The organism is Paraburkholderia graminis C4D1M, assembly GCF_000172415.1.
GTDB classification, from domain to species: Bacteria; Pseudomonadota; Gammaproteobacteria; order Burkholderiales; family Burkholderiaceae; genus Paraburkholderia; species Paraburkholderia graminis.
In genome coordinates, this window is sequence record NZ_ABLD01000004.1 from 171,783 (window position 1) to 398,718 (window position 226,936).

The following is a 226,936-nucleotide window of genomic DNA, read 5'->3' on the forward strand; positions in this document are numbered from 1 at the left end:
GCGTCACTTCACGGCTGAGAAGTGCGGCCACTACGGTATTTTTTCGGGCCGCCGCTGGCGCACGATCATCTATCCGCAGTTGCGCGACTTCATCCTCGAGCACAACAAGGCGCCGAAGGTCGTGAAGGAAAAAGCCGAAGTCTGAACGCGGCTCACGCTATGCAGCATATGAAACGGCCTCCTGACGGAGGCCGTTTGCTTATGCGTGCATCTCGAGGCAATGCGGGTCTATCAAGTCCAAAGCAAGACGCCGCCCTACTTCCGCAACAGATACGCAAGCAGCAGTTCGGTGTTCATCTGAATCACTTCGCTGCGTTCGCCCGGACTGCTGAAATCGCGGCCAAGCGTGGCTTCGAGCGTGAAGCGGTTCGACACGATGTAGTAACCCATGCCCGAGAGCGTCACGTAGAAGCGCAGCGGATCGACGTTCGTGCGAAACAGACCCGCGCGCTGGCCTCGCTCGAGAATGCTGCCGAGCGTGGCGACGATCGGCGAAATCATTTCGCGGATGCGCGTGGACTTCTGCATATAACGCGCCTCGTGCAGATTTTCGTTGTTGACGAGGCGCAGCAGTTCGGGATGGTCGCGGTAGTAATCCCAGACAAAATGCGCGAGGCGCGTAACGGCTTCCACCGGCGCAATGCCGTTCAGCTCGAGCGTGCGCTCGGCTTCGTTGAGCGCGCTGAACGCGTGCTCGAGTACCGCCGTGAAAAGCTGCTCCTTGCTACCGAAGTAGTAATAGAGCATGCGCTCATTCGTCTCCGCGCGGCGGGCGATCTGATCGACGCGCGCGCCGAATAGCCCACCATTTGCGAACTCTTCGGCTGCCGCAAGCAGAATGCGGCGCCGGGTGCCTTCAGGATCTCTTTTGATTTTCGGCTGATTCATGGTGGCATGGTCTTCGTGAGCCGCGTTATCCGGATCGCACCGCCGGCCTCTCCTCGGGCCTTGCACCGACAGCACTGGACGGCTGGTTGGAGGGAAAACCCTTCTGCGGTCTTTCGAAAAAGGCGCTTCGATTATGGCACATGGATTGCGGATGGCAATTGGGGAAATCGGCGATAATGTGGTGCTTAGTTCAAGCTGTGCGGCCGCCCGCCGAGACGCGCTTGAGTCGCCTGCGAGTCCCCTGCCCGGCCTTGCTTCGCCCCACCTTGTGACCGTGACACTGATTAAAACACTCGCAGATCGCATCGAAGATCTGCTTCCCCAGACGCAATGCACCAAGTGCGGTTATCCGGCCTGCCGTCCGTATGCCGAGGCCGTCGCGTGCGGCGAAGCGAGCTACAACCAGTGCCCGCCGGGCGGTGCCGAAGGCGTCGCGCGGCTGGCCGCCCTGCTCGGCAAGCCGGTGATTCCGCTTAATCCCGCCAATGGCGTCGAACGGCCGCGGCCGCTCGCGGTCATCGACGAGCACATCTGCATTGGCTGCACATTGTGCATGCAGGCGTGTCCCGTCGACGCAATAGTTGGGGCACCGAAACACATGCATACGGTCGTCGCCGAGCTGTGCACGGGTTGCGACCTGTGCGTGCCGCCGTGTCCCGTCGATTGCATTTCGATGCAGCCCGTCACCGGCGAGGCGACCGGGTGGGACGCATGGAGCCAGCCGAAGGCCGACGCGGCGCGCGAACGTCACGAGCGACGCGACGCGCGTCTCGCGCAGGAACGCGAAGCCGCCGAAGCGCGTGTTGCGGCGCGACGAAGCAGCGCGGGCGCTGTTGGCACGGCTGTTGGTGAACCGCCGGCCAGTGCGCCGCCGGCGGGTGCGTCTGCGTCAGCACCTGCGGCATCGTCCGCACCTGCAACTGACGACGCCGAAGCGAAGAAGCGCGCGATCATCCAGGCCGCGCTCGAACGCGCGCGTAAGAAGAAGGAAGAACTGGCGGCCAAAGGCCAGGCGCCGTTGAACACCGAGCACGTCAGCGCGGACGTGCAGGCGCAAATCGACGCAGCGGAAGCGCGCCGACGCCGCCTTCGACTCGCCGACAACAACGACAACAACAACGCCGACACCGACACCGCCGCCGCGAACACGCCGCCAATCCCGGCCGGCACGCGCAATCCACGCTAACGCCAACTGCAACCGCCTCCGCCCACTCAGCCCGCCCAGCATGAACGCGAACAAACGCCGCGCCATCTACGAAACGCTTCAGAGCCTCAATCCGCATCCCACCACCGAACTGGAGTACACGACACCGTTCGAACTGCTGATTGCCGTGCTGCTGTCGGCGCAGGCCACGGACGTCTCGGTCAACAAGGCGATGCGCAAGATGTTTCCGGTCGCGAATACGCCGCAGAAGGTGCTCGAACTCGGCGAGGAAGGCGTCGCGAACTACATCAAGACGATCGGCCTGTACCGCAACAAGGCGAAGAACGTGATCGCGACTTGCCGCATCCTCATCGAGCAGTACGGCGGCGAGGTGCCCGAGGACCGCGAGGCGCTGGAAAGCCTGCCGGGCGTCGGACGCAAGACGGCGAATGTGATTCTGAATACGGCGTTCGGTCATCCGACCATCGCCGTCGACACGCACATCTTTCGGGTTGCGAATCGAACCGGGCTTGCTCCCGGCAAGGACGTCCGCGCGGTTGAAGCGGCGCTCGAAAAATTCACGCCCGACGAGTTCAAGAAGGACGCGCATCACTGGCTGATCCTGCACGGCCGCTATGTTTGCAAGGCGCGCCGGCCCGAGTGCTGGCATTGCGCGATCGAACCGCTGTGCGAGTTCCGGCCGAAGACGCCACCGCCCGATCTTTGAGCCGGCGCACGTTCAGCGAACCCACGCTCAGCGGACGCACGCTCAGCGGACCACGGCAGTGGCGCGTAAAATGATCGCTCGTGTGCGCTGCATGCTGTGCGCCGCATGCTTCTCCCACTCCCACTCCCCACTCAAGACACCCGTCCCACGATGTTCAATCCGAGCCGCGACGAAGTCCGTCAATTCTTCACCGAGACCTGGCGCAAGCAGCGCGAAGGCGCGATCCTGACGCCGCTCGAAGCGATGGCCGCCGACTGGATCGCCGAGCATCCCGAGTATCACGCGGAGCTGACCGATGCCGAGGCCGCCCAAGCGCAGGACTACTCGCCCGAGCGCGGACAGACCAATCCGTTCCTGCATCTGTCGATGCATCTGGCCATCAGCGAGCAGTTGTCGATCGATCAGCCGCCTGGCATCCGCGCGGCGCATGAGCGCCTTGCCGCGCGCCTCGGCTCCGCACACGACGCGCAGCACGCGATCATGGAGTGCCTCGGCGAAACCATCTGGGAAGCGCAGCGCACCGGCCTGCCGCCGGACACCGACGCGTATCTGCAACGGATCGAACGGCGCGCGACACGCGACTAACGCCGCACAGCGCGAACCTGAAACCTGTGCGCCAAAGCAAAACACCCCGCGAAAAGCGGGGTGTTTTGCAATCGATCGCTCAAACGGCGGCGCGCTTACTTCTTCTGCACCAGATCGCCCTTCAGCGATTCGACATAAGCGGCGATGTCTTTCATGTCCGATTGCGACAGGCTTTGCACCTGAGCCTGCATGATCGCGTTGTTGCGGCCCATGTGCGGGTTGCCGTTGCCCATTTGATACTGACGCAGCGCCCAGTAAACGTAATCGGCGTGCTGACCGGCGAGCTTCGGATACTCCGGGCTCACCGGCTTGTTCAGGTTCGGACCGTGGCATGCCGCGCAGTTGTGGCTCTCGGACAGCACCTTGCCGTTGCCGGCGTCGGCCGCGTGGGCGACGCTCGCTGCAACCAGACCGAATACTGCCGCCGACGCGCATGCAGCCTTGAACACCGTGTGGAGTGCCTGTTGGGGCTTATTCATGAATTCTCCTATCCCGCGAATTTAATAGCCGTGTGACTGGTTGGATAACCGCAGCCGGTCACTTGTCGGGATTGTTTTTCGATGAGGAATTTTGCGCCGCGTAGTAAGCAGCGATGTCGGCGATGTCCTGATCCGATAGCGACGCGGTGATCGCGTGCATCGTTTCGAAGTGGCGGTCGCCCTTCTTGTAGCCGCGCAGCGCGTTTTCGAGGTACGCCTGATTCTGGCCGCCTAGCATGGGCACGCGATACACCTCAGGATAAGCCGTGCGATATTCAGGGATACCGTGGCAGCCAATACACATCGCGACCTTGCCCTGGCCCGCTTTCGCGTTGCCGACGACATCCGCTGCCTGCGCACTGGCCGCATAGCCCGCGAGCACCGACAGCGCTGCGATCACGACGTGTTTGCCGACGAATTTGTTCATAGCATGTAACCTGGCTTGAGGGGAAACGGGCGCCCAAAAAGGCAACGGCCCGCGCCGTTTTTCTTATAGGGAGCCACGCAGGCCAAAAAAATCGGGCTAATTGTACCGCGACGCCGCGCCGAACGTCCACCGCGCGGGGCGCACGGGCCGGCGCGGCTGCCTGCGCACGGCGCCGAGCCGGGCTGCGTCACGTTTGCGCGGCCACGCGAAGCACCGCCCACAGCGCGGCTGCAACCTTACGCGAGGCGGTTTCAGGGCAACAGGGCTTCTGACTTATACTGGGTTTTTTCCCACGCCAGAGAGCACCTCGCCATGCGTTTCGAAGGCTCATCGCAGTACGTCGCCACCGACGACCTCAAGCTCGCGGTCAACGCCGCGATGACGCTCAAGCGCCCGTTGCTGATCAAAGGCGAGCCGGGCACCGGGAAAACCATGCTGGCCGAAGAAGTCGCCGCGGCGCTCGGCATGCCGCTTCTGCAGTGGCACATCAAGTCGACCACCAAGGCGCAGCAAGGCCTGTACGAATACGACGCGGTCTCGCGCCTGCGCGATTCCCAACTCGGCGACGAGCGCGTCAAGGACATCCGCAACTACATCGTCAAGGGCGTGCTCTGGCAGGCGTTCGAGTCGGACGAGCAAACCGTGCTGCTGATCGACGAGATCGACAAGGCCGACATCGAATTTCCGAACGACCTGCTGCGCGAACTCGACCGCATGGAGTTCTACGTGTACGAGACGCACGAGCTGATCCGCGCGAAGCAGCGTCCGCTCGTCATCATCACGTCGAACAACGAGAAAGAGTTGCCCGACGCGTTTTTGCGCCGCTGCTTTTTCCACTACATCAAGTTTCCCGATCCGGCCACGATGCAGCAGATCGTCGAGGTGCATTACCCCGGCATCAAGAAGGACCTGCTGGCCGCGGCCATGCAGAGCTTCTTCGAACTGCGCAACGTGGCGGGGCTGAAAAAGAAGCCGTCCACGTCGGAATTGCTCGACTGGCTCAAGCTGCTGCTCGCCGAAGACATTCCGCCCGAAGCGCTGCGCTCGTCGGATCAGAAGCAGATCATCCCGCCACTCGCCGGCGCGCTGCTGAAGAACGAGCAGGACGTGAGCCTCTTCGAGCGGCTCATTTTCATGAATCGCAATAACCGTTGAATCCCTATTGAGCGATATCGGGCGCTCCTGAGTGCTCGCGCCGCAGAGGACCCAGCATGCTGATCGACTTCTTCTACTCGCTGCGCGCCGCGAAGCTGCCCGTGTCGGTGAAGGAATACCTGACGCTGCTCGAGGCGCTCAAAGCCAACGTGATCGCGCCGTCGCTCGACGATTTCTACTACCTCGCGCGCATGACGCTCGTGAAGGACGAGCAGTATTTCGACAAGTTCGACCAGGCGTTCGGCGCGTATTTCAACGGCGTCGCCAAGGCTTCCGAGCTTGCCTTCGACGTCCCGCTCGACTGGCTGAAAAAGAAACTGCAACGCGATCTGTCGCCGGAAGAAAAAGCGCAGATCGAAGCGATGGGCGGCATCGACAAGCTGATGGAACGCCTGAAGCAGCTCTTCGACGAACAGAAAGAGCGGCACGAGGGCGGCAATAAATGGATCGGCACTGGCGGCACGTCGCCGTTCGGCAATGGCGGCTATAACCCGGAAGGCGTGCGCATCGGCGGCGACTCGGCGGGCAATCGCACGGCGGTCAAGGTCTGGGAAGCGCGCGCCTATCGCGATTACGACGATCAGGTGGAAATCGGCACGCGCAACATCAAGGTGGCGCTGCGCCGCTTGCGCCGCTTCGCGCGCGAAGGCGCGGCCGAAGAGCTCGACCTGCCCGACACGATCCGCAGCACCGCCGCGAACGCCGGCTGGCTCGACCTGAAGATGGTGCCCGAGCGGCACAACAAGGTGAAGGTGCTGATGCTGCTCGACGTCGGCGGCTCGATGGACGATCACATCAAGCGCACCGAGGAGCTCTTTTCCGCCGCGAAGGCCGAGTTCAAGCACCTCGAGTTTTATTACTTCCACAACTGCGTCTACGACTTCCTGTGGAAGAACAACCGCCGCCGTCACGCCGAGCGCACGCCGACGTGGGACGTGCTGCACAAGTTCACGTCCGACTACAAGCTGATCTTCGTCGGCGACGCGACCATGAGCCCTTACGAAGTGCTGCAACCGGGCGGCTCCGTCGAATACAACAACACCGAGGCCGGCGCCGTGTGGCTGCGCCGCCTCGCCGATCATTTCCCGCATCACGCGTGGCTCAATCCCGAACCGGAAGGCTTGTGGGCGTATCGCCAGTCGGTCAGCGCGATTCGCGACGTGCTCGGCCACCGCATGTATCCGCTCACGCTCGCGGGCCTCGAGTCCGCGATGCGCATGCTGAGCAAATAGACCCACCGAGACGCACCCGCCCCACCCGCCCCACTCTCAACGACAAGAAAGCATTGGCATGAACCGCTCGTCATCGCCTGAACTGGCCAACTCCGGCATCGCGCCGCGCCGCTTCAATCCGTTCGCCGACACCTCCCTATCGGCCATCGTCGCCGGCTTCGTCGCGATGATGACGGGCTACACGAGTTCGCTCGTGCTGATGTTTCAGGCGGGCCAGGCCGCGCACCTGAGCAACGCGCAGATTTCGTCGTGGATCTGGGCGTTGTCGATCGGCATGGCGGTTTGCACAATCGGGCTGTCGCTGCGCTTTCGCGCGCCGATCGTCATTGCATGGTCGACGCCCGGCGCGGCGCTGCTCGTCTCGTCGCTGCCGCATGTGCCTTACGCGGAGGCGATCGGCGCGTTTATCGTCTGCGCGTTGCTGCTGACCGTGGTCGGTCTGACAGGATGGTTCGATACGCTGATGAAGAAAATTCCGGCGGGCATCGCGTCGGCCTTGCTGGCGGGCATCCTGTTCGAGATCGGCATTGAGATATTTCGCGCCGCGCAGTTCCAGACCGCGCTCGTGCTGACGATGTTTCTGACCTATCTGATCGTCAAACGCGTCACGCCCCGCTATGCGATTCCGGCGACGCTGATCGCCGGCACCGTTGCCGCGGGCGCGTTCGGCCTGCTCGATTTCAGCCACTTTCAGATCGCGCTCGCGCATCCCGTGTTCACAATGCCGGCGTTTTCGGTGGCGGCGAGCATCAGCATCGGCATTCCGCTTTTCGTGGTCGCGATGGCTTCGCAGAACGTGCCCGGCATCGCCGTGCTGCGCGCGGACGGCTACACGACGCCCTCGGCGCCGCTGATTTCGACGACCGGCATCGCGTCGCTGCTGCTCGCGCCGTTCGGCTCACACGGCATCAATCTTGCCGCGATCACGGCGGCCATCTGCACCGGCCGCGAAGCGCACGAGAACCGCGACAAACGCTACACGGCCGCGGTCTGGTGCGGCATTTTCTATCTGATCGCCGGCATTTTCGGGGCGACGATCGCGGCGCTGTTCGCGGCGTTCCCGCGCGAGCTGGTCGTTTCCGTGGCGGCGCTGGCGCTGTTCGGCTCGATCATGAGCGGCCTGACCAACGCGATGCAGGACGCGAGGCAGCGCGAAGCGGCGCTCGTGACCTTCATGGTGACGGCGTCGGGACTGACGCTGCTGTCCATCGGCTCCGCGTTCTGGGGCCTGGTCGCGGGCGTGGTGACGCAGGTCGTGTTGAATGCGCGGCGTGCCTGACGCCAAGCGGCGGCAGGCGGCAGCACGCGGCGGCGCAAGCCGTGCGGCGCCGCGGCGCACGGTCGCTGAAATAGCCGTGAACGGATCGGCGGCGCACACTGTCAATACTGCATCAGGCGATCCGCCATAAAATAGAAGCATCCGGCAGCGTTTCCCGGCAACATCGGGTGAGCGTTGCAGCGTGACTCGCGGCCGCCGGCCTGAAGCGGTCTTTCAATCCGGCGGCGACTCATTCCCCCTGAACCACGGCGCATGCGCCCTGAAGGCACGAATATGACAACCGCACTCGATCAACTCAAGCAGTACACGACCGTCGTGGCCGATACCGGCGACTTCCAGCAGCTCGCGCAATACAAGCCGCAGGACGCGACCACCAATCCGTCGCTGATTCTGAAAGCCGTGCAGAAAGACGACTATCGTCCGCTGCTCGAAAAGACGGTGAAAGATCACGCGTCGAAGCCGATGGGCGCGATCATCGACCAGTTGCTGATCGCCTTCGGCACCGAGATCCTGAAGATCATCCCGGGCCGCGTGTCGACCGAAGTGGATGCGCGTCTTTCGTTCGACGTACAGGCCTCGATCGCCAAGGGCCGCGAACTGATCGCGCTGTACAAGGAGCACGGTATCGATCGCGAGCGCGTGCTGATCAAGCTGGCTTCCACGTGGGAAGGCGTGCGCGCCGCCGAAGTGCTGCAAAAGGAAGGCATCAACTGCAACATGACGCTGCTGTTCTCGCTCGCCCAGGCCGCGGCCTGTGCCGAAGCGGGCGCGAAGCTGATCTCGCCGTTCGTCGGACGCATTTACGACTGGTATAAGAAAAATGCCGGCAGCGCGTGGGACGAAGCGAAAGACGGCGGTGCGAACGACCCGGGCGTTCAGTCGGTGCGCCGCATTTACGGCTACTACAAGAAGTTCGGCTACAAGACCGAGGTGATGGGCGCGAGCTTCCGCACCACGGGGCAGATTCTGGAACTGGCCGGCTGCGATCTGCTGACCATCAGTCCGGATCTGCTGCAAAAGCTGCATGAAAGCACGGACAAGGTGGAGCGCAAGCTCTCGCCGGAAAGCTCGCAGGACGCCAATATCGAGCGAGTGCCGGTCGACGAATCGTCGTTCCGCTTCCTCGTCAACGATGAGGCGATGGCAACCGAAAAGCTGGCCGAAGGCATCCGCGCGTTTGCGGCGGACGCAGTCAAGCTGGAAAAGCTGATCGAAGCGCTGCGTTAAGGCGCTGGGCGGCAGACTCGCCGCCATCCATCGTGCGATTCAATCAGGCGGCCCCGAACCTTGCGGTTCGGGGCCGTTTGCTGTTTACGGCCGGTCGTTTTATCGGCTGATTCACTCGTTTTTTTGTGCAGCGCGGTGATCGTGCGAGTCGTCTTTTCCGCACGACACAAAGTCACAAACGCCCGAGCGCCGTTGCCTAAAATGGTCTGCACGCCCGCGGTTTCCGCAGTTTCCTTTGCCGTCTGGCAGCGCGGGCATTCACATCCTTATTTCTGGAGGCGACGATGGAAGTCCAACCGTACGTATTCTTCAACGGGCGTTGCGAAGAAGCGCTCGATTATTACCGCCAGCATCTGGGCGCCGAAGTCACGTTCATGATGCGTTTCAAGGACGCGCCGCCCGATCCGCAAAACACGCCGCGCCCCGGCGTCGAAGAAAAGATCATGCATGCGAACGTGCAGATGGGCTCGACTCAATGGATGGCGTCCGACGGCAACTGCGATCAGGACGCGAAGCCGATGAGCGGCTTCAGTCTGTCGCTGACCGCGGACGATACGGCGTCGGCGCAAAAGTACTTCAACGCGCTCGCCGACGGCGGCCAGATCGTCATGCCCTGGGGCGAAACGTTCTGGAGCAAGGGCTTCGGCATGGCCGTGGACCGCTTCGGTCTGATGTGGATGGTGACGCTGCCGCCGCATGAGTGAGCGGTGGTAGACCGCGGTGGGCGGCGGTGGGCGCTAGCGTCGGCCGCCATCGCCTAGGTCTTCTGCAGAATCCGCGAGTGCCGCTCGATGTTCCAGTTCGGCTCGGTCTCGAGGAGCGCCGCGCGTAAGCGCTCGATCTGTTCCGCGAGCCGCTGCCCGAGCCAATACGGTCCTTGCAGATCGGGCGGCAAGGCGAGCGCCGCGTTGCCGGTCGTCGGCGCGGGCGGTGAGCCGGGCGGCGACGCGTGCGCACTATCGGTCAACGCAGCGCCGCTTGCCGACGCACCACTCACCGGAATCCCGAAATGCGTCGCGCGGCCAAAGCGCAGGCCGCGCGCAATCGCCAGCAAAATCGTACGCACGGCCCGCACTTCCGCGCCGCATCGCTGCGCATACGCGGCGCGCGCGGCGGCGTCGGCCTGCATCAGCGGACCGGTCGCGAGCAGCTCCAGCGAACTGAGCACCGAGCGATGCAAGCGCTGAATCTCCTCGAGCTTCGCCTGCGGCACATCGATTTCCTTCGCCACCGAAGGCATCAGCGAGCGCAGTTGCACGAGCCGCCGGTTGATCTCGAGAAAGCGCTTGACCTGCTCTTCGTCGCCGATGGTTTCGCCTTCCAGCAAACGCGTATAGATGCGCGCGCATTCGCGCAGATTGGCCGCGATCCCGTAGCGCCAGGAATACGTCGCGTGCAGCGGCAACGCGAACGAAAAGGCGAGCGCGATCACGATGCCGATCAGCACGTTCAGCGTGCGCCACAGGCCGACGTCGATCACATTGTCGCCATGACCCGCGACGATGCACATGGTGATGGCCGTCAATAGGCCGATATATCCCGACGCGCCGATAGCGAACCACGCGCAGATCGCGGCGACGATCGACATCAGCACGTACGTCAGCGGCAACGAGCCGATGAGATTCTGCTGCACGATCAGCAGCAAGCCGATCGACGCGCCCAGCAGCGTACCTGCCGCGCGCTCCGCGGCCTTCTTGCGGATATTGCCGTGATGCTGCAATCCGCCGATCACGACCAGCAACGTCACCGACGACCAGATGCCGTGCGGAATGTCGATACCCGTGGTCGCGAGAATCGAGAACAGCATCGCCAGTCCCACGCGCAGACTGTGCAACACTTTTGCGTGCCGGTAGCGGTAATACGGCGACGTGACCGCGCGAACCATGCGGCTCACCGCCGAGCGGCGCGGAACGACGGTGCGGGAATCGGCAGAAGCCATGGCGGGAGCGGCGGCGCTTTCGAAGGTAGTTCCGCTATCCTGCCCTGGACTGCGCCGCAAATACAAACGCCCGCGGAGTTTCGTCCGCGGGCGCCTGGGTTAGGTTGCGTCGGGTCTTAGCTTTCCACGACGTCCAGATAATCTTCCGGACGCGTGCGGTCTTCGGCGCGCTGCATGCCGAACGCGCGCACCAGCAGGCTCACCACCACGGCCACGACCAGATTCACGATCAGCGACCACACCGCCGCATAGCCCGGAATCGCCATGCCGAAGAGGTGAATCGTGAAGATCGAGCCGGCGAGCTTCAGCGAAATCGCCATCCACGTACCCGTTGCGATGCCGACTGCCCAGCCGATCAGCAAGCCGCGATAGTCGAGCACGCGCGTGTACAGTCCGAGAACGATGGCCGGCAGCGTCTGGATGATCCAGATACCGCCGAGCAGCTGCAACTGGATCGCATACGTGAGCGGCAACGCCAGAATGAACGCGACCGCGCCGACCTTGACGATCAGCGAGACCAGCTTCGCGACGTTGGTCTCCTGCTCGTGCGTCATGTTGCGGTTCACGAACTCCTTGTGGATGTTGCGCGTGTACAGGTTCGCTGCCGCAATCGACATGATCGCCGCCGGCACCAGCGCGCCGATGCCGATCGCCGCGAACGCCACGCCGACGAACCACGACGGGAAGAAGTGCAGGAACAGCGCCGGCACCGCGAAGTTCGGGCCGAACGCCTTGAAGTACGGCGCGAATTCCGGCATGTCCTTCACGCCCGAAGCGAGCGCCATGAAGCCGAGCAGCGCGAGCAGGCCGAGCACCAGCGAGTAAGCCGGCAGCATCGCCATGTTGCGGCGGATCGTGTTGCCCGATTTCGACGACAGCACCGCCGTGATCGAGTGCGGATACAGGAACAGCGCGAGCGCCGAACCGACCGCGAGCGTCGCGTACGCGCTATAGCCGTTCAGACTCGACACGTCCGGCGCTTTCAGCAGCAGCTTGGCCGGCGGCACCGAGCCGAAGATGTGGCTGAAGCCGCCGAGTTGCGGCGGAATCACGATGATCGCGGCGAAGATCGTGATGTAGATCAGGACGTCCTTGACGACCGCGATCATCGCCGGCGCACGCAGGCCCGACGTGTACGTGTAGGCGGCAAGAATCGCGAAGGCGATGATCAGCGGCAGGTCGCCGACAAAGCCCTTCGTATCGAAGCCGAGCGCGCCGATCACCACTTCGATGCCGACCAGTTGCAGCGCGATGTACGGCATCGTCGCGACGATACCGGTCACCGCGATTGCGAGCGCGAGCATGCGGCTGCCGTAGCGAGCCGACACGAAGTCCGCCGACGTCACGTAGCCCTGGCGTTTCGCGATGCTCCACAACTTCGGAAACACGACGAACGCGAACGGATAGATCAGGATCGTGTACGGCAGCGCGAAAAAACCCGTTGCGCCCGCACCGAATACCAGCGCCGGCACGGCGATGAACGTATACGCGGTGTACAGGTCGCCGCCCAGCAGGAACCAGGTGACGATGGTGCCGAAGCGCCGGCCGCCCAGGCCCCACTCTTCGAGATGAGCGAGATCGCCGCGCCGCCAGTGCGCCGCGACGAAGCCGAGAATCGTGACCCCGATGAAAAACAGAACGAAGACGAAAGTTGCGATGGCGTTCATTATCGTGCGTCCCCTTGCGGACGGCCCGCCGAGCGCGTCTTGGTCTTGAAGTACACGATCGCCGTGATGACCGCGCTGATCAGCACCCAGAGGAGCTGATACCAGTAGAAGAACGGAAAATCGAACAGCACCGGTTCGACCTTGTTATACGACGGCACCCAGACCATGGCGATCCAGGGCAACAGCAACAACCAGAGCCAGTGCTTGCTGGCCTTGTTCGCGTCGGCGTCGTGAGCCATGACGTCTCCTCTTCCCTATTATTGAAATGTTGGCCCGTGTTCGACGGGTGGTGAACCCCCAAAGCGGAGAGCCGCCTCGCGGTAGCACGCCCGCGGAGGATCGCCCCGCATGGGACACGAGTGCCCCGAAAGCTTCGAAAGAGTATAGGAGCCGCGAACGTGCGGTCAAGCAGGGACGACCCCGAGGCGAAGGCGCGGGTGCTGGAGTGCGTGGGGTGGTGTTTTAGCGGAGGCGGATGGCGCTGCGGATTCCGGTGCGGAGGTGGAAACAACTGAAGCAGCCGACGCCGATGCACGGCGCCGTGGTCGAACGCTCGTGGTTTGCGCGGTTGCGCTGGTGGTTCTGGCGACCTTCCCGAATCGTCGAGCGAGTCCCGCGCCGCTTCGATGCGCGACGGATGGCGGGCCCGCAAAGTGTCGCTGGAATGCGACGGTTGGCTGGTTACGATGCCGGACCTTCGCGATCCGGCACTTCCCTGCGACTGGCCGGGATCAGATGGCGAACGACGCGCCCGTCTGTCCCGTCGACTCCTGCAGCCCCTTGATCCACTTGCGCGCCGGCAAGCCGAGCTCGGCTTCGATCAGCTTCGCGCGCGCTTGCAGCGCCGTGAACGGCACGTCGAGCGCGGGACCGGAGAACGCGATCGCGATGCGGTTGCCGTCGTGCACTTCGGGCAGCGCGACCACACGGCCGTCGAACGCTTCGTTCAGGCGTTTCATATTGCGCACGAAGCTCGGATGATCGCCGAACAGATTGACCGTGACCACGCCCGCATCCGTCAGACACGCGCGCGCCGCACGGTAAAAGCCGACGCTGTCGAGCACGGGACCGCGCGCCGTCGCATCGTAAATGTCGATCTGCAACGCGCCGATCGTGCCGTGGTTCGCGCGGTCGTTGACGAAGTCCCACGCGTCCGTCTCGTGCACGGTGAGGCGCGCGTCGTCTTGCGGCAGCTCGAACATCGTGCGCGCGGCGATTACGACGGCCGGGTTCACTTCGACCGCCTCGACCTTCGCGCGCTTCAGGAAGCGGTGCGCGAACTTGGTCAGCGCAGCGGCGCCGAGCCCGAGTTGCACGATGCGCTTCGGCGTTTGGATGAAGAGCAGCCACGCCATCATTTGCTGCGCGTATTCGAGCTCGATGTGGTCGGGCTTGCGCAGACGCATCGCGCCTTGCACCCATTCCGTGCCGAAGTGCAGATAGCGCACGCCGCCCTCTTCCGAGAACGTGACCGGCGCAAAGCGCGGCTTGCGCGGCGCTTCGATTTGCGGCGCGTCGTGGAGGTCGTCGCGCAGGTCGTTGTTATGCGACGCGCGATTCTTGTTGCGCGCCGTTGCGTGTTTGCCCGCGCCATCGGCGTTGCGATTGCGGAATGCACGCGCTTCAGCCGACGCGCGCTTGATGAGTTTCGTCATGTAAGGATGTCGCGCCACAGGCGCAATTTTTGATCGAACGAGAGCATAGCATTCGCGGGACTCGACGAAGGCAGCACGAGCGTCGTGTAACCCGCCGCGCCGATCACGGGCGCGAAGCGGCCGGCGGTCTTGCCGTTGAAGCAGACTTTGCGCAGCGTCGGCGAGTGCTCGCGCAGCGAAGCAAAGTCGTTCGGCTGCGCGTTGCGGATCGCCGCATCGAGACTGCCCTCGCGATGACATGCGGCGAGCACGTCCCACACGCCGATGCCGTGCGACAGGAGCCGCCGCAGCCGCTCTTCGTAAGCGAGTTCGGCGAGCGGCTCGTCGAGTATCGCGCCAAGCAGGCGCCAGAACTGATTGCGCGGATGCGCGTAGTACTGCGTCGCCGCAAGCGACGCCTCGCCGGGAAAGCTGCCGAGAATCAGCGTGTGCGTGTCGGCCGCGACGACGGGAGGAAAGCCGCGCAACATTCAGCGGCTCCGTTCGCCGGCCGCACGCGTCGCGGGATGCGCGCGCGAAGCCGTGTGCTCGAGCGGGCGGCCGTGTTCGCGCCAGCGCGGATGGCCTGCGTTAATCACGTCGGCCGCATCGGTGGCGTTCAAATCGGGACGGACCTCGCGCTCGCGCTTCGACAGCGCGGCGACATGCGCCCACAGCGCCGGCAAAAAACATTCGGTGACCATCAGCGGCGCGCCATGCCGCTCGAACACGGAGCGGCGCGCGACCAACGCATGCGGCGGCGTCCCGTCGACTTCGCGCGCGGCGAGCCGGTACAGCGGATGTCGCGCGGTCACGCGCCGGCTGACCAGCGCCGAACGCGCGACGCCGCTGTCGCTATACAACAGTTCGGCGAGCGGCCGCGTGCGCAAACGCCGCGTGGCCTGCCACACGCCGACGCTCGCGGCGAGAGGCGCGACGCTGTGCGCGGCGACGAACGGCACGGCATCGACCGACAACACGACCTCGCGCAACCACACCGGCGAGCGCATGCGAAGACCCAGCGCGGCGTGCTCGTCGGCCCACGGCAAGGCCACGCCTTCACGCGTGACGCGCACCGCGACCGCGCCGAGCGCGCGCAGATGCGCGGTCAACGAACCACCGCGGGTCAACCAGTCTTTCTGCGCAGCGCTAAAGCCAGGCAAGGGAGCGACGCGCCAGTGCGCGTCGGCGGCATCGAAACGGATAGACATGGATTCGGATTATAACGGCGCGCCTGTCGGACCATTCCCTAGCGCGCACGCGCATTTTCCGCCAATCAGCGATAACGGCCGCATAAGCATCAAACCGCTGAATCATGCCCTCGATTTCGGAAAGGTCCGATTCTCTGCCGACCGCGACGCACGATACAACCTCCGTGCTTTACGAACCGGCGATTCGCCCACTGTCGACGGGCTCGCCCCTGATCCGCAAACGAACGAGAGGACAAACATGAAAAAACTTCTGGCTGCCAGCGCCTGCGCAATGTCGGTACTGTTGATGGCAGGTTGCAGCGCGCCGCTGAACCGCGACACCGAGACGTCGTTGAACCGGGCCGCGGGCATCGAGGTCGCGCCCGTCGCGGACGGCGTCGCCGTCAAGCTGCCCGAGAAAGCGCTGTTCGACTTCGACAAGTCGGCAGTGCGCGCCGATGCGAGCGCGGTCGTCGACCGTTCCGCCGTGCTGCTCAAGCGCAGCAAGAAACCGATCATCGTCGAAGGTTATACGGACAATGTCGGCACGCTCGAATACAACCAGCAACTCTCGGAAGCGCGAGCGGTCGCCGTGGGTTACGCGCTTGTCGGACGCGGTGTGCCGATGGAGCGTGTCCGCACGAAGGGCAATGCGTACAACAATCCGATCGCGAGCAACGACACGCCGGAAGGACGCGCGCTTAACCGTCGCACGGAAATCGTCGTGCGCGGCGAGACGATGGAAACGTTGATGGGCAAGAAGTAAAGGCATCGTCTTCGGCCCGGCCGCCCGAAACCCGGAGCATCGCGCCGGGTCGCAAACCTCAAGCCGGATGCGCCCCACGCATCCGGCTCATTCCCCGACATACTCCCGCAGCGCTTGCGCGACATCAGCCAGCACTGCGTCCCACTGGTTCAACTCGCGCTGTCGGAAAAGGCGCATTGACGGATACCACGGACTATCGTCGCGCGCGACCATCCAGCGCCAATCCGTGAATGTGGGCACCAGCACCCAGACCGGCGTGCCGCACGCGCCCGCCAGATGTGCAACCGCCGTGTCCACCGTGATTACAAGATCCAGCGATTGAACGATCGCGAGCGTGTCCGCGAAGCCATGAATCTCAGGGCCGAACATATGTATCTCTATACCCTCTGGCCCAACCGCCGGGTCGTGTTGCACGTCGCCCTTCTGTAACGAAAACCAACGCACGCCAGGCTGATCGAGAAGCGCCCGCCATTGTCGAAGCGGAATCGACCGATAGCGATCGAGTTCATATCCAGGATTGCCTGCCCATACGATGCCCACGCGCTTTCTCAATGGCCGATGCGCCTGCCCGGTACTTAGCGCCTGCACTCGGTTACGCCAGAACTGCAGCTTCGCGGGCTCCGCTTGCAGGTACGCCGTGGCGAGCGGCAACATGCACAGTTCCAGGTCCATACGCGCGGGCATCTGCAGCATGCGGCACCAGTAGTCGTACGGACCAGGCGGCGCAGTGGTCCACGCGGCATGCACGCCGGCCGCGTGGCGCGCTACTTCGCCGAGCGGCTCGTCGACCCAGACGTCCACTTGCGCGCCTCGCCGATGCAGCCAGGCGGCCATGCGCAGAAACTGGATCTGATCGCCCAGTCCCTGTTCGCCGACCAGCAGAAACCGGCAGCCGAGCAACCGCTCGCCTTGCCACTGCGGATAAGCCGGCCGAACCAGGCTGTGGTTTTCGGGCAGTTCGTCATGCCAACGATACTGCTTCCAACCTTGCTCGAAATCGCCCGCGCGAAGCTGTGCCGCGGCGAGGTTGAACTGCATCAGCGCATTGCCGGGCATCAGGCGCGCGGCCTCCGCGCTATGCCTGTGCATCTGCTCGAACTCGCCCAGCATGTTGAGTGCAAATGATGCGTTGTGATGCAGCCAGCCGTCGTGCGGATCGACGCCGATGCCCTGCCTCGCGACGCTGAGCGCATCGGCAAAACGCTGCGCGCTGTTCAAAGCGAACGCGAGTTGACGAAGCGCCGCGGAATCGGCAGAACAACGTGCGCGCAGCGCGGGCAATAGCGCGTGGAGTTCCGGATCGCGCTGAGCTTTGGATAATGCCGCGATCAGCGCCGACGCGTCTGCAACGTTCGACGCGTCCAACGCCCAAGCACGCAGCCAAAAGTCCGCTGCCTCGGCATGCTGCTCTCGCTGCGTGCAGATTTCCGCGAGTGCGCGAACCGCATGATGCAGCGTCGGCTCGAAACTGAGCGCGCTCAGATAATGCCGGCGCGCCTCGCCGAGGCGTGCAGAAACCTTCAGGCAGTCCGCGAGATTCCGATGCAGACTGGCACTGCCGCCGCTCATGCCGAGCGCCCGATAATAGAACGCCTCGGCCGCAATCCGGTCGCCGCGCAGCGCCGCAAGCAGCCCGCGGTGCTCCCAGATGTCGGCTCGCTCCGGTGCGGCATTCAATGCGCGATCGAGTTGCTCGCAGGCTAGCTCGAGCGCGCCGTCGCGGAAAGACGCAAGACCGAGTTGATGCAATGCGTCGGCATCGTCTGACAGCTTCTGGCTCGGGGACGAACCCGCTGATGCTGGACTACTCATGACTGGCTCGCCATCAACCGTTCGCAACGGGATGCGCGACGGCGCCAGAAACGACGTTGCTTGCGTCCTCAGCCATCAGCGTTTGCAGACGCGCCGTCACGCGTTCGACCACCGGCGCCCATTGCCCAGGCTGCGGCTGCCTGAAAAGTTCCAGCGAGTCGTACCAGGCTTGCGTCTCCTCGTTGCCCCACGCCCAATGCGGCACGTGATCGAGCATGCCCAACACCGGCCGCCCGAGCGCGCCGCCGAGATGCAGCGGCGCGCTGTCGATCGTGACGAGCGCATCGAGCGCCATAAGGTGAGCTGCGACATCGTCGAAACCCGTCTGATAATCCGCCGTCATATCGAATACGCGATGCCCCTGCGCGGTCATCACAGCGACGTCGGCTGCGCGTCCTGGCGTAAGCGAATAGAACGCGACATCGGCGAGCGACAGCAGCGGCTCAAGCGCAGCGCGCGCAATCGAGCGCTTGTCATCGCGGCGATGCGTCGGGCTGCCCGCCCACACGAGGCCCACATGCAGCCGCGCTTGCGGCGCGTGCGCGCGAAGCCGCTCGCGCCAGAGCGCCGCCTTGCCCGGATCGGCGCGAAGATAGGCACCGCCGCGCACCTGCTCTGGCTGCAAATTCAAAACGAGCGGCAAGCTCATCATCGGCAGGCTGTAATCGGGCGCGCCGAGCGGGCCGTCCTCGATCGATACACAGTCCTCGTAGAAACGACCAAGCAGCGGTTGCAACGATTTGCGCACGCACAGCACGAGCCGCCTGCCCTCGGCGCGCACGCGTGCAGCGAGTTGCGGCACATAGCGGACCATGTGGATGTCATCGCCATTGCCCAGTTCGCTGTGCACCACGAGCGTCTTGCTCGCGAGCGTCTCGCCGCGCCGACGCGGACAGAGGCGCGCCATGACCGAAACGATGTTGTTCGGCTCGCGGTCGTCGCGCGCGAGGCGTGCCTCGAAACGCTTCCAGCCGCTTGTCCAGAAGCCGCGCCGCAGTTCGAGATCGGCGAGATCGACCGCGGGCGTCACCGCGTGGGGGTTCGCCGCGAGGGCTTGATGCAGCATGGCCTCGCTTTCCTCGTAGCGCGCCTGCTCGCACAGATAGAAGCCGATCGCGGCGAGTACGTCTGCGTTACCAGGCGAAGCGGCGTTAGCGGCGCGCATGGTCGCCTCGGCGGCCGCCGCGTCGTTGCATTGCCATTGCGCGTGACTGAGCTGCCAGGCCATTTCCGCATCAGCGGGATTGCGCGTCAGCATGTCGCGGGAAAGATGTTCGAGCGCGGCCCAGTCGCGCGCCTCGCGCAAAGCCAATGCAAGTTGCAAGGGCAACGCGGGGTCGACAGCGGCGTCGAGCGTATAAGCTTGCGCGAGCGCCACGCGCCGCTCGTCGCGCACACCGGGGCCGCTTAGCGCGCCAAGCGAAATAGCAAGCCACCACGGCCCGTGCGCATCCTCCGGTTCGCGCTGCCGATACGCGCGTAACATGTGCGCCGCCGCGGAATGCGCTCCGCAATCGTTGATGAGCCAGGCGGCCCATTCAAGCGTCGCGGTGGGCGGCTGCGCGGCGACTGCCAGCTCACTGTGATGCCGCGCGACTTCGCCGCGCCCGAGTGCGTCGGCGAACAACGCAACGCGGGCATGGCGCGCGCCGTTCTCGCCCGCTTGTGCTTGCGATGCGCTGTGATACGCCAGCTCGAAATTCCCCGCGCTCGCGTGCAGGTCGGCGTGCAATTGAGGTGTCACGCCCGCGGCGGCCAGCTCGGCGGCACGCGATATGGCGGGCTCGAAACCCTCTTCGCGCAGTATCGACCACAGAAGATGCACGGTCTCCAGACGCGTTGTCACATTGACCATAACGGCCGGGGCGGCCACAGCGGAATCGGACATAAAAATTTACAAGATGCCGCGCTGCGCAGGTGTATGCGCTTGAGTCACAAAACACATTCCACATTCGACGCGCGCGGCCAGGTACACAAAGCGGCCCGAAGGAACCAAGGTGGTTCTTCAAGCCTCCGGTTCGAAGCGCGATTCCCAAGATAATGCCGCGCGCGGCATCTCATAAACCAATCTCAATTTATGGTCGTTGATAAATTTTAGTTAGTTAACCATAATGAATTCCGCCCTGATCGAAGACGGCCGAGGGGCGTCCAGCAAATCAACAACTAGCAGCAGGGAGGCAGATTGAATACTACAAACGCGAAGGAAACATCTGACCGGATCGCGCATCTTGCGTCGGTCGTATTGCATCGTCCGGGCGCCACGCATATCGAGAAAGAGCTAGCCGGCTCGGCGCTCGCGCAGCACCACACGTCGAAGCAAAGCAGCGCGGCCATTGGCAGCCTCGCGGCAAAAGTGCTCGCCGATCACCACTCGAGTTTCGAGGCTAAGGAATTGGCCGGCAGTGTGCTTGCGCAAGTGCGGCATTTACACGCGCTGACACTGGAGCGTTAAAACACGCGCACGAATGAGAAGGCGAAAAAAATGCGCTGCCGAAGCAGCGCATTCCGAGTCGCGAGGACATAAAGCGTCTGCGCGACGCTATGCAATCATCGCCCAATCAGGCGGCATTCGCGCGCGCGAGCAACAACGTGTTGGTGCGCTTCACAAAGCTGGCCGGATCTTCGAGCGCGCCGCCTTCGGCGAGCAACGCCTGGTCGAACAGCAGGTGACACCAGTCGTCGAAGTTGGCGCTGTCCGCGTGCAAGCCCTTCACGAGAGCGTGTTCCGGATTCACTTCGAGAATCGGGTGGAACGACGGCGCCTGCTGACCCGCAGCCTTGAGCATGCGCTGCAGGTAGCCGCTCATTTCGCCTTCGTCGGCAACGAGGCACGACGGCGAATCGGTCAGGCGGAACGTGAGGCGCACGTCCTTGGCCTTGTCCTTCAACGCGTCCTTCATCTTCTCGACGAGCGGCTTGAGTTCTTCGCTGACCTTTTCCTGCGCCTGTTTTTCCTCGTCGTTCAGCGCGCCGAGATCGAGGTCGCCGCGCGCCACGCTTTGCAACGGCTTGCCGTCGAATTCGTTCAGGAACGACAGCATCCACTCGTCCACGCGGTCGGTCAGCAGCAGCACTTCCACGCCCTTCTTGCGGAACACTTCGAGGTGCGGGCTGTGCGTTGCCGCCTGCCAGGTGTCCGCAGTCACGTAGTAGATCTTCGACTGCTCGGGCTTCATGCGCGCCACGTAGTCGGCGAGCGACACGGTCTGCTCGGGCGTCTCCGTATGCGTGGAGGCAAAGCGCACGAGCTTGGCAATGCGCTCGCGATTCGCGAAGTCTTCGCCGATGCCTTCCTTCAGCACCTGGCCGAATTCCTTCCAGAAACCGCCGTACTTCTCGCGATCGGCTTCGTTCTCCGAGTTGGCCAACTCTTCGAGCATCGACAGCGCGCGCTTGGTCACGCCCTCGCGGATCGCCTTGACGTCACGGCTTTCCTGCAGAATTTCGCGCGATACGTTCAGCGGCAGATCGCTCGAATCGACCACGCCCTTCACGAAGCGCAGATACGAGGGCAGCAGTTGCTCGGCGTCGTCCATGATGAACACGCGCTTCACATACAGCTTGAGGCCGCCGCGATGATCGCGGTTCCACAGGTCGAACGGCGCGTGCGTCGGCACGTACAGCAATTGCGTGTACTCGCTGCGGCCTTCCACGCGGTTGTGCGTCCACGTCAGCGGGTCCTGGTGATCGTGCGACAGATGCTGATAGAACTGCTTGTACTGCTCGTCCGTGATGTCGTTCTTCGCGCGGGTCCACAGCGCGCTTGCCTGATTGACGGTCTCGTCTTCGTCCTTCGTGACCATCGCGCTCTTTTCGGCGTCCCACTCTTCCTTCTTCATCAGAATGGGCAGCGCGACGTGATCCGAATAGCGCTGAATGATCGACTTCAGCCGATGCGACGACAGCAGTTCATCCTCTTCCGCACGCAGATGCAGCGTGATGGTCGTGCCGCGCGCGGCGCGCTCGATCTGCTCGACGGCGAAGTCGCCCTCGCCCGCGCTTTCCCAGCGCACGCCTTCCGACGCCGGCAAGCCGGCGCGGCGCGTCTCGACGGTGATCTTGTCGGCAACGATAAAGCCCGAATAAAAGCCCACGCCGAACTGGCCGATCAGCGCCGCGTCTTTCTGCTGGTCGCCCGACAGCTTGCCGAAGAATTCCTTGGTGCCCGAGCGCGCGATCGTGCCGAGGTTCGCGATCGCCTCGTCGCGGCTCATGCCGATGCCGTTGTCGTCGATCGTGATGGTGCGCGCCTCTTTGTCGTACGACACGCGAATGCGCAGATTCGGATCGCTCTCGTACAACCCGCTGTTTTCAATGGCTTCGAAGCGCAGCTTGTCGGCCGCGTCGGACGCATTGGAAATCAGCTCGCGCAAAAAGATTTCCTTGTTGCTGTACAGCGAATGGATCATCAGGTGCAGAAGCTGTTCACTCGCTGAAAGCTCATGTTTCTGTGCCATGGTCGGACTTCCTCTCTGTTGCGAATCGGGTTTTTGCCAATCGGTTCTTGCGAATGCCGCCGGATTGTCCGCCTAAATAAGGACAATCCGCGCGGTTTCAAGAGGCGCGGCGCGCAACGCCGTCGAGATAGCGGCACAAAAATGTCGCCAGTTCGGGATCGCCGCAATTGGCAATGTTGAAGCGCATCCACGTGGTCGGCGATTGTTGCGGCGAAAAAAGGCTGCCGGGCGTGAGCAGAAAGCCGGCTTCGTGGCCGGCCGCGGCGAGTCCGTCGGCGTCGACTCCCGTGTCCGCCCACACGAACATGCCCGCCGTCGGCGTCAGAAAGAGCTTGAGGCCGGTCTTTTCCAGCATCCGCGCGGATTTTTCGCGCACGCCGTCGAGCCGCGCCCGCAGCCGCTCGACATGGCGCCGGTAGTGTCCTTCGGTCAGAATCTTGTACAGCACGCGCTCGTTCAACTCCGGACTCGTCATGCCGACCAGCATCTTCTGGTCGCTGACGGCCTTGGCCACCTCGGGCGCGCACGCAATAAAACCGACGCGCAGATTCGGCGCGAGCGTCTTCGAAAAACTGCCCAGGTAGATCACGCGCTTTAGCTGATCGAGGCTCGCGAGCCGCGTGCCCGTATAGCCCGGCGGGCATAGATCGCCGTAAATATCGTCCTCGACGACGATGAAGTCGTAAGCCTCCGCCAGTCGCAAAATGCGAAACGCCTGCGCGGCCGTCAGCGACGTGCCGGTCGGATTCTGCAGCACCGAGTTGATCACCAGCATCTTGGGCCGCCACGTTTGCACGAGCGATTCGAGCGCGTCGAGATCGGGGCCGTCCGGCGTGTACGGCATGCCGACGAGCCGCGCGCCCTGCGACGCAAAGCGCCCGAACATCTGGAACCACGCCGGATCGCCGACGATCACCGCGTCGCCCGCCTTCACATAAATGCGGGAGATCAGGTCGATTGCCTGCGTGACGCCGGACACCATCACGATCTGATCGGGCGACGCGCCGATCTCCAGTTCCTCGAGACGCGTCTGCAATTGCTGACGCAGCGGCAGAAAACCGAGCGGCGTGCCGATGCCGAGCATCTGCGCGCCGCTTTGCCGGCCGAGCGTGCGCAGCGCGTTGGTGATCAGCTCGCCGTCGAGCCAGCGCGCCGGCAGATAGCCGAGCCCCGGACTGCGCTCCGGGCGCGCGCCGGTGTGCAGCATGTTGCGCAGCAGCCAGACGACGTCGATGGTGGCCGGCGCGCTCGCGTGCGCGGCCGGGCGAATGTCCGCGACCGCCGCGCCTGGCGTGCCCGCCAATCGCTCGCGCACGAAGAAACCCGAGCCGCGCCGCGACTCCAGGTAACCCTGCGCGACGAGCCGCTCATACGCCTCGACCACGGTGAAGCGCGACACGCCTTTGTCGAGCGCGAGCTTGCGGATCGACGGCATGCGCATGCCGGGACGGAACACGCGCTCCTCGATGCGGCGGCGCGCCCACTGCACGAGCTGCTCGACAAGCGTCAGCGACGCCGTGTCGTGCGGGGCGGGAATCTGCGTAAGCGGGACGGACATGACGGGCTCCAACTGTACCGAACGGTATCGAATCGATTGTACCGTTACTGTGCAGGTCGTCGCCGGTACATTTGAGACAGAAAGTGGTCTGGCTGGCGGGGAGCGGCTGGCGGGCGGTGCGTGAGGCTGGGTGGCGATCAGCATACCGAAAGCGCCTGGCGGACCGTGCATCAGGTCGGGGATCCGCTCACCGCAACGTCATGGCGCGAGTCAGCAACCAGCAGACAGCACCGACGAGCGGGCAAGCAAGCAACCGAGCCAGCACGCACCTCAAACCACTAAAGCCAGCGCGAAATTCACCCGCGCAGCCCACGCAGCCCGCCCATCGCCGAACCCGCCGATGCGCCGCGCCCGCGAACGGTTATGCTTACGACCCCGGCGCGCGCGCAACCGGCACGCCGCAACCGGCACGCGGCGCAGGCCAGACCTACCGTAGAAACCCGTTTCCCGATCCGCAATGACCGCACATCCGCTACGTCTCGATCATCTCGTCGTTTCCGCCCGCACGCTCGACGAAGGCGTGCAGTACGTCGCCGACATCCTCGGGGTCGAACCGGCCGGCGGCGGCGCGCATCCGTTAATGCGCACGCACAACCGGCTGCTGAACCTGTGGGGCGGCGCGTATCTGGAAGTGATCGCCGTCGACCCGCATGCCGACGTCGCCCGCGAAGCCACGGAAACCGCCGCGCCCCGCCCGCGCCTCTTCGCGCTCGACGCCCCGGCGACCCACGCTCGCCTCGAAAATGGCCCGTATCTGTCGCATTGGGTTGCCCGCGTCGACCGGCCGAAGCATCTGCCGACGTGGCAAGCGCAATATCCGCAGCGCATTCCACCGATCGTGCCGCTCACGCGCGGCGACTTCGCGTGGGGCCTGTCGGTGCCGGAAGACGGCGCTTTCCCCGCCTGGCAAGGCGCCGGCGACGGCGTGCTGCCGTCGCTGATCCAGTGGGACACGGCGCGGCATCCGTCGACGGTATTGCCCGAGACCGGCATCGCGCTCAAAGCGCTCAAAGGCGTGCATCCGCAAGCCGATACGGTGGCGGCGCAATTGCAGTGGCTGGGCGCCGCGCATCTGATCGACGTGCAGGCGACCGACGGCCCCGCCGCGCTCGTCGCCGAATTTGAAACACCGAGCGGTCTACGGACCCTTAAATAAGCAGCGCGCGCGGGTCGCCGACTCGCGCGATAATCGAAGTTTTGACCGGTTCCAGAGACACCAGCAGAGGAGACCATGGACCAAAGCGACCTGAAAGCCCCCACGTGGCAATTGTCCGAACGCGCACGCAAGCTCACGAGCTCGGCGATCCGCGAGATTCTGAAGGTCACGGAACGGCCCGAAGTCATTTCGTTCGCGGGCGGCCTGCCCTCGCCGGCCACGTTCCCGGCTGAACGCATGCGCGAAGCGTCCGACCGCATTCTGCGCGACGCGCCCGCCGCCGCGCTCCAGTACAGCGCGACCGAAGGGTACGCGCCGCTGCGCGAATGGGTCGCGGCGCGCTATTCGGTGAACGGCGCACAGATCCGCGCCAGTCAGGTGCTGATCACGACCGGCTCGCAACAGGCGCTCGATCTGCTCGGCAAGGTGCTCGTGTGTCCGGAAAGCCCCGTGCTGGTCGAAACGCCTACGTATCTCGGCGCGCTGCAATCGTTCTCGATGTACGAGCCGCGCTACATCCAGGTGCCGACCGACGAACACGGGCTGATCCCCGAAGCACTCACGCCGGAGCTCACCGCCGGCGCGCGCCTGTTGTACGCACAACCGAATTTTCAGAATCCGACGGGCCGCCGCCTGCCGGTCGAGCGCCGCCGCGCGCTTGCCGCGTTCGCGAAAACCGCGCCGTTCCCGGTGATCGAAGACGACCCGTACGGTGCGCTCGATTACGCGGGCGAACCGCTGCCGACCATGCTGTCGATGGCGCCCGATCACATCGTCCACCTCGGTTCGTTCTCGAAGGTGCTGGCGCCGGGTCTGCGGGTCGGCTACATCATCGCGCCCGAAGAGCTGATCTTCAAACTCGTGCAGGCCAAACAGGCCACCGATCTGCATACGCCGAGCTTCACGCAGCGCATCGTCCATGAAGTGATCAAGGACGGCTTTCTGGACACGCATGTGCCGACCATTCGCGAGCTGTATCGCGACCAGTGCGCGGCCATGCTCAACTCGCTCGAGCGCTATATGCCCGAAGGCGTGACGTGGAATCGCCCGGAAGGCGGCATGTTCGTGTGGGTGAATCTGCCCGCGCAGATCGACAGCATGAAGCTGCTCGCGGAAGCCGTCGCGCAGAATGTCGCGTTCGTGCCGGGCGGTCCGTTCTTCGCGAACGAGGCGCAGCACAACACGCTGCGTCTGTCGTTCGTCACGGTGCCGCCGGCCAAGATCGACGAAGGCGTGGCGCGTCTCGCGGCGCTGATCCGCGCGAAGCTGTAAAGGCAAGCGGGCCATCGCCCGCTTTTGCGTTTTCGCCCGCTTCCGCTTCTTCCGTTTTTCACTACCGACCGAGGACAACATGGCTCAAACGAATGTGTACGACAAGCTCAAGGAACTGGGCATCGAACTGCCCAACGCCGGCGCGCCGGCCGCCGCTTATGTGATGAGCGCGCAAAGCGGCAATACGGTGTACCTGTCCGGCCACATCGCGAAGAAAGACGGCAAGGTGTGGGCGGGCAAGCTCGGCGCCGACATCGGCACTGAAGAAGGCAAAGTGGCCGCGCGCTCCATCGCCATCGATCTGCTTGCGACCCTGCACGCGCACGTGGGCGACCTGAACCGCGTCAAGCGCATCGTCAAGCTGATGAGTCTCGTCAACTCCACGCTCGACTTCACCGAGCAGCATCTGGTCACGAACGGCGCGTCCGAACTGATCGCCGACGTGTTCGGCGAGCGCGGCAAGCATGCGCGCTCGGCATTCGGCGTCGCGCAGATTCCGCTCGGCGCATGCGTCGAGATCGAGATGATCGCGGAAGTCGAGTAACGCGGCGTCGCATAAATTCACGCAGCGTTACGAGCGCGAGGCGCGGTTCGGCCGGGCGCTCGACAGAACGCGTCGCGAGGTGCCAGGCACCCGCGGCGCGTTTTGCATTTGTGGCGAGGTGGATCGTTCCGGCGGCAGCAGATAGAATCCGCGAACCATACCAACCGCAGGATCGACGGACCACGCCCGATGCCCGCCAACACAGTTCGTTTCAAGCAGGTCGACGTATTCACGTCAGTGCCGTTCAAAGGCAATCCGCTCGCCGTCGTGTTCGACGCCGACGCGCTCAGCGCCGCTCAGATGCAGGCGATCGCGCACTGGACCAATCTGTCCGAAACAACTTTTCTGTCGAAGCCGACCGATCCGGCCGCCGACTATCGCGTGCGCATCTTCACGACGCACGGCGAATTGCCCTTTGCCGGTCATCCGACGCTCGGCACCGCGCACGCGCTGCTCGAAAGCGGCTATCAGCCGAAGCAGCCAGGCAAGCTCATCCAGCAATGCGGCGTTGGGCTCGTCGAGTTGCAATCCGACAGCGAAGGTCCGGGCGAGGCGCACGGCGCGTGGGCGTTCGCCGCGCCGCCCGCGCGCGTCGTGCCGTTGCCCGAACAGCAGTACGCCGCGCTTTCCGCGGCGATGCGCAGCAACGCGATTGATTTCAGCGCCGCGCCGTCTGCCGTCGATAACGGCGCGCCGTGGCTCATCGTGCGAATGAATTCGGCGCGCGATTGTCTGGCGCTCGAGCCCGACGCGGCCGCGCTCGCGCACATCGTCCGCGCGGTCGGCGCACACGGCGTCGCTGCGTACGGTCCGCACGATGCCGGTGGCCCCGCCACCTTCGAAGTGCGTTGCCTGATGGTGGGCGGCGCGTTCGGCGTCGGCGAAGACCCTGTTACCGGCAGTGCCAATGCGGCGCTCGCGGGTCTGTTGAGCGCGCAGAATTTGCGGCCTGGCGTGAGCTATACCGCGCGCCAGGGCACCGCGCTCGGACGCGCCGGCCAGGTGTTCGTGCGCTACGACGACGCAAACGGCAAGACGTGGATCGGCGGATCGTCGGTGACGGTCGTCGACGGCACGTTCCGCATGCCGTGAGCGGCCCGTCGTTTGCTGGCATCCCGCGAGCCCTGCTAAAGCAATGGCGATGCCGCTGCAAGTCGATGACGATAAGCCGTACGCGACTCACCTCTTTTAGCCACGCTTAAGCACGTTTAGCCACAAAAAGCCGTTTGCCGCGCTCGCGCGATGCGGCACGGATAACCAAACCGCCCAAAAGATCACGCAGATACAAGCCGCCATGCCGGAGCGCCGAATCCCGATGGATCATCCGAATACAACGACCGCCAGCATCCGATCCCGCGCGTGCCCGGATTCGCGGGCCGCCCGGGCATGGAGCGGATTCGAAAGCGAACCTGAAAGCGAGCCTATAAGCAAACCTATAAGCGAAGCGCAAAACAGCCCGCAAAATAGCCCTTATACGGCCGCGGACCGCGCCCGCGTATACCCGATGCCGGGACCCTTCCTTAATCCAGTGGCATTAAGTAATATCGAAACGTACCCGGCCCGGTGCAGACGATCAGGCGCGAAACCACGCCGTTTCTTCTTGCGCAGCAGTTCCGGCAACTCCATGCAGCCACCCATGAAAACAGCGCAGTCCACGCTCGCGCGTTCGCAACCGGCCGGCAGCTGGGCACGGGCCGCCTGATGAGCAAACCCCGCTTCTCCGATCAGCGCGAAGCCCGAAGCCGCCGCGATCCCGCTGTATCGCGCCGTCGCGCGCTGCTTGCCATTCCCGCGCTCGGCGTGCTCGTCTTGATCCTGCTGTGGACTGTGATCTTCGCGCGTCTTTCGGTCGAAAAAGAAGCCACCAATCGCGAAGCGATGGCGTCTGCCGCAATTCTCTCAGCGGCGCTCGAGCAGCATACGATCAAGGCGATTCACCAGGTCGATCAGATCACGCGCTTCGTCAAATACGAGTTCGAGAAAACGCCGGGGCGTTTCGACCTTGCCAGCACGGTGGAAAAAGGCGTCGTGCAAAGCGAGACGCTCGTGCAGGTGTCGTTGATCGACGAGCACGGCCAACTCATCGCCAACACGGCCGAACTGAATCCCAAGCGTATCGATCTGTCGGATCGCGAGCACTTCAAGGTTCACGAGCACGAAAACGACGACCAGTTGTATATCAGCAAGCCCGTGCTCGGCCGCGTATCCGGCCACTGGACTTTGCAGATGACGCGGCGTCTGAATCATCCGGACGGCTCGTTCGCGGGGGTCGTGGTCGTGTCGGAAGACCCGAGCTATTTCACGAGCGACTTCTACAACAACGCGGCAATCGGCCGTGAAGGCGTGATCGCGGTGATCTCCGACAACGGCACCGTGCTCGCGCGGCGCACCGGCAGCGTCGTGAACGCGAGCGGCACGTTTTCGGCAAGCGGCTCGTATCCGACTTCGGAACACGTGTCGGGCACCTACGTCGATTCGCTCGATAACGTCACGCGCATCGTGTCGTACCGGCATATCGACGGCTATCCGCTCGGCGTGCTCGTGGGCCTCTCGCAAGCCGAGGAATTCGCCGATTACAACCACACGCGCAACGTCTATCTGCTGATGGCGGGTTTCATCTCGCTCGCCATGCTGAGCTTCTTCGCGGTCGCAACGGGTCTGATCGGCAAACTGCTCGGCCGCGAGCGCGAAATGACGCACCTGGTCGAATACGATCTGCTGACCGGCCTGCGCAATCGCTATTCGACCTTGCGCACCCTGCGCCAGGAAGTGGCGCAGCCGCACAACCTCGGCCATCTCGCGATTCTCTTTATCGACCTCGATAACTTCAAGACGGTCAACGACACGCTCGGCCACAACGCCGGCGATATCGTGCTGCAAATGACGGCCTCGCGTCTCGCCACGGCGGTCGCGGACGGCGGCACGTTGAGCCGCATCGGCGGCGACGAGTTCGTGGTCGTGATCAAGGGCGAGGACGTGGAAAAGCGCGCGGTGGCGCTTGCCGAAGCGGCCGCCGAGGCGTTCGCGAAACCGTTCGAAGTGCGCGGCAGTTCCTTCGTGCTTCATGCGAGCATCGGCATCGCGCTTTATTCGGTGGCGAACGAAAGCGAGATCGATCTGCTGAAAAAAGCCGACCTCGCGATGTACAGCGCGAAAGACGCGGGCAAGAACTGCTACCAGTTCTATTCGCCGCAACTCTCGCATCGCGCGGACCATCTGATGAAGTGGGAGCAGCAGTTGCGCGTGGCGCTCGCCGAAGGGCAACTCTTTCTCGCCTATCAGCCGAAGATCGATCTGACGCGCCGCTGCATCACCGGCTTCGAGGCGCTGGTGCGCTGGAATCATCCGCAGCACGGTCTGATTCCGGCCAACGAGTTCATTCCCGTCGCGGAGTCCACGGGACTAATCGTGCCGATCGGCGACTTCGTGATCGAGACCGCGTGCCGGCAACTCGCGGTCTGGCAGCAGCAAGGCTACGACACGCTGTCGCTCGCGGTGAACATTTCGGCGGTGCAGTTCTGGCGCGGCGATCTGTACGAGACGATCTCGCACGCCATCGAGGAAAGCGGCATTTCCGCGCGCCGCCTGGAACTCGAAATCACCGAGACGGCGATGATGGAGTATCCCGAACTCGTCTCCGAAAAAATCTTTGCGCTCAAGCGTCTCGGCGTGCGCATTGCACTCGATGACTTCGGCACCGGCTATTCGTCGCTCTCGTATCTGAACCGTTTTTCGGTGGACACGCTGAAGGTGGACCGCTCGTTCGTCCAGGCTATTCCGGGCGACCGCAGCGTCTGCGTGATGGTCACCGCGATCGTCAATCTGGCGCGCTCGCTCGGGCTCACGGTGGTGGTCGAAGGAACGGAAACCGAAGAGCAGATTGCATGGCTCGCCGCGCTCGGCCATATCGAAGCACAAGGTTTTCTGTTTTCGCGCCCCGTTCCGGTCGACGCGATTCCCGCGCTGCTCGAACGTTTCGGCGTGTGCGGCATGGCCGGCCGGCGCCCGGTTCAGGAAGCAAACAGCACGAGCACCAGCACGAACGGTTAGACAGGGTGCTGAAGGCGCGCGCCGAGGGCTTCATCTAACGCCGCGGCTTTGCAAGCCCATCCATACCGCGGCCGCGCAAAACCGGCTACATTCTCGCTGTATTGCGTTCTCGCGCGATGCCGTCGGACCGGCCGGCCGCGCGCAACATCAAAGGATCACAGGACGGGCGCCCGCCTCGCGGACGCCCGTGGCGCCATGCACACGATAACAAGCCACGAAGCTGCAAGACGAGGGGAGCGGGAACCGCTATGGACGCTGTTCAAGGTCGTGCTCGGCCTGTCGGCGTTGTCATGGGGCGGCCTCGCGCTAATGGCGCAGCTCGAGAATCACTACGTCGAGCGCGAGGCCCGGCTCTCGCGAGTCGCGTTCTCCGATCTGATCGCGCTTGCGTGGATGGTGCCGGGGCCGGTGGGCTGCAACGTTGCCGTGCAGCTCGGACACGCGCTGCGCGGACGTGCCGGCGCATGGGTCGCGGGGATTGCAAGCGTGCTGCCCTTCTTCATGCTGATGACGCTCTTCGCGATCTTTTACCGCACGCCGCTCGTGCGCACCTTCGCGTCGCAGACCTTGCTGAATCACTTTAGCGTGGTGCTCGCCACGCTGATCGGCATCACCTGGTACAAGCAGACGCGCGCGCTCGTGCGCGGCAAACTCGAATGGACGGCGGCAGTGGTCGGCTGCTTCGCGCTCTTCTATGCACACAGCCCGGCGGCTTATGTGCTGATGCTGAGCGCGGCCTTCGGCGCCGGCTGGGTGGTAAGCCCCGTGCGCAGCACGCGCTTTGTCGTGTCGTTCTCGCGAGGCGACTGGCAGATACTCGGCATGCTGTGCGTGTTCGTGCTGCTCTTCGCACTGCCGCTGCCGCATCGCTACGATCTCGCGCTGCTATGGCCGCGGCTCGCCGGCGCCGGCATGACGCTCTTCGGCGGCGGCTTTTCCGCGTTGCCGGTGCTCAAGACGCTGTTCGTCACGCCGACCATCGGCGTCTCCGACAACGACTTCACGCTGGCTTTTTCGTTGTCGCCGATCTCGCCCGGACCGCTGCTGAACGTGGTGCCGTTCTTCGGCTATCTCGTCGACGGCTGGGCGGGCGCGCTGCTCGCCACGCTCGCGCTGTTCGTGCCGTCGGGATGCCTCGTCGTGCTGGCGCAGCGGCATCTGCATCAGTTGAAAATGAATCCGCGATTCGAGCATGGCATGCGGATTCTGCGCGCCGTCACCACGGCGTTCCTCGCGGTGGCCGTGCTGCGAATCGCCGGACATGTGCCGCTGCAACCGGTCTATCTGCTGACCGCCGTGTTCTCGGCGATGTGCTTCGCGAAGCTCAAGCTGCCCGTGTATGCGGTGTACGGCACCGTGGCGATTGCGTGCGGACTATGGCTTGCGTATGGCGCGTGGGCTTAGCGCGATCAGAATCCGCGTGACAGCACCGCGAAGCCGACCGTCACGACACCGAGCACGATGTTGATCAGCACGAGACGCCGGATCGTGCCGACCGCCTGCGCGCCGTCAGGCCACTTCTGCGCCTGCACTGCGCGGCGAATGCGCGGAAATACGGCGAACCGGATATGCCCGAAGATCAGCATCATGACGATGCCGAGGCCGGCCATTGCATGCAACGGCCAGGTGGCGTGACCGCCGCCGAATTGCATCAGCAGGAAACCGCCCGTCAGCAGAATGACGAGCACCGAAGCCGCCACCCAATTGAAGAAGTGGCCAAACACCGATTCCCACAACGGCAAGCGCAATTGCGGCGAGAGATCGGCTATGGCGGGGCGCAAGCAGAAGTGCGCGAAGATCATCCCGCCCACCCACACCGCGACTGCGAGCAGATGTAGAAAGAGCGCGAGTTCGATAGCCTTGTTCATGTTGTATTCCTCTCCGACGACGCCACACCGCTTATGCCGAATGATATGAGCAGCGGCTATTGAGCGCGTTCGACCGCACGCCCTGCGTGCAGTTCCAAAACGCCCGTGGCTTGCGTCGTTTTTCTTGTTGTTATTGCAGCGCGGCTGATGTCTCGACGAAGTACCGCGACCTGCTACTTCGCTGGTACTTCGACTCGATACCGCGACGCCGCCCCCGAATTTGCCGCGCGCTGTACTGCAATGCGCTGTACTGCAATGACTTGCACGGCCAGCGCCTTGCATGCTAGCAGACGTCGGCCGCTTTCAACATGAATCTTCGTCAGGCAACCGGCACCGGACGCATGCCTTCGAGCTTGAGCTTGCTCTCCGGCGCACGGCCCTTGCGTGCCCGCTTGCCGACATGCGCGGCGAGCGCGGCGCCGCTCAGCTTTTCTTCGTCCAGCCGACCGCCGCGGCGCGCGCCGATCAGCATCACGCCGGCCGCGTTGATGGCGAGCGCCTGCACCAGCGTTTCCTTGTCGTCGAGCGCCATCAGCGTGACGCCGCGGCCGCCGCCCGACAGCGTCTTCATTTCGTCGATGCCGAACACCAGCAGGCGACCCGCCGACGACAGACACGCAACCTGCGTCGCGTCCGGCAGCATCGGCATGGGCGCGAGCGGCGCGGCGCCTGCGTCGATCGTCATGAACGACTTGCCCGCCTTCACGCGGCTCACCATGTCGCCGACCTTCGCGATGAAGCCGAAGCCGTTGCTCGATGCGAGCAGCAACGCCTGATCCGCCGAAGCCGCGTAGTAATGCATCAGATGGCTGCCCGACTCCATTTCGATCAGCGACGTGACCGGCACGCCGTCGCCGCGGCCGCCCGGCAGCGACGCCACCGCGACCGAATAGACGCGCCCGTTGCTGCCCCAGGCGATGAGCGTGTCCGGCGTGCGGCACTGGAACGCCGCGTAGAGACTGTCGCCGGCCTTGAACGTGAAGCCCGCCGTGTCGAGGCCGTGCCCCTTCAGCGCGCGCACCCAGCCCTTTTGCGAGACCACGACCGTGACCGGTTCGTCGACCACGCGGGCTTCGTACGTCGCGCGCTTTTCCTGCTGGATCAGCGTGCGACGCTCGTCGCCGTATTGCTTCGCGTCGGCTTCGACTTCCTTGATGAGCAGACGCTTCATCGCCGATTCGCTGCCGAGCAGTTCTTCGAGCTTCGCCTTCTCGTCGCGCAGTTCCGCGAGTTCCTTCTCGATCTTGATCTTCTCGAGCCGCGCCAACTGACGCAGCCGGATTTCGAGGATGTCTTCGGCCTGCCGGTCGGACAAGCCAAAGGCGGCCATCAATGCGACCTTCGGTTCGTCGGACTCGCGAATGATGCGGATCACTTCGTCGATATTCAGGAAGACGATCATCCGCCCTTCGAGGATGTGAATCCGGTCGTCGACCTTCGTCAAACGATGACGCGTGCGGCGCGTGACGGTGGCGAAACGGAACGCGATCCACTCGTGCAGGATTTCGCTCAAGCCCTTCTGACGCGGCCGGCCGTCGCCGCCCACCATCACCATATTCAGCGACGCGTTCGACTCGAGACTCGTATGCGCGAGCAGCGTGTTGACGAACTCCGTCTGATCGATGCGGCTCGACTTCGGCTCGAATACGAGGCGCACGGGCGCGTCCTTGCCCGACTCGTCGCGCACTGCGTCGAGCAGGCCGAGCATGGTCTGCTTGCCCTGCAACTGTTCGGGCGTGAGCGCTTTCTTGCCGAGCTTGATCTTCGGATTGGTCTGCTCCTCGATTTCCTCGAGCACCTTCTGCGCGGCCGTGTTCGGCGGCAATTCGGTGATGACCAGTTGCCACTGGCCGCGTGCGAGGTCCTCGATCTTCCAGCGGGCACGCACCTTCAGACTGCCGCGGCCCGTTTCATACGCCGCCGAGATTTCCGCTTCGCTCGAAATGATCTGGCCGCCGCCTGGGAAGTCCGGCCCCGGCACATGCTCCATCAACTCCGCGTGCGTGATCTTCGGATTGCGGATCATCGCGACCGTGGCAGCCGCGACTTCGCGCAGGTTGTGCGACGGAATTTCAGTCGCGAGACCGACCGCGATGCCCGACGCGCCGTTCAGCAAAACGAACGGCAGACGCGCGGGCAACAGCCGCGGCTCGTCGAACTCGCCGTCGTAGTTCTTCATGAAGTCGACGGTGCCCTGGTCGATTTCGGCGAGCAGCAGCTTCGCGATCGGCGTCAGGCGCGCTTCGGTGTACCGCATCGCCGCCGCGCCGTCGCCGTCGCGAGAGCCGAAGTTGCCCTGGCCGTCGATCAGCGGATAGCGCATCGAAAAATCCTGCGCGAGACGCACGAGCGCGTCGTACGCCGACTGGTCGCCGTGCGGGTGATACTTACCGAGCACGTCGCCGACCACGCGCGCCGACTTCACCGGCTTGGCGTTGTCGGACAGACCCATGTCGTTCATCGCGAACAGGATGCGGCGTTGCACCGGCTTCTGGCCGTCGCAGACATCCGGCAGCGCGCGGCCCTTGACCACGCTCACCGCATAGTCGAGATACGCGCGCTCCGCGTAATTGCCGAGCGTCAGGAAGTCGCCTTCGGGCGGCGGCGGCTCGGTGAAAAGGTCGAGAGTGTTATCGTCGTCCATCTAGAATCCGTATCGTGTTTGGCGTGAGGTTTCGTGCGGGAGCGCTGGCTTGCACCGCTCAGATATCCGCTTCGACTTCATTGCCCTTTTCTTCGAGCCAGTTGCGGCGCGACGCCGCTTCGCCCTTGCCCATCAGCATGGTCATGCGCGCGACCGTGGCGTCGTAGTCGAGCTCGCCGAGCGCCACCGGCGTGAGACGCCGCGTGTCCGGGTTCATCGTCGTATCCCACAGTTGTTCGGCGCTCATTTCACCCAGCCCCTTGAAGCGGCTGATCGACCATTGCGTGTCGCGCACGCCGTCCTTGCGCAGCTTGTCGAGAATCGCCTCGAGCTCGCCTTGGTCGAGTGCGTACAGCTTCTGCGCGGGCTTCTTGCCGCGCGCGGGTGCGTCGACGCGAAAGAGCGGCGGACGCGCGATGCACACATGACCGCGTTCGATCAGCTGCGGGAAGTGCTTGAAGAACAGCGTGAGCAGCAACACCTGGATGTGCGAGCCGTCCACGTCCGCGTCCGACAGAATGCAGATCTTGCCGTAGCGCAGATTCGACAGATCGATCTTGTCGTCGGGGCTGTGCGGATCGACGCCGATCGCCACCGAAATGTCGTGCACCTCGTTGTTCGCAAAGAGACGGTCGCGCTCGGTTTCCCACGTGTTCAGCACCTTGCCGCGCAGCGGCAGGATCGCCTGGAACTCCTTGTCGCGGCCCATTTTCGCCGAGCCGCCCGCCGAATCGCCCTCGACGAGGAACAACTCGTTGCGGCCGATTTCCGTCGATTCGCAATCGGTCAGCTTGCCGGGCAGCACGGCCACGCCCGAACTCTTGCGCTTCTCGACCTTTTGCCCGGCACGCGTGCGCGCCTGCGCCTGCTTGATGACGAGGTCCGCGAGCTTCTTGCCGTGCTCGACGTGCTGGTTGAGCCACAATTCCAGCGCGGGACGCGCGAACGACGACACGAGCTTCACCGCGTCGCGGCTATTCAGACGCTCCTTGATTTGCCCCTGGAACTGCGGGTCCAACACTTTCGCCGACAGCACGAACGACACGCGCGCGAACACGTCTTCGGCGAGCAGCTTCACGCCCTTCGGCTGCAGGTTGTGCAACTCGACGAAACTCTTGACCGCCTGGAACAAGCCTTCGCGCAAGCCGGATTCGTGCGTGCCGCCCGCGGGCGTCGGAATCAGATTGACGTACGACTCACGCGTGAGCGGCCCTTCCTCGCTCCACGCGACGACCCACGCCGCGCCCTCGCCTTCGGCAAACGTCTCTTCGTTCGCGCGCGAGTTTTCGGCGTAACGCTCGCCTTCGAAAAGCGGAATCAGCAGGTCGCTGCCGCTCATGCCTTCGAGCAGATAGCCGCGCAAGCCGTCTTCGTATTTCCAGCTTTGCTGTTCCCCGGTTCGCTCGTTGACGAGTGTGACTTCGACGCCCGGCAACAAGACCGCTTTCGAGCGCAGCAGACGCTGCAGTTCGCCGAGCGGCAGATTCGGCGAATCGAAGTACTTCGGATTCGCCCATGCGGTCACGCGCGTGCCCGACTTCTTTTCGCCCCTGGCTGCGGCGCGCACTTCGAGCGGTTTGGCGACGTCGCCGTTGGCGAAGCTGAGCGCGGCGACCTTACCGTCACGCCATACGGTGACGTCGAGGCGCGTGGACAGCGCGTTGGTGACCGACACGCCGACGCCGTGCAGGCCGCCCGAAAACGTGTACGCGCCGCCAGCGGCTTTATCGAATTTGCCGCCCGCGTGCAGGCGCGTGAACACGATTTCGACGACCGGCACGCCTTCTTCCGGATGCAGGCCGAAGGGGATGCCGCGGCCGTCGTCTTCGACCGACACCGAATGATCCGCGTGCAGCGTGACCGTGATTTGCCGGCCGTAGCCGCCGAGGGCTTCGTCCGACGCGTTGTCGATGACTTCCTGAATGATGTGCAGCGGATTCTCGGTGCGGGTATACATGCCGGGCCGTTGCTTGACCGGCTCGAGACCCTTCAACACCTTGATCGACGCTTCGCTATACGCGGCGTTTGGCTTTTTCGTGGACATGGTTGACTCGGGTGCGTCGGTTCATCGTTGTCCACAGGTCCGGTTGATAAGTCCGTGGACAATGCGTTGAGTTTTCAAAAAAAGCGAAACGAAACAACGTGGTTAGGTGGGATGCCCGCGATGCGGGCAAGCTGTTTGTCGCATGGGTTGCGCTCGTTCGCCGCGTGATGAGCGCGCGGCGTTCGTGCGCATTTACAGCATTCCCCTGATTGGGCGCTGCATCGCGGCCCAGCGCCACCGCTGCTGAAAACGCCGGGGATGCCTTGTTCGCGGGGTATTTTACTGATTTCGAACCTGGCGGCAATTCACGGCGCACACGATTGGCCATTCGGACAAGGCGCGGTCCACACGCAAGCGAAAGCGCCGACGACGAAAGACGCCGGCGCTTGCCGCCTCATTTGCGACGGTTTTCGAGTTCGTCCCAGCGCTCGAGCGCGGCCAGCAGTTCTTCGTCGATGGCGGCATAGCGTTCGGAAAGACGCGTGCCTTCCTGTGGGTCCTTCGCGAAGATCGAGCCTTCTTCAAGCTGGGCGCCGATGGTTTTCTGCTCGGCCTCCAGCGCGGCGATTTTCTGCGGCAGTGCTTCCAGTTCGCGCTGCTCCTTGAACGACAGCTTCGCCGCGCGCTGCGGATTGCGGCCGGCTGTGTTGTCGTTGCCGGAGGCGTCTTTGGCTGTGTCTTTATTGGCGTCTTTAGCCGCGTCTTTCGTTGTGTCCTTAGTTGTGTCCTTAGCCGCGTCCCTGCTCGCCTCTTTCTGCGCTTCCTGCGCCAACTGCTGCGAGCGCTCGCTTTGCAACTGCCAGTCGGTGAAGCCGCCCACATACTCGCGCCACTTGCCGCCGCCCTCCGACGCGATCACCGACGTCGCGACGTTATCCAGAAACGCGCGGTCGTGGCTCACCAGTAGCACGGTGCCGTCATAGTCCGTGAGCAGTTCTTCAAGCAGTTCGAGCGTGGGAATATCGAGGTCGTTGGTCGGCTCGTCGAGCACCAGCACGTTGGCCGGCCGCGCGAAGAGACGCGCGAGCAGCAGCCGGTTGCGCTCGCCGCCCGACAGCGACTTGACCGGCGAACGCGCGCGCTCCGGTGCGAACAGAAAGTCGCCAAGATAGCTCATGACGTGCTTTTTCTGACCGTTGACCTCGACCCATTCGCTGCCGGGGCTGATGGTGTCGGCGAGACTTTTGTCCAGGTCCAGTTGCGCGCGCATCTGGTCGAAATACGCGACTTGCAGATTGGTGCCGACGCGCACCGTGCCCTCGTCCGGCTTCAATTCGCCGAGGATGATCTTCAGCAGCGTGGTCTTGCCCGCGCCGTTCGGACCGACAAAGCCGATCTTGTCGCCGCGCATGACGGTCCCGGTGAAGCGGTCGATCACCGTGCGCGAGCCGTAGCGCTTCGTGACATCCGTCAGTTCCGCGACGATCTTGCCCGACTTCTCGCCCTGGCCGACGTCGAGCTTGACGTTGCCTTGCACGTTGCGGCGTTCGGCGCGCTGGTTGCGCATTTCGACGAGCCGCGCGATGCGGCCGACGCTGCGCGTGCGGCGTGCCTCGACACCCTTGCGAATCCACACTTCTTCCTGTGCGAGCAGCTTGTCGGCCTTTTCGTTTTCGACGCGCTCGATTTCCAGTTGCTGCGCCTTGCGCGTCTGATAAGCCGAAAAGTTGCCCGGATACGACAGCAGACGCCCGCGATCCAGTTCCACGATGCGCGTGGCGACGCGGTCGAGAAACGCGCGGTCGTGGGTGATGAAGAGGAGCGCCGCGCGCTGCGACACGAGCAGATCTTCCAACCAGCGGATGCCGTCGAAATCCAGGTGGTTGGTCGGCTCGTCGAGCAGCAGCACGTCCGGCTGCACGACTAGCGCACGAGCCAGCGCCACGCGCTTTTGCATGCCGCCCGACAGCGAACCCACGCGCGCCTCGCCGTTCAGGCCGATCTGCTGCAGCGTGGTGGCGACGCGCGTGCTCCAGTTCCAGGCGTTCGTGGTGTCCAGCGACGATTGCAGCGTGTTCATGCGCGCCATCAGCGCGTCGTGCTGCGCGCCTTCCGGTTCATCCGCGAGCTGGTTGGCGACCGCGTCGTATTCGTCGAGCAGCGCGCGGGCGTGCGTGAGGCCGGCCGCGACCGCTTCGAAGACGGTGTCGTCGGTATCGAACTCCGGCTCCTGCGGCACGTACACCGTGGTCAGACTCTGCTGGCGCGTGACGAGGCCGTCGTCGGGCTTCGCCAGATCGGCGACGATTTTCAGCAGCGACGACTTGCCCGCGCCGTTGCGGCCGATCAGACCGACCCGCTCGCCCGGTTCGAGAGAGAAGTCCGCGTGATCGAGCAACGCGACGTGACCGAACGCCAGTTGCGCTCCGGTAATGGTGTAAAGCGACATGGGAAATTGGAGAAGACAGCGAGGATTCGGAACTGCTCATTGTACCGGGCGCGCGAGCGGGTGCCTGTATGCCGGAAGATATAGGACGAACGCGCCGTGTTGCGATGCCCGGCGTCGACGGTCGGGTCGGGTGGCTTGCGTCGGCTTGCATCGGCTCGCTCTTGTCCGCTTTTATCCGCGTGCGAGCCGTGCGAACGCGAGCATGAAGCGGCTGCCGGGCGATGCCGATGCGCGCCCGGCCATTTGCGATCCGGCGGCGCGCGCTATTTCACGTGCACGGTGATGGTCTTGCTGAGTCCGGGACCATAGGAACGGTGCGCGCCGTCGCCGAATTGCAGCGTCAGCGTATGGTCGCCCGGCGGCAGTGTCAGGTCCGTTTCCGTCTGACCCTTGCCGAAGTGCAGCGATTTGTCGTTGGCGGGAATCACCTCGCCTTTCGGCAGCGGCTTGCCGTCCACCAGCAGATGATGATGGCCCGTGCCGTCCGTCATCGTGCCGGCCGGGGCGATCTTCATGCCGTCGACGGCGAATACCACGTGGACGGGATTGCTGACGGTCGCGCCGTCCGTCGGCTGCACGAAGGACACGCTTGCCGCCTGCGCCGCGCCCGACGCCGCCAGCAATCCAGCCAGTGCCGCGCCGCTCAACCATCTGGTTTTGAACATCGTTTTCTCCTTGTTAGAAACGTGAGCCACGCACGATGCGCAGCGCCGCTGCGAGTCAGCAGCATACACGCGGTGCGTGATGGAGCTTGTGCGTGCCTGCGTCAAATCCGATTGCCGATGCCGTTGACGAATTCCGGTAATATGCGGCTCTCCGCGGATGCCCGAAAAAGGGGCAGACTGCGCGGGATCATTGCATTGAAGAGAGAAGAGTACGTCGTGAGCGAAGTAACGGAAGTGACTGAGTACAAGAGCTGGGTTTGCCTGATTTGCGGCTGGATCTATAACGAAGAAGAAGGTTTGCCCGAAGAAGGCATCGCGCCCGGCACCCGCTTTGCCGCGATTCCCGAGGACTGGCGCTGCCCGCTGTGCGACGTCGGCAAGGCGGAGTTTGCGGTGGTGGAGTTTTGAGGTTGGGCGTGACGTCGTTTCCGACGGTTTTGCTATACTCTTGCCCTCGCTTGCATGGCTGAAAACGCAAGCGCTTGCGGCGTCATTTCGGCGCGGCAATCACAGATCAGGGGTCCGGTCCGCCCCGTTGTAGCTATCCGCTCCCTGTAGTTCAATGGATAGAACAAGTGCCTCCTAAGCGCTAGATGCAGGTTCGATTCCTGCCAGGGGGACCAACGAGATCCACAGCCGCTACTACGTGTGCCGAAAGTTGCTAGTTGCGAAGCAACGCTGCGCCAAAACGCGAGAACAGATGCGCCTGCCAAGGGCGCATCAAAACGCAAAATCGGCGAAATCATCAACCTCCTGAAACCAACGTCGCTCCCAGATCGAGTGCCGCTCTTTCTTTAGATGACGCCGCGGGTTGCCGCACATCCAGCAACTGCAGGGCGTGGGTGTATCGATCAGGCGGCCAAGCTGGACCTCGGTCTTGTGCGGCGCTCCGGCCCACCAATCCCTTCGTTTACGTTTGAGTCGCGCCCGGTCAGCCCGGCGCCGCGCTGTATTTGCCATTTCACACCTCAATTTCGATAGCTGAATGTGCGAAAGCCCGCTCGCGGCGGGCTAGGGTGGCAGTAGTCGGCTCTCTCGCTCGGGACTCAGCTTATGCGAGCGGCGCGCGACGAGTGGGCTGCGGACAGGTTGATCGCAATCCGTCGATGTGCTCGTTCAGATTTGCGGGAATCTTTTGCCACATCGGGTCAAGCACGAAGTCGATTCCCTCTCGCCGGGCTTGCTTGGCAGCCGGCACGAAGTCGGCATCGCCCGCCATAAGCACAATCTGATCGACTTGCTTCTTGAAAGCAAGCGACGAGACGTCGACTCCGATTCGCATGTCGACGCCCTTCTGGCGGATATCGATTGTGACGTCGTCCTCCCGGAGGTCAGCCATCTGAATCTTGCCAGCGAGCAGTTCTATCACCTTGTGCGGTTTGATCGTCCATTGCGTGTGGGCCGATAGATGTCCCAGGCGAAGCGCGACCTTGCGTTTGGCGCGCAACTCCTCGTGTAGTGCCAGGCGAAACTGTGCCTCTGCGGACTTCCCGAAATCGACAGCCTTTTTGCTGACCGGGTTGTGCATCTTCTTGTCGAGCGGCGGACAGTCGTAAAAGAAGATGCGATACAACTCGCGCCGGTCTTCTCGATGCGATCGGCCTTGCGATCCGTTCGCGGGATTGGTCACCGCTTTGCGCGCCTGCTTTGGTGTGAGATGGGCACAGGCCCATCGGTGTGCGCATTCGGCTGCACGGCCGGCATTGTGAGCGTTGTGCGGTTCAATCGCCCGAAAGCGTTTCACAAAATATGCGCCATCGATCAGAATCGCCGTTGGCATGTGTACCTTTTTATTGTCGGTGAAAAGCAAAAAGCCCGAGGGCTCGGCACGTTGCTGGATGGATGCAACGGCTTACTGCCAAGGGCTCAATGGACAAATAGTAGCAACCTTACTACCGACTGGCAACTACCACCCGCTTCCCATCACCCGCAAGTCCCCGTCGCCCCCTACCACCTCCCCCGCACATCATCCACCAGCGGCACAACCGCAAGCGTCAGCAGCACGATCGCAAGCGGCAGCGTCGACACAAAGCCCATGTGCTTGAACCCGACGGCCCCCGCCAACCCGCCCGCAACAAACGAAAGCAGCAGCGACCCCACCAGAATCAGCTTCTCGCGATCCGCCTGCACAGCAGGCTCCTGGCCCGCAGCCGGCGCCGCATTCCAGTAGATCATCTTGCCGAGTTCGATACCGATGTCCGTGACGAGACCGGTCACGTGCGTCGTGCGGATTTCCGCGCGCGAAATCTTCGTGATCATCGCGTTCTGCAAGCCCATGACGAAACACAGCATGCAGACGGTCGCCGGCACAAACAGCACGCGATGATGTTCGAGATTCGACCCGACGAACCCGAAACAAAGCAGCAGGACCGCTTCGATGGCGAGCGGCGTCGCATAGACACTGCGCAGGCGCCTCCGACGCCCCCAGTTGATCAGCACCGCCGAGGTCGCCGCGCCCATCAGAAAAGCAAGCAGCGAACTGAGCCCCGCGACGAAGAGGCTCGCGTCGCCGAGCGCGGCATTATCCGCGAGCGACGACACGATCCCGGACATGTGCGACGTATATTGGCCGACGGCGAGAAAACCCCCGGCATTGGCCGCGCCCGCGACGAATGCCAGCGATCGTCCCAGACGCCGATTCGTTGCATCGGTCCGTTCGGGCGCCGTAAAGCCGCGCAAATAGTTGATGGGCATGCTGGAAACTCACTTCGGTCACGTAGACGGAACGACCGGCGAGCGCCTCGCCGCGGAGAATCCTGGCATCGACCAAAAACCGCAGCCCGCAGCGCCACGTCGCCCCGCTCCCCGCTAACCCCGCTTCGGACTATCCAGCCCGCGAACCACCGCCGGCCGGGCGACGAACGCCGCCAGCGCGCGCTGAACGTTGGGAAAATCCTGAATCGCGACGAGCTCGCCGGCTTCATAGAAACCGATCAGATTGCGCACCCACGGAAACGTCGCAATATCCGCAATCGAGTACTGATCGCCGAGAATCCACTCACGTCCTTCCAGACGCTGCTCCAGCACGCCGAGCAGGCGCTTCGATTCGGCGACGTAGCGATCGCGCGGACGCTTGTCCTCGTACTCCTTGCCGGCGAATTTGTGGAAGAAGCCGAGCTGGCCGAACATCGGACCGATGCCGCCCATCTGGAACATGACCCACTGAATGGCCTCGTAACGGCCGGCGGCGTCCTGCGGAATCAACTGCCCGGTCTTGTCCGCGAGATAGATCAGGATCGCGCCGGATTCGAAGAGCGGCAGCGGCTTGCCGTCCGGCCCGTTCGGATCGATGATCGCCGGAATCTTGTTGTTCGGGTTGAGCGACATGAACTCGGGCGTCAACTGATCGTTGGTGTCGAAGCGCACCAGATGCGGCTCATACGGCAAGCCGGTTTCCTCGAGCATGATCGACACTTTCACGCCGTTGGGCGTCGGCAACGAATAGAGCTGCAGGCGCTCGGGATGCGCGGCGGGCCATTTCTTCGTGATCGGGAATGCGGACAGATCTGTCATGTGATGGTGTAGCCCTGTGCGGGAATGGCGGATGAAAACGGTATCGGGACGATCGACAGAGCCAGTTCGGCGGCATGGCGGCACGGCCGGCGCTGATACGGCGCTCAGCACGCAATGCGTAATGCGCGGCCTCAATGCATCGTCCCGATCCGGCGACGGCCAAATATAAACCGAGTCGCCGCAACGTGTGCGGAAGCCGGCAGGCCCCCGACGTCAGCCGACGCTCACCACAAATCTTTCGTCGCGCTGCCCGCGCGCACGTTATAGCCCTCGCGCCACAGCGCGGCGCCCACCGTCACCAGCAGCGACCTGTGCCCGGCGTCGAGCTGCTCCCACGTCGACGCGAGCCAGGCCGCGAAATTCGCGCAGGTTTCCTCGAGGTCGACGGGCGCTTTGCCCTCCAGATACTGGCGTTCGAACATCGAAAGGACTTTTTCCGGTGTCATTGGCGCGGCCTCCATGTTGGATGCATTCAGTCTAAAGGCGACGCAGCCTGCGCGGCGCGCTCGGCGCGCCAAAGCCGGGTTACTCCCAGGCCGGACCTGCGCTGCAACGAGAAAAGGCGCCGAGGCGCCCTTTCGTCAAACCGCATCACACACGATTACGGGTTGTTGCGCTTGGCTTCGTCCCTGGCGTCCTTGGCGTCTTCCTTTGCGTCGCCGTAGCTCTGCTGAACCTTGCCCGCGCCCTGCTGGAGATCGCCCTTGAGTTCCTTGCCGGGGTTATCGGTTGCCTTGCCCACGGCTTCGTTGATCTTGCCCTTCACCTGTTCGCCTACCCCTTTTACCTGGTCCTTGTTCATCTTCGACTCCGGTTGAAAGCAATGCCGACGCGATATTGCGCCAGTAACCGGGTCGAGCAACGGCCATGCCCGCCGTTCTTCGGACTGAAACGGCCACGCATAAGCGGGCGGAATGCCCGCGCGCCGCCAACCACAGGAATATTTTTCGCGGAAGTCCTAAAGTTTCCCTTCAGCCGGCCGTAATAGCGGCCATGGAGGAGCCATGGACCGCACACCCATCAACCTGTCGGCATCGTCGAAAGCCGCGCTGATCGACGGCGACATCACGCACATCGCGCGTGTCATGCGACTGTCGCTGCAAGGCGACCTCGCCGGACCGATCCTGGCGCCGGCCTACTGGCGCGAGCGCCTCTACAAGCTGCTCGACACGGGCAGCCTCACGCACCCGCAGCTCTGCGCAGTCGACAGCCTCCTGCTCCAACTCGACCAGTTCGAGGCCGAGCCGCCCGTCCCGTGGGACGAACTCGCGCCCGCGACCGCGGCGCTCTTTCCGCCGACGCACGAATCCGGCGCGGGGCACCCCGTCTAGCCGCCGCTTCATCGCGCTTGCCTCACGCGGCCCGGCCTAGCGCAGCCGGCCTGACCCGGCCCGCCGCGCGAACGACGGCGATGCGCCGTCGCCGACGACCTTCTCGCCCTAAAAAAACGGCCGCGAACCATGCCGCGGCCTGAACACGTCGCAACGCAGGGACTTCGCGTCACGCTGCTAGCGTACACATCCAACCGTGACAAGCGCATTTCGCCGCCGACGTTCCGGCGCGCCACATCGCGCCCCAAAATTCCTGGACAGGCGGTTATCGAACGGTCAAAATGTCCGCCAAAATTCCCAGCGAAGAACACATGACACGCGACATGACCCTGGCGACGAGCCACGACCTGCTTACCCAAGCGTTGCAGGTCTATAGCCAGGCCGAAATCGCGGCACGCTGCGGAAAAAACGTTCGAACCATTCGCCGCTGGAAGACCGATCAGAGTTGCCCGCGCATTGCGCAAGCGGCGTTGCGTGAAATGCTGCGAACGAAATCACCCAGCGGGCTCGCGCAAGGCGCGCCGGCTTTTCGCTTCATCGATCTCTTTGCCGGCATCGGCGGGATTCGGCGCGGCTTTGAAGCACATGGCGGTCAGTGCGTCTTCACGAGCGAATGGAACGAGTTCTCGAAGAAGACGTATCAGCAGAATCATCGCGACGCCGACGACGCGCATCAGTTCGTCGGCGACATCGTTTCGTTCGCGGAAGATGAGATTCCGCCGCACGACGTGCTGCTCGCCGGCTTTCCATGCCAGCCGTTCAGCATCGCGGGCGTGAGCAAGAAGAATTCGCTCGGCCGCCCGCATGGTTTCGAATGCACGACGCAAGGCACGCTCTTCTATGACGTCGCACGCATCATCGATGCAAAACGTCCGGCCGCGTTCGTGCTCGAGAACGTCAAGAACCTCATGTCGCACGATAAGGGCAATACGTTTCGAACGATTCTCGAAGTATTGCGCGACGAGTTGAAATACGACGTGCACTATAAGGTCATCGACGGGCAGCATTTCACGCCGCAGCATCGCGAGCGAATCGTGATTATCGGATTCCGTTCGGATACCGAATTTTCTTTCGACGATCTGCGCTTGCCCGCAACCGGGCCGCGCCTCGCGTCGATCCTGCACAAGACCGACGGCAGCGAGCCGCTGCTGCCGCATGACGGCGAGCGTTTCTTCGATCACGTTCAGCGCAAGGTTCAGCCGAAATACACGTTGACGCCGAATCTGTGGGCGTACTTGCAGGCTTACGCCGATAAACATCGCGCCGCTGGCAACGGCTTCGGCTTTGGGCTCGTGACACCCGCGAGCGTCACACGCACGTTGTCGGCCCGCTATCACAAGGACGGCTCCGAGATTCTTCTCGCGCAAGGCCAGGGCGAGCGGCCGCGCCGCTTGACGCCGCGCGAGTGCGCCCGTCTGATGGGTTTTCCCGACGACTTCGTGATTCCCGTGAGCGACACGCAGGCGTATCGTCAGTTCGGCAACAGCGTGGTGGTGCCGGTCATGCAGGAAGTGGCGCGCATCATGGCGCCGCATATCGGTGCGCTGCTCGGGCAAGACGTTCAAGCGAAGCGCGCAAAAGTAGCACTGCGCGCATAGTCGCTTGCACACACGCGGTCCTGTCGCGTAGTCGGCGTGGACAGAACCGCGTGGCCGCAAGACTCGTCCGTAAACTCAGCTTGCCGGCTGCGTCGCGGCCTCGTGAATCAGCGCCGCGACCTCCGTGGGCCGCGAAGCGAGCGACGCGTGACTAGCCGCAAGCGTCACGATCTTTCTTGCGTTGAGCCGCGCGGACATCATCTTCTGGTTCTCCGGATGAATCATTCGGTCGTCGCTCGAGATCTGATACCACGATGGTTTCTGCGCCCATGCCGCCGAAGTGATTGGGTCTCCGAACGTTCCCGCTAACGGCGCCTTCTGCGTGACGGCCATGACAAGCGCCTCATCGGCGCTCAGGTCCTGACAGAAGCTTTGATGGAATTTCTCCGGCTTGATCCACAGGTAACCGTCGCTGTCCGGCTCGAGATTGGCGGCGGCCTCTGGCGGACGCTGCTGCGTGATGCCGCCGGGACTCTCCCCCGTATCCGGCGCGAACGCCGCGATATACACGAGCCCCGTCACATTCGGATGATTGCCCGCCTGCGTGATGACCGCGCCTCCATACGAATGACCGACCAGCAAGACCGGTCCGCCGATCTGGGCGATCATCTTGCTGGTTCGTTCGACGTCGTCAGCAAGGGAAGTCAGCGGCAATTCAACGGCGCGAATCGATTCGTGACCTTGACGCGCAAGCTCGACGATGACTTTGCTCCAATGGGCGGCTCCTCCCCAAAAACCGTGGACCAGCAAGATCGCAGGCTGATTGCTCATGACAGCACTCCTGTTGTTCGATTCGTAATGGCTCTGCGCTCACCACGGCATTGATCGTCTCCGAAGTTTGCACGCGACGTGTCAACCGCTGTCGCAAAGACAGCGGTGAAAACATCATAGGTCCAATGAAACGGAACAACGAGAAAGTTTATCGGCGTGCGGAGACGTCGAGCGCGGACCCAGCGATCGTGTCCAGATGCGCCCGCAGAACATCGATGAAATGCCGGCTCAGCAACGATGGCGCAGTGTGCGCGGGCATCGCCATGCGCACCGGCACATCGATCGTCGGCTCGAAAGGTTTCACCAGTAACTGACCGGCATAGGTGCTCGCCACATACGGATTGACGATTGCCACGCCAATGCCCGCGCTCACGAGCGCACAGATGGTGATGGACGACGTGGTCTGGATCGCAAAGTCGACCGGCATATCGTGCGCAGCCAGCACCGCCTTGATCGCGATGGTCAGGTCGTCCATCTCTCCAAGCGAGAGCAAGGGCTCGCCGCGCAGCGCCTCCACATGAACCGTGGACTGATCTTTCAACCGATGACCAGGCGGCAGCACGCATACGGCCGGCACCGTCTTGATGATCTCGGTCTCGAAGTCGAGTTCGTCGAGCTTGCCGGTAGTCAGTATCAGATCGAACAGATCCTGACGCAGCAGATCGGTCAATTGCGGCGTAGCGGCCGTCTGCAAGTTCAGATACGTTTGCGGAAAACGCGAGCGGAACTCGCGGATGACCTGCGGCAAAAGGCCGCTGCCGAGCGTCGGCGTGCAGCCGATATGCAGTGCGCCCGTACCCGAATTGCGCAGAATCGAGACCACGGACTCGATGTTCTCCAGACCGTTGAAATGCTTCTGCACCGTCTTGTACAGCAGTTGTCCTTCGCTTGTCGGTCTCAACCTGCCGTGGTGCATCTCGAACAGTTTCAGGCCCGAAGAGCTTTGCAGTTCAGCGAGGCGGCGACTGACGGACGGCTGAGTCGTATTGAGCGCCGCAGCGGCGCCGGTCGTCGTACCCATCTGCATGACGGCGCGGAACGCCTGAATCTGCTGGAAGTTCAATGGCCGCGTCATGTAGAGGAAATCCAATCGACTAGGACGGCTGACTATACCAAACGCGAATAGCCGTACCGCAAAAATGAATTGTCCGGCGTCGCCGAGCGGCGATATTCTTCTGCCACTCTTCGCGCCGGCATGAACCGTCGGCGCTTTGCCTGCACTCTTTAGCCCTGGCCGCTCATGATCGCCTCGCCGCTTTGCATTGCCGACCGCCCTGGCCACCGCGCACGAACCCTTCGGCGCACCTGTCCTATCCAGCGGCTACGCGGCGGCGAGCAGCATCATTTCTTCGGCTATTACAACAAGAGCGCGTGGGATCGCACGGGCCGCTATCTGCTCGGCAATGAGGTCGCAATGATGGATGCGCCGCTTACGCCGGACTTGCGGGCCAACGTCGGGTACTTCGACCTTAAGGATGGCGAAATTTTTCATGCGATCGACACAACCACCGCCTGGAACTGGCAAATGGGCTGCCAGTTGCAGTGGCTCGACGGCGAGCCCGGCCGCAAATTAATTTACAACACACGTACCGACGATATGTCGGCGCGTTACCCAGGTTTCGGCGCGAATGTTTTCGACATCGACAGCGGGAAAAAGACGGCGCTTTCAATGCCCGTTTATGTATGCGCACCCGATAGCCGTTATGCGCTTTGCGTCGATTACCGGCGCCTCTATGTGACGCACGAAACGATAGGCTACGTGGAGCATGGCGGTCCATTCACGTTAGCACTCGCGCCCGCAGACGACGGCATCCATCGCCTCGATCTCGCAACCGGCGAGACTGCATTGATTGTCAGCTATGACGACTTGCGCGAGTTCCACCCGGTTGCGTCGATGGAGCGCGCGATCCACTGGGTAAGCCACATCGAGATCAATCCTGCGTCGTCGCGCATGCTGTTTTTGCACCGCTGGACAGAGCGCACCGCCGACGAAACGTGCTTCCTGCACCGGCTGATTACGATGAACGCCGACGGCTCCGGCATGCGCCTGCTCGAATGCTCGGACCATCCGCTGCCGCAACTGGCGGATGATTTCGATCCGTCCGCAGTCGGCACGTTCGACTACGAGAAGTCCGAATACCAGATCTCGCACCCGTTGTGGCAAGACGATGCGCACATCGTCGCATGGAGCCCGCACGCCGGCAGCATTCACTATCATCTGTATGAAGACGCCGACGACGGCCAGGTGGAAGCGATCGGCCGCGATCTGCTGACCGAGAACGGGCATATGAGCTTTTCGCCGGTCGACACGCGCTGGCTGTTATCCGACACCTACCCCGACTCGCGGACCAACACACGCATTCTGTTTATCTACGACATGCGTGAAGGCGTGCGCTATGAGATCGGCGAATTCCATGCACCGCCGGAGCTTAAAAAAGAAAACCGCTGCGACTTGCACCCGCGCTGGAATCGCGACGGTCTCGCCGTCTGCATCGATTCCGTTCACGAGGGTGAACGCCAGATGTATGTGATCGACGTTTCGCAGATTACCGGCGCACGTTGAAGCAAAATAATGAAGACCGTGGAGACAACGATGAAACGAGAGTACTTCGCCCGCGCCATCGTCACCGTTGCAATTGCAACATCGAGCGCGCTTCAGCTTCATGGCGTGAAGGCGGCGGAACCCGCGCTCACGGGCACGCTTCTGAAAGTAAGCGAAGACAAAGTGATTACCATTGGCTACCGCGATGCGTCGGTTCCGTTCTCCTACTACGACGCGAATCAAAAGCCGATCGGCTACTCGATCGACGTCGCGAATCTGGTTATCGAGCGCATCAGAAAAGATCTGAAACTTCCGGACCTGAAGGTCCGCACTATTCCGATCACTTCACAGAACCGCTTGTCGCTGCTTCAGAACGGCACGATCGACTTCGAATGCACGAGCACGACGAACAACGCCGAGCGCGCACGGCAAGTGTCCTTTTCAAACAGCTTCTTCATTATCGGCACGCGTCTGCTCGTCAACACGAAGTCGGGCATCAAGGACTTCGACGATCTGAAAGACAAAACCGTCGTGGTCGGCGCGGGCACTACTTCGGAAAAGAGCCTGCGCAAGATGAATGTCGAGAAGTCGATGAACATGGACATCATCAGCGCGAAGGATCACGCCGAATCGTTTCTTATGCTGACCACGGGCCGCGCGAAAGCCATGATGATGGATGACGCGTTGCTCGCCGGCGAACGCGCCAAAACGCGCAATCCCAATGACTATGAAATTGTCGGCACGCCGCAGAGCTACGAGGCGTACGGCTGCATGCTGCGCAAGAACGACGCGCCGATGAAAGCCATCATGGACGCCGCGATCGCCGACGCCCAGAAGTCCGGCCTGGCCGCGAAGATGTACACGCGCTGGTTCGAGCAGCCCATTCCGCCAAAGCAACTCAATCTCGGTGTACCGCTGTCGCCGCGAATGAAGACTCTGTTCGCCAACCCCGGCGACAAGCCGACATCGTGAGCCGCGTCGCAGGCTAGAGGTATTCAATGGATTACAGATGGCACTGGGGCGTGCTGCTGCAGCCGGTCGCGACCGGCGAGCCCGCCACTTATCTGGACTGGCTCTTCTCCGGACTCGTGAATACCGTCGAATTGACCTTGCTTGCCTTCTCGGTTGCACTTGCAATGGGCACCGTATTCGGCGTCATGCGCACCTTGCCGAACCGCGCGGCAAATGCGGCGAGTGCGGCCTATGTTTCAATCTTTCGCGGCGTACCGCTGATCGTGCAGTTCTTCATCTGGTTCTTCGTCGTGCCAGAAGTACTGCCCACCGCTGCCGGAGACTGGTTCAAGAGCCTGCCCTCTCATCCGCAGTTTCTGATTGCGTCGGTTGTATCGCTCGGCGTGTACACGGGTTCGCGAATCTGTGAGCAAGTGCGCGCGGGCATACAGGCGCGACCCGTGGGACAGTTCCATGCGGCGTTCGCACTCGGGCTCACGCGAGCCCAGGCCTATCGCCATGTTCTGTTGCCTGTCGCGTTTCGCACGATACTCGGCCCGCTGACATCCGAGTTCCTGATCATATCCAAGAACTCTGCTGTGGCTTCCACGATCGGTTTGCTCGAACTGTCGGGCCAGGCGCGGCAACTCGTGGACTACACCGCGCAGCCGTATGAATCGTTTATCTGCGTGACGCTTGCCTATATGGCACTCAACTTCGCGATTCTGCGCGGCATGCGCTGGATTCGCCGGCGCACTGCGCTGCACGGAATGATCGGGAGTTGATATGTTCGAGATGGACTGGCAAGCGCTCATCGACTCGAGAGGCGTGTTGCTCTCAGGCATGCAGGTCACATTGCAGATTACCGTTGTCGCGATTCTCGTCGGTCTCGCCTGGGGCACGGTACTCGCGATATTCAGTTTGTCGGCGAATCGCGCACTGCGGCTCTTTACGCAAACCTATGTATCGCTATTCCGATCGATTCCGCTCGTCATGCTGTTGTTGTGGTTCTACCTGATCGTGCCGCAACTGCTGAAGGCGCTGTTGAATCTTCCGTCCACGGTCGACTTGCGGCTCGTTTCTGCACTGACTGCTTATTCGTTACTCGAGGCGGCGTTCTTCTGCGAAATCATTCGCGCGGGCATCGCCGGCTTGCCGAGCGGCCAGCTTCAGGCGGGATACGCACTCGGCATGACATCCATGCAGACGCTGCGTTATGTGATTCTGCCGCAGGCGTTTCGCGCGATGGTGCCGCTTGCGCTTACACAGTGCATCGTCATCTTTCAGGACACGTCGCTCGTCTATGTCATCGCGCTGGGCGATTTCTTCAGGCGCCTGACGGCAATCGGCGAACGCGACGGCACCATCGTCCCCGTGCTGATCGTGGCGGGCGTGGCTTACTGGGCGATCACCACGTTGATGATCGCGATCACTCATTGCGTTCGCACGAGGCTCGCAAAATGATTGCATTGAAAGACGTTTCTAAACGGCATGGACACGCGCCGTCACGATGAGTACCAGCCACGACACGCAATTGCGCATGTTCGTCGCCGTCGCGAAGTTCCATTCGCTGCGCGCGGCGGCTGAAGCGGTCGGCATCACGCAGCCGGCCTTGAGCCGGCATATTCAGTCGCTCGAATCGAAACTCGGCCACGCGCTATTCAGGCGGCATGGTCGCGGAATGCAACTGACGTCGGATGGTGAAGCGTTATTTCGGGCGGTAGAGCCGCTTCTCGACGCGCTGGACCAGTCGGTTTCGCACGCCACCGCGCATGGGCCCGGCTGGGGCCTGTCGCTGCGCATTGCCACCGTGGACACACTGGTTGGACACTTCGTACCGAGCCTCGGCCGCGAACTGTTGCGAGTCTATCCGCAGACGCGTCTGTCTTTGCAATGCAGCACTTCCAGTAGCGTCGTTGAAATGGTTTTGCGCGGCACGGCCGATCTCGGCCTGGCTTATTCCACCGAGTTGAGCACGACCGACCTTCAAAGCGTCGAGCTTCACGAAGAACGTCTCGCGCTTTACCACAGCGCGCGGACTGATGTCAGCCGCGAAGCCATGTCGCGTTTGTCGGAGTTGAAGCTGGTGCTGCCGCCTCGTCACTTCGGCGTGCGGCGCTATGTGGAGCGCGTGCTCGGTTGTGCGATACAGCCGTCGATAGAATGCGACTCGCTCGAGTTGTCATTGCGAATGGCGTCGGTTAGCGGAGCGATTGCGCTATTGCCAGAACATGTCCCAGAGGACTTAATGGCATCGTGTGAGTTAAATCGCATAATTCTCGCGGACATTCCCGCTCGACGGCTGGTCGCTTTCTGGCGCGCTCAAACCAGAAGATGTGTGGTACTCGAGACGGCCATTGAAATCGCCAGGCGAACCCGAGCCAGCGAACGATAACTGCACGTTAATCCAGAATTATTTCTGGGACGATGGCGCCGTGCGTTCGCCACGGCCATAATCGCAAAGGCGTTGGGCAGCATCAACGCAAACTTCAAATACCTCCTGACCCGTTACACAACAAAGGGCACTGCGAAAGGGCACTGCCAACAAATCGCCTGAATCGTCAAACAGTTTTGACAATTAGTCATGCATACCTTCAAACGGTGAGGACACGATGAAGAACCATCAACTTCGCGCGCTCGTCGCCATTGCAGACGCCGGCAGCGTTCGCGGCGCAGCCAGGGCATTGGGATTGTCGCCCTCCGCCATCACGCAGGCGCTGAAAGATCTCGAAGACCGCGTCAACGCGCCTTTGATCGTGCGCGCATCGTCAGGGGCGACGTTGACGGAATGCGGCAATACGCTGCTCCCTCATGCAAGACTTATCGTGTCGCAAGTAGAGCGCGCGCATGGCGCTTTGAATGAGATGCGCGGCGAGCCGTGCGGAAAGCTGTCGCTCGCGATCACGCCGTGGATAGCTTTATGTTTTCTTCCCGAGATATTCATTCAGTTCCGCAAGCTGATGCCGAATGTGCAACTCGAGATGTTCGAAGGCCTCATGTCGATCGCCTATCCGCGTTTGCGCGATGGCAGCGTCGAAGTATTCGTGGGCCAGCAGGCTCCCGATACGGTCAACACGGAATTCAATTTCCGCCCGCTCTTGTCGTGCGGCCTGACCGTGGTCGCGCGGCGTGGACATCCACTCGCGCAGTCCCGCTCTCTTGCGGATCTGATGGATGCCGATTGGCTGGTGTGCCTCGACTCGGATATGGAGTGCCGGCTCTCGAAGAAAATGTTCTATCGCAATGGCTTGCCGGAACCGCGTAACGTTCACTACATGCATTCATTGATGGTGGCCGCATCGGTACTGCAAAGAACCGACGCGGTGAGTATCTTCCCGTGGCCACTCGCCGAACTGTGTGTGACGCGCTTCAAGTTCTGCGCGTTCCCGCTGAGAGAAGAACTCGAAGATACATCCATTGGAATCGTTTCGCGCCTCGGCCATCCTCAAAGCGCGGCGGCAAATTGCCTTATCGACATACTTCTGGAGACCATCCGCGATAGCGACAACACAGGAAGCGTAGAAGCAAAGCGGGTTCTGCAATCGACTGAGCGGCTGTTCTAATTCGCGCCATTGTCGTGCAACGCCGGCGGCTGTACTCGGCTTTGCGCTTCACCGCCGGCTCATCATAACGATTAGCGAATCGGCTTGCCGTCGCGTGTGATGAGAACCGCCGTCTCAGCGCTATATGTCGCGTGCACGCTGTCGCCTACCGCGATCTTGTCGAGGGGTACGTTCGGGGCAATTTGCAGCAGCATACTGCGCGAGGGTCCGCGCAATACGACCTGGCGATTCTTGCGGTCGATGCTTTGCACGGTCGCGACCACGTCGACCTTGCGCAGCTTCACGGCCATGCTGTGCGATATGGGCCTGGCGGATTCTTCTTCGACTCGCGAGCGCACGCCCTTGGCCGCCACCTTTTCCGCCGACAACAACAGCGCGCTTTTGTATTGGACCTGTATCTCGTCGCCGACCTTGAGCAGCCTGATATCGGCCACCTCGGGATCGACCTCCATCACTACTATCTCGCCGTGCGATCCCTGCACGGTAATACGGTTCATCTGCGCGTCGATATTGACGATACGGCTGGTGAGCCACGCGACCATTTGCGCACCCGGTGCGCTTGCCGGTGCAGGTGTCCGATCGTCTTGCGCGCGACTTGCTGCCGGATAGCCCAGCAATAATGCCGCGGCAAAGGCGAGGTTTAACATACTCGACGATTGCGCTGTAAGTGCACGCATAACTTGCTCCGATTTCAATTTCATAATGAGTAGGTGTGGTGGGCAGTCCTCGACAACATCAGCGCTTTAATTAACCGGTCGCCTGTTGACTGCCAGCAGCGAACGTATCGCGAGCCCATGCACGCTGTGAAGCAACATAATGCTGAACGCGTTAATCGCTTCCGAACAACACAGCAAGGAGCCGGGCGCTCCATTCCGCATACGCACGCGCGTCGCCGCAACAGATCCATATCGCTTTCAATGAACCGCGTTCGCTTTTGCTTTACGCGTACGCCATTCCGCTTCTTCCGCCGACGGTTCGCTTGCATTAACTTTCCAACACGTTGCAGCGAGTAACGAACCCCGAGCCGCCACTTACCAAGGTCTGAGTGGTGGACTTTCGCGGCCGCTAAGGCGGCCGCCTTTTTTTCAGCAGGAGCGCCCATGAAGAAAATCGTTTCCACTCTGTTGTTCTGCATGATTAGCGCGGCGTCGACATCCTGGGCACAAACCCCGGCGAATAAAACATCGCCGGGTACAAGCGATCAGATCGTGCAGATGCACGAGCGCATTTCCGCGGCTAATCACGTATATGACGGCAAAGTGGCCGCCGCCAAGCGCGTGTATATGCGGCAGAAAGCGGCCGCAGCGAAAGAGCGCGACGCCGCCGTCGCCGCTGCTCGCGACGGTGTTCCCGCAGACGCCGCTCAATAGGCGGTCTTATTGGCGCGGCCGGAGAACGCGCGTTCCGGCACGCGATGTAAAGACGATCCAGCACTGCTAACGCAGCAAGAAGAGAGGCGTCGACTATGAACCGGGATAACGAGGCAACAGATAGACACGCAAAGGACACACATGCAAAAGAGGAGGCAGCAAAACGCAGAAGACTGACTGCGTCGAGTCTCGACGCCATCATGACACCAGGTGTGCGCTATACCTGCGTTGCGCTCGCGAATCAGTTGAATAGCAGCACTCGGCAAATCAAGGCTTCGCTGAGTCAGCTCGTCGACGCCGGCACGGTCCGCCATATACAGGAGGCCCGCACCGGCATTTACTGGGTGCCGACAAGCGACGAGAGGAAGAGCTTCGAGCAAAGACGCATGGCGCGCAGAGTGCTCCTCGGCCATACGCTCGAAGGTTATGACGCGGGTCTGCACAGCTTGCAAAGCCTGTGCATGCTGGTACGTCGATCCTGACGACGCCACCGCTCTTCTACAATACGCGCGCGGTGCAAGCGATTTTGCGTAAACTGCCGGATGCCGGCATACGCCGGCTTGCCTGCGCGCGGTTTCAATGGAATCCCGGCGTCGCCCGAAGTGGCGCGCATCGTGCTCCAGCGTAGGCAACGCTGCTTATCGCACCGCTTCAGGAGCCATCGCATGAATCGACACAAGCGCCTTTCCTGCACGCCGACTTGTTCGGGCTGCGCAAACTCGCCGCGCTAGCATGGTCGATATCGTCGACAGCGCCACGCGCAGCCGCATGATGTCCGGCATTCGCGGCCGCAATACGAAGCCCGAGGTGCTGATTCGCAGCCTGCTGCATCGGCAGGGCTTTCGCTTTCGCCTGAATGCGCGCGACTTGCCGGGGCGCCCCGACATCGTGCTGCCTCGCTACCGCGCCGTCGTGCTCGTGCATGGCTGCTTCTGGCATGGTCACGACTGCCCTCTTTTCAAATGGCCGCAGACGCGCCCCGAGTTCTGGCGCGAGAAGATCGGCCGTAACCGCGCGAACGACGACAAGGTGCGCGCCGCGCTGCTCGCGGCCGGCTGGCGCGTCGGCGTCGTGTGGGAATGCGCGTTGCGCGGCGCGAATCGCGACATCGAGGGCGTGCTGACGCGTCTCGTCGAATGGCTGAAGAGCGACGCGCCGAGCTTCGAAGAACGCGCCTGAAAGCGCCCTTGCCCACCGCCTGCTACGCGCGGTTTGGCGAGCGAACCGAAAGCCCTCGGTGATACACTCGACTGGCTAACCCGAAGCGACTTAAGCCCGCCGGCCATCACGCCGGCACGGCACTCACGGTGCTCGCTTCGGCCATCAAACCCGCCAGCAAGGGAGGCACACAATGGCTGATTTCCGTCTGTGGTCCGACGATTTTCCCAATAGCGGCTTCATGCCGAAGGCGCACGAATACGACGACAAGGCATTCGGCGTCGACGGCGAAAACATCTCGCCCGCGCTGCAATGGGAAGGCGCGCCGGCCGACACACAAAGCTTCGCGCTCACCGTGCACGATCCCGACGCGCCAACGGGCAGCGGCTTCTGGCACTGGGTCGTGGTCAACATTCCCGCGGACGCACGCTCGTTGCCGCGCAACGCCGGCAAGGCCGACGGCTCGCTGCTGCCGCAAGGCGCGCTGCAGGTGCGCAACGATTACGGCACGGTCGGCTTCGGCGGTGCCGCGCCGCCGCGCGGCGACAGAACGCATCGCTATATTTTCCGGCTGCATGCGCTGAAGGTGCCGCATCTGCCCATCACCGCCGAGACCACCAACGCGGTCGCGCGCTTCATGACTCATCTGAACGAGATCGACTCGACGACGCACACCGGGCTCTACGAGCTCAAATAGCGGCGAGCTGCGGACGATGCCGCGACGCACGCCATCATATTGAGCGGCGCGGCATCGGCGCAGCGCGCGCGAACCTTTCGCGAAAGCAGCCATAAGTCGCGACCCGCCGCGCTTTCGTGCGGAACGCTGAAGGCAACTCGAACAACCGATGCACGCACAACCATCCCGCAACGGCGGGACCCTACCGCCGGATGCCGCGGACACGCTCGCTCCTGACAGCGCGCGGCCGTCCAATAACGAACCCGGTCTGCCCACGCCGCAACGCTATTGGGCGATGCTCGTCATCGCTCTTGCGCTGACGCTTGCGGTGCTCGACAGCGCGATTGCCAATGTCGCGCTGCCCACCATCGCGCGGAACTTGCAGGCGAGCGCGGCCGGCTCCATCTGGATCGTCAACGCGTATCAACTCGCCATCACCATTTCGCTGCTGCCGCTTGCGTCGCTTGGCGACCGCATCGGCTATCGGCGCATCTATCTGGCCGGGCTGATTCTGTTTACGGTGGCGTCGTTCGGTTGCGCGCTCTCGACCTCGCTGCCGACGCTCGCGATTGCTCGCGTCGTGCAGGGCTTCGGCGCGGCGGGCGTCATGAGCGTGAACACGGCGCTCGTGCGCATGATCTATCCGCCGACGCAACTCGGACGCGGCGTCTCGATCAATGCGATGGTGGTTGCGGTGTCGTCGGCAGTCGGACCCACGGTCGCTTCCGGCGTGCTCGCGGTCGCTCCGTGGCCGTGGCTGTTTGCGATCAACGTGCCGATCGGCATTGCGGCAATTATCGGCGGCTTCAAGGCGCTGCCGATGAACCGCGGCCACGATTCCCCGTACGACCTGTTGAGCGCGGTGATGAACGCGTTCGTATTCGGCCTGCTGATTTTCGCCGTCGACGGACTCGGCCACGGCGAACGGCTCGGCTATGTCGTCGTGGAACTGATCGGCGCGGTGGTGATCGGCTACTTCTTCGTGCGCCGTCAGTTGAGCCGCCCCGCGCCGCTGCTGCCGATCGATTTGCTGAGGATTCCGATCTTCGCGCTGTCGATCGGCACGTCGGTGTGTTCGTTCTGCGCGCAGATGCTCGCGTTCGTGTCGCTGCCGTTCATGTTGCAGGACATGCTCGGTTTCTCGCAGGTCGACACCGGTCTGCTGATGACGCCGTGGCCCGCGATCATTATCATTGCCGCGCCGATTGCCGGCGTGCTGTCCGACAAGGTCTCGTCGGGCTGGCTCGGCGGCGTCGGGCTCGCCGCGATGACGGTCGGCCTGCTCCTGCTCGCCACACTCGGGCCGCATCCGGACGCCTGGCAGATCGCGTGGCGCATGGCGTTGTGCGGCGCGGGCTTCGGCATCTTCCAGTCGCCCAATAACCGCACGATGCTGTCGTCCGCGCCACGCGAACGCAGCGGCGGCGCAAGCGGCATGCTCGGCACTGCGCGCCTGACCGGGCAGACGCTCGGCGCGGCGCTCGTCGCGCTGATCTTCGGCGTCGCGCCGCACAGCGGGCCGGTCATCGCGCTTTATGTTGCCGCGGGTTTTTCCGCCGTGGCCGCCGTGGTCAGCACAATGCGCGTGATGCAGCGGGTCAATACGCGCGCCGCGTAACGACGCCACGCATCCGACAAACGACGCAGATGCAAAAAGGGCGCGCATCGCATGATGTGCGCCCTTTCTCTACCCTGCTCCAACGCTTCCTTCCAGGCTCTCACTTCGACGTGATCAGCTTCGCGCGGCTTCTAACAAACGCAAAGAAACCGCGCAGCCGCCCACAACTCCTAGGACGACGACGACGCCGTCACGTCAGCGAGCTTTACCGCTTTGGCCGTCACCGAAGACGCGGTCGCCACGGGGGGGAGGGGCGGCCAGGAACGTATCGCGCCACACGGACAGGTTGTTCTCGCGCATCGGCGCCATCATGTCGGCGTGACGCGCCTGCCGCTCGGCAAGCGGCATCGACAGCGCGCGTTCGAGCGCCTCGGCCATTTGCGAGAGATCGAACGGATTGACGACGAGCGCGCCCGGCAATTGTTCGGCCGCGCCCGCGAACTGCGACAGCACGAGCACGCCAGGATCGGCCGGGTCCTGCGACGCGACGTATTCCTTCGCGACGAGATTCATGCCATCGCGCAGCGGCGTCACATAGCCGACCTGCGATTGACGGAACAGCGCCATCAGAAGATTGCGCTCGTATTTGCGGTTCAGGTACTGGATCGGCGTCCAGTCGAGCTGCGCGAAGCGTCCGTTGATGCGGCCGGCCTCGCCTTCCAGCGTCTGACGAATCCGCTGATAGGTTTGCACGTCGGAGCGCGTCGGCGGCGCGATCTGCACCAGCGACACGCGCCCGTGCCATCCCGGCGCATTCAGCAGCAGGCGTTCGAACGCCTGAAAGCGCTCGACAAGCCCCTTCGAATAATCGAGGCGATCGACGCTCATGATCAGCTTGCGTCCGCGCATGCCGTCGCGCAGGCTGCGCACCGGCTTTCGGTCGGTGAACTGCTCGGCGGCCTTCGCGATCGCATCGGGATAGATGCCGATCGGATACGCAGCGACCTTCAGGAAGCGGTTATACGCGTGAACCATGCCGTCTTCGCTCGAGGTGCCGTGATGACCGCGCTCGATGAAATCGACAAACGACTGGCGATCCGCCTCCGTCTGAAAGCCGATTACGTCGTAGCTGCACATTGCCTTGACGAGTTCCTCGTGCGGCGGAATCGTGCGCAACACCTCGGGAACCGGAAACGGAATATGCAGGAAGAAGCCGATCGGATTCTTCACGCCGAGATCGCGCAGGCAGCGCGCGAACGGCAGCAGATGATAGTCGTGAACCCAGATGATGTCGTCGGGCCGCAGCAGCTCTTTCAACTGCTTCGCGAGCGTCGCATTGACGCGCTGGTAACCCGCGTATTCCTGCCGATCGTAGCGCGAGAGGTCGTTGCGATAGTGGAACGTGGGCCACAGCGTCGCATTCGAAAAACCGCGGTAGTACTGGTCGTAGTCGCGCTTGGTCAGGCCGACCGTCGCATACGTGACGTTGCCCTGCTTCTCGATTACCGGCGCCGACGGTTCGCTCACCGTCTCGCCGCTCCAGCCGAACCAGACTCCGCCGGTTTCCTTCAACGCGTCCAGCACGCCGATCGCCAGGCCACCCGCTGCGGGCCGGCCCTCCTGGGTCGGCGCGACACGATTCGATACCACGATCAGTCTGCTCATTGGTGCTCCACCTAGTTCAGTTGTTTCGTTGCATGCGGACATGTGCGGCAGGATTGCACGCAAGTCGCGTGCCGTTTCGGTGCAAATGGGAAATAAAAATGTGTGCAAATGTGACAAACGAGCACAAACCCGCGCCGCCATGATGCGGCGAAGGAGTTTCTTCCGTTTCGTCACATGAAAGTGGAAACGTCTTGCTCGGGCTGGAAGCTCGGGCTGCCGAGCAGTCTTATGCGTCCTGCTCAGAGCCCAGGTCGCGCTGGTAGTCGAGGCCTTCCTGACGCACGCCGCCCTGGTTGTATTCCCCGTCAGGCGGCGCGTCGGGGGCGACGCGATTCTGCGCGGACGGATCGTGATGCGGCGCGGACGAGGCCGCAGCGGCCGCGGCGGCCGAAGCGTCCGGAACGGGTCCGGACGAAGCCGGCGGTGGAGCGCTCTTGTCCGCAGAACGGCTGTCGCGCTTGGAATGGCGCGCGGAACGCCGCAGCGCTGGATGTCTCATGATCGATGCCTCCGGGCAAAGCCGCGCCGCCTGGCAGCGGCGGCATCAACACAGTCTAGGAGCGACGACATTGAATTGCCGGTAAATCATGCGTCGCATTTGTAACATGTACACAAATTTGCTGCGCCCGCCAAGGCGCGAACGGCAAGGAATTCAGAGTTGCAGAGAGATTGGCGGACGCCGACTGGCCTGCGGAGTTTGCGTGGGCTGCGGAGGCGGGTCGCCAATCGGCGGCTCCACAGGTTCGATCGGTTCGGGATCCGGATTGGGCACCGTATCCGGCTCGCCCGGACTCGGCGGCTCGATCGGCTCCGGTCGATGCGCGTGCTGGCGAAGCGGCAGCGCGGGAGCGGCAGCGTAGTGCGGCATGTCAGTGGTCCTCGCTATGCATTTGTGTTGACTGCAGCAAGGGCTGTGCCGTTCGACGCCGCGCTCCCGACGGGAAGCGGCGGGTGGAAGCGGCGCGTGGACTTTATGCGCCGGACGTTAAGCGTCCGCGCCGCCGAGCGCACGCGATTCATCGGCGGCATCGCCGTCTTCGCGCGCGTCGTTGCCGTATTCCACGAGGCGGTTGTACAGCGTCTTCAGGCTGATGCCGAGAATTTCCGCGGCGCGCGTCTTCACGCCGCCGCACTGCTCGAGCGTGGCCAGAATCAACTGACGGTCGGCTTCGGCGAGCGACGTGCCGAACGGAATCGTGATCGCCGTGCCCGCGGCCGGCTTCGACAACGTGATCTGCAACGGCACGGTCGCGGTGCTGTCCGAGTCCGTGCCCGACATGATGTGCGCCCGCTGCACGTAGTTCTTCAGCTCGCGCACATTGCCCGGCCACGGATATGACAGCAGCATCTCCTTCACCGCGGGCGGGAAATGCTTCTTCGTGCCGTGCCGCTCGTTCAGTTCCTCGAGGAACGCTTGCGCGAGCAGTTCGACGTCCTTGCCCCGGTCGCGTAGCGGCGGCAGGCTGATCGGAAACACGTTCAACCGATGGTAGAGGTCGAGCCGCAGCTTTCCTTCCAGCACCGCCTGCTCCGGATCGCGGTTGGTCGCGGCGATCAGCCGCACGTCGGTTTCGATTTCCTTCGTCGTGCCGACCCGCATGAACATGCCGGTTTCCAGCACGCGCAGCAGCTTGACCTGCAATTCGATCGGCATTTCGGTGATTTCGTCGAGAAACAGCGTGCCGCCGTTCGCGCGCTCGAAATAACCCTTGTGCTGACGATCCGCGCCCGTGAACGAGCCGCGCTCGTGGCCGAACATTTCCGACTCGATCAGATTCGGCGAAATCGCGCCGCAGTTCACCGCCAGAAACGCATGCTTGCGACGCAGGCTGAGCTCGTGCAGCGTCTGCGCGGCGACTTCCTTGCCGGTGCCTGATTCGCCGACCAGCATGACCGAAGCCGCCGTCGGCGCGACGCGGCCGATCTGGTCGTAGACCTCCTGCATGGCCGGCGAATTGCCGAGCATCAGACCGAAGCGGCCCATGCGGCGCAGTTCGCCGCGCAAGGTGCCGATTTCGGCCTTCAGGTCGCCGGCGCGCGGCAGGCGCGACAGAATCGCCTTCACGCGCTGCATGTTGATGGGCTTCACCAGGTAGTCGGTGGCGCCCATTTTCAGCGCGTTCACCGCCGACTCGACCGTGGCGTGGCCGGTAATCACGATCACTTCCACGCCGGAGCGCGGATCGAGATCTTCGAACAGTTCGACCCCGCTGCCGTCCGGCAGCTTGAGATCGGTAAAGACAACGTCCGGCATCTGCCGGACCAGTTGAATGCGCGCTTCGCGCAGATCGCCCGCGGTGGCGGTGGTCAGACCGTCTTCCCCGATGATGGCGGAAAGCGCCTCGCGGGTACTTGCGTCGTCATCGACAATCAGTACATGTGGCATCGCGTCTCGAAAGCCTGCAAGCGTGGGAGGAACAGCATGCGGCGAGCATGCTGAAAAAGCGCCGACGACCTCGCGCGGGTGGCGGGCATACCTGTCTCAAAGTGAGCGTACGCCAACTTCCGACAGCGCTTGGTCACCGATTCCATTCAATATTGCAACAATACACGCATAAATCGCGACGTGATCGGCACTATTGTTCTGTATTTACCTATTATACGGCTTTATAGAGACAATTTAACAGTCCCGGAGACACGCCGCATGCCCGGCGGATCGGCGGCGGCGCGCGGCGGGAAAGCAGCCTAGCTGCTGTGCGGGAACGGCCACGCGTCGGGGTGAGAGGAGCCGTTCGGCCCATGCGCGCCCGGACCGGCGGAGGCCGGCGAGCCCGCGCCGGACTGCGCGGAAGAAGCGGACGACGAGGACGCCGCCGACGGCGTGACGACCGCGCCGCCCTCGTCTTCCCAGCGGTTCAACTCGCGCCCGGTGGTGGATTGCGCCGCGCGGCTGCGCTGGACATAGCGCACCGCGAGGTAGCCGCCGAGCGCCATCAGCGCGCCGAAAATACCAATTTTGGGTCGAGCCATCATGAACTCCTTGTGGTCGTTTTGTGATCGTTAGATGCAGAGAGGCAGAGAGTGCAAACCGCCGCGCCGCGCAGCCGGCCGCAGCGGACGCCGCGGACGCCGAACCCGCGCCTAGCGCGCGCTCAGCACGCCCAAGACGAAGCCGACGCCAGCCGCAATGGCGACGGAACTCCACGGGTTCTGCCGCACGTAGCGTTCCGTGTTGACGGTTGCGAAGCGATAGCGCCGCTGCGCGTTTTCCTGCGCGTCGCCGAGCGCGGATTGCAGCGTCTCGACATGGGTGCCGAGCTTCTGGCGCAGCGCGCCGACGCCCTCGCCCGGCACATTGGCGGCAAGCCGCAGCATTTCTTCCGAATCCTTCAGCAGCACCCGCAGATCCTGGACGATCTTCTGGCCGCCGAGTGCGAGCTGTTGCGTCGTGTCAGTCATCTTTCACTCCTCGTCTGGTTCAGCGCCCGCGCGGACCGCGGCGTCCGCGGCCTGAGCGCACGCGTGCCGGGGGCAAGCTGCAATGCATGTGCCCGGTAACTTTGCGGGTTCGCGGGCGCGGCCGGCGCGCGCCACGCGCAGTTTCGACCGACTCGCCGCGATGCGCGGCCGATCGCCTTCACATAGATTGCAGGAAGCGCTGTCAAAGTGGTTAAATCGACCTTTGTGAGATAGAACTTCGGTCGTCTCGTTCCCAGGCCTGCGCGCCGCACCAACGAACTCATTTGCACAGGACTTCCCCGTTTATGGCGTCAATCGATCTGGCCTCGCCCACTGTGTCCGCCGGCGGCAGCGCTTCCGCACAGGCAAAGCAGCGCGTCGCGGACGGCGTCGCGGGACTGAAATCGTACGGCCTGCTGTACGGTTCGTCCCCGGTGATGCTCGACCTGTACGAGCAGATCGAGCGCGTCGCGAGCACCGACGCGACCGCGCTGATCATCGGCGAATCGGGCACCGGCAAGGAGCTGATCGCCCGCACGATTCACGATCAAAGCAGCCGCAGGGAGGCGCCGTTTGTCGCCGTGAATTGCGGCGCGATTCCCGACGAGCTCATCGAGGCCGAACTGTTCGGCCACGAAAAAGGCAGCTTCACCGGCGCGGTCCAAGGGCGCGTCGGCTACTTCGAGCATGCGAACGGCGGCACGCTGTTTCTCGACGAAGTCACCGAAATGGCGCCCGTGCGTCAGGTGAAACTTCTGCGCGCGCTCGAGACCGGCACGTTCTATCGCGTGGGCGGCAACGAGCTGATCAGCGGCAACGTGCGCGTGATCGCCGCGACCAATCGCGACCCGGCCGTCGCGGTCAAGGAAAACGGTCTGCGCGAGGATCTGATGTACCGGCTCGCGGTGTTTCCGTTGCGCGCGCCGCCGCTGCGCGAACGCGAGAACGACCGCGAACTGCTCGCGCAACACTTTCTTGCGCAGCTCAATCAGCAGGAAGGCACCAGCAAGAGCTTCAGCAAACGCTCGATCGAAACGCTGCGCACGTGGTCGTGGCCAGGCAACGTGCGCGAGCTGAAGAACGCGGTGTACCGCGCGTTCATTCTCGCGGAGAAAACGGTCGAGTTGCCGCACCCGCACCTCGCGTCGAAAGTGAAGCGGCCCGTGACGCAAGGCGACGCGATGAGCGTATGGATCGGCACGCCGCTCGCCGACGCGCAAAAGCAGATCATTCTCGGCACGCTGAAGTACTGCGGCGGCGACAAGCGGCGTGCGGCAAAAGCGCTCGGCGTGAGCCTCAAAACGCTCTACAACCGCTTGAGCGCATATGGCGACGAAAGTACCGACGAAGACACCGAACAGTAGACGCGCTTCAGCAGAAGTTTCCTCATCAAACAGTTCGCACCGCCAATCAAACCGGTCTGCAGTCTGAGCAGAAACCGGTTTGGTGCGCACCATGTTTTGCAATTGCTTGCACTTTCCCTCTGCCATTTACAAAACGCATCCTGCAAAATGCAGCAGCCCATTTTCGACGATGGGACGACATGCCGCCGGCTCGCCGTTGCCTTCGCACGCGAGCCGGAGCACTTGCAAGAGTAGAGACAGGGATGCAAAAGAAAATGCTGTGCGCCGGGTGCCTGGAACCAGGCTTGAAACCGCGCTTGAAAGTGCGCCGCCAACCAGAAGCGAGGCGCGGATGGGGTAACGCAACGGTCCTCGTTGCGTTGAGCCTGGCGCTCGCGTCGGCGCTCTCGGGCTGCAGTTCGTTCTACACAGAAGGCGCCACCGCCGGCGCGGGTATCGCCGGCGCCGCGCTCGCGGCGAAGGTCACGAGCAACGCCGCGGTCGCGACCGGCATCGGTCTCGGCGCAGTGGCCGCGGCGCGAGCGGGCGTGCAGTACTCCGAGCGCGTGGTCCACCGGAATACGCAGGACGGCATCGCGAAGATCGCCGGGCCGCTCGAAGTCGGCGCGATCGCACCGTGGAGCGTCACGCATTCCATGCCGATCGAAGACGACGAACACGGCCGCGTCACGGTCAGCCGCACGATCAGCGCGGGCGCGCTCGACTGCAAGGAAATCGTCTTCTCGGTCGACCACATCGCGACGAAAAACGTGCCGGCCAGCAGCGCGTTCTACGTGGCCTCCATCTGCCGCGACGGCGAAAACTGGAAATGGGCGTCGGCCGAACCCGCCACCGAACGCTGGGGCGCATTGCAATGACCGCGCGTGCGTTTCCGGCCGCTCAGCGGCTGCATCGCGCGAGTCTGACGGCGCTCGCCGGCGTGCTATGTCTCAGTGCGACGCTGCTCACGAGCGGTTGCTCGTCGATCGGCGCGGCGAGCGGCGCAGCCGCCGGCGTCGCGTCGGGCCTCGTCACGTCGAATCCGGCGGTGGGCATCGGCGTCGGTATCGCGGTGCAAGCCGCCACCGACGAAGCCATCGGCCGCTACATGCGCAGCATGCACAGCGACCAGCAGAATCTGATCGCGGCTTTGGCCGGCGCGATGCCCGTCGGCGAAACGCGTCCGTGGTCCGTCAAACATACGCTGCCCATCGAGAACGGCCACGGCCAGGTGCGCGTCACGCGCGCGTTCGGCTCGGCGCTCGCGCTATGCAAGGAGTTCGTGTTCTCGGTGCAGGACGGCGACGGACCGAACGCACGCGAAGACTGGTACACGGCAAGCGCGTGTCAGCAGGAGAAAGGCTGGAAATGGGCGTCCGCGGAACCGGCCGTGGAGCGCTGGGGCAATCTGCAATAAAACGAATCGCACCGCATAACGAAAAACGGCAGGGTCTCCCCTGCCGTTTTCATTGAACAGTACTGCACGTGAGCGCCGCGGTGCTCACGACTCCACGTCTTCCAGACTGAAGATTTCGGTCTGGTCGTTGTAGGAAAAAATCTCGCCGTAGCGCCCCCAGTTGATGACCGCGTCGAGCGTTTCTTCGGCGGCGCTGTCGGACAGAAAATCCTCCAGTTCCTGCTCGAAGCGCACACGCGGCGCACGATGGCCCGGCCGCTCGTTCAGCACCTTCTTGATTCGCGCGGCGAGTGGCACATGCCGCAGTAGATGCTCGGCGAACATCATCTTGCGCTCCTGCGTGCCGAATTCGGCGAACACGCGCGCGGGCGGCGTCAGGAAAATATCGCCTTCGCGGACGTCGGCGAAACCGAGGTGCTGAAGCACTTCCGCGACCGGGAACAGGTCGTCCACTTCGAGATGCAGCGAACGCGCGATTTCCGGCATGTCCGCGCGGCCGTGATACGGCGCGGCGGCGAGCGTCTCGATCAGACCGGCCATCAGGTTGGTCGACACGTGCGGCAACCAGCTATGCAGCTCGAGGCCCTTCCGCGTTTTCTCGTCGGTCTGACGCGCGGTCATCTTCGCGTAGATCTCATCCACCAGACGCCGGAACGCCGGATCGAGACGATTGCGCGGATGCTTGAACGGCACCTTGATCTCGGCGATCACGCGGCCAGGATTGGACGACAACACGAGAATCCGGTCGCACATGAACACCGCTTCCTCGATGTTGTGCGTGACGATCAGCACCGCCTTGATCGGCATGCGGCCTTGCGTCCACAAGTCGAGCAGGTCGGTACGCAGCGTCTCGGCGGTCAGCACGTCGAGCGCGGAAAACGGCTCGTCCATCAGAAGCAGTGTGGGGTCGACCACCAGCGCGCGCGCAAAGCCGACGCGCTGGCGCATGCCGCCGGACAACTCGCGCGGATACGCGTTCTCGAAGCCGTCGAGGCCGATCAGGTCGATCGCGGCGAGCGCGCGTTCGCGCCGCTCGCGCGCGGCCACGCCTTGCGCCTCGAGCCCGGCTTCCACGTTTTGCAGCACGGTCAGCCACGGGAACAGCGCGAAGGTCTGGAACACCATCGCGACGCCCTTCGCGGGACCGTCGAGCGGCTTGCCCATGTATGTGACTTCGCCGTCGGTCGGCTCGATCAGACCGGCGATGATGCGCAGCAGCGTCGACTTGCCCGAGCCCGAACGCCCGAGCAGACCGACGATCTCGCCTTCGCGCAGCGACAGGTGGCGTCGTCGAGAACCAGCAGTTCGCCTTGCGACTTGTTGAAACCGCGGCACACGTCCTTGACGCGCAGGATTTCTTCGCCGAGACGCGGTGGCTTCGGCGGCGTCTGGATCGGCGCGGCGGTCGTGGCAGCTTTAGGATTTTGCATCGCGTTATGCCTTCAATTCTCAGGAAAACACCGGGCCGCGCAGGTTTGTCGTGCACCGCGGCAGGCCAGGCGCGTAGCGTCAGGGCCTCAGAGCTTCACGGCCTCAGGGCCTCAGTCCAGCCGCAGCTTCGCTTCGGCGTAGGCGTACATCGGACGCCACAGCAGGCGGTTGAACAGCGTCACGAATAGCGACATCACGGCGATGCCGACGATGATCTTCGGATAATCGCCCGCCGCCGTGGACTGCGCGATATAGGCGCCGAGCCCGTGCGCGGCCACCTTCGTGTCGCCCCACTGCACGAATTCCGCGACGATGCTCGCGTTCCACGCGCCGCCCGACGCGGTGATCGCGCCCGTCACGTAGTACGGAAAGATGCCCGGCAAAATGGCCTGACGCCACCACTGCCAGCCGCGGATATGGAAATTCTTGGCCGCCTCGCGATAGTCGTTCGGATACGAAGTCGCGCCGGCAATCACGTTGAACAGGATATACCACTGCGTGCCGAGCACGATCAGCGGCGAGAGCCAGACATCCGGGTTCAGGTTGAAGCGCACGATCACGATCACGAAGACCGGAAACAGCAGATTCGCCGGGAACGCGGCCAGAAACTGCGCGAGCGGCTGAATCTTCTCGGCGAGCGCCGGCCGCAGGCCGATCAGCACGCCGACCGGCACCCAGACCACCGACGCCAGCGCGATCAGCACCACAACCCGCAGCAGCGTGATCAGCCCGAGCACGAACACGTGGCCGACTTCATCGAGCGATACGCCGGTGCGCACGTAGATGAACACGCGATACACCACATAAACAGTGGCGACCAGCACGAGCGCGCCCCACACGATGTCGCCGATGCGCGAGCTCTTCTGGATCTGCGGAATCGGAAAGCGCGGCGCCTGCAGCGCGGGCAAGCGGAACGGCACGCGCGCGGCCTTCGCGAACATCCAGCCGAGCGGCACCAGCAAGCGGTGAATCAGCCGCGTGCGGCGAATCAGATCGAGCAGCCACGACTCGGGCGCGTCGCCCGAACTGGTGGTCTCCATGCGGAACTTGTCGGCCCACGCCACCAGCGGACGGAACAGCAACTGGTCGTAGGCGAGAATCACGACCGTCATCGCGAGGATCACCCAGCCGATCGCATGCAGGTTCTTGACGACGATCGCCTGCGCGAGATACGCGCCGATGCCGGGCAGCGTGATCGTGTTATTGCCGACCGTGATCGCCTCCGATGCGACCACGAAGAACCAGCCGCCCGACATCGACATCATCATGTTCCAGATGAGGCCGGGCATCGAGAACGGCACTTCGAGTTTCCAGAAGCGCTGCCATGACGTCAGATGAAAACCGCGCGAGACTTCATCGAGATCGCGCGGCACCGTGCGCAGCGACTGATAGAAGCTGAACGTCATGTTCCACGCCTGGCTCGTGAAGATCGCAAAGATCGCCGCGAGTTCGGCGCCGAGCACGCGGCCCGGAAAGAGCGCGAGAAAGAACGTGACCGTGAACGAGATATAGCCGAGCACCGGCACCGACTGCAGGATGTCGAGAATCGGCACCAGCACGAGTCCGGCGCGGCGGCTCTTCGCGGCCAGCGTGCCGTAGGCGAGCGTGAAGATCAGCGACGCGACCATCGCCGCGAGCATGCGCAATGTGGTGCGCATTGCGTACTCGGGCAGATTCGCCGGATCGAGCGAGATCGCCTGGGTCTTCAGCGTCGACATCGGCGCGAGCGTCTCGTGAAAGCCGATCGCCGCCATCGCGATGATGCAGATGATGAGCGGAAACGCGACGAAGTCCCAGCGGTTGGGCAGCACGCGCCATGCCGACGCGTTGGCGGTGCGCTTCAGGTTGAAGCTGAAATCCATCAGACCGGCTCCTCGTTAATACAGGCGTTCGAATGCGCGAAGGAGGCCGCGGCTGCCGCGCGGCGGTCTGAAGTTCGGTCCGGAAAGCGGAAATCAGGCATGGCAAAACGCGTGTGCGCGGTAAATCGTTAGCGTACGAGACAGGTGGACCGGCAACGGAAGCGCCGATGGGCAAGCCGCCCCCGAACCGCAATCGTCAAGCCTGAGTCCTGTCGCCGCAGGCGCCGCCCGTAGGCTGGCGAGCTTTCCTTTGTTTTGGACGGCACGACACTACACCATCCTATGTTTCAGGCACAACCTTTGACGGCAAATCCGGCAACTTGCTGCGCCCCGCCTGACAACGGCCCGGCAATGGCCTGACAGTGGCCTTCCGCGAAGCTTCCGTGAAGACCGCGAGCCTCGTTGCGCGTCTCGTCGCGCGTGGCCTATTGCCGCTCCCGGCATCAAGAAAACGGCGCGATTGCCGTTAAGAGCCTGATGGGTGCAGCCCATCTGGATTCATTGCCGCGATAAGGGTGCCGTCTGGCCCCATGACGGTTAGAATCCACTAAAGATGCGCCCGTATGGATGGTTTTATCCCGGCCCGCGCGGCGCAACCCCGAGCGAAACGCTGGGCGAAACGGCGCCGCGGCGCTGCCACGAATAAGCTAGTTGCATGTCTCAGCCAGACGGATCAGAGGGTCGATGAACAGGACAACCTTGCGCCAGGCAACCGGCCCGATCGGCTTCGTGCTGATCGTACTGGCTTGCTGGTTCGTGGCCGGCATGGTCGCGGACCGGATGGTACAGCAAGAGCTCAACGCGGCGTTGCACGCGCAGCGTCAGATGGCCGCCTCGATCGTCGACAACATGGCGGAGGTGATCGCAAGCGACCTCGCGATGTCGCGAGCCATTCCCGCAACCATGGCCGAAATGGACGTGGTCCAGAACGCGCTGGTGCAATCCCGGAATTATGCCGCGAACGGCGAGACGACGGAACCCACGCTGCGCGCCGCGTTGCTAAAAGACCCGCATCTTGGCGCGGTCAGCACCTTCCTGCACCGGGCACAGGGCTTCTCCGGGCTCGATCAGGTATGGCTCGTGAATGCCAACGGCATCTGCGTGGCCTCGAGCGATGTCTCCGGCGATCCGCAGAGGCGGCGCGCCTCGTTCGTCGGCGTCGACATGCGGGTGCGCGCGTATCTGACCAACGCGCTGCTCGGCGCGTTCTCCGAAACCTATGGCGTGGGCCGCACGAGCGGCGAACCCGGCATCTTCATCGCGGTGCCCGTCTATGCGGACGGCGAACTCGCGGGCGCGGTCGTCGCCAAGGTCGGCATCGCGCGGCTGCGCCACTGGGTCGCGCATGCCGGCACCTTCGTCGCCGACGATAACGGCGTCATCATCATGGCGCACGACAGCAAGCTCGAAGGCCACGCGTTGCCCGATTCGCGCGTGACGAAGATGAGCGTCGCCGAGCGCACCGTGACCTATCGCCGCGACGCGTTCCCGGACATCCAGATTCGCGTCGACAACGAAGTGCGTGAGCAGGCGCCGTGGGTCTCGGCGACCGTCGCCGGGCAACTGTTCGGCTCGGCCGGCCGCCTGGGGCCGTCGCTGTATCAGACTCGTGGCGGCCTGAACTCGGGGCTCTCCGCGCATCTGGTCGAGCCGCTCTCGGCCTGGCCGGAGCTGTTGCGCAACCATAAGCGCGATCATCTGCTGGTGTTTCTGACGCTGGCGGGTACCGTGGCGCTCGCGTGGGTGATCACCGTGTCGTACGTGCGCGAGCGGCGCCATCATCGGGCCACGCGCGATCTCGCCGAGCAGTTGCAGTCGGCCAATACGCTGCTTTCGGCGGAGGCGCGTCACGACGCGTTGACGGGCGCGCTGTCGCGCCGCTACTTCCTCGATCTGCTGCGTCACGAGATCGATCGCGCGCACCTCGGCAACCAGCCGCTGTGCATGGCGATTGCCGACCTCGATCACTTCAAGCAGATCAACGACCGCTTCGGCCATGCCGCCGGCGACCGCGCGCTCGAGCATTTCGTCGAGACCTGCCGCGCCGAACTGCGCGGCGCCGATGCGATCGGCCGGCTCGGCGGCGAGGAGTTCGGTGTGCTGCTGCCCGGAACCGATCTCGCGGGCGGCCGCGAAGTGGTCGAGCGCCTGCGCTTGCGTCTGAAAGCGGTGCCGTCGGCGAAACTGCCTGCGTCCGTTACGCTCAGCGTGAGCATCGGCATCACGGAGTTGTCCGTCGACGACCTCCCCGAGCGGATCATGAGCCGCGCCGACATGGCGCTCTATGCCGCCAAGACCGGCGGGCGCGACCGCACCGAAGCGCTGCCGCCCGACGACACCGCCCCGCCCGCCCGCACGGTCGCAAGCGTCTGGTGACGGCGAGTCCGCTCCTTGACGCGAGGCAAGCCGAGGCTTCGAGCCTTCCGCAAGCAAGCAGGTATGATCGACACTGACCTCGAGTTGTCGCTACCGCTTTAACGGGAGATTCGCATGAAGGGAAATCTGGTCATTGTTTGCCGCGATCAGGATGCTGACGCGTTCGACCATCTGCTGGCTGAGTACGGCGCGTTCCAGACGCGGCTGTCGTCGACCGCGTGGTATCTGAAGCTCGATGTCGCGCCGGAAGTCATTCAGGAAGAGATACTCGGCCGCCTCGGCAAGTACACGACCCACTATATTTTCGAAGCCGAAACCGTGACGTGGAATACGGTGGATAGCGAAGCCGCGAACGCGCTGAATACGTTGTTTTCGGATTAGCTCGCGAGCGGGAAGCAGTTGTGGTCGCGGTCGCAGTAATGACCTGGGATGACCTCGGCGGCGGACCACACCAGCCCACGACAAAACCAGGCGCGACGCAACGCCGCGCCTGCAACTCAAATCACCAGACACTGCTCTCCGACGCCGCCCTCGCCTGAGGCACCGCGGAAAACGGGAAGCTCATCAAGACGCGCAAGCCGCGGCCGTCGTGGTTGCCGATCTGCCACTCGCCGCCCGCGCGCCGTACCAGCCGCTCGACAATCGCAAGCCCAAGACCGCTGTGGCCATTGCCGCCGCGCGCGGGATCGAGCCGCACGAAAGGCCGGCTTGCGTTGACGAGGTCCTGCGCGGCGATGCCCTTGCCGTTATCGCTCACCGACAACGTGAAGCCTTCCGCCGTGCGCGCAGTGGCGACGACGATAGGCGGCGCTCCGTACGCATGCGCGTTGTCGAGCAGGTTCGACAGAATCCGGTCGAGCGTGGCGGCGGGCAGCATGAAGCCGGGGCCGGCTCGCAGATCGGTCTGCACCGCAGGCGCGCCCGAGGCCACCGCGCGATAGCTGCGCACGACGCGTTCACATTGCGCGTCGACCTCGACGGCTTCGCTGCGATCCGCGCCGTCGTGCGCGAACACCAGGAATTGTTCGACGATGTGCGTCATCGAATCGACGTCGCGCACGACGCCGTCGCGCATCTTCGCTTCGTCCATCATTTCGGCGCGCAGACGCAAGCGCGCAAGCGGCGTCTTCAGATCGTGCGCGACACCCGCGAGCATCACCGCGCGGTCGTTCTCGGTGCGCGCGACTTCCTGCACCATCTGGTTAAAGCCATGCGTCAATTGCCTGAGCTCGCGCGGTCCGCGCTCGGGCACGGGCGGCACCGGCAGGCCACGGCCGAAGCGCGCCACCGCCTGGGCGAGCGAGCGCAACGGCTGCTGCAACGCCCATGCGGCGAACAGCGCCGCCATCACCGCGAACGAGAAGATGATGACGAGCCACAGCACCGTTCGGTCGAGCGAGCGCGGTGGCCGCAGCGGCTGCACCGGCACGACGATCCAGCTACGGTCCCTGGGCGCGCGCACCCACAGCGTGGGCGGCGCTCCCGGCAAGCCGACGCGCACCTGCGTGCCGGACGGCATGCGGTCGCGCGCGTCTTCGATAAACCGTTCGAGCGGCGGCGGCAGATTCGATGTCTCGGGCGGCACTTCGGGGCTCGCCGGATCGACCAGCTTTACGCGCGACGGCAGCGGCTGATCGGGATTGCGGGCCACGTGCTGACGCACCGCGTCGACGAGGAACGTGGCTTCTTCGACGGCATAGCGGGTTTGCAGCTGGCTGCGCTCGAGGCGCATGAGCGCATACCACGCGAAATGCGACAGCAGCAGCACCGCGACGACCAGCAAGGCCAGCCGTCCGAACAACGAATCAATGGGCCGGCGCATTCTGATCGCCGTCGGGCACGAACACGTAGCCGCGCCCGCGCACTGTCTGAATGAAGCGCGGCGTGGACGGGTCCGTTTCGAGAATGCGCCGCAGACGCCACACCTGCACGTCGATACCGCGGTCGGTGCCGTCGTATTCGGGACCGTGCAGCAGCTCGAGCAGACGCTCGCGCGTCAGCGTGCGCATGGGATGGTTCACGAAGATTTTCAGCAACGCGAACTCGCTGCCCGACAGCGTGAGCGGCTTGTCTTCCTGATGCAGCGTGCGCGACTGGAAGTCGAGCGTGAAGCGGCCGAAGCTGAACGGCTCGCGCTGTTCGGGCGCGGCCGCCGAAGGCAGCGTGCGCCGCCGGCGCAACACCGCCTGCACGCGTGCGAGCAGCTCGCGCGGATTGAACGGCTTGCCGAGATAGTCGTCCGCGCCGAGTTCGAGACCGACGATCCGGTCGACGTCGTCCGCACGCGCGGTCAGCATGATGACCGGGATATCGTCGCCCGACGCGCGCAGCTTGCGCAATGCAGTGAGCCCGTCCACGCCCGGCATCATCAGGTCGAGCACGATCAGGTCGGGACGCTCGCGTTCGAGCCTGCGCTCGAGCGAGCCCGCGTCGTGCAGCACCGAGACTTCGATGCCCTGACGGGCCAGATAGTCGCGCAGCAGATCGCGCAGTTCGACGTCGTCGTCGACAACAAGTATTTGAGTAGCCATGGAATGAAGTTTAACGCGCGGCAGCAGCGGTTTTCGATTTCACAGAGGCCTCAAGGGTTACCGGGTGTTACGGTGAAAGCTGCACGTAATGGCCCGTAACAGCGGCGCGAAGGCGCGTAACACAGCGCCGGATGCAGTTCTCTACGCTGTGTCTTACCGAATGCAGGCCGTCAACTGGATCGGATGCATCGTCGGCTATTCCATTACAAGGAGCCTTACATGTCCACCAAAAAAATCTCGCGCGCCCTCGCCGTTGCCGCCACCGCTCTCGCCATCGGCGCGGGCGCTGCTTATGCCGCCCAACCCGCTCATGAGGCCCACGGCGGTCCGGGCGGATGGCACGGTCACTTCATGAAAGAGCTCACGCAACTACATGATCAGTTGAAGCTGAACGCGGATCAGGAAAAGCAGTGGCAAGCCGCACTCGACACGATGAAGCAAGGCCATGAAGCGATGCGCGCGAACCACGAGCAGATGAAGAACCAGTTCAAGGCCGCGCAGCAGCAGCAGATTCTGGATCTGAACGCGATGGCTTCCGCTCATCAGCAGATCGAGCAGAAGGACGCGCAGTTGCGCCAGCAAACCACGGACGCCTGGCTCAAGTTCTATAACGGCCTGAACGACCAGCAGAAGACGACCGTCAGCACGGCGCTGAAGCAGCGCTTTGCGAAGATGGAGTCGCGTCACGAGAAGATGCGCGAGCGTTGGCAGCAGCATCATGGCGCGGCGTCGGCGCCGGCTGCGAGCCAGTAAGCGGCGCGGCCGCCGCGCTGCAAAGCGCGGCGGCTTCGCAGAAACAGAAACGCCACGGAGCGCAGTTCAAAAACTCCGTGGCGTTTTCCATATATACATATAGCGGCGCGCGTGTGCATTCCCGCTGAAACTGAGCTTGCAGCACGCGCCCTTTGTGCCGTCCTGGTTGCGCCCTCAACCAACTCCGCGTTGAGCGGCGCAACAACTGCCCTGCTTCAGCTATCGAGCCGCCCAAGGTCGAACAGCAGCACTTCTGCGTGGTCGCCCTTTTCCAGCGTCACCGTGTCCGTATCGCTGAGCTTCGCGGCATCGCCCGCTTGCAGCGCCTCGCCGTTCACCGTCAGCGAGCCGCGCGCGACGTGCACGTACACGAGCCGTCCCGCGGGCACCGCGAAGCTGGCCGTCTCCGCGCCGTCGATCAAGCCCGCGTAAATCGACGCGTCCGCGTGGATCGTCACCGAGCCGTCGCGGCCGTCGGGCGATGCGACGACGCGCAGGCGGCCGCGCTTGTCGGCGGCGTCGAAGCGCTTTTCCTCGTAGCCCGGCTGATCGCCCGCGCGTTGCGGAATCACCCAGATCTGCAACAGATGCGCCTCTTCGTCCGGCGACGCGTTGAACTCGCTATGCATCACGCCCGTGCCGGCGCTCATGCGCTGCACGTCGCCGGGACGGATTGTCGAGCCGTTGCCCATGCTGTCGCGGTGCGCAAGCGCGCCTTCGAGCACGTACGTGACGATCTCCATGTCGCGGTGCCCGTGCGTGCCGAAGCCCTGTCCACCCGCGATGCGGTCTTCGTTGATCACGCGCAGCGGCCCGAAGTGGACGTGCTCGGGATCGCGATAATCGGCAAACGAAAAGCTGTGATACGAGTCGAGCCAGCCGTGGTTGGCGTGGCCACGCTCGTCGGAGCGGCGAATCTCGATCATGACGTACTCCCGGTGAAATTGGCGATGGCGAGAATGTATGGGCTCGCCGCCCGATCCACAATCGGGCGCGGGCGCACCGGATCGTTTCGCAAATCCGCTTAATCGAAGTTGGCGAAGCGAGCCGCGCGCATCGAACCGTCGTCTACCGCTTTCGCAACGCGCCGCGCGAATGCGTCGCGCATACGCAACGGCCTTCATGCGACGCCGGCGCGGCGGGCATTGCGCACTGGCGCCGCGCCCCTGTTCGGGTAAAATACCGCGCTTTTCAACGCATAGGGTGGCCGAAGGCTCGCCTGGCAAAGGCTTGCGAAGGCTCGGCAAAGGCCTGGCAAGGCCGGACACCACGCGGAAAACCGCGGCGGCGCGACAATTTTGACCGCCTAGAATAGCGACGGCCGGCCACGAGCCGAGGCGACGGCCGGCCACGAGCCGGCTTCGTCGGGATCGGACACCACGACGATCAGTTTGACCCAGGAGAAACATGAAGAAGCTCGCACTGTGCGTAGCGCTCGCCGTCATGGCCACCGGCGCCATGGCAAAAGAATGGAAAACCGTACGCATCGGGGTTGACGCCAGTTATCCGCCGTTCGAATCGAAGGCGGCCAGCGGCCAGGTCGTCGGGTTCGACGTCGACGTGACCAAGGCGCTGTGCGCGCGAATGAACGTCAAATGCGTGTGGGTGGAGCAGGATTTCGACGGCATCATCCCGGCATTGAAGGGCAAGAAGTTCGACGCGATCGTGTCGTCGCTGACCATCACGGACAAGCGCCGCGAGCAGATCGACTTCTCCGACAAGCTCTTCGACGCCCCCGCGCGCATGATCGCCAAAGCCGGCTCGCCGCTGCTGCCAACGGCTGAATCGCTGAAGGGCAAGCGCGTCGGCGTCGAGCAGGGCACGACCCAGGAAGCGTACGCCAAGGCGTATTGGGAGCCGAAGGGCGTGACCGTGGTGCCCTATCAGAACCAGGATCAGGTCTACGCCGATCTCACGTCCGGCCGGCTCGACGCCGCGTTGCAGGACGAAATCCAGGCCGACGCCGGTTTCCTGAAGACGCCGCGCGGCAAGGGCTTCGCGTGGGCGGGCCCGGAAGTGAAGGACCCGAAGACCATCGGCGAAGGCACGGCCATCGGTCTGCGCAAGGACGATGCCGAACTGAAGGCGATGTTCAACAAGGCGCTCGCGCAGATTCATCAGGACGGCACGTTCACGAAGCTCGAAAAGCAGTACTTCGACGTCGAGATCTATCCGGCACACTGAGCACGCACCGGGCACGGTGGGGGCGCTGCCTTTGGGCACCAGCGCCGCTCCCATCAGATGCAGTAATCGCAGCAATGAAAAGACTCGGGCTCGCCCGCATGGGCGCTCGCGAGGCTTCGTAATACAGTCGGTCTAGTTTCAAAGAGAGTCGAAAAGCGCGCTGCAGGACCGGCAACGGCCATGCAGTCATGATTTGCACAGCGGTGCGCTGTGCGCCGCGGATCACGGCGAGCCACGCTCGCGGTACATGCGGCGCCAGGCCGCCCGCGTCTTTCGCGGTGTGCCGCAAGCGCATCGTCAAGGACCCCCTATGTTCCTTCAAGGCTACGGCCCGCTGCTTCTCAACGGCACCTGGCAAACCGTCAAGCTGGCGGTGTTGTCACTGGCGCTCGCTTTCTTGCTGGGCCTTCTCGGCGCGGCGGCGAAACTGTCGAAGAACCGCTTCTCGCACGGCGCCGGGACCGTCTATACGACGCTCGTGCGCGGCGTGCCCGACCTCGTGCTCATGCTGCTGCTTTTCTACAGCATCCAGATCTGGCTCAACAATCTGACCGACCTGCTCGGCTGGGACCAGATCGACATCGACCCGTTCGTGGCCGGCGTCGCGGTGCTCGGCTTCATTTACGGCGCGTACTTCACCGAAACCTTCCGCGGCGCCTTTCTCGCGGTGCCGCGCGGTCAGCTCGAAGCCGGCGCGGCCTACGGCATGACGAGCTGGCAGGTGTTCGCGCGCATCATGTTCCCGCAGATGATGCGCTTCGCGCTGCCCGGCATCGGCAATAACTGGCAGGTGATGGTGAAGGCCACGGCGCTCGTGTCGATCATCGGACTCGCTGACGTAGTCAAGGCTTCGCAAGATGCGGGCAAGGGCACGTTGCGGTTCTTCTTCTTCACCCTGCTTGCGGGGGCGATCTATCTCGTCATCACCACAGTGTCGAACTTCGTGCTGATGTACCTCGAAAAGCGTTACTCGACCGGCGTGCGAAAGGCGGATCTATGATCGAGATCATTCAGGAATACTGGCGCAATTATCTCTACACGGACGGCTACCGCTTCACGGGTCTCGCGATCACGCTGTGGCTGCTGGTGGTGTCGATCGGACTCGGCTTCTGCCTGTCGATCCCGCTTGCGGTGGCGCGCGTCTCGAAGAGGAAATGGCTCGCCGGTCTCGTGTGGCTCTACACGTACATCTTCCGCGGCACGCCGCTTTATGTGCAGTTGCTGCTGTGCTACACGGGCTTGTACAGCCTCGAAGTCATCCGCAATCACGAGCTGACCAACGCGTTCTTCCGCGACGGCATGCATTGCACGCTGCTCGCCTTCACGCTGAACACCTGCGCGTACACCACCGAGATTTTCGCGGGCGCGATCAAGGCCACGCCGTACGGCGAAATCGAAGCGGCGCGCGCGTATGGCATGTCGTCGTTCACGCTGTACCGGCGCGTGATTTTGCCGTCGGCGCTGCGCCGCGCGCTGCCGTACTACAGCAACGAAGTCATTCTGATGCTGCACGCCACGACCGTCGCCTTCACCGCGACCGTGCCGGACATTCTGAAGATCGCGCGCGACGTGAACTCGGCGACGTATCAGTCGTTCAACGCGTTCGGCATTGCCGCCCTGCTCTATCTGTGCATTTCTTTCGCGCTCGTGTGGCTGTTCCGCCGCGCCGAGCGCCGCTGGCTCGCTTACCTGCGGCCGCAAGGCAAATAAGCGGGCACACGCCCCGCGGTTAAGCACGCCCAAGGACCCCGATGAACAACACGAAGCAAAAGCTTTTCGTCGACGAACTTCATAAACAGTACGGCGATAACGAAGTCCTCAAAGGCGTTTCGCTGAAGGCGAACGCCGGCGACGTCATCAGCGTGATCGGCTCGTCCGGTTCGGGCAAGAGCACGATGCTCCGCTGCATCAACTTTCTCGAACAGCCGAACGCCGGCCGCATCTTCGTGGACGGCGAAGAAGTGCGCACGCAAAAGAACAACCAGGGCGCGCTGCGCGTGTCCGACCCGAAACAGTTGCAGCGCGTGCGCACCAAACTGTCGATGGTGTTTCAGCACTTCAACTTGTGGTCGCATATGAACGTGCTCGAGAACATCATCGAGGCGCCCGTGCATGTGCTCGGCCTAAAGCGCAAGGAAGCCGAAGACCGCGCGCGCGAATATCTCGAGAAAGTGGGCCTCGCGCCGCGTCTCGAGAAGCAGTATCCGTCGCATCTGTCGGGCGGTCAGCAGCAGCGCGTGGCGATCGCGCGCGCATTGGCGATGCATCCCGACGTGATGTTGTTCGACGAACCGACTTCCGCGCTCGATCCCGAACTCGTCGGCGAAGTGCTCAAGGTCATGCAGACGCTCGCCGAGGAAGGCCGCACCATGATCGTCGTCACGCACGAAATGGCGTTTGCGCGCAACGTGTCGAACCACGTGATGTTCCTGCACCAGGGGCGCGTCGAAGAAGAAGGCCGCCCCGACGAGGTGTTCAAAAACACGCGCAGTGAGCGCCTGAAGCAGTTCCTGTCCGGCAGTCTGAAATAGCAATGCGGTAGTAAAACATATCGCACAGCCTGGTATTTGAGATTTGGCGATGACTCATCGCAACGCCTCATGACCGGGCTGTAGTCGAAGTACTTTTTACAAGGCGCTTACGAGCGCCTTTTTTGTTTCGGTCACCTGTGTAATCCGCGCTTTTCGGCCGCGAAACCGTCGCGTGGACGCCTCCCAACGCGTCTTTTCGCCCCTACCCTGCCGTATCCGAAGCGTCAATAGTGGCAATCCTTAATCTTGCCCCCGCTGATCCGTGATTCCCTTGTCGCATAAGGGCTTTAGCCGTTTTGACACAGGCGGCAATGGGTCTTTGCCCACATCGGTATTGCAATTTGGAGACACAGGTCAACGCCGGTACTAATTTCTTCTCACACTCAAGTGTATTTTTGATAAATTAGTAACCAAAGTAGCAAAACTAAGTTCATTAAAAGTAGTTTTACTTCAAAGCACAGAGGAGAACCGGTCGGCGAGGGATCGGCATGACGACCAGACAGCCCCAAGGCTGCACGTCAGGATAGGAGACCAATCCGCCCGCTAATCTCCCTGGTACCGATTTCTGTTCGGCGCAACTCGCGTCCGAACACCATTCGCAGTACTGGGTTTCACTTTTTGACAGGGTATGGAGGAGAAGATGAAGAAAGCTTTGCTCGCCGCTGCGCTGATGTCGGCCGGGGTTGTTGCACATGCCCAAAGCAGCGTAACGCTGTATGGCCGCCTGGACGCAGGTCTCGAATACATCAGCGGCCTGCCGAACGCCAACTATACCGGTTCAACCTCGCGCTTTCGCGCGGAAAGTGGTGACTGGGGCACGAGCCTGTGGGGCATGAAGGGCGTCGAGGACATCGGCGGCGGCAATAAGGTCCTGTTCCAGTTGGAAGGCTCGTTCAACACGATGAACGGTCAGGGTCCTGGCGGCGGCGGTCTCTTCAATCGCTGGGCAACGGTCGGTCTGTCGAACAGCGCATACGGTACGTTGACGATGGGCCGCATGCTCTTCATCTCGAACGGCGTGTGGGACTTCGACCCGTTCGGTCAGTCGAACTGGTCGTCGGCGTCGCTGGTGCGTGGCCGCAACTGGCCGCAATCGAGCAACAACATCGCTTACCAGTCGCCGAAGTTCTACGGCTTTGACGTGTACGGTCAGTACGCGCTGTCGAACGCGACGAACTGGAACGGTAACGGCACGACGCCGCAAGGCCGCGAAGCCGGTCTGCAAGTGACGTACACCTCGTCGCTGTTCCAGTTGCGCGGCATGTACGACGAAATCCGCAACAACACCAACGGCAACTTCACGGACCCGTTCACGGCATCGCGCGAGTACACGGCTGCGTTCAACGTGTTCCTCGGTCAGTTCAAGATCCAGGGCGCGTATCAGGCAGTGCGCACGTCCGCGGCTGCCAGCGCGGTAAACGCTGCGCCGACCTCGCTCGATCACGAATGGGGCGGTGTGACGTGGCAAGCCACGCCGGCTGCAGCACTGATCGCGGCTGTGTATCACGTGAACGCGAACAAGGGCGGCGGCAACGCAACGATCTACACGATCGGCGGTTCGTACAACCTGTCCAAGCGCACGCTGCTGGACATCCAGGTCGCGACCGTGCGTAACAGCAAGTCGGCTAACTTCGGTCTGGATGCGAACAACGCAGGCCGTGGCGGCAACATCACCGCTTCGGACGGCACGGTCTCGTACAACGAGAACCCGCTGCCGGGCCACAGCCAGACCGGCGTGTACGCAGGCATTCAACACTCGTTCTAATCGAACGGTGTTCCCCGAAGGCGGCGCCTTCGGGGCTTAGAAGTTCTTCAAGAGAATCTTTTTCACGCTGCTGCGAGAGGCGCGTATCGGTGCGATGTCCGAAAGGGTATCGCACCGTTTTTTATTGGCGCGAAGGCTTCGCGAGTTCTGTCGACGTTGCGCAAAGTTTCCTGCTGGCGCCGGCGCACCGCTTCGGTGCGCGAGCGGCTTAGACGGCCGCTTCGTTTTCTTCGCCGGTACGGATGCGAATCACGCGCTCCACGTCCGCGACGAAAATCTTGCCGTCGCCGATCTTGCCCGTGCGCGCCGCGCCGATGATCGCGTCGATCACCTGGTCGCACTGGTTATCCGCGACGACGACCTCGATCTTCACCTTCGGCAGAAAGTCGACCACATACTCTGCACCACGATAGAGCTCGGTATGGCCTTTCTGCCGGCCGAATCCTTTGACCTCGGTGACGGTCAGGCCCGTGAGACCGACTTCAGCGAGCGCCTCGCGCACTTCGTCGAGTTTGAACGGTTTGATGACTGCGGTGATGCGCTTCATGGCGAACCTCGTCTCGTGACTGGAAGAGTGAAAGGGAAATGGATGATTTTTATTCTACGCCGCGCCGGATGCCTTGCGGCAGTCCGGCGTGCGTCGCAATGCCCGCGGCTCCGATTCATTCCACCGGTTCGGTGTAGCGCGACGTGATCGGATAGCGCCAGTCGCGGCCGAACGCGCGATGCGTGACGCGAATGCCGATCGGCGCCTGGCGGCGCTTGTACTCGTTGATCTTGATGAGGCGCGTGACGCGCTTCACGTCTTCAACCGCGTAACCCGCGGCGATGATTTCGGCGAGCGAGCGGTCCTCTTCCATGTACATGCGCATGATCGCGTCGAGCACGTCATAGGGCGGCAAGCTGTCCTGGTCGGTCTGGTTCTCGCGCAATTCCGCGGACGGCGCGCGCGTCAGAATGCGCTCGGGAATCACGTTCTGCGTGCCGAAGGCCGTGGCCTGATTGCGGTAGTGGCACAGCCGATAAACGAGCGTCTTCGCGATGTCCTTGATCACCGCAAAGCCGCCCGCCATGTCGCCGTAGAGGGTGCAGTAGCCCACCGCCATCTCGCTCTTGTTGCCGGTCGTGAGGACGATCGAGCCGAACTTGTTCGACAGCGCCATCAAGAGCGTGCCGCGGATGCGGGCCTGGATGTTTTCCTCGGTGGCGTCTTCCGGGCGTCCTTCGAATTCTTGCGCGAGCGAACTGCGGAACGCGTCGAACATCGGCGCGATCGCGATTTCGTCGTAGCGGACGCCGACGCGGCGCGCCATCTCGGCGGCGTCGGTGGTGGAGATGTCGGCCGTGTAGCGCGAGGGCATCATCACCGCGCGCACCCGATCCGCGCCGAGCGCGTCGCACGCGACCGCCAGCACGAGCGCCGAATCGACGCCGCCCGAGAGGCCAATCAGTGCGCCTGGGAAACCGTTCTTGTTGACGTAGTCGCGCACGCCCATCACGAGTGCCGCGTAGACCTGTGCCTCCAACGAAAGCTCGGGCGCGATTGCTGGGTTGGCGCCGGTTGCGCCGCTGAAGAGCTGCGCGTCGTTGGCCTTCGCTTCACCGCCATGACCGCGCAACGGCACCGCGTTTTCAAACTCCACAAAGGCCGTCGCTTCCTCGAACTGCGGCATCTTCGCGACCAGTTCGCCTTGCGCGTCGAGCACGAACGAGCCGCCGTCGAACACCAGTTCGTCCTGCGCGCCGACCATGTTCACATAGACCATCGGCAGTCCCGTCTCGCGAATCCGCGCACGCAGGATGTCGAAGCGCACCGCTTCCTTGTTCAGGTGAAACGGCGAGCCGTTCGGGATCAGCAGCACTTGCGCGCCCGCGGCTTTCGCCATTTGCGCGGCCGACGCATGCCACGCGTCTTCGCAGATCACCACGCCGTACTTCACGCCGTCGAGTTCGAAGACGAACGGCTGCGCGTCGGACGCGAAGTAGCGCTTCTCGTCGAACACTTCCGTATTGGGCAAATCCTGCTTGCGATACGTGCCGGCGATCCGGCCGTCCACCACCAGCGACGCCGCGTTGAACGTGTCGACCGGCGGCACGCCGCGCTGGATCGGCGCGTTTGCATTACCATGACCACTCGCCGCGCTGTTGGCAACACTGTCAGCAGCGTCGCGCAACGGATGACCGACGATCACATGCAAGCCGGCGAACTGCTTGAGTTGTTGCGCGAGGTCCGCCAACGCAGCAGCGCTTGCGGTATAAAACGCGGGGCGCAGCAGCAGATCTTCGGGCGGATAGCCGGACAGCGCGAGTTCGGGCGCGACCAGCAGCTTCGCGCCGGCGCTGTGCGCGTCACGCGCGGCGGCGACGATCTTCGCGACGTTGCCGGCGAAGTCGCCGACGGTGACATTGATTTGAGCAAGAGCGATTCGTGTCTTCATGGCAGGATCGACGGGCAAGCGAAAGGCTTGCGGAGGGCTTGCAAATAAAGCGGCTTGTTGTGGGCTCGACGGAACGGACAACTCGGATAAACGAACGACGCAGTACGTGCTTGACGCACCGCGTCGCTCATTGGGACAGTCACACAGATTGAATCAGGAACGCTTTGATTATCGCACGGGCATTCTGGCGTCGCCCTCCGAGGTGGACGCCGCCGAATGGAACGCCCTCCTCGCGCAGCAGACGCAACCCACGCCGTTTCTGCGGCATGAGTTCCTGAGCGCGCTGCACGCGACCCGTTGCGCAGTCGCGGACACCGGCTGGGCGCCGCAATTCGTCACGCTGACCGACCCGCTCACGGGCAAGCTCGCCGCGGCCGCGCCGGTTTATCTGAAGGGCCACTCATACGGCGAGTACGTGTTCGACTGGGCCTGGGCCGACGCCTATAAGCGCAACGGCTTGCCCTACTACCCGAAGCTGCTGTGCGCCGTGCCGTTCACGCCGGTGCAAGGCAACCGCCTGCTCGCCGCCGATTCGCACGCGTTGCGCCACCTTGCTGCGACGTTGATGGCGTTCGCCGAGCAGGCCGACGTGTCGTCGCTGCATGTGCTCTTTCCGACCGAAACCGAAGCCAACGCGCTCACCGAGATGGGCATGATGCAGCGCGAAGGCGTGCAGTTTCACTGGTTGAACGACGGCTATCGCGACTTCGACGATTTTCTTTCGACGCTCGAACAGAAGAAGCGCAAGAACATCCGCGCGGAACGCCGCAAAGTCCACGACGCCGGCATCACGATGCGCCGTATTCGCGGCGAAGACATTCAGGACGCGGACTGGCGCTTCTTCAGCAAGTGCTATCGGCAGACTTATCGCGAGCACTTTTCGACGCCGTATCTGAACCTCGATTTTTTCCGCATGATCGGCGCGTCGATGCCGGAGAATCTGCTGCTCGTGATCGCCGAGTACGAAGGCAAGCCGATCGCGAGTTCGCTCGTCGTGTATCAGCGCGATGCGAAAACCGGCGGCACGCTGTACGGCCGTTACTGGGGCGCGCTCGAACATGTGCCCTGTCTGCACTTCGAGACCGCGTACTATCAGCCGCTCGAGTTCTGCATCGAAGAAAAGCTCGGGGCCTTTGAAGGCGGCGCGCAAGGCGAACACAAAATGGCGCGCGGCTTCCTGCCCACAGTGACGCGCTCGGCGCACTGGCTCGCGCATCCCGCTTTCGCCGATGCGGTCGGCCACTTCCTCGACAACGAAAAGAACAGCATCCACGCTTATGTGGACGAGCTGCGCGAACACAATCCGTTCAAAGGCTGACGCGTCCGTGGCGTGGTTTCTCTATCTGCTCGAATGTTCGGACGGCAGCGTCTACACCGGCATCGCCACCGACGTCGACGCGCGTTTCGAAAAGCACGTCAGCGGCGCGGGCGCGCGCTATACACGTTCGCGCAAGCCGGTGCGCGTGCTGGCATCGTTCGAACTGGCGGATCGTTCGAGCGCGTCGCGCGCCGAGTATTGGGTGAAGCGCTTGACGCCCGCGCAGAAGCGGACGCTGGCGGCGGGTGGGCGGACGCTCGAGTCGGTGATGCCGGAGCCTGAGCCGGCTCTGGATGATGATGAAGTCGAAGGCGACGCGGCGTGAACGGCGTGCGTTCGCTGAGCAGTTGGCGGTGACTGTGCCACCGTCAGCCACGCTTCATTAACGCCCAATCACCCCCGCGCTTCGCGCATCCGCTCCGTCAGCAAGCGCTGCATCAACGCAAGCTCGCCCACTGCATCCGCTTCGAGCGATGTCAAACGCTCGCGCGCCGGCAGTTCATGCCGTAGCGGCACGATCGCGCGATTCAGCGACGCCTCGATGTCCGCGCTCACCGCCTCCACCCACGCGCGAAGCTCGGCGTGCACATCGTGAGCTTCACGCCGGTTCGCGCTCAAGCGCAACTGCGTCGCCGTGCCCGCCATCTTGCGCAGCACGCTCAGCACCGTCAGCGTGACCGTGTCGACCATCGAGTGCTCCAGCTTTTCGAGGCGAATCCGCGCGATCGCCTCTTCGGCGTTATTGCTGCCGAGGCCCGCCGCCCTGCGCAGGCGCTCCATATCCTTTTCCGTGCGACGCGGCGATTCGAGCGCGGCAAGCAGATACGCCAGATTGGCGCGCACGGCGTCGCCGAGATACGCGCGGTAATCGGTTTTCTCGCGCGTCGGCCATAGATAGAACGTGGCGAACAGCGCGAGCACGCAGCCGAGCACATTGTTGCCGAGCCGCGTGAGCGCATACGCGATCTCGCTCGCGCCGGGCGTCGCGAAGTCGGCCACGAGCACGAACGTCGGCGTGAGGAACAACACGAACAAGCTGTAGCTGACGGGGCGCAAGGCCATCGTCGCCATCACCAGCGGAAAGACCGCGAGCGAAATGCCGAGCGGCGAATGAATCGCATAGCCGATGCCCGCCGCCAGCACGCCGCCGACAATGCTGCCCGCCGCGCGCTCGATGCTGCGCGGCCAGGTCGCGGCAATCGAAGGTTGCAAGATCAGCAGCGTCGCCATGGTCGCCCAATAGCCGAACGGCAAGCCGAGCACGCGGATCACGACAAAGCCCGCGGTCGTCGTCACGCCGACGCGCGCCGCATGGCGCAAGCCGACCGACTCCAGCGACAGGTTTGCCTTCAGCGTCGACCAGACCCGCGCCAACGTGATCGCGACACTCCCTAAGAAATGCGGCGGCGCCTGTACCGGCGTGAAGTCGACGAGTTCGAAGTCGGACTTCAGCTTGACCGGCTCCATCAGCGCGGTTTCAAGACGCCGCGCGAGCCGGCGCAAGCGCAACTGCAATTTCACGAGATGCGTCCAGCGCGCTTCGTTTGCATCGGCGCCGATGTTGCGCAGCGTCTCGCCCAGCGCCGTGAGAAGACGCGCCGCGCGTCTGATGTGGCGAGCGTGGTGTTCGTCGCCGGGCATTTTTTCGCACGCGCCGGAGACGGCGATCAGATACGCGAACAACGCCTCGCCTTCCGTCAGCAAGCCGAGCAGCGCGTCGTAGGTCTCGCGCGCGGCGGTTCGCGTCGGCGGCACGCGCGCCAGCGCCTTGCGCGAGCGCTCGAGCGCCGCGCGCGCATCGGCGCGAAACTGCGCGGCATGCGTCGCCCATTCGCGCGGCGTGCTGCGCTGCTGCAGCAGACGCGCGCTGTCGAACGCAATGTCCGCGAGCCGCAGATACACCGTGCGTAACGAAGCGCGGCTTGCGCCAAACGGCTGAATGCGCCACACGGTCAGGCTCAACGCGACCGCGAACAGGCAGCCGATCAGATAGACGCCGAGAAACGCGAGCCCTTCGCGGACGTCGTGCATCGGCCGGTCGACCATCACGACGCAGGCGGTCGCGGCGAGAATCGTCACTTGCGAGGTCGCCGCGCCCCAGATGCGGCCGAACGCGCCAAGGCTCGTGAAGACGAGGACTGCGAGCGCGGCAACCACCGTGCCGCTCGCCGACGCGAAAGCGGTGAGCCCGCCGCATGCGGTGGAGAGCAGCGCGAAGCCCATCATCGATGCAAAGCGGGCGCGGTTTGAACCGGCGGCATCGGCGAGACAGGTCCAGAACGCGCCGATCGCGGCCCACGCGAAGACCGGATCGTGCAGCAAGTTGCCGAGCGCGAGCATCGCCGTCGATGCGCACGCGGCGCGCAAGCCTTCGGAGAGACTGGCCTCGCTGGCGGAGAACGACACCATCCACACCGGCCGCTTGCGATAGATCGCCGTGGCGATCGCATACAGCCGATTCGACCAGCGAGGCAAGGGACGCGGCGTGTTGGACTTGCGGTTCGTCATCCGGACAGTGGGCTCCTGAGGCGGCGTGTGGCTGGGCAATGGCAGATTGGGCCGCGGTCGGGACAATCCGACGCGGTCACAAATCATAAGGGTTTATACCTGGATATAAAAATGGCTTCGGTTCATCCGCGCGATGCAGTTGGGCTATACGAGCGTGCCTCGGCTGCAATTGCAATAAAAAACCGCGCGGCCCGTTCCGGCTCGCGCGGTTTTGTGCACCTGGCTGGCGTCTGGCGTCTTACTTGGCGGGCCGATGATTCGATCTCATCGGCGCGCCAGAGCCATTTACTTCTTGTAGTTCGCCACGCCTTCGCTGATTTCCTTGTGCGCGGCTTCCATGTCGGCCCAGCCTTCGACCTTCACCCACTTGCCCTTCTCCAGCGCCTTGTATTGCTCGAAGAAGTGCTTGATCTGGTCCTTGAGGTAGGCCGGCACGTCGTCGATCGACTTCAGGCTTGCGGTCATCGGGCAGATCTTGTCGTGCGGCACGGCAATCAGCTTCGCGTCCACGCCCGATTCGTCGGTCATTTGCAGCATGCCGAGCGCGCGGGCGCGAACCACCGAGCCTGCCAGCAGCGGGAACGGCGTGATCACCAGCACGTCGACCGGGTCGCCGTCGCCCGACAGCGTTTGCGGAATGAAGCCGTAGTTGGCCGGATAGCGCATGCCGGTGCTGATGAAACGGTCGACGACGAGCAGGCCCAGGTCCTTGTCGGCTTCGTACTTCACCGGGTCGCTTTGCGCCGGGATTTCGATGATGACGTTGAAATCTTGCGGAAGGTCTTTCCCTGCGGGGACGTTATTGAAGCTCATGAGCGCTCTCTGGTCAGATGGAATTCGGAGCACGGCATGCGGCGCGTGGCCCGAGGCGATGCATGATGAAAACTCGCCCCGAACGCGAGCGCTGCGGCCGGACAGTGCGGAATGCGCCATTATAGCCAATCGGCCGATGGCATCCGTCGGCGGATCGGCGCGATAATCATCAGGCGTCGCTCGATTGTGCCTCTCGTTTATGAACACCGCGTAACGGCGTTCGTTCAGCGTTCCGTCGAACTTCTGTGGAACGTGCGCCGGTTGCGGACATGTCAAGGAGTCTGCATGGAAGAAGCCCGACACTTCATCGGCGGCGAGTGGGCCGCTGCTTCAGGCGGCGAGACCATCGCCGTGCTCGATCCCTCGGACGGCCAGCCGTTCACGCAACTCGCGCGCGGCACAGCGGCGGACATCGACGCCGCCGTTCACGCCGCGCGCCGCGCGTTCGAAGGTGCATGGGGCGCGGCGAGCGCGGCCGAACGCGGACGCGTGCTGTACCGGCTGTCGATGCTCGTCGCCGCGCATCAGGAAGAACTGGCGCAGCTCGAAGCACGCGATACCGGCAAGCCGCTCAAGCAGGCGCGCGCCGATTCGGCTGCGCTCGTGCGCTACTTCGAGTTCTACGCGGGCGCGGCCGACAAGCTGCATGGCGAGACGCTGCCCTACCAGGCCGGCTACACGGTAATGACGATCCGCGAGCCGCACGGCGTGACCGGCCACATCGTGCCGTGGAATTATCCGATGCAGATTTTCGGGCGCAGCGTGGGCGCGGCGCTCGCGGCGGGCAATGCGTGCGTCGTCAAACCCGCCGAAGACGCGTGCCTTTCGGTGCTGCGCGTCGCCGAACTGGCGGCCGAAGCGGGCCTGCCCGCAGGCGCGCTCAATGTCGTCACCGGTTATGGACACGACGCGGGAGCGGCGCTCGCGCGTCATCCGGGTATCGATCATATTTCGTTCACCGGCTCGCCCGAAACCGGCAAGCTCGTCACGCAAATGGCCGCCGAGAACCACGTGCCCGTCACGCTCGAGCTGGGCGGCAAGTCCCCGCAAATCGTTTTCGCCGATGCGGACCTCGACGCCGCGCTGCCCGTGCTCGTTTCGGCGATCGTGCAGAACGCCGGGCAAACCTGTTCGGCGGGCAGCCGCGTGCTGATCGACCGCGCGATTTACGAGCCGCTGCTCGACCGGCTGAGCGGCGCGTTCAACGCGCTGCGCGTCGGTCCGTCGCATGCGGATCTGGATTGCGGCCCGCTCATCAACGCGAAACAGCAGCAACGCGTGTGGGACTTTCTGTCCGACGCGCAGCATGACGGCATCGCGATGGCCGCGCACGGCGAAGTGATTCCCGAGGCGCCGGAAAGCGGCTTCTATCAGGCGCCCACGTTGTTGCGCGACGTGCCCGCGAGCCACCGCCTTGCCCGCGACGAAGTGTTCGGCCCCGTGCTCGCCGCCATGTCCTTCAGCGACGAAGACGAAGCGCTCGCGCTCGCCAACGGCACGCAATACGGCCTGGTGGCCGGCATCTGGACACGCGACGGCGCGCGGCAGATGCGTCTCGCGCGACGTCTGCGCTCGGGCCAGGTGTTCATCAACAACTACGGCGCGGGCGGCGGCGTCGAGTTGCCGTTCGGCGGCGTCAAGCATTCGGGCCACGGACGCGAGAAAGGATTCGAGGCGCTGTATGGCTTTACGGTGCTGAAGACGATTGCGATCCGGCACGGCTAGTTCGTGTCTCTGCATGCCCCGACTTACGCATCAACATCTACGACAAACAATGGAGACATCATGCGGTTGACAGGTAAAACGGCCATCGTCACGGGTGGCGGCTCGGGTTTCGGCGAAGGCATCGCGAAGACCTACGCACGCGAGGGCGCGAACGTCGTCGTCAACGATCTCAACGGCCCTTCTGCCGAGCGCGTCGCGAGCGAAATTGCGCTGGCGGGCGGCAAGGCGATTGCCGTGGCGGGCAACGTCGCGCAACGCGAGGACTGGCAAAAGCTGCGCGAGGCGGCGCTCGAAGACTTCGGCAGCGTGCAGATCGTCGTCAACAATGCGGGCACCACGCATCGCAACAAGCCGGTGCTCGAAGTGACCGAAGCCGAGTTCGACCGCGTGTACGCGGTGAACGTCAAGAGCATCTACTGGAGCGTGCAGGAGTTGGTGCCGTACTTCCGCGAGCAAGGCGGCGGCAGCTTCATCAATATCGCGTCGACGGCGGGCGTGCGGCCGCGCCCTGGACTCGTCTGGTACAACGGCAGCAAGGGCGCGGTGATCATCGCGAGCAAGTCGCTGGCGGTGGAACTCGGGCCGGACCGCATCCGCGTGAATTGCGTGAATCCGGTGATCGGCGAAACGGCTTTGCTGTCCGAATTCATGGGCGTCGAAGATACGCCTGAGAACCGCAAGCGCTTTCTCGCGGGCATTCCGCTCGGACGCTTTTCGACGCCGCAGGACATTGCGAACGCCGCGCTCTATCTGGCTTCGGACGAAGCGGAGTTCATCACCGGCGTGTGTCTGGAAGTGGATGGCGGGCGCTGCGTGTAGTCGTGGCTCTGGCGTTGGGTTTGGCGTTGGTGGCGTTGCCCTGAGCAAGCGCCGTTCACATACGGCGCTTGCCGGGCTCAGTGTTTTCCCCCGGTATCTAATTGACGTGCGAGCCGCGCCGCACGGCTAGAATCGATCGACGCGGCACTTCAATTCCACAAGAAAAGAGGAGACACCATGGCTAGTCCCGCAGATCCGCTCCACCATCCCGGCGCGGGAGCGCCGCCTTCCACTTTCGAAGAGGCGACCTATCGCAAGGTCAACTGGCGGCTCGCGCCGCTTCTGATGCTCTGCTACGTGGTCGCGTATCTCGACCGCGTGAACGTTGGCTTCGCGAAGCTGCAAATGACGAGCGACCTCGGCCTGAGCGATGCGGTTTATGGCTTTGGCGCAGGCATTTTCTTTGTCGGCTACTTTTTCTTCGAGATCCCAAGCAATGTGATTTTGCACAAGGTGGGCGCGCGCGTGTGGATTGCGCGGATCATGGTGTCGTGGGGCGTGATCTCCATGCTGACCATGTTCGTCACCACGCCGACCATGTTCTACGTGATGCGCTTTCTGCTCGGTATTGCCGAAGCGGGTTTCTTTCCCGGCATCATTCTGTATCTCACCTACTGGTATCCGTCGCATCGGCGTGGACGCATGACGACGTGGTTCATGACGGCGATTGCGCTCTCGGGAGTGATCGGCGGGCCGGTGTCGGGCTATATCCTGAAGACGTTCAATGGCGTGAACGGTTGGCACGGCTGGCAGTGGCTGTTTCTGCTCGAAGGGCTGCCGTCGGTGCTGGTGGGCATTCTGGTTTTCGTCGCACTCGACGATCGTATTTCGAAGGCCAAGTGGCTGACCGACGAAGAAAAGGAACTGCTGCAGCGCCACGTTTCCGCGGAAGAAGCGACCAAGCACGACATGCCGATTCGCCAGGTGCTGACGAGCGGCCGCGTGCTGATGCTTAGCCTCACTTACTTTTCGTTCGTGATGGGTTTGTATGGCGTGAGCTTCTGGCTGCCGACGATCATTAAGGCGACCGGCGTGACGGATGCGTTCGCGATCGGCCTGCTCTCCGCGATTCCGTTCGCGGCGGCGGTGGTGGCGATGGTGCTGGTTGCGCGCAGCGCGGACCGCATGCGCGAGCGTCGCTGGCATATTGCGTTGCCGGCATTTGCGGGGGCGGTTGGACTGGTGCTTTCGGTGGTGTACACGCACAACACGGTGCTCGCGATGGCTTCTCTCACGCTTGCGACGATGGGCATTCTCACTACGTTGCCGCTGTTCTGGAGTTTGCCGACGGCGATTCTTGCGGGAACGGGTGCCGCGGCCGGGATTGCGATGATTAATTCGATTGGCAATCTTGCGGGGTTTTTGAGTCCGTATGCGGTGGGGTGGTTGAAGCAGGCGACTGCGGCTAATGATTCGGGGATGTATATGCTCGCGGCGTTTCTGGTTCTTGGGGGACTGCTGGCGATTAGTGTGCCCGCGAGGATGGTTAATCGGTGAGTGGTTGAGTGATGGGACAAGCCTCGGCGGTTATGTGCCGCTGGGGCTTTATGCTGTTACAAAACGCGATGTCGTCGAGTTCACGGTATTGCCCCCGACGAACCATAGGTCTCTGTACGTTTACCTTGGTTTATACGCTTTCGAGGGCGCACATGAGATACGGCAAAGAGTTTTTCGACCGGCAACTTCGCTTTGCGCGCGTGGTCGCTGCGCTGGCAGCGATACCGTTGGAGCAAGCACTTCTCGACTATACAAACTTGTACGTGCGCTTCGGGCTGGGCCGAGCGTTCGATCAGGACCACCCGACGTGGCGCCGATATATACAAGGATTAAGCCAAACCACGCACGCGAGCGACTGGACATATAGCTTTTATCTCGCCCATGCGCAGGCAGGCAGAGAGACGCCGTTGGTGGCGACATTCGGCTGCTTTTCGTATGCAACACCGGATAGCCAATCCATACGCTTGCACTTTCAGAACACCGATACCGCGACCGTCTCGCCGTTGAGCATTGATCGGCTGCCGATGCGGCTTTCCGAACTTCGGGCGCTATTCGATCACGTACGCAGATACGAACCAGAGGCCGAAAGCGTACTCGGGACTTCGTGGCTCTATAACCTCCGGGCCTATCAGCGACTCTTTCCGGAAGCGTATATCGCAAGCGCTACGGTTGCGGACAACCGCTTTCGTAACATGTCCTTATGGGGCCAATTTCTCGACCGCAACGGAGGATTGAAAGTTGGCTTTACTGAGGACTTTTTGCGCAGGCTTTCGAAGACAACGACAGTGAGAGAACTCGCATCCTGCTTTCCGCTTCAAGCATTGGCTGTCAGCGCGCCGATCACTCAATTTCATACGTTCTACGACAGCGCAATGTGATCGTCACCGACCGCGTCAACGTTGTCATCGAAATCGGCGAGCCCAACGGTAGCCTCATCTCGCGAATCGCCAATCACGCCCATGAGCCACGTGCGCAGCGCCACCACCTTCGCGCAGTTGGCGAGATCATGCGGCGAGACGAGATAAAACGCGCGGTCGGTTATGACCGACTTGCCAAACGGCGCGATAAGGCGGCCGGCGCGCAAGTCGTCCTCCACGTAAGCACGCCGCCCGATGCACACGCCGTGACCCTCTACCGCGGCTTGCACGGCCATCAGCGCGAGATCGAAAGTCAGCCGCGCGCCCCCGCGCAAATTGGTTGGCAGCTTGGCCGCGTCGAGCCAGATGCTCCAATCGTTGCTTGTCACGCCGCTCACCTGCAATAGCGTGTGATGAGCGAGATTGTCGACGCTCGTGAGTGGATGACTGCCCGTCAGCAGTTTTGGACTGCATACCGGGAAGATCTCGTCGTCCATCAGCCGGTCAACGCGCAGCCCTTTCCATTCGCCGCTGCCGTAACGAATTGCCGCGTCCGCGCCACCGGCCACGAAATGGATCAAGTCAGTCGAAGCGCTCAAGCGAATATCGATATCGGGATGCTTAAGACGAAATGACCCCAAGCGTGGCAGCAGCCATTTAGATGCGAACGTGGCAAGCGTGGAAATGGTGAGCGTGCTCTTGTTGGAGCCTTCGAGCAGTTGCTCGGTGGAGAAGCGTAACTGCTCAAACGCGAGGCTCACTCCCTGCAAATAGACCTGCCCCGACGCAGTCAATTCGAGGCGCTCCTTGAAGCGATGAAACAGGCGGATGCCCAGTTCATCCTCGAGACGCCGTATCTGATGGCTAACCGCCGTCTGCGTCACATTCAGTTCGGCGGCCGCCTTGGTGAAGCTCATATGACGCGCGACACGTTCGAATACTTTCAAGCCGTTCAGTGAGGGAAGTTTTCCCGCCAATGCATTGCACCGTGTATAGCAAACCTGTAGACAGACCACGCTCGTTAAGCGGTCGATTCGGCGTCTCGCTGCCGTCATGACAATTTCTCATATCGTAGCAGGCAAGATGTCGTTTGCCAGGAGACCAGCTTGTTGCGATGCTTCGCGCTCGATCTCGCCGCAACAGAAGGACCTAACTCATGAAACTCTATTTCGCCGCCAATGCGTGCTCTCTGTCGCCGCATATCGTTCTGCGCGAACTCGGCCTGCCGTTCGAACTGGTCCGCGTCAACAACAAGACGAAGCAGACGTCCGAGGGCCGCAGTTTCCTCGACGTGAATCCGAAGGGCTATGTCGCCGCGCTCGTACTCGACAACGGCGAAGTGCTCACCGAAGGCCCGGCGATTCTTCAGTACCTGGCGGACCTGAAACCGGAGAAGATGCTCGCGCCGGCGAACGGCACCTGGGAACGTGTGCGACTCCAGGAAACGCTGAACTTCATCACGTCGGAAATTCACGCTGGCTGCGCCCCGCTGTTTAGCAGCGAGATTCCTGAGGGCGTGAAGGACGTCGTCAAAGAGAAGTTCTATAAGCGCCTCGACAATCTCGACGCCACGCTTTCGCGCAAAGACTACTTGCACGACGAGTTCGGCGTGGCCGACGCCTATCTGTACACGGTGCTGTCGTGGCTGCCGGTATTTTCAATAGACATCAAGCGCTGGCCGGCACTCGCACGCTTTCAGGACCGCATTGGCGCACGCCCTTCAACTCGAGCCGCGTTGGCAGCCGAGGAAGCCGTGCCCGCGGTCTAAAGCTCAAAGCCTCCGGTACTGGCGTCCCCGCAAACACTACCTACCGGCAATTCCAACTCCCCACACGCCATCCACTCACCTCGCCCGCAACGCATCCACAACATTCATCCGCGACGCGCGCAACGCGGGCAAAAAGCCGCCGACCAGCCCCATCGTCACCGAGAACGCCAATGTCTTCCCGACAATCGCGGGCGTCAGGATGAAGCGGAATGACAGGTCCGCGAAGGTCTGGAAGTTGGTTGTCGAGAACGACGCGAACTGCATGAACGCTGCGCAGCCAAGCCCCGCCAGTCCGCCGACGAGCCCCAGCAGCATCGCTTCGATGAGGAACGCCGCGAGCACGTTCGCGCGCTTGAAGCCGAGCGCGCGCAACGTGCCGATCTCCGCCACGCGATTCGCCACGGACGCATACATCGTGATCATCGCGCCGATCATCGCGGCAATGGAAAAGATGGCCGACAGCGTGAAGCCGAGTATGTTGAGGAACGTCGACAGCGCCTTCGACTGGTCGCTGTAAAAAGTCCGCTCGCGTTTCGCGTCGTCGGCGAGGCGGGGGTCGACGTCGATATCGCTCCTGAAGCGCTCGAACTGATCGCTCTCTGAAAGCCGCACGACCATCGACGAATAACTCGTCCGGCGAAACGCCTGCATTAGCTGATCGGCATCGCCCCAGATCTCTGAATCGAAGCCGCTGCCGCCTGCGTCGAAGGTGCCGACCACGGTCCACTCGCGCTGCGCGAAACGCAAGTGCTCGCCGGGCTGCGTGCGCGCGAAGCCCTTCGCAATGCTGCTGCCGACCACGATCTCCGACGAACCCGGCGTGAAGAAGCGCCCCGATGCGAGCCGCACCTGCGGCCGCAGGCCGATGCCCGCCTGCGACACACCGCGGATCACCACGTTCGACGGCTTGCCCGAGCCGATTTTCGCTAGCGAGATCAGCACGACCGACTCTTTCGACGCGAGCCTTCGTCCGTCGCCGCCGATCGCGACGGCCGGATGCATCTCGATCACGTTGGCCTGATTGCGGTCGATCGCGCTCTGCACTTCCGTCTCCGCGCCCTTGCGGATCACGACGACGTTGTCCTCTTCGCCCGTCGAGACGAGCGTTTTCTTCAGGCCCGCGTCGAGCATCAGCACCGTCGAGAACACGAATACGACGAGCGCGAGTCCGCCCGCCGTGAGCGCCGTCGTCAGGCGACGGGTCCACAGGTTGCGAGCAATATATGAAAGCGGAATGGCCACGATGCGCTACCCGATGGCCCGCAGGCCTTCGACGATCCGCACGCGCGCCGCCTGGATCGCCGGAATGATCGCCGCCGCCACGCCGACGACACCCGCACACGCCGCCTGCAACAGCACGGTGTCACGTGACACGTGGAAGACGGGGAATACACCGCCCGTCGCCTGCCGGAAGATACTGGCGGCGGGCGGCGTCAGCAGCATGCCGAGCCCGCCGCCCGCGATGCACAGCGTCAACGACTCGCCGAACATCAGCAGCGCGAGAAAGCCCGGTCCGAAACCGAGCGCCTTCAGCGTCGCGTATTCGACGGTGCGCTCGCGAGCGCTCATCGCCATCGCATTCGCCATCACGGCCATGATGATGACGATCACCACATACGACACGACGCGGATCGCCGCGATGATCTGATTCGACATCGCGACGAAGCCGAGCTGGAACGCCTGCTCCGTTTCGGTCAGCGTTTCTGCGAGGGAGTTTTTGAACACGTCGTCGACGTTGCGCGAGATCGCGGCGGCCTCCTCGGGAACAGCAATGCCCAGCACGTAGACACCGACCTGATCCGCGCGCCGCCCCGGCATTTTGCGCACCGATTCGTTCAGATAGTCCCAATGAAAAATGAGTTGCCGCGTGATGGTGGATTCGTCGCGGCCGTCCATGATGCCGCGCACGACAAACTCCCAGGTGCCCGGATAGATCGTGCCTTTGATGGGGATGACGTCGCCGACCTTGAAGCCGAACTGCGTCGCGAGTTGCCGGCCGACGAGACAGCCCTTGCGGTCGCGTACGTAATCGCTGCGCTGTTGAGCGGGCACGATCAACTCGGGATAGAGGTCCAGATAGTTGTCCGACACGGCGAACTGCGCGAAGAAGTTCTTCGGCTCGCGATACACGCCGCCGAACCAGCTCGAGCGCGCGACCAGCGTCACGCCTTCCACGCCGCGAATGCGGTTCTCGTAGCTGAGCGGCAGCGAGAACGTGAGCGAAATGGCGTTGCGCGTGACGAGGCGCGCGTTCGATGCGGCCGCGGCGCCCGCATACCACGCATCGACTACCGTATTGAGGAGCCCGTATGCGAGCACCGCGATGGTGAGCCCGAGCACCGTCAACGCAGTGCGCAGCTTGTGACGCAGCGCGTTGCGCGTAATCAGCTTCAGCGCGTGCATGACAGGCTGCCGTCGCGCCGATCAGCGTGTGTCGCCATCGGTCAGCTCCCCTTTGTCCAGATGCACGAGCGCATTCGCGGCGCCTGCGGCATGCGCGTCGTGCGTGACCATGATGATGGTCTTGCCCAGTTCGCGATTCAGACGTTGCAGCATCGCGAGGACTTCTTCCGCCGATGTGCGATCGAGGTCGCCGGTCGGTTCGTCGGCGACGATCAGCGTCGGATCGGTGATGACTGCGCGGGCAATCGCGACGCGCTGCTGCTGTCCGCCCGACAGCTCCGACGGATAGTGATGCGCGCGGTTCGCGAGATTGACCATCTCGAGCACCAGCTCGACGCGCTCGCGCCGCTCCTTGCGCGTGAGTCTCGTGAGCATCAGCGGCAACTCGATGTTCTCGAACGCCGTCAGCACCGGCATCAGGTTGTAGAACTGGAAGATAAAGCCGACGTTGGCCGCGCGCCAGTCGGCCAGCGCCGCTTCCGACAGTTGCGTGATGTCGAGCCCGCCCACGCGCAGCACGCCGCCATCGGGCCGGTCGATGCCCGCAATCAGGTTGAGCAGCGTGCTCTTGCCTGAGCCCGACGGCCCCATCAATGCGATGAAGTCGCCTTCTTCTATCGAAAGCGTGATGTTCGACAGCACCGGCACCGTCTGCACGCCGCGCCGGTACGACTTCACGAGGTGCGATATCTCGACGAGCGGCGCAGCGCCATTCGCGCGGTTCATAGCTTGCTGCCCGCTCATGTTATGGCTTCGCCACGTTGACTTTCGCGCCGTCCGTCAACTGCGCGTCGGGCGCACGCACCAGCACGTCGCCAGCGCGCACGCCGTCGAGTGCGATCAGGTCGCCGAGTTTCGCGCCCGTCGTGACCGGCACCTGATGCACGGTCTCGTCCTTGACGACGAAGACGACGCTGCGTCCGTCGCGCTGAACGACGGCAGCCGGCTGCGCCGCGACGACGGGCCGCCGGTCCTGCGGCGGCACCGGTTTGGACAGGAAAGCGATCTTTGCGCTCATGTCCGGCAGCACGCGTGGGTCGCGATCGACGAAGCGCACCTTGACGAGCACCGTCGCCTTCGAGCGGTCGACGGTCGGCACGATACGCGATACGCGGCCCGCGAGACGCAGTTCGGGGAGCGCGTCGAGCTGGATCTCGCAAGGCGCGTCGACGGCGATCTTCGCGATGTTCGACTCCGCGACATCCGCCTCGACTTCGAGCGTGTCCATGTCGGCGATGGTGACGACGGCCCCTTTGCTGTCGGACGCCTGAGAAAACGGCGTGATGTTGTCGCCGACGTTCGCATGCTTCTCGATCACCACGCCGTTGAACGGCGCGCGAATCACCGTCTGATCGACAGCGACCTGTGCGGCCTGCGCGTTCGCCTGCGCCGACACGATGGCCGCGCGGCTGTTGTCGATCGACGCCTGCGCCTTGTCGTAGCGCGCGAGATCGGCGTCGTACTGCGTCGCGGGCATCGCGCCGCTCGGCACCAGAATCTTAGAGCGGCGCAGGTTGAGTTCAGCGTTTTTCAGTTCGGCGACCTGCAGCGCGAGGTTCGCTTGTGCGACCTTCACCTGCGCCCTCGCCTGCGCCAGCGACGCCTCGACGTCCGCACTTTCCAGCCTGGCGATGACTTCATCCTTTTTCACATGCGTGCCTTCGAGCACCCCGAGCCATTCGAGCCGCCCTTGTGCCTTCGACGCCAGGGCCGCCTTGCGTTGCGGCACGACGTAGCCCGTCGCGTTCAGCAAGGTGTAGCTCTGCGACGGATAAGCGGAGACGACGGACGTGGTTTGCACGGTGCGCGGGCTGGCGAAGCGCAAGCCGGCCACGAGCGCGCCCACGACGATCAGCGCGGCCACCCCGTAGCCGGTCCAGTTGCGCCGACGGCGTGCGGTCACCGGCGCGCGGTCGATTTTGAGTCGTTTGAGATCGTGTTCAGCCAATTTTTTTATCGGTTCGCCGGGCAGCGCTCCTGCTGCCCCGGCTACTCGCGCTATGGACGGGGAGTCAGTATAGCGCTGCGTCTGGTGTGGCAGCCTGCGGGTGGGGGACGGCGGCTCAAAACGACGATGCGCTGCGCGGCGGAGAAAGACTACGCGCCGCATTTCCCCTTCGGATGGCCGCTGCCTATCATTCTTTAGAAGGCCGAAGTGGCGGCATTGACTCGCGGATAACGTAGGAAGAATCTGCGCCCGATGCAGGCTCTCACGCGCCGCATCCTGCGGCGCCTGCTGCGATGACGGCTTGCCACTGGCCGGCATCGTCGCGAGTCAAGTGGAGGTCCGCAATGAAATTCATTGTGCAGTGGAAGGGGCTACCGACGGCACAGCAATCGGCGATCGAACGTTTCATGAAGACGGGAGGCGCGCTGCCGCCCGATGGGATCACGATGCTCGGCCGTTGGCACGCAATCGGCGAGTTGAGCGGGTGCGCGATCGTCGAGGCCGACAGCACGGCCCCCCTGGCGGCGTGGGTGCTGCAGTTTGGCGATATCTTTACGTTCACCATTTCGCCCGCTGTCACCGACGACGAACTCGGGAAGGCGTTGGCGGCGTTTCAGGCGGGGAGGTAAGGCTGGCGGAACAGGGGCGTTAATCAGAATACCGATGCGCTTCTGTTTTTGTGTTCCAGGCTAGGGTCGGGCGCTGCCGATCGTCGTGCCCTCCACTCCACTCGGCCGTAGAATTGCTTAGCCCCTGCAACGAGGGGTGCAAGGCGCTGATTTGGGTCGAGCTTGACGCAGTCACGCAAAGCCGCTGCTATCCAGCACGCATCGACAGTGACCAGTCACCCTGTGCAATGTCTCCCCCAACCAAACTTCCATCGCTAACCGTCGGCTACGGAACGACACTTCCCCGCTCTCCGCACTGGCATACAACCCCACCCAGCCGCCAGTAAAGGCACACCGTTCCATGGCACGGTCGATGCATAAACGACGCCGTCAAGAGTCGTCTATTGACCAACATCGGGCCGTACGAGGTGCGTCATGTCCAGTGCTCAGCAACAAGCCAGTCGCGGAACCCACCACGGCTTGCACGTCTTCTCCTGGCTGCGCGCCTTAAGGCTGATTTTCGGCGCGCCCAAAGCGTATTTGCCTTACGTGCTTCCGTGGCTGCTGGGAAGTCTCACTGTCGCGTTCTGCTATCTCGTCGTGCAAGGCGTGCTCAGGCAACAACTGCTGGTGCCGCCCGTGGCCACGCCGCCGTCTCTCGCCGAACGCGGCTACACATCCAGTTTCCTCGCCGAAAAGATCATGTCCGAGATGCGGGTGATCGGGCGCGATGCCGGTTCCATTCCCCACGACGCGCTGACCGCGAGCGAAGCGCAGCCCGACATCCAGATTCCCGGACAGGACCTGTCCTATGCGACGACCGTGCGCTTTCTAAAAGAGGTCGTCGACCGGAAGGATGTGGTCGTTCATATCGGCATCACAAAGCTCGGCGATGCCGCGGATTCCTACATGGCTCACGTGCAGATCGAAGGCGGCGTGTTTCAGTCGCGCCAGGCCGAGGTGCCGTTCGCGGGACGCGACATCGACAGATTCGTGCGCGACATTGCCTCGCAGGCGATGCGGCTTGCCGAGCCGAACATACTGGCCAGCCATCTGTTCACCGAAGTGCAGAAAACGAAATGCTCGCTTGCGCAATGCAATTACAGCGAGATCGTCGGCATCTACGATGAAGTGCTTGCGCTGCCCGCTTCGAAGCAGAGCGAATGGGCCGAGGCAGGCAAGGCGTGGCTGCTCGTGAGCCAGGGCCTCGCGAAAGACGCCGAAGCGCAGAGCCGCGAGGCGCTGCGCCGCTATGAGGGCTCGGCGATTCTGCGGGCCAGTCTTGGGATTGCGCTCGAGCAGCAGCACCGAATCGACGACGCGCTGGAACAACTCCAGGCCGGCGCAAAAAAATCATCGCGCACCGCCGAGAACCTGCGTCTCTTGGGCGACGTCATGTTGCACGCGCATCGTTATCCGGAAGCACTGAAGGCTTTCAGGGAAGCCGATCGTATGCAGCCGGACTCGGTCAACACGTTGCACGACTGGGGTGAGGCGCTTATCGCGGTCGGGCGTCACAACGATGCGATTGCGAAGTTCTCTCAGGCCGTATCGCTTCGGCCGGATCTCGCGCCGTCGTATGCGGGATGGGGCCGTGCGCTCGAGCTAAGTGGCGAGATGAGCGAAGCGGCGCGCCGGTATGCGCAGGCATCGAAACTCGACAAGGATGTGCTCTCGCCGCACGAAGACCGTATCGCGCGGCTTAGCAAGGAGTATCAGGCGGTCACGCGTTCCGACAAGCCGGCTTCGGATGCGACGAGCCGCCCACGTTTAAATCAGCCCGCAAGACGTCAGCTTGAGGCAACACAAAACCCGATCGCGATGCTGACGGCTTAGTGCAAAGGCATCCTCTTCAGCAGTATCACGTAGCAGGCACGGAGACAGTAGATGAACAGCTTCGACGATGCGTTCAGGGCTCTGATCGGAAGCGAAGGAGGATATTCCTTCCATCCCGCGGACCCGGGCGGCGAAACGATGTGGGGCGTGACGGCACGCGTGGCGCGTAGCTCCGGTTATGCCGGCGCGATGAAGGACCTGCCGCTTGAAACCGCCAGGCAGATCGCCAAGGAAAAATACTGGGACCCGCTGCATCTGGATGAACTCGATCCGCGGGTCGCCTTCCAGATATTCGATGCGAACTATAACGGCGGTCTCGTCGTGTTGTGGATGCAGAAGGCGTCCGGCGCTCAGGAAGACGGCAAGTTCGGCCCGGACACGCTGGACGCCGTCAAGAGCGCGGACCCGATGAGGTTTGTCCTGCGATTCGTGGCGTATCGGCTGCGGTATCTGCGAAACCTGCATACGTGGCCCACTTTCAGCCGCGGATGGACGGACCGTCTGGCAACCAACCTTCTCCTTGGAGCGGCATGATGGACTGGTCAAAAGTAGCGTCGAGCATCGGCAGCACGGCCCCTTTGCTTGCGGGCCTGATAGGCGGCCCGAGAGGGTTGGGCGTGACGGCCGCCGCCGCCATCATCTCGCATACGCTTGGCATACCCAACGATCCGCACGCGATCGAAACCGCGCTAAACGACCCGACGGCACTCGACAAGCTCAGGCAGGCCGAGCGCGCCAACGCGGTGCAGTTGCAGCAGTTGATGGTGACTGCGGCGCAGGCTCATCTTGCGCATGAGACCGACATGGCACGCATCCAGGCCGGTGATCGGGCCGACGCGCGCGCGATGGGGATTGCCAACAAGGATTGGGTGCCCAAGGCGCTCGCGATGGTGGTGACCGGCGGCTTCTTCGGCATCCTGCTGCTGATGGCCCTGAAGGAATTGCCTCACGAGAACCGCGATCTGGTGAACGTGGTGATCGGCGCGCTCGGCACGGCGTGGATCAGCATCATCGGCTATTACTTCGGTACGTCGGCGGGTTCGATGAGAAAGACCGAACTGCTAGCGAAGCCGAGTGTGCCGATCACCGCGGATAGTGCTGTTATGTCGAGGGAACCGGCGGCGGCGCCTCATCCGCATGCTGGGGGGAGTGCGCCGCATGGCGAGATGTTTCCGGCGTTTGCGCCGGGGGGACAGGGGCCGGTTTTTACTGGTGGAGCGTGAGGCGAAGGTGCGATGGTTGGTGTGTGCGGTTAGGAGTTGCGCTGGCGCGTGCGGTGAGAGGAAACGTGATACGCGGTTATCGATGTGGGAATGGCGGGAAGTGGGTAGGCGGCTGGCCAACGACAATGCCGAATGTTGGCAAAGGCAAAGAGGGCCGGCCGCCGTGGGTCACGGATGGATGGCAGTTGAAGTTTGGAAGCCGCCGTTGATGTGGTGCGGGGTCGAACGGACGTTGAGGGGCGCATCGAGCAGAGCGCGTTGGACGCAGGTCGCCGCCAGGAACGGTCATTCGACTTCGAGGAGAGGATCACTGACAATTGTCTCGTCTCGATCGGATACTATGATCGGGGACGCCATCCATTTGATCGTCGCACACAGTCGATCAAGCCAAGTTATCAGTCAAGAATCGGAGAGACCCTGCAAAATTGGCGTCCACTTTACGTTAGATTCCATGGAGTCCCTGATCGTGCAACACGAACAGTCCTTTGCCGACATGTTTAATGCCTTTATGCGGTATAGGGCGCTGGAGTACGGATGCCGATTTCACTCATTTTCGCTTGACGGGCAAGATCGTGATATGGGAGCCGACTATGTGCTCACTGACTCAGATCGCTTCGCGATGGTCGAGTTTAAGTACTCACAAGGCGACTTGGTAAGTGAGAAATGCAAGCCCCGGCGCCTAACCCTCTGCCAACAGCTATTGCATCGCGACGACATGCGCGCCCTGCACGATAGATGTCACTTTATTTCTTGGACGGAGGGCGATTCGCGAGCAGTTAAGACCAATATCTATCGAAATGAAATCTGTACACAGGCGGTTTTTGGTAGCGCTTGTGGCTTGCCTGCGCTGAATCCAACTTCAGCAACGCGCGCTCCAGCCAGTGGGTTCGCAAAAGACTTCTTTGGAAAAAATGGTGGGAAATCTCTTTCACTCGCCGAGTTCGAGTCTTATGTCGCGTGGGTTCTGACAAAAACAAGCGCCGCCACGAGTTCAACTATAGAGTTGGTCGCGCATAACCCGACATCCAGTGATCTGGCGCTCATACGACTTAACTCCATCGCAGAGGCACAGCAATGGGTGCAAGCCCACGTTAAACTCCCTCCGCCTAGAAACAGCTACGGTAATGGATATGAAATCTAACCCTGCACTCGACCGGACAGCCCGACAGCGGCCTTCCTCCGCCGTTGGACGCCCTCCGTGTCTTCCGCACTCCGCCTGCCGCTTAGTTGCACGTTCGGCATCTCTTAAGCACCGTAGCCGTCCCTATGAATTCAAAAGAATCCGTACCCGATACTCAACACAAGAACCCGGACAATGACCCAAGAGGGCCATATGTACTTTCAGATGTCACGTCGTCATTTGATCGGCCAACATTGCAATACGAATGGCATGGTCACTTGCCCCCACAAGGTCGATCTTGGCGCTTCACAAGAGAGCGTGCAGTCGCTTTAGAGGCCGATGGGCGAATCGCATTCTCGGGAGGTGGCCTGCCTCGACTCAAGCGTTACTTGAGCGAGGCGGCATCGAAGAAAAGCCAAGAACCTGAACTAAAGGCTTCATTTCGGCTTGAAATAATCGTTCGAACGGCAATGAAGGCAATTGCGTCAGAGATCGCCGAGAACCCCAAGTGCCTGCGTGACGTTGAGTGGAGAGACTTAGAGCGAGTCATGCGGGAGGTTTTCGAGCGGCTTGGATTCCGAACTGAATTAACTCGACCGGGGAAAGATGGCGGTTTTGATCTTCGACTTGAAAGCGATGAGTGCGGCAAAATCAAGGTCTTCTTGGTTGAGGTGAAGCACTGGCTCGCGAGCGGGAAGAAACCAGGAAGCAAAGTGCTATCGTCCATGGTCGATGTGGTAGCCAAAGCAGGGGACAACACCAAGGGACTGCTTGTCTCTTCTTCGGGGTTCACTGGGGACGTCCTGAGTGGACGAACCGAAATAGAGCAGCACACCGTCAAGATTGCTGGTCAGAACAAAATTGTCTCTTTGTGTCAGAACTATATTGAAAGCGTCGAAGGAATCTGGCTCCCGACCACAGAGCTATCGGAAATGCTTCTCGAAGGTTCGAGCTAGCCATGTCTTGCTGCATGCGATAACGGACCTACGCAAAAAGCCGCGCAGGCCTGTGAATTTAAACGTCCAACGTCCGCTTCCCCAAACAGCCAATGCCCGCTTTGGGGTCGGTTGCCGCCGATCGCGTCGGGCGGTAACCGGCCGGGAAGGGACGCTTGCTCGACGGAGCTATATGGCTGAAACTCATCGCGTTTCGGTCACATCTCGCCATGTTACGATCCGCAGCAATTCAAACGAGCGTACGAGGGCGGGCGGCCGTGGCTGAGAAGAAAACGGATGAAAAAAATTTTAAGGAAAAGAAAGGTTGGAAGGACAACCTATTGTCCTCCAGCGTGCCGATGGAATTTGAAGTATCCAAACTGTTAGCGAAGCATGGCTTTTCCACCAGTGCCGATTATTCCTATACCCGGCACGGCGCGCAGGGAAGAGATGACTTCTCGGTTGACCTTCACGCGTCAATCTACCTGCCGTATCGCAGGCCGAACGAGATCACAACAGAATTCCAGCTGTTGATAGAGTGCAAGCATCGGCATCGCAACAACAAATGGTTGTTTTTTCCGGACCCAAACCTCGGCGACTTCTCATCGTTTACCTTGGGCCATACGCTACGGGTTGTAGACGATTTCGCGCCCGTGATGCTGCATACCCAGCCCTCTACCGCTTTCGACAACAAGGAAGAGCTCTGTATCAAGGGTGTCGAGATCGATCTGAGCAACGGAACAGTGCATGACGCAGAAATAAGAAGAGGCCTAGCCCAACTGCAATACGCTCTGCCGCGCCTAGTAACAGAAGCAATCGAGTGGAATTTGGGCATGCACCCGGAAGAGTGTTACCCCTTCCTCTACTGCCCGATCTTGCTGACGACATCGGAAATACTGGTCGCAAAACCAGACACGACAATCGCAAGTGTGGAGAATGCAAACACGCTAACGGACCTTGCAACTCCTGCCCCTTGGGTGGTGGTCTATTGCGAGCAGACGCAGGACTTCCAGCGGCATCGGCAGGTCGCCTGCGAGCCACTGTCCGGACTGGTCGAGTCAGGTGCCACTGACTGGATAGACGCGGTGCGGAAGAGCGCAGGAGTTCACGATTACGGTCTTCCGTCTGCGGCATGTGAGGAACTGACCGACGGATACTCACGCGGAAGACTCAGCAAATACTTTGGGCAGTTCATCGTCTGCTCATTGCCACACTTCGAGTCACTGCTAGGCAAGCTGAAGACGGTCGCCAGCAAGACGGACAAGACGCGAAAGGAATTGTGGGTCAAATCGCCAGCAGAACGATCGGTATGATGAGGTCGGCCGCCTTAAGACAGGCGGAGCAAAGGGTGGACAGGTGTTTGGGCTCGCCCCCTCCGCCATTTTCTCGCAGAAATGCGACTTTACGCGTCTAGTACGCCTGCTACGAAAGGGTAGACGAGCGGTTACTTTGAAGAGGCTTCTCCATGCCTCTCATGCCATTCGCCGATAGCTTGTCGAAACGCTTCGCCGTGAGAAGTAGAGCCGTTATGAAGCATCGCGCTTGCAAATTTGGCAAACCCTTCGAGCACATCGAGTGGATCGGCGCTCGGCTCTCGGTCAGTGCCTTTTGCACCTTCCTCACGCATCGCCCGAAAGATTCCTTGGGACAGGAAGACGTTAGCATCCTCTTCCGTCACTGCCGCTCGCAGGTTGTGCGCTAGGCGATTGCGGATCTTGTTCAAGTGCCGGATGCCGCCAGTAATCATGTCAATCACTGGGGCATCCGACTTTAGCAAGTTCGCCTTTTGTGCAAAGGTTAAGCGGGCTTCATCGAGATCGCCGAGAGCAGGATTTGCGTGTTGAAGGTACTCCGTGAGGTAGTGCTCGAGATATAGATGCGCGCGAAGAATGCGTCCAATACTGTCAGTGTCTTGATTCCAGCGTTCCTTCATCGCGTCGTAATCCGCTTCCATTGCAGCGAACGCTTTCTCACGACCGCCCATAAGTTCAAGGGCGCGCGTGGCAATGAACTCGATCTCGTTTGGGGGACTCGTTTCAGTCATGACCGTCTCCTTGTATCTGTTTTGCTGTGCGATATGCACTAGTGGATGCGCTGACGGAGTTCGACTCACGCGGGCTATTCGCATCGACAGTGCTGAAATTCACGCCAAATGTCTGCGGTGAGCGCGGCGAACCACCATGCGGCGTCATTGCGCTGCGAGAGGCGTTCTGATGCTAGCGACAGCAGCGCCGCGTGACAATGTCTCATATCGGGGAGACTTCGGATCTGCGTCGATGTTGCCTGAGTGACTGAAATGGGTCGACACGGGAAATTTGCGGCGAGGCCGAACTGGTGATGCTTGACACCTAGCGGTCCCCACGTCATTTCGAGGGATACGGAATGTCGAGCGCCTGAGCGATCAGGTCGAAACCCTTGTTGCCCTTGTACGCCTCGATGTCGAGGCCGCGCAGCATGACCTTCTCCCATCCGCCGCTCGTGCGATGGTGCGCGCGGATGAACTCTGGGGTCAGCACGTAGAACTCCGGTTCCGCCGCGCCCTTGATCGCCGCGTGCTTCTTCGCCTTCGAGAGGTAATAGCCCACGTTCAGGAAGGCCACCACGAGGAAGTCGAACGCGTCGATCGACCGCCCCTTGACAGGAAACCCGCGATCGCAATCGGTCGCGTAGCGGCTCTTCACCTGCACGCGCAACTGCCGGGGTGCCTTGCGCGGGTCCGGGTGGATGCAGATCAGGTCGTAGCCCTCGTTCATCGGCGGGGCCTTGTACGTGAGAACGTTCCTGCGCAGCAAGTGGCCCATCACGAGGTACTCGGCGCTCAACGAGATGGCCGGGAAGCGGGCGGCGGCGCGCCGTCCTTCCTCGCCTTCTGGCATTTCATCTGCGATATTCGCTTCGCTCACCGCGCTACTCCTGCACGTGCAGCTTGTGGAATAGCTCGGCCATCGCTTGCCGGTACGCCTCGATGTCTTTCTCCGCGGCGTCAGGATGGGCGTGCTGCACCATGTAACCGGCCATCATGCGCGTGATCATGTTCGCCTCGGTCCTGACCCACTCTGCGAGTTCGACGACGGGCGCATAGTCGGCGGCGCTGTTCGTATCAGGCGACGGCCAGCCGTGGTGCATGAACCAGCGGTGCATGAGTTCGTTGCGCCGCTCGATGAGGGTGTTGAACCGGTCCTCGAGATCGGCGGCGATTTGTCCCCGACCGGAGAGCGCTTTAACCACATTCGCGGTCGCGGTCCAATATTTTTGCTCGTCGATCATGCCGCCCGTCGCCTCGCGATAGGCTTCGTCGGTGGTCATCCTGAAACCCTCGTGAATCGACACGAAGGCCGCCTCGAACATCTGCATTGCGATTACCGCGCGTCCGATCGCCGCGTAAGCCTGCTCCATGAGATCCTAACTCTGTACCTGAAAGTAAAGGTAGCCTGCGCATCGCAAATCAGTGTCCATATTCCTTAGCAAGCCAAGCTGGGAGATTGTCAATCCGTTTGTGTTTTGCGTAAAACTGATACTCGTGGAGCAACTGCTTTATTGATGCGAGGAACGCTCTCCGATCATGTTCCATCCATGCGGGTGCGTCTGCGACCGATTCTTCTAGCAAGGCGTCGAGCGTGTAAGGATCGCCTTCCTCAAAACGACGCCTCGTCTCCGCAGCATGCGTTTGCACAATCTGAAGCTGCTCGTTCAGTTTCAAGAATTCCGGATCGGACGGGTTGATTGGCGTATGCGCTTTTGTCCACTGCCCCATTGCGTCATTCACGGCGTGAACGCGCTTCTGCAGTTCGTCGAAAAGACGATTGAAGCACGGCATAGACAGATCTCGGAGCGTGATGCGGTGGAACGGGTCAAGACTATTGTCGATATCCGCCTGCTTGACGCCGAGTGATTGGAGCAGACTCCGCAGCCGTTGAAGAAGCTCCTGCGTGTCCCCTTTCGGGATAGGACCGGCCCAGCGTCCAGCACGAGACATCAACTGCACCGATATGTCAGCGAATAGCTGGCTTGCCAGCTTTAGCTGATCGAGCAGCCGATCAGCCTCTTCGATCTTTTCATCGAGTTTTTTGGTACGTGCCTCAAATCCGAAACCTTTGATGAACTCAAAGTGGTTGATGTTCGCGATCAGCAAAATCAGGATGCCGGTGGAGAGACAAGCTATTGCCGCGGACACCTTGTCCTGTGCGGCGATCCAAAGGCCAACAGCGATCGAGACTGCACCGAATAGGTTGCCGATAACGGTTCTGAGTTTTTCCATGCTTGTCGTTGGTCGGTGAATAGGTCGGCGCGCCGTTTTTCAACGTGAGCCGCGCCTATTATCACCGAAAGACAGGCTTAGCCGATTAAGCGAAGTGCCGACGACTCGTCGTACCGGGCGCCTAGCCGAACGGCCGTTGCGTCCCAGAAGCTGCCGTCGACTTACTTCATGCTTGAAGCGCGGTTCAGGGTCGATCTCGCCCCCTCCCCACCCCCCATTTAACATTCCGAAGCATTCCCCCAACTCCCCCAAATTCAAGACAGTCCCACTCCCCTATAATCACCAAGTCGCCGGAAAACACCCGGCGACCAGGTTTGACAGCCTGAACGTTGAAACCCGCACGCCTGCCCAGGCAGGCCGTGCGTCTACTGCTGCACGTCTATAATTCAATGGGCGGGCCGTGGTGGGGGAGCCGCAAGGCTCGCCGGTTATGGTTTCAACGCCGGTCTGTCAACCCTACTTCGTGCCCGCTCACCCTTCCTCAAAAAAGCGCGTGTCCGGGCGATCCAAAGCAGCACCAGGGAGATCGCACCATGACCAAGCCCATCAAGAACCACACACCTTCGCGCCCACCCGTCGACGCACTCCAGTACGAAAAACTCGCCCTATCCGCGTTCGATCTCTGCGACCGGCAGGTAGCTCAACTGGACACCTTGATCACACTTGCGTCGTCGATAGTTAGAAATCCTGCCGTTTCGCGCGACGAAAGACAGCGCCGTCAAAAGCTCATCGAACTGTTGCTCGACACAGCAGAGCAGTATCAGCAGGAACTCGAATGCGACCGCGAGTTGTTCCAGGTGATCGCACTCGATGCGAAGGGCGTCCCGCGCAGCCGCATCACCGCGCAGCATGCGACGAAGCTGCTCGCCGAAGCATCGCAGAGAGCAAAAGCCTCTTCGACCGCCGCCGACGGAAGCGCATCGCGCGGCAAAAACGCGTCCACGAAACGCGCCGCCTCCGTGACCGCAAACATCACGCAACCACCCGCAGCCGCACCACACTAAGTAACGGCCGCAACCCGCGCAAACCACAAACCAACCGCACAAGCAACAAAAAGCAAAATGCCAAAAAAATGGCCGCAGCAGCCGCTGCGGCCATCACCCTAAAACGCAAAACCCAACTCAAACAATATTCATAGCCAACGCACTTTCCCGATAATGCAGGCTCGCCTTTTCCGCATCGCCAAGCTGCTCATGCAGACGAGCCAACGCGCGATGCGACCGGATCTTCAGCGTCTCGTTATCGGCCAGCTTCAGCGCGCGCTCCAGGAACGACTGCGCCTTGCCCCACAACTGCTGATGCAGACACAGTCGCCCCAACGCGAACAACAAGTCGGCATCGTCCGGACGATCCTTCTGCCAGCCCTCGGCCTTCTGAATCAGCGGCAACGCGTCGCCACCCGCCGTATCCGGATAACGACGCAACAAGCGCGCGTCCCAATTCTGCGCGAGCGCTTCCTCGACAATCTTGCGCGCTTCCTGCGGACGATTCAGCGCAACCAGCAATTCGGCGGCGAGATCGGCGAGACGCGGCGAATGGCGCTCGGTCGGCGTCAGCGAATTCCATAGTTCGAGCAGCGCATCGGCGTTATGCCGACGATCGCGCAGCAGATTCTCCGCCGCGAGTTGCCGCAAACGGACGGCCACCGCCGGATGAATCGCCTCGCGCTTTTCCAGCGTCTTGACGAGCTTGAGCACTTCGCCCCAGTTCTTCAATTGCTGTTGCGCGCGCAACATGATCTGCTGCGCGTGAATGCGCCGCCCGCCCTGCGATTGCATTTCCTTGAGCGCGGCCAACGCGCCGTCGGCGTCGCGGCCGTCGGCGCGCATGTCGGCGGTGGCCATCAGACGCGCGTCCTGCCAGTCGGCCTCGTCGATCTGCGCGAGCCATTCGTCGCGCCGCGCATATTCATGCATGCGATGCGCCGCCGCCGCCGCGATCAGGCCGGCCGCGCCCTTGTTGTCGCCATTCGCGAGCGCGTCTTTCGCGGCCTTTTCCGCGCGCGAAAAACGCCCCGCATACAGATTGCCGATCGCGTCACGCAGCGCGGCGTGCGCCTTCGCGACACGCGAGCGCGCGCGATACGCGGCCACGCGCTGCGGCATGCGCCAGATATTGCGCACGATGCGCAACAACGCGTACAGCAGAATGAACAGCACCACGAGCCCGACCACGAACAGATTCAGCGACATGTCGATGCGGTACGGCGGATACACCAGCAGCACCTGTCCCATGTCGAAGCGCCCGACCACCGCCAGCACGACCGCGATGGTGAACAGCAACGCGAGCCATAGAAGTCCCCGGATCGCCATGATTAACCTCGGCTCCGGTATTGATTGACCGCCTGCAGACTCGTGTTCAGATTCGGCAATTCGACGGCGGCCGAACCGGCTTCCACCTGCTTGACGAGATCGGCCACGTTTTGCGTTTTCTTCGACGACGCATCGAAGTAGCGCGTCAGCGCCGTTTGCGCCGCCTGCAGGTCGGACTTGAGCGTGGTCTGGTTGCGCGACAACAGCGCGAGCCGCGCGGACAACAGACGCAGCTTCACGTTCTCACGCACGAAGTAGCCCTGATCGGGCGCGACCATCATCGCGTCCGCGTTGTCGATGCGGCGCACCTGCACGAGACTCGTCAACTGCTGGCCGATGCCGGTCGTCACCTCGCGCCACCACACTTTCCAGCGCGGCTCGCCAGTGGCCGCCGCGACCTTTGCCGTGTCGGCCCACGTCGCCGCTTGCGGCGTCGCATGCGCGATCGGCGCCTCGCCGGAAAGCGGCAGACTGTCGATCTGATCGACCGCGTTGTCGAGCTTGATCGCGAGACCGGTGAGGTCGGTGGAAGGCGCGGCCTTCAGCTTGTCGATGTCCTGCGCAATCGCCTTGCGCACCGCAACCGCCTGCGTGCTGTCCGACGCGGCGAGCCGCGTGTCGGCGCTTTGCAGCGCGAAGAGCGCAAGCTGCGTGTTGCCGGTCAACTGCAACTGCTGGCTCGCGGCCGACAGCATCTGACCCACTTCGGCGAGCGTCCAGTCGTCGCGATTGCGCGCGAGATCCGCGTATTGCTGTTGCAGCGCCTGCTGCCCGGCCTGCGCGTCGGCGAGCTTGCCTTCCAGTTGCGCGACCTGCGAGTCCGACTGACGCACCGTCGCGAGCGCCTGCTCGGTCTTGATGCGCAATTCGTTGGCTTGCGTGTCGTTCGCCTGCTGACGTTGCGTAAGCTGCTGCTCGGTGCGCTCCAGCTTGCGGTTGAGCGCATAGCCGCCCACGCCCGCGGCGCAAGCCAGAACCACGACGACAAACCACAACAGCGGTCCGCTCGCGCTGCGGCGCTTTTGCGCTTCGTAGGGCGTGAAGGGTTGGTTCGGCGGCAAGCTTGCGGTCGCGGCCGGCTGGGGTGAAGCGTTCGTGGATGCGTTCGTTTCAGTCATGCGTGATTGAGCCGGTGAATGAGCCGGATTGGACGATACCGGTTGAACTACGGTCGGCAGGGCGGCGAGCAAGGCTTGGGCGATGCGCTCGTCGCCCGCGCCGGACACCGTAATCCTATCAAAACCCAATGCCCGCGCGGTCTGCGCGATACGGGGATGCGGCGCGACGATCGGCGCGCGCTTGAGCTGCGCGATTTCGTCGGCGGTGAGATGTTCTTGCGCGAGTTCGTGCAAGTTGCGCACGCCTTCGGAACTCGTCAGAAGCCATGCGTGCGGTTCGCCCGCCAGCAGTCGATGCACGCGCGCCCACGCCGCGATAGACGGCTCGGGCACGAGGCGCCGATACGCGGCGACCGTTTCGACTTCGGCGCCGGCTTCGCGCAGGCGGTCGGCGAGCCACTCGCGGCCGCCGTCGCCGCGCACGATCAGCACGCGCTTGCCTTCGAGATTCGCCTCGCCGAGCGCCGCGTCGATCGCGGCGAAGAGGCCTTCGGAATCAAAGCGGCCGTTGTCTTCGTCGGCGTCCGACGCCGGGCTGATGACCTGGTGCGCCGGCGCATTCACGCCGTGACGCGCGAGCGCGCGCACACTGCCCGGCCCGACCACGCCGACCGGCAATGCATGCGGCCAGATCGCGCCGCTTCGGGCGAACGCGTGATCGATTGCGTTCGGCGACACGAATACGACGAGCGCATAACGTTCGAGCGAGCCGAGCGCGGCGCGCAACGGCGCGTCGTCTTCGACGGGGGCGATGTCGATCAGCGGAAAGTCGAGCGTGACGGCACCGGCCGCGGCAAGCCGCTCAATCAGTTCGTTCGACTGACCGGCCGGTCGCGTAATGACGACCGTGAACGCCGCCTTGCCGGCAGCCGGCGATGACGCCGACGCGTTGCCCGATGTGTCGGTATGGGCGGCCATCAGTCGCCGGATACCGCGCTGTTCGCCGCGCCGTTGCCGGACGATGCCGCGGCGCCATCCACGGCGCTCGCCGTGCTCAACGCACGGACGATGTCCATCGCGCCTTGCTGTTCGAGCGCGTTCGCCACTTCGCGGCCCAATGCGATGGCGCGCTCGGTGGTCGGCGCGGGGGCCGACGCCTGCGCGCTCAGCACGCGTTGACCGTCGGGCGTGGCGACGATGCCGCGCAGATGCAGCGCGCCGTCATGCCATGTCGCGTACGCGGCGAGCGGCACTTCGCAACTGCCGCCGAGCACGCGCGACACCATGCGTTCCGCCTCGACGGCCGCAGCCGTGTGTTCGTGATGCAGCGGCGCGAGCCACGCCGCGAGTTCCGCGCGGTCGGAGCGAATCTCGATGCCGAGTGCGCCCTGCCCGGCGGCGGGCAAGCTGTCTTCCGGATCGAGCAGCGCGCGGATGCGGCCTTCGAGACCGAGGCGCTTCAACCCCGCCGCCGCGAGAATGATCGCCGCGTAATCGCCGCGGTCGAGCTTGGCGAGACGCGTGTCCAGATTGCCGCGCAGCGGCCGCACTTCGAGATGCGGATAGCGCATGCGCAGCATCGCTTCGCGGCGCAGGCTCGAGGTGCCGACCACGGCGCCGGCCGGCAGCGCGGCGAGCGAGTCGTAATCGTTCGAGACGAGCGCGTCGCGCGGGTCTTCACGCTCCATGATCGTGGATAGTGCAAAGCCCGCGGGCAATTCCATCGGCACGTCTTTCAGCGAATGCACGGCGAGGTCGGCGCGGCCATCGGCGAGCGCGGCTTCCAGTTCCTTGACGAAGAGGCCCTTACCACCCACCTTCGACAGCGTACGATCGAGAATCTGATCGCCCCGTGTCGTCATTCCGAGGATTTTTACGTCGCAAGATGGATATAATTTGTGCAGCGCACATCGCACATGCTCCGCCTGCCACATCGCAAGGCGGCTCTCTCGCGAAGCAATCACAAGCGTGTGGGGTGGCGCGGCAAACGTCTCGGTGTTCATTAGCTTGTCGATTGAATGACGGGATGGAATAACAAGGAATGTTAGCACGCGCTCCTGCGTTCTCCCCCTCGGTTCGCCCGCCTGCCGCCCTTACGGATCAAGGCTCGAGTAGAGGTCGAAGGGGCGCCGTGCCGACGCGGTATCGATGGAGGAGACGGGCGTCGCGCCATGCGCGGCTGTCCAGCGCGTTGTGCGTGCGAAATGCGTGCGACTTGCGGCTGTGGCGCGTTTGACTTCGCAGCAAGCTCTTCACGCACGGTCGTTCGCGCATCGCGGCGCCGCATGCGCGATGATTCAATGCGGCGCAACATGCGCCGTATGCGGACCTCGCCGCGCGCGGCCATCCTCTCCGGCGTATCGCCATCGGTGCATACCGCTTCATGCAGTTCACGTTGCCGTTTCAGTGCAGTTCGAGTTCCGCAGTAGCAGTTCATCACTTAATAGACCCTGGCTTCCCTGAGGAAACCCATCGTGACGTCTTCCGGATCGGCGCGCTCCGCCCGCCGCAACACTGCATCGCCCAACGCTTCCACTGCCGACGTCGACGCGTCGACGGCTTCCGCCTCGTCCGCCGCGGACGCACACGCCACGCAACCGGCCAAAGCCAAAGGCGCGACGACTGGCGCTAAGCCTGCGAAAGCCGCGAAGGCCGCCACCGCCGCGAACGCCGCCAAAGCCATCAAGGCCGAGAAAACCTCCGTGCCCGTCAAAGCGGAAAAGACCGTGAAGACATCGAAGGCTGGCAAAGCGAACGAGGCCGCCTCCGCGATGAAGAACGGCAAAGCGAACGCGAAGGCGAAGAACAAAGCCGACGCCAACGACAAAGACAAAGACAAAGACAACGCGGCGAACCTGCAAGCCGTGTCCTCGGAAAGCATCGTCATCGCCGCGCCGAAAACCAACGGCCGCACGCGCGACGACAAGGATCATCCGCTCTTCCAGGACATCCGCTATCTCGGCCGCCTGCTCGGCGACGTGCTGCGCGAACAGGAAGGCGACGCGGTGTTCGACGTCGTCGAAACGATCCGGCAGACGGCCGTGCGTTTTCGTCGCGAGGACGATAACGCCGCCGCGCAAACGCTCGACAAGAAACTGCGCTCGCTGAGCCCTGAGCAAACGGTCAGCGTGGTGCGCGCGTTCAGCTACTTCTCGCACCTCGCGAATATCGCCGAGGACCGTCACCGCAACCGCCGCCATCGTATTCACGCGCTGGCGGGCTCGGCTCCGCAGCCGGGCAGCATCGCCTATGCGCTGGAGCGGCTCGTCGAAGCGGGCGCCGCAGCAACGCCGGTGTTGCAGCAGTTTTTCAACAACGCGCTGATCGTGCCCGTCCTCACCGCGCACCCGACTGAAGTGCAGCGCAAGAGCATTCTCGATGCGGAGCACGACGTCGCGCGCCTGCTCGCCGAACGCGACCAGCAGTTGACCGACCGCGAACGCGCGCACAACGAAACGATGCTGCGCGCACGCGTCACGTCGCTATGGCAAACGCGCATGCTGCGCGACTCGCGGCTGACCGTCGCGGACGAAATCGAGAACGCGCTGTCGTACTACCGCGCGACCTTCCTTGAGGAAATTCCCGCGCTCTACGCCGATGTCGAAGAAGCGCTGAAGGAGCACGGTCTCGAAGCGCGCCTGCCGCCGTTCTTCCAGATGGGTAGCTGGATCGGCGGCGATCGCGACGGCAATCCGAACGTCACGGCCGAAACGCTCGAGCACGCGATCTCGCGCCAGGCCGAGGTCATCTTCGAACACTATCTGGAGCAGGTGCACAAGCTCGGCGCGGAACTGTCGGTGTCGAATCTGCTCGCCGGCGCGAGCGACGAACTCAAAGCGCTTGCGGAAAGCTCGCCGGACCGTTCGCCGCATCGCACGGACGAGCCGTACCGGCGCGCGCTGATCGGCATGTACACGCGACTCGCGGCAAGCGCGCGCGTGCGTCTCGGCGAAGGCAGCGTGCCGCTGCGCAGCGCGGGACGCGGCGCGGCGCCGATTCGCGCCACGCCTTATGACGACGCCGCCGAATTCGCGCGCGACCTGCATGTGCTGATCGATTCGCTCGCCGAACATCACGGTGCGCCGCTCGCCGCGCCGCGTCTCGCGCCGCTGGCGCGCGCGGCCGAAGTGTTCGGCTTCCACCTTGCAAGCATCGACTTGCGTCAGAGCTCGGACATCCACGAAGCAGTGATCGCGGAGCTGTTCAAGCGCGCGGGCGTCCACGACGACTACGCGGCGCTCGAAGAAAGCGAGAAGCTCGACGTGCTGCTCACGGAACTCGCGCAGCCGCGTCCGTTGCGCCTGCCGTATGCCGACTACTCGGACCTCGTGAAAAGCGAACTCGGCGTGCTGGAGCAAGCCCGCGTCACGCGCGAGAAATTCGGTGCGCGCGCGGTGCGCAACTACATCATTTCGCACACGGAGACGGTCAGCGATCTCGTCGAAGTGATGCTGCTGCAAAAAGAAACCGGCCTGCTGCAAGGGCGGCTCGGTGACGCGAACGATCCGGCCAAAGCGGCGCTGATGGTGATTCCGCTCTTCGAGACGATTCCCGACTTGCGCAACGCGCCGCACATCATGCGCGATCTGCTTGCGCTGCCGGGCGTCGATTCGATCATCGAACATCAGGGCAACGAGCAGGAAGTGATGCTCGGCTATTCGGACAGCAACAAGGACGGCGGCTTCCTCACGTCGAACTGGGAGTTGTACCGCGCCGAACTCGCGCTCGTGTCGCTCTTTAACGAACGCGCCATCACGCTGCGCCTTTTCCACGGACGCGGCGGCACCGTCGGCCGTGGCGGCGGCCCGACCTATCAGGCGATTCTGTCGCAGCCGCCTGGCACCGTCGACGGCCAGATCCGTTTGACCGAGCAAGGCGAAGTGATCGCGAGCAAGTTCGGCAACCCGGACATCGGCCGGCGCAATCTGGAAACGGTGGTGGCGGCGACGCTCGAAGCGTCGCTGCTGCCGCACGGCAATGCGCCCGCCGAACTGCCTGCATTCGAGCAAACGATGCAGCAATTGTCCGACGCGGCGATGGCGTCGTATCGCGCGCTCGTGTACGAAACGCCCGGCTTCAAGGAGTATTTCTTCGAGTCGACGCCGATCTCGGAGATCGCGGAGCTGAACATCGGCAGCCGTCCGGCGTCGCGCAAATTGCAAGACCCGAAGCAACGCAAGATCGAAGATTTGCGCGCGATTCCGTGGGGCTTTTCGTGGGGCCAATGCCGGCTGCTGCTGACGGGCTGGTACGGCTTCGGCAGCGCGGTCGCCGCGTTTCTCGACGGCGCGCCGAGCGACGCCGAACGTGGGCGCCGTCTTGCGCTGCTCAAGAAGATGCACAAGAGCTGGCCGTTCTTCTCGACGCTGCTGTCGAACATGGACATGGTGCTCGCCAAGACCGACCTCGCGGTGGCCTCGCGCTACGCGGCGCTGGTGTCCGACAAGAAGCTGCGCAAGCATGTGTTCGAGCGGATCGTCGCGGAATGGGAGCGCACCTCGAAGGTGTTGTCGGAGATCACCGGCAAGAGCGAGCGGCTCGCGGAAAATCCGCTGCTCGCGCGCTCGATCAAGAACCGTTTTCCGTATCTCGATCCGCTCAATCACTTGCAGGTGGAATTGCTCAAACGCCATCGCTCGGGCGATACCAACGCGCGCGTGCGGCGCGGGATTCATTTGACGATCAACGGGATTGCGGCGGGCCTGCGGAATACGGGCTGAAGGTGCGCGGCGACGTTTGAGAATTGAGAACGTTGCTGCCGTGCGGTTGAAATAAAGCCGGGCGTCGATCGATTGTGGTCGCGTCCGGCTTTAGTTTTTTCTGCAAGCGATCGTGCCGCGCTTAACTCGCGTCGATCATCAACGCATCGAGCTTGAACGAGCCATCTTCCTTTACGTCGAAGTACTGCCGCACCTCATCCGGCGAACCGCGCCACAGCGACTGAATCGCCACGACACGCGGCTCCGGCGTGCGCATGCGCGCGATCCACGAACTGAATTCGAGGTCGATACGCCAGCGCTCGCGAATCGACGCCTTGAAGCCCGCGGCTTCGAACATCGCGATCCATTCGTCGGCGCGGTAATCGCGAATGTGCGAACCGTCGCGCAACAGTTCGATTGCCTGAATGTGCGTATCGAGCAGCGGATGATCGATGCCCGCAATGTCGATGAACAGCACCCTGCCGCCCGGCTTCAGCACGCGCCGCACTTCGGCAAGCGCGGGCGCCACGTCGTGCCAGTGATGCGCGCTCATGCGGCTCACGACCCAGTCGAAGGTGTGATCGCCGAACGGCAGTTTTTCGGCGGCGCCTTGCTGCGTGCGGATATTCGCGAGACCGCGCTCCTTCGCCGCGCTTTCGACGATCGCGAGCATCGGCGCGGCGATGTCGTAGGCGACCACCTCTTGCGCATGCGGCGCGACGGCGAAGCTCGCGTGGCCCGCGCCGCAACCCATGTCCAGCACCGTCGCGCCCGGCGTCGCGGCGACCGCTTCGGCCAGCGTGCGCAGATCGGCGCCGGTGGCATGCGTCGGACTCGTCAAATAAGCGGCGGCGGTCGAGCCAAAGGCGTCGGCGACCTGATCGTGATGCTTCATGGATAGCTCCGGTTGTCAGCGTGGGATGTCGTGTCGTGTGAATCCGCGTGTAGCGCGCGGGCAGCGCGGCCTGCCGTTCGAGTCGCTACGCCGCTACAATAGAGCCCGCCGTGTACCGGTACAAGTTAAGCAATTATTCTGGTATCTATAACACCACCCCGCCACCCTCCTCACGCTCAGCAAGAACCGAATGACCCCGCCCTCTTCCGCCGACCAGCCGCCGCCGCTCGACGCCACGCCCGCCCGCGCGCTCGGCGACTTTATCCGCGCGCATCGCGAACGGCTGTCGCCGCAAGCGGTCGGCCTGCCGCCCGGCCCGCGCCGCCGCACGCCGGGCTTGCGCCGCGAGGAAGTCGCGCAACTGTGCGGCGTGAGTCCGACCTGGTACACGTGGATCGAGCAAGGCCGTCCGGTTTCCGCTTCCGCCGATGCGCTCGCGCGCATTGCCGTCGCGTTGCAACTGTCGCGCGCCGAGCGCGCGTATCTGTTCGAACTGGCGGCGCAGCGCGATCCGGCCGAACCCGATCCGGCCGCCGCCGACGCGCCCGCCACGCTGCTCGAAACCGTGCAACTGGTGAACGCGCCGGCCTACGTGCTGGACCGTCAATGGAATGCGCTGGCGTGGAACGAGCGCGCGGCGGAGCTTTTCGTCGGCTGGCTCGACGGCGCGCACGACCGCAATCTGCTGCGCTATACGTTCACGGAAGCGGCGGCGCGCGAACTGATCGTCGATTGGGAAACGCGCGCGCGGCGGCTTGCGGCTGAGTTTCGCGCGGATTCGATCCGTCATCTGAACGATGCGCCCACGCGCGCGCTGATCGATTCGCTGACCGCCGCAAGCGACGCGTTCGCGCGCTTCTGGGCGTCGCAGGACGTCGGCGGCCGCGAAGGTGGACGGCGCGAATTCAACCATCCGCGCGACGGGCGGCTCGTCTACGATCAGATCACGTTCAAGCCTGCGCATCGCGAGGATTTGAAGCTGGTGGTGCTGGTGCGGGAGTGAGCGGTTGTGGTTGCAGCGCGTTGCATGACGTTGCGTCGCCCGGCGGCTTCAGCTCCTATGAATGGCGAGCATCAGGCCGTTCAATCGTCGGCCAGGCCTCGCGCCAGTGTTAAAATCGCTGTCTTTCTTCGCTTCGGCGACGCTGCGCGCGGTCATGCCGCGTGCACTGCGCCGTCAGCCTTATCGCCGCTCGCTCAACCGCCAGGTAAGCACCGACTAAGCGCCACTTTAACCGCCGCATAACTGCCCAACACCATGACGTCCCAACTGCACAAAAAAGGCGAAGCCTGGTCGGCTCGCTTCTCGGAGCCGATGTCGGAGCTCGTCAAACGCTACACGTCGTCGGTTTTCTTCGACAAGCGTCTGGCGCTCGTCGACATCGAAGGGTCGCTTGCGCACGCCTCGATGCTGGCCGCGCAAAAGATCATCGCCGCCGACGACCTCGCCGCGATCCAACGCGGCATGGCGCAGATCAAGGGCGAAATCGAGCGCGGCGAGTTCGAGTGGCAACTCGACCTGGAAGACGTGCACCTGAACATCGAGGCGCGTCTGACCGCGCTGATCGGCGACGCCGGCAAGCGCCTGCACACGGGCCGCTCGCGTAACGACCAGGTCGCGACCGACATCCGCTTGTGGCTGCGCGGCGAGATCGACCGCATCGGCGGATTGCTGACGGAACTGCGCACCGCGCTGCTCGACATGGCGGAGAAAAACGCGTCGACCATCATGCCCGGCTTCACGCACTTGCAGGTCGCGCAGCCGGTCACGTTCGGCCATCATCTGCTCGCCTACGTCGAAATGTTTTCGCGCGACGCCGAGCGCATGCTCGACTGCCGCAAGCGCGTGAACCGCCTGCCGCTCGGCGCGGCGGCGCTCGCGGGCACGAGCTATCCGATCGACCGTCACGCGGTCGCGAAAACGCTCGGCTTCGACGGCATCTGCGCGAACTCGCTGGATGCCGTCTCCGACCGCGACTTCGCGATCGAATTCACGGCGGCGTCGGCGCTCGTGATGACGCACATCTCGCGCTTCTCAGAAGAACTCGTGCTGTGGATGAGCCCGCGCGTCGGCTTCATCGATCTGGCCGACCGCTTCTGCACCGGTTCGTCGATCATGCCGCAGAAGAAGAACCCGGACGTGCCCGAACTCGCGCGCGGCAAGACCGGCCGCGTGAACGGCCATCTGATGGCGCTGCTCACGCTGATGAAAGGCCAGCCGCTCGCTTACAACAAGGACAATCAGGAAGACAAGGAACCGCTGTTCGATACCGTCGATACGGTGGCCGACACGCTGCGCATCTTCGCTGAAATGGTCGCGGGCATTTCGGTGAAGCCGCAAGCGATGCGCGACGCCGCGTTGCAAGGCTTCTCGACGGCAACCGATCTCGCCGACTATCTGGTCAAGCGCGGCCTGGCGTTTCGCGACGCGCACGAAGCCGTTGCGCTCGCCGTGCGGATCTGCGCGGATCGCGGCATCGACCTCGCGGATCTCACGCTCGAGGAAATGCGCGCCGAGTTGCCGAACGTCGCGCATCTGATCGGCGACGACGTGTTCTCGTATCTCACGCTCGAAGGCTCGGTCGCGAGCCGCAATCATCCGGGCGGCACGGCGCCGGAGCAGGTGCTGGCGGCGGTTCAGGCGGCACGGCAAGCGTTGAAGTAAAACGCGGAGCGCGCCGTTCTGCGGCGCGCAAATGCATGGCAGATTGCGAAGGCGAACTCGTTAGCGAGTTCGCCTTTTTTATGCGCGCGTGCGTGCTCAGCAAGGGCGAACGCGGATTGAAACCGCGCGGTTTTTGACTACCATCGAAACAGGTTCCGCTCTCTTTCGTGGTTCATCATGCTTACCCGCACGCGCTTCCTTCATCTTCTGACTGAATGCGGCGCTTGCCGCGGTTCGTCATCATGGCCAACGCGGCGCGGCACGGCGCTCGCGGCGTTGCTCGCACTCGCCGCCGCCGGCTGCACGATCACGCCGCCGCCCCGCGCGGTCGTCCCGACGCCGCCCGCCGCGGTCAACAGCGCGACGCTCGATCAATATCGCGAGGCCGTCGCGCGGCGCATCGTCGAGCGCAATCCTTCGTATGTGCTGCGCGGCAAGCCTCAGGCGATGCTGCGCTCGCTCGTCGTGGTGTCCTTCACCGTCGATCGCAACGGGCATGTGGTGGACTCGTCGGTGTATCGCACGAATGGCGACGACGAAGCCGAAGGCACCGCGCTCGCCAGCTTGCGGCGCGCGTCGCCGCTGCCGTTGCCGCCGGGCAAGCTGCTGAACGGCCGCGGCCAGCTCGAACTGTTCGAAGACTGGCTTTTCAACGACGACGGCAAGTTCCAGTTGCGCGAGCTCGCCTCGCCACAGGCGCTGACCATCGACTGAACGCGGCCTGGCCGATCGGCCAGCCGCCTTGCTGCGCAAGCGCCGCGCTCGCTATAATTTTCCGATTCCCTCGCCGGAGCACTCCGGCACGGCTCAGGCCGCCCGCTCATCCGCGGGCGTGCTAGCAGCCGATCCTGGCGGCGCCGCGCCATCCGCGCGCGCCGTGCAAGCGCTTTGTGCTTGATGTCGTGGCGTGCTGTGGCGTGTGTTGCACGCGGTGCGGCGCGAGCCTCTATCATCGACACGAGCGCGCCACCACCTCAACAAAGATGCCGACTTATCTTGCCGCTGTCCGCGACTGACCGCGGTCGACCGCGCCGCTGCCAGGCGCACGCAAGCCGGCATCACGAAACATGGAGACCCTGCATGTCCACATCGCCGATTTCCGCGGCCGAGCCCAATGCGGCCGGGCAGACCAACAGTGCGCGGATCATCTTCGCGAGCTTCATCGGCACCGCGATCGAGTTCTACGATTTCTATGTCTATGCGACCGCCGCGGCGCTCGTCATCGGCCCGGTGTTTTTCCCGCACGGCTCGGCGACGGCGCAGGCGTTGTCCGCCTTCGTCACGTTCGGCATTGCCTTCGTCGCGAGGCCAATCGGCTCGTTCCTGTTCGGGCATTTCGGCGACCGCATCGGCCGCAAGTCGACGCTCGTCGCCTCGCTGCTCGTGATGGGCGTGTCCACGACGCTGATCGGCTTCGTGCCGGGCTACGACTCGATCGGCAGCCTTGCGCCGATCCTGCTGTGCATCTTGCGCTTCGGCCAGGGCATCGGCCTCGGCGGAGAATGGGGCGGCGCGGCGCTGCTCGCCACCGAAAACGCGCCGGCCGGCAAGCGCGGCTGGTTCGGCATGTTCCCGCAACTCGGGCCGTCGATCGGCTTTCTCGCGTCGAATGGCCTCTTCTTCGCGCTCGCGATGTCGCTCACCGACGAGCAGTTCCGTAGCTGGGGCTGGCGCGTGCCGTTCCTCGTCAGCGCGGTGCTGGTGGCGCTCGGCCTTTACGTGCGTCTGAAGATCGCCGAGACGCCGGCCTTCCAGGCCGCCATCGAGCGGCAGGAGCGCGTGAAGGTGCCGATCGCCACGCTGCTCTCGCGGCATTGGCTGCCCACCTTGCTCGGCGCGCTCGCGATGGTGGTCTGCTACACGCTGTTCTACAACGCGACGACGTTCTCGCTGTCGTATGGCGTGTCGGTGCTGCACATTCCGCGGCAGACGTTCCTCGGGCTGCTGTGCGTCGCCGTTGTGTTCATGGCGCTCGCCACGCCGCTGTCGGCATGGGCAAGCGACCGCTATGGCCGCAAGCCGGTGCTGATCGTCGGCATCGTCGCGGCTGTGTTGTCGGGCTTCACGATGGCGCCGCTTCTCGGCAGCGGACAAACGTCGCTCGTGCTGCTGTTCCTCGTGATCGAACTGTTCCTGATGGGCGTGACCTTCGCGCCGATGGGCGCGCTCCTGCCCGAGCTTTTCCCGACCAACGTGCGTTATACCGGCGCGGGCGTGTCGTATAACCTTGGCGGGATTCTGGGCGCGTCGGTGGCGCCGTACATCGCGCAAATGCTGGCCGCGCGCGGCGGCTTGCCGTGGGTCGGCGCGTATGTGTCGATTGCCGCGGCCGTCAGCATGATCGGCGTGCTGTGCATGCGCGAAACGCGCGACTCGCGGATGATGTGACGCGAGCGGCCCGCGAGGCGGCGAGCCTGGGCGGCTGATCGCTCAGGCGGCTGCCTTCCGGCGCTTTGCTTTGCTTCGCTGGGTGAATCCTCTGTCTTGCGCGTCTTTTTGACTTGCCTATACTCGAATTCAAATAACCCCATCGCAAGCAGGGAGGCCCGCATGAATTTCCATCTTCACAATGCGGATGTCGTGATGATCATCGCGCTCGCGCTTCTGTGTTCGTTGCTGCTCGCGCTGCGCTTCAAGCCGGCCAGTTGGAAAGGCATTGTCGTCGAGGCGCTGGCGGCGAACGCGGCTGCCATTACGGCCGTGCTCGCGTTCGAAATGCTAATTGCCTGACGGTCCGCCGCGCTCTTGCCTGAGGGTGCTTCGCGACGGGCCGCCCGTTGAGTCGGCTCAGCGGTCTCAACGGTAGTAATAGCCGTGATGGTGGTAATAGCCGCCACCGCCACCGCCGTAGTAATAGCCCGGCGCCGGAGCGACGATGCAGCCGCCCAGCATGCTTGCGAGCACGGTGCCGGCGATCAGGGTGAGGATCAAGCGTTTCATGTCGTTCTCCGTCGAATCAGATTATTCGAGCTCAAGCCCCGAATGACTCGATTGAACACGACGCGCGCCTGCCTGAACGTTGCCAGTTGTAAGGGAAGATCACGCCGGTGTTACAGGTTCGCCGACGCCGGCGGCCTTTGCGAAGCGCTTTCAACCAAGCGCCGACATTCTCGAAACAACCGACGAAAACACCGCCTATACTGACTTGCATGTGCCAAGCGCCGACGCCGCCTTGCAGGCGTTGCGCGGCGGCTTGGCAAAGATGAGAGCGAGCCCGCCGCCACACGGCTCGCAACCGGCCCATGTGGGCGCATTGGTGGCACGAACCGGCACGAACCGGCGCGAGCCCCACGCGCAACCGGCGTGACGGCCAACGAAAAGCGACAGATTTAACAACCGTGTAATGCGGCAACACGGCGTGTAATCCGCATCCTCTTCGCCCGACGTTCCCCGACGCGGGCGTTTCAGGGCGTCACGTGACAGGGCCGGTTCGCATAGGCACTCTGCGCGTGACGCCCTTTTCTTTTGAGCAAACGATTGCGCGGGCAAAGCCAACTGCGCTCAAGCCGCCGCCGAGCCCTGTTGTGCGGCGAGAGTCTGCGTTGGCCGACGAATGGAATAGTCTTTGCTGAACCGGGCAAAGGCCGTCCAGCGGATTAACAACGGCGTCCTGCAGCGCTCGCCTTACAACATGCCTTTTCACTCTATTTCAGCAGGCTTTCATACGTTTTAGAGCCATCCGCGGGCTTTATACTTTCCCCTTTGCCTCCCAGATACTCATGCCACGAGCGCAACCTCTTCTTTCTTCCGGGATTCTGCGTCGAGGCAAGCGCCTTTGGCGTCAATACGGCATTTTCTGGCTCGGCGCGATCGCGGTCGGACTCGTCGCGGTGCTTTACGCGCGGCTGATCGACTGGGGTTATGACGAATTCCGCGCGGTGCAGCGCGAGCATGTGTGGGCGCCGCTCATCATCACGCCCGCCGTGGCCGCGCTCGCCGTGTGGCTGACGCGCAAGTTCTTCCGCGGCGCCGAGGGCAGCGGCATCCCGCAGGTGATCGCCACGCTTCATGCGAAGCCCGGCGAATATGGCGCGCGGCTGCTGTCGTTTCGCATCCTGCTCGGCAAGATCGCCGTGTCGTTTCTGGCGATTCTCGGCGGCTTCACGATCGGCCGCGAAGGTCCGACGGTGCAAGTGGGCGCGGCGCTCATGTTCAATCTGCGCAGGCTTTATCCGCGCTCGAATGCGCTGATCGAGCGGCAACTCGTGCTGGCCGGCGCGGCGGCGGGTTTGTCGGCGGCTTTCAATACGCCGCTTGCGGGCATCGTGTTCGCCATCGAGGAACTGACGCGCAGTTTCGAAGCGCGCGCGAGCGGCGTGCTGATTACGGCGATCATCATCGCCGGCGTGATTGCGCTCGGCCTGAACGGCAACTACACGTACTTCGGCACGATTCAGATCGGCGCGCACTTTCCGAACCTGCTTGCGCTCGCGGTGCTGCTGACGGCCATCGTCACCGGCATTGCGGGCGGCGTGTTCGGCTGGCTGCTGCTGAACACCGCGCGCTGGATTCCCGCGCCGCTGCGCCGCTTGCACGGCGAGCGGCCCGTCGTGTTCGCGGCGTTGTGCGGCCTGGTGATAGCGGTGGTCGGCATCGTGTCGGGCGGCACCACGTTCGGCAGCGGCTACGCGGAAGCGCGCGGCCTGCTCGACGGACATGAACAGCTCTCCGTGTTCTATCCGTTTCTCAAGATGATCTCGATGGTCGGCTCGTACCTGCCCGGCATTCCGGGCGGCATCTTCGCGCCGTCGCTGTCGATTGGCGCGGGCTTCGGCAATCTGCTGCACATGGTGTTCGGCTCGATGCAACTGCCGATGCTGATCGCGCTCGCGATGGTCGGCTATCTCGCGGCTGTGACGCAATCGCCGATCACGTCGTTTGTCATCGTGATGGAGATGATCAACGGCCACGCGCTCGTGATTTCGCTGATGGCCACCGCGCTGATCGCGAGCCGCGTGTCGCGCATGTTCGCCCCGGCGCTTTATGAGGCGCTTTCGGAGCGCTATCTGGCGCCGCTGCCCCGTCCGGCGCCCGCTCCGGTGCCGGAGGTGCCGGAAGTGGATGCGCCGGAGGCGGCGGCGGAGGCGAGCGGTGCTGAGGGTTCTGGTGAGGCGTCGGGGGATGCTTCGGCCGATGCGTCGATTAATGCGGCCGGTGAGGCGCCCGGCAAACACACCGACTAAAGACGGCCCGGCCTCGGGTTCCCGGTAAGCGGCGTTCGCGCGTCGCTTCATTCGCGACGCGCGTCGACATGCGCGCTGCCGCTGCGTCCCTATCTGCGCCACGCAGACACCAACGACCCGATCGGCACCCACACGCCACGCGTCTGCCGCCGCCAACTCAACGATCCCAGACCGAAGCCATCGCCTTGGCAGTCGGCTCCATCATCTCTGCGCAATCCATCTTGACCTGGAGCACCTGGACGTCAGTCGCCAGCAAATAAGCTGACGGCGCCCCCCAAGTCTGCTCGTCAAAAGCACGACTTCCTTAGACTCCCCCTAACAAATTTGCAAACAATGCACTCGATTTTAGGACTGGTCCGATAAGCCCGTACAGGTAATTACTCAATAATTCGTCTGCCCTTTTGGGAACCTTAGCGGCTCAACCTCGCGATCCGGCAGCCAAGACCAAAAAGTCGCCGGCGCGGACGCATGTTCAGGTCCGATGCGCTATGTGTCGTTCATCAACCTACCTCGGTCACCACCCTGGAGTACCACTTCAATGAAAAAAATCGCATTCCCCCTGATCGTCGCGGCAATGGGTCTCGTTGCTTCAGCAGCGCACGCTGCACCCGCAAGCAACGGCGGCGTCCTGACCATCAACGGTCAACTGACGGCGAACACCTGCACCGTCAGCGGCAATGGTCAAGGCACCAACTTCACGGTCACGCTGCCGACGCTGGCTGCCTCGGCACTGTCCGCAGCAGGTGCGACGGCAGGCTCGACGGGTTTCAATATTGCGCTGACCGCATGCACGCCGTCCACGGGTAACGTGCACACGTTCTGGGAATACGGCTCGAATACGCTGGCCGACGGCAACCTGCTGAACAACGGCACCGCCACCAAGGTTGAAGTCCAGCTGGTCGACTACAACGGCACGCGTAAGGTCCTCGACGTGAGCAAGGCCGACGGCGCGCAAAACGCACAAAACGTCGCGATCACGAGCGGCGCGGCAAGCCTGCAGTACGCGGCGCAATACGTGTCCCCGGCCGGTGGCGCGACCGCTGGCACCGTGACGACCAATGTCACGTACTCGATGATCTATCAGTAATCAACATGCTCCGAACGACGAAGCTGCATTACGTCGTTCTTTAGCATGACTAAGCACACGCAGCGTTATCCGCGCCGCGTGTCGCTACAGCCGATGAGGCCTGTACGCGATTGCTTATCTGTCCTTTCAGGCATTGACTCGCTGTGGGAGCGCCGATGTCCTGGCGCGCGGCGCCGCGAGATCTTCGCGGCGCCATTTCACCGAAGTCCGTTTTTCAGGTTGAGCGTTATGAATATCCGCAAACTCCTTGGCAGCGCAATGACCGCCAGCGTGCTCGCACTGGGCGCACTGCTGCCCTTCTCGGCGCATGCTTCTGTCGTCATTGCCGGTACGCGTGTTGTCTATAACGCGACGGACAGCGAAGTCACGCTGAAGCTCTCGAATGTCGGTAAGTCCCCCGCCCTCGCGCAGGTGTGGCTCGACAAGGGCGACCCGAAAGTCGACCCCAGCAAGCTCGATCTCCCTTTCGTGCTGACGCCGCCGCTTGCTCGCATCGATCCGGACAAGTCGCAGACCATCCGCATTGCCTATACCGGTGAAGCGATGCCCAGCGACCGCGAAACCCTTCTGTGGTTCAACTTGCTGGAAGTCCCACCCAAGCCCGCAGCGGCAGAGGTTGGAGCGAACTATGTGCAGCTCGCGTTCCGCTCGCGCCTGAAATTCTTCTTCCGTCCGGCCGGCCTGCAAGGCAAGGCCGACGACGCACCGGCCAAGCTCGTATGGCGCCTCGGCACGCATGACGGCAAGCCGGCCCTGCTGGTCTCGAATCCCACGCCGTACCACGTCACGATCATTGAGGCCCTCGTCGGCGAAGGCCCGAATCCGGCGAAGTTCGACGAAGGCGGCATGGTCGATCCTGGGGGCGAGCTTGCGCTGCCGCTGTCGGCTACCCCTGCTGCCGGCAAGGTCTCATTCACGACGCTCAACGACTACGGCGGCCCCATGAAACACGAGGCGACGCTGCAATAAAGCCGTGGCCTGCCAGAGTGCGGGCGAAACGGATCGACGCTGCGAAGGAATCCGAACTTTCGTCAGCCGGACGGGGTGCGTCGGGTCGAAATGACCCCGGCGCGCAAACAGGATCAATTGTCGCGGTCAGAGGGTGCGTGCCGATGTCTTGACAATCGGCTGGGCACCCTGCTGCCCGCGATTCCGGCACCACCATGAACAATAGCAATTCCAAATCAAGTTCCCGGCGCGCTCAGGCCGAACCGTTATCCTTGAGCCGGGCCAGCATGGCCGTGCTGCTGGCATTCACCGCCGCGCACGCGCATGCCGATGGCCTGTCAAACGGAAAGACCCCTCCGTCGCTGGCGCCCCTGCTTCCCGCGGAAGCCGGGCGCACGCCGCAATCGCTGCCCGACGCGACGATGACGCCCGCGCCGGACTCCACGGATGCCGCAGCGGGCGCCGTCAAAGTCGCGCAAGCCGGAGCATCGCCGGGCGTGGAGGCGGGCCGTCACCCCGCTTCGCTCGATAGCGGAGCCGTCAACACCGCGCATGCGGCGATGGCCTCGCGGCTCGCGCCCAGCGAGATCACCGCCTCCACTTCCACTTCCGCCGCCGCGCCCCAGGCCGTCGAGTTCAACTCGCAGTTCCTGACCGGCAGCGGCGCGGCGAACGTCGATATTTCGCGGTTCGACCAGGGCAACGTCGCGTTGCCGGGACACTACCGGGCGGCGCTCTATGTGAACGGTGTCTGGATTGGCGTAGCCGACGTCAACCTGCGTGAACTGAACGGCCAGAAACGCAACGTCCAGCCGACGTTCGACCGCGACCTGCTTACGCGCGCGGGCGTGGACCTGACGCGTCTCACCGACGCTGCACGCGCCAAGCTCGACAGCGCAGCGAATCAAGGCGCCGCGGCGCTGCTGCCGGACCTAATCCCGCAAGCGACGGCGAGTTTCGACGCGGGCGAGCAGCGCCTCGACGTGACCATTCCGCAGGCCATGATGAGCCGCAACGCACGCGGCTGGGTCGACCCCAAGTTCTGGGACGACGGCGTGCCGGCCGCAACGCTCCAGTACAACGCCAACCTGTATCACACGAACGGCAGCGGCCTGTCGACCACGCAGGGCTACCTGGGCATCAACGCGGGCGTGAACGTGGGCGCATGGCGCTTCCGTTATAACGGCAACGTCACGAGCGGCAACATGTCGGGCACGCATCTGCAAAGCATGCAGACGTACTTGCAACGCTCGTTCGAACCCATCAAGAGCCAGTTGACGATCGGCGATTCGTACACCGACGGTACGATCTTCGACAGCTTCGGTGTGCGCGGCGTCCAGCTCGCCACCGACGACCGCATGTATCCCGAGTCGCAGCGCGGCTATGCGCCGACCGTGCGTGGCATCGCGAACAGCAATGCGAAGGTCGAGGTCAAGCAGAATGGCAACATCATCTACACGACCACGGTCGCGCCGGGGCCGTTCGAGATCAACGATCTTTATCCCACTGGCTATGGCGGCGACCTTCAGGTTGTCGTGACCGAAGCCGATGGCAGCCAGCATGCGTCGGCGGTTCCGTATGCGGCGCCGGTGAACGCGCTGCGCGAGGGTCGCTGGCGCTATAGCGCGGCGCTCGGACAGTACCGCAACACGAGTCTGCGGAACCATCCGGTCGTGTTCCAGGCCGGCGTGCAGCATGGCCTGAACAATTTCGTCACGTTGTATGGCGGGACGATCGTCGCCGAGAATTACATTTCCGGCGCCGTCGGCGCTGCGCTGGACACGCCGATTGGCGCGTTCGCGGCCGACCTGACGCAGGCCAACTCGAACTTCAAGAACATTCCGGGCCGCAACGGACAAAGTTTGCGGATTTCGTATTCGCGCGTCATCGCGCCTACGGACACGAGCGTCACGCTCGCCGCTTATCGCTACTCGACCAGCGGCTTCCTGGATGTGCAGGACGCGATGAATCTGCGCGACCTGGCGCTGCGCGGCATCCCGAATACGAACGGCGGCATCCAAAAAGGACGGCTTCAGCTCACGCTGAACCAGAACCTGAAGTCCTGGGGCTCCGTCTACGCTTCCGGCTACACGCAGAACTACTGGAACAAGCCGAATCGCGATACGTCGTTCCAGGTTGGCTACAACACGAACGTCGGCCGCGTCGGAGTGGGTGTGTCGGCGTCGCGGGAACTCGACATCAACACCACGCGCTGGAACAACCGCGTGATGCTGAACCTCAACATTCCGCTCGACATCGGTTCGAAAGTCGCCAACACGACGACGAGCTTCGCCCACGACTCGCGCGACAACAGCAATCAGATTCAGGAAGCGTTCACGGGCGCAGCCGGCGTCGACAACGAGTTCAATTACGGCGTCTCGACGGGCTACGACTCGTCGAGCGGCAACGGCGGCAGCATCAACGCGAATGCGGGCTATCTGAGCCGGTACGCGCAGGTGCGCGGCAACGCCGGTTATTCGGGCGGCTACACGCAGGCCGGCGCAGGACTCTCCGGCACGATCGTCGCCTATCCGGGCGGCGTGGTGCTCTCGCCGCAGACCGGCGACATACTCGCGGTCATCGAAGCGAAGGACGCCGTGGGCGCGCGTGTTGCCACCGCGCCAGGCGTGCGCGTCGATGACAACGGACTCGCTGTCGTGGCCGGCATGCAGCCGTACTCGCTGAACACGGTCGAGATCGACACCAAGGGCCTGCCGATGGGCGTCGATCTGAAGAGCACCGAACAGCACTTTGCGCCGACAGCGGGTGCCGTCGTGCGCGTGAAGTTCGACACCGAGAATCGCGGCCAGGCGACGTTGCTGCGCCTCCGCCGTCCGAGCGGCGATCCGGTGCCGTTCGGCGCCGACGTGCTCGACGACAAGGGCAACAACGTCGGCACCGTTACGCAGGGTAGCCGCGCGATGTTCTACACGAAGGCAGTCACAGGCGAGTTGCTCGTCAAGTGGGGCCAGGGCGTTGGACAGTCGTGCAAGATCAGCTACGGACTGCCCGTCGCGCAAAGAGACAAGCCGGCGGCAACGGTGTTCTCGGAAAGCGTCTGCCAGTAAATCAGCGACCTGCGCTCGGGGGTCCCTTTCGCCCGTTCGTCCCTTTGCCAGGCGCTACGCGATCGCCTGGGACCTTCAGTCCAATGCTGCAGCGAAGAAAAGCGCCGCGCCGGGTTGAAGGTCGCAACAGAGCAACGTCGTCTGCGCGATGCACAGCGACACAATTTTGAAGGCTACTTCCATGAACAATTGCAGACTTTCTACGGATCGGTCCGGGCTTAGGCAGTTACTGACGCTTTGCCTTGTAGCGGTCTTTTGGCTGATCGCGTCCCCGCAAGCCAGGGCCGACTCGTGTTCCGGCGTTAGCGGCACCACGTATCCGATTAATCTTCCTTCGGCAGTTACTGTGCCTCGCGATACGCCGGTAGGTACTGTCATTACCGGCTGGACGGTAAGTAGCGGCAATTACATCGGCATGTGGTCCTGTACATTTGTCTCTGGACAGTGGTGGGGTACCTTCGGCAAACCCATGCTTAGTTCGACGGGTACTACCACAAGCTATCAAGGACAGACGTACACGGTTTATTCGACGGGCTATCCCGGCATCGGCATGATTATCGGGTTCTCCGATGGTGAATCGTCTTGTGGTGGCTACTATTACGAGGGAGACATTGGGCAAAACAACGGCTCCTACTACGGTGCCGGCTGCTCTGTAGGAACCAGCACCAACGTCGGCGCGCAGGTGCAAGTCGCGCTTGTCAAGACCGGCCAGCCAAGCGCCGGCATGTTATCCGGGCTAACGATCGCCCAAGCTTTACCCGGCGCAACCTACGCGGCCAGCGCCCGTACCGCTGCTGTCACTTACCCGGCTTACACTGTGTCGTTCACGACGCCCCCAGTCCAGATAATAAACGCCTCGTGCACGACTCCCGACGTCTCCATACCGCTCGGCACGTTTCCCACGACAGGCTTCACTGCGATCGGCCGAACGACCACTACCGCCAACTTCAGCATCAGTCTGAACAACTGCCCCGCCGGCATGAATTCGATCAAATACCGGATCGATCCGACGACGACCGTGCTGAACAGTTCGCAGTCGGTGGTGGCGCTCGACAGCACTTCGTCGGCCACAGGCGTCGGCGTGCAACTGCTCAACAGCGCCGGCTCGGCCGCGTTCCCGCTCAGCAGTCTGCAGACGTTCAGCGGCTATAGCTCGAGCACGGGCGGCAGTTATACGATTCCGCTGGCCGCACGTTACTACCAGACGAGCGCCACGGTTACGCCTGGTCCGGCCAATACGTCAATGACCGTGACCATGCAATATCAGTGATTCCGCAGGCAGACAGGCGCGGCAACGCCGACGCAACGAACCGGACCTATGCAACGGTCCGGCTCATTGCACGTTTTGCAGCGACTCGACGCCCCGCAGGGCCGCATTTGCCAAACGACGCAGCGGCCCCTTCCATCCTCAAATTGAACAACCCGACCATGCGAAAGATTTTGATGCTCCTGGCCGCTTCCGCCGTGATCGCCGCGATGGGCGCGGGGTCCGCCGGGTCCGCCCTCGCGGCGGACGCGAACCTGAAGTTCACCGGTCTGATCACGCAGCCGTCCTGCACCGTGGATAGCTCGACGGCCAATCAGACCATCAGTCTGGGCAGCGCGCCGATCATGAATTTTCCGGCGATCGGAAGCACCGGCAACCCGACCGCATTCACTCTGAATCTCGTGAATTGCTCGCCGGGCACGGCGGTGACGATGTCGGTAGCGGGAACGATAGATACGGTTGCGAGCGTGTTGCAGAACACCGGTACTGCCACGCAGGTGGGCGTGCAGATTCTGAAGGCGGCCAGCGTGGGCGCGACGACGGGTACGCCCGTCACGCTCAACAGTACGAGTTCGCTCGGCACGGTCGACAACACCAATACGATGACGGTTCCGTTCGTCGCGCAGTTCTACCGGCTCGGTACTTTGACGGCCGGCTCCGTGACGACAACCGCAACGGTCAACTTCACGTACAACTGATCGGCTGCGTCAGTCGATCAGGTCGATCAGATGGATCAGCAGGCGCCGCATCGACCGGCGCCGCTCTGCCTTGTGAATATCGGCCGGATGGCGCGCGAGCCGCGCGCCAGTTCCTGCAAACCCGTCAGGTCTGCGGGATCTCGATCTTGACCTCGAGCACCTCGAGGTCGTCCTGACGCTCGAGGCTCACGCGGATGTCGTCATCCGAGATCCTCACGTACTTCGAAATCACGGCCACCAGTTCGCGTTGCAACGCAGGCAGATAATCGGCGGGAGCATGACCGCCGGCGCGCTCGTGCGCGATGATCAACTGCAGGCGTTCCTTCGCTACCGACGCGGATTTCTTCTTCTCGCCCAGCAAAAACGAAAGAATCGACATAACGTGCGCTCCCCTTACTTGGTGCCGAAGAGGCGCTGCAGCAGCCCGGGCTTCTGGTAATCGGTAAAGCGAAGCGATTTCTGCTCGCCGAGAAAACGCGATACGACGTCTTTGTAGGCTTCCGCCACGTCGGTGCCGTCGAGGTGCACGGCCGGCAGGCCCTGGTTCGACGCGTGCAGCACCGCTTCCGATTCCGGAATCACGCCGATCAGGTCAATACGCAAGATTTCCTGGATGTCCGTCAACGACAGCATCTCGCCTTCGCTCACACGCTTCGGGTTGTAGCGCGTGATGAGGAGATGCTCCTTGATCGGCTCCTTGCCTTCAATTGCACGCTTGGTTTTCGACGACAGAATGCCGAGGATGCGGTCCGAGTCACGCACCGACGACACTTCCGGGTTCGTCACGATCAGCGCTTCGTCGGCGAAATGCATGGCGAGCAGCGCGCCCGATTCGATACCGGCCGGCGAGTCGCACACGATGAACTCGAAGTCCATCGCGATCAGATCGTTGATGACCTTCTCGACGCCTTCCATGGTCAGCGCGTCTTTGTCACGCGTCTGCGAAGCCGGCAGGATAAAGAGGTTCTCGCACTTCTTGTCCTTGATCAGCGCCTGGTTCAGATTCGCTTCGCCCTGAATCACGTTGATCAGGTCGTACACGACGCGGCGCTCGCAGCCCATGATGAGATCGAGATTGCGCAGGCCGACGTCGAAGTCGATCACGGCGGTCTTGCTGCCCCGCAACGCGAGGGCCGATGCAAAACTCGCGCTCGTGGTCGTCTTGCCCACGCCACCCTTGCCCGATGTCACCACAATGATTTTTGCCATTACCCTTACCTTGTGTTCGTCAAATTCGTCAATTATGTGCGGCCATATTTCGAGCAGAACGCCGCGCGCCGCAAAGCTCCAGGACGGCGCGATTCACAGCGTGCTTTCCGCGTTCAAGTGAGCCGCAATGGTTCGATCATCAACTTTTCTTCTTCGAGCCAGATCTGCACCGGTTTGCCGAGTACATCGGCCGGCAGCGGGTTCTCTGTCGTTCGATAGATGCCCGCGATCGAGATCAGTTCCGGTTCGAGACACGTACAGAAAATGCGCGCGTCGTGGTTGCCCTGCACGCCGGCAAGCGCGCGGCCGCGCAACGGCGCATAGATATGGATATTGCCTTCCGCGATGACTTCCGCGCCGTAGCTGACCAGCCCGAGCACCACGAGATCGCCCTTTGCGTAGATGCGCTGGCCGGAACGCAGCGGCTTTTCGACCACCATCGTTTGCGAAGACGTGGCAAGACGCACCGGCTCGGCGGCGGGCGCAGGTTCGAGCGATGCGCTTGCCGTCGCGCCCGATGCTGCGTTCGTGGCTGCCGTGCTTGCTGCGCTTGCTGCGTTTACCGTGCTTGCTGCGCCGTTCGCGGCTTCGCCCGAATCCGCCGTGGACGTGCTCGCCGATTCTTCGTCAGCGGGCTTCGCGGCCGCGCCGCGGCGGTCGCGCGCTTCGAGGAGCGGCAACGCCGATTCCGTCGCCCACGACTGCTGCGTGTCAGCGACCACGCCGACCGGACGCATGCGCACGCTGTCGAGCAGTTGCGCGATCTCGGCGAGCGGCACGCGCTCGTTTTCCGCGAGACGGCGCACGTCGATCGCGACGACGTCGTTAGCGAAAAATTCGGGGGTCGCCTCGAAGCGCCGGGTCAGCTCGGCACGCATGGCATCGAGGTCGGTTGTCTTGACCACAAAGAGGAGCGTGTCGACGGAACCGCTGCGAAGTTCGAAAAAGGGCGATTTCTTGGGCGACATAGCGTTCGGCAAAAAATTTTGCGTATTTTACAGGCGTCCACGCGTGCGGCGAGATTTTTTGCCCGCGCGCGCGGCGCTATGCGCGTGTTGTGCATGTTGCGCGAGCAGAAACGATCACGCCGCGCCGCGCAAGAACGGGCGAGGCAGGACATCTGTGGAGATACGGCTGCGGATGCGAGCAGGGAAGCAACAGAACGCGCAACGGAAACGCACAACAGAACCGCGCAAGGGATCCGGAACGGGCGGCAAACTGCTGCGCCGCTCGGCGGATCACGAGTCAACTGCGGGTGACGTGGACGGCACGTGGCGAACCAGCAGGCTTTCGACCTGTTCCGGCGCGCGCGTGACGCGCCGATGTTCGCCGGTCGGTCCGAAACCGAGCGCTTCGTAAAAGCGCATGGCGGTGCGATTCGAGTCGGCGACCCATGCGTAAATTTCGGCGGCGCCTTCGTTGGCGAGCCAGCCGCTAGCGGTGTCGACCAGCAACTCTCCGCCACGCAGATGACGAACCGCCGGCGCCACCCACAACTCGCAAACGAATGCGCGGCGCTCGGGAGTCTCTTCGAAATGCGCCTCGATGAGTCCCGCCGGATGACCCTCGGTATAGAGAATAAAAGTGCTGACGGTAAGAGAAACCGCGTGCTTCGCGGCGATGACGTCAAAGCTGGCGGCGTCCGCGGACAAGGCGTCCTCTAGCGTCGCGCCGAAGGCATAAGGCGCCTCTCGCAGCGACGCAGTACGGAGTTCGCGAAAAACAGCGCCCTGATCAGCGGCGATACGGCGAACGGTCAATGACGGACTCATGCAGACGAAAACCCCTTGAAGCCTTAAGGCGTAGCTTTAACCGAACCGGCGCGCGAGTCAAATCATTCTTTGCCGGGGGATCTTATCGCGTGAGCCGGTTCTGGCAAAGCGCGCATCGAGTTCTCAGCATTTGCCGCGCCCGGTGTCTGTGAGCTCGACCCACTCGCGATGGAAGCGTTTCGGGCTAAGGCGCCTCGTAGCTGCCGGTGCCGTCCGGCCAGGGCGTGAGGAGTTCGTAGCCGTCGTCGGTGACGGCGATCATGTGTTCCCATTGCGCCGACAGCGAGCGGTCTTTCGTGACCACGGTCCAGCCGTCGCGCAAGACGGTGGTGCCGGCGCGGCCTGCGTTGATCATCGGCTCGATGGTGAAGACCATGCCGGGCTTCAGACGCACGCCCTGCCCCGGCTGACCGTAATGCAGAATCTGCGGGTCCTCGTGATAGACCTTGCCGATGCCGTGGCCGCAATAGTCGCGCACGATCGAAAAGCCGTCGCGCTGCGCGACCTTCTGAATCGCATGGCCGATGTCGCCGAGCGTCGCGCCCGGCTTCACTTCGCGGATGCCCGCGAGCATCGCTTCATACGTCGTGTCGATCAGTTGACGCGCGACCGTGCTTGGCTCGCCGACGCAATACATGCGGCTCGTGTCGCCGAAGTAGCCGTCCTTGATGATCGCGACGTCGATGTTGATGATGTCGCCGTCCTTGAGCACTTCGTTGCGGTTCGGAATGCCGTGGCAGACCGCCTGATTCACGGACGTGCACACCGTCTTCGGAAAACCCAGATAGCCGACGTTCGCCGGAATCGACTTTTGCGTATTGACGATGTAGTCGTTGCACAGTGCGTCCAGCTCGTCGGTGGAGACACCGGCCTTCACGTGCTCGCCGATCATGGCCAGCACGTCGGCCGCGAGGCGGCCTGAAATACGCAGCCTGGCGATGTCTTCGGGAGTCTTGTAGGTAATGGCCATGAATTCGGTCGATGGGTTCGAAGGTAGGTCGATATTCAATCGAACGGCCAATTGTACAGAGGATCGCGGAGGGGTCGGGGGAATGGGGGGTGCGGGCGTTTGTATCGCGAGCGTGGGGGATTAAACGGGCAACGCCTGGTGAGCACTCGAAGAGTGCCGAGAAACTCTTCGCTCGCTTGTTGCGTAGCGCGCGGACGTGATCGCCGCGCTATCGTTCGACGTACTCAGAGGAAGGATGGGACAGGCTCCACACTGTGCTTAGATACGAAGCGAAGATTTCGTAGTCGACATGGAGCACTCACCAATCCTTTAGCGCTATCAAGACCTCACGGTGCTCGGAGATTACCAGGCGTGCGGAACGCAGTACGTCCGACTTCTCTCTTTCTGTGGCCACGCTCACCGAAGCCTTCGGACGCACCATCACTCGCGGCGCCAACTGAACGCCATACAGCTCTGTAATACGTTTTTTCTCGGCCATGAGATGCAACTCAATCAAGAGACTTAGCACTTGGGCAATACAAACGAAAACAGGCCCCGAAGGGCCTGTTTTCTAAATCTGGCGGAAAGGGTGAGATTCGAACTCACGGTACCCCTAAAGGTACACCGGATTTCGAGTCCGGCGCATTCGACCACTCTGCCACCTTTCCGGGTTTTCCAACTAGCCGCTGCCGTATGAAGCTGGCGCGGTTTTGTCAGATCCAAGCGGGTCGCTGCTTGGGAGAGAAAGATTATAGAACAGTGAATCTGGATTTCCAAGTCCCTCGCCGAAAAAATTTCAGAGGGACGTACGTGAATCGTACAACACGACTCAAGCGGCCGGCACTTCCAGCCGCTCCACGCCGCCCAGGTACGGCCGCAGTGCAGCCGGCACCGTCACCGAGCCGTCGGCGTTCTGGAAATTCTCCAGCACCGCCACGAGCGTGCGGCCGACCGCGAGCCCCGAGCCGTTCAACGTATGCACGAGTTCCGGCTTGCCCTGCGCGTTCCGATAACGCGCCTGCATCCGGCGAGCCTGGAACGACTCGGTGTTCGAGCAGCTCGAGATCTCGCGATAGGTGTTTTGCGCCGGCAACCACACCTCGAGGTCGTAAGTCTTGGTGGCCGAAAAGCCCATGTCGCCTGTGCACAGCGTGATCACGCGATACGGCAGCTCGAGCTTCTGCAGAATCGTCTCAGCGTGCCCGACCATCTGTTCCAGCGCGTCATAAGACGTTTCCGGCGCCACGATCTGCACCATCTCCACCTTGTCGAACTGATGCTGACGAATCATGCCGCGCGTATCGCGCCCATACGAGCCCGCTTCCGAACGGAAGCACGGCGAATGCGCAGTCAGCTTGATCGGCAGCGCATTACCTTCGACGATGCTGTCGCGCACCGTGTTCGTCAGCGAAATTTCCGACGTCGAAATCAGATATTGCGTGACCGTGTTTTCGCCGCCGCCCTTCTCGACGCGGAACATGTCGTCCGCGAATTTGGGCAATTGGCCGGTGCCGTACAGAATCTCCGGATTCACGATGTACGGCGTGTAAATCTCCGTATAACCGTGCTGCTGCGTATGCGTGTCGATCATGAACTGCGCAAGCGCGCGATGCAGCCGCGCTATCTGCCCACGCAGCATCGTGAAGCGCGCGCCCGAGAGCTTCGCCCCGGTCTCGAAATCGAGGCCGAGCGGCGCGCCCACATCCACGTGATCCTTCACTTCGAAATCGAACTGACGCGGCGTGCCCCAGCGGCGCACTTCGACGTTATCCGCTTCGTCGCGGCCAACGGGCACGCTCTCATGCGGAAGATTCGGCACGCCGAGCAGAAGATCCGACAGCCGCTTCTGAATATCGTCCAGCTTTGCCGCCGACGCCTTCATCTCGTCGCCGATGCCGCCGACTTCCGCCATCACCGCCGACGTGTCCTCGCCCCGCCCTTTCATCGCGCCGATCTGCTTGGACAGGCTGTTGCGGCGCGCCTGCATTTCTTCGGTGCGGGTCTGGGTATCGCGGCGTTCCGCTTCGAGCGCGGTGAACGCCGCGACGTCGAGGCTATAGCCGCGGTCGGCGAGGCGTTTCGCGACGCCGTCGAGGTCTTTGCGCAGCAACTGGATGTCGAGCATGGGATGGGGCGGGTATTCGTTGTATGAAGGTGGGATTTTAGCGCACCGGCGCGCCGCGCCGGAGACTCTCAGCCCTTCTTCGGCTTGTTCTCGCTGCGCCATTGCGCGTCGAGTTCGGCAAGACGCGCCATCTTGTCGCCGATCTTGCCTTCCAGACCGCGCGGCGTCGGCGTGTACCAGTGCGGATCGCGCATGTTCTCGGGCAGATAGGTCTCTCCGGCCGCATAGGCATCCGGCTCGTCGTGCGCGTAGCGATACTCGTGGCCGTAGCCGAGTTCCTTCATCAGCTTGGTCGGCGCATTGCGCAGATGCACGGGCACGCCGCGCGACTTGTCCTTGCTGACGAAGCGCCGCGCCTCGTTATACGCGTTGTAGCCCGCGTTCGACTTCGGCGCGACCGCCAGATAGATGATGGCCTGCGCAAGCGCAAGCTCGCCCTCGGGCGTGCCCAGGCGCTCGTAGGTTTCGGCGGCGTCGAGCGCGATGCGCGCGGCGCGCGGGTCGGCCAGACCGATGTCCTCCCACGCCATGCGCACGATGCGCCGCGCCAGATAACGCGGGTCCGCGCCGCCGTCGAGCATCCGGCAGAACCAGTAGAGCGCGCCGTCCGGACTGCTGCCGCGCACCGATTTATGCAGCGCGCTGATCTGGTCGTAAAACGCGTCGCCGCCCTTGTCGAAGCGGCGCAAATTTTCGGCGAGCGCGCTGCCGAGCAACGCGCCGTCAATCTCCGTCGTCTTCTGCTGCGCAGCGGCGCGCGCGACGATTTCGAGGTTGTTCAACAGCTTGCGGCCGTCGCCGTCGGCGGAACCGATCAGCGCGTCGCGCGCTTCGTCGGTGAACGTGAGGCCGCCGAGTTCGCGCTGCGCCCGCTCGAGCAGTTCGCGCAACTCGTCCTCGTCGAGACTCTTGAGCACATAGACCGCGGCGCGCGACAGCAACGCGCTGTTCACCTCGAACGACGGATTCTCGGTCGTCGCGCCGACAAACACGAACAGCCCCGACTCGACATGCGGCAAGAACGCGTCTTGCTGACTCTTGTTAAAGCGATGCACCTCGTCGACGAACACCAGCGTCTGATGCCCGTTCGCGCGATGAATCTGCGCCGTCTCGACGGCCTCGCGAATGTCCTTCACGCCCGAAAGCACCGCCGACAGCGCGATGAACTGCGCGTGAAACGCGTCCGCCATGAGCCGCGCAAGCGTGGTCTTGCCGACGCCCGGCGGGCCCCATAGGATCATCGAATGCGCTTCGCCGGATTCGAATGCGACCCGCAGCGGCTTGTTCGGACCGAGCAGATGCTTCTGACCGATCACTTCGTCGATATTGCGAGGCCGCAGGCGTTCGGCGAGCGGGACATTGGCACGGGTTTCTTCGAACATGACGTTTTGGGGATAATCTCGGCTTTTCCGGACGCGGTTCGCGCGACGGTATCTGCGATGGTCGGAAGGCGGCGTGCTGCCGGACAAGCGCAAAGCCTGCACGAGAAACGCGCGGGCAACGTCCTGCATTATGACAGTGACGGCGCGTCGGCGAGCGCGGCGTGTCGTCTACCGAATGCGAACACGAGCGCGAACGCGCAGGCAAACCAAAGCAACAGACACACACTCACGGACAACACCCGATGGCACAAGACCCGCTCACCGGCGACGCCGGTTCCACCTACGCACCGCTTACGCCGGTGCCCGACGCGCGCCGCGCATTCCGCACCGGCGACGCCTTCGCGCTCTGGTTCTCACTCGGCATCGGCCTGCTGGTCGCGCAAGCCGGCGCGCTGCTTGTGCCGGGCTTGTCGCTGCCGCACGCGCTGCTCGCCATCGTGATCGGCAGCGCGATCGGCGTGGTGCTCCTCGCGCTCGCGGGCGTGATCGGCACCGACACGGGGCTCGCCGCGATGTCGTCGCTGCGTCCGACGCTCGGTGTGCGCGGCGCGTCGGTGCCCGCAGTGCTGAACGCGGTGCAACTGGTCGGCTGGGGCGCGTTCGAAGTGATCGTGATGCGCGATTCCGCCGACGCCCTCGCGAAGCAGGCGTTCGGTTTCTCGATGCCGCTCGTCTGGACCGTCGTGTTCGGCTTGCTCGCGACGCTGCTTGCGATCAGCGGGCCGCTGTCGTTCGTGCGGCGCTTTTTGCGCACGTGGGGCATCTGGCTGCTGCTCGCGGGCGCGGCGTGGCTCACATGGAATCTGCTCGCTCAGCACGACTTGAGCGCGATGATGCGCCGCCCCGGCACGGGCGAAATGCCGTTCGGCGGCGCCATCGATCTGGTGGTCGCGATGCCGCTCTCATGGCTGCCGCTGATCGCCGATTACACGCGCTTTGGCCGCCGCGCCGGCGACACGTTTCGCGGCACGCTGCTCGGCTACGGCATCGCGAACATATGGTTCTATGCGCTGGGCGCGATCTACGGTCTCGCCGCGGGCGGCGGCGACGCGCTGCTCACAAGCGCACTCGCGCAAGCCGGCGGCGGCCTTGCGCTGTTGCTGATCCTGATCGACGAAGTGGACAACGCATTCGCCGACATTCATTCGGCCGCCGTGTCGACCGGCACGTTCTGGGCGCGCGGCAGCGTGCCGATGCTCTCGGCCGCGTTCGGCGCGCTTTGCACGTTGATCGCGCTGCTCGTGCCGATGGCGAAATACCAGAACTTCCTGTTGCTGATCGGCTCGGTGTTCGCGCCGCTCTTCGGCGTGGTGCTGGTCGATCACTTCATCGTGCGCAAGCGCCGCATCGAAGCCGCCGTGCTCGCCGACGTGCGCGGCCGCTACGGGTTTTCGGGCGGCTGGCATCTGAGCGCGTTCATCGCGTGGGCGATCGGCATTGCCTCCTATCAGGCGATCAACCAGTGGCTGCCGAACCTCGGCGCGACGTTGCCGTCGCTGGCGATCGGCGCGGTGTGTTATCTCGCGTTCGTGTCGACGCGCAAGACTGCTTACGCGTAAGCGCTCGCTGCACTTCTAAATGCAGAAAAGGCCCGCAAATGCAGGCCTTTTCGTTGCTGACGGCGTGTCGCAAGAGCTACGTGGCGAACGGATTCACCGAGCCGCGGCAGTCCGGTATTCGACGCCCGGCAGCACGCACAGCAACTCGAACGCGAGGTTCGCCCCGAGCAGCGCCGTGGTGCCGAACGGATCATACGGCGGCGCCACCTCCACAAGATCGCAACCGACGATATTCAGGCCGTGTGCGCCGCGAATGATTTCGAGCGCCTGCGGCACCGTCAGCCCCGCGATTTCAGGCGTGCCGGTGCCGGGTGCAAAGGCCGGATCGATCCCGTCGATGTCGAACGTGATGTACACCGGACCGTCGCCCATGCGTTCGCGCACGCGCGCCATCAGCGGCGCAAGCGACTGGTTCCAGCACGCTTCGGCCTGCACGACCTCGAAGCCCTGATCGCGGCACCAGTCGAAATCTTCCGCCGCGTAACCGGTGCCGCGCAGACCGATCTGCACGACGCGCTCGCAATCGAGCAGGCCCTCTTCCACCGCGCGGCGAAACGGCGTGCCGTGCGCGATTTTCTCGCCCATCATCGTGTCGTTGACGTCGGCGTGAGCATCGACGTGAATCAGCCCGACCTTGCCGTGCTTGCGATGGATCGCGCGCAGGATCGGCAACGCGATCGTGTGATCGCCGCCGAGCGTGATCGGCTTGCAATCGTGCTGAAGGACCTCGTCGTAAGCGGTTTCGATCCGCGCGATCGAGTCGTGCAGGTTGTACGGATTGATCGCGACGTCGCCGAGATCGGCGACTCGCAGCGAGTCGAACGGCGCGGCGCGCGTTGCCATGTTGTACGGGCGCAGCAGCACGGATTCGCTGCGGATCTGGCGCGGCCCGAAACGCGCGCCCGTTCGGTTGGACGTGCCGAGATCGAACGGCACGCCGACGAAGCAGGCGTCGAATCCCGCCGCCGAGCCGACGTTCGGCAGGCGCATCATCGTCGCGATTCCGCCGCAGCGCGGCATCGCGTTACCGGACAGCGGCTGCGGCCGCTCGCCGGCTTCGGGAGAAATGAAGGAGGAAGTATTCATCGTGGCTCGGCAATGAAAAGTCCCGGCGGGCGGGAATCGGCGAAACCGGCGCGGAGCAGGCATCTGGCAAGCAGCCAGAAGCTATTCATGCCGGGCGAACTTACATTCTTGAGCAGTTCGGGTGAACGTCCAATAGCTGCTCAAAAACCTTCGCATTGATCCCGAGCGATGTATCCTGACGCATGTTCTCCCAACTCACCGACCTCGACCTGCGGCTCATCCGCGTCTTTCTCGCGATCGTCGATGCGGGCGGCGTCTCGCCGGCGCAAGCCACGCTCAACGTCGGTCAGTCGACCATCAGCACGCAACTGGCCACGCTCGAAACGCGCCTCGGCTACCGGCTATGCGAACGCGGCCGCAGCGGCTTTCGCCTGAGCGCGCGCGGCGCGCAATTCGTCGATGCCGCTCGCGCGCTGCTCGATGCCGTCGACAGCTTCGGCATGCAGGCGCGCAACGTCGGCCGCAAGCTGGTCGGCACGCTCGACATCGGCATGATCGGGCACACGCCGGTATCGGCCAGCGCGCGCATCAGCGAGGCGATTGGCCGCTTTCGTTCGCGCGATCAATCGGTGCGGTTTTCGATTCTCGTGCGCTCGCCTGGCGAGCTCGAAGAGTTGCTGCTCAATGGGCGGATTCAGATCGGCATCGGCTATTTCTGGCATCGCGTGCCGTCGCTCGAATACACCGAAGTCTTCGCCGAAGACCAGTTCGCCTACTGCGCGAAAGAGCATCCGCTCTTTGCTCGCGCCGGTGAAGTCACGCCCGCGCAGGCCGCCGCGCATGAATGGGCGTGGCGCAGCTATCCGTTGCCGGAGGCTGAAAGCTCGACGGCCGGGCGCAACGTCACCGCCGTCGCCGACAACATGGAAGCGGTCGCGATGCTCGTGCTTTCGGGGCATCACCTCGGCTATTTACCGGGACATTTCGCGGCGCCGTTCGTCGAGCAAGGACTGCTCGCCGCGCTGAATCCGGCCGTCATGCGCTACCGCGTCGCGTTTCATATGGTCACGCGCGCACGGCAGCATCGAACGGATATTGTCGAAGCGTTTCTCGAGGACATGAAGGCCGCGCATGCAATCGAAGCCGAAAAATAGCGCGGCCCGTTTTGCATCGGCGATAAAAAAAGCCACGCATTCAGCGCGGCTTTCTTCGTCAACATTGAACGTGCAGCTTGAACGTGCAGCGGCAATTTAGCCGTTGATCACGTCCGCGCCCTTCGGCACGGTGAACTTGAACGCGTCAGCAGGCAGCGGCGGATTCTTCTGGATGTTCGAGAACGTCAGCAAGGTCACGTTGCCGAACACATCGTGCAATTCCATAGCTTGCAGATTGCCGTCCTTGAAGCCGATGCCCACGCGCTGGAATTGCGTGTCCTTTGCTTTCGGCGTGAGTTCGAGCCAGTCGATGCCGGCCTTCACGCCCGCATCGCGCAGCGTGAAGTTCTTGTCGAGATCGTTGCTGCCGAACAGGATCGCCGCCGGGCTCGCGCCGAGCGCGCCGCCCAGGCTCCGCACTGTCACCTGGTTCAGGTCTTTGTCGTAGACGTAAAGCTTGTCGCCGTCCGCTTGCAGCAGTTGCGCGTAGGGCTTTTCGTATTGCCAGATGAACTTGCCCGGACGCGCGAACGTGAATGTTCCACTCGACGTGCTGTTCTTGCTGCCGCCCGTGGTGGAGAGCACGCCGCTAGCACCACTCCCGCCACTCCCGCCGCTCGCCCCTTGCGCCTTGCCCGGCGCGCGCACTTCCTGCTGGACGAAGGTGCCGCGCGCCGAGTGAACCTGCGAGACGAACGCCTTCAACTGTTCGGTGCCGCTCGCGAACGCCTGCGAAGCGACCAGCACGGATGCGCCGATCGCCACCGTGCCCGCAGTGCGCGCAAGCGCGCGAGCCAAATGCGCAAAGCGGCCGACGCGGCCGGATTGTGCATGCTGCTGTGCGAATAGCTGCATATGTTTTTCTCCCTTGATCTGAATTCGTTGAGCGGCCGCGGTGTTGGCGGCGCATCGTCATGAGCGGTGTTGCCGCGCAAGACTGCGGTTTTGCGCGAAGCTTAGGCAGGCAGCCTTAAGCGAGTCTTAGGAGCGAACCTTTGGAAACGAACGTTACAAGCGGTGAACAAGCGGTGAACAAGCGGCGAAGAAAGCGAAAAAGACAGAGCGGTAAAGGCAGCCGACAAAAACCCAACGCCTCACCGCAGCACGCCTTAATCAGCTTCACTTGGCCTCACTCCGCCTCGCGCGCCGGCGCAAGAATCTCGCGATTGCCGTTCGACGACATCGCCGACACCACGCCGGAGTTTTCCATCTGCTCGAGCAGGCGCGCCGCGCGGTTATAGCCGATGCGCAAATGCCGCTGCACCAGCGAGATCGACGCGCGCTTGTTCTTCAGCACGACGTCCACCGCCTGATCGTAAAGCGGGTCCGACTCGCCGTCGCCCGATCCGCTTCCTCCGGCGCCCGCCGAGCCTTCGTCGCCCTCGCCCGTCACGCCGCCTTCGAGAATGCCCTCGATATAGTTCGGCTCGCCCTGCTCCTTGAGCTTGTCGACAACGCGATGCACTTCGTCGTCCGACACGAACGCGCCGTGCACCCGCACCGGCAAGCCGCTGCCGGGCGGCAGATAAAGCATGTCGCCCATGCCGAGCAGCGATTCCGCGCCCTGCTGGTCGAGAATCGTGCGCGAGTCGATTTTCGACGACACCTGGAACGCCATGCGCGTCGGCACGTTAGCCTTGATGAGGCCGGTGATCACGTCGACCGACGGACGCTGCGTGGCGAGAATCAGATGGATGCCGGCCGCGCGCGCCTTCTGCGCGATTCGCGCGATCAGTTCCTCGACCTTCTTGCCGACCACCATCATCAGGTCCGCGAGTTCGTCGATCACGACGACGATGTTGGGCAGACGCGTGAGCGGTTCCGGCTCGTCCGGCGTGAGGCTGAACGGGTTCGGCAGCTTCTCGTCACGCTTCGCCGCTTCGTCGATCTTGTTGTTGTAGCCGGCGAGGTTACGCACGCCGAGCTTGCTCATCAGCTTGTAGCGCCGCTCCATTTCGGCGACCGCCCAGTTGAGCGCGTGGCCGGCCTGGCGCATGTCCGTCACGACCGGACACAGCAGATGCGGAATGCCTTCGTAGACGCTCATTTCGAGCATCTTCGGATCGATCAGGATCATGCGGACCTGGTCGGCGCTCGCCTTGTAGAGCAGCGACAAAATCATCGCGTTGATACCGACCGACTTGCCCGAACCGGTCGTGCCGGCCACCAGCAAGTGCGGCATTTTTGCGAGGTCCGCGCAAACAGGCTTGCCGCCGATGTCCTTGCCGAGACCCATGGTGAGCGGCGACGCCGCATCCGCATAAACCGCCGAGCCGAGAATCTCGGACAGGCTCACAGTCTGGCGGCGCTGGTTCGGCAACTCGAGCGCCATGAAATTCTTGCCCGGAATCGTTTCGACCACGCGGATCGACACGAGCGACAGCGAACGCGCGAGGTCTTTCGCCAGATTCACGATCTGGCTGCCCTTCACGCCGGTGGCCGGCTCGATCTCGTAACGCGTGACGACCGGGCCCGGATAGGCGGCGACCACGCTCACTTCGACGCCGAAGTCCTTGAGCTTTTTCTCGATCAGACGCGAAGTGAATTCGAGCGTATCGGCCGAAATGGTTTCCTGCGCGGCGGGCGCGGGATCGAGCAGCGAAATGGGCGGCAACGTGGAATCGCCCGGCAGATCGGTGAAAAGCGGCACCTGCCGTTCTTTCTCGACGCGCTCGGATTTGGCCGGCGTGACGACCGGCGGCACGATCACGACCGGCTCATGTTCCTCGATGCGCACTCGCCCCTTCTCGACCTTGCCCTCGCGCTTGACCGCGGCGGCTTCGCCCAGCTTGCGGTCGCGCCCGGCCTCGCGGCGCAGCTTCGCGAAGGTCACGGCGGAGATAATCGATTCGCCGACTTTCTCCGACACCGACAGCCACGAGAAACGGAAATACAGCGACAAGCCGATGCCCAGCACGATCAACAGCGCGAGCGTGCCGCCCGTGAAGCCCAGCGCGTGCGACACGCCGCGCGCGACCGCCTCGCCGATCACGCCGCCCGGCGCGCGCGGGAGTTGAACCTTGAGCGACCACATGCGCAGCGCCTCGATGCCGTCGCAGGCGAGCAGCACGAGCATGAACGCGAAGGCGTCCGCGAGCCAGGTCGTATCGCGCGGCGCGTCTTCGTCCGGTTCGTCCTGACGGGTAATGCGCTTGTAGTTCGCGGAAATGTGCCGGCCGAGCAGCACGATCCACCAGTAGGCGGAGAGGCCGAACAGCAGCAGCAGAATGTCCGAGGTCCACGCGCCCACGCGGCCCGCCCAGTTGGCGATGTGATCGACCTGCGCGGCGTGCGTCCAGCTCGGATCGCGGCGGCTGTAGCTGACGAGCGCCATCAGCAGGAACACGCCGAGCGCGACCTGCAGAATCCAGCGGATTTCGGTGAAGAGGCGCGACATGCGGTGCGGTAATGCCTGCGCGCTCGCGGAATAAGGAGCTTTTGCCATTGATCCTGTTGCTTGTGTGGCCGATGCGTGGCCGATGCGTGTTGCCAATTCTATTGCCGGGCCTCGGGTCGAAGCCGTTCGGCGCGGCAGAGAGCCCGGCGCCGTCGACCCGAAAGACCCGAAACTTCGATCCGGCCTATTGTAAACGCAGTGCCCCGCATGAGGCTGTAAATGACGGTAACCTGGCCGATCGGCCACGCGCGCTGATCGCTTAGGCCCCGCGCCGGGCTATCGCCGCGATCGGAAAGCTTCATGGAGCAGCCCGCGGCCCCGCCCTTTATAATGCCCGACTGATACCCATCTACAGTTTCAGCCAAGTCGCGTTGCCCGCATGGGCGGGCAGCGCGCCGTAAAAGGATTCGATCATGCCCGCAACTTCCACGAAACACGCCAAGGTTCTGATTCTCGGTTCCGGCCCTGCCGGCTACACGGCAGCGGTCTACGCGGCTCGCGCCAACCTCGCGCCGGTGCTCGTCACGGGCCTCGCGCAAGGCGGCCAGTTGATGACCACGACCGACGTCGAAAACTGGCCCGCCGACGCCAACGGCGTGCAAGGCCCGGAACTGATGGCGCGCTTCCTGGAGCACGCTGAGCGCTTCAATACCGAAATCATCTTCGACCACATTCACACGGCGAAGCTCGACGAAAAGCCGATCCGCCTGATCGGCGATTCGGGCGAATACACGTGCGATTCGCTGATCATCTCGACGGGCGCGTCGGCGCAATATCTCGGCCTGCCGTCGGAAGAAGCGTTCATGGGCAAGGGCGTGTCGGCCTGCGCAACCTGCGACGGCTTCTTCTACAAGCAGCAGCATGTGGCCGTGGTCGGCGGCGGCAATACCGCGGTCGAAGAAGCGCTCTATCTGTCGGGCATCGCGAAGAAGGTCACGGTGATCCATCGCCGCGACAAGTTCCGCGCCGAGCCGATCCTGATCGACCGCCTGCTCGCGAAAGAGAAGGAAGGCGTGGTCGAGATCAAGTGGAACCATACGCTCGACGAAGTGACGGGAGACCAGTCCGGCGTGACCGGCGTGCGCATCAAGCACACGCAAACCGGCGAGACGACGGACATCGCGCTGCAGGGCCTGTTCGTCGCGATCGGTCACAAGCCGAACACGGACATCTTCGAAGGCCAACTGGAGATGAAGAACGGCTACATCATCACGAAGGGCGGCCTGAACGGCTTTGCCACCGCCACCAGCGTGCCGGGCGTGTTCGCGGCCGGCGACGTGCAGGACCACGTGTACCGTCAGGCAATCACGAGCGCAGGCACCGGCTGTATGGCCGCGCTCGACGCGCAGCGCTATCTGGAAACCATCAACGAGATGGCCGGCGAGCACGCGATGAGCCAGGAAGCCGAGCGTTGATCGGCAGCGCCTTCGTGCGAACGCAACGGTAAAATAGCGGCTGGGCGTTGCCCGGCCGCTCGCTGGATCAAAGGCCGCGGCTCATGAGCCGGCGGCCTTTTTTATTCGAAGCCGCACCAGGATCGCGCGAGGCGCCGCGCGACCGAATCGTTATCCGCGTCTACTACCGCCATGCCGAAGAACCACCCTCATCCGAACGAGCCGAAGCGCGTCCGCGCCCCGGCTGCAACGCCCGCGCGCGAACCGGCTGCGCCCGCCGCGACGCCGAAGATCGAGCCGGCCGCGGGCTTAGCCGGCCTCGGCGCATTGCGCGACGCGTTGAAGGTCGACGCGCAAAAGCGCGAGCGCGAACGCGCCGCCGCGACGGCTGCGCGGCGCGAAGCCGCGGCGGACGCCGATCTGTTTCGCCGCGAGATCGGCGAAGTCGCGCCGCTCGCCGTGCCGCCGCGCGCATCGTTGCCGCGCAATCCTCCGCCGCCGCTGCCCGTGCAAACTTTGCTCGATGAAGAAGCCGTGCTGCACGAAGCGATCTCCGACGAATTCGATCCCGAGGTGCTGCTCGAAACCGACGAGACGCTCTCCTATTGCCGCCCCGGCGTGAGCCAGGAAGTCGTGCGAAAACTGCGGCGCGGCGACTGGATCGTGCAGGCGCAAATCGATCTGCACGGCATGCGGCGCGAGGAAGCCCGCGAGGCGCTGGCGGAATTCATCCGCGAGTCGGTCAAGCGCGGCTTGCGCTGCCTGCGCGTGATTCACGGCAAAGGCCTGGGATCGATCGGCAAGGAACCGGTGCTCAAGGGCAAAGTGCGCGCGTGGCTCGTGCAGAAGAACGAAGTGATCGCGTTCTGCCAGGCGCGGCCGCACGACGGCGGCGCGGGCGCGGTCGTCGTGCTGCTTCAGCCGGGCGCCGCGCCGGCTCACGCCAGGCCGCTGACGGAGCCGCAGTGATCCATCCGAGACTCACACTCGCGCTCTCCCTCATGGAGGCGCTGGCCATCTTTGCGTACGCGATTTCCGGTTTCATCGAAGCGAGGACGCGCCGCCTCGACGCGGTCGGCACGTTCCTCGTCGCCATCGCCACGGCCTTCGGCGGCGGCACGTTGCGCGACGTGCTGCTCGAGCGCCGGCCGTTCTACTGGGTCGAGCATCAGGGCTATCTGATCGCGATCTTCGTGATGTCGCTGTTCGCGCCGACCTTGCTGAAGATGACCTCGCGCCTGCTGTCCGAGCGCGTGCTGCTGGTCGCCGATGCGATCGGCCTTGGCCTCTTCAGCATCGCGGGGACTTCGATTGCGCACGACGCGCAAATGCCCTGGTTCACGTCCGTGATGATGGGCGTGGCGACGGGCGTGTTCGGCGGCGTGATACGCGACGTGCTCTGCAACGAGGTGCCGCTGATCCTGCGCGATTCGCGGCCTTACGCGACGTGCGCTTTCGTCGGCTGCTGGCTGTATGTGCTGCTGGACTACGTGAATTTCGACACCGTGTATAGCGTGCTGTTCGCCACGGGGTTCATTCTGCTGGCGCGGCTCGCGACGTTCCGCTTCAACGTGCGCCTGCCGCATTAGCGGTTTCTGGCGCGGCGTCAGCATGGCTCCAATAGGCGGCGGCGTGTCGATTTGCGCCGCGCTCGCTCGTCGTGATCTGAACGGCCCTGGGGGGCCGTAACAACCGTCCAACTGTCGAAGGCGATCACGATGAAGCTCAAGCTCTACGCACACCCTTTCTCCTCGTACTGCCAGAAGGCGCTCATCGCGCTGTACGAGAACAGCACGCCGTTCGAATTCCGCCTGCTCGCGCATGACGACCCGCAAATCATGGCCGAATTCGCCGAACTGTGGCCGATCAGGCGATTTCCCGTGCTGGTCGACGGCGAGCGCACGGTGACGGAGGCGAGCATCATCATCGAATATCTCGGCCTGCACTATCCGGGGCCGGTGGCGCTCGTGCCCGCCGACGCCCGCGCGGCGCTCGACGTGCGCAGCATGGACCGCTTCTTCGACAACTATATTTCGACGCCGCAACAGAAGATCGTGTTCGACAGCCTGCGCTCCGAAGCCGAGCGCGACGCGCGCGGCGTGACGGAAGCGCGCGCGATGCTCGATACGGCCTACGCGTGGCTCGACAAAACAATGGCGGCGCGCGAATGGGCCGCGGGCGACACCTTCAGCCTCGCCGATTGCGCGGCGGCGCCGGCGCTCTTTTACGCCGACTGGAGCCACGCGATCGACCCGGCGTTCGCCCATGTGCGCGCCTATCGCGAGCGCTTGCTGGCGCGTCCGTCTTTCGCTCGCGCAGTCGACGAAGCCCGGCCCTACCGCCCGCTGTTCCCGCTCGGCGCACCGGATCGGGACTGAGCGGCGACGAGCGTGGAACGAGCGGAGACTGAGCCGGATCAGCGGAGTCGCGCGCCAACCCCTTGCGACAACATTATTCCGAGCCTATACACTTCACGTCGAAACCAATTTCCGCTCATTACACATAAGAAGGCCAAACATGGACCGTTTTGAAGCGATGGAGATCTTTACGCGTGTGGTCGAGGCGAACAGCTTCACGAAAGTATCCGAATCGCTCGACCTGCCGCGCGCGAAAGTGAGCCGCACGATTCAGGCGCTGGAAGAGCATGTCGGCGTGCGCCTCCTGAACCGCTCGACGCGCCAGGTCAGCGTCACCGAAGACGGCGCGCTGTTTTACGATCGCTGCGTGCGCATCCTCGCGGAAGTCGCCGACGCGGAATCGTCGCTGTCGAACAAGCGTGAGAATCCGGTCGGTACGATCCGCGTCGACACGTCGGGCACGCTCGCTCGCGCGCTGCTGCTGCCCGCGCTCGACGACTTCTACCGGCGCTACCCTGAAATCGACGTGCGTCTGGGTCTCGCCGACCGCAACATCGACCTGATTCAGGACGCCGTGGATTGCGTGATCCGCATGGGCACGCCGGAAGAATCGAGCCTCGTCGCAAGGCGCATCGGCCATGCGCGTATCGTCACCTGCGCTTCGCCCGCATATTTGGAGAAGTACGGCACGCCGAGCACGCTCGATCAATTGAGCGAGCACCGCGCGGTCAACTACGTGTCGGCGCGTACGGGCAAGACCTTTCCGTTCGAATACGAAGTCAACGGCGAGACCGTGAAAGTCGCGATGAAAAGCGTGCTCGCGGTCAACGACGGCTCGGTCTACATTCGCGCGGGCGAGCTCGGCCACGGCATCATTCAGCCGTCGCGCTTCATGGTCGCGCATCTGATCGAGCGCGGCGTGCTGAAGGAAATTCTGACTGACTACACGAGCCCCGGCACGCCGCTGTCGATCCTGTACGCGCATCGCCGCAATCTGAGCTCGCGGCTGCGCGCGTTCACCGAGTGGGTGACGGAACTCGTACGCAACAATCCGGACCTGCGTATTCCGGAAGCCTGACTGGCGCCGCCGGCCCAGGCGAAGAAAAGAAAAGCCCCTTGCGTCGCGAGACGCAAGGGGCTTTCTCAATGAGGCAAGGCCAAGCGATCAGACCAAAAAATCAGGCGATGCGCTCTTCATTCGACGGATCGAACAACACCGCTTTCGACGTATCGAACAGCAGCGTCGTATTCGTCAACGGCTGCGGATTCGACGCCGGGTGCACGCGGCTCACCACGCGCTTGCCGTTGACCTGCGCGAACACCAAAGTGTCCGGCCCGGTCGGCTCGATCACGTCGACCTTCACTTCGATCTGTTGCAGCTTCGCGTGATCGCCATGCGCGCCGCGAGCATCGGTAATGCGCTCGGGACGCAAGCCGAGAATCACTTCACGGCCCACGTGCGACTTGACCTTCGCCGAGTCGAACGGCAGATTCAGCGCCGTGCGCGCAATGCCCGTATCGAGTTCGAGACCCACGCCCGCGCCCTGCTCGACGAGCTTGCCCTGGATGAAGTTCATCGGCGGTGCGCCGATAAAGCCGGCCACGAACAGGTTCGACGGCGAGTCGTAAATCTCCTGCGGCGCGCCGAACTGCTGGACGATGCCGTCTTTCATCACGGCGATGCGGTCGCCGAGCGTCATCGCTTCGATCTGATCGTGCGTCACGTAGACGATCGTCGTGCCGAGGCGTTGATGCAGCAGCTTGATTTCCGAACGCATCTCGATACGCAGCTTGGCGTCGAGGTTCGACAGCGGTTCGTCGAACAGGAACATCACCGGATCGCGCGCCAATGCGCGGCCCATTGCCACGCGCTGACGCTGGCCGCCGGACAGTTGACCCGGTTTGCGATCCAGCAGATGCGTGATCTGCAGCGTGTTCGACACGCGGTCGACAATCTGCGTCTGTTCCTGCTTCGGCACCTTGCGGATATTCAGGCCGAACGAGATGTTCTCGCGCACCGTCATCGACGGATACAGCGCGTACGACTGGAACACCATCGCGATATCGCGATCTTTCGGCGACAGGTTGTTCACCGTCTTGCCGTCGATCTGGATCTCGCCCTTGGTCACCGTTTCGAGGCCGGCGATCATGTTGAGCAGCGTCGACTTACCGCAGCCCGAGCCGCCGACCAGAATCAGGAACTGACCGTCTTCGATGTCGATGTTGACACCCTTCAGAACCGGCACCCCGTTCGGGTAGGTCTTGTACACGTCACGGATGGAAAGGCTTGCCATGCTGTGAATCCTCTAGTCTCTGGTACTGCTTGAAAACGTCTTGTTTATGCGCCGGGACACGCCGCCGCGCTCGGATGGTTTGCGAGGCGTTAGCCCTTCACCGCGCCGGCCGTCAGCCCGCGCACGAAATAGCGTCCGGCGATGATGTAGACGAGCAAGGTCGGCAACGCGGCGATGATCGCGCCGGCCATGTCGACGTTGTATTCCTTCACGCCCGTCGACGTATTCACGAGGTTGTTCAGCGCCACCGTGATCGGCATCGAATCGACGCCGGAGAACACGATACCGAACAGGAAGTCATTCCAGATCTGCGTGAATTGCCAAATCAGACACACCATGAAAATCGGCAGCGACACGGGCAGCAGAATCTTCGTGAAGATCGTGAAGAAACCCGCGCCGTCGATACGCGCCGCCTTCACGAGTTCAGCCGGAATGCTCACGTAGAAGTTGCGGAAGAACATCGTCGTGAACGCGATACCGTAGATCACGTGCACCACCACCAGGCCGGTCGTGGTGTTCGACAGGCCGAGAAAGCCTTCGAAGCGCGCCATCGGCAGCAGGATCGCCTGGAACGGAATGAAGCAGCCGACCAGCAGCATCGTGAAGATCGGATCGGCGCCGCGAAAACGCCAGTGCGTGAGCACATAGCCGTTGAACGCGCCGATGATCGACGAGATCAGCACCGCCGGAATCACCATCCGCACCGAGTTCATGAAGAACGGCTGCATGCCGTCGCAACGCACACCCGTACACGCGCCGCTCCATGCCTTGATCCACGGATCGACGGTCCAGTGCGTAGGCGGCGTCAGCAGATTGCCGGTGCGCAACTGGTCGATGTCCTTGAACGACGTGGACAGCATCACGTACAGCGGAAACAGGAAGTACAGGGCAAACAGGACCAAGGCCGCGTAAATGACGGCACGGCTGATCGTCATCTTAGGCTGCATTGCGGGTGCTCCTCGATTCCAGATACATGAGCGGCACGAGCACGGCCACGACGGTTGCGAGCATCATCATCGACGATGCCGCGCCGACGCCGAGCTGCCCGCGATTGAACGAAAACGTGTACATGAAGATAGCCGGCAGCGACGACGACGTGCCCGGACCGCCCGCCGTCAACGCGACGACGAGGTCGAAGGTCTTGATCGTGATGTGGCAAAGAATCAGCAGCACCGAGAAGAACACCGGACGCATGCTCGGAATCACGATCTTGCGATAGATGGTGGGCAGATTCGCGCCGTCCATCTGCGCGGCCTTGAAGATTTCGCCGTCCACGCCGCGCAGGCCCGCAAGAAAGAGCGCCATCACGAAGCCGGTGGATTGCCATACCGCCGCGATTACTACGCAGAAAATCGCCTTGTCCGGGTCGCCCAGCCAGCTAAACGAAAAGCTCGTCCAGCCCCAGTCGTGGAAAACTTTTTCGAGGCCGATGCTCGGCGTCATGATCCATTGCCACGCCGTGCCGGTCACGATGAACGACAGCGCCATCGGATACAGAAACACCGCGCGCAATGCGCCTTCGTTGCGGATCTGCTGATCGAGCAGGATCGCGAGAAAGAGACCCAGGCCGATGCAAATGCCGATAAACGGAATGCCGAACCAGCCGAGGTTCGCCGCCGAGGTCCAGAACACGTCGTTATCGAACAGTTCGCGATAACGGTCCAGACCGACGAAATCATAACGAGGCATCAGTCGCGAATTGGACAGCGACAGATAGCCGGTGATGGCGATGAAGCCATAGACGAAGATCAGGCTGATCACGACGCTGGGTGCGAGCACCAGCTTCGGAATCCAGCGATCGGCAAGGGCCGCCATGGGCGACGTGCGGCGGGCGACGCTAGCCGTTTTCCCGTTTCCGCTGATAGAAGCAGTCACTACTCGACTCCTGCTGAAACTGTCAGGTGAAGCCGCGTGCATGCGAGGCGCAGTGCAAACAGCGCACACCGCATTGCGCGAATTCACGCGATCAACGGCGCGAAGGGCGCGCCCGCTTAATACATTCGACGGACGCGCCCTTCGCTACTTCACTTACTTGGTCTTCGCTGCCTTCGCGAGCGCGGTCACTGCGCTCTTCGAATCCTGCTGCGAGTTCATGAACTTCGTGACGACGTCGGAGATCGCGCCGGCTGCCGCATCCGGCTGAGCCATGCCGTGAGCGAGCGACGGCACATAGCCGCCCGACTTGATCGCCGTTTGTTCATCCGCGTACGACTTCTTCGCGCAGTCGTCGAACTTCGCCATCGAGACGCCCAGACGAACCGGAATCGAGCCCTTGTTCAGGCTGAACTGCTCCTGGAACTCCGGCGTCATGATCGTCTTCGCGAGCGCGAGCTGGCCCGGCGTTGCCGCCTTCTGGCCTTTCTGCTGGAAGAACACGAACGAGTCGACGTTGAACGTGTACGACTTTTCGGTGCCCGGCACGGCCGCGCAAACGTAGTCCGCGCCCGACTTTTTGCCGGCGTTGGCGAATTCGCCCTTCGCCCAGTCGCCCATGAACTGCATGCCGGCCTTGCCGTTGATGACCATCGCCGTTGCCAGGTTCCAGTCACGGCCCGTGCGGCCCGCGTCGAAGTAACCCTGGATCTTGCGGACCGTGTCGAACACGCCGACCATCTTGTCCGAAGTCAGCGTCTTTTCGTCGAGGTCGACCAGCGCCTTCTTGTAGAAGTCCGCGCCTTGCGACAGCACGACGTCTTCCCACAGCGTCAGGTCTTGCCACGGCTGGCCGCCCATCGCGATCGGCTGAATGCCCGCGGCCTTCATCTTGTCGGCCACCGCGAAGAATTCAGGCCACGTGGTCGGCACCTTGCCGCCCGCCTTGTCGAGCGCAGCCTTGTTGATATACAGCCAGTTCACGCGATGCACCGAGAACGGCGCCGCGACATAGTGGCCGTCCGCGTGCATGATCTTGTCGATTTCCGGCGGCAGGTTCTTCTTCCAGTCGCCCGCGACGGAGTCGATCGGCACCAGCACGCCTTGCGAAGCCCAGTCCTGAATCAGCGGACCTTTGATCTGCGCGGCGCTCGGTGCATTGCCCGAGATCACCTGCGTCTTCAGTGCCGTCATGGCAGCCGCGCCCGCGCCACCCGCAACCGCAAAGTCCTTCCACGTGTAACCCTGCTTCGTCATGTCGTCCTTGAGGACGCCGACGGCTTTCGATTCGCCGCCCGAAGTCCACCAGTGCAACACTTCGACCGACTCGGCAGCCTGCACGGCCGAGACGCCACACATCAGACCCGCGGCGCACAGAGCGCCCATGATCGCGCGAAATTTCATTGCTTATCTCCTCCAGACACCTGAACAAAAAACAAATGGCCCCTGATGTCGCCAGGGTGCTGTGGTTGGTTCAAACAGGCAAAACACTGGGCGATCGAGCACGGTCGGGCGCATGCGTTAAGGCATGTGCCGGCGGACCGATGTCCGGCCGCTGGAAGCTCAAGAGATGAGTGATTCGGGATGCAACTGACTGTCTCCTCTTTTGATTTTTGCCCGCCCGCGTCGCGCGGCAGACTCGAGGCTGGCCCATGCCGGCAATGCAATGTCCGTTTGCAATGTCCGTTAACATGCAGGGGACGTTGGCCGATTCGCGAAACGTGCAACTGACATGCAGCGCACGCTTTTTTCATCGAATTTGCGCTACCTCTTGATTTGGATTGTAGTTAAACTACAATTCAGTGTCAAAAAATATTTTATCGGACTACGGTCGCCTGTTCGCGAGGAGCGAGCGGTTGGCGCGGCGGCCCCAGGACATCGACGGAGACTCATGCAAACCGATTCAAGTTTCACCTTCGTTCTCTTCGGCGGAACCGGCGATCTGTCGATGCGCAAGATTCTCCCCGCACTGTTTGAAGCACACCGTGCGGGCGGCATGCTGGCCGACAGCGGCAAGATCGTCGCGGTCGCGCGCCACGCAGCGGATCGCGGCGAATATCTTCAGTGGGTCAACGAGCACGTCAAGCCGCATGTATCGAAGAACGGTGTCGACGAAACGGCATGGGCCAGTTTTCTCGAACGCATCGAGTTCGTGAAGATCGACCTGGGCAATCCCGAAGACTTCACGTTGCTGCGCGATGCGGTGAAGGACTTGCCGGGCATCCGCGTGTTTTATCTGGCCACCGGTCCGTCGCTCTTCGTGCCGATCTGCCGCGCGCTCGCGTCGGTGGGGCTGAACGAAAACGCGCGCATCGTGCTAGAAAAGCCGCTCGGCTACGACCTGAAGTCGTCGAATGCAATCAACGACGCGGTCGGCGAAATCTTCGCGGAAGAACAGATCTACCGCATCGACCACTACCTCGGCAAAGAGCCCGTGCAGAACCTGCTCGCGCTGCGCTTCGGCAATGCTTTGTTCGAGCCGCTGTGGCGCCGCGAGTGGGTCGAAAGCATCCAGATCACGATCGCGGAAGAACTCGGTGTCGAAGCGCGCGGCGATTTCTACGACAATACCGGCGCGCTGCGCGACATGGTGCAGAACCATTTGCTGCAACTGCTTTCGATCGTCGCGATGGAGCCGCCGCATTCGATGGACTCCGACTCGGTGCGCGACGAAAAGCTGCGCGTGCTGCGCGCGCTCAAGCCCATCAATCAGCTCGACATCGGCAAGGTTGCGGTGCGCGGCCAGTATCATTCGGGCGTGATCCGCGGCAACGCCGTGCCCGCCTACGCGACCGAACCCGGCGTGAAGCAGAACAGCACGACCGAAACCTTCGTCGCGCTGAAGGTCGAGATAGAAAACTGGCGCTGGGCGGGCGTGCCGTTTTTCCTGCGCACCGGCAAACGGCTTGCCGATCGCGTCGCGGAAATCGTCGTGAATTTCCGCTCGGTGCCGCATTCGGCATTGGGCGCATCGGCGTTGCGCGCGGGCGCGAATCGTCTGGTGATCCGCTTGCAGCCGAACGAGACCATCCGTCTTTACTGTCTCGCGAAGCAGCCGGGCGAAGGCATGAACCTCGCCAGCGTTCACCTCGATCTCGCGTTCGACCAGTTCTTCCGCGAAGGGCAGATGGAAGCGTATCAACGTCTTCTGCTCGACGTGATCAACGGGCGTCTCGCCCTCTTCGTGCGGCGCGACGAACAGGAAGCCGCGTGGCGCTGGGTCGAACCGATTCTGAACGAATGGAAGGCTTCGAACAAACCGCCGAAGCCGTATGCGTCGGGCACATGGGGTCCTGCCGCGGCGAGCGCGATGCTCGCGCAGCACGGCACCTGCTGGCTCGAAGAAGAGAATTGATTCGCGGCGGCTGGTCGCCGCGCTAACAAAAAAGCAGCACGGAGGAGAAGTGATCGAGCTTCACGCTTTCGACGATCAACGCGCGCAATCCGACGCGTTGGCGAAGGCAGTCGGCGACGCGCTACATGCATCGCTGGCCGCCCAGGCGGCAACGTCGGACGCCGGTATTGCCGGCGCGTCCACGGCCGGTACGTCCACCACGACATCTGCGGCCCGCCCGGCGCTGCTCGCCGTTTCGGGCGGCAGCAGTCCGCGCCCGTTCCTGCAGACGTTATCCACGCAAAGCTTCGACTGGGCGCGCATCGCCGTGACCCTCGTCGACGACCGCTGGGTGCCCGAGACGGACAGCGCGAGCAACGCGCAGCTCGCGCACGCGACGCTGCTGCAAAGCGCCGCGCAGAACGCGACCTTCTGGCCGCTCGCCGACACGTCGCAGGACCTGCATTCGCACGTCGCCGCGCTGAACGCCGACGCGCGTTTTGCCAATGCGCCCGACGTCGCGATTCTCGGCATGGGCGAAGACGGCCACACCGCGTCGATCTTCGCCGACGCGCCCGAGTGGGATCACGCGATCACCACGCGCGAGCGCTTCGTCGCCGTGCATCCCGGCAGCGCGCCGCATGCGCGCGTGAGCTGGTCGCTTTCCGCGCTGAAGGAAGTGAAGCACCTGTTTTTGCTGATCGCAGGACCGCGCAAGATGGACGTGCTGAACGCCGCCGCCTCTTCGCTACAAAAAAATGCCATCTCGCAGTTGGCGAACGACAAGGGAGTGAGACTCGATGTCTACTGGTGTGCAAACTAAGGCTGCTCCGGGCGCGGGCCAGCACGCCGATGGACCGAGGCTTCTCGCCGACATCGGCGGCACGAACGCGCGCTTCGCGCTCGAAACCGGACCGGGCGAGATCGGCTCGGTGCAGGTCTACCCGTGCGCGGAGTATCCCGGTGTTGCCGAGGTCATCAAGAAGTATCTGAAGGACATGAAGATCGGCCGCGTGAATCATGCGGCCATTGCAATTGCGAACCCGGTCGACGGCGATCAGGTCAGCATGACGAATCACGACTGGACCTTCTCGATCGAAGCCACGCGCCGCGCGCTCGGCTTCGACACGCTGCTGGTCGTGAACGACTTCACCGCGCTGGCGATGGCCTTGCCGGGCCTCACCGACGCGCAGCGCGTGCAGGTCGGCGGCGGCACGCGCCGCCCGAATAGCGTGATCGGCCTGCTCGGTCCGGGCACCGGCATGGGCGTCTCGGGTCTGATTCCCGCCGACGACCGCTGGATCGCGCTCGGCAGCGAAGGCGGCCACGCCACCTTCGCGCCCGCCGACGAGCGCGAGGACATCGTGCTGCACTACGCGCGCAAGAAGTGGTCGCATGTGTCGTTCGAGCGCGTGGCCGCGGGCCCCGGCATGGAAGTGATTTATCGTGCGCTCGCGGGCCGCGACAAGAAGCGCGTGGCGGCCAACGTCGACACGCGCGAGATCGTCAAGCGCGCGCTCGAAGGCGAGCCGCTCGCCGCCGAATCCGCCGATGTGTTCTGCGGCATTCTCGGCACCTTCGCGGGCAATATCGCGGTGACGCTGGGCGCGCTCGGCGGCATTTACATCGGCGGCGGCGTCGTGCCGCGGCTCGGCGACTTCTTCGCGCGCTCGTCGTTTCGCAAGCGCTTCGAGGCGAAGGGCCGCTTCGAGGCGTACTTGCAGAACGTGCCGACCTATGTGATCACCGCCGAATATCCGGCCTTTCTCGGCGTGTCCGCGATTCTCGCCGAGCAGTTGTCGAATCGCGCGGGCGGCAGTTCGTCGGCGGTATTCGAGCGGATTCGCCAGATGCGCGACGCGTTGACGCCGGCCGAGCGCCGCGTCGCCGATCTCGCGTTGAACCACCCGCGTTCGATCATCAACGATCCGATCGTCGACATCGCGCGCAAGGCCGACGTGAGTCAGCCGACCGTGATCCGCTTCTGCCGTTCGCTCGGCTGCCAGGGGCTGTCGGATTTCAAGCTGAAGCTCGCCACCGGCTTGACCGGCACCATTCCGGTCAGCCATAGCCAGGTGCATCTCGGCGATACCGCGACTGACTTCGGCGCGAAGGTGCTCGACAACACCGTGTCGGCGATTCTGCAATTGCGCGAGCATCTGAACTTCGAGCAGGTGGAACGCGCAATCGATCTGTTGAACGGCGCGCGTCGTATCGAGTTCTATGGCCTCGGCAATTCGAACATCGTCGCGCAGGACGCCCACTACAAGTTCTTCCGCTTCGGCATTCCGACCATTGCTTACGGCGATCTGTACATGCAGGCGGCTTCCGCTGCGTTGCTCGGCAAGGGTGACGTGATCGTCGCGGTGTCGAAGTCGGGCCGCGCGCCCGAACTGCTGCGCGTGCTCGATGTCGCGATGCAGGCCGGCGCGAAAGTGATCGCGATCACGTCGAGCAACACGCCGTTGGCCAAGCGCGCTACCGTCGCGCTCGAAACCGATCACATCGAGATTCGCGAGTCGCAGCTTTCGATGATCTCGCGCATCCTGCATCTGGTGATGATCGATATTCTCGCGGTCGGCGTGGCGATTCGTCGCGCGGTGCCGAGCGCGGACGTTGCGGAAACGGTGGCGAAAGCGCGTCAAGGCGCGGACGACGACGCCACCGCCGTACTCGACTGGCTCAGTCACGGCGCGGCTTCATCGGCGCGCGATTGACGTTTGCAGATTGAGGCTTGCATGAAGGCCACGCTACGGCGTGGCCTTCATGCTTTCTGCTGAAGCATTGCCCGTGCGAGCCTGCGTTTCAATCGCGCGACTCGAACAACAAGCGATAATAGAAACTCCATCGCTCATGGCACAGCACACCGATGATCATCCGTCCGCATCTCCATTGGTTCCGCATGCTGCTTGCGTGGCGCGGCTCGGTGCTTCCGCAGTTGCTTCCCCGGCTGTTCCTCATTTTCGCGATCTCGATCGTTGCGGTCGCGGCGCACGATCATCTGCTGCCCATCTCGCTGAACCTCAACACGACTGCGCCGTTCTCGCTCGTCGGCATCGCTCTCGCGGTGTTTCTCGGCTTTCGCAACAACGCCAGTTATGACCGCTGGTGGGAAGCGCGCAAGCTGTGGGGTCAACTGCTGAACGACGCGCGTTCGCTCACGCGTCAGGCGCTGACCTTGCGAACGACGCCGTTGCCCAAAGAAGACGCGGCCGAATTTTGCGCCGCATTGGGCGCGTTGCCGCACGCGCTGCGGCATCAGCTTCGCAAAAGCGATCCGCGCGAAGACCTCGCCGCGCGCCTGCCGCCCGCGCTGTTCGAACGCGTGATGGCGTCGCGCTACCAACCGGCGACATTGATGCTGGTTCTTGGCGAATGGGCGCAGCGCCAGGCGCAAAAAGGCTCAATCGATCCGATGGCCGTACTCGCGTTCGACCGGAATCTGAATGGCTTGTCGGATGTGATCGGCGGATGCGAGCGCATTGCCTCCACGCCGCTGCCGTTTGCGTACTCGGTGATGATTCACCGCACGGTCTACTTCTTCTGCGCGTCGCTGCCGTTCGGACTCGTCGACAGCATCGGCATTTTCACGCCGGTGTTCGCGGTGTTCGTCGCGTACACGTTCATGGCGCACGAAGCGATCGCGTCGCAAATCGAGGAGCCGTTCGGCACCGACGACAACGACCTCGCGCTACACACCATGTCTCTGATCATTGAAGACGCACTGCGCGATCTGCGCGGCGAACCCGCGGTCGCGCTGCCCGATCTGCAAGCCGACAGCTACGCGTTGACCTGAAGCTCTCCTCTCGATGAGGCGGCTTCTGCGCGCGCAGAAGCCTAGTCGTTGCCGACCGTTTCCGACAAGCGCTTGAGCGTCGCCACACGCGCACCGATGATGTCGATGCGGCCGCGTTCATCGACGAGCGGCGTGCTTGCGTTCAGATAAGCGGTCCACGCCTTTTGCGCGCGCGTCAGCGTGGAACGCGAACGCGCCGGCATTTTCGCTTGCAGACGACGGTAGTAGCGGTTCATGTCGAACATCGCGTGTTCGCAGCGCGCGTCGGCGGCACAGGCGCGCACACGGCCGCTCCGCGAACGACCGGCCTTAGGTTGCCCACCTGAGCTCGCATCTGCCGCCGCGCTGCGCAGCACGAGCGCGCGGTCGCGCACCGGCTGCAATTGCATATCGGCGGCGGCAAGCACATACATCGTGCCGCGCGTGGTGGCGAACACCGCCGCGAGCAGTTGCGTGTCGGCATCGCGCGAGGCCTGCCAGCTCGCCTGACTCTTCTGCCACTGCTTGCGGCGCGTCTGCGGCGACTCGCCCTGCAACTGCTGCCATGCGTTATCCAACGCGCTCTTCCAGCCGATGCGCGCCGTCTCCATGCACTGCACCTGCCCGGCCGTCGACGACATATCGCTGCGCGCAAGACAGGTGCGCATGGCCGCGTCGATCGGATCGGCGGCGGCGACTTCGGCGCGCGCCGCGAGCGGCGCGGCGCCAAGCAGCAGCGCACAGATGACAGCCCGCGCGAGCAACGTCGATCGCATCGTCAGACGCGCACGCAATCGACGAAATATTCGATGCGCCCGTTGATCATTTCGCCGACGAGTCCGTGGATGTCCGTGTGGAAACCCGGGAAACGCTCGTTGAATTCGCGCGCGAAGCGCAGATAGTTGACGATGGTCTTATTGAAGCGCTCGCCCGGAATCAGCAGCGGAATGCCCGGCGGATACGGCGTCAACAGAATGGACGTGACGCGGCCTTCGAGTTCGTCGATAGGCACACGGTCGATCTCGCGATGCGCGAGCTTCGCGAATGCGTCCGACGGCTTCATCGCCGGTTCCATGCTCGACAGGTACATCTCGGTGGTCAGACGCGCAATGTCGTTCGCACGGTAGACGCTGTGAATCTGCTGGCACAAGTCGCGCAACCCGACGCGCTCATACGTCGGATGCAACGCGACGAAGTCCGGCAGCACGCGCCACAACGGCTGGTTGTTGTCGTAATCGTCCTTGAACTGCTGAAGCTCGGTCACCATCGAGTTCCAGCGGCCCTTCGTGATGCCGATCGTGAACATGATGAAGAACGAGTACAAGCCGGTCTTCTCGACGATGATGCCGTGCTCGGCCAGATACTTCGTGACGATCGCGGCCGGAATGCCGGTCTCGCCGAAATCGCCGTTCATGTCGAGACCCGGCGTGACGATGGTCGCCTTGATCGGGTCGAGCATGTTGAAGCCTTCGGCGAGCGGGCCGAAGCCGTGCCACGAATCGTCGGGGCGCAGCATCCAGTCCTCGCGCGAGCCGATGCCTTCTTCCGCGAACTGGTCGGGGCCCCACACCTTGAAGAACCAGTCGTCGCCGTACTCGGCGTCGACCTTGCTCATCGCGCGGCGGAAGTCGAGCGCTTCGGCAATCGACTCTTCGACCAAAGCGGTGCCGCCTGGCGCTTCCATCATCGCCGCTGCCACGTCGCACGACGCGATGATTGCGTACTGCGGGCTCGTCGACGTATGCATCAGATACGCTTCATTGAAGCGATGCTTGTCGAAGCGGCTGTTCTTCGAATCCTGCACGACGATTTGCGAAGCCTGCGAAATGCCGGCGAGCAGCTTGTGCGTGGAGTGCGTCGCGTAGATCATCGCGCCGATACGCGGACGGCCCGCGCCGATCGCATGCATGTCCTGATAGAACTCGTGGAACTCGGCGTGCGGCAGCCAGGCTTCGTCGAAATGCAGCGTGTCGAGCCATTCGCCCAACATCTCCTTGATCATCTCGACGTTGTAGATCACGCCGTCGTACGTGCTTTGCGTGATGGTGAGAATGCGCGGCTTCAGGTTCGGATTATTCGCGAGCGCTTCGCGCGCGAACGGATTCGCCGCGATCTTCTTGCGGATGTTTTCCGGCTCGAATTCGCTGCGCGGAATCGGACCGATGATGCCGAAGTTGTTGCGCGTCGGCGTGAGGAACACCGGAATCGCGCCGGTCATCGTGATCGCGTGCAGGATCGACTTGTGGCAGTTGCGATCCACCAGCACGATGTCGCCCGGCGCGACCGTGCCGTGCCAGACGATCTTGTTCGATGTCGACGTGCCGTTGGTCACGAAGAACACGTGATCCGCGCTGAAAATGCGCGCGGCGTTGCGCTCGGAAGCCGCAACGGGGCCCGTGTGATCTAGCAATTGACCGAGTTCGTCGACCGCATTGCAGACGTCGGCGCGCAGCATGTTCTCGCCGAAGAACTGATGGAACATCTGCCCAAGCGGGCTCTTCAGAAACGCGACGCCGCCCGAGTGGCCCGGACAGTGCCACGAGTACGAGCCTTCTTCCGCGTAGTGCACCAGTTCCTTGAAAAACGGCGGCGCGAGCGAATCGAGGTACACCTTGGCTTCGCGGATGATGTGGCGCGCGACGAACTCCGGCGTGTCCTCGAACATGTGGATGAAGCCGTGCAGTTCGCGCAGGATGTCGTTCGGCAAATGGCGCGACGTGCGCGTCTCGCCGTACAGGAAAATCGGAATGTCCGCGTTGCGGCGGCGCACTTCGGTCACGAACGCGCGCAGTGCGACGATGGCCGCCGCGAGTTCCGGCGTCTCGCCTTCGACCACGACGTTTTCGACGTACGGCAGCAGCTCGTCGTCGTCGATGGAAAGGATGAAGCACGACGCGCGGCTCGACTGCTGCGCGAACGAAGTCAGATCGCCGTAGCTCGTCAACCCGAGCACTTCCGCGCCTTCTTTCTCGATTGCTTCGGCCAAAGCCCGGATGCCGGAACCCGAGATGTTCTCGGAGCGGAAATCTTCGTCGATGATGACGACGGGAAAACGGAACTTCATGGGCGATTCTCCAAAAAGAACGACCGCTGCATTCGATAAATTGCAGCGGTCACCCTGTGTACCTGGTGGGTCGATGCGCTGCCGGCGTCAGGTCTTCGGCAACGTGACGCCGTGCTGACCTTGATATTTGCCGCCGCGATCCGCGTACGACGTTTCACAAATCTCGTCGCTTTCGAAAAACAGCACTTGGGCGACGCCTTCGTTCGCGTAGATTTTCGCAGGCAAAGGTGTCGTATTCGAGAATTCGAGCGTGACGTGGCCTTCCCATTCCGGCTCGAACGGCGTGACGTTCACGATGATCCCGCAGCGCGCGTACGTCGACTTGCCGAGGCACACGGTCAGCACCGAGCGCGGAATGCGGAAATACTCGACCGTGCGCGCGAGCGCGAACGAATTCGGCGGAATGATGCAGACGTCGCCCTTGAAGTCCACGAACGATTTCTCGTCGAAATTCTTCGGATCGACAATGGTCGAGTTGATGTTCGTGAAGATCTTGAATTCGTCGGCGCAGCGAATGTCGTAGCCGTAGCTCGAGGTGCCGTAGCTGACAATCTTCCGGCCGTCTTCGGAGACGCGAACCTGATCGGGCACGAACGGCTCGATCATTTTGTGCGACTCGGCCATGCGCCGGATCCACTTGTCGGATTTGATGGTCATAGGTGAACGCTGCTCGACGTGAATAACAGAGGTGTGACGGATAACCGCCCGGTGTGCGCCGGCCGCCTTGCGGCCGGTTTCGCGCATTGCCGTGACGGCGGGAAGGCTGCTAGCGCGCCCGGACGAAGCCGCCCGCGAGTCCTGTTGACGATAACGCCAGCCGGACGCCGCGACGAAAGGCGCTTATTTTACGCGATCACGAAGATGCTGCCGCGGATGCGGGCCACGAATGCGGACCACCAAGGCGCCGCGAATGGACAAGCGCGCGGCAACTGCCGACAAGCGCGCGGCCCGTCATGCGATCGTTCATTGCCGGATCGCGCCGCACGCAAGCGCCGGACCGGCGCCATGCTGCGGATACGCGTAAGGATCGGTGGGATCGCGATGCAGCAGAACCGCGCGTTGCAGGACCGAACGGATACCGTCGAGCGAAACGTCCGGCGCGACGATGAAGCCGGTTGCCACGCCGTTCGCATCCGCATGAATGTTGCCGAGATCGCCTTCCACGCGCGCGCCTGCTTTCAGACGCTCGGCGGCCGGCGAGAATATCTGGCCGGCGCTCGAGCCGTCGGTCGCATTGCAGTCGCCGCGCTCGTGGACTTGCAGCGCGTGATCGCTATTGGGCGGCAAGCCCGAGAGGTTGTAGGTCACCTGCACGCCGTCCGAGCGCTCGATGAACGTCACGAGGCCGCGCGCCTGATTGCCCACGGTGGGCAGCAACTGCGCGTCGGCGCGCTTTTCCTGTGGTCTCAGGAACGCGCTGCAGCCGCATAACAGCACACTGCAGGCAGTCAGGACGATGAACGCATGCACCGCCTGCCCGTCGATTCGTTTTCCCATGCGATCCTCTTGCCGGCCTGGTGGCCGCCCCTGCGGCCGCCGAGCCGAACTTGTGAAGTCGACATGATACCGCGAGAGAAGGCGCAAATAGAGCGTTGCGCCCGCCGCCGCTCGGGCGCGTCAGGTGTTCTGGACCACGATGTTCGGAAACTTCGAGGTCATGTCGCGCGCCCGTTCCGCGATGTGCACCGCCATCTTCCGCGCAATCGTGCGATAGATGTCCGCGATGCGTCCCTGCGGATCGGCCACGACCGTCGGCCGGCCGGAGTCGGTCTGCTCGCGGATCGCAATGTCGAGCGGCAGGCTGCCGAGCACGTCGACGCCGTATTCCTTGCCCATGCGCTCGCCGCCTCCGGCGCCGAAGATATGTTCTTCGTGGCCGCAATTCGAGCAGATATGCATGGCCATGTTCTCGACGATGCCGAGAATCGGAATGCCCACTTTCTCGAACATTTTCAGGCCCTTGCGCGCGTCGAGCAGCGCGATGTCCTGCGGCGTCGTGACGATCACGGCGCCGGTCACGGGCACGCGTTGCGAGAGCGTCAACTGGATGTCGCCGGTGCCCGGCGGCATGTCGACGATCAGATAGTCGAGATCGCGCCAATTGGTCTGCCGCAGCAACTGTTCGAGCGCGGAGGTGGCCATCGGGCCGCGCCAGACCATCGGATTGTCCTGTTCGATCAGGAAGCCGATGGAGTTGGCCTGCAGACCGTGACCCGTCATCGGATTCATGGTCTTCTCGTCCGGCGGATTCCGGCGCCCTCGATGCCGAGCATCAACGGCAGCGACGGCTCGTAGATGTCGCGTCGAGTATGCCCACCGAAGCGCCTTCGCTTGCCAGCGCGAGCGCCAGGTTGACCGCGGTCGTGCTCTTGCCGACGCCGCCCTTGCCCGACGCCACCGCCACGACGTTTTTAACGTTCGGCAAGAGTTTCACGCCGCGCTGCACCGTATGCGCGGCGATTTCCTGCGATACCTCGACGCGCGTCCCGGCCACGCCCGGCACGGCCTTCAGCGCATCGTCGAACTGCTTGCGGATCGCGTCGAATTGGCGCATGGCCGGATAGCCGAGTACCACCGCGACGCTAACCGTGTCACCCTCCACGGTTACGTTTTTGATGTTCCTGGCAGCGGCATACGGCCGGCCGGTGTTAGGGTCAGCGACGGCTGCGAGCGCAGCGTCGACCAAAGCCCGATCGATACTCATTGACACTCCGAGGGAACACTCGCGGCGCGGCGGAATCGAAGTCCCGTCCACGCGCCGGAATTTGCAAGAAATTGTTAGGCAGCATTGCGAAAACCGGGCCTGCCGGGCACCCTTCGGGCAGGCGGACGGCCGTGGGGCCGCATCGCTGCGCGCCAGGCTTTATTGTAGTGGCTCGCGTCGTGCGCTGCCGGAAGACCCTTCTTCACTGTCGGACCGGGACTGAAGAGCGGCCTTGGGTTGACGCCCGGGTTCCGTCTCGATGAGCAGTCTGCTTGGCTCCCGCCGCGTTCGCCGTCCAGGCTTGTTCCAGACGCAACGCTGCGGAGTGCTTTACCTGCGCGCTTCATGCGCGTCATTCGCTTCACTCAAGAGGACTTAAAAATGAATGCAAAAATCATGACTCGCCTGGCTGTTTTCGCGGTTGCCGGCTCCTTGCTGGCAGGCTGCGCTAGCCAGCAAGGCACCAACACGGCCGTCGGCACGGGCGTGGGCGCCGGCACCGGCGCGGCGCTGGGCGCGATTTTCGGCGGCGGCAAGGGCGCGGCAATCGGCGCCGGCGTCGGCGCTGCGGTGGGCGGCATTACCGGCTACAACTGGCAATCCATTCACAACAAGCTGTCGGGCGCCACCAAGGGCACCGGCACGCAGATCACCGAGCAGCCGGACGGCTCGCTCAAGCTGAACATTCCGAGCTCCGTCACGTTCGACACGAACAGCTACGCGATCAAGCCGTCGTTCGCGCCGGTTCTGGATCAGCTCACGCAAACGCTGCAGCAGAATCCTGAAGTGATCGCGCAAGTGGTCGGCCACACGGACAGCACCGGCCAGCCGGCGTATAACCAGACGCTGTCGGTCAACCGCGCGCAAAGCGTGACGGGCTATCTGGCGCAACGCGGCGTCGCGCCGCAGCGCCTGTCGGCAGAAGGCATGGGCCAGAACCAGCCGATCGCCGACAACAACACCGAAGCCGGCCGTGCCGCTAACCGTCGCGTGGAAATCTATCTGCGCGCCACGGCTCAGCACACGACGCAATAAGGACAGCGCGCGAAAGCGCAGGAGAAATGGGGCCGCAGGCGGGCCCCGCGCGCATGGCGCCGACCTGCGCCGGGCCATGATCCAGCCGTAAAAGATGCATCGCGGGAAATCTCGCACGAGGACGAAAAAAATTTCGAACTCTCGCGAAAATCCGCTGTCTGTCTTTACGGTACGTGGCTGGCGAAGCCGCCGCGTCACCATTCTCCTCTTGTCGTTGTTGCTCCGGGGTTAATCGCCCCGGTTTTTTTTGGGCGCTCGCTTTTCGCATCGCCCGGTGCAGCGCGGCATGACTCCGGCTTCGCATCCCGCTCCGCATCCGGCTCCGCGCGAGCCCGCGCCCGGTGGGCGTCCGCCTGCTAGAATCGACCTTTCGTCCCACCGCAGGCTCCCACCATCCTTATGTCAGCACCCGCTACCGATCTCATCGCAGGCGCGCCGTCGGGCCGCCGCCAGATTCTCGTCACGTCGGCCCTTCCTTACGCGAACGGGCAAATCCATATTGGCCATCTGGTCGAATATATCCAGACGGACATCTGGGTCCGCGCGCTGCGAATGCACGGTCACGAGGTCTACTACGTGGGCGCCGACGACACGCACGGCACGCCGGTCATGCTGCGCGCGGAAAAAGAAGGCATAACGCCGAAGCAACTGATCGACCGCGTGTGGCAGGAGCACAAGCGCGACTTCGACAGCTTCGGCATTTCGTTCGACAACTACTATTCGACCGATTCCGAAGAGACCCGCGTCCTCAGCGAGAACATCTACCTCGCGCTGAAGGAGGCGGGCCTGATCGACGCGCGCGACATCGAACAGGCGTACGACCCGGTCAAGGAAATGTTCCTGCCCGACCGCTTCATCAAGGGCGAGTGCCCGAAATGCGGCGCGAAAGACCAGTACGGCGACAGTTGCGAAGTCTGCGGCTCGACTTATCAGCCGACCGAGCTCGTCAATCCGTATTCGGTGGTGTCGGGCGCCACGCCGATCCGCAAGACGTCGACGCACTACTTCTTCCGCCTGTCCGACCCGCGCTGCGAGAACTTCCTGCGCGCGTGGGTGGGCGGCCTTGCGCAACCCGAAGCGACCAACAAGATGCGCGAATGGCTCGGCGACGCAGGCGAAGCCAAGCTCGCGGACTGGGACATCTCGCGCGACGCGCCCTACTTCGGCTTCGAAATTCCGGGCGCGCCGGGCAAGTATTTCTACGTGTGGCTGGATGCGCCCGTCGGCTACTACGCGAGCTTCAAGAATCTCGCGCAAAAGCGCGGGCTCGACTTCGACGCGTGGGTCCGCAAGGGTTCGACGGCCGAGCAGTATCACTTCATCGGCAAAGACATTCTGTATTTCCACACGCTGTTCTGGCCGGCCATGCTCGAATTTTCGGGCCACCGCACGCCGACCAACGTGTTCGCGCACGGCTTTCTGACCGTCGACGGCGCGAAGATGTCAAAGTCGCGCGGCACCTTCATCACCGCGCAAAGCGTGATCGACACGGGGCTGAATCCGGAATGGCTGCGCTACTACTTCGCCGCCAAGCTGAACAGCACGATGGAAGACCTCGACCTGAACCTCGACGACTTCCAGGCGCGCGTGAACAGCGATCTGGTCGGCAAGTACGTGAACATCGCGAGCCGCGCCGCGGGCTTCCTGATCAAGCGCTTCGACGGCCGTGTGCAGGACAGCGCGATGCAGCATCCGCTGCTCGCTTCGCTGCGCGCCGCGGTCCCGCAAATCGCCGCGCATTACGAGGCGCGCGAGTACAGCCGCGCGCTGCGTCAGACCATGGAACTGGCCGACGCAGTGAATGCCTACGTCGATACCGCCAAGCCGTGGGACCAGGCGAAAGACCCGGCCAACGCCGTCGCGCTGCACGAAACATGCAGCGTGAGCATCGAGGCGTTCCGCCTGTTGTCGCTTGCGCTCAAGCCGGTGCTGCCGAAGCTCGCCGAAGCCGTCGAAGGCTTTCTCGGTATCGAGCCGCTGGTGTGGGCCGACGCCAACGTGCCGCTCAGTTCCGCGCGTCCGATCAACGCGTACAAACATCTGATGACGCGCGTCGATCCGAAGCAGATCGAAGCGCTGATCGCGGCCAATCGCGATTCGCTGCAGGCCACGCCGGAAACGGCTGGGTCCGCCGCCGACGCGAAGGCAAAGTCGAAGGCTGCCAAAGCAGCCGCTGCTGCGTTTGCGGCGAGCGACGAAACGCCAGGCATCATCTCGATCGACGACTTCGCGAAGATCGACCTGCGCGTCGCGAAGATCGTCGACTGCAAGGCGGTGGAAGGCTCGGACAAACTGCTGCAACTCACGCTGGATGTCGGCGAAGAGAAAACGCGCAACGTGTTCTCCGGCATCAAGTCCGCGTATCAGCCGGAGCAGTTGATCGGCAAGCTGACGGTGATGGTCGCGAACCTCGCGCCGCGCAAGATGAAGTTCGGTTTGTCCGAAGGCATGGTGCTGGCGGCATCGGCGGCGGACGAGAAAGCCGAACCGGGCCTTTACGTGCTCGAGCCGCATAGCGGCGCGAAGCCGGGCATGCGGGTGAAGTAAAACCGGCAGCGGGCTTTCCGCACCACGCTTTCGCCCGGCAAACAAAAACGGCACGTCCTCAAAAAACGTGCCGTTTTTTTACGCCTGCGAAAAAGTCACCACTTGATCCGGTCGTAGCGCCGCGTGTAGAGCAGCGTGAGGCCGTCGAACGTGCCGCCATAAGCCGCGACCGACCAGTAGCGCGTCAGATTGACCGTCGCCTTGATCGCGTTGCTCGCCGACTGCAAGCCCTGCTCATAGCCGATCACGAGCCATTCGTTGATCGCCTTCGACACCATCACCACCTGCGGATCGGTGAGCCCCACTTCGCTGTGTCCAATCGAAAACTCGTCGAGCCCGAAGGTCTGCGCAATCCGCTTGCCGCTCGCGCTGCCGAGCAACGCGAGCGCCGTCGTCATCGTGCTCTGCTGGCCGAGGTTATTGCCCTGGTCCGTACCGTGGCCGAACAGCAGCCATGAGAGCTTCTCGTTGTCCGGCACGTTCGGCTCGGACACGAGCTTCGCGACCGGGAACTGAACTGTGCCCGTCACCTGCACGCCCGCCTCGACCTGCTGATTGCGGCGCATGGCCAGAATGTTGAGGCCCGGATTCGCCACCGGTCCGTTGAACGTGAAGAAGCCGTTTTCGATGTTGAGCTTGCGGCCGAACGCGGTATACGTTGAGCCCGGCGTCACGCGGACGTTGCCGACCGCGCGCAGCGGCAGATTCGGCGCGCTCATCGCGGTGATGGTGCCGGTCAAACCAAGATCCGCGCCTTGTCCGCGAAAACGGAAGCTGTTGCCGAGACTGATGTCGATGTTCGCGCGCGGCGCGAACGGCCCGATCGGCTTGTTGCTGCCGGGCACCGGCCGCGGCCGCTCGCCGGCCACGGTGCCGTCCGGGCGCACGACGACCACGTCGTCGCCGAGCTTGGGCGCCGACTGCTCCGGCATGTCGAACAGCGCGTGATCGACGACAAACTTGCCGTTGATCGCCATGCCGCCCTGCGCACCCGCGTTCGCGACGGTCGCGCTGCCCGTCAGCGACAGATTGCGGTCCGGCGCGGCAAACAACTCCAGTTTGTCGGCGACGATGCTCGCCGTCAGATCCGGCTCCGCGCCGTCGAGGCGCACCCGGCCCGTGGCCCGCAGGGTGCCGCTCGCGCCGTGGAACTCGACCTGCTGGAAGTCCACGAGATTGTGCGACAGCGCGATCCGCACAATGCCGTCCTTCAACTGCACGCCCTGATCGACGAGCGTGGCCAACAGCTCGTCGCCGAGCAGCGAGCCGGTCAGATTGGGCTTGGCCACCGTGCCGCCGAGCGCGAGCTTCAGCGCGAGATGGCCGTCGAGCAGATAACTCGGGCCGAACAGCCCGCCGGTGGTTTTCAGCGACGGCACGTTGGCGCTCACATTGCCGCTGAGCGCGCTCTCTTCGTCGACGGTCAAGAAGCCGTCGCGCGCGACGAGCGTGGTGTGCGCATCCGCGTCGATCACGCCGATGCGGCTCGCCTGCGCGTGCAGCGTCGCATTCAGACGATTGCCGCCGCTGAACTCGGCGCGCGCGGCCATATCGGTAATGCCGAGCGATGCCAGCCCGCGGCCGATTTCAACCGTGACGTCGCCGCTGCGGCGCTTCAGTTGGATATGGCCGCTTGCCGTGCTGCCGAGCGCGAAGTCCCAGTCGCCGTCGAAGATCAGATCGGTCCTCACCGCCGGCGGCGCGCCGGTGATCTCGCGCCGCAAGTCCTGCAGACGCGCGAGCGAAATGCCGGTCAGCGTGCCCGCCGATTGCGCGCGGCCGTGGTCGAACGCGAACGACTTCAGGCTCAGCACCGCGCCTTCGAGCGTGAGCCGCGTCGCGCCGAGCGTGAGGTGGCGCGGCCCGGCGCTCACGGCAAGCGGCGACTCGAGATTCAACGCGGGCGTGCCGCGGTTTTGCAGACGCGTCACCGTGCCGTCCCAGCGCGTGCCGTCGCGTGCTTCGGTGAGCTTGCCGTTGGCCGCGAGCGTCAGATCGAGCGGCCGATCCTGCAGCTTGCCGGTCGCGGCTGCTTCGAGCGAATGATTGGCGCGCGTGCCGGTCAGGCGCGCGGTGAGCGTGGCGAGATCGACGCCGCCGGCGCTCACGTTGCGCGCATCCGTCGTGAAGACGAGCGCGCCGTTCGCGCCGTCGCGCACTTCGGCGTGGCCTTCCGCGTGGCCGATGCGGTTGCTGCTCAACACGACGCTGTCGGCCTTGTAGTTCAGCACGACGTTTGGATGGTCGAACGAGCCGGTGAGATCGCCGTCGGCGGCAATCATTCCGGCGAGGCCGAAGCCGAGGCGCTCGAGCGCGGGCGCGTCGATATGAAAACGCAAGCGGTCGCCGCGCGCGCCGAAGCTGCCTTGCAAGTCCACCTGATTGCCCGCCACCGACAGGTTCGCGCGGCTCGGCAGGATTCGCGAGCCGGCCAGTTGGATCGTGCCGCCGCCCGTCAGCGGCAGGCCGTCGTAGACGCTCGGGCCCAGTTTGAATTCGGCCTTGGTGGTGAAGCCCGGAGCCAGGACGCCGGTCGCGGACAAGGTGCCGTTGACCTTCGCCTCGATCTTGCGCGCGGGCGGCGCGGCGCGTTTCGGCGCGGGCGTCTTGCGCTGCATGACCTCACTTTTGACGACGGCCTTGCCGGTGTTCTTCACGGCGGCAGCCGCCTTGTCGGCCGGAGCCGCGCTTTTTGCGCCCGCGGTGCTGCCGGCTTGTGCGGCAGCTTCGGTGGACACTTCGGCGGCCTGCTTGCCTTTGGCTGCGCGCTGCGGTCCAGAGGACGCGGCGACCGGCGTGCGCGACGGCATCTGCGAGGTCAGCGTCAACGGGTCAAAGTCGGTCAGTTGCGCTTTCAGGTTGTAGCTGGAATTGGCGTCGTGCTTGAGCGCGCCGGACAGTTCGATGCGGCCCTTGCCCGAGGTGATGCGCACGTCGTTGAAGCTGAGCCGCGCCGGATCCATGGTGAGCTTGCCTTGCGCCCGCAACGCCGCTTTCGGGTCGGCGAGATCGAGCGTCACGCTCTGAATGTCGTCATTCAGACGGATGGCGATGGGCCCGGAAAGCTGCGTCGGCCGCACGGTCGCCTGGAGTGCGTTGAGGTCGAGGCCGGCGACCTGCAGGTCGAACTGCCCGCGCTTGCCGGTGAGCGCGCCGCCGCCTGTGAGCGTCGCGTTCTTCACGAGGCGGACGGCGAGGTTCGAGATGCGCTGCGCGTCGGCGTCGAGGCGCACGTCGGCGTTGGCGTCGATGAGCGGCAGCAGGTTCTGATCGATCGCGCCGGGACGCGCGTTGACGATCGAGATATGGCCCGCGACGGCGAACGGGCTCGGCGTTTTGCTGGCGTTGCGGCGGTGGGTGGAGCCTGGGGCATGCACGGCGCCGTCACGGCCCGCTGTGCTGTTTGCGCTGTTTGCGCTGTTTGCGCTGTTTGCGCTGTTTGCGCTGTTTGCGCTGTTTGCGCTGGTTGCGCTGGTCGCGCTGGTCGCGCCGTTCGCGCTGGTCGCCGCCTTTCCGCTGGTCGCGCCGTTTCCGCTGCTCGCGCCGTTCACACTGCTCGCACCCGCCCCCACCGGCTGCAACTCCGCCCTCACGGCGAGATCCGCGAGCGGCGCGCCCGGCGCGAACGCCTGCGGATTGACGTGATCGAACGTCAGCGTCGCGCGCTTGAGCGGCACCTCGGCGAACGGCGTCGCTTCAATTTGCGCGTGCCCGGCGAGCTTCATCCCGCTTGCGTCGAGTTCGGCGAGCACATTCTCGAGCGACCCGCTCAGATGCCCGCCCACCTGCACGGCCTCGTCGTTGACCTTGCCCGAGTAACCGACATCGCCCGTCAGCGGAAACGGTTTGACGCCATCCAGTTTCGCCGACGCCGTCACCCCGCCGAACGGCGTATCCAGGCGCTCGACCGCGGCCTCGTGATGACGTCCGTCGCTGCGGCCATGAAAAGCGAAGTGCGAGAACTCGCTCGTCGACGTGCCCTGGCGCAGCAGCAGGCTGTCGACTTGCACATCGCGGATCTCGAGTTGCATCGGCAAGCGCAGGTCCTGCGGCAGCTTCAGCGGTTCATTGCTGCTCGGCGACGATGCGCCGATGCGCGCGTCGATGGTGCCGACATGCAGATAGTCGATCGTGAAGCGCCACGGTTCGCGCGTGAGTCCCCAGCGGCCAGACACGCGGTCGATCTGAATGTCGGTGCCGCTGCCGTCCAGCGCGCGCCAGCGCACTGCGCGCAGCCGCACGCCGTTGGCCAGCGCGCCGCCTTCGAGCGTGCCGCTCAGCTTGCCGCCCAGCAGCCGCACCGCCGCCTGCCACGCGTAAGCGGTGCCGCGCTCGGTGGTGAGCGCGCCGTACACGAGACCCAGCGCCAGAACGAGCAGCAACACCAGCACCGCGACGGTCCAGCCGAGCGTCTTCAGCAGTAGACGGCCAGCGCCGCGGCGCTTCCAAGGCGGCTGCGGCGCGCCGGGTTGTCCGGCGGCGCCGGCCGGCTCGTTGCCGGGCGGCGGCGCGGGAGGTTGGGCGGAAACGTCCGTGGTCATGCGCGGTTCGGGTAAAAGGAGGTTTCCATCAGAAGGCGATCCCAAGCGTCAGATAAGGCCGCACGCTTCGGTTGCGGATGCCGTAGGCCACGTCGACGTTGACGGGACCGACCGGGCTGCGCCAGCGCGCGCCGACGCCCACGCCCGGATAAAACACTCTTTCGCCCCAGGTGTCGGTCGCGGTGCCGACGTCGAAGAACGCGGCCGCGCCCCAGTCGTGCGTGAACCAGTGCTGATATTCCGCCGACCCCGTCAGCAGATATTTGGTCGGCAGCACGGAACCCTGAACGTTGTTACCGATGCTCTGGTAACTATAGCCACGCACCGAATTCGAGCCGCCCGCGCGAAACAGCAGCGAGGCCGGAATGCCGCTCGAACTGCCGCTCGTGAACACGCCGCCCAGTTCCGCGCGAAATACCACGAGGTCCTGCTTGCCGATCGGCAGATACTGCTGGCCGCGCGCGTAGCCGCGGATAAACGTCTGGTCGGTCAGCACGCCCTTCACCGCGAAACCGGCCTCGACGTGGATCAGATTGCCTTTGCGCGGAAACAGCGGGTCGTCGGTATTGCGCCGGGTCCACGACCAGGTCGGCACCAGCGCGCGGCTCGTGGTCGGCGGGCCGACGTTCTGATCGAGCCGATCCTGGTAGAAGAGGATCGCGTAGTTGTAGTCGATGAATTGCGACGTGCGCGTGCGCTGCACACCGCCGCGGATACTGTAGATGCGCGTGTCGGAAACATCTGTCGTCGTGTAGGAAGCGAGCACGCTATTGGTCCATGCGCGCGGGCCCGGCGGCATCGCAAGCTGTATCTGGCCGTATTGCTGCACCTGATCGACGCGGCCGTCGATGGTGAACGGCCACGCCTTGCCGAACGTATTCAGATACGAGTACGCGCCCTGCACGAGCGCGCCGTTATCGGTCGAATAGCCGACGCCGCCGCGAATGCTGTTGTACGGATATTCCGACACCTTCACATGCAGCGGCGTTTCGGCCGGCTTGGCCGGGTCGCTGTCCACGTCGATCGCGACGCTCGCGTAGTACGGCGTGTTCTGCAACTGCCGCTGCAATTCGGTGATGCGTTGGACGTCGTAAATATCGCCGACCGAAATCGGATTGACGTTGTCGACGATCTGCTCCGGATAGCGCCGCGTGCCCGACACGTCGAGCTTGCCCATCGTGAAGGTCGGCCCGCTTTCATAGGCGACGGAGAGCTTGGCCTCGTGCGTGCGCGGATCGACGCGCGCCTCCGAGTGGTAAATCTTCGCGCCGAGATAGCGGCGCGCCTGCAAGGCCTTCAGCGATGCGTTCTTCGCGTCGTCCCAGTCGCCTTGGGAAAACGGATCGCCTTCGTGCAGCGAAAACGCGAAGCGCGCGGTGTTTTCCTGCTCCGGGTCCTCGGTCAGCACCGGGCCGCGAAACGACAGCGAGATCGAACTGATGGTGGTTTGCGGGCCTGGATCGACGCTCACGGTGACGCGCTTCGCGTTGTCGACGGTGCGCACGTCGGTGCGCACAATCGGCGTGAAATAGCCCTGCGTCGCGGCGAGATCGCGCACCTGCTGCGGCGTCGCGGTGATCAGAAACTCGAACTGATCCTCGCTGATGTCGGGACGCTTCGCGAAGCGCGCAATATCCAGATGCTCTTCGAGGAGTTTGCGCAGCGAGCGCGGCGAGGCTTCCACGTCGACCTTGTAGCTCGCCGCCGCGCGTGCCGCGTAAGCGGGCCCGCCGGCGAGCGTCAGCAGCAGCACGGCGGCGGCAAGCCACGCGCGCAGCCAGCGCCGCAGCGCCGCGTTGCCGGCCGACGCGCGCCGCTGCGCTGCACCCCGCGCGCTGCGTTCACCGCGCCGCTCTTGCGGCTTTTCGATCGCACACCCCGCCAAGCAGGACCTCCGGCCATGGTTGATGAATTTTTCGTTCGGGCGCGCAGTGCCGCCGAAGCTCGCTATTTGACCACATCGGCGGAAGCGCGCTATCTCTAAACGCACGCCCGAACACAAGCTCGAACGCGCTGCCGATCCCGCCGCAGACGCATCCAGCGAGGCGGACGCGCCCGCCTTTGACGCGTCATACGGCGCGCGGTTCCAGCCACGCATGCAGCGCGCAACATCGGCCACGATGCGTGCGCCGTCGACGGGGTTTTTCGACCGCGCGCGGCGCATGCGCTAAAATTGCGAAATAGATGCGGCATCCGCACGAAGACCAGCGAAGCCGCCGTTTCCCCAACCACGGACGTCGAGCCATGTATCAGTCGGACATCACCCAGTTCCTCAATCAGCTCAAGGAGCAGAAGCCCACGCTGGAAGCCGAGCAGCGCCGCGGCCGGCGCTCTGTGGGACAGCAGCCGATCGACCTGGAAGAGCGCGCCGAGCAGAAGGCTTCGCGCGTCGAACAGACGCTTACCAGTACTATCAGAACTTCTAAGCGCCCGGCGCAACCGATGAGTCACGCCGACGAGGCACACGGCGCGCCGCCGGATTCGTCCGACGCCGCGCTTGCCGCGCCCGCCACCGATTCGACGCCGGACACCGTCGACGGCATTGCTTTCGCGCGCCTGTACGGCGAGCCGCTCTTCAAGCTGCCCACCGACCTGTACATCCCGCCGGACGCGCTCGAGGTGTTTCTCGAAACGTTCGAGGGACCGCTGGATCTGTTGCTCTACCTGATCCGCAAGCAGAACTTCAACGTGCTCGACATTCCGATGGCGGATGTCACGGTGCAATACCTCGGCTACGTCGACCAGTTGCGCCAGACCAATCTCGAACTCGCATCCGAATATCTGCTGATGGCGGCCATGCTGATCGAGATCAAGTCGCGCATGCTGCTGCCCGTCAAGAAAGTGGACAGCGGCGAGGAAGCCGAAGACCCGCGCGCCGAACTCGTGCGGCGCCTGCTCGAATACGAGCAGATGAAGCTCGCCGCGCAGCGCATCGACCAGTTGCCGCAACTCGGGCGCGACTTCCTGCGCGCCGAGGTCTACATCGAGCAAAGCATCACGCCGCGCTTTCCCGACGTGAACAGCGAAGACCTGCGCGCCGCGTGGGCCGACGTCATCAAGCGCGCGAAGCTCGTCCAGCATCACAAGATTTCGCGCGAGGAACTGTCCGTGCGCGAGCACATGAGCTCGATCCTGCGGCAATTGCAAAGCGCACGCTTCATGGAGTTCGCCGAGCTGTTCGATACCGGCAAGGGCGTGCCCGTCGTGGTGGTGAACTTCATCGCGGTGCTCGAGCTGTGCCGGGAATCGCTCGTCGAAATTACCCAGGCGGAGCCGTTCGCACCGATCTATGTGCGCCTCGCCTATTGCCGGCCTGAACGTCGCTTTCGGGCGGAAGCGCGGCCGTTGGGCCGGCCATTCGCCAGGCCGTTAGCGAAGCCATTCGCCAGCGGGGCCAGCATGGAAACCGCGGCGCCGCACCTCCCCATTTCGAGTGGCCGATCAGGCCTCATTTCGGTGCGTCGCGCCGGCAAATCCACTACAATCCCGCGCTTCGAACCTGTCATTACCAGTGAGGCCGCGGGCCGCGCAACCGGCCAGGCCGTTGCGTCAACCCAGTCTCGCGCCGCGCGAGGAATCCCTGTCCGATCATGAAAGTCATCAGCTCGATCCATGAATTGCGCGACCAGTTGCGCGGCCAGAATCGTACGGCCTTCGTGCCCACCATGGGCAATCTGCACGAGGGCCATCTGTCGCTGATGCGCCTCGCGCGCCAGCACGGCGATCCGGTGGTGGCGAGCATCTTCGTCAATCGTCTGCAGTTCGGACCGAACGAGGATTTCGACAAGTATCCGCGCACGCTGGAAGCCGACATCGAGAAGCTGCAGAAGGAAAACGTCTACGTGCTGTTCGCGCCGACCGAGCGCGATCTGTATCCGGAGCCGCAGGAGTATCGCGTGCATCCGCCGCACGATCTGGGCGACATCCTCGAGGGCGAATTCCGGCCGGGCTTTTTCCAGGGCGTGTGCACCGTCGTGATGAAGCTGATGTCGTGCGTGCAGCCGCGCGTCGCGGTGTTCGGCAAGAAGGATTACCAGCAGTTGATGATCGTGCGCCGCATGTGCCACCAGTTCGCGCTGCCGACCGACATCATCGCCGCCGAAACCGTGCGCGATGCCGACGGCCTCGCGCTCAGCTCGCGCAATCGCTTTCTGCAGGCAGCCGAGCGCGCCGAGGCGCCGATGCTGGCGGCCGAGCTCAATCGCGTGCGCGACGCGGTGCTCGCCGGCGAACACGACTTCGCGGCGCTCGAGCGCGCGGCGATGGCCGCGCTGAGCGCGCGCGGCTGGCAACCGGATTACGTCGCGGTGCGCAAGCGCTCGAATCTGCTGCCGCCGGGTCCGCAAGACGCGAACGCCGAACTGGTCGTGCTGGCGGCCGCCAAGCTTGGGTCGACCCGTCTTATCGACAACCTCGAAATCTGAAATTGTCTTAGGCGATTGGACTGCGCCTACGAGTCACAAGGATTGACTAGCCATGCAACGCAACATGCTGAAGTCGAAGATTCACCGCGTCGCGGTCACGCATTGCGAGCTGCACTACGAAGGTTCGTGTGCGATCGACGAAGATCTGCTCGAAGCGGCGAATATCGTGGAAAACGAGCGGATCGACATCTGGAACATCAATAACGGCGAGCGCTTCTCGACGTACGCGATCAAGGGCGAGCGCGGCAGCGGCATGATTTCGCTGAACGGCTCGGCGGCGCGGCGCGCGCAACTGGGCGATCTGGTGATCATCGCGGCCTTCGCCGTGGTCGACGAAGCGGAACTGAAGGCGGGCTGGAAGCCGGACCTGGTTTTCGTCGACGAAAACAACAAGATCAAGGGTAGCCGCGACCACGTGCCTACGCAGAACTGGACCTGAGCGAGTTGCTGGCGTTGCGGGAGGCGTCGGTGGATCTCCGACTGCCGCGCCGCCCAGCCCCGCAATCGCTCAACCCTTCCTCGCGGCGCCGTTCGTCCACTCGATGATCGGTTGCCACTGCTCCAGATCCTTCTCCACGCGGCTTTTTGCGACGTCCCACAGCGTCAGGCCGTGCGCCGCGAGCTGCACGTAATTCTGCGTGTCGCGCAAATAGCCGAGCACCGGCAGCTTCAATCCCTCGACGAAACGGTGCAATTGCTCCGCGGAGCGCGTGCGCGCATCGACCCGCATGCCGACCACGCCGATCTCGATCGCGCCTTTCCTGACGGCCTTCTCCTTGGCCAAGCGCTCCAGAAAATCCTGCGTGGCGAGGATGTCGAACATGGACGGCTGCAGCGGCACGATCACCTTGTCCGCCAGTTCCAGCGCGACGTTCATGCGATTGCCGTGCAGGCCGGCGGGCGTGTCGACGATCGCGTGCTCGAGCCCCTTCGGCGGCCTGGCGGGCGTCTCCGGGTTGACTTCCCACGTTTCGATGGCGGGCAACGTGTCGGGCCGCAACGACAGCCACGCATGCGCCGACTGCTGCTTGTCCAGATCCGCGAGCGCCACCCACTCGCCGTTTGCGGCGAAATAGCCGGCCAGATTCGTCGACAGCGTGCTTTTGCCCACGCCGCCCTTCGGATTCGCCACCACGATTACCGTCATGAATACTCCCGGAAAGAAGGCTGGGCGCTGCCAGCCGGTTTGCCGCTGTGTGTCTTCAACTGTATGCGTCGGATTTTGCCCTGCTGTCCTGCTGTCCTGCTGTCCTGCTGCCACGCCGATGTGCCGATGTGCCGATGTGCCGATGTGCCGATGTGCCGATGTGCCGATGTGCCGATGCGCCGATGTGCCGATGTGCCGATGCGCCGATTTGCCTGGGCTTCAGTCCGCGCGCCGATCCAGCCGTTGATAATATCGACAAATGCAGCGAGGCCGAAGCCCCCGAATGGCTAATCGGCGTCGTCCGTCAGCGAATCCATCCTTCGAGGAAGCCACCGCCATGAGCAAGCTCCGTCCGGAATACACCGTCGAACGCCTGCACGAACGCCAGAAGGGCAAGCTGCCCGGCTTGCTGGGCGTGCGTGTGCTGTCGCTGGATCAGGGCATGTTGAGCGCGGAATTGACCGTGCGCGAGGAACTGCTCGCGCCGAACGGCTTTCTGCACGCGGCCACGGTGATCGGTCTCGCGGACACCGCCTGCGGCTACGCGTGCCTCGCGCATCTGCCGGAGACGGCGCGCAATTTCACGACGGTCGAGCTGAAAAGCAACTTCCTCGGCACGGCCACAGAGGGCATCATCCGCGCGGTGGCGAAAGGCGCGCACCTCGGCCGCAGCACGCAGGTGTGGGACGCGACGGTCAGCGATGCGAACGGCAAGACGATTGCGTTGTTTCGCTGCACGCAGATCGTGTTGTATTGAGGGGTCGGAGAAGGAGCAGGCACGCGACTGTCGCGCTTGCGATGCAAAAAAGCACGCGACCTGACGGTGCGTGCTTTTTGAAAATGCTGCGCGGGTGGATGGGCTCAAGGGGCGCCGGCTAAAAGCGGCCCCGCCCACGCCCCGCCGCACCTCAGGCAACCACTCCCCGTGGCGCCTTCACGCCGCCCAGCGCGAACGCGCCACTGCCGAGCAACGACTGCACGACGAGCGTCACCGCCCAGAACGCCGGATATTCCCAGCCGCCGTGCGGCGAGCCGAATCCCCAGCCGTTGTGCCAATGCGCGGACACCGCGCCGAGCATGAACGGCAGCAGCACGAGCGCGGCCCAGCGCACCTGCACGCCCAGCAACAGCGCAATCCCGCCGATCAGTTCGACGAACGTCGTCACGTAAGCCAGCCATCCCGGCAAGCCGAACGAGACGAAGAACTGCGCGGTGCCGGGCAGCGTAAACACAAAAATCTTTTGCAGGCTGTGCGCGAGGTACAGCACGCCGAGGGCGACGCGCAAGATCAAAGCCGCCAGATCGGCGGAGCGGTTCGGGTTCATGACGGGATCCTTCGTGAGAGGTGGGAGACGGCCTGGACGAAGCCGGTCGATGTCCGCCACTCTATTCGAACCACCACGCACGAAAAACCGTCGATTTCGCTTTGATTATTTCCTGCCGCGATGCAGTCGGCGGCCGCGTCCTTTCAAGCGCAACCGCCGTCAAGCCATCGCCGCCATCAATTTCCCGAGATCCAGGTGCTCCGCCAGCGTATCGGCCAGCCGATCCAGCGACGCTTCGCGCAGCGCCGGATAATCGATCGCCGCGGCATCGCTCAGCCCGGCCCACGCCAGGAGCGCCGCGCACGCGGCCGGCGTGTCGAACAGGCCGTGCACGTAGGTCGCGAGAATCTGGCCATCCACGGACAGCGCGCCGTCGGGACGCGACTCGTCCGCTTGCCCGAGGCGCAGCGCCGGCGAGTCGAGCGCAGGACCGTGCGTCTCGCCCATATGAATTTCATAGCCCGCGACTTCGGGCGAACCAGGCAGCGCCAGGCGGCCGCTAACATTCTTGAGCGTCTTCTCGCACGTCAGCACCGTCGAGTAATCGAGCCAGCCCAGTCCCGCCGACGTCCCCGGCGCGCCTTCCACGCCATGCGGGTCCGCCACCTCGCGCCCCAGCATCTGCATGCCGCCGCAGATGCCGATCACCCGACCGCCATAGCGCAAGTGCCGCTCGAGCACCGCGTCCCAGCCTTGCGCGCGCAGGAACGCGAGATCGCCGGGCACGTTCTTCGAACCCGGCAGAATGATGAGATCGGCGGGCGGCGGCGCCATGCCGCTTCGCACGTAATGAAAATCGACCTGCGGATGCGCGCGCAGCGCGTCGAAATCGGTGTGATTGCTGATATGCGGCAGCACCGGCACGACGACCCGCAACGTGCGAGCAGCGTCGCCGCGCTGCGCCGCGCGCAACTCCGGCGGCAGCATGTCCTCGGCGTCGAGCGTGAGGCCGTGCAGATACGGGAGCACGCCGAGCACCGGCTTGCCGGTCTTCGCTTCGAGCCAGTCGAGCCCCGGCTGCAGCAGTCCGATATCGCCGCGAAACCGGTTGATGATGAAACCGCGCACGCGCGCCTGCTCGCTCGCCGACAGGCACGCGAGCGTCCCCGTGAGATGCGCGAACACCCCGCCCCGGTCGATGTCCGCCACCAGCACGACCGGACAGTCGACCGCTTCCGCAAAACCCATGTTGGCGATGTCGCGATCGCGCAGATTGATCTCGGCCGGACTGCCCGCCCCTTCCACAAAGATCGTGTCGTAGGCCGCTTGCAGCCGCGCATACGACTCGAGCACCGCCTCGAACGCGACCGGCTTGTAGTCGTGATACGCGCGGGCGTCGAGATTCATGCGCGCCTTGCCGTGGATGATCACCTGCGCGCCGCGATCGCTCGTCGGCTTGAGCAGCACGGGGTTCAGATCGGTGTGCGCGGCGATGCCGGCGGCCACCGCCTGCAGCGCCTGCGCGCGCCCGATTTCGCCGCCGTCGACGGTCACCGCGCTGTTCAGCGCCATGTTCTGCGGCTTGAACGGCGCGACGCGCACGCCCGCGCGCCGCGCGAGCCGGCACAGGCCGGCGACGAGCGTGCTCTTGCCCGCATCGGACGTGGTGCCCTGAATCATCAGCGTGCCGCGCGGCATGAAGACGGCGTCATGCGGGATCGAATGAATGCTCACGGGAAGGTTGGATTCGGTGGGGAAACGCATTATCCCATCGCGCCGACCCGCGCTGCACGCCGGTACAATCACGCGATGATTTCCCGCGACCTCACCTTCGTCATCGGCGGCGCGCGCTCCGGCAAGAGCGTGCACGCGGAACAGCTCGCCAGTCAAAGCGCGCTGCCCGTCACCTACATCGCGACGGCACGCGTCACCGGCGACGCCGAATTCAGCGCGCGCATCGCGCATCATCGCGCGCGGCGTCCCGCGCACTGGCGCCTGCTCGAAGCGGACGTCGACCTCGCGGGCGCGGTGTCGAAGGCGGACGCGCCCGGGCATTGCACGCTGATCGACTGCCTGACGCTGTGGCTCGCCAACCTGCTATGTCCCGCCGACGGCGACGCGCTCCCGCCCGCTCAAACTCAAGCCCACATCGAAGCGCTCGAGGCCGCGCTCGCCAACGCTCGCGGCAAGATCATCGCGGTCAGCAACGAAATTGGTCTCGGCGTCGTGCCGCTCGGCGCGGCCACGCGTCTATACGTCGATGAACTCGGGCGGCTCAATCAGCGTATCGCGGCGCTCTCCACGCAGGCCGCGATGATGGTCGCCGGCCTGCCGCTGTCGCTCAAAACCGCAGGCGGCGCGTGATGCTGTCGCTTCCTCTCATCGTGACGCTCGCCACCGCGGGCGTGGCCGTCGACCGTTGGATCGGCGAGCCGAGCGGCGCGCATCCGCTGGTCGGCTTCGGCAAATGGGCGGCGCGCCTCGAGGCGCATTACAACCGTGGCCGGCGCTTGCGGCTCAAGGGTCTGCTCGCGTGGTCGCTGGCTGTGTTGCCGCCGGTGCTGGTCGCCTGGTGGCTTGTCGCGGTGCTGCCGTTTTTTGCGGCGTGCGCCGTGCACGTCGCGCTGCTGTGGTTCGCGCTCGGCGCGCGCAGCCTGCACGATCACATCGAACCGATTGCGCGCGCGCTCGCGCAGCGCGATCTCAGCGAGGCGCGCCTGCTGACCGCGCGCATCGTCTCGCGCGAAACCGCCAATGCCGACGAAGCCGCGCTGTCGCGTGCCGCGGTCGAATCGGCGCTGGAAAACGGCAATGACGCGATTTTCGGCGCGCTCTTCTGGTTCGCGATCGCGGGCGGCCCTGGCGCGCTCGGCTTTCGCCTCGCCAACACGCTCGACGCCATGTGGGGTTATCGCACGCCGCGCTATTTGCGCTTCGGCTGGGCCGCCGCGCGCCTCGACGACGTGCTCACCTGGATTCCCGCGCGCTTCACCGCCGCGAGCTACGCGCTGTTCGGCGACACGCGCACCGCGTGGCGCTGCTGGCGCGAGCAGGCGCCGCGCTGGGACAGTCCGAACGCCGGCCCGGTGATGGCTCGGGCGCGGGCAGCCTGAACGTGCTGATCGGCGGTCCCGCGGTTTATAACGGCATGCTCGAACATCGGCCGACGCTCGGCTTCGGTCATCCCGCGAAGGCCGCTCACATCACGGCCGCGCTGATGCTGGTCGAGCGCACGGTGATCCTGTGGCTGGCGGTGCTGATCGTGCTGGCCTTGCTGAGCGTGCCCCTGCATGTCTGAGCGAAGCGCCGAATCCTGCATGCGTCATGACGCGTCGCCCGACACGGCTTCTCATGCGGCGGCTGGCGCGCTCATCGTGCATGGCGGCAATCTGCACGAAGCGGCCGAGCGCTATTGCATTCCGTACGATCAGTGGCTGGATTTGTCGACGGGCATCAATCCGCACGGCTATCCGGTGCCGCCCGTTCCCGCCGATGCATGGCGCCGCCTGCCCGACGATGGCGACGACCTCGCCGCCTGCGCCGCGCGCTACTACGGCGCGCCCGACGCGGCGCACGTGTTGCCGGTGGCGGGAAGCCAGGCGGCAATTCGCGCGCTGCCGGCGTTACTGCCGCGCGCGCAGGCCGGCGTCGCGGCGCTCACGTACAGCGAATACGCACCCGCGTTCGAGCGGGCCGGGCATCGCGTCATGTCGCTCGATATTTCCTGCGACGTGCTGCCCGAGACGCTCACGCATGCAATCGTTGTGAATCCGAACAATCCGACGGCCGAGCATTTGAGCGCCGCGAGGCTGCTCGCCTGGCATGCTCAACTGAGCGCGCGCGGCGGCACACTGCTCGTCGACGAAGCGTTCGCCGATACGATGCCCGCCGCTTCGCTCGCAGCGCACGCGAATCGCGAAGGGTTGATCGTGTTGCGCTCGCCTGGCAAGTTCTTCGGCCTCGCGGGTGTGCGCGCCGGTTTCGTGCTCGCCGCGCCCGCCGTGCTCGACAGCTTGCGCCGCGCGCTCGGCGCGTGGACGGTCAGCGGCCCCGCGCGTCATGCCGTGAAAGCGGCGTTCGCGGACCGCGCGTGGCAACAGCAGATGCGCTCACGGCTCGTCGCGGACAGCGCGCGCCTCGTCGACATGTTGCAAGCCCACGGCATTCGCACGCGCGCCACGCCGCTCTTCGCCTGGACCGACGACGCACGCGCCGCGGCCTTGCATCAGGCATTGGCCACGCGCGGCGTGTGGACGCGGCTCTTTGCATCGTCAGGTAGCGTGCGGTTCGGCTTGCCTGCAACCGAAGCGGAATGGGCGCGGCTGCAAGAGAGCCTGCGCGCAGCGATCGATACGATTGACGCTGCGGGCGCTGCCTGATTCCTCGTGCTTTGCCATGCCGACGCGCCACCGAACCCGATCTCTCAACCGATGACCCAATCAGTGCGCCGTGCCCGCCTCACCTTCGCCGCCATGTTGATCACCGCGGCACTGCCGGCGCGAGCCGGCATCACCGTGACCGACGATACCGGCGCGGTCGTCACCCTGCCCGCCGCAGCACAACGCGTGATCAGCGTCGCGCCGCACGTCACCGAACTTTTGTATGCGGCGGGCGGCGGCTCGAAAATCGTCGGCGCGGTGTCGTACAGCGACTATCCGCCCGAGGCAAAGCAACTGCCGCGCGTCGGCGATAACAAGTCGCTCGATCTCGAACGCATCGTCGCGTTGAAGCCCGATCTGATCGTGGTGTGGCGGCACGGCAATGCGCAACGTCAGCTCGACCGTTTGCGCGAATTGCACATACCGTTGTACTTCAGCGAGCCGCATCGCCTGGACGATATTGCCGTCTCGCTGACGAAGCTCGGCCAGTTGCTCGGCACCTCGTCCACTGCGGATGCAGCCGCGGCCGCGTATCGGCGCGACATCGCGAACCTGCGCGCGCAGTACGCGAAACGGCCGGCCGTGAGCGTGTTCTATCAGGTGTGGGATCAACCGTTGATGACGCTCAACGGCGAACACATGGTCAGCGACGTCATTGCGCTATGCGGCGGACGCAACGTGTACGCCGCACTGCAACCGCTCGTGCCCACGGTGTCGACGGAAGCCGTGCTCGCCGCCAATCCCGAAGCGATCGTCACGGCCGCGCCCGGCGCGACGAAACCGGACACCGCGTTGCCGCAATTGAGCGCATGGCGCGCGTGGCCGCGTCTATCGGCGGTGGCGCACGACAACCTGTTCGCCATCGACGGCGATGTGATCAATCGGCCCACGCCGCGCATCGTGCAGGGCGCGACGCGGCTGTGCGAGGACCTTGAACTCGCGCGCTCGCGCAGAAAGCAGAACGCGCAATAACGCTCGATGCGGGAAGCGCGGCAAAGCGTGAACAAAGCATCAGCAAGCAAACATCGCCAAGCGCTCACGCATTCCACTTCACGAGCGACCACGGCTCGCCGTCACCGCCGCGGCGCAGCCAGACGATGGCGCCGGTTTCAAGCGACCATCGCAAGCAGCGTTCGAGCGGCACGTCGAGCGCCAGCGACGCAATCGCGCGCATGACGCCGGCATGCGTGACCACATAAGCGGGCGAGAGCTCGCGCGTTTGCGCGTACGCGTCGAACCACGCCCGCACTCGAACGACGAATTGCGCGACGCTTTCGCCACCATGCGCTCGCGCGTGCTCGAAGTTCGAAGCCCAGTCGTCGAGCAATTCGCGATCGATCGAGTCCCAGCGGCGCTCTTCCCACGCGCCGAAATTCATTTCCTTCAGCCGGTCGTCGTGGCTCAGCACGCAGCCGAAATCGTTGGTCATTTCGACGGCGAGCGCCGAGCAGCGCGTCAACGGACTCGACATCACGACGCGCGGCGCGGGCACCTGCAAACCGGCAAGCCTGAGCGCAAGCGCGGCCGACGACACATCAGCCGCCTCGGCGAGCGCCACATCGCTGTGGCCGTAGCACACGCCCGCGTCGAGCGCGACTGCGGGGTGACGGATCAGAACGAGGTCCATGCGAGCCCCACCAGATAGATGCTCAGTTCAAAGATCTGCTGCGCGAAGCCGAGGCAATCGCCGGTATAGCCGCCGATGCGCCGCACGAAGTAGCGGCCCATCGCAAAGCGCAGCACTAGCAGCACGGCAAGCGTCGCGCCGGCAAAGCGCCAATCGGGCATGAGCAGTCCGTGCGGACCATCGGGCCACAGCAGCCACGGCAATCCGAACACCGCCACGCACAGCAGCGCGATGCCGCTCAAGCGTTGCGCGACCGGTTTTGCCTTGCCCTCCGCGCGCACGTAGTCGAGCGTCGCCAGATAGCTGATCGCGCATGCACGGCTCGCCGCATGGGCCGCAATCATCAGACTGGCGGCGCGCATCGGCGGCAACGCGGCGAGCGTCTGCCACTTGAGCGCGAGCGCGATCACCAGCGCGATTGCGCCGAATGCGCCGATGCGCGAGTCATGCATGATGCGCAAAACATCGTCGCGCGCATAGGCGCCACCGAACGCATCGACGCAATCGGCGAGACCGTCCTCGTGAAATGCGCCGGTAATCAGCAACGTCGACGCCATCGACAGCAACACCGCGACGCCCGCTGGAAACACGCGCAACGCAGCAAGGTAGACCAGCGCGCCGACGCCGCCGACCAGCGCGCCGACGAGCGGAAAGTAACGCGCCGCCGCATTCAGATAATGCGGTTCGTAGCCGACCCATCGCGGCACGGGCACGCGCGTGAAATAGCCGAGCGCGGTGAAGAAGTAGCGCAATTCCGCCAGCGGGTTCATGGGTGCGTCGTCGCGTGCATGGGTTTGAAAAGCATGCCGAGGATCGCTCAGGCGTCGCGATTCGCGACGCCGGCCGATTCGAAGCTCGCCATCTCGTTGATGAACGCGCAGGCCGCGCGCAGCAGCGGCACGGCGAGCGCGGCACCGGTGCCCTCGCCGAGCCGCATGTCGAGCGCGAGCAAGGGCGTGGCGCCGAAATGATCGAGCATACGCCGGTGCCCCGCTTCGTTCGACGCATGGGCGAACACGCAGTACTCGCGCACGTTCGGCGCAATGGCGTTTGCAACCAGCAGCGCCGAACTCGCAATGAAGCCGTCGACCAGAATCGTCATGCGCGCCTGCGCTGCCGCCAGATAGGCGCCCGCCATCATCGCGATTTCGAAGCCGCCGAAGGTGGCGAGCACATCGAGCGGATTGTGCCGATTGTGCCGATCGTGCGGATCATGCGATGCACCGTGATGCGCGAGCGCCGCGGCCAGCACGTTGCGCTTTTTCGCGAGCCCCGCGTCGTCGAGACCGGTGCCGCGGCCCACGCACTCGTCGATCGGCACGCCGCACAAGCGGCTCATCAGACACGCCGCCGCCGACGTGTTCGCAATGCCCATTTCGCCGAAGCCGATCACGTTGCTGCCGAGCGCCGCGTGATGCCGCACGCGCGCGGCGCCGGCGTGCATTGCGGCGAGCGCCTGGTCACGCGTCATCGCCGGTTCGTGCGCGAAGTTGCGCGTGCCCGCTGCAATCGGAATGTCGATGAGGCCGTCCGTGTGCGGCAGCGGCGTGGCGATACCGGCGTTCACGACTTCGAGTTCGACGTCCGCGACGCGGCTCAACGCATTGACCGCCGCGCCGCCCGCGAGAAAATTCGCGACCATCTGCGCGGTCACCGCTTGTGGATAGGGGCTCACGCCTTCGGCGGCAACGCCATGATCGCCGGCGAAGACAATCAGCGCGGGTCGTTGTACCGTGGGACACGTGCTGCGCTGGATCAGCCTATCTGACGCGCGAGCGTTTCAAGCTGGCCGAGACTGCCGGGCGGCTTCGTCTTGGTATCGATGATGTGCTGAAGCTCGGCGCGCAACGTCTCATCGAGCGGTTCAACTTCGGACAATGCGGACAAGCCTGGCGTGGAAGTCATGAGTTCGTGAAGATAGATGATGTTGTGTTCCCGCTACCGGCTCGCCGATGTGTCATTAACCGAAGGCGACTCATGACGCAAACGCGGCGCGGGAATCAGCGCCTCGTGCTCGCCATCGCGAATCAGAATCAGCGGATAGCCGAATACGCGGCTCGTCAACGCGGGCGTCAGTACATCGTGCGCGGGACCCGCATAGGCAGCGCCCGCGCCGTCCAGAAGCAGCGCGTGCGTCGCGAACCGGCGCGCGAGATTCAGGTCGTGACAGGAAAACAGAACCGTGCGTCCCGGCTCGCGTGTCCATTCGCTTAGCGCTTCCAGGCACGCTATCTGATGATGCAAGTCGAGATGCGACAGCGGTTCATCGAGCAGCAACAGCGGCGCTTGCTGGCACAGCACCCCGGCGAGCGAGACACGCTGACGTTCGCCGCCTGAGAGCGACAGCACGTCGCGCGCGGCGAATTCGGTGAGGCCGAGCACATCGAGCGCGGCGTGGGCGGCGTCGCGATCGGCCTCGCGCTCCCAGCCCCAGCCGGTCAGATGCGGAAAGCGGTTGAGCATGACGATGTCGAGCACGCTTGCGCTGAAAGCGTCGGGCGCGCTTTGCGGCATCAACGCGCGACGCTGCGCAAGCTGCTGACCATGCCAGCGAGCAAGCGGCACGCCGTCGAGTTCGACCTGTCCCGCCGACGGTTGCTTCAAGCCGGCCAACGTCGATAGAAGCGTCGTCTTGCCCGCGCCGTTCGGACCGGCCACGCACCAGATCTCGCCGGGATAGAACGTATGCGTGAAGGCGTCGAGCAAGGTGCGTGCGCCGGCACGCAACGTCACGCGTTGCGCGCTGAGCGCGGGCTGAGCCTGGTTGGAGGTGTGATGGGAGGCGTGCATCATCGGCGGGCGCGCAGCAGCATCCACAGAAACACGGGCACGCCGATGATCGACGTAATCACGCCGACCGGCAATTGCGCCGGCGCGATCACGAGGCGCGCGATCAGGTCCGCGCCCATCACCGCGACGCCGCCGCCGAGCGCCGCGGCGGGCAGCAGCATGCGCTGGTCGTTGCCGAACGCGAGCCGCAGCACATGCGGCACGACGAGCCCGACGAAGCCGATGGTGCCCGCCGTCGTCACCGCTGCGGCCGCCGCAAGCGAGGCCGCGAGATAGACGCGCAAGCGCAGCGGCATCACCGCCACGCCGAGCGCTTCTGCGACGGCGTCGCCTCGCAAAAGCACGTTCAGACGCGGCGCAACCGGCACGATGACAACTATGACGGCGACGAGCGCCGCAAGCGCGGTCCACGGCATCGCATTGCCGTTGAGGTCGCCGGTGAGCCAGAACAGCATGCCGCGCAGACGATTGTCGGGCGCGAGGTTCAGCAGCAACGTGATCAGCGCGCCCCAACCCGCCGCGATGACCGCGCCCGTCAACAGCAAACGCGGCGACGTGTCCTGCGGCTCGCCGCGCCACAACTCGCGGCGCGCGAGACCGAGCACGAGCAGAATCGACACGAATGCGCCTGCGAACGCGGACGCATCGACGAGCCACCACGCGCTGCCGGCGATCATCGCGATCAGCGCGAAGCTCGCGGCCCCGCCCGATACGCCCAACACGTACGGCTCCGCGAGCGGATTGCGCAACAGCACTTGCAAAAGCGCGCCCGCCATCGCGAGCAATGCGCCGCACGCGAAACCGGCTAATGCGCGCGGCAAGCGCAGCGTGCGGACTATCTCGCCGGCGAGATCGTCGGAGGCGCTGGCAGACCCAGACGCGGACGCCGACGCATGCAACGGCGACAGCGCCTCGATCACGCGCGCGGGCGCGAGCGAGACGCTGCCCAGCGCGAGCGACGCCATCAGCACAACCAGCGCGGCGAGCGCGAGCACGAGCCAGATCGCGGCGGCGCGCTTCGCGGTCATCGCGTGCAATGCGGCGGGCAGGGACCCTGGATGACGGCTCATCGGCGCGCTCTCAACATGGCGCGCGCATCACTGTTGCTGCCAGCCGAGCGTGACATACGCACCGCGCCCCGGCGAGTTATACGAGTAGGCCGTTTCATAGTCCTTGTTCAACAGATTCTGGATTTGCGCGGCCACGTACCAGGCTTTCGTGATGTTGTAGCGCGCGGACAGATTCACGATGCCGTAGCCGCCGAGCTTGCCGCTGCTGTCCTCGCGCGGGCCGCTCACGATCCACTCGCCGCCCACGCGCCACCCTGCGATGCTGCGGTTCACCGTCAAGGACGCGAAGCGCCGCGCGCGCCGCACGAGGTCCACGTCGTTGTCGAGATCGACGGGATTTTGCAGCGTGGCCGATGCGCGCACATCGGTCTTGCCCACGTGTCCGCTCCACGATCCCTCGAGCCCCTGCACTTTTGCATGCCCCACGTTCTCCGCCAGATAGATGCCCGGCGTGACCTGCTGATAGTCGATCAGATTCGAATAACGCGTCTGGAAAGCACTCAAACGCATCACGCCCAACGCATTCGACGCGTACTGCAGCGCCGCTTCGAGCGAATGGCTGCGCTCGGGCTGAATCGACGGATTGCCGCTTAGCGGATAGTACAGATCGTCGAAGCTCGGCGCGCGAAACGAATCCGAATAGCTTGCGCTCAGCTTCCAATGCGGTGTGATATCGAACCCATAGCCGAGATAGTAACTGTTCGCTCCGCCGAAATCGGAGTACTGGTCGCGCCGCACGTTGGCCTGGATCTGATTGCGTCCGAAGCGCGCCGTGTAGCCCGCGAAGACGGAATCGACATGCCGCGTGGGCGCGGCGAACGTATCGGAGTCGAGGCTCTGGTCGAGATGCTCGTAGCCCACGCGCAGTTTTTGCTGGGCGGCAAGCGCGAAATCGTTCTGCCAGGTGTACTGCCGGTTGTCGGTATCGAAGCGTCCGTTGTAGAGGCCGTTGGTCTTCGACACGCTGCGGTCGTCGCCTTCGGACACGATGAAGTGCGTGGTCCACCAGTCGGTCAGCTTGCCGTTGGCGAACGCGGACACCTGCCGCACTTTCGTGTAGAGGTTGTTCAGATCGGTCGGCGCGCCGTACGCGTTGTCGTAGCTGTTGTTGCCGTTCGACTGCAGATAGCGGACGCCCGCGTCCCATTGGTCGTTAAACTTGTGGCGCAGCGACGCCGAGATGCTCTCGTTCAGATAGCCGTTCGCGTTCGGATTCGCGTTGGGCGCCTCGCTTGAATTGAGCGCTGAAAAGCCGTCGTCTTTCGAGCGCGCGAGCGAAATGCTGAAGGTCGTGCGGCCGTCTTTATCCAATGCGCCGTTCGCGCCGACCTGCTGCGTCTGCGTGTGATAGCTGCCGTAGCCCACGGAGAAATTGAAACGCGGCGGATGCGCGCCGCCGTCTTTCGTGAACACCTGTACCACGCCGCCGATCGCGCCCGAGCCGTATAACGCGGACACGTTGCCGTTCACGACTTCGACGTGATCGATCTGATCGAGCGGAACCTGCGCGATTTGCGCGGTGCCGAGACTCACGGAATCGACGCGCACGCCGTCGATGAGAATCAGCGATTGCGTCGACGACGCGCCGCGCAAATAAAGGCTCGCCGTCGAACCGGGCCCCCCTGTACGCGAGATTTGCGCGCCGGGCGCGAGTTGCAGCAGGCCGGGCAGATCCGTTGCGGTGGTGTCGGCCAGGTCCTGCTGATCGAATAGCGACGTCTGCGGGATCGTATCGGCAAGCGCTTGCGGTCCGCGCTCGGCGGTCACCACGACGGGCGATAAAACAGTGGACGATGCAGTGGACGCAGCAGTGGACGAAGCGTCGGCGTTTGCAGGCGCGGCGGCCTGCGCATGCGCGAGATGGGGCAGCCCGGCAAAAGCGAGCAGCACCGCGCGGGCGATGGGGGACAGCATGAAGTGAGATTTCCCGTGGATGGCGTGCGCGGCCCGCTTCCCCGCAGGCCGTCGCGTAACGAGGCGCGTGCGCTTTTGACAATTCGCGCCGCGCGCCCCTCCCTCTGGCCGGTATCCGGGCTAACGACTTTCGATCCCGCCTTCCCACGCGTGACGCGCAGTGGCACACTCGCGAGTTGAACCGGAACACGCGATGGGGATCGAACTGCAAAAGCGCGAACTGCTGTTCGAAATACGATTCGTACCGCAGCACTGAACTGCGATGAGCAGCGATGAACTGCAGCGAATGCGACGAACTGCAATGCGCGCGAAATGCGGTCGCTTACCGTTGCGGGGGCAGCGCAGGTTGGCGCGTTCGGGTAGAACGGCGCGGCCTGCTTCCCGTTTAACTGCGCGCACAATGAAATGCGCGCGGGCACCAGAGTGCGGCCAGTGTATGAGCGCCCTCTGAGTCAGTCAAGAACGCGGGCCGCGAGAGCGATTCATTCGGACAGGGTCGAGCTATTGTCCGACGCGATCTCCGGCACGCGCGTAGTTTCTCTTCTTCAGTCGAAAAAAGGCTGCAAAAAGCGGGGTTGTTACGTCTCGAAACGAGACAAATGTCGGAACGTGCGACATTCCGCGCTAAAATGCGATGTCTTTAGAGGACGCAGCACATGCTCACCGAACTCGAAACACTTTCACAGAATATCGGCAAGCTGATCGCGATCAGCCAGCGCCACAATGAAGCGCGCCTCGCGCTCGAAGAGCAACTCGCGCAGTCGCGCGCCGAAGCCGAAGCTACGCGCACGGAACTTGCGCTGCTGCGCGAGGAACGCGACGCACTGCAAGCGGAGCGCGACGCGCTGTCGGCCAAGATCGACGACGCGCAGGTGCGTCTGAACGCGATCCTCGAAAAATTGCCGCGTGCGCGCGCGCACAACGAGCCGGACAACCAGCTCGATCTGCTCGAACCCGCTCCGCACGAGGTCGAAACAGAGAGCGACGCCACTCGCCACGGAGAAAATGCATGACGACCAAGCAGATCGAAGTATCGATTCTCGGCGTGCCCTATCGCCTCGCCTGCTCGCCGGAAACGGAAGGCGCGCTGCTTGAAGCAGTCGCGCGAGTCGACGCCGAAATGTCGAAGATCCGCAATAACAGCAACGTGCGCGGCACGGATCGCATTGCAGTCATGGCTGCGTTGTCGCTGGCATCCGAACTGCTTAAGCTGCAAACAAGCGTGCGTCACGGAGAAGCATTTCCCGCTGAAGAAATCCGGCGTACAATGCATCAAATGAACGAGCAACTGGGTACTGTCATCGAGCAGTACAGCGTGCAGTAAGTTGCAAGTAGCATGTTGAGAGCAGTGCGGCCGGTGCTGATACCGGCTGCGGATTCAAACGGAAAGTAAGCAGGCAAGGTTCGTGAAGCATGCACGAACTGCGCGAGGCGAACAGGTCCCCAACGTTTGAGTCAATCGTTTCAGTGTCATCGGTTTTGCTTCATCGGTTTAGCTTCCCTGCCTGGTTCGCCAAGGTCATATATTCCTTGAACCAATGCCATGTGCACGGTTGCGGAAATTTGTAGCACGGGCGTGCGCGTCACTCTGTCTGATGTACCCGAAGTGCTGCTAACTGCGACCAATTCTGAACCCCCGGTTCAGGATGCCGGCCTAGCGGCTAAGGCGGGGACCTTATTTGGAACGGCATCGGACTTGCGTCCGGTGCCGTTTTTGTTTGGGCGCCGTGCTTCTTCAAACCCCTAACGTTCAATTCGATTCATGCGCTACTGGCTAATGAAGTCCGAACCGGACGAAGCAAGCATCGACCATCTCGCCAACGCCGCGCACCGCACGCTGCCGTGGACGGGCGTGCGCAACTATCAGGCTCGCAACTTCATGCGCGATGGCATGCAGATCGGCGACGGCGTGCTGTTCTATCACTCGAGCTGCCCCGAGCCGGGCATCGCGGGGCTTGCTGAAGTCGCGTCCACGGCCTATCCGGACCCCACGCAGTTCGATAGCAAGAGCCCGTATTACGACCCGAAGTCGTCGCAGGAAACGCCGCGCTGGCTGCTCGTCGACGTCGTGTTCAAGAAGAAGATTCCGTTGATTCCGCTCGCCGCCTTGCGCGAGCATGAAGAACTGAAGGACATGCGCGTGCTCGCGAGAGGCAACCGTCTGTCGATCACGCCAGTGACCGAAGCGGAGTGGCGCTTCATCACGACGCGGCTCGTTTGACGTCGCGCGGCCCACGTTGCCGCAACGCTGCAGCAACGTTGAAGCAAGGTTAAATTAGGGAACCAAGCTCAGGTTACGAGCGCCTAACGGACTCGCAAACGGCTTCGGCAAGTGTCGTGCCGTTGCGTCGCGCTCGCCTCGTCGCGCGCAACCCTGTTCAAGCATGGAGTCCAATAATGACGAAACACACCGCACGTGCACTCGCTTTCGCGCTGGTCTGCGCGGCGCCCGCTGCACTCGCGCTCACGCCCGCCGTTGCGCGCGCGCAGAGCGTCGTGCCCTATCAACCGGCCGGCGTGCTGTCGCTGAATGCGCAAGCGAGCGCGGACGTACCGCAAGACGTGGTCGACATCACGCTCTTTTACGAGCAGGAAGCGAGCGATCCGTCGGCGCTCACGTCAACGCTGAATCAGCGTGCCGATTCCGCGTTGCAAAAAGCAAAGGGTGTGAGCGGCGTGACCGCGCGCACCGGTTCGTTCTCGATTTATCCGTCGACCGATCGTGACGGGCGCATCTCCGCATGGCGCGGCCGCACGGAGATCGTGCTCGAGTCGCACGACTTCACCGCGGCGTCGAAGCTCGCGGGGCAAATGGCTTCCATCATGCAGGTCGGCAACGTGCAGTTCTCGCTCTCGCCCGCGGCGCAGCGCGTGGCCGAACAGAAGCTCACCGGCGAGGCGATCAAGTCGTTCCGCGAGCAGGCGGCATCGTCCGCGCAGGCGTTCGGCTACAGCGGCTATTCGATCCGCGAGGTCAACGTCGGGCACAACGGCTCGATGCCGCGGCCGGTCATGATGATGAGCGCGCGCGCGATGGGCGCGGACGCGAAAATGGCTGCGCCGGTGCCGATAGAAGGCGGCACGTCGACGGTGACGGTGAATGTGTCGGGCTCGGTGCAGATGAAGTAAGGCACTGGCAGTTCGCCAGACGTTCGGCCAAACAAAAACGCCACGGGCATGCACTGCATCCCGTGGCGTTTTGCTGTCCATCGCGCGCAAAAGAAAACGCGCGCCACGCGTTACGGCAACGCGTGAGCCGCTTCGCTGCGGCCGCGCCGATACGACCATACCAGCATCGCGATGCCCGCGAGAATCATCGGCAGCGAAAGCCATTGGCCCATCGAGAGACCCATCGCGAGAAGACCGAGGAAGTCGTCGGGCTCGCGTGCGAATTCCACCGTGAAGCGCGCGAGGCCATAGCCGATCAGGAACACGGCGGAAATCGCGCCCATCGGCTTCGGCTTGCGCGAAAAGAAGAACATGACGAAGAAGAGCGCAACGCCTTCGAGCGCGATCTCGTACAGCTCCGACGGATGACGCGGCAGCATGTGATATTGCGCGAACACTTCGTTCAGATGCCATTGCGCGGCGAGCTGCGGATGCGCGGCGAGCCACGCGGTGTCGTCGGGCGCGGCGCCGGGAAAGAGCATCGCCCACGGCGCGGACGGGTCGGTCACGCGCCCCCACAACTCGCCGTTGATGAAGTTGCCGAGCCGCCCCGCGGCGAGCCCGGTCGGCACCATCGGCGCGACGAAGTCGGTGACCTGCAGCCACGAGCGTTTGCGCTGATACGCGAACAGCACCATCGCGAACGTCACGCCGAGAAAGCCGCCGTGAAACGACATGCCGCCTTCCCACACCTTGAAGATGTCGAGCGGATGCGCGAGGTAAAAGCTCGCCTTGTAGAACAGCACGTAGCCGAGCCGGCCGCCGAGAATCGTGCCGAGCACGCCGTAAAACAGCATGTCGTCGATGTCTTTCGGCGTCCAGCCTTGCGCGGCGACGTACGGCAAGCGCAGCCGCAGCCGGCCGACGACGATCGCCGCGATGAACGCGACGAGGTACATCAGTCCATACCAGCGCACGGCAAGCGGCCCCAGGTGAATGGCGACGGGGTCGAAGTTCGGGTGAATGAGCATCGTGTTGTTATGGGCAGTTCGGGTTCAGAAGCGGGTTGGTAGGGATGACGGACGGCTCGCGCGCCGCCTGCATTGGACGGCTTTGCGCGCAATGCGTTCGCCGCCGTGGCGCTAGATGCGTGACGTGGCCGGCTGCATATCGGCAGCGGCGGCATGCGCCCGCGCGATGTCGATAAAGCCCGCGAGCACCGGACTCACCTCGGCGCTGCGCCAGACGAGGCCTGTCTCGATGGCGGGCACGGACTCGCGCAACGGCCGGTACACGACGCCGGTGCGGCGCAGGTTACGCAGCGATTGCGGCACCAGTGCGACACCCATGCCGGCCGACACGAGGCTGACGATGGTCTGCATCTGTATCGCCTCCTGGCCGATGCGCGGCACGAGCCCCGCGACGCCGTAGCAATCCATAATGATGTCATAAAAGCCCGCCGCCAAACGTCTTGGGAAGATGACGAGCGGCGCGTCGGCGACCTCGCGCAGACTGACCGGCGCGTCGAGCCATTCGGCGTGCGGCTCGCCGGCGCTGTCCGTGGCCGCCGCCCCATGCGCCCCACCATGCGCGACCCGCGCCGCCATCTCCGTCGACATCGCGATGACGAGCGGCTCGCGCTCGATCGGCAGCCACGAAAGCTGCATCGCATGACGCGACGGCAGCGGTGCGATCACGAGGCCGGCGTCGATGCGGCCGGCCACGAGTTCATCCACCTGCACGTCGCTCGTGGCTTCGGTCAGTTCGAGCCGCACGCGCGGATGACGCGCGCCGAACTCGCGCAAGAGCCGCGGCAGCAAACCGTAATCCGCCGTCGATACGAACGCCAGCGAGAGCACGCCCGCCTCGCCACGCGCAAGACTTTGCGCAAGCGGCCGCAATCCTTCGGCGCCCGCCAGCAGACGCTGAACTTCGGGCAACAGGTCGGCGCCGACGCGCGTCAGCTCCACCGAGCGCTTGGTGCGCGCGAACAGCTCGACGCCGAGCGTCTCCTCGAGCGCGCGAATTGCCTGCGACAACGGCGGCTGCGTCATCGACAGGCGCGCGGCGGCGCGGCCGAAGTGCTTTTCTTCGGCCACGGTCACGAAATAGCGCAATTGACGCAGGTCGGGAACGGCGGGCAGCATGATTAAGACATTTTACGACCTAATAAGCCGCTAATAATATATTGGACACGCATCTCGCAAAATTGCATTCTTGCCCGACGCGTCCGAACTACACTGGACCGACCAGCAAAACAAACAGACTGGAGTTCCCCATGCCATACAACCGTCGTTCGAAGAACATCACGCAAGGCGTGGCCCGTTCGCCGAACCGCTCGATGTACTACGCACTCGGCTATCAGAAGGAAGACTTCGACAAGCCGATGATCGGCATCGCGAACGGCCATTCGACGATCACGCCATGCAACGCCGGCCTGCAGCGTCTTGCCGACGCCGCCGTCGCCGCGGTCAAGGGCACGGACGCGAATCCGCAGATCTTCGGCACGCCGACCATCTCGGACGGCATGTCGATGGGCACCGAAGGCATGAAGTACTCGCTCGTCTCACGCGAAGTGATCGCCGACTGCATCGAGACCTGCGTACAAGGTCAGTGGATGGACGGCGTGGTCGTGATCGGCGGCTGCGACAAGAACATGCCCGGCGGCATGATCGGCCTCGCGCGCATGAACGTGCCGGGCATCTACGTGTATGGCGGCACGATCCGTCCGGGCAACTGGAAGGGCACCGATCTGACCATCGTGTCGTCGTTCGAGGCGGTCGGCGAATTCACGGCGGGCCGCATGTCGGAAGAGGACTTCGAAGGCATCGAGAAGAACGCGTGCCCGTCGACGGGTTCGTGCGGCGGCATGTACACGGCCAACACGATGAGCTCGTCATTCGAAGCGCTCGGCATGTCGCTGCTGTATTCGTCGACGATGGCGAACCCCGACCACGAAAAGGTCGACTCGGCCGCTGAGTCGGCGCGCGTGCTCGTCGAAGCCGTCAAGAAAGACCTGAAGCCGCGCGACATCATCACGAAGAAGTCGATTGAAAACGCCGTCGCGCTGATCATGGCGACGGGCGGCTCGACCAACGCGGTGCTGCACTATCTGGCGATCGCGCACGCGGCTGAAGTGGAATGGACGATCGAGGACTTCGAGCGCATCCGCAAAAAAGTGCCGGTGATCTGCAATCTGAAACCATCGGGCCAGTACGTCGCGACCGACCTGCACAAGGCCGGCGGCATTCCACAGGTCATGAAGATTCTGCTCGACGCGGGTCTGTTGCATGGCGACTGCATCACCATCACGGGCAAGACGCTCGCCGAAGAACTGAAGGACGTGCCGGGCAAGCCGCGCGCCGATCAGCAGGTGATCTTCCCGATCGAGAAGGCGCTGTACAAGGAAGGCCATCTCGCGATCCTGAAGGGCAATCTCGCCGAAGACGGCGCGGTGGCGAAGATCACGGGCCTGAAGAACCCGGTGATCACCGGGCCGGCTCGCGTGTTCGACGACGAGCAAAGCGCGCTCGAAGCGATTCTGGCCGATAGGATCGTTGCCGGCGATGTCGTCGTGCTGCGCTATCTCGGCCCGAAGGGCGGTCCGGGCATGCCGGAAATGCTCGCGCCGACGTCGGCGATTATCGGCAAAGGGCTCGGCGAAAGCGTCGGCCTCATCACCGACGGACGCTTTTCGGGCGGCACATGGGGCATGGTGGTCGGCCACGTCGCGCCGGAAGCGTTCGTCGGCGGCACGATCGGGCTCGTGCAGGAAGGCGATTCGATCACCATCGACGCACACAGGTTGCTCTTGCAACTGAACGTCGACGACGCCGAATTGCAGCGCCGCCGCGCCGCCTGGCAGCAGCCGAAGCCGCGCTACACGCGCGGCGTGCTGGCGAAGTACTCGGCGCTGGCGTTGCCGGCCAACAAGGGGGCGGTCACCGGTTGATGGCGATGCGGTTTGGAAGCGACGCGGGAAGGTTTGTAACGATGCAGGCGGGCAAAACGTCGCTGCATTAGCCCTACGTAAAAGCGAAAGGGGCGCACGAAAAACCGTGTGCCCCTTTCCTTTTATAATGCCGGCACCACAAGCCGGGCATCCGCACCGGCGGAGACCAGAATGAAATCAATGTCGTATGCGGTGCTTGCAGCGGCTGCCGTGTTCGCCGCGTTGTCGATGGGCGTCAGCGCGACCGCGCATGCGGAAGCGGCGGCGGGACTCGCGCTTGCACAACAGCAAAACTGCATGAGCTGCCACTCGGTGGCGCGGCCGTTCATGGGACCGGCGCTGCACGACGTGGCCGCGAAATATTCGGGCCGCGAAGACGCGACCACTTATCTCAAGCACAAGATTCTGGATGGCAGCACCGGCGTGTGGGGCCAGGTGCCGATGCCCGCGAACACGCAGCTCACGCCCGACCAGGCGGCCACGCTCGCGAGCTGGGTGTTGACGTTGAAGTAGCGCGGCTTGTTTTGATCGACTTGATCGGCCTTGACCAGGTACGAGCGGGCCGCGCCTGAACTATCAGCGCCACGGCGCGAGCCGCGCTCGATACGCGACCCTCTCTTCGATCACGCTTTCGGTGTTCGCCGCGCGATCTCCGCTTCCACCGCTTCGCGCACCCAGCCCGTCATTTCGTTCGCGAGCGTGGACACCACTTCGCGTGTGATCTGATCGACGAGCCGGGTCGTGTGCTCCTGCACGGCGCTGCGGCAGCGCGCTTCGACGATGCCGCGTCCATCGCCCGCCAGAAAATCCGCGAATCGTTCCTGTAGACGCCCGGCGATAACCTCTGCATCGACGGCGGACGATGCCTGCTCGCCCGCTTCGTGCGCGAAATCCGGCGGCACGGTGGCGCCCGCCTCGAGCGGCGTCGGCGGCTCGGTGCGATCGAACACGCCCGCCGATGCAGCCAGCACCTCGTCATGCGCGTGCTCGGCTTCGGCTGCGCGATGGGCATCGTCGGGATAGGTGGTTGGCTGTGCGTGCTGTGCGGAATGCGCCGGCGTCGCTGCGCCAGGCTCCGGTGCAAGCACGGGCTCGGGGGTCAACGTTTGTTCGGGCGAGAGAACCGGCTGCGGCGCGAGTTCGGGCTCGGCTGTTAGGCCGGGCTCACGCAGGTCTTCGGGTTCGCGCAGAGGTGTATCGGAGCGAGCCGCGGGCTGAGCGGCACTCTGAGGGGCACTCTGAGCCGTAGGCTGAATGGCGGCCTCAGCGGGCTGAGCGGCAGGCTTAGTATCTGCCTGAGCCGTGCTCTGAGTATCGGTCCGGGTAGCGACCGGCACAGGCGCTGGCGCGGCCGCAGTACCAGCCGGCGCAGCACCAGCCGCAGCAGCACCAGCCGATTCACCACCGCCCGGCACACCAGCCGCACCCGCACCCCCACCGCCGCTCTGCGGCTCGCGCCGTTGCGCCGCATGGCCCGGCACGAGCACCTCTTGCAGAATAGGAATCGAATTATCGTTGGAATCGGACACGTGCGCCCTCCGTGTTTGAGTCGTAGCGGAAGCAGGCCGCGTATGCGCCGGCGCGCCTTGACAGGACACAACGCAACACATGACGCGAGGCGGGACGAAGCTCTAGCCGCCCTGCTTATAGTTGTTCAAAGCATAGCCGCGATCGCGATAGAAGCGATAGCGCTCGCGCCCGGCAATGAGTTCGTCATGTGCGTTACCGACCACTTCGAGCAACCTTTCGAAGCGCGCGAACTGCGCGGGCACGGTCGCACCGAGGTTGAGAAGCACCTGATGATGCGGCACGTCGTCGAGGTTCGCGGCCAGCACGATCGGCGTTTGCGCGGCGAGCGGCGTGCCCGCCATGCAGTGCGGCACGAAGTCGAGCGCCGAGAAAGTCCACAGTTGCTCGTCGAACGCGCGCAGCCGCTCGGGCTCAGCCACGACGATGGTGGGCTGCCCCGCCTGATACGCCTTGCGCACCAGGCGGCACGCATAAAGCAGCGAGTCGCCGACGTTCGAATGGAAGTCGATTCGAGTCATCGGCGGCCCCGCTTTACGCTTTCGGCGCGCTCTGCGACACGTGGGACACCTGCGACGCGCGCAACGTTACTGCGATGCGTCATTGCGCCGCGCGGCCGTCCACGGCCCGACCGTCCGCGGCGCGATCGATCAAGAACTGCGCGAGCAACGGCACCGGACGTCCGGTGGCGCCCTTCGCCGCGCCGCTCTTCCACGCCGTGCCGGCAATGTCCAGATGCGCCCACGGATACGCGTCGGTGAAGCGCGACAGGAAGCACGCCGCCGTCACGCTGCCCGCCGGCCGGCCGCCGATATTCGCGAGGTCCGCGAAATTCGACTTGAGCTGTTCCTGATACTCGTCGTCGAGCGGCAGGCGCCAGGCCGGGTCCGATGCCTCGCGCGATGCGTCGAGCAGCTCGCCCGCCAGCGCATCGTTCTTGGAGAAGAGGCCGCTGTTGTGATGACCGAGCGCGATGATGCAAGCGCCCGTCAGCGTGGCAATGTCGATCACCGCGGCGGGCTTGAAGCGCTCCGCATAAGTGAGCGCGTCGCACAAGATCAGACGGCCTTCGGCGTCCGTGTTGAGCACTTCGATTGTCAGGCCCTTCATGCTCGTGACGATGTCGCCCGGCTTGGTGGCCGTGCCCGAAGGCATGTTCTCGACAGCCGGAATGATGCCGACCACATTGATCTTCAGGCCCATTTCGGCGACCGCGCGCAATGTGCCCAGCACCGAACCGGCGCCGCACATGTCGTACTTCATTTCGTCCATGCCTTCGCCGGGCTTGAGCGAAATGCCGCCCGTGTCGAACGTCACGCCCTTGCCGACCAGCACGACCGGCGCGGCCTTCGCGGCGCCGCCCTGGTACTGCAGCACGATGAACTGCGCAGGTTCGGTGGAGCCCGCCGTGACCGACAGGAACGAGCCCATCTTCAGCGCTTCGCACTGTTTTTCGCCGAGCACTTCGACCTTCAGCTTCCAGTCTTTCGCGAGCTTCTTCGCGGTGTTCGCGAGATAAGTCGGCGTGCAGACGTTGCTCGGCAGATTGCCGAGGTCGCGCGTCAGGTCCATGCCGTTGGCGAGCGCGGCGCCCTGCTTCGCGGCGAGCTTGGCGGCCTTCTCGTCGCCGGTATTCACGCTGAACACGATGCGTTTCAGCGCGCGCGCCGAGTTGTCCGGCTTGCTCTTCATCTGCGTGAACTTGTAGGTCAGTTCGCGCAGCGCGAGAATCGCGGCGCGCACAGCCCAGTCGGCCGAACGCTCGAGGATGGGCAGTTGCGCCAGCGTGAACGTAACCTGCACGACCTTGGTGGCGAGCAACGCGCGCCATGCCGCGCGCACTGCTTCGCCATAGGCTTTCTGACTGAAAGCGTCCTGTTTGCCGAGCCCGACGAGCAGCACGCGCGATGCGCCGATACCCGAGACTTCATGCAGGAACAGCGTGCTGCCCGCTTTGCCTTCCATGTCGCCCGCCTTGATGATGCGGGTCAGGAGGCCCTTGGTGGCTACGTCGATTTCGAGTGCCGCGCCTGAGAGCGTCTGCGACTCGAACACGCCGATTACGATGCAATCCGATTTCCCGGTGAGGAAACCGTTTGACGAGCCTTTGGTCCAATCACAGGCTTTTATGCTAAAGTCCATCGCGCTTGTCCTCGGATAAAATCTGGGCTTAGGATGAAAGCCGCAATTATCCGCTATTTTTCCTGCGGCGGCTGCACCGGAGGCGTGGCGGAAAGCAATCCGCGCGTCGCTCAGAGCGCCCCCTCTCGTCATCAATAATGATCTTCGAACGCTCCCTCCAGCGCGAACTCGCGTATACGGCTGGTGCCGTGTTCATGGTTCTGCTTACGCTCGTGCTGACCACGATGATGATCCGCATCGTCGGCTTCGCGGCGCAAGGCGAGATCGACCCGCGCGACGTGCTGGTCCTGATCGGCCTGACCGTGATCGGCTATCTCGCCATCATGCTCGTCGCCACTTTGTTCGTGTCGATCCTGTTCGTGCTGACGCGCTGGTACAAAGACTCCGAGATGGTCGTCTGGCTTTCGTCGGGCGTGAGTCTCACCCGGTTTATCAAGCCCATCGGCATGTTCGCCACGCCGATCATTATTCTTATCTGTTTCTTCGTGTTCGTCGGCTGGCCGTGGTCGAATCAGCAAAGCAAAATGATCCGCGCGCGCTTTCAGCAGCGCGACGAAGTTTCACTGCTCGCGCCTGGCCAGTTTCGCGAATCGGCTAGCAGCCATCGTGTGTTCTTCATCGAGAAGATGTCGCCGGATCAGGGCCACGTCGAGAACGTGTTCGTGACGAGCACCGAGAACGGCAAGGTCAACGTGGTCGTGTCGAAGAACGGCCATACCGAAACGCACAAGAACGGCGACCGCTTCGTCGTGCTCGAAAACGGCCGGCGCTATGAAGGCGAGCCGGGGCATCCGGATTTCCGCATCATGGAGTTCGAGCGTTACGGCGTCAAAATCGAGAGTCAGCCGGTGGTCAACACGCCCACCACGACGGGCACGCCCACGCTCACGCTGCTGCGCAATCCGACCCAGGTGAATCTTGCCGAATTCGCGTGGCGCGCGGGGCTGCCGCTTATCGCAATCAATCTGATGCTGCTCGCCATTCCGCTCGCGCATCAGAACCCGCGGCGCAGCCGCACGATCAATCTCGTGATGGCCGTGCTGATCTATCTGACGTATTCGAATCTGCTGAACGTCGTGCAGTCGTGGATCGAGCAAGGCAAGATGTCGTTCGCGCTCGGGCTCGTGATTCTGCATGTCATCGTGGCAGCGATTGTCGCGTTTATCTTCTGGCTGCGCGTGCGCAACCGGCCGCTCTTCACGAGGGCCATGTTCAGCCGTTCGCAGGGAGCCTGATCAATGCGCATCTATGAAAGGTACTTCGCGCGTCAGGTCTACCTCACGTTCATCTTCATTCTGTTCGCGTTTTCGGGCCTGTTCTTTTTCTTCGACCTGATCAACGAACTGAACTCGGTCGGCCACGGCAACTATAAATTCCAGTATGCGGTGCTGCGCGTCGCGCTGCAAACGCCGTCGCGTTTCTACGAGATCATTCCGGTCGCCGCGCTGATCAGCGCGATCTACGTGTTCGCGCAAATGGCGGCGAATTCCGAGTACACGATCTTTCGCGTGTCCGGGCTCGCCACTAATCAGGCGCTGCGCTCGCTGCTGAAAATCGGCATTCCGCTGGTGTTTTTGACGTACCTGATCGGCGAAGTGGTCGGCCCGTACACGGATCAGTTGTCCGAGCGCGTGCGGCTCGAGGCGCTCGGGTCGTCGGTGTCGAGCAACTTCCAGTCGGGCGTATGGGTGAAGGACACGCTGACCGCGCGCGCCGACGGCGAGCAGGTCACGCGCTTTGTCAACGTCGGCGAACTGAAGCCGGACGCGACCATCAGCAACGTCCGCATTTACGAGTTCGATTCGAAGTTCCGGCTCTCGAATGTGCGCATTGCGAAGAGCGGCGTGTATCAGCCGCCCGGTCATTGGCAATTGACCGGCGTGACGGATACTCAGTTGATCGACGTGCCCCCGCCTTCCGGCACGCCGGCCGATGCGCTGAATCCGGTGTATCGCGCGAGGCAGGTTGCGCTGCCCGAATATTCGTTGCGCTCGGAATTGACGCCGCAGATTTTGTCGGTGCTGCTGGTGTCGCCGGATCGCATGTCGATGTTCAACCTGTTCCGCTACATTCAGCATTTGACCGAGAATCATCAGGACACGCAGCGCTATGAAATCGCGCTGTGGCGCAAGGTGCTGTATCCGTTTGCGGTGTTCGTGATGCTGGTGCTGTCGCTACCCTTCGCGTATCTGCATACGCGCGCTGGCGTCGTCGGTATGAAGGTGTTCGGCGGGATCATGCTCGGCATGAGCTTCCAGTTGTTCAACACGCTGTTCTCGCATATCGGCACGCTAAACACGTGGCCAGCGCCGTTGACGGCGGCCACGCCTGGACTGGTTTATCTGGTGCTCGGCCTCGTCGGGCTAAAGTGGGTTGATCGCCATTAGGAGCCTTCGCGATGGCTACGCATGGGTTGATCCTGTTTGGGCATGGCGCACGCGATGTGCGCTGGCGTGAGCCCTTTGAGCGGCTCGCGCAGAAGCTGCGCGCAGCGCGCGCTTCGGGCGCGAACGGCGACGATGGCCGTGTGCGTCTCGCTTTTCTCGAGTTGATGGAGCCGGATTTGCCCACCGCGGTCGGCGAACTCGTTGCCGACGGCTGCGATGCGATTACCGTCGTGCCCGTGTTCTTCGGGCAAGGCGGGCATATCAGGAAAGATCTGCCCGAGTTGATTCAGCGTTGCCGCGACGCGCAGCCTTCGGTGGACATTACGTGCGCGGTTGCCGTGGGTGAGGATGAGGCTGTGCTCGATGCTGTCGTGGGGTATTGCTTGCGGCAGGGGTGATTCTTTTGTTCCAGGATCGCTAGTCGCAGCCGGCGTTTAAGCCGCCACCAGAATCCCACCCGCCACAGAGCGCGCCGCGTCCTTCGCCTCCACACCTTCGCGCGGCGCAAACGCCTCGCCGATCATCAACAGACTCGGTTGCGAAGCGTCCAGCCATCTTTGCGCTTCCCCCGCAGCCAGCTCTTCGAGCGTCAACGTCAGCATGCGCTCACGCTCGGTGCTGCAGGCCTCGACAATCGCGACGGGCGTCGAAACCGGCTTGCCCGCGTCGATCAACTGCTGCGCAATCTCGACGCCGCTGTCACGCCCCATATAAAACACGAGCGAATCGGCGTTCACCTGCTCGCGAATTTCATCGGAGCCCGGCGCGCGGCTGAACGTCGCGAGCGCGACGCTGCGCGACACGCCGCGCAACGTCAACGAACGCTTCAGGGACGCCGCGCTGGCGAGCGCAGCCGTGATGCCTGGCACCACTTCATACTCGATGCCCGCGGCCTCGAGCGCACGCATTTCCTCGTCCGCGCGACCGAACAGCATCGGATCGCCGCCCTTCAACCGCACGACGACTTCGTGTTCGAGAGCCGCATCGACGATCTGCTTGTTGATGAACTGCTGCGCCGTCGATAGCTGTCCGCAGCGCTTGCCGACAGCAATCCGCTTTGCGTGGGACGGCGCGTAGTCGAGCATCGCCGGCTCCACCAGCGCGTCGTGCAGCACGACGTCGGCGCCCGCGAGAAGCCGCGCGCCGCGCACCGTGATCAGGTCGGCGGCGCCTGGTCCCGCGCCGATCAGATAAACCTTACCCATGTGTGTCAGCCTGTTCGTCAGTGCGCTCGCTGCCAATCAATCGCCGTTACGCCGAGAACGCGCGGATCATGCCGGCCGCGACCGTGTGATGCGTCGCTTCGTCGATCAGCACGAACGCGCCCGTGCCCTGATGCGAGTCGTACACGTCGCACACCAGCGGCTTTGCAACGTGAGCGCCACGCGGCCGATGTCGTTCATCGCGAGTTCGCGGCGATCCGTCGACTGCGACAGCGTATGCACGTCGAGCACTTCCTTGATCGAGCCGATGCGCGCGAACACAGTGTTCGTCGTCTGCTTCAGCAGATACTTGCGCTGCGTCGAAAGCGGCGTGTCGTCGAACCAGCAGAGGTCCGCTTCGAGCTTCTTCGCGGGTTCAGGCGCGGCCTCGCGCAGCACGAACGTATCGCCGCGCGACACGTCGACGTCTTCCGCGAGACGGATCGTCACCGTCTGACCGGCAAACGCGCGGTCTACCGCGGCCGTGCCGCCCACCACCGGCGCGATGATCTCGGCAACCGTCGCTTCGCGATTGGCCGGCAGCACGACGATCGTGTCGCCGACCTTGACCTCGCCCGCTTCGACGCGGCCCATGTAGCCGCGGAAGTCGTCGGCCTGGCTGCCGTCCTGGCGCGCGACCCATTGCACCGGGAAACGCAGCGCCTGGCCCGTCGGCACTTGCACCGGCAGTGCTTCGAGCAGATCGAGCAGCGGCTCGCCCGCGTACCACGGCATGCGCTCGCTGGCGGTCACGATGTTGTCGCCCTTCAGCGCCGACACCGGCACGAAGCGCACATCGCTCAAACCGAGCTGACGCGCGAGTTCGACATACGCGTCGCGAATCTCGTTGAAGCGCGTCTCGCTGTAATCGACCAGATCCATCTTGTTGATCGCGACGATCGCATGCTGCAAGCCGAGCAGCTTCACGATCGCGCTGTGACGCTTGGTCTGCGGCAACAGTTGCGCAACGCCGTCGACGAAGGTCACGCGCGTTGCGTCGACGAGAATGATCGCCGCGTGCGCGGTCGATGCGCCCGTCACCATGTTGCGCGTGTACTGCTCGTGGCCCGGCGTATCGGCGATGATGAACTTGCGCTTCGCGGTCGCGAAGTAGCGATACGCGACGTCGATCGTGATGCCCTGCTCGCGTTCGGCTTCGAGACCGTCGGTGAGGAGCGCGAGGTCGATTTCGTCGCCGACGGTGCGCTTGTTCTTCGCGCGCGACAACGCGGAAAGCTGGTCGCTCAAGACAGCCTTGCTGTCGTACAGCAGGCGGCCGATCAACGTGCTCTTGCCGTCGTCGACGCTACCCGCGGTGATGAAGCGAAGCACGCCGAGGTCTTCTGGTTGGTGAATGCTGCTCATGATGTTCCTTTACGTATGTCGGCGTGCTTAGAAATAACCTTGCTTCTTGCGCTGTTCCATCGCGGCCTCGGAGACCTGATCGTCCATCCGGGTCGCGCCGCGCTCCGTGATTTCGGTCACGGCCGTTTCGGCGATGATTTTCTCGAGGTCATCCGCATCGCTTTCAACGGGGCAGGTGCAGCTAATGTCGCCGACCGTGCGGAAACGCACCACCGCCGTTTCGCTGACTTCGCCTTCGCGCATCGGCGTGAGCGGCGTGACGGGCACGAGCAGGCCGTTGCGGCGCACGATCTCGCGTTGGTGCGCGTAGTAGATAGACGGCAATTCGAGCTTCTCGCGCGCAATGTATTGCCACACGTCGAGTTCGGTCCAGTTCGAAATCGGGAACACGCGCAGATGTTCGCCGTTATGCAGACGCGCGTTGTACAGGCTCCACAGTTCGGGGCGCTGCGCCTTCGGGTCCCATTGGCCGAACTCGTCGCGGAACGAGAAGATGCGCTCTTTCGCGCGGGCCTTTTCTTCGTCGCGACGCGCGCCGCCGATCAGCGCGGTATAGCCATGCTGTTCGATGGTTTCAAGCAACGTCACCGCTTGCGCCGCATTGCGCGAATCCGTTTCGCGACGCAGACGCACCGTGCCGCGCTTGATCGAATCTTCAACGTGGCCAACCACCAGTTCCGCGCCGATCTCTTTCGCGCGACGGTCGCGGAAGTCGATCACTTCGTCGTAGTTGTGGCCCGTGTCGATATGCACGAGCGGAAACGGCAGCACGGTCTTGCGATTCGCGCCGATGCCGAACGCCTTCAGTGCGAGCGCGAGCACGACGACCGAATCCTTGCCGCCCGAAAACAGCAGCGCCGGCTTGCTGCATTCGGCAACCAGTTCGCGCAGGATATGAATCGACTCGGCTTCGAGCCAATCGAGGTGATCCATCCGGTTCGCCGTGTTGGCAAGCGGAGCGTTGACAGTGGAATCGAGCGTGGTGCTCATGTTTGGGTCCTTCGTTGATTCGCTTGTCGAGCGGTTGCTCGCGAAGCGCACAGATTCAATTCGGTATGTGCGGCGTGAAGAAGCAAAGACAAGTCTTCAACTCCACGCCGCATCAATAAGCGATGCTTCAGGCCGGGGCGTTCTCGCTGCGATCCACCGCAATCGGCGTGATCGTCGTGATGTGCAGTCCGCATTCCTTCGTGTCGCGCGACTCCCACCACCAGCGGCCCGCGCGGCTGTCTTCGCCGGGACGCACGGCGCGCGTGCACGGCTCGCAGCCAATGCTCGGATAACCGCGCGCATGCAGCGGATTCACCGGCACGTCGAACACTTTCAGGTAATCCCATACTTCGGCTTCGGTCCAGTCCGTGAGCGGATTGAACTTCGCGATGTTGCGCGCGGCGTCGTGCTCTTCCTCGTGCAGTTCGGCACGCGTGACCGACTGCTCGCGGCGCTGGCCCGTCACCCATGCGCTGACATCCGACAGCGCGCGATTGAGCGGCTCGACCTTGCGGATTTCGCAGCAGCGCTTGCGCAGATCGACGCTTTCATAGAACGCGTTCAGACCATGCGACGCGACGTATTCTTCGACGGCGGCAGCTTGCGGATGAAACTGCTCGATGTCGTAGCCATAACGCTCTTTCACGCGATCGATCATGCCGAGCGTCTCGGCGTGCAAGCGGCCCGTGTTCAGCGAGAAGATGCCGATCTTCACGCCGCGCGACAGGATCGCGTGCGTGAGCAGCATGTCTTCGGCGGCGAGGCTGCTCGCGAACTTCACGTTCGCGTGACGCGCGGCGATCGAATCGAGCAGCGCATTGAGGCGCTCGACTTTCGCAGCGAGTTCGGGCGCGAGCGACTGCGATAAAGCGGCGCTCATGCCGAAACCTTTTGCGAAGCAGCCGACGACGAAGCCGAAGCAGCGCGGCGGCGGAACAGCGGCGCCGGTTCATCGAACGCGCCCTGATACTGCACGGTGAAATCGTCGAATGCCTTGATGGCGTCGCTAATGTCTTTATCCGCGCGCACGGCGAATGCGTCGAAGCCGCAACGCAACATCAAACGCACCTGGTCGCGCAGCACGTCGCCGATGGCGCGCAATTCGCCCTTGTAGCCATAGCGCTCGCGCAGCAGGCGGCCGATGCTGTAGCCGCGGCCGTCACGAAACACCGGGAAGTCCACGGCGATTACCGCGAGCTTGTCGAAATCGCCGGCGATGTCCGCCGGTTCGCTGTCCGGCGCGAGCCACACGCCGAGTTCAGCGGCGCCGCGCGAGGCGCTCAATGCGTCGCGCTCGGCTTGCCAGAATGCGAGCGGCACGATGATCTTGCCGGCCGGCAGTTCGTTCACCGCGGGCAGCGAGCCGTCTTCGGCGGGACGCACGAGCGTCCAGTCATCGTTGACGATCGCGCGATTCTTGATGATAGAAGCCATCTGTTCTGTATCCTTTGCGCGCTTACGCGTGAGCCGGTTGACGCGATGCGTACACGCGTTCCTTGAACGGAGCGATGCCGATGCGGCTGTACGTGTCGATGAAACGCTCGCCTTCCTCGCGATGCTCGACGAACGTGTCGATCACCTTCGAGATCACGTCCGGCATTTCTTCCGCCGAGAACGACGGGCCGATCACGCGGCCGAGATGCGCGCCGGTTGCGCCCGTGCCCTGCTCGCCGCCGAGCGTCACCTGATACCACTCCGAGCCGTCCTTATCGACCCCCAGAATGCCGATGTTGCCCACATGGTGATGACCGCAAGCGTTGATGCAGCCCGAGATATTCAGCGACACGTCGCCCAGGTCATACACGAAGTCCAGATCGTTGAAACGCTCCTGAATCGCGAGTGCAATCGGGATCGACTTGGCATTCGCGAGCGAGCAGAAATCGCCGCCCGGGCACGCGATGATGTCGGTCAGCAAGCCGATGTTCGGCGTCGCAAAACCTTGCGCCTTGGCCTTTTCCCACAGCGCGAACAGGTCGCGCTTCTTGACGTTCGCGAGAATCAGATTCTGTTCGTGCGACACGCGAACTTCGCCCAGCGAATACTCGTCGGCCCAATCGGCGACGGCTTCCATTTGCGCGTCGGTTGCGTCGCCCGGCGCGACGATGCCGTTCTTCAACGACAGCGTGACGGCCGCGTAACCCGCGACCTTATGCGGACGCACATTGCGCTCGACCCAACGCGCGAAGCCACGGTTTTCGAGCAGATGCTTTTCGAACGAAGCGTCCGTGTCGGCGAGCTTCTCGTACACCGGCGGCTGGAAGTATTGCGACACACGATCGAGTTCGGCTTGCGTCAGCGTCGAAGGACCGTCCTTCAGATGCTGCCATTCCTCTTCGACCTGCGCGGCGAACTTCTCCGGCGACAGCGCCTTCACCAGAATCTTGATACGCGCCTTGTACATGTTGTCGCGGCGGCCGTAGCGGTTGTACACGCGCAGCACGGCTTCGCTGTACGTCAGCAGATGTTGCCAGGGCAGATCGCGACGAATGACCGCGCCGACGATCGGCGTGCGGCCCAGACCGCCGCCCGCCAGAATGTCGACCACCAGTTCGCCTTGCTCATTGCGCTTCACATACACGCCCATGTCGTGAATCTGCACGGCGGCGCGATCTTCCTGCGAACCGGAAACGGCGATCTTGAACTTGCGCGGCAGCCACAGGAACTCGGGGTGGAACGTCGACCATTGACGCAGAATTTCCGCCCACGGCCGCGGGTCGACAAATTCGTCGGGCGCCACGCCCGCGAACTGATCGGCGGTAATGTTGCGGATGCAATTGCCCGAGGTCTGGATCGCGTGCATCTGCACCGACGCGAGCTTGCGCAGAATCTCCGGCGTTTCCTCGAGCTTGATCCAGTTGTACTGGATGTTCGAGCGCGTCGAGAAATGGCCGTAGCCGCGGTCGTGCTCGCGCGCGATCACGGCCAGCATGCGAAGCTGGTCGCTGCGCAGATTGCCGTAGGGAATCGCGATGCGGTGCATGTACGCGTGGCGCTGGTAGTACAGGCCGTTCTGCAGACGCAGCGGACGGAACTCCTCTTCGCTCAATTCGCCCGACAAGCGGCGGCGAACCTGATCGGCGTACTGCGCGACCCGTTCATCGACGATGGTCTGGTCGTACTGATCGTATTGGTACATTCGGGGACCCCAATTTTTTGGCTTGCACACACGACGGTCCGGCGACCGGCGCTCCGGCTCCGCCGCGCTTCTGAACATCCGTGTTTGTCAGCTCGATGGAGTCAGGGTTTAGACCTATCTCTCATTTGCTTATAACAAATACAGATATCCATATTGAAAAAGATGGACAGATCGTAATAAACTCGCCTTATATTTCAAACGACTAAAAAATTCTTTTGATATGCGGAGAGGTTATATATGAACCTGCAGCAGTTCCGCTTCGTCCGCGAGGCTGTGCGGCAGAACTTCAATCTGACCGAAGCGGCCAAGGCGCTGTTTACAAGCCAGCCGGGGGTTTCCAAGGCGATCATCGAGCTCGAGGACGAGCTGGGCGTGGAAATCTTCACGCGCCACGGCAAGCGCGTGCGTTCGCTGACCGAACCGGGGCGCATCATCCTGCAATCGGTCGAGCGTATTTTGCAGGAAGTCGAGAGCCTGAAACGCGTCGGCAAGGACTACGCGGCGCAGGATCAGGGCAACCTGGTGATCGCGGCCACGCACACGCAGGCGCGCTATTCGCTGCCCGCCGCCATCGCGGAGTTCAAGAAACGCTTCCCGAAGGTTCACCTTTCGATTCTGCAAGGCAGCCCGACGCAAGTGGCCGAGATGGTGCTGCACGACCAGGCGGACCTCTGCATCGCCACAGAGGCGATCTCCAACTATAAAGAACTCGTGTCGCTGCCGTGCTTCCAGTGGCATCACGTCGCCGTGATGCAGCCGGATCACCCGCTGCTCGACCGCAAACTGTTGTCGCTGGACGATCTGACCCAGTATCCGCTGATCACCTACGACAACGCGTTCGCCGGCCGCACCAAGATCAACGAGGCGTTCCGGCTGCGCGCGCTGCATCCGGACATCGTGCTCGAGGCGATCGACGCCGACGTGATCAAAACGTATGTCGAACTCGGCCTCGGCGTCGGCATCATGGCGGACATCGCGTTCAACGCCGAGCGCGACCGTCATCTGCGCGCGATGCCGGTCGGCCACCTGTTCGGCAGCAACGTGACGCGGGTCGCGCTCAAGCACGGCGCGTATCTGCGCAGCTATGTGTATACGCTGGTCGAGCTTCTGTCGCCGGGCCTGAACCGCAGGCTGATCGAACAGGCGCTCAAGGGCGAACACGAAACCTACGAACTTTGATTTGACCAACGCGCTTTGCTTTGTCCGCTACGGAGACCTATCGATGACGTCGCATAAAAACAGACTTCGCGGCCTCGCCGCTCTCGGCGCGCTCTTGCTCGCCACCGCCGCGCATGCCGACATCAAGGTCGGCATCGACCTGTCGAGCACCGGCCCGGCCGCCGTGATCGGCATCACCAGCAAGAACGCGATGCTGATGTGGCCGGCCACGATCGCCGGCCAGAAAGCCGACTATATTTTTCTCGACGACGCGTCGGACCCAGGCGCCGCCGTGCGCAATATCCGCAAGCTGATCAACGAAGACCACGTCGACGTGATCGTCGGCCCGAACATCACGCCGGCCGCGATGGCCGCGCTCGATCCGGTCGCCGAAAGCCAGACGCCGATGATCACGCTGATCGGCTCGGCAAGCGTGGTCGAGCCGCAGGAAGGCAAGAAGGTGTGGGCCTACAAGATGGCGCAGACCGACAGCGCGATGGCCGACGTGATGACGCGCTACATGTCGAACCATAACGTGAAGACGGTCGGCTTCATCGGTTTCGCGGACGGCTACGGCGAAAGCTGGCTCAACGAGTTCAGCAAGTTTGCCGCGCTGCGCCACATTCAACTGGTCGCGACCGAGCGCTATAACCGCACCGACGCGAGCGTCACCGGGCAGATTCTCAAGCTGATGGCCGCGAAGCCCGACGCGATTCTGATCGCCGGCGCGGGCACGCCGACGGTGCTGCCGCAGCGCACGCTGATCGAGCGCGGGTATAAAGGGCCGATCTATCAGACGCACGGCATCGCGACGCCGGAGTTCATCAAGCTGGGCGGCAAGGACGTCGAAGGCACGCTGTTTCCGACGCAGCCGGTCGTCGTCGCGCGCACGTTGCCGGCGGATCATCCCGCGAAAAAAGCGGCGCTCGCGTTCGCGAACGACTATGAAGCGAAGTACGGCGCCGGCAGCGTCACGCAATTCGCGGGCGATGCAGCGGGCGTCTATCCGCGTCTACAGGATGCGGTCACGCGCGCGCTGAAGACGGCGCAACCGGGAACGCAGGCTTTCCGCGTGGCGCTGCGCAACGAACTCGAGCACGCCCATGAACTGGTGGTGCCGAACGGCGTCGTGAGTACGAGCGCGAAGGATCACGTGGGACTGGATCAGCGCGCGAGCGTGATGGGCATCATTAAGAACGGCAAGTTCGTGTACTTGAGCCAGTAAGCGTCTAACAAGCGACGGTTACGCGAGGAGCGGCGCTTCACGCGTAACTTAACCGCCGCGCTGAAATTGTTAAAGTAGTAGTCTTCAACCGACCGGCATTACCACACCATGCGCACCACGCGAGCCATCCACGCCGTCGAGCGCCTGAAAACGCGCAGCGGCAATCCGCAGTTCGCCGCGATCAGCCTCTCGGGCGGCCTCTTTTATCTCGTCGACAAATCAGGCGGCTCCGACAAGAAAGTCTCCGACCCGCTCACGCTGGACGACTTCGTCAAGTTCGTCGACGCATACGGCCCGCCCAAGCCTCGCAAGGCAAGCAAGCTCGATATCGCATTCGAAGCGCAGATCAAGAAGAGCAAAGGCGGTTAGAACGGTTACGGCGCAATCTCGCGCCACTGACCATCGGCCGCGCTGCTCGCCAGCACGGCGTCGATAAAACGCAGACCCGCCACGCCGTCATCCACCGTTGTCAGCAAGAGACTTTCCGGCGGCAGCGCGCGGCCCTCGTTCAGCGCCTCGATCTGCAACGCCGCGTCCTTGTACAACTGCGCGAACGCTTCCAGATAACCTTCGGGATGACCCGCCGGCACCCGCGTCGCATGGGCCGCGCTCGCGCCGCTCACGCGGGCGCGCGTCAAACGCTGCGCTGCTGCGCCAAGCGGCGTGAACCACAATTCGTTGGGCTGCTCCTGATCGAATGCGAGGCTCGCCTTGGTTCCGTACACGCGCAGACGCAATGCGTTCTCCGCGCCGCTCGCGACCTGGCTCGCCCACAGCATGCCGCGCGCGCCGTTCGCGTAGCGCAGCATGGCCTGCACATGATCGTCGATGCGCCGTCCCGGCACGAACGTATGCAACTCCGCGGAAAGCGCGACGGGCGTCATGCCCGTGACGAACGCGGCAAGCTGATAAGCATGCGTGCCGATATCGCCGAGACAACCTGCCGGCCCCGCCAACGCCGGGTCCGTGCGCCAGCCGGCCTGCTTGTTCAGGCCGCCGTTTTCAATCGGTTCGGCCAGCCAGTCTTGCGCGTATTCGACCTGCACGACGCGAATCTGGCCGAGTCCGCCCGCTTCGATCATCTCGCGTGCGTGGCGCACCAACGGATAGCCGGAGTAGGTGTGCGTCAGCGCAAAGAGCCGGTTCTTCTCGCGCGCGAGTTTCGCCAGCGCTTCGCCTTCGGCGAGCGAAATGGCGAGCGGCTTGTCACACACCACATGGATGCCGGCTTCGAGAAACGCGGTCGCGACCGGCGCATGCAGATGATTCGGCGTGACGATAGCGACCGCGTCGATGCCGTCATCGCGTGCCGCTTCCACGCGCGCCATCTCGCGCCAGTCGTCGTAGCTGCGCCCGACGCCCGCTTCCGCCGCGCTCTGACGCGCGCGCTCCGGATCGGACGACAACGCGCCCGCCACCAGTTCGAAGCGATCGTCGAACCGCGCCGCGATCCGATGCACCGCGCCGATGAACGCGCCCTGCCCGCCGCCGACCATCCCGAGCCTGAGTCTTCTGAGTCTCTTGTATGGCATCGCGCTTCTTCCTTTCGCCTGTCGTTGCTGTCGTTGCACTGCGCTTGACTACGCTTACCTACGCTTACCTACGCTCAAATGCCGAGCACGCGTTTTAGCTGCGCCGCGTCGACGCCGCTGCCCGCGAAGTCGTCGAATGCATGTTCGGCCACGCGGATAATGTGCTCGCGAATGAACTGCGCGCCTTCGCGCGCGCCGTCGTGAGGATGCTTGAGCGCGCATTCCCATTCGAGCACTGCCCAGCCGGGGAAATCGTATTGCGCCATCTTCGAGAAGATCGCGCGAAAGTCGATCTGCCCGTCGCCGAGCGAACGAAAACGCCCCGCGCGCTCGACCCAGCCGCTATAGCCGCCATACACGCCCTGCTTGCCGTTCGGCCGGAATTCCGCGTCCTTCACATGAAACGCCTTGATGCGCTCGTGATAGATGTCGATGAACGCGAGGTAGTCGAGCTGCTGCAAAACGAAATGGCTCGGATCGTAGAGAATGTTCGCGCGCGGATGCTGCCTCACTGCATCGAGAAAACGCTCGAAGGTCACGCCGTCGTGCAGGTCTTCGCCCGGATGCAGTTCGTAGCAGACGTTCACGCCGGCGGCGTCGAATGCGTCGAGAATCGGCGTCCAGCGGCGCGCAAGTTCGTCGAATGCGGCTTCGACCAGACCGGCTGGACGCTGCGGCCACGGGTACAGATACGGCCACGCGAGCGCGCCGGAAAACGACACATGCGCATCGAGCCCGAGACGCTGCGACGCCTTCGCCGCGAGCTTCAATTGCTCAATGGCCCATTCGGTGCGCGCTGACGGATTGCCGCGCACGTGAGCCGCCGCAAAGCCGTCGAATAACGTGTCGTACGCGGGATGCACGGCCACGAGTTGCCCTTGCAGATGCGTCGACAACTCGGTGATCGTCACGCCCGCGTTGTCCACGGTCTCGCGCAAATCGTCGCAATACGACTGACTCGACGCGGCCTGTTCGAGATCGATCAGGCGCGCATCGCACGGCACCTGAATGCCCTTGAAGCCGAGACTCGCGGCCCAACTGGCCAGGTGCGCGAGATTGTCGAACGGCGCCTCGTCGCCCATGAATTGAGCGAGAAAAATCGCCGGACCTTTGATGGTTTTCATCGTTGGGTTCCTTTAACCTTGGGTTCCTTTGATCTTGGGTTGATCTACCCATTAACGAGGGCCGCGCTTCACGATCAGAACGGCGAATCGGGGAAGTAGAACTGCTGCGCGTTTTCCTTCGTGATGAGCACCGAAGGAATGATCGTCGTGGCCGGCAGCTTCTCGCCTTTGAGACGCGCCTCGGCGGTGAGCTTGATCGCGTCGTAGATGAATTTCGGCGAGTACGACACGTCGGCCTTGATGAGCGGCGCGCCGTCCATCACGTTCTTCACCATGCCCTTCGAGCCCGCGCCGCCGAATACGATCTTGACGTCGCTGCGCTTCGCCTGGTCGATGGCCTTCAGCACGCCGACCGCCATGTCGTCGTCGGCGGCCCAGACGGCGTCGATGTGCTTGAAGCGCGTGAGGTAATCCTGCATCACCTTGAACGCGTCGTCGCGATTCCAGTTCGCGTATTTCGCGTCGAGAATCTTGATGTTCGGATAGCCCTTCAATACGCCGGTGAAAGCGGTCCAGCGTTCGTTGTCGAGCGTGGTCGGAATGCCGCGCAGCGCGACGATGTCGCCCTTGCCGTCCAGCGCTTTCGCCAGAAATTCAGCAGGGATTCTGCCGAACGCGGTGTTGTCGCCGGCCACGTATGCATCCTGCGCGCTGGTGTCGGTCAGGCCGCGATCGACCACCGTCACATACACGCCCTTCTTCTTCACCTGCGCGACCGGTTGCGTGAGCGACGCCGATTCGAACGGGAAAATCACGAGCGCATTGATCTTGTTGACGGTCACGAGATCCTGCAACTGGTTGGCCTGCTCGGGCGAGCCGGCCGCGGTCTTGACGATCACTTTCAGATTCGGATGTTCTTTCTCCAGATCGGCCTTCGCCTTGTTGGCCCACCAGACGATGCCGCCCGTGAAGCCGTGGTCGGCGGTTGGAATCGCGACGCCCAGCGTGACCTTGTCGTCGGCGCGCGCGATGCCCGCCGTGCTCACTATGCCCAACGCCAGCATGCCGGCGCCGATCGCTCGAATGACCTGCTTCATGGTGTGTCTCCTATCTGATGTTGTGAGGCGATCGTGCGCCCCTTCCGTTGTTTCACCGTGAATCACCGTGAATCGCTACCGCCTTCCGCGTTGAACGAACGCGACGAAGATAATCACCACGCCCTGCACCGCCGCGTTCAGATACACGCTGATGATGCTGGTGAGATTCAGAATGTTGGCGATCACCGACAGCAGGATTGCGCCGACCACGGTGCCGACCACGCGTCCTTCGCCGCCCTTGAGCGCCGTTCCGCCGACGACCACCGACGCAATCGCCTCCAGCTCCCACAGCAGGCCGGTGGTCGGCGTCGCCGAGCCGAGGCGCGGCACGTACAGCACCGTGGCCACGCCGACGCAGATGCCGAGCAGCACATACGTGACGATCTTCACCGTGTCGACGCGTATCGCCGCATAACGCGCGACCTGTTCGTTCGAGCCGATCGCCTGGACGTGCCGGCCGAATGCGGTGCGGTTGAGAATCAGCGCGCCGCCTGCGGCCGTCACGAGAAACACCCAGATCGGCACCGGCACGCCGAAGAGGCTCGCGTAATACACCGGCCCATAAAGATCGGATAACGAATTGTCGAGCGTCAGCGCGCCGCCGTCGGCGAGCCACGTCAGCACCGCGCGAAAGATGCCGAGCGTGCCCAGCGTGACGATGAACGGCTCGATGCGTCCCTTGGTGATCAGCAAGCCGTGCGCGCAGCCGAACAGTCCGCCGAGCACGAGCGCGAATGCGATGCCCAACGTGACGATGACGAGCGGCGGGAACGTATGGCCGCCGACGCCCGCCGCGAGCCCGTTCATCAGCCAGATCATGCTGCCCGCGATCAGCGCGGCCATTGAGCCGACCGACAGATCGATGCCGCCCGAGATGATCACGAACGTCATGCCGACCGCGATGATGCCGATGAACGACGTGCGCGTGAGCACGTTCATCATGTTGTCGAGCGTGGCGAAATCGCGATTGAGCAGCGTGCCGGCGATGCACAGCGCGATCAGGCCGGCGAACGGCCCAAGCGCATACAGACGATGCGCGAAGCGCAACGCGCGGCCGGATTGCACGGCTTCAGTGGGTGCCGGTCGCATGAGCGATCAACTCCTCTTCGGTCAGATGGTCGAGCGTGAGCGTGGCTTGCAGACGTCCCGCGCGCATCACGGCGACGCGATGGCACAAGCCGATCAGCTCGATCAGTTCGGATGAAATGACGATCACCGCGCGGCCTTGCGCGGCGAGACGATGAATCAGGAAATAGATGTCGCGTTTCGCGCCGACGTCGACGCCGCGCGTCGGTTCGTCGAGCACGATCACGTCGGGCTCCGGCTGCAGAAACTTGGCGAGCGCGAGCTTCTGCTGATTGCCGCCCGAGAGCATGCGCGCGCGGCTCGACAGGTCGCCCGTGCGTATGCCGAATTCGCTCACCGCATGCTTCAACGCGTCGCGGCCCGCCTTCATGTCGAGGAGCGGATGCGCGTAGCGTTCGAGCGTCATCAGCGTGACGTTGTCCTGCAGGCTCAGGTTCACGTGCAGGCCCTTGCCCTTGCGGTCCTCGCTGAGATACGTGAGGCCGCGACGCATTGCGTCGCGCGGGCTTTTCAGATCGACGGCATGGCCGGCGATTTCGATGCGCCCTGCGGTGCGCTTGCGCAAACCGATGATCGCTTCGAAGGCTTCGGTGCGGCCCGCGCCGACGAGTCCGGCGAAGCCGAGCACTTCACCGGCGCGCACGTCGAAGCTCAGATTGTCGACCCACTCCGGCACCGCGAGCCCTTCGACTTTGAGCGCGACCGGCGCGCTCGCGGACACGGTGATCTTGTCGGGGAACATGTCGGACACGTCGCGGCCGACCATCAGGTTCGCCATCTGCTGCCGCGCAAGCGCCGCCGTTTCGTTGCGCGCGACGAAGCGGCCGTCGCGCATCACGATCACTTCGTCGGTGATGCGCTCGACTTCATCGAGCTTGTGAGAGATATAAACGATGGTCGCGCCGTCGGCCTTCAGCTTCGCCATCAGCGTGAAAAGCCGCTCGGTTTCGGACGGCGTGAGCGTGGCGGTCGGCTCGTCCATGATGAGCAGACGCGCGCGGCGCGACAGCGCCTTCGCGATCTCCACCATCTGCTTTTCCGCGACGATCAGTTCGCGCACCTTCGTATCCGGCGCCTTGTCGAGCCCGACCTGCGCGAGATAACGCGCGGCTTCGGCGCGCATCGCGGCGTCGTCGACGAACCAGCCGCGCCGCTTCTCGTGGCCGAGGTACATGTTCTGCGCAATCGTCAGATGCTCGGCGAGGTTGAACTCCTGGTGAATCAGCACGATGCCTTGCGCTTCGGCGTCGCGCGAACCGGCGAAGTGTTGCGCATGGCCGTCGACCAGCAACGTGCCCGACGTCGCGGTTTCGTAGCCGGCGAGAATCTTCATCAGCGTCGACTTGCCCGCGCCGTTCTCGCCGAGCAAACCGTAGATGCGCCCCGGCGCGAGATCGAAGCTCACGCCGTGCAGCACGCGCACGGGGCCGAAGTCTTTGCGGATGTCGTCGAAGCGGATCGCGAGACTCATGGCTCAGGTGCTCCCGCGAATCACGAGCCGATGCGGCAGCAGCACGCCCGGCACATTCGCCAACGGATTCGCGAGCCGCTGCAACAGGAGGCGCGCGGCGGTCTCGCCGAGTTCGCGCATCGGCTGGGCGATGGTGGTGAGCGGCGGATCGACTTGCGCGGCGATCGAGATGTCGTCGAAGCCGACCACGGCGACATCCTGCGGCACGCGTTTGCCGATGCTGCGCAAGCCGTGCAGGACGCCGGTCGCTAGCGTGTCGGAGACGGCAAAGATCGCGCTCGGCGGCTCCGTTTGTCCTTGTCCCCGCCCTTGCCTCGGCAGCATCAGCGAAACCGCCGCCGACGCGCC

Annotated in this window: 197 protein-coding genes, 2 tRNA genes, 1 other RNA gene, 8 pseudogenes and 1 riboswitch (2 of these 209 only partly in view); of the genes and pseudogenes, 105 read left to right on the plus strand and 103 right to left on the minus strand. The window is 63.4% G+C overall.

From position 1 onward, the window contains the following. Window positions 1–145: the end of a polyhydroxyalkanoate depolymerase gene (locus tag BGRAMDRAFT_RS08820; protein ID WP_006048364.1), read on the plus strand. 1,133 nt of this gene lie to the left of the window's left edge; only the last 145 of its 1,278 coding nucleotides appear in the window; its start codon lies off the left edge, out of view; it ends in the stop codon at window positions 143–145. 110 nt (window positions 146–255) lie between these two features. Here the strand turns inward: BGRAMDRAFT_RS08820 and BGRAMDRAFT_RS08825 are convergent, their stop codons facing one another. Next, on the minus strand, window positions 256–888 hold the full coding sequence (locus BGRAMDRAFT_RS08825; protein ID WP_006048365.1) for a TetR/AcrR family transcriptional regulator: 633 nt from the start codon (window positions 886–888) through the stop codon (window positions 256–258). A gap of 268 nt (window positions 889–1,156) precedes the next feature. On the opposite strand from BGRAMDRAFT_RS08825, the gene rsxB reads away from it, so the two are divergent. The 3 genes from rsxB (at window position 1,157) to BGRAMDRAFT_RS08840 (ending at window position 3,344) form a co-directional block, all read left to right on the plus strand. Then, entirely contained in the window at window positions 1,157–2,074 is a 918-nt protein-coding gene (gene rsxB / locus BGRAMDRAFT_RS08830) for an electron transport complex subunit RsxB (protein ID WP_044020659.1), read from the plus strand. A 40-nt stretch (window positions 2,075–2,114) separates the two neighbouring features. Beyond that, window positions 2,115–2,759, plus strand: coding sequence for an endonuclease III (gene nth, locus BGRAMDRAFT_RS08835; protein ID WP_006048367.1), 645 nt, complete (start codon window positions 2,115–2,117; stop codon window positions 2,757–2,759). A 150-nt stretch (window positions 2,760–2,909) separates the two neighbouring features. Then, window positions 2,910–3,344, plus strand: coding sequence for a DUF1841 family protein (locus BGRAMDRAFT_RS08840; RefSeq protein WP_006048368.1), 435 nt, complete (start codon window positions 2,910–2,912; stop codon window positions 3,342–3,344). A gap of 95 nt (window positions 3,345–3,439) precedes the next feature. Here the strand turns inward: BGRAMDRAFT_RS08840 and BGRAMDRAFT_RS08845 are convergent, their stop codons facing one another. Continuing rightward, window positions 3,440–3,823: a c-type cytochrome gene (locus BGRAMDRAFT_RS08845; protein ID WP_006048369.1), complete on the minus strand. Its 384-nt coding sequence runs from the start codon at window positions 3,821–3,823 to the stop codon at window positions 3,440–3,442. Between the two features lie 58 nt (window positions 3,824–3,881). Continuing rightward, a complete protein-coding gene (locus tag BGRAMDRAFT_RS08850; protein WP_006048370.1) occupies window positions 3,882–4,250 on the minus strand; it encodes a c-type cytochrome in 369 nt (122 codons plus the stop codon). A 312-nt stretch (window positions 4,251–4,562) separates the two neighbouring features. Between BGRAMDRAFT_RS08850 and BGRAMDRAFT_RS08855 the strand changes: the two genes are divergently transcribed. The 5 genes from BGRAMDRAFT_RS08855 to BGRAMDRAFT_RS08875 all read left to right on the plus strand — a co-directional run bounded on the left by BGRAMDRAFT_RS08855 (window position 4,563) and on the right by BGRAMDRAFT_RS08875 (window position 9,847). Next, entirely contained in the window at window positions 4,563–5,405 is an 843-nt protein-coding gene (locus tag BGRAMDRAFT_RS08855) for an AAA family ATPase (protein ID WP_006048371.1), read from the plus strand. 56 nt (window positions 5,406–5,461) lie between these two features. Beyond that, window positions 5,462–6,637 carry a vWA domain-containing protein gene (locus BGRAMDRAFT_RS08860; protein WP_006048372.1) on the plus strand — a complete coding sequence of 392 codons (1,176 nt, stop codon included), beginning with the start codon at window positions 5,462–5,464 and terminating at the stop codon, window positions 6,635–6,637. Window positions 6,638–6,695: 58 nt separating this feature from the next. Continuing rightward, entirely contained in the window at window positions 6,696–7,916 is a 1,221-nt protein-coding gene (locus BGRAMDRAFT_RS08865) for a benzoate/H(+) symporter BenE family transporter (RefSeq protein WP_006048373.1), read from the plus strand. Between the two features lie 273 nt (window positions 7,917–8,189). Further along, complete coding sequence (gene tal, locus BGRAMDRAFT_RS08870) at window positions 8,190–9,143, plus strand: transaldolase (protein WP_006048374.1); 954 nt, start codon at window positions 8,190–8,192, stop codon at window positions 9,141–9,143. A 284-nt stretch (window positions 9,144–9,427) separates the two neighbouring features. Continuing rightward, the gene (locus tag BGRAMDRAFT_RS08875; RefSeq protein ID WP_006048375.1) at window positions 9,428–9,847 is read left to right on the plus strand and encodes a VOC family protein; all 420 of its coding nucleotides are present in this window, start codon (window positions 9,428–9,430) and stop codon (window positions 9,845–9,847) included. Between the two features lie 53 nt (window positions 9,848–9,900). Here the strand turns inward: BGRAMDRAFT_RS08875 and BGRAMDRAFT_RS08880 are convergent, their stop codons facing one another. The 6 genes from BGRAMDRAFT_RS08880 to BGRAMDRAFT_RS08905 form a co-directional block, all read right to left on the minus strand. Then, on the minus strand, window positions 9,901–11,082 hold the full coding sequence (locus tag BGRAMDRAFT_RS08880) for an FUSC family protein (protein WP_171800286.1): 1,182 nt from the start codon (window positions 11,080–11,082) through the stop codon (window positions 9,901–9,903). Window positions 11,083–11,198: 116 nt separating this feature from the next. Then, on the minus strand, window positions 11,199–12,749 hold the full coding sequence (gene mctP / locus BGRAMDRAFT_RS08885) for a monocarboxylate uptake permease MctP (RefSeq protein ID WP_006048377.1): 1,551 nt from the start codon (window positions 12,747–12,749) through the stop codon (window positions 11,199–11,201). Continuing rightward, complete coding sequence (locus BGRAMDRAFT_RS08890) at window positions 12,749–12,988, minus strand: DUF3311 domain-containing protein (protein ID WP_006048378.1); 240 nt, start codon at window positions 12,986–12,988, stop codon at window positions 12,749–12,751. Before BGRAMDRAFT_RS08890 ends, mctP begins: the two co-directional genes overlap by 1 nt. 492 nt (window positions 12,989–13,480) lie before the next feature. After that, the gene (locus BGRAMDRAFT_RS08895; protein WP_006048379.1) at window positions 13,481–14,404 is read right to left on the minus strand and encodes a class I SAM-dependent methyltransferase; all 924 of its coding nucleotides are present in this window, start codon (window positions 14,402–14,404) and stop codon (window positions 13,481–13,483) included. Then, on the minus strand, window positions 14,401–14,874 hold the full coding sequence (locus tag BGRAMDRAFT_RS08900) for a DNA-deoxyinosine glycosylase (RefSeq protein ID WP_006048380.1): 474 nt from the start codon (window positions 14,872–14,874) through the stop codon (window positions 14,401–14,403). The genes BGRAMDRAFT_RS08895 and BGRAMDRAFT_RS08900 overlap by 4 nt, the downstream gene beginning before the upstream one ends. Then, complete coding sequence (locus BGRAMDRAFT_RS08905; protein ID WP_006048381.1) at window positions 14,875–15,594, minus strand: chorismate--pyruvate lyase family protein; 720 nt, start codon at window positions 15,592–15,594, stop codon at window positions 14,875–14,877. Window positions 15,595–15,832: 238 nt separating this feature from the next. Here BGRAMDRAFT_RS08905 and BGRAMDRAFT_RS08910 point away from each other — a divergent pair, with 238 nt between their 5' ends. After that, a complete protein-coding gene (locus BGRAMDRAFT_RS08910) occupies window positions 15,833–16,339 on the plus strand; it encodes an OmpA family protein (protein WP_006048382.1) in 507 nt (168 codons plus the stop codon). A gap of 87 nt (window positions 16,340–16,426) precedes the next feature. Here the strand turns inward: BGRAMDRAFT_RS08910 and BGRAMDRAFT_RS08915 are convergent, their stop codons facing one another. After that, a complete protein-coding gene (locus tag BGRAMDRAFT_RS08915; RefSeq protein WP_006048383.1) occupies window positions 16,427–18,151 on the minus strand; it encodes a hypothetical protein in 1,725 nt (574 codons plus the stop codon). A 13-nt stretch (window positions 18,152–18,164) separates the two neighbouring features. Then, the gene (locus tag BGRAMDRAFT_RS08920) at window positions 18,165–20,039 is read right to left on the minus strand and encodes a tetratricopeptide repeat protein (protein WP_044020662.1); all 1,875 of its coding nucleotides are present in this window, start codon (window positions 20,037–20,039) and stop codon (window positions 18,165–18,167) included. 294 nt (window positions 20,040–20,333) lie between these two features. Between BGRAMDRAFT_RS08920 and BGRAMDRAFT_RS08925 the strand changes: the two genes are divergently transcribed. Beyond that, window positions 20,334–20,603: a hypothetical protein gene (locus BGRAMDRAFT_RS08925; protein ID WP_006048385.1), complete on the plus strand. Its 270-nt coding sequence runs from the start codon at window positions 20,334–20,336 to the stop codon at window positions 20,601–20,603. 106 nt (window positions 20,604–20,709) lie between these two features. Here BGRAMDRAFT_RS08925 and htpG read toward each other — a convergent pair whose 3' ends face one another. Both htpG and BGRAMDRAFT_RS08935 read right to left on the minus strand, forming a co-directional pair. Further along, the gene (htpG, locus tag BGRAMDRAFT_RS08930) at window positions 20,710–22,608 is read right to left on the minus strand and encodes a molecular chaperone HtpG (protein WP_006048386.1); all 1,899 of its coding nucleotides are present in this window, start codon (window positions 22,606–22,608) and stop codon (window positions 20,710–20,712) included. 97 nt (window positions 22,609–22,705) lie between these two features. Then, window positions 22,706–24,166, minus strand: coding sequence for an aminotransferase-like domain-containing protein (locus tag BGRAMDRAFT_RS08935; RefSeq protein ID WP_006048387.1), 1,461 nt, complete (start codon window positions 24,164–24,166; stop codon window positions 22,706–22,708). Window positions 24,167–24,623: 457 nt separating this feature from the next. Here BGRAMDRAFT_RS08935 and BGRAMDRAFT_RS08940 point away from each other — a divergent pair, with 457 nt between their 5' ends. From BGRAMDRAFT_RS08940 to BGRAMDRAFT_RS08965, 6 genes are all read left to right on the plus strand, one after another. Continuing rightward, window positions 24,624–25,322 (plus strand): VOC family protein, encoded by a 699-nt coding sequence (locus BGRAMDRAFT_RS08940; RefSeq protein WP_006048388.1) that lies wholly within the window; start codon window positions 24,624–24,626, stop codon window positions 25,320–25,322. A gap of 75 nt (window positions 25,323–25,397) precedes the next feature. Beyond that, on the plus strand, window positions 25,398–26,594 hold the full coding sequence (locus BGRAMDRAFT_RS08945) for an aminotransferase-like domain-containing protein (protein WP_006048389.1): 1,197 nt from the start codon (window positions 25,398–25,400) through the stop codon (window positions 26,592–26,594). Window positions 26,595–26,673: 79 nt separating this feature from the next. Next, window positions 26,674–27,138 (plus strand): RidA family protein, encoded by a 465-nt coding sequence (locus BGRAMDRAFT_RS08950; RefSeq protein ID WP_006048390.1) that lies wholly within the window; start codon window positions 26,674–26,676, stop codon window positions 27,136–27,138. A gap of 189 nt (window positions 27,139–27,327) precedes the next feature. Then, window positions 27,328–28,230 (plus strand): PhzF family phenazine biosynthesis protein, encoded by a 903-nt coding sequence (locus BGRAMDRAFT_RS08955; RefSeq protein ID WP_006048391.1) that lies wholly within the window; start codon window positions 27,328–27,330, stop codon window positions 28,228–28,230. A gap of 609 nt (window positions 28,231–28,839) precedes the next feature. Further along, window positions 28,840–31,188 (plus strand): bifunctional diguanylate cyclase/phosphodiesterase, encoded by a 2,349-nt coding sequence (locus BGRAMDRAFT_RS08960; protein WP_006048392.1) that lies wholly within the window; start codon window positions 28,840–28,842, stop codon window positions 31,186–31,188. A 195-nt stretch (window positions 31,189–31,383) separates the two neighbouring features. After that, the gene (locus BGRAMDRAFT_RS08965) at window positions 31,384–32,592 is read left to right on the plus strand and encodes a chromate transporter (RefSeq protein ID WP_006048393.1); all 1,209 of its coding nucleotides are present in this window, start codon (window positions 31,384–31,386) and stop codon (window positions 32,590–32,592) included. 5 nt (window positions 32,593–32,597) lie between these two features. Here the strand turns inward: BGRAMDRAFT_RS08965 and BGRAMDRAFT_RS08970 are convergent, their stop codons facing one another. The 5 genes from BGRAMDRAFT_RS08970 to BGRAMDRAFT_RS08990 form a co-directional block, all read right to left on the minus strand. Continuing rightward, a complete protein-coding gene (locus tag BGRAMDRAFT_RS08970; protein WP_006048394.1) occupies window positions 32,598–33,056 on the minus strand; it encodes a CopD family protein in 459 nt (152 codons plus the stop codon). Between the two features lie 319 nt (window positions 33,057–33,375). Then, window positions 33,376–35,700, minus strand: coding sequence for a DNA topoisomerase IV subunit A (parC, locus tag BGRAMDRAFT_RS08975; RefSeq protein ID WP_006048395.1), 2,325 nt, complete (start codon window positions 35,698–35,700; stop codon window positions 33,376–33,378). A 58-nt stretch (window positions 35,701–35,758) separates the two neighbouring features. Next, entirely contained in the window at window positions 35,759–37,744 is a 1,986-nt protein-coding gene (locus tag BGRAMDRAFT_RS08980) for a DNA topoisomerase IV subunit B (RefSeq protein ID WP_006048396.1), read from the minus strand. 394 nt (window positions 37,745–38,138) lie between these two features. Then, window positions 38,139–40,133 carry an ATP-binding cassette domain-containing protein gene (locus BGRAMDRAFT_RS08985; RefSeq protein ID WP_006048397.1) on the minus strand — a complete coding sequence of 665 codons (1,995 nt, stop codon included), beginning with the start codon at window positions 40,131–40,133 and terminating at the stop codon, window positions 38,139–38,141. A 263-nt stretch (window positions 40,134–40,396) separates the two neighbouring features. After that, window positions 40,397–40,798, minus strand: a complete 402-nt coding sequence (locus tag BGRAMDRAFT_RS08990; protein ID WP_006048398.1) for a DUF4399 domain-containing protein — start codon at window positions 40,796–40,798, stop codon at window positions 40,397–40,399. 216 nt (window positions 40,799–41,014) lie between these two features. Between BGRAMDRAFT_RS08990 and BGRAMDRAFT_RS08995 the strand changes: the two genes are divergently transcribed. Both BGRAMDRAFT_RS08995 and BGRAMDRAFT_RS09000 read left to right on the plus strand, forming a co-directional pair. After that, window positions 41,015–41,206, plus strand: coding sequence for a rubredoxin (locus BGRAMDRAFT_RS08995; protein WP_029970007.1), 192 nt, complete (start codon window positions 41,015–41,017; stop codon window positions 41,204–41,206). A gap of 140 nt (window positions 41,207–41,346) precedes the next feature. Further along, window positions 41,347–41,421 (plus strand) — tRNA-Arg (locus BGRAMDRAFT_RS09000). Between the two features lie 428 nt (window positions 41,422–41,849). Here BGRAMDRAFT_RS09000 and BGRAMDRAFT_RS09010 read toward each other — a convergent pair. The 5 genes from BGRAMDRAFT_RS09010 to BGRAMDRAFT_RS09030 all read right to left on the minus strand — a co-directional run bounded on the left by BGRAMDRAFT_RS09010 (window position 41,850) and on the right by BGRAMDRAFT_RS09030 (window position 45,113). Then, entirely contained in the window at window positions 41,850–42,578 is a 729-nt protein-coding gene (locus tag BGRAMDRAFT_RS09010) for an NYN domain-containing protein (RefSeq protein WP_006048400.1), read from the minus strand. Between the two features lie 167 nt (window positions 42,579–42,745). After that, on the minus strand, window positions 42,746–43,492 hold the full coding sequence (locus BGRAMDRAFT_RS09015; RefSeq protein WP_006048401.1) for a YoaK family protein: 747 nt from the start codon (window positions 43,490–43,492) through the stop codon (window positions 42,746–42,748). A gap of 114 nt (window positions 43,493–43,606) precedes the next feature. Further along, on the minus strand, window positions 43,607–44,311 hold the full coding sequence (locus BGRAMDRAFT_RS09020) for a glutathione binding-like protein (RefSeq protein WP_006048402.1): 705 nt from the start codon (window positions 44,309–44,311) through the stop codon (window positions 43,607–43,609). A 224-nt stretch (window positions 44,312–44,535) separates the two neighbouring features. Then, window positions 44,536–44,757, minus strand: coding sequence for a hypothetical protein (locus tag BGRAMDRAFT_RS09025; RefSeq protein ID WP_006048403.1), 222 nt, complete (start codon window positions 44,755–44,757; stop codon window positions 44,536–44,538). Window positions 44,758–44,912: 155 nt separating this feature from the next. Further along, window positions 44,913–45,113 carry a CsbD family protein gene (locus BGRAMDRAFT_RS09030; RefSeq protein WP_006048404.1) on the minus strand — a complete coding sequence of 67 codons (201 nt, stop codon included), beginning with the start codon at window positions 45,111–45,113 and terminating at the stop codon, window positions 44,913–44,915. A 202-nt stretch (window positions 45,114–45,315) separates the two neighbouring features. On the opposite strand from BGRAMDRAFT_RS09030, the gene BGRAMDRAFT_RS09035 reads away from it, so the two are divergent. Together BGRAMDRAFT_RS09035 and dcm are read left to right on the plus strand one after the other, a co-directional pair. Beyond that, window positions 45,316–45,642 (plus strand): hypothetical protein, encoded by a 327-nt coding sequence (locus tag BGRAMDRAFT_RS09035; protein ID WP_006048405.1) that lies wholly within the window; start codon window positions 45,316–45,318, stop codon window positions 45,640–45,642. A 323-nt stretch (window positions 45,643–45,965) separates the two neighbouring features. Then, on the plus strand, window positions 45,966–47,240 hold the full coding sequence (gene dcm, locus BGRAMDRAFT_RS09040) for a DNA (cytosine-5-)-methyltransferase (protein WP_175130886.1): 1,275 nt from the start codon (window positions 45,966–45,968) through the stop codon (window positions 47,238–47,240). 75 nt (window positions 47,241–47,315) lie between these two features. Here the strand turns inward: dcm and BGRAMDRAFT_RS09045 are convergent, their stop codons facing one another. Then, entirely contained in the window at window positions 47,316–48,011 is a 696-nt protein-coding gene (locus BGRAMDRAFT_RS09045; RefSeq protein ID WP_006048407.1) for an alpha/beta hydrolase, read from the minus strand. Window positions 48,012–48,159: 148 nt separating this feature from the next. After that, window positions 48,160–49,086 carry a LysR substrate-binding domain-containing protein gene (locus tag BGRAMDRAFT_RS09050; RefSeq protein ID WP_006048408.1) on the minus strand — a complete coding sequence of 309 codons (927 nt, stop codon included), beginning with the start codon at window positions 49,084–49,086 and terminating at the stop codon, window positions 48,160–48,162. A gap of 165 nt (window positions 49,087–49,251) precedes the next feature. On the opposite strand from BGRAMDRAFT_RS09050, the gene BGRAMDRAFT_RS09055 reads away from it, so the two are divergent. The 6 genes from BGRAMDRAFT_RS09055 to BGRAMDRAFT_RS09080 all read left to right on the plus strand — a co-directional run bounded on the left by BGRAMDRAFT_RS09055 (window position 49,252) and on the right by BGRAMDRAFT_RS09080 (window position 55,067). After that, window positions 49,252–50,574, plus strand: coding sequence for a hypothetical protein (locus BGRAMDRAFT_RS09055; protein ID WP_006048409.1), 1,323 nt, complete (start codon window positions 49,252–49,254; stop codon window positions 50,572–50,574). 30 nt (window positions 50,575–50,604) lie between these two features. Next, on the plus strand, window positions 50,605–51,525 hold the full coding sequence (locus BGRAMDRAFT_RS09060; RefSeq protein ID WP_006048410.1) for a glutamate/aspartate ABC transporter substrate-binding protein: 921 nt from the start codon (window positions 50,605–50,607) through the stop codon (window positions 51,523–51,525). Window positions 51,526–51,551: 26 nt separating this feature from the next. After that, complete coding sequence (locus tag BGRAMDRAFT_RS09065) at window positions 51,552–52,289, plus strand: amino acid ABC transporter permease (protein WP_006048411.1); 738 nt, start codon at window positions 51,552–51,554, stop codon at window positions 52,287–52,289. Window position 52,290: 1 nt separating this feature from the next. Beyond that, entirely contained in the window at window positions 52,291–52,968 is a 678-nt protein-coding gene (locus tag BGRAMDRAFT_RS09070; protein WP_006048412.1) for an ABC transporter permease subunit, read from the plus strand. 76 nt (window positions 52,969–53,044) lie between these two features. Beyond that, window positions 53,045–53,899, plus strand: a complete 855-nt coding sequence (locus BGRAMDRAFT_RS09075) for a LysR family transcriptional regulator (RefSeq protein ID WP_232292248.1) — start codon at window positions 53,045–53,047, stop codon at window positions 53,897–53,899. Between the two features lie 217 nt (window positions 53,900–54,116). Next, window positions 54,117–55,067: a LysR family transcriptional regulator gene (locus BGRAMDRAFT_RS09080; protein ID WP_006048414.1), complete on the plus strand. Its 951-nt coding sequence runs from the start codon at window positions 54,117–54,119 to the stop codon at window positions 55,065–55,067. A gap of 71 nt (window positions 55,068–55,138) precedes the next feature. Here BGRAMDRAFT_RS09080 and BGRAMDRAFT_RS09085 read toward each other — a convergent pair whose 3' ends face one another. Then, entirely contained in the window at window positions 55,139–55,744 is a 606-nt protein-coding gene (locus tag BGRAMDRAFT_RS09085; RefSeq protein ID WP_006048415.1) for a hypothetical protein, read from the minus strand. A 423-nt stretch (window positions 55,745–56,167) separates the two neighbouring features. On the opposite strand from BGRAMDRAFT_RS09085, the gene BGRAMDRAFT_RS09090 reads away from it, so the two are divergent. The 5 genes from BGRAMDRAFT_RS09090 to BGRAMDRAFT_RS09115 all read left to right on the plus strand — a co-directional run bounded on the left by BGRAMDRAFT_RS09090 (window position 56,168) and on the right by BGRAMDRAFT_RS09115 (window position 59,889). Beyond that, complete coding sequence (locus BGRAMDRAFT_RS09090; RefSeq protein WP_006048416.1) at window positions 56,168–56,437, plus strand: hypothetical protein; 270 nt, start codon at window positions 56,168–56,170, stop codon at window positions 56,435–56,437. A 95-nt stretch (window positions 56,438–56,532) separates the two neighbouring features. Next, complete coding sequence (locus BGRAMDRAFT_RS09095; protein WP_006048417.1) at window positions 56,533–56,919, plus strand: hypothetical protein; 387 nt, start codon at window positions 56,533–56,535, stop codon at window positions 56,917–56,919. Window positions 56,920–57,169: 250 nt separating this feature from the next. After that, entirely contained in the window at window positions 57,170–57,616 is a 447-nt protein-coding gene (locus BGRAMDRAFT_RS09100; RefSeq protein ID WP_006048418.1) for a very short patch repair endonuclease, read from the plus strand. Between the two features lie 172 nt (window positions 57,617–57,788). After that, window positions 57,789–58,292, plus strand: coding sequence for a YbhB/YbcL family Raf kinase inhibitor-like protein (locus tag BGRAMDRAFT_RS09105; protein ID WP_006048419.1), 504 nt, complete (start codon window positions 57,789–57,791; stop codon window positions 58,290–58,292). 148 nt (window positions 58,293–58,440) lie between these two features. Beyond that, window positions 58,441–59,889 (plus strand): MFS transporter, encoded by a 1,449-nt coding sequence (locus tag BGRAMDRAFT_RS09115; protein WP_006048421.1) that lies wholly within the window; start codon window positions 58,441–58,443, stop codon window positions 59,887–59,889. A 170-nt stretch (window positions 59,890–60,059) separates the two neighbouring features. Here BGRAMDRAFT_RS09115 and otsA read toward each other — a convergent pair. From otsA to BGRAMDRAFT_RS09145, 6 genes and pseudogenes are all read right to left on the minus strand, one after another. Then, window positions 60,060–61,494 (minus strand): annotated as a pseudogene (gene otsA / locus BGRAMDRAFT_RS09120) (alpha,alpha-trehalose-phosphate synthase (UDP-forming)). Window positions 61,495–61,720: 226 nt separating this feature from the next. Further along, on the minus strand, window positions 61,721–61,993 hold the full coding sequence (locus BGRAMDRAFT_RS09125) for a hypothetical protein (protein WP_006048423.1): 273 nt from the start codon (window positions 61,991–61,993) through the stop codon (window positions 61,721–61,723). A 153-nt stretch (window positions 61,994–62,146) separates the two neighbouring features. After that, window positions 62,147–62,362: a hypothetical protein gene (locus BGRAMDRAFT_RS09130; RefSeq protein ID WP_006048424.1), complete on the minus strand. Its 216-nt coding sequence runs from the start codon at window positions 62,360–62,362 to the stop codon at window positions 62,147–62,149. A gap of 117 nt (window positions 62,363–62,479) precedes the next feature. Next, a complete protein-coding gene (locus BGRAMDRAFT_RS09135; RefSeq protein WP_006048425.1) occupies window positions 62,480–63,880 on the minus strand; it encodes a sigma-54-dependent transcriptional regulator in 1,401 nt (466 codons plus the stop codon). 299 nt (window positions 63,881–64,179) lie between these two features. Then, window positions 64,180–64,464, minus strand: a complete 285-nt coding sequence (locus BGRAMDRAFT_RS09140) for a hypothetical protein (protein ID WP_006048426.1) — start codon at window positions 64,462–64,464, stop codon at window positions 64,180–64,182. 111 nt (window positions 64,465–64,575) lie between these two features. After that, window positions 64,576–64,893: an ElaB/YgaM/YqjD family protein gene (locus BGRAMDRAFT_RS09145; protein ID WP_006048427.1), complete on the minus strand. Its 318-nt coding sequence runs from the start codon at window positions 64,891–64,893 to the stop codon at window positions 64,576–64,578. A gap of 305 nt (window positions 64,894–65,198) precedes the next feature. On the opposite strand from BGRAMDRAFT_RS09145, the gene BGRAMDRAFT_RS09150 reads away from it, so the two are divergent. The 3 genes from BGRAMDRAFT_RS09150 (at window position 65,199) to BGRAMDRAFT_RS09160 (ending at window position 67,653) form a co-directional block, all read left to right on the plus strand. Continuing rightward, complete coding sequence (locus BGRAMDRAFT_RS09150) at window positions 65,199–66,257, plus strand: sigma-54 interaction domain-containing protein (protein WP_006048428.1); 1,059 nt, start codon at window positions 65,199–65,201, stop codon at window positions 66,255–66,257. A gap of 242 nt (window positions 66,258–66,499) precedes the next feature. Further along, on the plus strand, window positions 66,500–67,114 hold the full coding sequence (locus BGRAMDRAFT_RS09155) for a hypothetical protein (RefSeq protein ID WP_006048429.1): 615 nt from the start codon (window positions 66,500–66,502) through the stop codon (window positions 67,112–67,114). Further along, window positions 67,111–67,653, plus strand: a complete 543-nt coding sequence (locus BGRAMDRAFT_RS09160) for a hypothetical protein (RefSeq protein ID WP_006048430.1) — start codon at window positions 67,111–67,113, stop codon at window positions 67,651–67,653. Before BGRAMDRAFT_RS09155 ends, BGRAMDRAFT_RS09160 begins: the two co-directional genes overlap by 4 nt. An 84-nt stretch (window positions 67,654–67,737) precedes the next feature. Here the strand turns inward: BGRAMDRAFT_RS09160 and BGRAMDRAFT_RS09165 are convergent. Together BGRAMDRAFT_RS09165 and BGRAMDRAFT_RS09170 are read right to left on the minus strand one after the other, a co-directional pair. After that, window positions 67,738–69,083, minus strand: a pseudogene (locus tag BGRAMDRAFT_RS09165) (ABC transporter ATP-binding protein). A 111-nt stretch (window positions 69,084–69,194) separates the two neighbouring features. Further along, window positions 69,195–70,946, minus strand: coding sequence for an ABC transporter permease (locus BGRAMDRAFT_RS09170; protein ID WP_006048432.1), 1,752 nt, complete (start codon window positions 70,944–70,946; stop codon window positions 69,195–69,197). 684 nt (window positions 70,947–71,630) lie between these two features. Between BGRAMDRAFT_RS09170 and BGRAMDRAFT_RS09175 the strand changes: the two genes are divergently transcribed. Both BGRAMDRAFT_RS09175 and BGRAMDRAFT_RS09180 read left to right on the plus strand, forming a co-directional pair. Continuing rightward, window positions 71,631–73,322, plus strand: a complete 1,692-nt coding sequence (locus BGRAMDRAFT_RS09175; RefSeq protein WP_006048433.1) for a sensor domain-containing diguanylate cyclase — start codon at window positions 71,631–71,633, stop codon at window positions 73,320–73,322. Between the two features lie 114 nt (window positions 73,323–73,436). Next, window positions 73,437–73,703, plus strand: coding sequence for a double-stranded DNA-specific endonuclease (locus BGRAMDRAFT_RS09180; RefSeq protein WP_006048434.1), 267 nt, complete (start codon window positions 73,437–73,439; stop codon window positions 73,701–73,703). 121 nt (window positions 73,704–73,824) lie between these two features. Here the strand turns inward: BGRAMDRAFT_RS09180 and BGRAMDRAFT_RS09185 are convergent, their stop codons facing one another. Continuing rightward, window positions 73,825–75,144 carry an ATP-binding protein gene (locus tag BGRAMDRAFT_RS09185; protein ID WP_006048435.1) on the minus strand — a complete coding sequence of 440 codons (1,320 nt, stop codon included), beginning with the start codon at window positions 75,142–75,144 and terminating at the stop codon, window positions 73,825–73,827. Next, window positions 75,128–75,853 carry a response regulator gene (locus BGRAMDRAFT_RS09190; RefSeq protein ID WP_006048436.1) on the minus strand — a complete coding sequence of 242 codons (726 nt, stop codon included), beginning with the start codon at window positions 75,851–75,853 and terminating at the stop codon, window positions 75,128–75,130. Before BGRAMDRAFT_RS09190 ends, BGRAMDRAFT_RS09185 begins: the two co-directional genes overlap by 17 nt. A gap of 219 nt (window positions 75,854–76,072) precedes the next feature. On the opposite strand from BGRAMDRAFT_RS09190, the gene BGRAMDRAFT_RS09195 reads away from it, so the two are divergent. Beyond that, window positions 76,073–76,606: a periplasmic heavy metal sensor gene (locus tag BGRAMDRAFT_RS09195; RefSeq protein WP_006048437.1), complete on the plus strand. Its 534-nt coding sequence runs from the start codon at window positions 76,073–76,075 to the stop codon at window positions 76,604–76,606. A gap of 215 nt (window positions 76,607–76,821) precedes the next feature. Here the strand turns inward: BGRAMDRAFT_RS09195 and BGRAMDRAFT_RS09200 are convergent, their stop codons facing one another. After that, window positions 76,822–77,532 (minus strand): pirin family protein, encoded by a 711-nt coding sequence (locus tag BGRAMDRAFT_RS09200; protein ID WP_006048438.1) that lies wholly within the window; start codon window positions 77,530–77,532, stop codon window positions 76,822–76,824. Between the two features lie 481 nt (window positions 77,533–78,013). Between BGRAMDRAFT_RS09200 and BGRAMDRAFT_RS09205 the strand changes: the two genes are divergently transcribed. The 5 genes from BGRAMDRAFT_RS09205 (at window position 78,014) to BGRAMDRAFT_RS09225 (ending at window position 83,086) form a co-directional block, all read left to right on the plus strand. Further along, complete coding sequence (locus BGRAMDRAFT_RS09205; RefSeq protein WP_006048439.1) at window positions 78,014–78,790, plus strand: ABC transporter substrate-binding protein; 777 nt, start codon at window positions 78,014–78,016, stop codon at window positions 78,788–78,790. Between the two features lie 310 nt (window positions 78,791–79,100). Then, window positions 79,101–79,790, plus strand: a complete 690-nt coding sequence (locus tag BGRAMDRAFT_RS09210) for an ABC transporter permease (RefSeq protein WP_006048440.1) — start codon at window positions 79,101–79,103, stop codon at window positions 79,788–79,790. Next, window positions 79,787–80,500 carry an ABC transporter permease gene (locus BGRAMDRAFT_RS09215; protein WP_006048441.1) on the plus strand — a complete coding sequence of 238 codons (714 nt, stop codon included), beginning with the start codon at window positions 79,787–79,789 and terminating at the stop codon, window positions 80,498–80,500. Before BGRAMDRAFT_RS09210 ends, BGRAMDRAFT_RS09215 begins: the two co-directional genes overlap by 4 nt. 41 nt (window positions 80,501–80,541) lie before the next feature. Continuing rightward, a complete protein-coding gene (locus BGRAMDRAFT_RS09220; protein WP_006048442.1) occupies window positions 80,542–81,321 on the plus strand; it encodes an ABC transporter ATP-binding protein in 780 nt (259 codons plus the stop codon). 640 nt (window positions 81,322–81,961) lie between these two features. Further along, the gene (locus BGRAMDRAFT_RS09225) at window positions 81,962–83,086 is read left to right on the plus strand and encodes a porin (protein WP_006048443.1); all 1,125 of its coding nucleotides are present in this window, start codon (window positions 81,962–81,964) and stop codon (window positions 83,084–83,086) included. Between the two features lie 208 nt (window positions 83,087–83,294). Here the strand turns inward: BGRAMDRAFT_RS09225 and glnK are convergent, their stop codons facing one another. Both glnK and BGRAMDRAFT_RS09235 read right to left on the minus strand, forming a co-directional pair. Beyond that, window positions 83,295–83,633 (minus strand): P-II family nitrogen regulator, encoded by a 339-nt coding sequence (gene glnK / locus BGRAMDRAFT_RS09230; protein WP_006048444.1) that lies wholly within the window; start codon window positions 83,631–83,633, stop codon window positions 83,295–83,297. A gap of 115 nt (window positions 83,634–83,748) precedes the next feature. Then, complete coding sequence (locus BGRAMDRAFT_RS09235) at window positions 83,749–85,524, minus strand: NAD+ synthase (protein ID WP_006048445.1); 1,776 nt, start codon at window positions 85,522–85,524, stop codon at window positions 83,749–83,751. Window positions 85,525–85,672: 148 nt separating this feature from the next. Between BGRAMDRAFT_RS09235 and BGRAMDRAFT_RS09240 the strand changes: the two genes are divergently transcribed. Both BGRAMDRAFT_RS09240 and BGRAMDRAFT_RS09245 read left to right on the plus strand, forming a co-directional pair. Then, window positions 85,673–86,842 (plus strand): GNAT family N-acetyltransferase, encoded by a 1,170-nt coding sequence (locus BGRAMDRAFT_RS09240; protein ID WP_006048446.1) that lies wholly within the window; start codon window positions 85,673–85,675, stop codon window positions 86,840–86,842. Between the two features lie 7 nt (window positions 86,843–86,849). Further along, window positions 86,850–87,167, plus strand: a complete 318-nt coding sequence (locus BGRAMDRAFT_RS09245) for a GIY-YIG nuclease family protein (protein ID WP_029970043.1) — start codon at window positions 86,850–86,852, stop codon at window positions 87,165–87,167. Between the two features lie 68 nt (window positions 87,168–87,235). On the opposite strand, the gene BGRAMDRAFT_RS09250 is transcribed toward BGRAMDRAFT_RS09245, so the two are convergent. Further along, a complete protein-coding gene (locus BGRAMDRAFT_RS09250) occupies window positions 87,236–89,350 on the minus strand; it encodes an FUSC family protein (protein ID WP_006048448.1) in 2,115 nt (704 codons plus the stop codon). A gap of 285 nt (window positions 89,351–89,635) precedes the next feature. Continuing rightward, window positions 89,636–90,163 carry an inorganic diphosphatase gene (gene ppa / locus BGRAMDRAFT_RS09255; protein ID WP_006048449.1) on the minus strand — a complete coding sequence of 176 codons (528 nt, stop codon included), beginning with the start codon at window positions 90,161–90,163 and terminating at the stop codon, window positions 89,636–89,638. Window positions 90,164–90,448: 285 nt separating this feature from the next. Here ppa and BGRAMDRAFT_RS09260 point away from each other — a divergent pair, with 285 nt between their 5' ends. The 4 genes from BGRAMDRAFT_RS09260 to BGRAMDRAFT_RS09275 all read left to right on the plus strand — a co-directional run bounded on the left by BGRAMDRAFT_RS09260 (window position 90,449) and on the right by BGRAMDRAFT_RS09275 (window position 95,082). Continuing rightward, window positions 90,449–91,888: an aldehyde dehydrogenase family protein gene (locus tag BGRAMDRAFT_RS09260; RefSeq protein WP_006048450.1), complete on the plus strand. Its 1,440-nt coding sequence runs from the start codon at window positions 90,449–90,451 to the stop codon at window positions 91,886–91,888. Window positions 91,889–91,948: 60 nt separating this feature from the next. Further along, a complete protein-coding gene (locus BGRAMDRAFT_RS09265) occupies window positions 91,949–92,707 on the plus strand; it encodes an SDR family oxidoreductase (RefSeq protein WP_006048451.1) in 759 nt (252 codons plus the stop codon). Window positions 92,708–92,884: 177 nt separating this feature from the next. Further along, the gene (locus tag BGRAMDRAFT_RS09270; RefSeq protein WP_006048452.1) at window positions 92,885–94,204 is read left to right on the plus strand and encodes an MFS transporter; all 1,320 of its coding nucleotides are present in this window, start codon (window positions 92,885–92,887) and stop codon (window positions 94,202–94,204) included. 152 nt (window positions 94,205–94,356) lie between these two features. Next, a complete protein-coding gene (locus tag BGRAMDRAFT_RS09275; RefSeq protein ID WP_006048453.1) occupies window positions 94,357–95,082 on the plus strand; it encodes a hypothetical protein in 726 nt (241 codons plus the stop codon). On the opposite strand, the gene BGRAMDRAFT_RS09280 is transcribed toward BGRAMDRAFT_RS09275, so the two are convergent. After that, window positions 95,064–96,116, minus strand: coding sequence for a transcriptional regulator GcvA (locus tag BGRAMDRAFT_RS09280; protein ID WP_006048454.1), 1,053 nt, complete (start codon window positions 96,114–96,116; stop codon window positions 95,064–95,066). The two genes, BGRAMDRAFT_RS09275 and BGRAMDRAFT_RS09280, sit on opposite strands and share 19 nt — an antisense overlap. Before the next feature lie 101 nt (window positions 96,117–96,217). On the opposite strand from BGRAMDRAFT_RS09280, the gene gstA reads away from it, so the two are divergent. Then, window positions 96,218–96,829: a glutathione transferase GstA gene (gene gstA, locus BGRAMDRAFT_RS09285; RefSeq protein ID WP_006048455.1), complete on the plus strand. Its 612-nt coding sequence runs from the start codon at window positions 96,218–96,220 to the stop codon at window positions 96,827–96,829. A gap of 75 nt (window positions 96,830–96,904) precedes the next feature. Here the strand turns inward: gstA and BGRAMDRAFT_RS09290 are convergent, their stop codons facing one another. Genes BGRAMDRAFT_RS09290 through BGRAMDRAFT_RS09305 form a run of 4 tightly spaced genes read right to left on the minus strand, consistent with a single transcriptional unit; the run spans window position 96,905 to window position 101,180 of the window. Then, a complete protein-coding gene (locus BGRAMDRAFT_RS09290) occupies window positions 96,905–98,071 on the minus strand; it encodes an ABC transporter permease (RefSeq protein WP_006048456.1) in 1,167 nt (388 codons plus the stop codon). A 6-nt stretch (window positions 98,072–98,077) separates the two neighbouring features. After that, a complete protein-coding gene (locus BGRAMDRAFT_RS09295) occupies window positions 98,078–99,232 on the minus strand; it encodes an ABC transporter permease (protein WP_006048457.1) in 1,155 nt (384 codons plus the stop codon). A 21-nt stretch (window positions 99,233–99,253) separates the two neighbouring features. Further along, window positions 99,254–99,958: an ABC transporter ATP-binding protein gene (locus BGRAMDRAFT_RS09300; RefSeq protein WP_029970058.1), complete on the minus strand. Its 705-nt coding sequence runs from the start codon at window positions 99,956–99,958 to the stop codon at window positions 99,254–99,256. Window positions 99,959–99,977: 19 nt separating this feature from the next. Beyond that, window positions 99,978–101,180, minus strand: coding sequence for an efflux RND transporter periplasmic adaptor subunit (locus tag BGRAMDRAFT_RS09305; protein WP_044020679.1), 1,203 nt, complete (start codon window positions 101,178–101,180; stop codon window positions 99,978–99,980). A gap of 344 nt (window positions 101,181–101,524) precedes the next feature. On the opposite strand from BGRAMDRAFT_RS09305, the gene BGRAMDRAFT_RS09310 reads away from it, so the two are divergent. The 7 genes from BGRAMDRAFT_RS09310 to BGRAMDRAFT_RS09340 all read left to right on the plus strand — a co-directional run bounded on the left by BGRAMDRAFT_RS09310 (window position 101,525) and on the right by BGRAMDRAFT_RS09340 (window position 108,215). After that, on the plus strand, window positions 101,525–101,809 hold the full coding sequence (locus tag BGRAMDRAFT_RS09310) for a DUF3303 domain-containing protein (RefSeq protein ID WP_006048460.1): 285 nt from the start codon (window positions 101,525–101,527) through the stop codon (window positions 101,807–101,809). A gap of 414 nt (window positions 101,810–102,223) precedes the next feature. Next, entirely contained in the window at window positions 102,224–103,624 is a 1,401-nt protein-coding gene (locus tag BGRAMDRAFT_RS09315; RefSeq protein ID WP_006048461.1) for a tetratricopeptide repeat protein, read from the plus strand. A 51-nt stretch (window positions 103,625–103,675) separates the two neighbouring features. Further along, window positions 103,676–104,158: a glycoside hydrolase family 108 protein gene (locus tag BGRAMDRAFT_RS09320; protein ID WP_006048462.1), complete on the plus strand. Its 483-nt coding sequence runs from the start codon at window positions 103,676–103,678 to the stop codon at window positions 104,156–104,158. Next, window positions 104,158–104,847, plus strand: a complete 690-nt coding sequence (locus BGRAMDRAFT_RS09325) for a hypothetical protein (protein ID WP_006048463.1) — start codon at window positions 104,158–104,160, stop codon at window positions 104,845–104,847. The genes BGRAMDRAFT_RS09320 and BGRAMDRAFT_RS09325 overlap by 1 nt, the downstream gene beginning before the upstream one ends. Window positions 104,848–105,298: 451 nt before the next feature. Beyond that, entirely contained in the window at window positions 105,299–105,988 is a 690-nt protein-coding gene (locus BGRAMDRAFT_RS09330; RefSeq protein ID WP_232292240.1) for a hypothetical protein, read from the plus strand. A 125-nt stretch (window positions 105,989–106,113) separates the two neighbouring features. Then, window positions 106,114–106,923, plus strand: a complete 810-nt coding sequence (locus BGRAMDRAFT_RS33585) for a restriction endonuclease (RefSeq protein ID WP_006048465.1) — start codon at window positions 106,114–106,116, stop codon at window positions 106,921–106,923. 257 nt (window positions 106,924–107,180) lie between these two features. Continuing rightward, on the plus strand, window positions 107,181–108,215 hold the full coding sequence (locus BGRAMDRAFT_RS09340; protein ID WP_006048466.1) for a hypothetical protein: 1,035 nt from the start codon (window positions 107,181–107,183) through the stop codon (window positions 108,213–108,215). A gap of 131 nt (window positions 108,216–108,346) precedes the next feature. Here the strand turns inward: BGRAMDRAFT_RS09340 and BGRAMDRAFT_RS09345 are convergent, their stop codons facing one another. The 4 genes from BGRAMDRAFT_RS09345 to BGRAMDRAFT_RS09360 form a co-directional block, all read right to left on the minus strand. Further along, a complete protein-coding gene (locus BGRAMDRAFT_RS09345) occupies window positions 108,347–108,946 on the minus strand; it encodes a hypothetical protein (protein WP_006048467.1) in 600 nt (199 codons plus the stop codon). A 319-nt stretch (window positions 108,947–109,265) separates the two neighbouring features. After that, a complete protein-coding gene (locus BGRAMDRAFT_RS09350) occupies window positions 109,266–109,805 on the minus strand; it encodes a hypothetical protein (RefSeq protein WP_006048468.1) in 540 nt (179 codons plus the stop codon). 4 nt (window positions 109,806–109,809) lie between these two features. Continuing rightward, window positions 109,810–110,208 (minus strand): hypothetical protein, encoded by a 399-nt coding sequence (locus tag BGRAMDRAFT_RS09355; protein ID WP_232292241.1) that lies wholly within the window; start codon window positions 110,206–110,208, stop codon window positions 109,810–109,812. A 139-nt stretch (window positions 110,209–110,347) separates the two neighbouring features. Then, window positions 110,348–111,160 (minus strand): hypothetical protein, encoded by an 813-nt coding sequence (locus BGRAMDRAFT_RS09360; protein WP_006048470.1) that lies wholly within the window; start codon window positions 111,158–111,160, stop codon window positions 110,348–110,350. A gap of 533 nt (window positions 111,161–111,693) precedes the next feature. On the opposite strand from BGRAMDRAFT_RS09360, the gene BGRAMDRAFT_RS09365 reads away from it, so the two are divergent. Further along, window positions 111,694–112,164 (plus strand): hypothetical protein, encoded by a 471-nt coding sequence (locus tag BGRAMDRAFT_RS09365; protein WP_006048471.1) that lies wholly within the window; start codon window positions 111,694–111,696, stop codon window positions 112,162–112,164. Window positions 112,165–112,281: 117 nt separating this feature from the next. On the opposite strand, the gene BGRAMDRAFT_RS09370 is transcribed toward BGRAMDRAFT_RS09365, so the two are convergent. Genes BGRAMDRAFT_RS09370 through hemC form a run of 3 tightly spaced genes read right to left on the minus strand, consistent with a single transcriptional unit; the run spans window position 112,282 to window position 116,533 of the window. After that, window positions 112,282–113,472: a heme biosynthesis protein HemY gene (locus BGRAMDRAFT_RS09370; RefSeq protein WP_006048472.1), complete on the minus strand. Its 1,191-nt coding sequence runs from the start codon at window positions 113,470–113,472 to the stop codon at window positions 112,282–112,284. Window positions 113,473–113,474: 2 nt separating this feature from the next. Further along, a complete protein-coding gene (gene hemDX / locus BGRAMDRAFT_RS09375; RefSeq protein ID WP_006048473.1) occupies window positions 113,475–115,508 on the minus strand; it encodes a fused uroporphyrinogen-III synthase HemD/membrane protein HemX in 2,034 nt (677 codons plus the stop codon). Then, window positions 115,508–116,533 (minus strand): hydroxymethylbilane synthase, encoded by a 1,026-nt coding sequence (gene hemC / locus BGRAMDRAFT_RS09380; RefSeq protein ID WP_044020682.1) that lies wholly within the window; start codon window positions 116,531–116,533, stop codon window positions 115,508–115,510. Before hemC ends, hemDX begins: the two co-directional genes overlap by 1 nt. A gap of 471 nt (window positions 116,534–117,004) precedes the next feature. On the opposite strand from hemC, the gene ppc reads away from it, so the two are divergent. Then, entirely contained in the window at window positions 117,005–120,250 is a 3,246-nt protein-coding gene (gene ppc, locus BGRAMDRAFT_RS09385; protein ID WP_006048475.1) for a phosphoenolpyruvate carboxylase, read from the plus strand. Between the two features lie 121 nt (window positions 120,251–120,371). Here the strand turns inward: ppc and BGRAMDRAFT_RS09390 are convergent, their stop codons facing one another. Then, window positions 120,372–121,124, minus strand: coding sequence for a class I SAM-dependent methyltransferase (locus tag BGRAMDRAFT_RS09390; RefSeq protein ID WP_006048476.1), 753 nt, complete (start codon window positions 121,122–121,124; stop codon window positions 120,372–120,374). A 190-nt stretch (window positions 121,125–121,314) separates the two neighbouring features. Between BGRAMDRAFT_RS09390 and BGRAMDRAFT_RS09395 the strand changes: the two genes are divergently transcribed. From BGRAMDRAFT_RS09395 to BGRAMDRAFT_RS09415, 5 genes are all read left to right on the plus strand, one after another. Beyond that, complete coding sequence (locus tag BGRAMDRAFT_RS09395) at window positions 121,315–122,127, plus strand: helix-turn-helix transcriptional regulator (RefSeq protein ID WP_006048477.1); 813 nt, start codon at window positions 121,315–121,317, stop codon at window positions 122,125–122,127. A 255-nt stretch (window positions 122,128–122,382) separates the two neighbouring features. Then, a complete protein-coding gene (gene argH / locus BGRAMDRAFT_RS09400; RefSeq protein WP_006048478.1) occupies window positions 122,383–123,789 on the plus strand; it encodes an argininosuccinate lyase in 1,407 nt (468 codons plus the stop codon). A gap of 177 nt (window positions 123,790–123,966) precedes the next feature. Continuing rightward, window positions 123,967–124,503, plus strand: coding sequence for an energy transducer TonB family protein (locus BGRAMDRAFT_RS09405; RefSeq protein WP_006048479.1), 537 nt, complete (start codon window positions 123,967–123,969; stop codon window positions 124,501–124,503). Window positions 124,504–124,869: 366 nt separating this feature from the next. Next, entirely contained in the window at window positions 124,870–126,177 is a 1,308-nt protein-coding gene (locus BGRAMDRAFT_RS09410; RefSeq protein WP_006048480.1) for an MFS transporter, read from the plus strand. A gap of 162 nt (window positions 126,178–126,339) precedes the next feature. Beyond that, entirely contained in the window at window positions 126,340–126,519 is a 180-nt protein-coding gene (locus BGRAMDRAFT_RS09415) for a hypothetical protein (protein WP_006048481.1), read from the plus strand. Between the two features lie 66 nt (window positions 126,520–126,585). On the opposite strand, the gene BGRAMDRAFT_RS34950 is transcribed toward BGRAMDRAFT_RS09415, so the two are convergent. Further along, window positions 126,586–126,729, minus strand: coding sequence for a hypothetical protein (locus BGRAMDRAFT_RS34950; RefSeq protein WP_006048482.1), 144 nt, complete (start codon window positions 126,727–126,729; stop codon window positions 126,586–126,588). 779 nt (window positions 126,730–127,508) lie between these two features. On the opposite strand from BGRAMDRAFT_RS34950, the gene BGRAMDRAFT_RS09420 reads away from it, so the two are divergent. The 6 genes from BGRAMDRAFT_RS09420 to BGRAMDRAFT_RS09450 all read left to right on the plus strand — a co-directional run bounded on the left by BGRAMDRAFT_RS09420 (window position 127,509) and on the right by BGRAMDRAFT_RS09450 (window position 136,040). Then, window positions 127,509–128,972, plus strand: a complete 1,464-nt coding sequence (locus tag BGRAMDRAFT_RS09420; protein ID WP_006048483.1) for a chloride channel protein — start codon at window positions 127,509–127,511, stop codon at window positions 128,970–128,972. Between the two features lie 538 nt (window positions 128,973–129,510). Further along, window positions 129,511–130,059, plus strand: coding sequence for a fimbrial protein (locus BGRAMDRAFT_RS09425; protein WP_006048484.1), 549 nt, complete (start codon window positions 129,511–129,513; stop codon window positions 130,057–130,059). Between the two features lie 228 nt (window positions 130,060–130,287). Beyond that, a complete protein-coding gene (locus tag BGRAMDRAFT_RS09430) occupies window positions 130,288–131,028 on the plus strand; it encodes a fimbria/pilus periplasmic chaperone (RefSeq protein ID WP_006048485.1) in 741 nt (246 codons plus the stop codon). Window positions 131,029–131,279: 251 nt separating this feature from the next. Continuing rightward, window positions 131,280–134,075 (plus strand): fimbria/pilus outer membrane usher protein, encoded by a 2,796-nt coding sequence (locus BGRAMDRAFT_RS09435; protein ID WP_232292244.1) that lies wholly within the window; start codon window positions 131,280–131,282, stop codon window positions 134,073–134,075. A gap of 181 nt (window positions 134,076–134,256) precedes the next feature. Then, entirely contained in the window at window positions 134,257–135,345 is a 1,089-nt protein-coding gene (locus BGRAMDRAFT_RS34955; RefSeq protein WP_006048487.1) for a fimbrial protein, read from the plus strand. A gap of 158 nt (window positions 135,346–135,503) precedes the next feature. Next, complete coding sequence (locus tag BGRAMDRAFT_RS09450) at window positions 135,504–136,040, plus strand: fimbrial protein (RefSeq protein WP_157140599.1); 537 nt, start codon at window positions 135,504–135,506, stop codon at window positions 136,038–136,040. A 124-nt stretch (window positions 136,041–136,164) separates the two neighbouring features. On the opposite strand, the gene minE is transcribed toward BGRAMDRAFT_RS09450, so the two are convergent. The 8 genes from minE to BGRAMDRAFT_RS09495 form a co-directional block, all read right to left on the minus strand. Beyond that, window positions 136,165–136,419 (minus strand): cell division topological specificity factor MinE, encoded by a 255-nt coding sequence (gene minE / locus BGRAMDRAFT_RS09455; protein WP_006048489.1) that lies wholly within the window; start codon window positions 136,417–136,419, stop codon window positions 136,165–136,167. A 14-nt stretch (window positions 136,420–136,433) separates the two neighbouring features. After that, window positions 136,434–137,249, minus strand: coding sequence for a septum site-determining protein MinD (gene minD / locus BGRAMDRAFT_RS09460; RefSeq protein ID WP_006048490.1), 816 nt, complete (start codon window positions 137,247–137,249; stop codon window positions 136,434–136,436). Between the two features lie 113 nt (window positions 137,250–137,362). Further along, on the minus strand, window positions 137,363–138,217 hold the full coding sequence (gene minC, locus BGRAMDRAFT_RS09465; protein ID WP_006048491.1) for a septum site-determining protein MinC: 855 nt from the start codon (window positions 138,215–138,217) through the stop codon (window positions 137,363–137,365). 270 nt (window positions 138,218–138,487) lie between these two features. Further along, window positions 138,488–139,021 carry a GNAT family N-acetyltransferase gene (locus BGRAMDRAFT_RS09470; RefSeq protein WP_006048492.1) on the minus strand — a complete coding sequence of 178 codons (534 nt, stop codon included), beginning with the start codon at window positions 139,019–139,021 and terminating at the stop codon, window positions 138,488–138,490. Between the two features lie 184 nt (window positions 139,022–139,205). Next, a complete protein-coding gene (map, locus tag BGRAMDRAFT_RS09475; RefSeq protein WP_006048493.1) occupies window positions 139,206–139,991 on the minus strand; it encodes a type I methionyl aminopeptidase in 786 nt (261 codons plus the stop codon). 557 nt (window positions 139,992–140,548) lie between these two features. Continuing rightward, window positions 140,549–140,638: transfer RNA gene (locus tag BGRAMDRAFT_RS09485), tRNA-Ser, on the minus strand. A 161-nt stretch (window positions 140,639–140,799) separates the two neighbouring features. Further along, window positions 140,800–142,095: a serine--tRNA ligase gene (serS, locus tag BGRAMDRAFT_RS09490; RefSeq protein WP_006048494.1), complete on the minus strand. Its 1,296-nt coding sequence runs from the start codon at window positions 142,093–142,095 to the stop codon at window positions 140,800–140,802. Window positions 142,096–142,163: 68 nt separating this feature from the next. After that, the gene (locus BGRAMDRAFT_RS09495) at window positions 142,164–143,477 is read right to left on the minus strand and encodes a replication-associated recombination protein A (protein WP_029971889.1); all 1,314 of its coding nucleotides are present in this window, start codon (window positions 143,475–143,477) and stop codon (window positions 142,164–142,166) included. A 242-nt stretch (window positions 143,478–143,719) separates the two neighbouring features. On the opposite strand from BGRAMDRAFT_RS09495, the gene cytX reads away from it, so the two are divergent. Beyond that, window positions 143,720–145,036 carry a putative hydroxymethylpyrimidine transporter CytX gene (gene cytX, locus BGRAMDRAFT_RS09500; RefSeq protein ID WP_006048496.1) on the plus strand — a complete coding sequence of 439 codons (1,317 nt, stop codon included), beginning with the start codon at window positions 143,720–143,722 and terminating at the stop codon, window positions 145,034–145,036. Window positions 145,037–145,129: 93 nt separating this feature from the next. On the opposite strand, the gene speB is transcribed toward cytX, so the two are convergent. Next, a complete protein-coding gene (gene speB, locus BGRAMDRAFT_RS09505; RefSeq protein ID WP_006048497.1) occupies window positions 145,130–146,122 on the minus strand; it encodes an agmatinase in 993 nt (330 codons plus the stop codon). Window positions 146,123–146,304: 182 nt separating this feature from the next. Here speB and BGRAMDRAFT_RS09510 point away from each other — a divergent pair, with 182 nt between their 5' ends. Beyond that, window positions 146,305–147,216 carry a LysR family transcriptional regulator gene (locus BGRAMDRAFT_RS09510; RefSeq protein WP_006048498.1) on the plus strand — a complete coding sequence of 304 codons (912 nt, stop codon included), beginning with the start codon at window positions 146,305–146,307 and terminating at the stop codon, window positions 147,214–147,216. A gap of 96 nt (window positions 147,217–147,312) precedes the next feature. On the opposite strand, the gene lolA is transcribed toward BGRAMDRAFT_RS09510, so the two are convergent. Continuing rightward, entirely contained in the window at window positions 147,313–148,071 is a 759-nt protein-coding gene (gene lolA, locus BGRAMDRAFT_RS09515; protein ID WP_006048499.1) for an outer membrane lipoprotein chaperone LolA, read from the minus strand. Between the two features lie 274 nt (window positions 148,072–148,345). Next, window positions 148,346–150,661 (minus strand): DNA translocase FtsK, encoded by a 2,316-nt coding sequence (locus BGRAMDRAFT_RS09520; RefSeq protein WP_044020686.1) that lies wholly within the window; start codon window positions 150,659–150,661, stop codon window positions 148,346–148,348. 365 nt (window positions 150,662–151,026) lie between these two features. On the opposite strand from BGRAMDRAFT_RS09520, the gene trxB reads away from it, so the two are divergent. The 5 genes from trxB to BGRAMDRAFT_RS09545 all read left to right on the plus strand — a co-directional run bounded on the left by trxB (window position 151,027) and on the right by BGRAMDRAFT_RS09545 (window position 155,442). After that, complete coding sequence (gene trxB / locus BGRAMDRAFT_RS09525) at window positions 151,027–152,028, plus strand: thioredoxin-disulfide reductase (RefSeq protein ID WP_006048502.1); 1,002 nt, start codon at window positions 151,027–151,029, stop codon at window positions 152,026–152,028. A gap of 171 nt (window positions 152,029–152,199) precedes the next feature. After that, window positions 152,200–152,976, plus strand: a complete 777-nt coding sequence (locus BGRAMDRAFT_RS09530; RefSeq protein WP_006048503.1) for a Smr/MutS family protein — start codon at window positions 152,200–152,202, stop codon at window positions 152,974–152,976. Next, window positions 152,976–153,596, plus strand: coding sequence for a trimeric intracellular cation channel family protein (locus tag BGRAMDRAFT_RS09535; RefSeq protein WP_029971883.1), 621 nt, complete (start codon window positions 152,976–152,978; stop codon window positions 153,594–153,596). The genes BGRAMDRAFT_RS09530 and BGRAMDRAFT_RS09535 overlap by 1 nt, the downstream gene beginning before the upstream one ends. Window positions 153,597–153,725: 129 nt before the next feature. Continuing rightward, window positions 153,726–154,385, plus strand: coding sequence for a glutathione S-transferase family protein (locus BGRAMDRAFT_RS09540; RefSeq protein ID WP_006048505.1), 660 nt, complete (start codon window positions 153,726–153,728; stop codon window positions 154,383–154,385). A 139-nt stretch (window positions 154,386–154,524) separates the two neighbouring features. Beyond that, the gene (locus BGRAMDRAFT_RS09545; protein ID WP_006048506.1) at window positions 154,525–155,442 is read left to right on the plus strand and encodes a LysR family transcriptional regulator; all 918 of its coding nucleotides are present in this window, start codon (window positions 154,525–154,527) and stop codon (window positions 155,440–155,442) included. A gap of 100 nt (window positions 155,443–155,542) precedes the next feature. Here the strand turns inward: BGRAMDRAFT_RS09545 and BGRAMDRAFT_RS09550 are convergent, their stop codons facing one another. From BGRAMDRAFT_RS09550 to BGRAMDRAFT_RS09565, 4 genes are all read right to left on the minus strand, one after another. Next, window positions 155,543–156,658, minus strand: coding sequence for an ABC transporter ATP-binding protein (locus BGRAMDRAFT_RS09550; RefSeq protein WP_006048507.1), 1,116 nt, complete (start codon window positions 156,656–156,658; stop codon window positions 155,543–155,545). 89 nt (window positions 156,659–156,747) lie between these two features. After that, window positions 156,748–157,605 carry a carbohydrate ABC transporter permease gene (locus tag BGRAMDRAFT_RS09555; RefSeq protein ID WP_006048508.1) on the minus strand — a complete coding sequence of 286 codons (858 nt, stop codon included), beginning with the start codon at window positions 157,603–157,605 and terminating at the stop codon, window positions 156,748–156,750. Continuing rightward, window positions 157,595–158,533: a carbohydrate ABC transporter permease gene (locus BGRAMDRAFT_RS09560; protein ID WP_006048509.1), complete on the minus strand. Its 939-nt coding sequence runs from the start codon at window positions 158,531–158,533 to the stop codon at window positions 157,595–157,597. Before BGRAMDRAFT_RS09560 ends, BGRAMDRAFT_RS09555 begins: the two co-directional genes overlap by 11 nt. Window positions 158,534–158,686: 153 nt before the next feature. Then, entirely contained in the window at window positions 158,687–159,934 is a 1,248-nt protein-coding gene (locus BGRAMDRAFT_RS09565) for an ABC transporter substrate-binding protein (protein ID WP_006048510.1), read from the minus strand. A gap of 487 nt (window positions 159,935–160,421) precedes the next feature. Here BGRAMDRAFT_RS09565 and zwf point away from each other — a divergent pair, with 487 nt between their 5' ends. The 4 genes from zwf (at window position 160,422) to BGRAMDRAFT_RS09585 (ending at window position 165,660) form a co-directional block, all read left to right on the plus strand. Continuing rightward, the gene (gene zwf / locus BGRAMDRAFT_RS09570; protein WP_006048511.1) at window positions 160,422–161,885 is read left to right on the plus strand and encodes a glucose-6-phosphate dehydrogenase; all 1,464 of its coding nucleotides are present in this window, start codon (window positions 160,422–160,424) and stop codon (window positions 161,883–161,885) included. 49 nt (window positions 161,886–161,934) lie between these two features. Further along, on the plus strand, window positions 161,935–162,687 hold the full coding sequence (gene pgl / locus BGRAMDRAFT_RS09575; protein WP_006048512.1) for a 6-phosphogluconolactonase: 753 nt from the start codon (window positions 161,935–161,937) through the stop codon (window positions 162,685–162,687). Beyond that, window positions 162,665–164,581, plus strand: coding sequence for a bifunctional transcriptional regulator/glucokinase (locus BGRAMDRAFT_RS09580; protein ID WP_006048513.1), 1,917 nt, complete (start codon window positions 162,665–162,667; stop codon window positions 164,579–164,581). The genes pgl and BGRAMDRAFT_RS09580 overlap by 23 nt, the downstream gene beginning before the upstream one ends. A 152-nt stretch (window positions 164,582–164,733) precedes the next feature. Further along, window positions 164,734–165,660, plus strand: coding sequence for a bestrophin family protein (locus BGRAMDRAFT_RS09585; protein WP_006048514.1), 927 nt, complete (start codon window positions 164,734–164,736; stop codon window positions 165,658–165,660). A gap of 41 nt (window positions 165,661–165,701) precedes the next feature. Here the strand turns inward: BGRAMDRAFT_RS09585 and BGRAMDRAFT_RS09590 are convergent, their stop codons facing one another. The 5 genes and pseudogenes from BGRAMDRAFT_RS09590 to apbC all read right to left on the minus strand — a co-directional run bounded on the left by BGRAMDRAFT_RS09590 (window position 165,702) and on the right by apbC (window position 171,407). Continuing rightward, complete coding sequence (locus tag BGRAMDRAFT_RS09590) at window positions 165,702–166,415, minus strand: lysozyme inhibitor LprI family protein (protein WP_006048515.1); 714 nt, start codon at window positions 166,413–166,415, stop codon at window positions 165,702–165,704. A gap of 2 nt (window positions 166,416–166,417) precedes the next feature. Continuing rightward, window positions 166,418–168,703, minus strand: a complete 2,286-nt coding sequence (locus BGRAMDRAFT_RS09595; protein WP_006048516.1) for an arginine/lysine/ornithine decarboxylase — start codon at window positions 168,701–168,703, stop codon at window positions 166,418–166,420. Window positions 168,704–168,790: 87 nt separating this feature from the next. Next, window positions 168,791–169,360: a dCTP deaminase gene (gene dcd, locus BGRAMDRAFT_RS09600; protein ID WP_006048517.1), complete on the minus strand. Its 570-nt coding sequence runs from the start codon at window positions 169,358–169,360 to the stop codon at window positions 168,791–168,793. Window positions 169,361–169,666: 306 nt separating this feature from the next. Next, on the minus strand, window positions 169,667–170,200 hold the full coding sequence (locus BGRAMDRAFT_RS09605) for a superoxide dismutase family protein (RefSeq protein WP_006048518.1): 534 nt from the start codon (window positions 170,198–170,200) through the stop codon (window positions 169,667–169,669). A gap of 120 nt (window positions 170,201–170,320) precedes the next feature. Continuing rightward, window positions 170,321–171,407 (minus strand): annotated as a pseudogene (gene apbC, locus BGRAMDRAFT_RS09610) (iron-sulfur cluster carrier protein ApbC). Between the two features lie 381 nt (window positions 171,408–171,788). Here apbC and BGRAMDRAFT_RS09615 point away from each other — a divergent pair. Next, window positions 171,789–172,442: an OmpA family protein gene (locus BGRAMDRAFT_RS09615; RefSeq protein ID WP_006048521.1), complete on the plus strand. Its 654-nt coding sequence runs from the start codon at window positions 171,789–171,791 to the stop codon at window positions 172,440–172,442. Window positions 172,443–172,841: 399 nt separating this feature from the next. Further along, window positions 172,842–174,989 carry a methionine--tRNA ligase gene (gene metG / locus BGRAMDRAFT_RS09620; protein WP_006048522.1) on the plus strand — a complete coding sequence of 716 codons (2,148 nt, stop codon included), beginning with the start codon at window positions 172,842–172,844 and terminating at the stop codon, window positions 174,987–174,989. A gap of 95 nt (window positions 174,990–175,084) precedes the next feature. Here the strand turns inward: metG and BGRAMDRAFT_RS09625 are convergent, their stop codons facing one another. Both BGRAMDRAFT_RS09625 and BGRAMDRAFT_RS09630 read right to left on the minus strand, forming a co-directional pair. Next, complete coding sequence (locus BGRAMDRAFT_RS09625; RefSeq protein ID WP_006048523.1) at window positions 175,085–179,530, minus strand: translocation/assembly module TamB domain-containing protein; 4,446 nt, start codon at window positions 179,528–179,530, stop codon at window positions 175,085–175,087. Between the two features lie 28 nt (window positions 179,531–179,558). After that, complete coding sequence (locus tag BGRAMDRAFT_RS09630; protein ID WP_006048524.1) at window positions 179,559–181,415, minus strand: autotransporter assembly complex protein TamA; 1,857 nt, start codon at window positions 181,413–181,415, stop codon at window positions 179,559–179,561. 359 nt (window positions 181,416–181,774) lie between these two features. On the opposite strand from BGRAMDRAFT_RS09630, the pseudogene BGRAMDRAFT_RS35295 reads away from it, so the two are divergent. From BGRAMDRAFT_RS35295 to panD, 4 genes and pseudogenes are all read left to right on the plus strand, one after another. After that, a pseudogene (locus BGRAMDRAFT_RS35295) lies at window positions 181,775–181,867 on the plus strand (DUF3460 family protein); the annotation flags it as partial. Window positions 181,868–181,972: 105 nt separating this feature from the next. Beyond that, a pseudogene (locus tag BGRAMDRAFT_RS35300) lies at window positions 181,973–182,836 on the plus strand (segregation and condensation protein A); the annotation flags it as partial. A 284-nt stretch (window positions 182,837–183,120) separates the two neighbouring features. Further along, entirely contained in the window at window positions 183,121–183,954 is an 834-nt protein-coding gene (panC, locus tag BGRAMDRAFT_RS09640; protein ID WP_006048526.1) for a pantoate--beta-alanine ligase, read from the plus strand. Window positions 183,955–184,006: 52 nt separating this feature from the next. After that, window positions 184,007–184,393, plus strand: coding sequence for an aspartate 1-decarboxylase (gene panD / locus BGRAMDRAFT_RS09645; RefSeq protein WP_006048527.1), 387 nt, complete (start codon window positions 184,007–184,009; stop codon window positions 184,391–184,393). Between the two features lie 69 nt (window positions 184,394–184,462). On the opposite strand, the gene BGRAMDRAFT_RS09650 is transcribed toward panD, so the two are convergent. Continuing rightward, entirely contained in the window at window positions 184,463–185,101 is a 639-nt protein-coding gene (locus BGRAMDRAFT_RS09650; RefSeq protein ID WP_006048528.1) for a ParA family protein, read from the minus strand. 337 nt (window positions 185,102–185,438) lie between these two features. On the opposite strand from BGRAMDRAFT_RS09650, the gene BGRAMDRAFT_RS09655 reads away from it, so the two are divergent. Continuing rightward, on the plus strand, window positions 185,439–185,858 hold the full coding sequence (locus tag BGRAMDRAFT_RS09655; RefSeq protein ID WP_006048529.1) for a PaaI family thioesterase: 420 nt from the start codon (window positions 185,439–185,441) through the stop codon (window positions 185,856–185,858). A gap of 151 nt (window positions 185,859–186,009) precedes the next feature. On the opposite strand, the gene BGRAMDRAFT_RS09660 is transcribed toward BGRAMDRAFT_RS09655, so the two are convergent. Both BGRAMDRAFT_RS09660 and BGRAMDRAFT_RS09665 read right to left on the minus strand, forming a co-directional pair. Next, window positions 186,010–186,426 carry a DoxX family protein gene (locus tag BGRAMDRAFT_RS09660; RefSeq protein WP_006048530.1) on the minus strand — a complete coding sequence of 139 codons (417 nt, stop codon included), beginning with the start codon at window positions 186,424–186,426 and terminating at the stop codon, window positions 186,010–186,012. 159 nt (window positions 186,427–186,585) lie between these two features. Then, entirely contained in the window at window positions 186,586–188,130 is a 1,545-nt protein-coding gene (locus tag BGRAMDRAFT_RS09665; protein WP_006048531.1) for a cobyric acid synthase, read from the minus strand. A gap of 45 nt (window positions 188,131–188,175) precedes the next feature. Here BGRAMDRAFT_RS09665 and cobU point away from each other — a divergent pair, with 45 nt between their 5' ends. The 4 genes and pseudogenes from cobU (at window position 188,176) to BGRAMDRAFT_RS09685 (ending at window position 191,717) form a co-directional block, all read left to right on the plus strand. Further along, complete coding sequence (gene cobU, locus BGRAMDRAFT_RS09670; protein ID WP_006048532.1) at window positions 188,176–188,730, plus strand: bifunctional adenosylcobinamide kinase/adenosylcobinamide-phosphate guanylyltransferase; 555 nt, start codon at window positions 188,176–188,178, stop codon at window positions 188,728–188,730. Next, window positions 188,730–189,664: pseudogene (gene cbiB, locus BGRAMDRAFT_RS09675) on the plus strand (adenosylcobinamide-phosphate synthase CbiB). The gene cobU and the pseudogene cbiB overlap by 1 nt, the downstream one beginning before the upstream one ends. Before the next feature lie 19 nt (window positions 189,665–189,683). Next, window positions 189,684–190,745 (plus strand): threonine-phosphate decarboxylase CobD, encoded by a 1,062-nt coding sequence (cobD, locus tag BGRAMDRAFT_RS09680; protein ID WP_006048535.1) that lies wholly within the window; start codon window positions 189,684–189,686, stop codon window positions 190,743–190,745. A 51-nt stretch (window positions 190,746–190,796) separates the two neighbouring features. Next, complete coding sequence (locus BGRAMDRAFT_RS09685) at window positions 190,797–191,717, plus strand: cobalamin-binding protein (RefSeq protein WP_006048536.1); 921 nt, start codon at window positions 190,797–190,799, stop codon at window positions 191,715–191,717. A gap of 64 nt (window positions 191,718–191,781) precedes the next feature. Here BGRAMDRAFT_RS09685 and cobC read toward each other — a convergent pair whose 3' ends face one another. From cobC to BGRAMDRAFT_RS09715, 6 genes and pseudogenes are all read right to left on the minus strand, one after another. After that, window positions 191,782–192,372: an alpha-ribazole phosphatase gene (cobC, locus tag BGRAMDRAFT_RS09690; protein ID WP_006048537.1), complete on the minus strand. Its 591-nt coding sequence runs from the start codon at window positions 192,370–192,372 to the stop codon at window positions 191,782–191,784. Further along, window positions 192,357–193,142 (minus strand): adenosylcobinamide-GDP ribazoletransferase, encoded by a 786-nt coding sequence (locus tag BGRAMDRAFT_RS09695; RefSeq protein WP_006048538.1) that lies wholly within the window; start codon window positions 193,140–193,142, stop codon window positions 192,357–192,359. Before BGRAMDRAFT_RS09695 ends, cobC begins: the two co-directional genes overlap by 16 nt. 47 nt (window positions 193,143–193,189) lie before the next feature. Next, a pseudogene (cobT, locus tag BGRAMDRAFT_RS09700) lies at window positions 193,190–194,277 on the minus strand (nicotinate-nucleotide--dimethylbenzimidazole phosphoribosyltransferase). A gap of 33 nt (window positions 194,278–194,310) precedes the next feature. Further along, window positions 194,311–195,165 carry an ABC transporter ATP-binding protein gene (locus BGRAMDRAFT_RS09705; protein ID WP_006048541.1) on the minus strand — a complete coding sequence of 285 codons (855 nt, stop codon included), beginning with the start codon at window positions 195,163–195,165 and terminating at the stop codon, window positions 194,311–194,313. Next, window positions 195,162–196,232: a FecCD family ABC transporter permease gene (locus tag BGRAMDRAFT_RS09710; protein ID WP_006048542.1), complete on the minus strand. Its 1,071-nt coding sequence runs from the start codon at window positions 196,230–196,232 to the stop codon at window positions 195,162–195,164. Before BGRAMDRAFT_RS09710 ends, BGRAMDRAFT_RS09705 begins: the two co-directional genes overlap by 4 nt. 27 nt (window positions 196,233–196,259) lie before the next feature. Further along, window positions 196,260–198,146, minus strand: a complete 1,887-nt coding sequence (locus BGRAMDRAFT_RS09715) for a TonB-dependent receptor domain-containing protein (RefSeq protein WP_006048543.1) — start codon at window positions 198,144–198,146, stop codon at window positions 196,260–196,262. 89 nt (window positions 198,147–198,235) lie between these two features. Next, a riboswitch (cobalamin riboswitch) is annotated at window positions 198,236–198,584 on the minus strand. Window positions 198,585–198,802: 218 nt separating this feature from the next. Between BGRAMDRAFT_RS09715 and BGRAMDRAFT_RS09720 the strand changes: the two genes are divergently transcribed. The 5 genes from BGRAMDRAFT_RS09720 to BGRAMDRAFT_RS09735 all read left to right on the plus strand — a co-directional run bounded on the left by BGRAMDRAFT_RS09720 (window position 198,803) and on the right by BGRAMDRAFT_RS09735 (window position 201,275). Further along, entirely contained in the window at window positions 198,803–199,159 is a 357-nt protein-coding gene (locus BGRAMDRAFT_RS09720; protein WP_006048544.1) for a hypothetical protein, read from the plus strand. Beyond that, window positions 199,156–199,470 (plus strand): cell division protein ZapA, encoded by a 315-nt coding sequence (locus BGRAMDRAFT_RS09725; protein WP_006048545.1) that lies wholly within the window; start codon window positions 199,156–199,158, stop codon window positions 199,468–199,470. The genes BGRAMDRAFT_RS09720 and BGRAMDRAFT_RS09725 overlap by 4 nt, the downstream gene beginning before the upstream one ends. 171 nt (window positions 199,471–199,641) lie before the next feature. Continuing rightward, window positions 199,642–199,823, plus strand: a non-coding RNA gene (ssrS, locus tag BGRAMDRAFT_RS33380) — 6S RNA. A gap of 85 nt (window positions 199,824–199,908) precedes the next feature. Next, window positions 199,909–200,367 carry an EVE domain-containing protein gene (locus BGRAMDRAFT_RS09730; RefSeq protein ID WP_006048546.1) on the plus strand — a complete coding sequence of 153 codons (459 nt, stop codon included), beginning with the start codon at window positions 199,909–199,911 and terminating at the stop codon, window positions 200,365–200,367. Between the two features lie 176 nt (window positions 200,368–200,543). Then, window positions 200,544–201,275: an SIMPL domain-containing protein gene (locus BGRAMDRAFT_RS09735; RefSeq protein ID WP_006048547.1), complete on the plus strand. Its 732-nt coding sequence runs from the start codon at window positions 200,544–200,546 to the stop codon at window positions 201,273–201,275. Window positions 201,276–201,385: 110 nt separating this feature from the next. On the opposite strand, the gene lgt is transcribed toward BGRAMDRAFT_RS09735, so the two are convergent. Together lgt and BGRAMDRAFT_RS09745 are read right to left on the minus strand one after the other, a co-directional pair. Beyond that, the gene (gene lgt / locus BGRAMDRAFT_RS09740; protein ID WP_006048548.1) at window positions 201,386–202,285 is read right to left on the minus strand and encodes a prolipoprotein diacylglyceryl transferase; all 900 of its coding nucleotides are present in this window, start codon (window positions 202,283–202,285) and stop codon (window positions 201,386–201,388) included. A gap of 111 nt (window positions 202,286–202,396) precedes the next feature. Then, on the minus strand, window positions 202,397–203,401 hold the full coding sequence (locus BGRAMDRAFT_RS09745) for a LysR family transcriptional regulator (RefSeq protein WP_006048549.1): 1,005 nt from the start codon (window positions 203,399–203,401) through the stop codon (window positions 202,397–202,399). 131 nt (window positions 203,402–203,532) lie between these two features. On the opposite strand from BGRAMDRAFT_RS09745, the gene ilvD reads away from it, so the two are divergent. Together ilvD and BGRAMDRAFT_RS09755 are read left to right on the plus strand one after the other, a co-directional pair. Continuing rightward, the gene (gene ilvD, locus BGRAMDRAFT_RS09750; protein ID WP_006048550.1) at window positions 203,533–205,206 is read left to right on the plus strand and encodes a dihydroxy-acid dehydratase; all 1,674 of its coding nucleotides are present in this window, start codon (window positions 203,533–203,535) and stop codon (window positions 205,204–205,206) included. A gap of 171 nt (window positions 205,207–205,377) precedes the next feature. Continuing rightward, window positions 205,378–205,719, plus strand: a complete 342-nt coding sequence (locus tag BGRAMDRAFT_RS09755) for a c-type cytochrome (RefSeq protein WP_006048551.1) — start codon at window positions 205,378–205,380, stop codon at window positions 205,717–205,719. Window positions 205,720–205,829: 110 nt separating this feature from the next. On the opposite strand, the gene BGRAMDRAFT_RS09760 is transcribed toward BGRAMDRAFT_RS09755, so the two are convergent. From BGRAMDRAFT_RS09760 to BGRAMDRAFT_RS09770, 3 genes are all read right to left on the minus strand, one after another. After that, a complete protein-coding gene (locus BGRAMDRAFT_RS09760) occupies window positions 205,830–206,735 on the minus strand; it encodes a DUF2486 family protein (protein WP_006048552.1) in 906 nt (301 codons plus the stop codon). 102 nt (window positions 206,736–206,837) lie between these two features. Beyond that, window positions 206,838–207,254 (minus strand): DNA polymerase III subunit chi, encoded by a 417-nt coding sequence (locus BGRAMDRAFT_RS09765; protein ID WP_006048553.1) that lies wholly within the window; start codon window positions 207,252–207,254, stop codon window positions 206,838–206,840. Between the two features lie 79 nt (window positions 207,255–207,333). Then, a complete protein-coding gene (locus BGRAMDRAFT_RS09770) occupies window positions 207,334–208,875 on the minus strand; it encodes a leucyl aminopeptidase (RefSeq protein WP_006048554.1) in 1,542 nt (513 codons plus the stop codon). Between the two features lie 137 nt (window positions 208,876–209,012). Here BGRAMDRAFT_RS09770 and lptF point away from each other — a divergent pair, with 137 nt between their 5' ends. Genes lptF through BGRAMDRAFT_RS09785 form a run of 3 tightly spaced genes read left to right on the plus strand, consistent with a single transcriptional unit; the run spans window position 209,013 to window position 211,660 of the window. Then, window positions 209,013–210,110 carry an LPS export ABC transporter permease LptF gene (lptF, locus tag BGRAMDRAFT_RS09775; RefSeq protein ID WP_006048555.1) on the plus strand — a complete coding sequence of 366 codons (1,098 nt, stop codon included), beginning with the start codon at window positions 209,013–209,015 and terminating at the stop codon, window positions 210,108–210,110. 3 nt (window positions 210,111–210,113) lie between these two features. Next, on the plus strand, window positions 210,114–211,262 hold the full coding sequence (gene lptG / locus BGRAMDRAFT_RS09780; protein WP_006048556.1) for an LPS export ABC transporter permease LptG: 1,149 nt from the start codon (window positions 210,114–210,116) through the stop codon (window positions 211,260–211,262). Between the two features lie 11 nt (window positions 211,263–211,273). Continuing rightward, entirely contained in the window at window positions 211,274–211,660 is a 387-nt protein-coding gene (locus BGRAMDRAFT_RS09785) for a sirohydrochlorin chelatase (RefSeq protein ID WP_006048557.1), read from the plus strand. A 36-nt stretch (window positions 211,661–211,696) separates the two neighbouring features. On the opposite strand, the gene cobA is transcribed toward BGRAMDRAFT_RS09785, so the two are convergent. From cobA to BGRAMDRAFT_RS09815, 6 genes and pseudogenes are all read right to left on the minus strand, one after another. Beyond that, window positions 211,697–212,467 (minus strand): uroporphyrinogen-III C-methyltransferase, encoded by a 771-nt coding sequence (gene cobA, locus BGRAMDRAFT_RS09790; protein ID WP_006048558.1) that lies wholly within the window; start codon window positions 212,465–212,467, stop codon window positions 211,697–211,699. Window positions 212,468–212,588: 121 nt separating this feature from the next. Continuing rightward, window positions 212,589–213,829 (minus strand): annotated as a pseudogene (locus BGRAMDRAFT_RS09795) (sulfate adenylyltransferase subunit 1); the annotation flags it as partial. A 27-nt stretch (window positions 213,830–213,856) separates the two neighbouring features. After that, window positions 213,857–214,819, minus strand: coding sequence for a sulfate adenylyltransferase subunit CysD (cysD, locus tag BGRAMDRAFT_RS09800; protein ID WP_006048560.1), 963 nt, complete (start codon window positions 214,817–214,819; stop codon window positions 213,857–213,859). A 127-nt stretch (window positions 214,820–214,946) separates the two neighbouring features. Beyond that, the gene (locus BGRAMDRAFT_RS09805; RefSeq protein ID WP_006048561.1) at window positions 214,947–215,699 is read right to left on the minus strand and encodes a phosphoadenylyl-sulfate reductase; all 753 of its coding nucleotides are present in this window, start codon (window positions 215,697–215,699) and stop codon (window positions 214,947–214,949) included. Then, the gene (locus tag BGRAMDRAFT_RS09810) at window positions 215,696–216,253 is read right to left on the minus strand and encodes a DUF934 domain-containing protein (protein ID WP_006048562.1); all 558 of its coding nucleotides are present in this window, start codon (window positions 216,251–216,253) and stop codon (window positions 215,696–215,698) included. Before BGRAMDRAFT_RS09810 ends, BGRAMDRAFT_RS09805 begins: the two co-directional genes overlap by 4 nt. A 22-nt stretch (window positions 216,254–216,275) precedes the next feature. Beyond that, window positions 216,276–217,955, minus strand: coding sequence for a nitrite/sulfite reductase (locus BGRAMDRAFT_RS09815; protein ID WP_006048563.1), 1,680 nt, complete (start codon window positions 217,953–217,955; stop codon window positions 216,276–216,278). 237 nt (window positions 217,956–218,192) lie between these two features. Between BGRAMDRAFT_RS09815 and BGRAMDRAFT_RS09820 the strand changes: the two genes are divergently transcribed. The 3 genes from BGRAMDRAFT_RS09820 (at window position 218,193) to BGRAMDRAFT_RS09830 (ending at window position 220,707) form a co-directional block, all read left to right on the plus strand. After that, window positions 218,193–219,134, plus strand: a complete 942-nt coding sequence (locus BGRAMDRAFT_RS09820; RefSeq protein WP_006048564.1) for a CysB family HTH-type transcriptional regulator — start codon at window positions 218,193–218,195, stop codon at window positions 219,132–219,134. A 43-nt stretch (window positions 219,135–219,177) separates the two neighbouring features. Then, on the plus strand, window positions 219,178–220,338 hold the full coding sequence (locus BGRAMDRAFT_RS09825) for an ABC transporter substrate-binding protein (RefSeq protein WP_006048565.1): 1,161 nt from the start codon (window positions 219,178–219,180) through the stop codon (window positions 220,336–220,338). A 108-nt stretch (window positions 220,339–220,446) separates the two neighbouring features. Continuing rightward, entirely contained in the window at window positions 220,447–220,707 is a 261-nt protein-coding gene (locus tag BGRAMDRAFT_RS09830) for a hypothetical protein (protein WP_006048566.1), read from the plus strand. Window positions 220,708–220,712: 5 nt separating this feature from the next. Here BGRAMDRAFT_RS09830 and BGRAMDRAFT_RS09835 read toward each other — a convergent pair whose 3' ends face one another. The 6 genes from BGRAMDRAFT_RS09835 to BGRAMDRAFT_RS09860 form a co-directional block, all read right to left on the minus strand. Beyond that, the gene (locus BGRAMDRAFT_RS09835; RefSeq protein WP_006048567.1) at window positions 220,713–221,870 is read right to left on the minus strand and encodes a Gfo/Idh/MocA family protein; all 1,158 of its coding nucleotides are present in this window, start codon (window positions 221,868–221,870) and stop codon (window positions 220,713–220,715) included. 74 nt (window positions 221,871–221,944) lie between these two features. Beyond that, window positions 221,945–222,994, minus strand: coding sequence for a sugar phosphate isomerase/epimerase family protein (locus BGRAMDRAFT_RS09840; protein WP_006048568.1), 1,050 nt, complete (start codon window positions 222,992–222,994; stop codon window positions 221,945–221,947). 74 nt (window positions 222,995–223,068) lie between these two features. Beyond that, window positions 223,069–224,031: a substrate-binding domain-containing protein gene (locus tag BGRAMDRAFT_RS09845; protein WP_006048569.1), complete on the minus strand. Its 963-nt coding sequence runs from the start codon at window positions 224,029–224,031 to the stop codon at window positions 223,069–223,071. Window positions 224,032–224,106: 75 nt separating this feature from the next. Next, a complete protein-coding gene (locus BGRAMDRAFT_RS09850; RefSeq protein WP_006048570.1) occupies window positions 224,107–225,120 on the minus strand; it encodes an ABC transporter permease in 1,014 nt (337 codons plus the stop codon). Beyond that, window positions 225,101–226,588, minus strand: a complete 1,488-nt coding sequence (locus tag BGRAMDRAFT_RS09855) for a sugar ABC transporter ATP-binding protein (protein WP_006048571.1) — start codon at window positions 226,586–226,588, stop codon at window positions 225,101–225,103. Before BGRAMDRAFT_RS09855 ends, BGRAMDRAFT_RS09850 begins: the two co-directional genes overlap by 20 nt. Window positions 226,589–226,591: 3 nt before the next feature. Beyond that, a protein-coding gene (locus BGRAMDRAFT_RS09860) for a LacI family DNA-binding transcriptional regulator (protein ID WP_044020760.1) crosses the window boundary here: on the minus strand, window positions 226,592–226,936 show its 3' end. The gene runs 717 nt beyond the window's last position; the window shows 345 of its 1,062 coding nt (coding positions 718–1,062); its start codon lies beyond the right edge, outside the window; the stop codon is at window positions 226,592–226,594.

Bases quoted from the DNA above. Each gene is read 5' to 3' on its own strand.
- BGRAMDRAFT_RS08825 (WP_006048365.1), bottom strand. From the start codon at position 888: ATGAATCAGCCGAAAATCAAAAGAGATCCTGAAGGCACCCGGCGCCGC.
- nth (WP_006048367.1), top strand. From the start codon at position 2,115: ATGAACGCGAACAAACGCCGCGCCATCTACGAAACGCTTCAGAGCCTC.
- BGRAMDRAFT_RS08840 (WP_006048368.1), top strand. From the start codon at position 2,910: ATGTTCAATCCGAGCCGCGACGAAGTCCGTCAATTCTTCACCGAGACC.
- BGRAMDRAFT_RS08845 (WP_006048369.1), bottom strand. From the start codon at position 3,823: ATGAATAAGCCCCAACAGGCACTCCACACGGTGTTCAAGGCTGCATGC.
- BGRAMDRAFT_RS08850 (WP_006048370.1), bottom strand. From the start codon at position 4,250: ATGAACAAATTCGTCGGCAAACACGTCGTGATCGCAGCGCTGTCGGTG.
- BGRAMDRAFT_RS08855 (WP_006048371.1), top strand. From the start codon at position 4,563: ATGCGTTTCGAAGGCTCATCGCAGTACGTCGCCACCGACGACCTCAAG.
- BGRAMDRAFT_RS08860 (WP_006048372.1), top strand. From the start codon at position 5,462: ATGCTGATCGACTTCTTCTACTCGCTGCGCGCCGCGAAGCTGCCCGTG.
- BGRAMDRAFT_RS08865 (WP_006048373.1), top strand. From the start codon at position 6,696: ATGAACCGCTCGTCATCGCCTGAACTGGCCAACTCCGGCATCGCGCCG.
- tal (WP_006048374.1), top strand. From the start codon at position 8,190: ATGACAACCGCACTCGATCAACTCAAGCAGTACACGACCGTCGTGGCC.
- BGRAMDRAFT_RS08875 (WP_006048375.1), top strand. From the start codon at position 9,428: ATGGAAGTCCAACCGTACGTATTCTTCAACGGGCGTTGCGAAGAAGCG.
- BGRAMDRAFT_RS08880 (WP_171800286.1), bottom strand. From the start codon at position 11,082: ATGGCTTCTGCCGATTCCCGCACCGTCGTTCCGCGCCGCTCGGCGGTG.
- mctP (WP_006048377.1), bottom strand. From the start codon at position 12,749: ATGAACGCCATCGCAACTTTCGTCTTCGTTCTGTTTTTCATCGGGGTC.
- BGRAMDRAFT_RS08890 (WP_006048378.1), bottom strand. From the start codon at position 12,988: ATGGCTCACGACGCCGACGCGAACAAGGCCAGCAAGCACTGGCTCTGG.
- BGRAMDRAFT_RS08895 (WP_006048379.1), bottom strand. From the start codon at position 14,404: ATGACGAAACTCATCAAGCGCGCGTCGGCTGAAGCGCGTGCATTCCGC.
- BGRAMDRAFT_RS08900 (WP_006048380.1), bottom strand. From the start codon at position 14,874: ATGTTGCGCGGCTTTCCTCCCGTCGTCGCGGCCGACACGCACACGCTG.
- BGRAMDRAFT_RS08905 (WP_006048381.1), bottom strand. From the start codon at position 15,594: ATGTCTATCCGTTTCGATGCCGCCGACGCGCACTGGCGCGTCGCTCCC.
- BGRAMDRAFT_RS08910 (WP_006048382.1), top strand. From the start codon at position 15,833: ATGAAAAAACTTCTGGCTGCCAGCGCCTGCGCAATGTCGGTACTGTTG.
- BGRAMDRAFT_RS08915 (WP_006048383.1), bottom strand. From the start codon at position 18,151: ATGAGTAGTCCAGCATCAGCGGGTTCGTCCCCGAGCCAGAAGCTGTCA.
- BGRAMDRAFT_RS08920 (WP_044020662.1), bottom strand. From the start codon at position 20,039: ATGTCCGATTCCGCTGTGGCCGCCCCGGCCGTTATGGTCAATGTGACA.
- htpG (WP_006048386.1), bottom strand. From the start codon at position 22,608: ATGGCACAGAAACATGAGCTTTCAGCGAGTGAACAGCTTCTGCACCTG.
- BGRAMDRAFT_RS08935 (WP_006048387.1), bottom strand. From the start codon at position 24,166: ATGTCCGTCCCGCTTACGCAGATTCCCGCCCCGCACGACACGGCGTCG.
- BGRAMDRAFT_RS08940 (WP_006048388.1), top strand. From the start codon at position 24,624: ATGACCGCACATCCGCTACGTCTCGATCATCTCGTCGTTTCCGCCCGC.
- BGRAMDRAFT_RS08945 (WP_006048389.1), top strand. From the start codon at position 25,398: ATGGACCAAAGCGACCTGAAAGCCCCCACGTGGCAATTGTCCGAACGC.
- BGRAMDRAFT_RS08950 (WP_006048390.1), top strand. From the start codon at position 26,674: ATGGCTCAAACGAATGTGTACGACAAGCTCAAGGAACTGGGCATCGAA.
- BGRAMDRAFT_RS08955 (WP_006048391.1), top strand. From the start codon at position 27,328: ATGCCCGCCAACACAGTTCGTTTCAAGCAGGTCGACGTATTCACGTCA.
- BGRAMDRAFT_RS08960 (WP_006048392.1), top strand. From the start codon at position 28,840: ATGAGCAAACCCCGCTTCTCCGATCAGCGCGAAGCCCGAAGCCGCCGC.
- BGRAMDRAFT_RS08965 (WP_006048393.1), top strand. From the start codon at position 31,384: ATGCACACGATAACAAGCCACGAAGCTGCAAGACGAGGGGAGCGGGAA.
- BGRAMDRAFT_RS08970 (WP_006048394.1), bottom strand. From the start codon at position 33,056: ATGAACAAGGCTATCGAACTCGCGCTCTTTCTACATCTGCTCGCAGTC.
- parC (WP_006048395.1), bottom strand. From the start codon at position 35,700: ATGGACGACGATAACACTCTCGACCTTTTCACCGAGCCGCCGCCGCCC.
- BGRAMDRAFT_RS08980 (WP_006048396.1), bottom strand. From the start codon at position 37,744: ATGTCCACGAAAAAGCCAAACGCCGCGTATAGCGAAGCGTCGATCAAG.
- BGRAMDRAFT_RS08985 (WP_006048397.1), bottom strand. From the start codon at position 40,133: ATGTCGCTTTACACCATTACCGGAGCGCAACTGGCGTTCGGTCACGTC.
- BGRAMDRAFT_RS08990 (WP_006048398.1), bottom strand. From the start codon at position 40,798: ATGTTCAAAACCAGATGGTTGAGCGGCGCGGCACTGGCTGGATTGCTG.
- BGRAMDRAFT_RS09010 (WP_006048400.1), bottom strand. From the start codon at position 42,578: ATGCCAACGGCGATTCTGATCGATGGCGCATATTTTGTGAAACGCTTT.
- BGRAMDRAFT_RS09015 (WP_006048401.1), bottom strand. From the start codon at position 43,492: ATGCCCATCAACTATTTGCGCGGCTTTACGGCGCCCGAACGGACCGAT.
- BGRAMDRAFT_RS09020 (WP_006048402.1), bottom strand. From the start codon at position 44,311: ATGACAGATCTGTCCGCATTCCCGATCACGAAGAAATGGCCCGCCGCG.
- BGRAMDRAFT_RS09025 (WP_006048403.1), bottom strand. From the start codon at position 44,757: ATGACACCGGAAAAAGTCCTTTCGATGTTCGAACGCCAGTATCTGGAG.
- BGRAMDRAFT_RS09030 (WP_006048404.1), bottom strand. From the start codon at position 45,113: ATGAACAAGGACCAGGTAAAAGGGGTAGGCGAACAGGTGAAGGGCAAG.
- BGRAMDRAFT_RS09035 (WP_006048405.1), top strand. From the start codon at position 45,316: ATGGACCGCACACCCATCAACCTGTCGGCATCGTCGAAAGCCGCGCTG.
- dcm (WP_175130886.1), top strand. From the start codon at position 45,966: ATGACCCTGGCGACGAGCCACGACCTGCTTACCCAAGCGTTGCAGGTC.
- BGRAMDRAFT_RS09045 (WP_006048407.1), bottom strand. From the start codon at position 48,011: ATGAGCAATCAGCCTGCGATCTTGCTGGTCCACGGTTTTTGGGGAGGA.
- BGRAMDRAFT_RS09050 (WP_006048408.1), bottom strand. From the start codon at position 49,086: ATGACGCGGCCATTGAACTTCCAGCAGATTCAGGCGTTCCGCGCCGTC.
- BGRAMDRAFT_RS09055 (WP_006048409.1), top strand. From the start codon at position 49,252: ATGATCGCCTCGCCGCTTTGCATTGCCGACCGCCCTGGCCACCGCGCA.
- BGRAMDRAFT_RS09060 (WP_006048410.1), top strand. From the start codon at position 50,605: ATGAAACGAGAGTACTTCGCCCGCGCCATCGTCACCGTTGCAATTGCA.
- BGRAMDRAFT_RS09065 (WP_006048411.1), top strand. From the start codon at position 51,552: ATGGATTACAGATGGCACTGGGGCGTGCTGCTGCAGCCGGTCGCGACC.
- BGRAMDRAFT_RS09070 (WP_006048412.1), top strand. From the start codon at position 52,291: ATGTTCGAGATGGACTGGCAAGCGCTCATCGACTCGAGAGGCGTGTTG.
- BGRAMDRAFT_RS09075 (WP_232292248.1), top strand. From the start codon at position 53,045: ATGTTCGTCGCCGTCGCGAAGTTCCATTCGCTGCGCGCGGCGGCTGAA.
- BGRAMDRAFT_RS09080 (WP_006048414.1), top strand. From the start codon at position 54,117: ATGAAGAACCATCAACTTCGCGCGCTCGTCGCCATTGCAGACGCCGGC.
- BGRAMDRAFT_RS09085 (WP_006048415.1), bottom strand. From the start codon at position 55,744: ATGCGTGCACTTACAGCGCAATCGTCGAGTATGTTAAACCTCGCCTTT.
- BGRAMDRAFT_RS09090 (WP_006048416.1), top strand. From the start codon at position 56,168: ATGAAGAAAATCGTTTCCACTCTGTTGTTCTGCATGATTAGCGCGGCG.
- BGRAMDRAFT_RS09095 (WP_006048417.1), top strand. From the start codon at position 56,533: ATGAACCGGGATAACGAGGCAACAGATAGACACGCAAAGGACACACAT.
- BGRAMDRAFT_RS09100 (WP_006048418.1), top strand. From the start codon at position 57,170: ATGGTCGATATCGTCGACAGCGCCACGCGCAGCCGCATGATGTCCGGC.
- BGRAMDRAFT_RS09105 (WP_006048419.1), top strand. From the start codon at position 57,789: ATGGCTGATTTCCGTCTGTGGTCCGACGATTTTCCCAATAGCGGCTTC.
- BGRAMDRAFT_RS09115 (WP_006048421.1), top strand. From the start codon at position 58,441: ATGCACGCACAACCATCCCGCAACGGCGGGACCCTACCGCCGGATGCC.
- BGRAMDRAFT_RS09125 (WP_006048423.1), bottom strand. From the start codon at position 61,993: ATGAGACATCCAGCGCTGCGGCGTTCCGCGCGCCATTCCAAGCGCGAC.
- BGRAMDRAFT_RS09130 (WP_006048424.1), bottom strand. From the start codon at position 62,362: ATGCCGCACTACGCTGCCGCTCCCGCGCTGCCGCTTCGCCAGCACGCG.
- BGRAMDRAFT_RS09135 (WP_006048425.1), bottom strand. From the start codon at position 63,880: ATGCCACATGTACTGATTGTCGATGACGACGCAAGTACCCGCGAGGCG.
- BGRAMDRAFT_RS09140 (WP_006048426.1), bottom strand. From the start codon at position 64,464: ATGGCTCGACCCAAAATTGGTATTTTCGGCGCGCTGATGGCGCTCGGC.
- BGRAMDRAFT_RS09145 (WP_006048427.1), bottom strand. From the start codon at position 64,893: ATGACTGACACGACGCAACAGCTCGCACTCGGCGGCCAGAAGATCGTC.
- BGRAMDRAFT_RS09150 (WP_006048428.1), top strand. From the start codon at position 65,199: ATGGCGTCAATCGATCTGGCCTCGCCCACTGTGTCCGCCGGCGGCAGC.
- BGRAMDRAFT_RS09155 (WP_006048429.1), top strand. From the start codon at position 66,500: ATGCAAAAGAAAATGCTGTGCGCCGGGTGCCTGGAACCAGGCTTGAAA.
- BGRAMDRAFT_RS09160 (WP_006048430.1), top strand. From the start codon at position 67,111: ATGACCGCGCGTGCGTTTCCGGCCGCTCAGCGGCTGCATCGCGCGAGT.
- BGRAMDRAFT_RS09170 (WP_006048432.1), bottom strand. From the start codon at position 70,946: ATGGATTTCAGCTTCAACCTGAAGCGCACCGCCAACGCGTCGGCATGG.
- BGRAMDRAFT_RS09175 (WP_006048433.1), top strand. From the start codon at position 71,631: ATGAACAGGACAACCTTGCGCCAGGCAACCGGCCCGATCGGCTTCGTG.
- BGRAMDRAFT_RS09180 (WP_006048434.1), top strand. From the start codon at position 73,437: ATGAAGGGAAATCTGGTCATTGTTTGCCGCGATCAGGATGCTGACGCG.
- BGRAMDRAFT_RS09185 (WP_006048435.1), bottom strand. From the start codon at position 75,144: ATGCGCCGGCCCATTGATTCGTTGTTCGGACGGCTGGCCTTGCTGGTC.
- BGRAMDRAFT_RS09190 (WP_006048436.1), bottom strand. From the start codon at position 75,853: ATGGCTACTCAAATACTTGTTGTCGACGACGACGTCGAACTGCGCGAT.
- BGRAMDRAFT_RS09195 (WP_006048437.1), top strand. From the start codon at position 76,073: ATGTCCACCAAAAAAATCTCGCGCGCCCTCGCCGTTGCCGCCACCGCT.
- BGRAMDRAFT_RS09200 (WP_006048438.1), bottom strand. From the start codon at position 77,532: ATGATCGAGATTCGCCGCTCCGACGAGCGTGGCCACGCCAACCACGGC.
- BGRAMDRAFT_RS09205 (WP_006048439.1), top strand. From the start codon at position 78,014: ATGAAGAAGCTCGCACTGTGCGTAGCGCTCGCCGTCATGGCCACCGGC.
- BGRAMDRAFT_RS09210 (WP_006048440.1), top strand. From the start codon at position 79,101: ATGTTCCTTCAAGGCTACGGCCCGCTGCTTCTCAACGGCACCTGGCAA.
- BGRAMDRAFT_RS09215 (WP_006048441.1), top strand. From the start codon at position 79,787: ATGATCGAGATCATTCAGGAATACTGGCGCAATTATCTCTACACGGAC.
- BGRAMDRAFT_RS09220 (WP_006048442.1), top strand. From the start codon at position 80,542: ATGAACAACACGAAGCAAAAGCTTTTCGTCGACGAACTTCATAAACAG.
- BGRAMDRAFT_RS09225 (WP_006048443.1), top strand. From the start codon at position 81,962: ATGAAGAAAGCTTTGCTCGCCGCTGCGCTGATGTCGGCCGGGGTTGTT.
- glnK (WP_006048444.1), bottom strand. From the start codon at position 83,633: ATGAAGCGCATCACCGCAGTCATCAAACCGTTCAAACTCGACGAAGTG.
- BGRAMDRAFT_RS09235 (WP_006048445.1), bottom strand. From the start codon at position 85,524: ATGAAGACACGAATCGCTCTTGCTCAAATCAATGTCACCGTCGGCGAC.
- BGRAMDRAFT_RS09250 (WP_006048448.1), bottom strand. From the start codon at position 89,350: ATGACGAACCGCAAGTCCAACACGCCGCGTCCCTTGCCTCGCTGGTCG.
- ppa (WP_006048449.1), bottom strand. From the start codon at position 90,163: ATGAGCTTCAATAACGTCCCCGCAGGGAAAGACCTTCCGCAAGATTTC.
- BGRAMDRAFT_RS09260 (WP_006048450.1), top strand. From the start codon at position 90,449: ATGGAAGAAGCCCGACACTTCATCGGCGGCGAGTGGGCCGCTGCTTCA.
- BGRAMDRAFT_RS09265 (WP_006048451.1), top strand. From the start codon at position 91,949: ATGCGGTTGACAGGTAAAACGGCCATCGTCACGGGTGGCGGCTCGGGT.
- BGRAMDRAFT_RS09270 (WP_006048452.1), top strand. From the start codon at position 92,885: ATGGCTAGTCCCGCAGATCCGCTCCACCATCCCGGCGCGGGAGCGCCG.
- BGRAMDRAFT_RS09275 (WP_006048453.1), top strand. From the start codon at position 94,357: ATGAGATACGGCAAAGAGTTTTTCGACCGGCAACTTCGCTTTGCGCGC.
- BGRAMDRAFT_RS09280 (WP_006048454.1), bottom strand. From the start codon at position 96,116: ATGACGGCAGCGAGACGCCGAATCGACCGCTTAACGAGCGTGGTCTGT.
- gstA (WP_006048455.1), top strand. From the start codon at position 96,218: ATGAAACTCTATTTCGCCGCCAATGCGTGCTCTCTGTCGCCGCATATC.
- BGRAMDRAFT_RS09295 (WP_006048457.1), bottom strand. From the start codon at position 99,232: ATGCACGCGCTGAAGCTGATTACGCGCAACGCGCTGCGTCACAAGCTG.
- BGRAMDRAFT_RS09300 (WP_029970058.1), bottom strand. From the start codon at position 99,958: ATGAACCGCGCGAATGGCGCTGCGCCGCTCGTCGAGATATCGCACCTC.
- BGRAMDRAFT_RS09310 (WP_006048460.1), top strand. From the start codon at position 101,525: ATGAAATTCATTGTGCAGTGGAAGGGGCTACCGACGGCACAGCAATCG.
- BGRAMDRAFT_RS09315 (WP_006048461.1), top strand. From the start codon at position 102,224: ATGTCCAGTGCTCAGCAACAAGCCAGTCGCGGAACCCACCACGGCTTG.
- BGRAMDRAFT_RS09320 (WP_006048462.1), top strand. From the start codon at position 103,676: ATGAACAGCTTCGACGATGCGTTCAGGGCTCTGATCGGAAGCGAAGGA.
- BGRAMDRAFT_RS09325 (WP_006048463.1), top strand. From the start codon at position 104,158: ATGGACTGGTCAAAAGTAGCGTCGAGCATCGGCAGCACGGCCCCTTTG.
- BGRAMDRAFT_RS09330 (WP_232292240.1), top strand. From the start codon at position 105,299: ATGGAGTCCCTGATCGTGCAACACGAACAGTCCTTTGCCGACATGTTT.
- BGRAMDRAFT_RS33585 (WP_006048465.1), top strand. From the start codon at position 106,114: ATGAATTCAAAAGAATCCGTACCCGATACTCAACACAAGAACCCGGAC.
- BGRAMDRAFT_RS09345 (WP_006048467.1), bottom strand. From the start codon at position 108,946: ATGACTGAAACGAGTCCCCCAAACGAGATCGAGTTCATTGCCACGCGC.
- BGRAMDRAFT_RS09355 (WP_232292241.1), bottom strand. From the start codon at position 110,208: ATGACCACCGACGAAGCCTATCGCGAGGCGACGGGCGGCATGATCGAC.
- BGRAMDRAFT_RS09360 (WP_006048470.1), bottom strand. From the start codon at position 111,160: ATGGAAAAACTCAGAACCGTTATCGGCAACCTATTCGGTGCAGTCTCG.
- BGRAMDRAFT_RS09365 (WP_006048471.1), top strand. From the start codon at position 111,694: ATGACCAAGCCCATCAAGAACCACACACCTTCGCGCCCACCCGTCGAC.
- BGRAMDRAFT_RS09370 (WP_006048472.1), bottom strand. From the start codon at position 113,472: ATGGCGATCCGGGGACTTCTATGGCTCGCGTTGCTGTTCACCATCGCG.
- hemDX (WP_006048473.1), bottom strand. From the start codon at position 115,508: ATGGCCGCCCATACCGACACATCGGGCAACGCGTCGGCGTCATCGCCG.
- hemC (WP_044020682.1), bottom strand. From the start codon at position 116,533: ATGAACACCGAGACGTTTGCCGCGCCACCCCACACGCTTGTGATTGCT.
- BGRAMDRAFT_RS09390 (WP_006048476.1), bottom strand. From the start codon at position 121,124: ATGAAGCATCACGATCAGGTCGCCGACGCCTTTGGCTCGACCGCCGCC.
- BGRAMDRAFT_RS09395 (WP_006048477.1), top strand. From the start codon at position 121,315: ATGACCCCGCCCTCTTCCGCCGACCAGCCGCCGCCGCTCGACGCCACG.
- argH (WP_006048478.1), top strand. From the start codon at position 122,383: ATGACGTCCCAACTGCACAAAAAAGGCGAAGCCTGGTCGGCTCGCTTC.
- BGRAMDRAFT_RS09405 (WP_006048479.1), top strand. From the start codon at position 123,967: ATGCTTACCCGCACGCGCTTCCTTCATCTTCTGACTGAATGCGGCGCT.
- BGRAMDRAFT_RS09410 (WP_006048480.1), top strand. From the start codon at position 124,870: ATGTCCACATCGCCGATTTCCGCGGCCGAGCCCAATGCGGCCGGGCAG.
- BGRAMDRAFT_RS09415 (WP_006048481.1), top strand. From the start codon at position 126,340: ATGAATTTCCATCTTCACAATGCGGATGTCGTGATGATCATCGCGCTC.
- BGRAMDRAFT_RS34950 (WP_006048482.1), bottom strand. From the start codon at position 126,729: ATGAAACGCTTGATCCTCACCCTGATCGCCGGCACCGTGCTCGCAAGC.
- BGRAMDRAFT_RS09420 (WP_006048483.1), top strand. From the start codon at position 127,509: ATGCCACGAGCGCAACCTCTTCTTTCTTCCGGGATTCTGCGTCGAGGC.
- BGRAMDRAFT_RS09425 (WP_006048484.1), top strand. From the start codon at position 129,511: ATGAAAAAAATCGCATTCCCCCTGATCGTCGCGGCAATGGGTCTCGTT.
- BGRAMDRAFT_RS09430 (WP_006048485.1), top strand. From the start codon at position 130,288: ATGAATATCCGCAAACTCCTTGGCAGCGCAATGACCGCCAGCGTGCTC.
- BGRAMDRAFT_RS34955 (WP_006048487.1), top strand. From the start codon at position 134,257: ATGAACAATTGCAGACTTTCTACGGATCGGTCCGGGCTTAGGCAGTTA.
- BGRAMDRAFT_RS09450 (WP_157140599.1), top strand. From the start codon at position 135,504: ATGCGAAAGATTTTGATGCTCCTGGCCGCTTCCGCCGTGATCGCCGCG.
- minE (WP_006048489.1), bottom strand. From the start codon at position 136,419: ATGTCGATTCTTTCGTTTTTGCTGGGCGAGAAGAAGAAATCCGCGTCG.
- minD (WP_006048490.1), bottom strand. From the start codon at position 137,249: ATGGCAAAAATCATTGTGGTGACATCGGGCAAGGGTGGCGTGGGCAAG.
- minC (WP_006048491.1), bottom strand. From the start codon at position 138,217: ATGTCGCCCAAGAAATCGCCCTTTTTCGAACTTCGCAGCGGTTCCGTC.
- BGRAMDRAFT_RS09470 (WP_006048492.1), bottom strand. From the start codon at position 139,021: ATGAGTCCGTCATTGACCGTTCGCCGTATCGCCGCTGATCAGGGCGCT.
- map (WP_006048493.1), bottom strand. From the start codon at position 139,991: ATGGCCATTACCTACAAGACTCCCGAAGACATCGCCAGGCTGCGTATT.
- serS (WP_006048494.1), bottom strand. From the start codon at position 142,095: ATGCTCGACATCCAGTTGCTGCGCAAAGACCTCGACGGCGTCGCGAAA.
- BGRAMDRAFT_RS09495 (WP_029971889.1), bottom strand. From the start codon at position 143,477: ATGTTCGAAGAAACCCGTGCCAATGTCCCGCTCGCCGAACGCCTGCGG.
- cytX (WP_006048496.1), top strand. From the start codon at position 143,720: ATGGCACAAGACCCGCTCACCGGCGACGCCGGTTCCACCTACGCACCG.
- speB (WP_006048497.1), bottom strand. From the start codon at position 146,122: ATGAATACTTCCTCCTTCATTTCTCCCGAAGCCGGCGAGCGGCCGCAG.
- BGRAMDRAFT_RS09510 (WP_006048498.1), top strand. From the start codon at position 146,305: ATGTTCTCCCAACTCACCGACCTCGACCTGCGGCTCATCCGCGTCTTT.
- lolA (WP_006048499.1), bottom strand. From the start codon at position 148,071: ATGCAGCTATTCGCACAGCAGCATGCACAATCCGGCCGCGTCGGCCGC.
- BGRAMDRAFT_RS09520 (WP_044020686.1), bottom strand. From the start codon at position 150,661: ATGGCAAAAGCTCCTTATTCCGCGAGCGCGCAGGCATTACCGCACCGC.
- trxB (WP_006048502.1), top strand. From the start codon at position 151,027: ATGCCCGCAACTTCCACGAAACACGCCAAGGTTCTGATTCTCGGTTCC.
- BGRAMDRAFT_RS09530 (WP_006048503.1), top strand. From the start codon at position 152,200: ATGCCGAAGAACCACCCTCATCCGAACGAGCCGAAGCGCGTCCGCGCC.
- BGRAMDRAFT_RS09540 (WP_006048505.1), top strand. From the start codon at position 153,726: ATGAAGCTCAAGCTCTACGCACACCCTTTCTCCTCGTACTGCCAGAAG.
- BGRAMDRAFT_RS09545 (WP_006048506.1), top strand. From the start codon at position 154,525: ATGGACCGTTTTGAAGCGATGGAGATCTTTACGCGTGTGGTCGAGGCG.
- BGRAMDRAFT_RS09550 (WP_006048507.1), bottom strand. From the start codon at position 156,658: ATGGCAAGCCTTTCCATCCGTGACGTGTACAAGACCTACCCGAACGGG.
- BGRAMDRAFT_RS09555 (WP_006048508.1), bottom strand. From the start codon at position 157,605: ATGCAGCCTAAGATGACGATCAGCCGTGCCGTCATTTACGCGGCCTTG.
- BGRAMDRAFT_RS09565 (WP_006048510.1), bottom strand. From the start codon at position 159,934: ATGAAATTTCGCGCGATCATGGGCGCTCTGTGCGCCGCGGGTCTGATG.
- zwf (WP_006048511.1), top strand. From the start codon at position 160,422: ATGCAAACCGATTCAAGTTTCACCTTCGTTCTCTTCGGCGGAACCGGC.
- BGRAMDRAFT_RS09580 (WP_006048513.1), top strand. From the start codon at position 162,665: ATGTCTACTGGTGTGCAAACTAAGGCTGCTCCGGGCGCGGGCCAGCAC.
- BGRAMDRAFT_RS09585 (WP_006048514.1), top strand. From the start codon at position 164,734: ATGATCATCCGTCCGCATCTCCATTGGTTCCGCATGCTGCTTGCGTGG.
- BGRAMDRAFT_RS09590 (WP_006048515.1), bottom strand. From the start codon at position 166,415: ATGCGATCGACGTTGCTCGCGCGGGCTGTCATCTGTGCGCTGCTGCTT.
- BGRAMDRAFT_RS09595 (WP_006048516.1), bottom strand. From the start codon at position 168,703: ATGAAGTTCCGTTTTCCCGTCGTCATCATCGACGAAGATTTCCGCTCC.
- dcd (WP_006048517.1), bottom strand. From the start codon at position 169,360: ATGACCATCAAATCCGACAAGTGGATCCGGCGCATGGCCGAGTCGCAC.
- BGRAMDRAFT_RS09605 (WP_006048518.1), bottom strand. From the start codon at position 170,200: ATGGGAAAACGAATCGACGGGCAGGCGGTGCATGCGTTCATCGTCCTG.
- BGRAMDRAFT_RS09615 (WP_006048521.1), top strand. From the start codon at position 171,789: ATGAATGCAAAAATCATGACTCGCCTGGCTGTTTTCGCGGTTGCCGGC.
- metG (WP_006048522.1), top strand. From the start codon at position 172,842: ATGTCAGCACCCGCTACCGATCTCATCGCAGGCGCGCCGTCGGGCCGC.
- BGRAMDRAFT_RS09625 (WP_006048523.1), bottom strand. From the start codon at position 179,530: ATGACCACGGACGTTTCCGCCCAACCTCCCGCGCCGCCGCCCGGCAAC.
- panC (WP_006048526.1), top strand. From the start codon at position 183,121: ATGAAAGTCATCAGCTCGATCCATGAATTGCGCGACCAGTTGCGCGGC.
- panD (WP_006048527.1), top strand. From the start codon at position 184,007: ATGCAACGCAACATGCTGAAGTCGAAGATTCACCGCGTCGCGGTCACG.
- BGRAMDRAFT_RS09650 (WP_006048528.1), bottom strand. From the start codon at position 185,101: ATGACGGTAATCGTGGTGGCGAATCCGAAGGGCGGCGTGGGCAAAAGC.
- BGRAMDRAFT_RS09655 (WP_006048529.1), top strand. From the start codon at position 185,439: ATGAGCAAGCTCCGTCCGGAATACACCGTCGAACGCCTGCACGAACGC.
- BGRAMDRAFT_RS09660 (WP_006048530.1), bottom strand. From the start codon at position 186,426: ATGAACCCGAACCGCTCCGCCGATCTGGCGGCTTTGATCTTGCGCGTC.
- BGRAMDRAFT_RS09665 (WP_006048531.1), bottom strand. From the start codon at position 188,130: ATGCGTTTCCCCACCGAATCCAACCTTCCCGTGAGCATTCATTCGATC.
- cobU (WP_006048532.1), top strand. From the start codon at position 188,176: ATGATTTCCCGCGACCTCACCTTCGTCATCGGCGGCGCGCGCTCCGGC.
- cobD (WP_006048535.1), top strand. From the start codon at position 189,684: ATGCGTCATGACGCGTCGCCCGACACGGCTTCTCATGCGGCGGCTGGC.
- BGRAMDRAFT_RS09685 (WP_006048536.1), top strand. From the start codon at position 190,797: ATGACCCAATCAGTGCGCCGTGCCCGCCTCACCTTCGCCGCCATGTTG.
- cobC (WP_006048537.1), bottom strand. From the start codon at position 192,372: ATGGACCTCGTTCTGATCCGTCACCCCGCAGTCGCGCTCGACGCGGGC.
- BGRAMDRAFT_RS09695 (WP_006048538.1), bottom strand. From the start codon at position 193,142: ATGAACCCGCTGGCGGAATTGCGCTACTTCTTCACCGCGCTCGGCTAT.
- BGRAMDRAFT_RS09705 (WP_006048541.1), bottom strand. From the start codon at position 195,165: ATGATGCACGCCTCCCATCACACCTCCAACCAGGCTCAGCCCGCGCTC.
- BGRAMDRAFT_RS09710 (WP_006048542.1), bottom strand. From the start codon at position 196,232: ATGAGCCGTCATCCAGGGTCCCTGCCCGCCGCATTGCACGCGATGACC.
- BGRAMDRAFT_RS09715 (WP_006048543.1), bottom strand. From the start codon at position 198,146: ATGCTGTCCCCCATCGCCCGCGCGGTGCTGCTCGCTTTTGCCGGGCTG.
- BGRAMDRAFT_RS09720 (WP_006048544.1), top strand. From the start codon at position 198,803: ATGCTCACCGAACTCGAAACACTTTCACAGAATATCGGCAAGCTGATC.
- BGRAMDRAFT_RS09725 (WP_006048545.1), top strand. From the start codon at position 199,156: ATGACGACCAAGCAGATCGAAGTATCGATTCTCGGCGTGCCCTATCGC.
- BGRAMDRAFT_RS09730 (WP_006048546.1), top strand. From the start codon at position 199,909: ATGCGCTACTGGCTAATGAAGTCCGAACCGGACGAAGCAAGCATCGAC.
- BGRAMDRAFT_RS09735 (WP_006048547.1), top strand. From the start codon at position 200,544: ATGACGAAACACACCGCACGTGCACTCGCTTTCGCGCTGGTCTGCGCG.
- lgt (WP_006048548.1), bottom strand. From the start codon at position 202,285: ATGCTCATTCACCCGAACTTCGACCCCGTCGCCATTCACCTGGGGCCG.
- BGRAMDRAFT_RS09745 (WP_006048549.1), bottom strand. From the start codon at position 203,401: ATGCTGCCCGCCGTTCCCGACCTGCGTCAATTGCGCTATTTCGTGACC.
- ilvD (WP_006048550.1), top strand. From the start codon at position 203,533: ATGCCATACAACCGTCGTTCGAAGAACATCACGCAAGGCGTGGCCCGT.
- BGRAMDRAFT_RS09755 (WP_006048551.1), top strand. From the start codon at position 205,378: ATGAAATCAATGTCGTATGCGGTGCTTGCAGCGGCTGCCGTGTTCGCC.
- BGRAMDRAFT_RS09765 (WP_006048553.1), bottom strand. From the start codon at position 207,254: ATGACTCGAATCGACTTCCATTCGAACGTCGGCGACTCGCTGCTTTAT.
- BGRAMDRAFT_RS09770 (WP_006048554.1), bottom strand. From the start codon at position 208,875: ATGGACTTTAGCATAAAAGCCTGTGATTGGACCAAAGGCTCGTCAAAC.
- lptF (WP_006048555.1), top strand. From the start codon at position 209,013: ATGATCTTCGAACGCTCCCTCCAGCGCGAACTCGCGTATACGGCTGGT.
- lptG (WP_006048556.1), top strand. From the start codon at position 210,114: ATGCGCATCTATGAAAGGTACTTCGCGCGTCAGGTCTACCTCACGTTC.
- BGRAMDRAFT_RS09785 (WP_006048557.1), top strand. From the start codon at position 211,274: ATGGCTACGCATGGGTTGATCCTGTTTGGGCATGGCGCACGCGATGTG.
- cobA (WP_006048558.1), bottom strand. From the start codon at position 212,467: ATGGGTAAGGTTTATCTGATCGGCGCGGGACCAGGCGCCGCCGACCTG.
- cysD (WP_006048560.1), bottom strand. From the start codon at position 214,819: ATGAGCACCACGCTCGATTCCACTGTCAACGCTCCGCTTGCCAACACG.
- BGRAMDRAFT_RS09805 (WP_006048561.1), bottom strand. From the start codon at position 215,699: ATGAGCGCCGCTTTATCGCAGTCGCTCGCGCCCGAACTCGCTGCGAAA.
- BGRAMDRAFT_RS09810 (WP_006048562.1), bottom strand. From the start codon at position 216,253: ATGGCTTCTATCATCAAGAATCGCGCGATCGTCAACGATGACTGGACG.
- BGRAMDRAFT_RS09815 (WP_006048563.1), bottom strand. From the start codon at position 217,955: ATGTACCAATACGATCAGTACGACCAGACCATCGTCGATGAACGGGTC.
- BGRAMDRAFT_RS09820 (WP_006048564.1), top strand. From the start codon at position 218,193: ATGAACCTGCAGCAGTTCCGCTTCGTCCGCGAGGCTGTGCGGCAGAAC.
- BGRAMDRAFT_RS09825 (WP_006048565.1), top strand. From the start codon at position 219,178: ATGACGTCGCATAAAAACAGACTTCGCGGCCTCGCCGCTCTCGGCGCG.
- BGRAMDRAFT_RS09830 (WP_006048566.1), top strand. From the start codon at position 220,447: ATGCGCACCACGCGAGCCATCCACGCCGTCGAGCGCCTGAAAACGCGC.
- BGRAMDRAFT_RS09835 (WP_006048567.1), bottom strand. From the start codon at position 221,870: ATGCCATACAAGAGACTCAGAAGACTCAGGCTCGGGATGGTCGGCGGC.
- BGRAMDRAFT_RS09840 (WP_006048568.1), bottom strand. From the start codon at position 222,994: ATGAAAACCATCAAAGGTCCGGCGATTTTTCTCGCTCAATTCATGGGC.
- BGRAMDRAFT_RS09845 (WP_006048569.1), bottom strand. From the start codon at position 224,031: ATGAAGCAGGTCATTCGAGCGATCGGCGCCGGCATGCTGGCGTTGGGC.
- BGRAMDRAFT_RS09850 (WP_006048570.1), bottom strand. From the start codon at position 225,120: ATGCGACCGGCACCCACTGAAGCCGTGCAATCCGGCCGCGCGTTGCGC.
- BGRAMDRAFT_RS09855 (WP_006048571.1), bottom strand. From the start codon at position 226,588: ATGAGTCTCGCGATCCGCTTCGACGACATCCGCAAAGACTTCGGCCCC.